This window comes from Pseudomonas sp. TH08, from assembly GCF_016651275.1.
Classification (GTDB): Bacteria; Pseudomonadota; Gammaproteobacteria; order Pseudomonadales; family Pseudomonadaceae; genus Aquipseudomonas.
Genome location: NZ_JAEKEE010000001.1, coordinates 1,497,843 through 1,726,405, shown reverse-complemented (window position 1 = coordinate 1,726,405; position 228,563 = coordinate 1,497,843). Strand labels below are relative to the sequence as shown.

At 59.5% G+C, this 228,563-nt stretch carries 212 protein-coding genes, 2 tRNA genes and 4 pseudogenes (2 of these 218 cut by a window edge); 115 read left to right on the top strand and 103 right to left on the bottom strand.

The window, feature by feature from the left end:
* The 10 genes from JFT91_RS08020 to JFT91_RS07975 all read left to right on the top strand — a co-directional run.
* On the top strand, window positions 1–1,584 hold the 3' portion of the coding sequence (locus JFT91_RS08020; protein WP_201232026.1) for a primosomal protein N'. Its footprint begins 636 nt before the window's first position; 1,584 of the gene's 2,220 nt are visible here — the last part of the coding sequence; the start codon falls outside the window, past its left edge; the stop codon is at window positions 1,582–1,584.
* 213 nt (window positions 1,585–1,797) lie between these two features.
* On the top strand, window positions 1,798–3,534 hold the full coding sequence (argS, locus tag JFT91_RS08015; RefSeq protein WP_201232025.1) for an arginine--tRNA ligase: 1,737 nt from the start codon (window positions 1,798–1,800) through the stop codon (window positions 3,532–3,534).
* A gap of 1 nt (window position 3,535) precedes the next feature.
* On the top strand, window positions 3,536–4,252 hold the full coding sequence (locus tag JFT91_RS08010) for an SPOR domain-containing protein (RefSeq protein ID WP_201230050.1): 717 nt from the start codon (window positions 3,536–3,538) through the stop codon (window positions 4,250–4,252).
* Between the two features lie 289 nt (window positions 4,253–4,541).
* Window positions 4,542–5,078, top strand: coding sequence for an ATP-dependent protease subunit HslV (hslV, locus tag JFT91_RS08005; RefSeq protein ID WP_003220875.1), 537 nt, complete (start codon window positions 4,542–4,544; stop codon window positions 5,076–5,078).
* Between the two features lie 49 nt (window positions 5,079–5,127).
* A complete protein-coding gene (gene hslU / locus JFT91_RS08000) occupies window positions 5,128–6,465 on the top strand; it encodes an ATP-dependent protease ATPase subunit HslU (RefSeq protein ID WP_201230048.1) in 1,338 nt (445 codons plus the stop codon).
* 126 nt (window positions 6,466–6,591) lie between these two features.
* The gene (locus JFT91_RS07995; RefSeq protein ID WP_007909382.1) at window positions 6,592–6,969 is read left to right on the top strand and encodes a gamma-butyrobetaine hydroxylase family protein; all 378 of its coding nucleotides are present in this window, start codon (window positions 6,592–6,594) and stop codon (window positions 6,967–6,969) included.
* 258 nt (window positions 6,970–7,227) lie between these two features.
* Window positions 7,228–8,907 carry a class II poly(R)-hydroxyalkanoic acid synthase gene (gene phaC / locus JFT91_RS07990; protein WP_201232024.1) on the top strand — a complete coding sequence of 560 codons (1,680 nt, stop codon included), beginning with the start codon at window positions 7,228–7,230 and terminating at the stop codon, window positions 8,905–8,907.
* Between the two features lie 223 nt (window positions 8,908–9,130).
* Window positions 9,131–9,985: a poly(3-hydroxyalkanoate) depolymerase gene (phaZ, locus tag JFT91_RS07985; RefSeq protein WP_016984597.1), complete on the top strand. Its 855-nt coding sequence runs from the start codon at window positions 9,131–9,133 to the stop codon at window positions 9,983–9,985.
* Window positions 9,986–10,124: 139 nt separating this feature from the next.
* Window positions 10,125–11,807 carry a class II poly(R)-hydroxyalkanoic acid synthase gene (gene phaC / locus JFT91_RS07980; protein WP_201232023.1) on the top strand — a complete coding sequence of 561 codons (1,683 nt, stop codon included), beginning with the start codon at window positions 10,125–10,127 and terminating at the stop codon, window positions 11,805–11,807.
* A 30-nt stretch (window positions 11,808–11,837) separates the two neighbouring features.
* Window positions 11,838–12,458, top strand: coding sequence for a TetR/AcrR family transcriptional regulator (locus JFT91_RS07975; protein WP_201230043.1), 621 nt, complete (start codon window positions 11,838–11,840; stop codon window positions 12,456–12,458).
* 192 nt (window positions 12,459–12,650) lie between these two features.
* Here the strand turns inward: JFT91_RS07975 and JFT91_RS07970 are convergent, their stop codons facing one another.
* From JFT91_RS07970 to JFT91_RS07960, 3 genes are all read right to left on the bottom strand, one after another.
* A complete protein-coding gene (locus tag JFT91_RS07970) occupies window positions 12,651–13,574 on the bottom strand; it encodes a phasin family protein (protein ID WP_201232022.1) in 924 nt (307 codons plus the stop codon).
* A gap of 10 nt (window positions 13,575–13,584) precedes the next feature.
* Window positions 13,585–14,007, bottom strand: coding sequence for a phasin family protein (locus JFT91_RS07965; RefSeq protein WP_201230041.1), 423 nt, complete (start codon window positions 14,005–14,007; stop codon window positions 13,585–13,587).
* Between the two features lie 248 nt (window positions 14,008–14,255).
* On the bottom strand, window positions 14,256–14,531 hold the full coding sequence (locus JFT91_RS07960; protein ID WP_201232021.1) for a polyhydroxyalkanoic acid system family protein: 276 nt from the start codon (window positions 14,529–14,531) through the stop codon (window positions 14,256–14,258).
* 154 nt (window positions 14,532–14,685) lie between these two features.
* Between JFT91_RS07960 and ubiE the strand changes: the two genes are divergently transcribed.
* The 11 genes and pseudogenes from ubiE (at window position 14,686) to JFT91_RS30105 (ending at window position 23,210) form a co-directional block, all read left to right on the top strand.
* A complete protein-coding gene (ubiE, locus tag JFT91_RS07955) occupies window positions 14,686–15,456 on the top strand; it encodes a bifunctional demethylmenaquinone methyltransferase/2-methoxy-6-polyprenyl-1,4-benzoquinol methylase UbiE (protein WP_008080626.1) in 771 nt (256 codons plus the stop codon).
* Window positions 15,456–16,079: a ubiquinone biosynthesis accessory factor UbiJ gene (locus JFT91_RS07950; protein ID WP_201232020.1), complete on the top strand. Its 624-nt coding sequence runs from the start codon at window positions 15,456–15,458 to the stop codon at window positions 16,077–16,079. The genes ubiE and JFT91_RS07950 overlap by 1 nt, the downstream gene beginning before the upstream one ends.
* On the top strand, window positions 16,076–17,680 hold the full coding sequence (gene ubiB, locus JFT91_RS07945) for a ubiquinone biosynthesis regulatory protein kinase UbiB (RefSeq protein ID WP_201232019.1): 1,605 nt from the start codon (window positions 16,076–16,078) through the stop codon (window positions 17,678–17,680). The genes JFT91_RS07950 and ubiB overlap by 4 nt, the downstream gene beginning before the upstream one ends.
* Before the next feature lie 80 nt (window positions 17,681–17,760).
* Window positions 17,761–18,162: a phosphoribosyl-AMP cyclohydrolase gene (gene hisI, locus JFT91_RS07940; protein ID WP_007909357.1), complete on the top strand. Its 402-nt coding sequence runs from the start codon at window positions 17,761–17,763 to the stop codon at window positions 18,160–18,162.
* Window positions 18,155–18,487, top strand: a complete 333-nt coding sequence (locus tag JFT91_RS07935) for a phosphoribosyl-ATP diphosphatase (RefSeq protein ID WP_003220849.1) — start codon at window positions 18,155–18,157, stop codon at window positions 18,485–18,487. Before hisI ends, JFT91_RS07935 begins: the two co-directional genes overlap by 8 nt.
* A 25-nt stretch (window positions 18,488–18,512) precedes the next feature.
* On the top strand, window positions 18,513–18,794 hold the full coding sequence (locus JFT91_RS07930) for a twin-arginine translocase TatA/TatE family subunit (protein ID WP_003220847.1): 282 nt from the start codon (window positions 18,513–18,515) through the stop codon (window positions 18,792–18,794).
* Window positions 18,795–18,804: 10 nt separating this feature from the next.
* Window positions 18,805–19,275 carry a Sec-independent protein translocase protein TatB gene (gene tatB / locus JFT91_RS07925; protein ID WP_201232018.1) on the top strand — a complete coding sequence of 157 codons (471 nt, stop codon included), beginning with the start codon at window positions 18,805–18,807 and terminating at the stop codon, window positions 19,273–19,275.
* A 256-nt stretch (window positions 19,276–19,531) separates the two neighbouring features.
* A complete protein-coding gene (gene tatC / locus JFT91_RS07920) occupies window positions 19,532–20,329 on the top strand; it encodes a twin-arginine translocase subunit TatC (protein WP_201232017.1) in 798 nt (265 codons plus the stop codon).
* A complete protein-coding gene (locus JFT91_RS07915; protein ID WP_201230027.1) occupies window positions 20,326–21,033 on the top strand; it encodes a 16S rRNA (uracil(1498)-N(3))-methyltransferase in 708 nt (235 codons plus the stop codon). Before tatC ends, JFT91_RS07915 begins: the two co-directional genes overlap by 4 nt.
* Window positions 21,034–21,293: 260 nt before the next feature.
* Window positions 21,294–22,355 (top strand): annotated as a pseudogene (locus tag JFT91_RS30110) (methyl-accepting chemotaxis protein); the annotation flags it as partial.
* Window positions 22,338–23,210, top strand: coding sequence for a methyl-accepting chemotaxis protein (locus JFT91_RS30105; RefSeq protein ID WP_371262351.1), 873 nt, complete (start codon window positions 22,338–22,340; stop codon window positions 23,208–23,210). The pseudogene JFT91_RS30110 and the gene JFT91_RS30105, both read left to right, overlap by 18 nt.
* 160 nt (window positions 23,211–23,370) lie before the next feature.
* Here the strand turns inward: JFT91_RS30105 and JFT91_RS07905 are convergent, their stop codons facing one another.
* The 18 genes from JFT91_RS07905 to hutC all read right to left on the bottom strand — a co-directional run bounded on the left by JFT91_RS07905 (window position 23,371) and on the right by hutC (window position 45,853).
* Window positions 23,371–24,105: an amino acid ABC transporter ATP-binding protein gene (locus JFT91_RS07905; RefSeq protein ID WP_095120739.1), complete on the bottom strand. Its 735-nt coding sequence runs from the start codon at window positions 24,103–24,105 to the stop codon at window positions 23,371–23,373.
* A complete protein-coding gene (locus JFT91_RS07900; protein ID WP_201232016.1) occupies window positions 24,098–25,057 on the bottom strand; it encodes an amino acid ABC transporter permease in 960 nt (319 codons plus the stop codon). The genes JFT91_RS07905 and JFT91_RS07900 overlap by 8 nt, the downstream gene beginning before the upstream one ends.
* A 130-nt stretch (window positions 25,058–25,187) precedes the next feature.
* Window positions 25,188–25,985: a transporter substrate-binding domain-containing protein gene (locus JFT91_RS07895; RefSeq protein WP_201232015.1), complete on the bottom strand. Its 798-nt coding sequence runs from the start codon at window positions 25,983–25,985 to the stop codon at window positions 25,188–25,190.
* 191 nt (window positions 25,986–26,176) lie between these two features.
* Complete coding sequence (gene mdoH, locus JFT91_RS07890; RefSeq protein WP_201230016.1) at window positions 26,177–28,747, bottom strand: glucans biosynthesis glucosyltransferase MdoH; 2,571 nt, start codon at window positions 28,745–28,747, stop codon at window positions 26,177–26,179.
* On the bottom strand, window positions 28,740–30,551 hold the full coding sequence (locus JFT91_RS07885) for a glucan biosynthesis protein (RefSeq protein ID WP_201232014.1): 1,812 nt from the start codon (window positions 30,549–30,551) through the stop codon (window positions 28,740–28,742). The genes mdoH and JFT91_RS07885 overlap by 8 nt, the downstream gene beginning before the upstream one ends.
* 276 nt (window positions 30,552–30,827) lie before the next feature.
* Window positions 30,828–31,265, bottom strand: a complete 438-nt coding sequence (gene dtd, locus JFT91_RS07880; protein ID WP_201230012.1) for a D-aminoacyl-tRNA deacylase — start codon at window positions 31,263–31,265, stop codon at window positions 30,828–30,830.
* Window positions 31,262–32,233, bottom strand: coding sequence for a prolyl aminopeptidase (pip, locus tag JFT91_RS07875; protein ID WP_064117068.1), 972 nt, complete (start codon window positions 32,231–32,233; stop codon window positions 31,262–31,264). The genes dtd and pip overlap by 4 nt, the downstream gene beginning before the upstream one ends.
* Before the next feature lie 258 nt (window positions 32,234–32,491).
* Window positions 32,492–33,298: an N-formylglutamate deformylase gene (gene hutG / locus JFT91_RS07870; RefSeq protein ID WP_201232013.1), complete on the bottom strand. Its 807-nt coding sequence runs from the start codon at window positions 33,296–33,298 to the stop codon at window positions 32,492–32,494.
* Between the two features lie 10 nt (window positions 33,299–33,308).
* Entirely contained in the window at window positions 33,309–34,514 is a 1,206-nt protein-coding gene (gene hutI, locus JFT91_RS07865) for an imidazolonepropionase (RefSeq protein WP_201232012.1), read from the bottom strand.
* Between the two features lie 102 nt (window positions 34,515–34,616).
* Entirely contained in the window at window positions 34,617–36,149 is a 1,533-nt protein-coding gene (gene hutH / locus JFT91_RS07860) for a histidine ammonia-lyase (protein ID WP_201232011.1), read from the bottom strand.
* A gap of 118 nt (window positions 36,150–36,267) precedes the next feature.
* On the bottom strand, window positions 36,268–37,791 hold the full coding sequence (hutH, locus tag JFT91_RS07855; RefSeq protein ID WP_201232010.1) for a histidine ammonia-lyase: 1,524 nt from the start codon (window positions 37,789–37,791) through the stop codon (window positions 36,268–36,270).
* A 183-nt stretch (window positions 37,792–37,974) separates the two neighbouring features.
* Window positions 37,975–38,805 (bottom strand): quaternary amine ABC transporter ATP-binding protein, encoded by an 831-nt coding sequence (locus tag JFT91_RS07850; protein WP_201232009.1) that lies wholly within the window; start codon window positions 38,803–38,805, stop codon window positions 37,975–37,977.
* Window positions 38,802–39,653 carry an ABC transporter permease gene (locus tag JFT91_RS07845; RefSeq protein ID WP_201230003.1) on the bottom strand — a complete coding sequence of 284 codons (852 nt, stop codon included), beginning with the start codon at window positions 39,651–39,653 and terminating at the stop codon, window positions 38,802–38,804. Before JFT91_RS07845 ends, JFT91_RS07850 begins: the two co-directional genes overlap by 4 nt.
* Window positions 39,654–39,736: 83 nt before the next feature.
* A complete protein-coding gene (locus tag JFT91_RS07840) occupies window positions 39,737–40,705 on the bottom strand; it encodes an ABC transporter substrate-binding protein (RefSeq protein WP_201147600.1) in 969 nt (322 codons plus the stop codon).
* 70 nt (window positions 40,706–40,775) lie between these two features.
* Window positions 40,776–42,248 (bottom strand): purine-cytosine permease family protein, encoded by a 1,473-nt coding sequence (locus JFT91_RS07835; RefSeq protein ID WP_201230002.1) that lies wholly within the window; start codon window positions 42,246–42,248, stop codon window positions 40,776–40,778.
* A gap of 149 nt (window positions 42,249–42,397) precedes the next feature.
* The gene (gene hutU / locus JFT91_RS07830) at window positions 42,398–44,083 is read right to left on the bottom strand and encodes a urocanate hydratase (protein ID WP_201230647.1); all 1,686 of its coding nucleotides are present in this window, start codon (window positions 44,081–44,083) and stop codon (window positions 42,398–42,400) included.
* Between the two features lie 480 nt (window positions 44,084–44,563).
* Window positions 44,564–45,133, bottom strand: coding sequence for a HutD/Ves family protein (locus JFT91_RS07825; protein ID WP_201232008.1), 570 nt, complete (start codon window positions 45,131–45,133; stop codon window positions 44,564–44,566).
* 9 nt (window positions 45,134–45,142) lie between these two features.
* The gene (hutC, locus tag JFT91_RS07820; protein WP_162130175.1) at window positions 45,143–45,853 is read right to left on the bottom strand and encodes a histidine utilization transcriptional repressor HutC; all 711 of its coding nucleotides are present in this window, start codon (window positions 45,851–45,853) and stop codon (window positions 45,143–45,145) included.
* A gap of 145 nt (window positions 45,854–45,998) precedes the next feature.
* Here hutC and JFT91_RS07815 point away from each other — a divergent pair, with 145 nt between their 5' ends.
* On the top strand, window positions 45,999–47,363 hold the full coding sequence (locus tag JFT91_RS07815) for a formimidoylglutamate deiminase (protein WP_201232007.1): 1,365 nt from the start codon (window positions 45,999–46,001) through the stop codon (window positions 47,361–47,363).
* A gap of 118 nt (window positions 47,364–47,481) precedes the next feature.
* On the opposite strand, the gene JFT91_RS07810 is transcribed toward JFT91_RS07815, so the two are convergent.
* Together JFT91_RS07810 and JFT91_RS07805 are read right to left on the bottom strand one after the other, a co-directional pair.
* Entirely contained in the window at window positions 47,482–48,051 is a 570-nt protein-coding gene (locus tag JFT91_RS07810; protein WP_201232006.1) for a lipocalin family protein, read from the bottom strand.
* A gap of 30 nt (window positions 48,052–48,081) precedes the next feature.
* Window positions 48,082–48,336, bottom strand: coding sequence for a hypothetical protein (locus JFT91_RS07805; RefSeq protein WP_201232005.1), 255 nt, complete (start codon window positions 48,334–48,336; stop codon window positions 48,082–48,084).
* 281 nt (window positions 48,337–48,617) lie between these two features.
* Here JFT91_RS07805 and JFT91_RS30100 point away from each other — a divergent pair.
* The 3 genes and pseudogenes from JFT91_RS30100 to JFT91_RS07795 form a co-directional block, all read left to right on the top strand.
* Window positions 48,618–49,652, top strand: a pseudogene (locus JFT91_RS30100) (HAMP domain-containing protein); the annotation flags it as partial.
* 93 nt (window positions 49,653–49,745) lie between these two features.
* Window positions 49,746–50,510 carry a methyl-accepting chemotaxis protein gene (locus JFT91_RS30095; protein WP_371850962.1) on the top strand — a complete coding sequence of 255 codons (765 nt, stop codon included), beginning with the start codon at window positions 49,746–49,748 and terminating at the stop codon, window positions 50,508–50,510.
* Between the two features lie 165 nt (window positions 50,511–50,675).
* Window positions 50,676–50,849 carry a hypothetical protein gene (locus JFT91_RS07795; RefSeq protein ID WP_201232003.1) on the top strand — a complete coding sequence of 58 codons (174 nt, stop codon included), beginning with the start codon at window positions 50,676–50,678 and terminating at the stop codon, window positions 50,847–50,849.
* Here the strand turns inward: JFT91_RS07795 and JFT91_RS07790 are convergent.
* The 5 genes from JFT91_RS07790 to JFT91_RS07770 form a co-directional block, all read right to left on the bottom strand.
* Window positions 50,838–51,440 carry a DUF924 family protein gene (locus tag JFT91_RS07790; RefSeq protein WP_201229989.1) on the bottom strand — a complete coding sequence of 201 codons (603 nt, stop codon included), beginning with the start codon at window positions 51,438–51,440 and terminating at the stop codon, window positions 50,838–50,840. The genes JFT91_RS07795 and JFT91_RS07790 overlap by 12 nt on opposite strands.
* A 3-nt stretch (window positions 51,441–51,443) precedes the next feature.
* Complete coding sequence (locus JFT91_RS07785) at window positions 51,444–52,454, bottom strand: class 1 fructose-bisphosphatase (RefSeq protein ID WP_008080580.1); 1,011 nt, start codon at window positions 52,452–52,454, stop codon at window positions 51,444–51,446.
* A 327-nt stretch (window positions 52,455–52,781) separates the two neighbouring features.
* Window positions 52,782–54,146: a DUF3999 domain-containing protein gene (locus JFT91_RS07780; protein WP_201232002.1), complete on the bottom strand. Its 1,365-nt coding sequence runs from the start codon at window positions 54,144–54,146 to the stop codon at window positions 52,782–52,784.
* Window positions 54,143–57,739 (bottom strand): DUF2339 domain-containing protein, encoded by a 3,597-nt coding sequence (locus JFT91_RS07775; RefSeq protein WP_201232001.1) that lies wholly within the window; start codon window positions 57,737–57,739, stop codon window positions 54,143–54,145. The genes JFT91_RS07780 and JFT91_RS07775 overlap by 4 nt, the downstream gene beginning before the upstream one ends.
* Before the next feature lie 290 nt (window positions 57,740–58,029).
* Window positions 58,030–60,480 carry a glycogen/starch/alpha-glucan phosphorylase gene (locus JFT91_RS07770; RefSeq protein WP_201229981.1) on the bottom strand — a complete coding sequence of 817 codons (2,451 nt, stop codon included), beginning with the start codon at window positions 60,478–60,480 and terminating at the stop codon, window positions 58,030–58,032.
* Between the two features lie 260 nt (window positions 60,481–60,740).
* Between JFT91_RS07770 and JFT91_RS07765 the strand changes: the two genes are divergently transcribed.
* Window positions 60,741–61,178, top strand: coding sequence for a YkgJ family cysteine cluster protein (locus tag JFT91_RS07765; RefSeq protein ID WP_038359983.1), 438 nt, complete (start codon window positions 60,741–60,743; stop codon window positions 61,176–61,178).
* Window positions 61,179–61,381: 203 nt separating this feature from the next.
* Here the strand turns inward: JFT91_RS07765 and typA are convergent, their stop codons facing one another.
* On the bottom strand, window positions 61,382–63,202 hold the full coding sequence (gene typA, locus JFT91_RS07760; RefSeq protein ID WP_064117050.1) for a translational GTPase TypA: 1,821 nt from the start codon (window positions 63,200–63,202) through the stop codon (window positions 61,382–61,384).
* Window positions 63,203–63,341: 139 nt separating this feature from the next.
* On the bottom strand, window positions 63,342–64,796 hold the full coding sequence (gene thiI / locus JFT91_RS07755) for a tRNA uracil 4-sulfurtransferase ThiI (RefSeq protein WP_126359225.1): 1,455 nt from the start codon (window positions 64,794–64,796) through the stop codon (window positions 63,342–63,344).
* A gap of 331 nt (window positions 64,797–65,127) precedes the next feature.
* On the opposite strand from thiI, the gene glnA reads away from it, so the two are divergent.
* The 5 genes from glnA (at window position 65,128) to ntrC (ending at window position 70,618) form a co-directional block, all read left to right on the top strand.
* Window positions 65,128–66,534: a type I glutamate--ammonia ligase gene (gene glnA / locus JFT91_RS07750; RefSeq protein ID WP_201229979.1), complete on the top strand. Its 1,407-nt coding sequence runs from the start codon at window positions 65,128–65,130 to the stop codon at window positions 66,532–66,534.
* Window positions 66,535–66,735: 201 nt separating this feature from the next.
* On the top strand, window positions 66,736–67,248 hold the full coding sequence (locus JFT91_RS07745) for a DUF4124 domain-containing protein (protein WP_201232000.1): 513 nt from the start codon (window positions 66,736–66,738) through the stop codon (window positions 67,246–67,248).
* Window positions 67,245–67,868: a DUF4124 domain-containing protein gene (locus JFT91_RS07740; protein ID WP_201231999.1), complete on the top strand. Its 624-nt coding sequence runs from the start codon at window positions 67,245–67,247 to the stop codon at window positions 67,866–67,868. The genes JFT91_RS07745 and JFT91_RS07740 overlap by 4 nt, the downstream gene beginning before the upstream one ends.
* 231 nt (window positions 67,869–68,099) lie before the next feature.
* Window positions 68,100–69,185, top strand: a complete 1,086-nt coding sequence (gene glnL / locus JFT91_RS07735; protein ID WP_201229971.1) for a nitrogen regulation protein NR(II) — start codon at window positions 68,100–68,102, stop codon at window positions 69,183–69,185.
* Window positions 69,182–70,618, top strand: a complete 1,437-nt coding sequence (gene ntrC / locus JFT91_RS07730) for a nitrogen regulation protein NR(I) (protein WP_007909238.1) — start codon at window positions 69,182–69,184, stop codon at window positions 70,616–70,618. Before glnL ends, ntrC begins: the two co-directional genes overlap by 4 nt.
* Window positions 70,619–71,136: 518 nt before the next feature.
* On the opposite strand, the gene JFT91_RS07725 is transcribed toward ntrC, so the two are convergent.
* A complete protein-coding gene (locus tag JFT91_RS07725; RefSeq protein ID WP_201229970.1) occupies window positions 71,137–71,577 on the bottom strand; it encodes a hypothetical protein in 441 nt (146 codons plus the stop codon).
* Here JFT91_RS07725 and JFT91_RS07720 point away from each other — a divergent pair.
* Window positions 71,576–72,031: a tRNA (cytidine(34)-2'-O)-methyltransferase gene (locus tag JFT91_RS07720; protein ID WP_201229968.1), complete on the top strand. Its 456-nt coding sequence runs from the start codon at window positions 71,576–71,578 to the stop codon at window positions 72,029–72,031. The two genes, JFT91_RS07725 and JFT91_RS07720, sit on opposite strands and share 2 nt — an antisense overlap.
* A gap of 156 nt (window positions 72,032–72,187) precedes the next feature.
* Here the strand turns inward: JFT91_RS07720 and secB are convergent, their stop codons facing one another.
* The 3 genes from secB to JFT91_RS07705 are packed head-to-tail and all read right to left on the bottom strand — an operon-like array spanning window position 72,188 to window position 73,399.
* Window positions 72,188–72,673 carry a protein-export chaperone SecB gene (gene secB, locus JFT91_RS07715; RefSeq protein WP_201149376.1) on the bottom strand — a complete coding sequence of 162 codons (486 nt, stop codon included), beginning with the start codon at window positions 72,671–72,673 and terminating at the stop codon, window positions 72,188–72,190.
* A 57-nt stretch (window positions 72,674–72,730) separates the two neighbouring features.
* Window positions 72,731–72,985 carry a glutaredoxin 3 gene (gene grxC, locus JFT91_RS07710; RefSeq protein WP_201231998.1) on the bottom strand — a complete coding sequence of 85 codons (255 nt, stop codon included), beginning with the start codon at window positions 72,983–72,985 and terminating at the stop codon, window positions 72,731–72,733.
* Window positions 72,986–73,399, bottom strand: coding sequence for a rhodanese-like domain-containing protein (locus JFT91_RS07705; RefSeq protein ID WP_102354619.1), 414 nt, complete (start codon window positions 73,397–73,399; stop codon window positions 72,986–72,988).
* A 153-nt stretch (window positions 73,400–73,552) separates the two neighbouring features.
* Here JFT91_RS07705 and gpmI point away from each other — a divergent pair, with 153 nt between their 5' ends.
* The 5 genes from gpmI (at window position 73,553) to JFT91_RS07680 (ending at window position 80,304) form a co-directional block, all read left to right on the top strand.
* Entirely contained in the window at window positions 73,553–75,082 is a 1,530-nt protein-coding gene (gpmI, locus tag JFT91_RS07700) for a 2,3-bisphosphoglycerate-independent phosphoglycerate mutase (protein ID WP_201231997.1), read from the top strand.
* Between the two features lie 301 nt (window positions 75,083–75,383).
* The gene (locus JFT91_RS07695) at window positions 75,384–76,670 is read left to right on the top strand and encodes a murein hydrolase activator EnvC family protein (RefSeq protein ID WP_201229964.1); all 1,287 of its coding nucleotides are present in this window, start codon (window positions 75,384–75,386) and stop codon (window positions 76,668–76,670) included.
* A 34-nt stretch (window positions 76,671–76,704) separates the two neighbouring features.
* Window positions 76,705–78,024, top strand: coding sequence for a S41 family peptidase (locus tag JFT91_RS07690; protein WP_201229961.1), 1,320 nt, complete (start codon window positions 76,705–76,707; stop codon window positions 78,022–78,024).
* Between the two features lie 2 nt (window positions 78,025–78,026).
* Window positions 78,027–78,803, top strand: a complete 777-nt coding sequence (locus tag JFT91_RS07685; RefSeq protein WP_201231996.1) for a divergent polysaccharide deacetylase family protein — start codon at window positions 78,027–78,029, stop codon at window positions 78,801–78,803.
* 115 nt (window positions 78,804–78,918) lie between these two features.
* A complete protein-coding gene (locus tag JFT91_RS07680; protein WP_201231995.1) occupies window positions 78,919–80,304 on the top strand; it encodes a Vps62-related protein in 1,386 nt (461 codons plus the stop codon).
* On the opposite strand, the gene JFT91_RS07675 is transcribed toward JFT91_RS07680, so the two are convergent.
* The 7 genes from JFT91_RS07675 to JFT91_RS07645 form a co-directional block, all read right to left on the bottom strand.
* Window positions 80,285–81,040 carry a substrate-binding periplasmic protein gene (locus JFT91_RS07675; RefSeq protein WP_201231994.1) on the bottom strand — a complete coding sequence of 252 codons (756 nt, stop codon included), beginning with the start codon at window positions 81,038–81,040 and terminating at the stop codon, window positions 80,285–80,287. The genes JFT91_RS07680 and JFT91_RS07675 overlap by 20 nt on opposite strands.
* A 73-nt stretch (window positions 81,041–81,113) precedes the next feature.
* Window positions 81,114–81,884, bottom strand: a complete 771-nt coding sequence (gene hisF, locus JFT91_RS07670) for an imidazole glycerol phosphate synthase subunit HisF (RefSeq protein ID WP_201229956.1) — start codon at window positions 81,882–81,884, stop codon at window positions 81,114–81,116.
* A gap of 9 nt (window positions 81,885–81,893) precedes the next feature.
* Entirely contained in the window at window positions 81,894–82,631 is a 738-nt protein-coding gene (hisA, locus tag JFT91_RS07665; protein ID WP_014336098.1) for a 1-(5-phosphoribosyl)-5-[(5-phosphoribosylamino)methylideneamino]imidazole-4-carboxamide isomerase, read from the bottom strand.
* 11 nt (window positions 82,632–82,642) lie between these two features.
* On the bottom strand, window positions 82,643–82,933 hold the full coding sequence (locus tag JFT91_RS07660) for a DUF2164 domain-containing protein (protein WP_201231993.1): 291 nt from the start codon (window positions 82,931–82,933) through the stop codon (window positions 82,643–82,645).
* Window positions 82,934–83,572: an imidazole glycerol phosphate synthase subunit HisH gene (gene hisH, locus JFT91_RS07655; RefSeq protein ID WP_201231992.1), complete on the bottom strand. Its 639-nt coding sequence runs from the start codon at window positions 83,570–83,572 to the stop codon at window positions 82,934–82,936.
* Window positions 83,572–84,165: an imidazoleglycerol-phosphate dehydratase HisB gene (gene hisB, locus JFT91_RS07650; RefSeq protein ID WP_042557195.1), complete on the bottom strand. Its 594-nt coding sequence runs from the start codon at window positions 84,163–84,165 to the stop codon at window positions 83,572–83,574. Before hisB ends, hisH begins: the two co-directional genes overlap by 1 nt.
* 269 nt (window positions 84,166–84,434) lie before the next feature.
* A complete protein-coding gene (locus JFT91_RS07645; RefSeq protein WP_201149385.1) occupies window positions 84,435–86,099 on the bottom strand; it encodes an OFA family MFS transporter in 1,665 nt (554 codons plus the stop codon).
* Window positions 86,100–86,417: 318 nt separating this feature from the next.
* Here JFT91_RS07645 and JFT91_RS07640 point away from each other — a divergent pair, with 318 nt between their 5' ends.
* The 12 genes from JFT91_RS07640 to JFT91_RS07590 all read left to right on the top strand — a co-directional run bounded on the left by JFT91_RS07640 (window position 86,418) and on the right by JFT91_RS07590 (window position 98,762).
* Window positions 86,418–86,822, top strand: a complete 405-nt coding sequence (locus JFT91_RS07640) for an acetyl-CoA sensor PanZ family protein (RefSeq protein ID WP_201231991.1) — start codon at window positions 86,418–86,420, stop codon at window positions 86,820–86,822.
* Window positions 86,823–86,900: 78 nt separating this feature from the next.
* The gene (locus JFT91_RS07635; protein ID WP_201231990.1) at window positions 86,901–89,123 is read left to right on the top strand and encodes an AsmA family protein; all 2,223 of its coding nucleotides are present in this window, start codon (window positions 86,901–86,903) and stop codon (window positions 89,121–89,123) included.
* Window positions 89,120–90,193, top strand: a complete 1,074-nt coding sequence (gene mutY / locus JFT91_RS07630; protein WP_201231989.1) for an A/G-specific adenine glycosylase — start codon at window positions 89,120–89,122, stop codon at window positions 90,191–90,193. The genes JFT91_RS07635 and mutY overlap by 4 nt, the downstream gene beginning before the upstream one ends.
* Complete coding sequence (locus JFT91_RS07625; protein WP_008024947.1) at window positions 90,190–90,462, top strand: oxidative damage protection protein; 273 nt, start codon at window positions 90,190–90,192, stop codon at window positions 90,460–90,462. The genes mutY and JFT91_RS07625 overlap by 4 nt, the downstream gene beginning before the upstream one ends.
* 103 nt (window positions 90,463–90,565) lie before the next feature.
* Window positions 90,566–90,640: transfer RNA gene (locus JFT91_RS07620), tRNA-Phe, on the top strand.
* A 405-nt stretch (window positions 90,641–91,045) separates the two neighbouring features.
* Entirely contained in the window at window positions 91,046–92,020 is a 975-nt protein-coding gene (gene sbnA, locus JFT91_RS29500) for a 2,3-diaminopropionate biosynthesis protein SbnA (RefSeq protein ID WP_242489227.1), read from the top strand.
* Between the two features lie 5 nt (window positions 92,021–92,025).
* Complete coding sequence (gene sbnB, locus JFT91_RS29495) at window positions 92,026–93,057, top strand: 2,3-diaminopropionate biosynthesis protein SbnB (RefSeq protein WP_242489226.1); 1,032 nt, start codon at window positions 92,026–92,028, stop codon at window positions 93,055–93,057.
* Window positions 93,051–94,826: an FAD/NAD(P)-binding protein gene (locus tag JFT91_RS07610; RefSeq protein ID WP_201231988.1), complete on the top strand. Its 1,776-nt coding sequence runs from the start codon at window positions 93,051–93,053 to the stop codon at window positions 94,824–94,826. Before sbnB ends, JFT91_RS07610 begins: the two co-directional genes overlap by 7 nt.
* The gene (locus JFT91_RS07605) at window positions 94,823–95,437 is read left to right on the top strand and encodes a glutathione S-transferase family protein (protein ID WP_201231987.1); all 615 of its coding nucleotides are present in this window, start codon (window positions 94,823–94,825) and stop codon (window positions 95,435–95,437) included. Before JFT91_RS07610 ends, JFT91_RS07605 begins: the two co-directional genes overlap by 4 nt.
* A 17-nt stretch (window positions 95,438–95,454) precedes the next feature.
* On the top strand, window positions 95,455–96,879 hold the full coding sequence (locus JFT91_RS07600) for an L-lactate permease (protein WP_201231986.1): 1,425 nt from the start codon (window positions 95,455–95,457) through the stop codon (window positions 96,877–96,879).
* A gap of 27 nt (window positions 96,880–96,906) precedes the next feature.
* Window positions 96,907–98,385 carry an aminotransferase-like domain-containing protein gene (locus JFT91_RS07595; protein WP_201231985.1) on the top strand — a complete coding sequence of 493 codons (1,479 nt, stop codon included), beginning with the start codon at window positions 96,907–96,909 and terminating at the stop codon, window positions 98,383–98,385.
* A gap of 29 nt (window positions 98,386–98,414) precedes the next feature.
* Window positions 98,415–98,762 carry a hypothetical protein gene (locus JFT91_RS07590; protein WP_201231984.1) on the top strand — a complete coding sequence of 116 codons (348 nt, stop codon included), beginning with the start codon at window positions 98,415–98,417 and terminating at the stop codon, window positions 98,760–98,762.
* On the opposite strand, the gene JFT91_RS07585 is transcribed toward JFT91_RS07590, so the two are convergent.
* Window positions 98,759–99,205, bottom strand: a complete 447-nt coding sequence (locus JFT91_RS07585) for a carboxypeptidase regulatory-like domain-containing protein (protein WP_201231983.1) — start codon at window positions 99,203–99,205, stop codon at window positions 98,759–98,761. The two genes, JFT91_RS07590 and JFT91_RS07585, sit on opposite strands and share 4 nt — an antisense overlap.
* A gap of 350 nt (window positions 99,206–99,555) precedes the next feature.
* Here JFT91_RS07585 and JFT91_RS29490 point away from each other — a divergent pair.
* The 5 genes and pseudogenes from JFT91_RS29490 to JFT91_RS07560 form a co-directional block, all read left to right on the top strand.
* A pseudogene (locus JFT91_RS29490) lies at window positions 99,556–99,699 on the top strand (PDDEXK nuclease domain-containing protein); the annotation flags it as partial.
* A gap of 92 nt (window positions 99,700–99,791) precedes the next feature.
* The gene (locus JFT91_RS07575; protein WP_242489244.1) at window positions 99,792–100,742 is read left to right on the top strand and encodes an alpha/beta hydrolase family protein; all 951 of its coding nucleotides are present in this window, start codon (window positions 99,792–99,794) and stop codon (window positions 100,740–100,742) included.
* Window positions 100,743–100,770: 28 nt separating this feature from the next.
* Complete coding sequence (locus JFT91_RS07570; RefSeq protein WP_053116577.1) at window positions 100,771–101,184, top strand: hypothetical protein; 414 nt, start codon at window positions 100,771–100,773, stop codon at window positions 101,182–101,184.
* Between the two features lie 6 nt (window positions 101,185–101,190).
* The gene (locus JFT91_RS07565; protein ID WP_201231980.1) at window positions 101,191–101,643 is read left to right on the top strand and encodes a hypothetical protein; all 453 of its coding nucleotides are present in this window, start codon (window positions 101,191–101,193) and stop codon (window positions 101,641–101,643) included.
* A gap of 45 nt (window positions 101,644–101,688) precedes the next feature.
* Complete coding sequence (locus JFT91_RS07560) at window positions 101,689–101,856, top strand: AbrB/MazE/SpoVT family DNA-binding domain-containing protein (RefSeq protein WP_201231979.1); 168 nt, start codon at window positions 101,689–101,691, stop codon at window positions 101,854–101,856.
* Window positions 101,857–101,954: 98 nt separating this feature from the next.
* Here JFT91_RS07560 and gabP read toward each other — a convergent pair whose 3' ends face one another.
* A complete protein-coding gene (gabP, locus tag JFT91_RS07555) occupies window positions 101,955–103,346 on the bottom strand; it encodes a GABA permease (protein ID WP_201149399.1) in 1,392 nt (463 codons plus the stop codon).
* Window positions 103,347–103,899: 553 nt separating this feature from the next.
* Between gabP and JFT91_RS07550 the strand changes: the two genes are divergently transcribed.
* From JFT91_RS07550 to JFT91_RS07530, 5 genes are all read left to right on the top strand, one after another.
* The gene (locus JFT91_RS07550; protein ID WP_201149401.1) at window positions 103,900–104,673 is read left to right on the top strand and encodes an ABC transporter ATP-binding protein; all 774 of its coding nucleotides are present in this window, start codon (window positions 103,900–103,902) and stop codon (window positions 104,671–104,673) included.
* Window positions 104,674–104,686: 13 nt separating this feature from the next.
* Window positions 104,687–105,436: an ABC transporter substrate-binding protein gene (locus JFT91_RS07545; RefSeq protein WP_008080539.1), complete on the top strand. Its 750-nt coding sequence runs from the start codon at window positions 104,687–104,689 to the stop codon at window positions 105,434–105,436.
* 78 nt (window positions 105,437–105,514) lie between these two features.
* On the top strand, window positions 105,515–106,207 hold the full coding sequence (locus tag JFT91_RS07540) for an ABC transporter permease (protein ID WP_007909165.1): 693 nt from the start codon (window positions 105,515–105,517) through the stop codon (window positions 106,205–106,207).
* Window positions 106,208–106,897, top strand: a complete 690-nt coding sequence (locus tag JFT91_RS07535; RefSeq protein WP_201231978.1) for an ABC transporter permease — start codon at window positions 106,208–106,210, stop codon at window positions 106,895–106,897.
* Window positions 106,878–108,113, top strand: a complete 1,236-nt coding sequence (locus tag JFT91_RS07530; protein WP_201231977.1) for a methyltransferase — start codon at window positions 106,878–106,880, stop codon at window positions 108,111–108,113. The genes JFT91_RS07535 and JFT91_RS07530 overlap by 20 nt, the downstream gene beginning before the upstream one ends.
* Here the strand turns inward: JFT91_RS07530 and JFT91_RS07525 are convergent.
* Window positions 108,110–108,394: a hypothetical protein gene (locus tag JFT91_RS07525; protein WP_201231976.1), complete on the bottom strand. Its 285-nt coding sequence runs from the start codon at window positions 108,392–108,394 to the stop codon at window positions 108,110–108,112. The genes JFT91_RS07530 and JFT91_RS07525 overlap by 4 nt on opposite strands.
* Window positions 108,395–108,532: 138 nt before the next feature.
* On the opposite strand from JFT91_RS07525, the gene JFT91_RS07520 reads away from it, so the two are divergent.
* Window positions 108,533–108,608, top strand: a tRNA-Thr gene (locus JFT91_RS07520).
* Between the two features lie 287 nt (window positions 108,609–108,895).
* Here the strand turns inward: JFT91_RS07520 and JFT91_RS29485 are convergent.
* The 3 genes and pseudogenes from JFT91_RS29485 to JFT91_RS07510 all read right to left on the bottom strand — a co-directional run.
* Window positions 108,896–109,051, bottom strand: a pseudogene (locus tag JFT91_RS29485) (helix-turn-helix domain-containing protein); the annotation flags it as partial.
* Between the two features lie 47 nt (window positions 109,052–109,098).
* Window positions 109,099–109,524, bottom strand: coding sequence for a type II toxin-antitoxin system HicB family antitoxin (locus JFT91_RS07515; RefSeq protein WP_201231975.1), 426 nt, complete (start codon window positions 109,522–109,524; stop codon window positions 109,099–109,101).
* Window positions 109,525–109,554: 30 nt separating this feature from the next.
* Complete coding sequence (locus tag JFT91_RS07510; protein WP_041071532.1) at window positions 109,555–109,737, bottom strand: type II toxin-antitoxin system HicA family toxin; 183 nt, start codon at window positions 109,735–109,737, stop codon at window positions 109,555–109,557.
* A 454-nt stretch (window positions 109,738–110,191) separates the two neighbouring features.
* On the opposite strand from JFT91_RS07510, the gene JFT91_RS07505 reads away from it, so the two are divergent.
* Entirely contained in the window at window positions 110,192–110,473 is a 282-nt protein-coding gene (locus tag JFT91_RS07505; protein WP_122594001.1) for a DUF3077 domain-containing protein, read from the top strand.
* A 43-nt stretch (window positions 110,474–110,516) separates the two neighbouring features.
* On the opposite strand, the gene JFT91_RS07500 is transcribed toward JFT91_RS07505, so the two are convergent.
* Together JFT91_RS07500 and JFT91_RS07495 are read right to left on the bottom strand one after the other, a co-directional pair.
* Window positions 110,517–111,182, bottom strand: a complete 666-nt coding sequence (locus JFT91_RS07500; RefSeq protein WP_242489243.1) for an RES family NAD+ phosphorylase — start codon at window positions 111,180–111,182, stop codon at window positions 110,517–110,519.
* 11 nt (window positions 111,183–111,193) lie between these two features.
* On the bottom strand, window positions 111,194–111,601 hold the full coding sequence (locus JFT91_RS07495) for an antitoxin Xre-like helix-turn-helix domain-containing protein (RefSeq protein ID WP_201231973.1): 408 nt from the start codon (window positions 111,599–111,601) through the stop codon (window positions 111,194–111,196).
* 332 nt (window positions 111,602–111,933) lie between these two features.
* On the opposite strand from JFT91_RS07495, the gene JFT91_RS07490 reads away from it, so the two are divergent.
* Complete coding sequence (locus JFT91_RS07490) at window positions 111,934–112,860, top strand: LysR family transcriptional regulator (RefSeq protein WP_201229924.1); 927 nt, start codon at window positions 111,934–111,936, stop codon at window positions 112,858–112,860.
* On the opposite strand, the gene JFT91_RS07485 is transcribed toward JFT91_RS07490, so the two are convergent.
* The 6 genes from JFT91_RS07485 to JFT91_RS07460 form a co-directional block, all read right to left on the bottom strand.
* Window positions 112,777–113,094 carry a branched-chain amino acid transport AzlD family protein gene (locus JFT91_RS07485; protein WP_115076201.1) on the bottom strand — a complete coding sequence of 106 codons (318 nt, stop codon included), beginning with the start codon at window positions 113,092–113,094 and terminating at the stop codon, window positions 112,777–112,779. The genes JFT91_RS07490 and JFT91_RS07485 overlap by 84 nt on opposite strands.
* The gene (locus tag JFT91_RS07480) at window positions 113,073–113,789 is read right to left on the bottom strand and encodes an AzlC family ABC transporter permease (RefSeq protein ID WP_201229922.1); all 717 of its coding nucleotides are present in this window, start codon (window positions 113,787–113,789) and stop codon (window positions 113,073–113,075) included. Before JFT91_RS07480 ends, JFT91_RS07485 begins: the two co-directional genes overlap by 22 nt.
* Window positions 113,786–114,163 (bottom strand): GNAT family N-acetyltransferase, encoded by a 378-nt coding sequence (locus JFT91_RS07475; protein WP_007909123.1) that lies wholly within the window; start codon window positions 114,161–114,163, stop codon window positions 113,786–113,788. The genes JFT91_RS07480 and JFT91_RS07475 overlap by 4 nt, the downstream gene beginning before the upstream one ends.
* Before the next feature lie 79 nt (window positions 114,164–114,242).
* Entirely contained in the window at window positions 114,243–114,989 is a 747-nt protein-coding gene (locus JFT91_RS07470) for a 2OG-Fe dioxygenase family protein (RefSeq protein ID WP_201229920.1), read from the bottom strand.
* Between the two features lie 230 nt (window positions 114,990–115,219).
* Window positions 115,220–116,524 (bottom strand): OprD family porin, encoded by a 1,305-nt coding sequence (locus JFT91_RS07465; RefSeq protein ID WP_201147337.1) that lies wholly within the window; start codon window positions 116,522–116,524, stop codon window positions 115,220–115,222.
* A 296-nt stretch (window positions 116,525–116,820) separates the two neighbouring features.
* On the bottom strand, window positions 116,821–117,489 hold the full coding sequence (locus JFT91_RS07460; protein WP_201231972.1) for a DsbA family protein: 669 nt from the start codon (window positions 117,487–117,489) through the stop codon (window positions 116,821–116,823).
* A 264-nt stretch (window positions 117,490–117,753) separates the two neighbouring features.
* Between JFT91_RS07460 and JFT91_RS07455 the strand changes: the two genes are divergently transcribed.
* Complete coding sequence (locus JFT91_RS07455; RefSeq protein WP_201231971.1) at window positions 117,754–119,856, top strand: TonB-dependent receptor; 2,103 nt, start codon at window positions 117,754–117,756, stop codon at window positions 119,854–119,856.
* Between the two features lie 175 nt (window positions 119,857–120,031).
* Here the strand turns inward: JFT91_RS07455 and JFT91_RS07450 are convergent, their stop codons facing one another.
* From JFT91_RS07450 to JFT91_RS07435, 4 genes are all read right to left on the bottom strand, one after another.
* Window positions 120,032–120,244, bottom strand: coding sequence for a hypothetical protein (locus JFT91_RS07450; RefSeq protein ID WP_007961849.1), 213 nt, complete (start codon window positions 120,242–120,244; stop codon window positions 120,032–120,034).
* Window positions 120,245–120,489: 245 nt separating this feature from the next.
* Window positions 120,490–121,596, bottom strand: coding sequence for an agmatine deiminase (gene aguA / locus JFT91_RS07445; protein ID WP_201229917.1), 1,107 nt, complete (start codon window positions 121,594–121,596; stop codon window positions 120,490–120,492).
* 5 nt (window positions 121,597–121,601) lie between these two features.
* Entirely contained in the window at window positions 121,602–122,480 is an 879-nt protein-coding gene (aguB, locus tag JFT91_RS07440) for an N-carbamoylputrescine amidase (protein ID WP_201229916.1), read from the bottom strand.
* 284 nt (window positions 122,481–122,764) lie between these two features.
* The gene (locus JFT91_RS07435) at window positions 122,765–125,677 is read right to left on the bottom strand and encodes an aminotransferase (RefSeq protein ID WP_201231970.1); all 2,913 of its coding nucleotides are present in this window, start codon (window positions 125,675–125,677) and stop codon (window positions 122,765–122,767) included.
* A 168-nt stretch (window positions 125,678–125,845) separates the two neighbouring features.
* Here JFT91_RS07435 and rfbC point away from each other — a divergent pair, with 168 nt between their 5' ends.
* Genes rfbC through JFT91_RS07415 form a run of 4 tightly spaced genes read left to right on the top strand, consistent with a single transcriptional unit; the run spans window position 125,846 to window position 130,076 of the window.
* Window positions 125,846–126,391, top strand: coding sequence for a dTDP-4-dehydrorhamnose 3,5-epimerase (gene rfbC, locus JFT91_RS07430; protein ID WP_127925462.1), 546 nt, complete (start codon window positions 125,846–125,848; stop codon window positions 126,389–126,391).
* 42 nt (window positions 126,392–126,433) lie between these two features.
* Window positions 126,434–128,242, top strand: a complete 1,809-nt coding sequence (locus tag JFT91_RS07425; protein ID WP_201229914.1) for a sensor histidine kinase — start codon at window positions 126,434–126,436, stop codon at window positions 128,240–128,242.
* Window positions 128,239–129,624, top strand: a complete 1,386-nt coding sequence (locus tag JFT91_RS07420) for a sigma-54-dependent transcriptional regulator (RefSeq protein WP_201229913.1) — start codon at window positions 128,239–128,241, stop codon at window positions 129,622–129,624. The genes JFT91_RS07425 and JFT91_RS07420 overlap by 4 nt, the downstream gene beginning before the upstream one ends.
* Window positions 129,621–130,076: a YiiD C-terminal domain-containing protein gene (locus tag JFT91_RS07415; protein WP_201231969.1), complete on the top strand. Its 456-nt coding sequence runs from the start codon at window positions 129,621–129,623 to the stop codon at window positions 130,074–130,076. Before JFT91_RS07420 ends, JFT91_RS07415 begins: the two co-directional genes overlap by 4 nt.
* Before the next feature lie 167 nt (window positions 130,077–130,243).
* Here JFT91_RS07415 and cysQ read toward each other — a convergent pair whose 3' ends face one another.
* Window positions 130,244–131,077, bottom strand: a complete 834-nt coding sequence (cysQ, locus tag JFT91_RS07410) for a 3'(2'),5'-bisphosphate nucleotidase CysQ (protein ID WP_201232251.1) — start codon at window positions 131,075–131,077, stop codon at window positions 130,244–130,246.
* A 5-nt stretch (window positions 131,078–131,082) separates the two neighbouring features.
* The gene (gene nudE, locus JFT91_RS07405; protein WP_201231968.1) at window positions 131,083–131,649 is read right to left on the bottom strand and encodes an ADP compounds hydrolase NudE; all 567 of its coding nucleotides are present in this window, start codon (window positions 131,647–131,649) and stop codon (window positions 131,083–131,085) included.
* An 88-nt stretch (window positions 131,650–131,737) separates the two neighbouring features.
* On the opposite strand from nudE, the gene yrfG reads away from it, so the two are divergent.
* Entirely contained in the window at window positions 131,738–132,400 is a 663-nt protein-coding gene (gene yrfG, locus JFT91_RS07400; RefSeq protein WP_201229908.1) for a GMP/IMP nucleotidase, read from the top strand.
* 131 nt (window positions 132,401–132,531) lie between these two features.
* On the opposite strand, the gene lysM is transcribed toward yrfG, so the two are convergent.
* Window positions 132,532–132,972, bottom strand: a complete 441-nt coding sequence (lysM, locus tag JFT91_RS07395; protein ID WP_201231967.1) for a peptidoglycan-binding protein LysM — start codon at window positions 132,970–132,972, stop codon at window positions 132,532–132,534.
* 138 nt (window positions 132,973–133,110) lie between these two features.
* On the opposite strand from lysM, the gene JFT91_RS07390 reads away from it, so the two are divergent.
* From JFT91_RS07390 to JFT91_RS07375, 4 genes are all read left to right on the top strand, one after another.
* Window positions 133,111–133,998, top strand: coding sequence for a LysR family transcriptional regulator (locus tag JFT91_RS07390; protein WP_201231966.1), 888 nt, complete (start codon window positions 133,111–133,113; stop codon window positions 133,996–133,998).
* A gap of 92 nt (window positions 133,999–134,090) precedes the next feature.
* A complete protein-coding gene (gene fdhD / locus JFT91_RS07385; RefSeq protein WP_201229903.1) occupies window positions 134,091–134,930 on the top strand; it encodes a formate dehydrogenase accessory sulfurtransferase FdhD in 840 nt (279 codons plus the stop codon).
* The gene (locus tag JFT91_RS07380; RefSeq protein ID WP_201231965.1) at window positions 134,927–137,275 is read left to right on the top strand and encodes an FdhF/YdeP family oxidoreductase; all 2,349 of its coding nucleotides are present in this window, start codon (window positions 134,927–134,929) and stop codon (window positions 137,273–137,275) included. The genes fdhD and JFT91_RS07380 overlap by 4 nt, the downstream gene beginning before the upstream one ends.
* Before the next feature lie 345 nt (window positions 137,276–137,620).
* Window positions 137,621–138,103: a glycine zipper domain-containing protein gene (locus tag JFT91_RS07375; RefSeq protein ID WP_201229893.1), complete on the top strand. Its 483-nt coding sequence runs from the start codon at window positions 137,621–137,623 to the stop codon at window positions 138,101–138,103.
* 91 nt (window positions 138,104–138,194) lie between these two features.
* Here JFT91_RS07375 and JFT91_RS07370 read toward each other — a convergent pair whose 3' ends face one another.
* From JFT91_RS07370 to JFT91_RS07355, 4 genes are all read right to left on the bottom strand, one after another.
* On the bottom strand, window positions 138,195–138,617 hold the full coding sequence (locus tag JFT91_RS07370) for an acyl-CoA thioesterase (RefSeq protein ID WP_201231964.1): 423 nt from the start codon (window positions 138,615–138,617) through the stop codon (window positions 138,195–138,197).
* Between the two features lie 103 nt (window positions 138,618–138,720).
* Entirely contained in the window at window positions 138,721–139,947 is a 1,227-nt protein-coding gene (locus tag JFT91_RS07365; RefSeq protein ID WP_201231963.1) for a 3-hydroxyacyl-CoA dehydrogenase, read from the bottom strand.
* A 108-nt stretch (window positions 139,948–140,055) separates the two neighbouring features.
* Window positions 140,056–141,984 carry a RecQ family ATP-dependent DNA helicase gene (locus tag JFT91_RS07360; RefSeq protein ID WP_201231962.1) on the bottom strand — a complete coding sequence of 643 codons (1,929 nt, stop codon included), beginning with the start codon at window positions 141,982–141,984 and terminating at the stop codon, window positions 140,056–140,058.
* Window positions 141,985–142,165: 181 nt separating this feature from the next.
* The gene (locus JFT91_RS07355; protein WP_201199724.1) at window positions 142,166–142,669 is read right to left on the bottom strand and encodes a polysaccharide deacetylase; all 504 of its coding nucleotides are present in this window, start codon (window positions 142,667–142,669) and stop codon (window positions 142,166–142,168) included.
* A gap of 302 nt (window positions 142,670–142,971) precedes the next feature.
* On the opposite strand from JFT91_RS07355, the gene JFT91_RS07350 reads away from it, so the two are divergent.
* The 6 genes from JFT91_RS07350 to JFT91_RS07330 all read left to right on the top strand — a co-directional run bounded on the left by JFT91_RS07350 (window position 142,972) and on the right by JFT91_RS07330 (window position 146,361).
* Window positions 142,972–143,247, top strand: a complete 276-nt coding sequence (locus JFT91_RS07350) for a hypothetical protein (RefSeq protein ID WP_201231961.1) — start codon at window positions 142,972–142,974, stop codon at window positions 143,245–143,247.
* A gap of 45 nt (window positions 143,248–143,292) precedes the next feature.
* Window positions 143,293–143,475 (top strand): antitoxin PaaA2 family protein, encoded by a 183-nt coding sequence (locus tag JFT91_RS29925; RefSeq protein WP_347340305.1) that lies wholly within the window; start codon window positions 143,293–143,295, stop codon window positions 143,473–143,475.
* A gap of 319 nt (window positions 143,476–143,794) precedes the next feature.
* Window positions 143,795–144,094 (top strand): hypothetical protein, encoded by a 300-nt coding sequence (locus JFT91_RS07345; RefSeq protein ID WP_201232250.1) that lies wholly within the window; start codon window positions 143,795–143,797, stop codon window positions 144,092–144,094.
* A gap of 75 nt (window positions 144,095–144,169) precedes the next feature.
* Complete coding sequence (locus JFT91_RS30090; protein ID WP_518524857.1) at window positions 144,170–144,433, top strand: YhfG family protein; 264 nt, start codon at window positions 144,170–144,172, stop codon at window positions 144,431–144,433.
* Between the two features lie 171 nt (window positions 144,434–144,604).
* A complete protein-coding gene (locus JFT91_RS07335; protein ID WP_201231960.1) occupies window positions 144,605–145,099 on the top strand; it encodes a helix-turn-helix domain-containing protein in 495 nt (164 codons plus the stop codon).
* Window positions 145,096–146,361, top strand: coding sequence for a type II toxin-antitoxin system HipA family toxin (locus JFT91_RS07330; RefSeq protein ID WP_201231959.1), 1,266 nt, complete (start codon window positions 145,096–145,098; stop codon window positions 146,359–146,361). The genes JFT91_RS07335 and JFT91_RS07330 overlap by 4 nt, the downstream gene beginning before the upstream one ends.
* A 57-nt stretch (window positions 146,362–146,418) precedes the next feature.
* Here the strand turns inward: JFT91_RS07330 and JFT91_RS07325 are convergent, their stop codons facing one another.
* Window positions 146,419–147,960 (bottom strand): phosphoenolpyruvate carboxykinase, encoded by a 1,542-nt coding sequence (locus JFT91_RS07325; RefSeq protein ID WP_008080486.1) that lies wholly within the window; start codon window positions 147,958–147,960, stop codon window positions 146,419–146,421.
* Window positions 147,961–148,142: 182 nt separating this feature from the next.
* Window positions 148,143–149,045, bottom strand: a complete 903-nt coding sequence (hslO, locus tag JFT91_RS07320; RefSeq protein WP_201149185.1) for an Hsp33 family molecular chaperone HslO — start codon at window positions 149,043–149,045, stop codon at window positions 148,143–148,145.
* Between the two features lie 105 nt (window positions 149,046–149,150).
* Between hslO and JFT91_RS07315 the strand changes: the two genes are divergently transcribed.
* The gene (locus tag JFT91_RS07315) at window positions 149,151–149,954 is read left to right on the top strand and encodes a phosphatase PAP2 family protein (protein ID WP_201231958.1); all 804 of its coding nucleotides are present in this window, start codon (window positions 149,151–149,153) and stop codon (window positions 149,952–149,954) included.
* Window positions 149,955–150,119: 165 nt separating this feature from the next.
* Here JFT91_RS07315 and hslR read toward each other — a convergent pair whose 3' ends face one another.
* A complete protein-coding gene (gene hslR, locus JFT91_RS07310; RefSeq protein WP_201229877.1) occupies window positions 150,120–150,527 on the bottom strand; it encodes an Hsp15 family ribosome-associated heat shock protein in 408 nt (135 codons plus the stop codon).
* 116 nt (window positions 150,528–150,643) lie between these two features.
* On the opposite strand from hslR, the gene rimA reads away from it, so the two are divergent.
* From rimA to rimK, 3 genes are read left to right on the top strand one after another with little or no spacing between them, the layout of a single operon-like run.
* On the top strand, window positions 150,644–151,423 hold the full coding sequence (rimA, locus tag JFT91_RS07305) for a S6 modification regulatory phosphodiesterase RimA (protein ID WP_201232248.1): 780 nt from the start codon (window positions 150,644–150,646) through the stop codon (window positions 151,421–151,423).
* Window positions 151,424–151,439: 16 nt separating this feature from the next.
* Window positions 151,440–151,919 carry a retropepsin-like aspartic endopeptidase RimB gene (gene rimB / locus JFT91_RS07300; protein WP_064116979.1) on the top strand — a complete coding sequence of 160 codons (480 nt, stop codon included), beginning with the start codon at window positions 151,440–151,442 and terminating at the stop codon, window positions 151,917–151,919.
* Window positions 151,916–152,821 (top strand): 30S ribosomal protein S6--L-glutamate ligase, encoded by a 906-nt coding sequence (gene rimK, locus JFT91_RS07295; RefSeq protein ID WP_007952690.1) that lies wholly within the window; start codon window positions 151,916–151,918, stop codon window positions 152,819–152,821. The genes rimB and rimK overlap by 4 nt, the downstream gene beginning before the upstream one ends.
* A 129-nt stretch (window positions 152,822–152,950) precedes the next feature.
* Here the strand turns inward: rimK and JFT91_RS07290 are convergent, their stop codons facing one another.
* Together JFT91_RS07290 and ompR are read right to left on the bottom strand one after the other, a co-directional pair.
* Complete coding sequence (locus JFT91_RS07290; protein WP_103304137.1) at window positions 152,951–154,264, bottom strand: ATP-binding protein; 1,314 nt, start codon at window positions 154,262–154,264, stop codon at window positions 152,951–152,953.
* A gap of 114 nt (window positions 154,265–154,378) precedes the next feature.
* Window positions 154,379–155,119: an osmolarity response regulator transcription factor OmpR gene (ompR, locus tag JFT91_RS07285; protein ID WP_201231957.1), complete on the bottom strand. Its 741-nt coding sequence runs from the start codon at window positions 155,117–155,119 to the stop codon at window positions 154,379–154,381.
* A 360-nt stretch (window positions 155,120–155,479) separates the two neighbouring features.
* On the opposite strand from ompR, the gene JFT91_RS07280 reads away from it, so the two are divergent.
* The 7 genes from JFT91_RS07280 (at window position 155,480) to tauD (ending at window position 163,889) form a co-directional block, all read left to right on the top strand.
* A complete protein-coding gene (locus JFT91_RS07280) occupies window positions 155,480–157,804 on the top strand; it encodes a Tex family protein (RefSeq protein WP_201231956.1) in 2,325 nt (774 codons plus the stop codon).
* On the top strand, window positions 157,804–158,187 hold the full coding sequence (locus tag JFT91_RS07275) for a PaaI family thioesterase (protein ID WP_201149200.1): 384 nt from the start codon (window positions 157,804–157,806) through the stop codon (window positions 158,185–158,187). The genes JFT91_RS07280 and JFT91_RS07275 overlap by 1 nt, the downstream gene beginning before the upstream one ends.
* 213 nt (window positions 158,188–158,400) lie before the next feature.
* Window positions 158,401–159,984, top strand: a complete 1,584-nt coding sequence (gene gshA, locus JFT91_RS07270; protein ID WP_201231955.1) for a glutamate--cysteine ligase — start codon at window positions 158,401–158,403, stop codon at window positions 159,982–159,984.
* 302 nt (window positions 159,985–160,286) lie between these two features.
* Complete coding sequence (gene tauA / locus JFT91_RS07265; RefSeq protein ID WP_201229871.1) at window positions 160,287–161,264, top strand: taurine ABC transporter substrate-binding protein; 978 nt, start codon at window positions 160,287–160,289, stop codon at window positions 161,262–161,264.
* Between the two features lie 16 nt (window positions 161,265–161,280).
* A complete protein-coding gene (tauB, locus tag JFT91_RS07260) occupies window positions 161,281–162,075 on the top strand; it encodes a taurine ABC transporter ATP-binding subunit (RefSeq protein ID WP_201229869.1) in 795 nt (264 codons plus the stop codon).
* Entirely contained in the window at window positions 162,072–162,911 is an 840-nt protein-coding gene (tauC, locus tag JFT91_RS07255; RefSeq protein ID WP_201231954.1) for a taurine ABC transporter permease TauC, read from the top strand. Before tauB ends, tauC begins: the two co-directional genes overlap by 4 nt.
* Window positions 162,912–163,046: 135 nt before the next feature.
* On the top strand, window positions 163,047–163,889 hold the full coding sequence (gene tauD / locus JFT91_RS07250) for a taurine dioxygenase (protein ID WP_201231953.1): 843 nt from the start codon (window positions 163,047–163,049) through the stop codon (window positions 163,887–163,889).
* Window positions 163,890–164,024: 135 nt separating this feature from the next.
* On the opposite strand, the gene mgrA is transcribed toward tauD, so the two are convergent.
* The 3 genes from mgrA to JFT91_RS07235 form a co-directional block, all read right to left on the bottom strand.
* The gene (gene mgrA / locus JFT91_RS07245) at window positions 164,025–165,062 is read right to left on the bottom strand and encodes an L-glyceraldehyde 3-phosphate reductase (RefSeq protein WP_201231952.1); all 1,038 of its coding nucleotides are present in this window, start codon (window positions 165,060–165,062) and stop codon (window positions 164,025–164,027) included.
* 90 nt (window positions 165,063–165,152) lie between these two features.
* Complete coding sequence (locus JFT91_RS07240) at window positions 165,153–166,472, bottom strand: LLM class flavin-dependent oxidoreductase (RefSeq protein ID WP_201231951.1); 1,320 nt, start codon at window positions 166,470–166,472, stop codon at window positions 165,153–165,155.
* A gap of 2 nt (window positions 166,473–166,474) precedes the next feature.
* Window positions 166,475–168,700 (bottom strand): TonB-dependent receptor, encoded by a 2,226-nt coding sequence (locus tag JFT91_RS07235; protein WP_201199696.1) that lies wholly within the window; start codon window positions 168,698–168,700, stop codon window positions 166,475–166,477.
* A gap of 206 nt (window positions 168,701–168,906) precedes the next feature.
* Between JFT91_RS07235 and JFT91_RS07230 the strand changes: the two genes are divergently transcribed.
* The gene (locus JFT91_RS07230; protein ID WP_201199694.1) at window positions 168,907–169,944 is read left to right on the top strand and encodes a LacI family DNA-binding transcriptional regulator; all 1,038 of its coding nucleotides are present in this window, start codon (window positions 168,907–168,909) and stop codon (window positions 169,942–169,944) included.
* Between the two features lie 5 nt (window positions 169,945–169,949).
* Here JFT91_RS07230 and JFT91_RS07225 read toward each other — a convergent pair whose 3' ends face one another.
* Both JFT91_RS07225 and JFT91_RS07220 read right to left on the bottom strand, forming a co-directional pair.
* Complete coding sequence (locus JFT91_RS07225) at window positions 169,950–170,414, bottom strand: type II toxin-antitoxin system HicB family antitoxin (RefSeq protein ID WP_518524856.1); 465 nt, start codon at window positions 170,412–170,414, stop codon at window positions 169,950–169,952.
* Window positions 170,411–170,593, bottom strand: coding sequence for a type II toxin-antitoxin system HicA family toxin (locus JFT91_RS07220; RefSeq protein WP_201231950.1), 183 nt, complete (start codon window positions 170,591–170,593; stop codon window positions 170,411–170,413). Before JFT91_RS07220 ends, JFT91_RS07225 begins: the two co-directional genes overlap by 4 nt.
* A 397-nt stretch (window positions 170,594–170,990) precedes the next feature.
* Between JFT91_RS07220 and JFT91_RS07215 the strand changes: the two genes are divergently transcribed.
* Window positions 170,991–171,251, top strand: a complete 261-nt coding sequence (locus JFT91_RS07215; protein ID WP_034151866.1) for a hypothetical protein — start codon at window positions 170,991–170,993, stop codon at window positions 171,249–171,251.
* Between the two features lie 24 nt (window positions 171,252–171,275).
* Here the strand turns inward: JFT91_RS07215 and betT are convergent, their stop codons facing one another.
* Together betT and epsC are read right to left on the bottom strand one after the other, a co-directional pair.
* Window positions 171,276–173,237 (bottom strand): choline transporter BetT, encoded by a 1,962-nt coding sequence (betT, locus tag JFT91_RS07210; RefSeq protein ID WP_201230640.1) that lies wholly within the window; start codon window positions 173,235–173,237, stop codon window positions 171,276–171,278.
* A 405-nt stretch (window positions 173,238–173,642) separates the two neighbouring features.
* Window positions 173,643–174,569, bottom strand: coding sequence for a serine O-acetyltransferase EpsC (epsC, locus tag JFT91_RS07205; protein ID WP_201229851.1), 927 nt, complete (start codon window positions 174,567–174,569; stop codon window positions 173,643–173,645).
* Between the two features lie 190 nt (window positions 174,570–174,759).
* On the opposite strand from epsC, the gene JFT91_RS07200 reads away from it, so the two are divergent.
* The 11 genes from JFT91_RS07200 to JFT91_RS07150 all read left to right on the top strand — a co-directional run bounded on the left by JFT91_RS07200 (window position 174,760) and on the right by JFT91_RS07150 (window position 186,451).
* Window positions 174,760–175,758 carry a D-cysteine desulfhydrase gene (locus tag JFT91_RS07200; protein WP_201231949.1) on the top strand — a complete coding sequence of 333 codons (999 nt, stop codon included), beginning with the start codon at window positions 174,760–174,762 and terminating at the stop codon, window positions 175,756–175,758.
* A 347-nt stretch (window positions 175,759–176,105) separates the two neighbouring features.
* Entirely contained in the window at window positions 176,106–176,906 is an 801-nt protein-coding gene (gene tcyJ, locus JFT91_RS07195; protein ID WP_201229849.1) for a cystine ABC transporter substrate-binding protein, read from the top strand.
* A complete protein-coding gene (tcyL, locus tag JFT91_RS07190) occupies window positions 176,906–177,571 on the top strand; it encodes a cystine ABC transporter permease (RefSeq protein WP_201231947.1) in 666 nt (221 codons plus the stop codon). Before tcyJ ends, tcyL begins: the two co-directional genes overlap by 1 nt.
* A gap of 4 nt (window positions 177,572–177,575) precedes the next feature.
* Window positions 177,576–178,325: an L-cystine ABC transporter ATP-binding protein TcyN gene (gene tcyN, locus JFT91_RS07185; RefSeq protein ID WP_201229848.1), complete on the top strand. Its 750-nt coding sequence runs from the start codon at window positions 177,576–177,578 to the stop codon at window positions 178,323–178,325.
* Window positions 178,326–178,800: 475 nt separating this feature from the next.
* Window positions 178,801–179,565 carry a hypothetical protein gene (locus tag JFT91_RS07180; RefSeq protein ID WP_201231945.1) on the top strand — a complete coding sequence of 255 codons (765 nt, stop codon included), beginning with the start codon at window positions 178,801–178,803 and terminating at the stop codon, window positions 179,563–179,565.
* Between the two features lie 381 nt (window positions 179,566–179,946).
* A complete protein-coding gene (locus tag JFT91_RS07175; protein WP_201231944.1) occupies window positions 179,947–181,188 on the top strand; it encodes an SfnB family sulfur acquisition oxidoreductase in 1,242 nt (413 codons plus the stop codon).
* Between the two features lie 25 nt (window positions 181,189–181,213).
* On the top strand, window positions 181,214–182,407 hold the full coding sequence (locus JFT91_RS07170) for an SfnB family sulfur acquisition oxidoreductase (protein WP_201231942.1): 1,194 nt from the start codon (window positions 181,214–181,216) through the stop codon (window positions 182,405–182,407).
* Window positions 182,407–183,765, top strand: a complete 1,359-nt coding sequence (locus tag JFT91_RS07165; protein WP_201229841.1) for an LLM class flavin-dependent oxidoreductase — start codon at window positions 182,407–182,409, stop codon at window positions 183,763–183,765. Before JFT91_RS07170 ends, JFT91_RS07165 begins: the two co-directional genes overlap by 1 nt.
* 118 nt (window positions 183,766–183,883) lie before the next feature.
* The gene (locus JFT91_RS07160) at window positions 183,884–184,693 is read left to right on the top strand and encodes a MetQ/NlpA family ABC transporter substrate-binding protein (RefSeq protein ID WP_201231940.1); all 810 of its coding nucleotides are present in this window, start codon (window positions 183,884–183,886) and stop codon (window positions 184,691–184,693) included.
* Between the two features lie 2 nt (window positions 184,694–184,695).
* Window positions 184,696–185,817 (top strand): methionine ABC transporter ATP-binding protein, encoded by a 1,122-nt coding sequence (locus tag JFT91_RS07155; protein ID WP_201231938.1) that lies wholly within the window; start codon window positions 184,696–184,698, stop codon window positions 185,815–185,817.
* Window positions 185,807–186,451, top strand: a complete 645-nt coding sequence (locus JFT91_RS07150; protein WP_064116958.1) for a methionine ABC transporter permease — start codon at window positions 185,807–185,809, stop codon at window positions 186,449–186,451. The genes JFT91_RS07155 and JFT91_RS07150 overlap by 11 nt, the downstream gene beginning before the upstream one ends.
* A gap of 82 nt (window positions 186,452–186,533) precedes the next feature.
* Here JFT91_RS07150 and JFT91_RS29480 read toward each other — a convergent pair whose 3' ends face one another.
* Window positions 186,534–186,947, bottom strand: a complete 414-nt coding sequence (locus JFT91_RS29480) for a hypothetical protein (protein ID WP_242489224.1) — start codon at window positions 186,945–186,947, stop codon at window positions 186,534–186,536.
* 20 nt (window positions 186,948–186,967) lie between these two features.
* Window positions 186,968–187,942, bottom strand: coding sequence for a hypothetical protein (locus JFT91_RS29475; protein WP_242489223.1), 975 nt, complete (start codon window positions 187,940–187,942; stop codon window positions 186,968–186,970).
* 237 nt (window positions 187,943–188,179) lie between these two features.
* Here JFT91_RS29475 and JFT91_RS07140 point away from each other — a divergent pair, with 237 nt between their 5' ends.
* Complete coding sequence (locus tag JFT91_RS07140) at window positions 188,180–188,809, top strand: class I SAM-dependent methyltransferase (protein WP_201231934.1); 630 nt, start codon at window positions 188,180–188,182, stop codon at window positions 188,807–188,809.
* Between the two features lie 90 nt (window positions 188,810–188,899).
* Here JFT91_RS07140 and JFT91_RS07135 read toward each other — a convergent pair whose 3' ends face one another.
* The 3 genes from JFT91_RS07135 to JFT91_RS07125 are packed head-to-tail and all read right to left on the bottom strand — an operon-like array spanning window position 188,900 to window position 194,114.
* Complete coding sequence (locus JFT91_RS07135; RefSeq protein WP_201231933.1) at window positions 188,900–191,953, bottom strand: efflux RND transporter permease subunit; 3,054 nt, start codon at window positions 191,951–191,953, stop codon at window positions 188,900–188,902.
* Window positions 191,950–193,014 carry an efflux RND transporter periplasmic adaptor subunit gene (locus JFT91_RS07130; protein WP_201231931.1) on the bottom strand — a complete coding sequence of 355 codons (1,065 nt, stop codon included), beginning with the start codon at window positions 193,012–193,014 and terminating at the stop codon, window positions 191,950–191,952. Before JFT91_RS07130 ends, JFT91_RS07135 begins: the two co-directional genes overlap by 4 nt.
* Entirely contained in the window at window positions 193,011–194,114 is a 1,104-nt protein-coding gene (locus tag JFT91_RS07125) for an efflux RND transporter periplasmic adaptor subunit (RefSeq protein WP_201229818.1), read from the bottom strand. Before JFT91_RS07125 ends, JFT91_RS07130 begins: the two co-directional genes overlap by 4 nt.
* Window positions 194,115–194,315: 201 nt before the next feature.
* On the opposite strand from JFT91_RS07125, the gene JFT91_RS07120 reads away from it, so the two are divergent.
* The gene (locus JFT91_RS07120) at window positions 194,316–195,512 is read left to right on the top strand and encodes an AAA family ATPase (RefSeq protein ID WP_201231929.1); all 1,197 of its coding nucleotides are present in this window, start codon (window positions 194,316–194,318) and stop codon (window positions 195,510–195,512) included.
* Between the two features lie 111 nt (window positions 195,513–195,623).
* On the opposite strand, the gene JFT91_RS07115 is transcribed toward JFT91_RS07120, so the two are convergent.
* The 10 genes from JFT91_RS07115 to JFT91_RS07070 all read right to left on the bottom strand — a co-directional run bounded on the left by JFT91_RS07115 (window position 195,624) and on the right by JFT91_RS07070 (window position 204,077).
* The gene (locus JFT91_RS07115) at window positions 195,624–196,505 is read right to left on the bottom strand and encodes a transporter substrate-binding domain-containing protein (protein WP_201231928.1); all 882 of its coding nucleotides are present in this window, start codon (window positions 196,503–196,505) and stop codon (window positions 195,624–195,626) included.
* Entirely contained in the window at window positions 196,502–197,284 is a 783-nt protein-coding gene (locus JFT91_RS07110) for an amino acid ABC transporter ATP-binding protein (RefSeq protein ID WP_201231927.1), read from the bottom strand. The genes JFT91_RS07115 and JFT91_RS07110 overlap by 4 nt, the downstream gene beginning before the upstream one ends.
* The gene (locus JFT91_RS07105; RefSeq protein ID WP_201231926.1) at window positions 197,281–197,940 is read right to left on the bottom strand and encodes an amino acid ABC transporter permease; all 660 of its coding nucleotides are present in this window, start codon (window positions 197,938–197,940) and stop codon (window positions 197,281–197,283) included. Before JFT91_RS07105 ends, JFT91_RS07110 begins: the two co-directional genes overlap by 4 nt.
* Window positions 197,921–198,586, bottom strand: coding sequence for an amino acid ABC transporter permease (locus JFT91_RS07100; protein ID WP_201231925.1), 666 nt, complete (start codon window positions 198,584–198,586; stop codon window positions 197,921–197,923). The genes JFT91_RS07105 and JFT91_RS07100 overlap by 20 nt, the downstream gene beginning before the upstream one ends.
* A 704-nt stretch (window positions 198,587–199,290) precedes the next feature.
* Entirely contained in the window at window positions 199,291–200,088 is a 798-nt protein-coding gene (locus JFT91_RS07095) for a MetQ/NlpA family ABC transporter substrate-binding protein (RefSeq protein WP_201229807.1), read from the bottom strand.
* Between the two features lie 167 nt (window positions 200,089–200,255).
* Window positions 200,256–201,188 (bottom strand): sigma 54-interacting transcriptional regulator, encoded by a 933-nt coding sequence (locus JFT91_RS07090; RefSeq protein WP_201229805.1) that lies wholly within the window; start codon window positions 201,186–201,188, stop codon window positions 200,256–200,258.
* A gap of 55 nt (window positions 201,189–201,243) precedes the next feature.
* Complete coding sequence (locus JFT91_RS07085) at window positions 201,244–201,825, bottom strand: alpha/beta hydrolase (RefSeq protein WP_095047070.1); 582 nt, start codon at window positions 201,823–201,825, stop codon at window positions 201,244–201,246.
* A 262-nt stretch (window positions 201,826–202,087) separates the two neighbouring features.
* A complete protein-coding gene (locus JFT91_RS07080; protein ID WP_003220570.1) occupies window positions 202,088–202,489 on the bottom strand; it encodes an ExbD/TolR family protein in 402 nt (133 codons plus the stop codon).
* Between the two features lies 1 nt (window position 202,490).
* On the bottom strand, window positions 202,491–203,216 hold the full coding sequence (locus tag JFT91_RS07075; protein WP_201231924.1) for a MotA/TolQ/ExbB proton channel family protein: 726 nt from the start codon (window positions 203,214–203,216) through the stop codon (window positions 202,491–202,493).
* A 45-nt stretch (window positions 203,217–203,261) separates the two neighbouring features.
* Complete coding sequence (locus JFT91_RS07070) at window positions 203,262–204,077, bottom strand: energy transducer TonB (RefSeq protein ID WP_201231923.1); 816 nt, start codon at window positions 204,075–204,077, stop codon at window positions 203,262–203,264.
* Between the two features lie 355 nt (window positions 204,078–204,432).
* On the opposite strand from JFT91_RS07070, the gene JFT91_RS07065 reads away from it, so the two are divergent.
* Window positions 204,433–204,744 carry a hypothetical protein gene (locus JFT91_RS07065; RefSeq protein WP_201231922.1) on the top strand — a complete coding sequence of 104 codons (312 nt, stop codon included), beginning with the start codon at window positions 204,433–204,435 and terminating at the stop codon, window positions 204,742–204,744.
* A 133-nt stretch (window positions 204,745–204,877) separates the two neighbouring features.
* Here the strand turns inward: JFT91_RS07065 and JFT91_RS07060 are convergent, their stop codons facing one another.
* Both JFT91_RS07060 and JFT91_RS07055 read right to left on the bottom strand, forming a co-directional pair.
* Window positions 204,878–206,221, bottom strand: a complete 1,344-nt coding sequence (locus JFT91_RS07060; protein ID WP_201231920.1) for an aryl-sulfate sulfotransferase — start codon at window positions 206,219–206,221, stop codon at window positions 204,878–204,880.
* Window positions 206,222–206,244: 23 nt separating this feature from the next.
* Entirely contained in the window at window positions 206,245–208,605 is a 2,361-nt protein-coding gene (locus JFT91_RS07055) for a TonB-dependent receptor (RefSeq protein ID WP_201231919.1), read from the bottom strand.
* 165 nt (window positions 208,606–208,770) lie between these two features.
* On the opposite strand from JFT91_RS07055, the gene JFT91_RS07050 reads away from it, so the two are divergent.
* Both JFT91_RS07050 and JFT91_RS07045 read left to right on the top strand, forming a co-directional pair.
* Complete coding sequence (locus JFT91_RS07050; protein WP_201229797.1) at window positions 208,771–209,715, top strand: LysR family transcriptional regulator; 945 nt, start codon at window positions 208,771–208,773, stop codon at window positions 209,713–209,715.
* A gap of 213 nt (window positions 209,716–209,928) precedes the next feature.
* A complete protein-coding gene (locus tag JFT91_RS07045; protein WP_201231918.1) occupies window positions 209,929–211,545 on the top strand; it encodes an alkaline phosphatase family protein in 1,617 nt (538 codons plus the stop codon).
* A 107-nt stretch (window positions 211,546–211,652) separates the two neighbouring features.
* Here the strand turns inward: JFT91_RS07045 and JFT91_RS07040 are convergent, their stop codons facing one another.
* On the bottom strand, window positions 211,653–212,573 hold the full coding sequence (locus JFT91_RS07040; protein ID WP_201231917.1) for a TauD/TfdA dioxygenase family protein: 921 nt from the start codon (window positions 212,571–212,573) through the stop codon (window positions 211,653–211,655).
* Between the two features lie 181 nt (window positions 212,574–212,754).
* On the opposite strand from JFT91_RS07040, the gene JFT91_RS07035 reads away from it, so the two are divergent.
* Complete coding sequence (locus JFT91_RS07035) at window positions 212,755–213,675, top strand: LysR family transcriptional regulator (RefSeq protein WP_201231915.1); 921 nt, start codon at window positions 212,755–212,757, stop codon at window positions 213,673–213,675.
* Between the two features lie 96 nt (window positions 213,676–213,771).
* Here the strand turns inward: JFT91_RS07035 and JFT91_RS07030 are convergent, their stop codons facing one another.
* Entirely contained in the window at window positions 213,772–214,785 is a 1,014-nt protein-coding gene (locus JFT91_RS07030) for an ABC transporter substrate-binding protein (RefSeq protein ID WP_201231914.1), read from the bottom strand.
* 393 nt (window positions 214,786–215,178) lie between these two features.
* On the opposite strand from JFT91_RS07030, the gene JFT91_RS07025 reads away from it, so the two are divergent.
* From JFT91_RS07025 to JFT91_RS07015, 3 genes are read left to right on the top strand one after another with little or no spacing between them, the layout of a single operon-like run.
* Window positions 215,179–216,777, top strand: coding sequence for an ABC transporter permease (locus JFT91_RS07025; RefSeq protein ID WP_201231913.1), 1,599 nt, complete (start codon window positions 215,179–215,181; stop codon window positions 216,775–216,777).
* Entirely contained in the window at window positions 216,774–217,589 is an 816-nt protein-coding gene (locus JFT91_RS07020; protein ID WP_008080052.1) for an ABC transporter ATP-binding protein, read from the top strand. Before JFT91_RS07025 ends, JFT91_RS07020 begins: the two co-directional genes overlap by 4 nt.
* 14 nt (window positions 217,590–217,603) lie before the next feature.
* A complete protein-coding gene (locus tag JFT91_RS07015) occupies window positions 217,604–219,214 on the top strand; it encodes an arylsulfatase (protein WP_201229785.1) in 1,611 nt (536 codons plus the stop codon).
* Between the two features lie 59 nt (window positions 219,215–219,273).
* Here JFT91_RS07015 and JFT91_RS07010 read toward each other — a convergent pair whose 3' ends face one another.
* The gene (locus tag JFT91_RS07010) at window positions 219,274–220,347 is read right to left on the bottom strand and encodes a fatty acid desaturase (protein ID WP_201231912.1); all 1,074 of its coding nucleotides are present in this window, start codon (window positions 220,345–220,347) and stop codon (window positions 219,274–219,276) included.
* Window positions 220,348–220,447: 100 nt separating this feature from the next.
* Between JFT91_RS07010 and JFT91_RS07005 the strand changes: the two genes are divergently transcribed.
* Window positions 220,448–221,452, top strand: coding sequence for an AraC family transcriptional regulator (locus tag JFT91_RS07005; protein ID WP_201231911.1), 1,005 nt, complete (start codon window positions 220,448–220,450; stop codon window positions 221,450–221,452).
* A gap of 108 nt (window positions 221,453–221,560) precedes the next feature.
* Here JFT91_RS07005 and JFT91_RS07000 read toward each other — a convergent pair whose 3' ends face one another.
* Both JFT91_RS07000 and JFT91_RS06995 read right to left on the bottom strand, forming a co-directional pair.
* On the bottom strand, window positions 221,561–222,946 hold the full coding sequence (locus JFT91_RS07000; RefSeq protein WP_201231910.1) for a heavy metal sensor histidine kinase: 1,386 nt from the start codon (window positions 222,944–222,946) through the stop codon (window positions 221,561–221,563).
* Window positions 222,936–223,616, bottom strand: a complete 681-nt coding sequence (locus JFT91_RS06995; protein WP_201199597.1) for a heavy metal response regulator transcription factor — start codon at window positions 223,614–223,616, stop codon at window positions 222,936–222,938. The genes JFT91_RS07000 and JFT91_RS06995 overlap by 11 nt, the downstream gene beginning before the upstream one ends.
* Window positions 223,617–223,752: 136 nt before the next feature.
* Between JFT91_RS06995 and JFT91_RS06990 the strand changes: the two genes are divergently transcribed.
* Window positions 223,753–224,238, top strand: coding sequence for a GlcG/HbpS family heme-binding protein (locus JFT91_RS06990; protein WP_201199591.1), 486 nt, complete (start codon window positions 223,753–223,755; stop codon window positions 224,236–224,238).
* An 11-nt stretch (window positions 224,239–224,249) separates the two neighbouring features.
* Window positions 224,250–224,660: a hydroxyisourate hydrolase gene (uraH, locus tag JFT91_RS06985; protein ID WP_201199589.1), complete on the top strand. Its 411-nt coding sequence runs from the start codon at window positions 224,250–224,252 to the stop codon at window positions 224,658–224,660.
* 162 nt (window positions 224,661–224,822) lie between these two features.
* Here the strand turns inward: uraH and JFT91_RS06980 are convergent, their stop codons facing one another.
* Complete coding sequence (locus tag JFT91_RS06980) at window positions 224,823–225,500, bottom strand: Crp/Fnr family transcriptional regulator (protein ID WP_201231909.1); 678 nt, start codon at window positions 225,498–225,500, stop codon at window positions 224,823–224,825.
* Window positions 225,501–225,583: 83 nt separating this feature from the next.
* Here JFT91_RS06980 and JFT91_RS06975 point away from each other — a divergent pair, with 83 nt between their 5' ends.
* Window positions 225,584–226,108, top strand: a complete 525-nt coding sequence (locus JFT91_RS06975; protein WP_201231908.1) for an Mpo1 family 2-hydroxy fatty acid dioxygenase — start codon at window positions 225,584–225,586, stop codon at window positions 226,106–226,108.
* Between the two features lie 44 nt (window positions 226,109–226,152).
* On the opposite strand, the gene JFT91_RS06970 is transcribed toward JFT91_RS06975, so the two are convergent.
* Entirely contained in the window at window positions 226,153–228,363 is a 2,211-nt protein-coding gene (locus tag JFT91_RS06970; RefSeq protein WP_201199579.1) for a GMC family oxidoreductase, read from the bottom strand.
* On the bottom strand, window positions 228,360–228,563 hold the 3' portion of the coding sequence (locus JFT91_RS06965) for a sorbitol dehydrogenase (protein WP_201199578.1). It continues 309 nt past the right edge of the window; the window shows 204 of its 513 coding nt (coding positions 310–513); the start codon falls outside the window, past its right edge; the stop codon is at window positions 228,360–228,362. The genes JFT91_RS06970 and JFT91_RS06965 overlap by 4 nt, the downstream gene beginning before the upstream one ends.

Sequence of the window (228,563 nt, the reverse complement as noted above, 5' to 3'; positions counted from 1 at the left end):
GCTATCCGCGCCGGTTTCGACAGCTATCACGCCTTCCTGTTGGCCGGCGTCACCGGTAGCGGCAAGACCGAAGTCTATTTGCAGCTGATTCGCGAAACCCTCGAAGCCGGCAAGCAGGCGCTGGTGCTGATCCCCGAGATCAACCTCGGCCCGCAGACGCTGGCGCGCTTCGAACAGCGTTTCAATGCGCGCATCGCCCTGCTGCACTCGGCGGTCAACGACCGCGAACGCCTCGACGCCTGGCTCGCCGCGCGCGATGGCGAAGCCGACATCATTATCGGCACCCGTTCGGCGCTGTTCACCCCGATGAAAAACCCCGGGCTGATCATCATCGACGAGGAGCACGACGGTTCTTATAAACAGCAGGAAGGTTTGCGTTACCACGCCCGCGACCTGGCGCTGGTGCGAGCGCGGCAGGAAAACATCCCGATCGTGCTCGGCTCCGCCACGCCTTCGCTGGAAAGCCTGCACAACGCCTACACCGGTCGGTACGGCCTGCTGCGCCTGAACGAACGCGCCGGTGGCGCCAAACAACCACGCTTCCTGCGCCTGGATGTGAAAAGCCGTCCGCTGGACAGCGGTATTTCCGGGCCGATGCAGCAAGCCATCGGCCAGACCCTCGCCAATGGCCAGCAAGTGTTGGTGTTTCTTAACCGCCGCGGCTTTGCCCCGACGTTGCTCTGTCACGACTGCGGCTGGATGTCCGAGTGTTCGCGTTGTGATGCGCGGATGACGGTGCACCAGCGTCATGGCGAATTGCGTTGCCACCATTGCGGCTACGTTGAACGCGTGCCGCGCCAGTGCCCGAAGTGCAACAAGGTCGATCTGCGCCCGGTAGGCGCGGGTACCGAGCGCGCCGAGGAACGATTGTCGATTCTGTTCCCGGATTACCCGGTGCTGCGGGTCGATCGCGACAGCACTTCACGCAAAGACGCAATGAATCAGTTGTTCGCAACGATTCAGAAGGGCCAGCCGTGCATTCTGGTCGGCACGCAGATGCTTGCCAAAGGTCACCACTTTCCGCGAGTCACGCTGGTGTCGATCCTCGATGCCGACGGTGGTTTGTTCTCCGGCGACTTCCGCGCCAGCGAGCGCATGGCGCAGTTGATCGTGCAGGTCGCCGGACGGGCCGGGCGCGCGGAAGAACCGGGCAAGGTGATCATTCAGACTCACCTCGCCGACCACCCTTTGTTGGTGCAACTGACCGAACAGGGTTACTTCGCCTTTGCCGAGCAGGCATTGAGCGAACGCCGCGCCGCCGGGCTGCCGCCATTTGCGCATTTGGCGCTGCTGCGTGCCGAAGCGCACAAGCCGGGCCAAGCCGAAGGTTTCCTTGATGAGGCTTGCAGCGAAGCCGAGCGTTTGCTGGTCGAGCAGAACTTGAGCGGAATTGAATTGCTTGGACCGGTGCCCGCGCCGATGGAGCGACGGGCCGGGCGTTATCGTGCGCAGTTGTTATTGCAGGCGACGGCGCGGGCGCCGCTGCACCGGTTGCTGGCCAGTTGGTTGCTGGTATTGGAGCAGATGCCAAGTGGGCGAGCGGTGCGCTGGTCGCTGGATGTCGACCCCGTCGATTTGTATTGAAGATCAAGAGATCGCAGCCTTCGGCAGCTCCTACAGGAAAATGCACATCCCTGCGTAGGAGCTGCCGAAGGCTGCGATCTTTTGATCTTAATGTCACCACATATCCATAAGCTGCCTGCTAAGGTTGGCAAGCCCGTCTTCGCAACGGATAATGCCCAGTTTTTCCACCCGCGCATCGATGCGCCGCCGCGCTTGCGGTCGAAAGAGAAGACCATGAAAGACACCATTCGCCAGCTGATCCAACAAGCCCTCACCCAACTCGTCAACGAAGGTGTGTTGCCTGAAGGCCTGTCGCCGGCGATTCAGGTGGAGAACGCTCGTGACAAGACCCACGGCGACTTCGCCAGCAACATCGCGATGATGCTGGCCAAGCCTGCGGGCATGAAGCCGCGCGATCTGGCGGAAAAAATCATCGCCGCGCTGCCAGCTGACGAAAACGTCACCAAGGCTGAAATTGCCGGCCCGGGCTTCATCAATTTTTTCCAGAACACCCAGGCTTTGGGCAATCGCCTCGAAGCCGCTTTGGCCGACGAGCACCTTGGCGTGCGCAAGGCTGGCCCTGTGCAGCGTACCGTGATCGACCTGTCGGCACCGAACCTGGCCAAAGAGATGCACGTCGGCCACTTGCGCTCGACCATCATCGGCGACGGTGTAGCGCGAGTTCTTGAATTCCTCGGCGATGAAGTGATCCGTCAGAACCACGTTGGCGACTGGGGCACCCAGTTCGGCATGCTGATGGCCTATTTGCAGGAAAACCCGATCACCAGCGACGAGCTGTCTGACCTGGAAAACTTCTACCGCGCCGCCAAACAGCGTTTCGATGAATCCGAAGAGTTCGCCGACCGCGCCCGCGGCCTGGTGGTCAAGCTGCAGGCTGGCGATGCCGAGTGCCTGGGGCTGTGGACCAAGTTCAAGGACATCTCGCTGTCGCACTGCCAGAAGATCTACGAACTGCTCAACGTAAAACTGACGATGGCCGACGTGATGGGCGAAAGTGCCTACAACGACGACCTGATCAACGTGGTCAACGACCTGAAAGCAGCCGGCATGCTCGTTGAGAGCAACGGCGCGCAGTGCGTGTTCCTCGACGAGTTCAAGAACGCCGACGGCGACCCGCTGCCGGTGATCATCGTCAAGGCTGACGGCGGCTACCTGTACGCCACCACTGATCTGGCGGCCGTGCGCTACCGCAGTGGCACGCTGAAGGCTGATCGCGCGCTGTACTTCGTCGATCAGCGTCAGGCCCTGCACTTCCAGCAAGTGTTCGCCGTGGCGCGCGAGGCCGGTTTCGTCACCCATCCGATGGAGATGGAGCACATGGGCTTCGGCACCATGAATGGCGCGGATGGCCGTCCGTTCAAGACTCGTGATGGCGGTACCGTGAAACTCGTTGATCTGCTGATCGAAGCAGAAGATCGCGCTTTCAAACTGGTACAGGAAAAGAATCCGGACTTGCCAGTCGAAGCGCTGAAAGAAATCGCGAAGGTCGTTGGTATCGACTCGGTTAAGTACGCCGACCTGTCCAAGCATCGCGCCAGCGACTACAGCTTCAACTTCGATTTGATGCTGAATTTCGAAGGCAACACGGCTCCTTACCTGCTTTACGCCTACACCCGTGCTGCCGGCGTTTTCCGCAAGCTGGAAAAGGACTTCAGCGAAGTACAAGGGCAAATCGTCCTTGAAGCCGAACTTGAACAAGAACTAGGCACCAAACTGGCACAATTCGGTGAAGTTCTGAATGGCGTGGCGGAAAAAGGCACCCCGCACATTCTCTGCACCTATCTTTATGATCTGGCCAGTCTGTTCTCCAGTTTCTATGAGAACTGCCCGATCCTGAAAGCCGAAACGCCAGACCAGATGCAAAGCCGTCTGCGCCTGACTGAATTGACACGTCGCACCCTTAAACAAGGCCTGGAGCTGTTGGGCCTGAAAGTCCTGGAGCAAATGTAAGTTGGCTGCCAAGAAAAAACCTGCACCCAAGCGTGGCGCCAGCCGTTATCAAGCTCCTGCGAAGCAACCGATTCCGGGTTGGCTATGGATGGCCATCGGCCTGACGGTCGGCGCGTTCATCGTGTTCCTGATGAAGCTGGAGCCGGGCAAGGGTAGCGACACGGTCAAGCGCGAGAAAATCGAACAAGCGCAACAGCAGAAAGCGTCGAAAATCGCCGAGGCCAACAAGACCCCGCCGAGCCCGACGCAACCGGTGAAGCCGAAGTACGACTTCTACACGCTGCTGCCGGAATCGGAAGTGATCGTGCCGCCGGACGCCGTGCCGGAGAAAACCCTGCCGACGCCGCAAGTGCCGGCCATCCCGACCACACCGGTGACACCAGCAGAAGCGGCGAAGATCGATACAGCGCGGGCGCAGGCCGCGCTGGCCGGGATTACCCCGCCGCCAGCACCACCCGTGAGCAAAGCGGCACCGGTGACCAAGTTCTTCCTCCAGGCCGGTTCGTTCCGCAAGGAAACCGATGCCGACAAGGTGCGCGCGCAGATCATTCTGCTCGGCCAGGCGGTGGCGGTTGAATCCGGCACGGTCAAGGATGAAACCTGGTACCGCGTACTGGTCGGCCCGTTCAGCAACCGTGAACAGCTGACCACTGCCCAGAAACAACTGGCCGGCGCCGGCTTCAGCAACCTGTTGTTACAACAACGCCAAAGCCGCTGATCCACCGATGGTGGGCACCTCTTCCTGAGGTTGCCCACAAATCCCTGTGGTGAGGGGATTTATCCCCGCTGGGTCGCGAAGCGGCCCTAAAACCAGCAATTACGGTGCATCAGGCACCCAGTGGATGCTGGAATAGCGACTGCTTCGCAGCCGAACGGGGATAAATCCCCTCGCCACAGTCATCATTCGCCGTTCGTCCCTCTGCGCCCTCTGCGGTTGAAATCCTCTCCAGCACCCCCATATGAATGGGCATAAGGCACTTTCGCCCAGCTGTGTGGAGACTCTTCCCTTGACCACCATCGTTTCAGTCCGCCGCCACGGTAAAGTCGTCATGGGCGGCGACGGCCAGGTTTCTCTCGGCAACACCGTGATGAAAGGCAACGCGAAAAAAGTCCGTCGCCTGTACCACGGCCAGGTCATCGCCGGTTTCGCCGGTGCCACTGCCGACGCCTTTACCCTCTTCGAACGTTTCGAAGGCCAGCTTGAGAAACATCAGGGCCACCTGATCCGTGCCGCCGTCGAACTCGCCAAAGAATGGCGCACCGACCGTTCCCTGAGCCGACTCGAAGCCATGCTCGCGGTCGCCAACAAAGACGCGTCCCTGATCATTACCGGTAACGGTGACGTGGTCGAACCCGAAAATGGCCTGATTGCCATGGGTTCCGGCGGCGGCTATGCGCAGGCTGCCGCCAGCGCCCTGCTGAAAAAGACTGATCTGTCGGCCCGTGAAATCGTCGAAACCGCTTTGGGTATCGCCGCCGACATCTGTGTATTCACCAACCACACTCAGACCATTGAGGAGCAGGATCTCGCTGAAGAAGCCTGATACGGCCCCTGTGCCACGGCTTTTTTCTGCTTGAGGACCGCCAATTATTATGTCCATGACTCCCCGCGAAATCGTCCACGAACTCAACCGCCACATCATCGGCCAGGACGATGCCAAGCGCGCCGTCGCGATTGCCCTGCGCAACCGCTGGCGCCGCATGCAGCTGCCTGAAGAGCTGCGCGTTGAAGTGACCCCGAAGAACATCCTGATGATCGGCCCGACCGGTGTCGGCAAAACCGAGATCGCCCGTCGTCTGGCTAAACTGGCCAACGCACCGTTCATCAAAGTCGAAGCGACCAAGTTCACCGAAGTCGGCTACGTCGGCCGTGACGTCGAATCGATCATCCGTGATCTGGCTGATGCCGCGATCAAGATGCTCCGTGAGCAGGAAATGACCAAGGTTCGCCACCGCGCCGAAGACGCCGCCGAGGATCGTATCCTCGACGCGCTGCTGCCGCCGGCACGCATGGGCTTCAGCAACGAAGAAGCGCCGAGCAGCGACTCCAATACCCGTCAGCTGTTCCGCAAGCGCCTGCGCGAAGGTCAGCTGGATGACAAGGAAATCGAGATCGAAGTCGCCGAAGTGGCCGGCATCGAGATCGCCACGCCGCCAGGCATGGAAGAAATGACCAACCAGTTGCAGTCCCTGTTCGCCAACATGGGCAAGGGCAAGAAGAAGTCCCGCAAGCTTAAGGTCAAAGAAGCGCTGAAGCTGGTGCGCGACGAAGAAGCCGGGCGTCTGGTCAATGAAGAAGAGCTGAAAGCCAAGGCCCTGGAAGCCGTCGAGCAGCACGGCATCGTGTTCATCGACGAGATCGACAAAGTCGCCAAGCGTGGCAACGTCGGCGGCGCCGATGTCTCCCGTGAAGGCGTACAGCGCGACCTGCTGCCGCTGATCGAAGGCTGCACCGTCAACACCAAACTGGGCATGGTCAAGACTGACCACATCCTGTTCATCGCGTCCGGTGCGTTCCACCTGAGCAAGCCAAGCGATCTGGTGCCGGAGCTGCAAGGTCGCCTGCCGATCCGCGTCGAACTCAAGGCCCTGACCCCGTCGGACTTCGAGCGTATTCTCAGCGAACCGCATGCCTCGCTCACCGAGCAATATTGCGCGCTGCTGAAAACCGAAGGTTTGAACATCGAGTTCCAGCCGGAAGGCATCAAGCGCATCGCCGAGATCGCCTGGCAGGTCAACGAGAAGACCGAGAACATCGGTGCCCGTCGTTTGCACACCTTGCTGGAGCGCCTGCTTGAAGAGGTGTCGTTCAGTGCCGGCGATATGGCCAGCACCCACGATGAGAAGCCGATTCTGATCAACGCCGAATACGTCAACAGCCACCTCGGCGAATTGGCGCAGAACGAAGACCTGTCCCGTTATATCCTGTAGGTCACCTTCCCTGTAGGAGCTGCCGCAGGCTGCGATCTTTTGACTTTGATTTTTAAAAAACAAGATCAAAAGATCGCAGCCTTCGGCAGCTCCTACAGGGTGTTCCATCTAGTCGGATGACCTGCAATGACTACTATTCCTACCGACATCAAACTGCACAAAGCCTCGAAAACCCTGACGCTCACCTACGCGTCCGGCGAGGAGTACACCCTGCCCGCTGAGTTCCTGCGCGTGCACTCCCCCTCCGCCGAGGTCCAGGGCCACGGCAAACCGATCCTGCAATTCGGCAAGCTCAACGTCGGTCTGAGCAAGCTGGAACCGGCCGGTCACTACGCACTGAAACTGACCTTCGACGACGGTCACGACAGCGGCCTGTTCACCTGGGACTATCTCTACGAGCTGGGGCGACGTTATGACGCACTCTGGGCCGATTATCTGGCCGAGCTCAAAGCCGCCGGAAAAACCCGCGATCCGAATGAGTCTGTCGTCAAGCTGATGCTCTAGCCCGAGCCTTGCGCTCATTAGAGGGCATTTTCTAAATTCATCTGTTTGAATGCTCCGCTGTATGGCCGAGGATCGGCCTGCTTGCGAAAAAAATTAAACTCGGGTAACCAATGGAGCTGGCAAGTTCCCTGCAGTGCTCTACGACTGTAAAGCAGCTATGCAGAATTAACGGTCACCCGAGCAGTAGTACCTGGCATTGGCTGTGGAACTGCACAGCAGAAAACCGGGTACTCGTCTCAGGACAATGGAGCGTCGTAGATGAGTAACAAGAATAACGATGACCTGAAGTATCAAGCCTCGGAAAACACCCTGGGGCTTAATCCCGTCGTTGGGCTACGCGGAAAGGATCTGCTGGCCTCTGCTCGTATGGTGCTGAAACAGGCCATCAAACAACCGATCCATAGTGTCAAACACGTCACCCATTTCGGCCTCGAACTGAAGAACGTGTTGTTCGGCAAATCCGAACTGCAACCGGCCGGCGATGACCGTCGCTTCGCCGACCCTGCGTGGAGCCAGAACCCGCTCTACAAACGTTATCTGCAAACTTATCTGGCGTGGCGCAAGGAACTCCACTCTTGGATCGACGACAGCAGCCTGTCACCCAAAGACATCGCGCGCGGCCACTTCGTCATCAACCTGATGACCGAAGCCATGGCCCCGACCAACACCGCCGCCAACCCGGCAGCGGTGAAACGCTTCTTCGAAACCGGCGGCAAAAGCCTGCTCGATGGCCTCTCGCATCTGGCCAAGGATCTGGTACACAACGGCGGCATGCCGAGCCAGGTCAACATGGGCGCGTTCGAGGTCGGCAAGAGCCTGGGCGTGACCGAGGGGGCGGTGGTGTTTCGCAACGACGTGCTGGAGCTGATCCAGTACAAGCCGATCACCGAGCAAGTCCACGAGCGTCCGTTGCTGGTGGTGCCGCCACAGATCAACAAGTTCTACGTATTCGACTTAAGCCCGGACAAGAGCCTGGCGCGCTTCTGCCTGCGCAACAACGTGCAGACGTTCATTGTCAGTTGGCGCAACCCGACCAAGGCACAGCGCGAATGGGGCCTGTCGACGTATATCGATGCGCTGAAAGAGGCGGTCGATGTTGTCACCGCGATCACCGGCAGCAAAGACATCAACATGCTCGGTGCCTGCTCCGGCGGCATCACCTGCACCGCCCTGCTCGGCCACTACGCGGCACTTGGCCAGAAGAAGGTCAATGCCCTGACCCTGCTGGTCAGCGTGCTCGACACGACGCTGGACAGCGACGTCGCGCTGTTTGTCGATGAACAGACCCTTGAGACCGCCAAGCGCCACTCGTATCAGGCCGGCGTGCTGGAAGGCAAAGACATGGCCAAGGTCTTCGCGTGGATGCGCCCCAATGACCTGATCTGGAATTACTGGGTCAACAACTACCTGCTCGGCAACGAGCCGCCGGTGTTCGACATCCTGTTCTGGAACAACGACACCACACGGTTGCCGGCCGCGTTCCACGGCGATCTGATTGAAATGTTCAAAAACAACCCACTGATTCGCCCCAACGCACTGGAAGTGTGCGGCACGCCGATCGACCTCAAACAGGTCACGTCCGACATCTTCTCGCTGGCCGGCACCAACGACCACATCACCCCATGGAAGTCCTGCTACAAGTCGGCGCAGTTGTTTGGTGGCAAGGTCGAATTCGTGCTGTCGAGCAGCGGGCATATACAGAGCATTCTGAACCCGCCGGGCAACCCGAAATCGCGCTACATGACCGGCGAAGAGATGGCCGCCAATGCCGATGACTGGCAAGAGAACTCGACCAAGCACACCGACTCCTGGTGGCTGCACTGGCAGGCATGGCAGGCAGAGCGTTCAGGCGACCTGAAAAAGGCCCCACTGAAACTGGGCAACAAGGCGTATCCGGCCGGTGAAGCCTCGCCGGGCACTTACGTTCACGAGCGGTAACTGACACACCTCGACCCCCCAAATTGTGGGGTGAACCTGTGGCGAGGGGATTTATCCCCGTTGGGCTGCGCAGCAGTCGCAAAATCCTCACACGCGGTTGTTCAGAAATACCGCGTCAGCTGGTTTTGGGGCCGCTTCGCTGCCCAACGGGGATAAATCCCCTAGCCACAAGGCTCACTCCTACACGGAATCGGGTGTACTTAACATTCACAGGGCCTGACGCATGCCGCAACCGTTCATATTCCGTACCGTCGATCTGGATGGTCAAACCATCCGCACCGCGGTACGCCCCGGCAAGCCTCACTTGACGCCCTTGCTGATTTTCAACGGCATCGGCGCCAACCTGGAGCTGGTGTTTCCGTTCGTCGCGGCACTGGACCCGGATCTGGAAGTGATCGCCTTCGACGTCCCCGGTGTCGGCGGCTCCTCGACGCCGAACCGGCCGTATCGCTTTCCCGGCCTGGCCAAGCTGACCTCGCGGATGCTCGATTACCTCGACTACGGCCAGGTCAACGTCATCGGCGTGTCCTGGGGCGGTGCGCTGGCGCAACAGTTCGCTTACGACTACCCCGAGCGCTGCAAGAAACTGGTGCTGGCGGCGACCGCTGCCGGTGCAGTGATGGTGCCGGGCAAACCGAAAGTGCTGTGGATGATGGCCAGTCCACGCCGCTACATCCAGCCGTCCCACGTGATCCGGATCGCGCCGCTGATCTACGGCGGCTCGTTCCGTCGCGACCCGACTCTGGCGGCCAGCCACGCGGCGAAAGTGCGTTCGGCCGGCAAGCTCGGTTACTACTGGCAACTGTTCGCCGGGCTCGGCTGGACCAGCATTCACTGGCTGCACAAGATCCATCAACCCACGCTGGTGCTGGCCGGCGACGACGACCCGCTGATCCCGTTGATCAACATGCGCATGCTCGCCTGGCGCATTCCCAACGCGCAGTTGCACATCATCGATGACGGTCACCTGTTCCTGATCACCCGCGCCGAAGCCGTGGCGCCGATCATCATGAAGTTTCTCCAGGAGGAACGGCAGCGTGCAGTGATGCACCCGCACCCGACCCCGCTGGGCGGCTAAGCGCTGCGGCAGGCTTTATGCAGGGCTTTTGTACAACGTGCGCGGCAGGACGCCGCGCAGGCAGCAACGTGTAACAGCGTCTATGGTGTTCTGGTTCGGTGAGTTTGTTTTTGGCCTGAAGACGAAGGAGTGTTGAGTCATGCGCGACAAACCAGCGACGGGCGTAGTGCCCAGCCCCGCCGTGTTCATCAACGCACAAAGTGCGATTACTGGCCTGCGTGGCCGGGATCTGCTCTCGACCCTGCGCAGCGTCGCCGCTCACGGCCTGCGTAACCCGATTCACAGTGCGAAGCACGCGTTGAAACTCGGCGGCCAGTTGGGTCGTGTATTGCTCGGTGAAACCCTGCACCCGACCAATCCGAACGACAGCCGTTTCGCTGATCCGGCATGGAGCCTCAACCCGTTTTACCGGCGCAGCCTACAGGCTTATCTGGCCTGGCAGAAACAGGTCAAAAGCTGGATCGACGACAGCGACATGAACCCGGACGACCGTGCCCGCGCGCACTTCGCCTTTACCCTGCTCAACGATGCCGTGGCGCCGTCCAACACCCTGCTCAATCCGTTGGCGGTCAAGGAACTGTTCAACTCCGGCGGCCACAGCCTGGTGCGCGGCCTCAGTCATCTGTTCGACGACCTGCTGCACAACGACGGCCTGCCCCGTCAGGTCACCAAGCAGGCTTTCGAGGTCGGCAAAACCGTCGCCACCACAACCGGTTCGGTGGTGTTTCGCAACGAGTTGCTGGAGCTGATCCAGTACAAGCCCATGAGCGAAAAGCAGTACGCCAAGCCGCTGCTGGTGGTGCCGCCGCAAATCAACAAGTACTACATTTTCGATCTCAGCCCGCAGAACAGCTTCGTTCAATACGCGCTGAAGAACGGCTTGCAGACCTTCATGATCAGTTGGCGCAATCCCGATGTGCGCCAACGCGAGTGGGGCCTGTCGACCTACGTCGAGGCGGTCGAAGAGGCGATGAACATCTGCCGCGCGATCACTGGCGCGCGCGAGGTCAACCTGATGGGCGCCTGTGCTGGCGGGCTGACTATCGCTGCGCTGCAAGGCCATTTGCAGGCCAAGCGGCAACTGCGGCGGATCTCCAGCGCGACCTATCTGGTCAGCCTGCTCGACAGCGAGATCGAAACCTCAGCCACGCTGTTTGCCGATGAACAAACCCTTGAAGCCGCCAAGCGCCGCTCTTATCAAAAAGGCGTGCTGGAGGGTCGCGACATGGCCAAGGTTTTCGCCTGGATGCGCCCCAACGATTTGATCTGGAGTTACTTCGTCAACAACTACCTGTTGGGCAAAGAGCCGCCGGCCTTCGACATCCTCTACTGGAACAACGACAACACGCGTCTGCCAGCGGCGTTTCACGGTGACTTGCTGGACTTCTTCAAGCACAACCCGCTGACCCACCCCGGCGGTCTTGAGGTCTGCGGCACGCCGATTGATTTGCAGAAAGTCACCGTCGACAGCTTCAGCGTCGCTGGCATGAACGACCACATCACGCCATGGGATGCGGTGTATCGCTCGACCCTGCTGCTGGGTGGCGAGCGGCGTTTCGTGCTCTCCAACAGCGGCCACGTGCAGAGCATTCTCAACCCGCCGAGCAATCCGAAAGCCGCGTACGTCGACAACGCCAAGATGAGCAGCGACCCGCGCGCCTGGTACTACGACGCCAAACACGTCGATGGGAGTTGGTGGCCGCAGTGGCTGGAATGGATTCAACAGCGCTCCGGTGCCCAGCACGAAACCCAGATGACCCTCGGCAACCCGAACTATCCACCGATGGAGGCAGCACCCGGCACTTACGTGCATGTGCGCTGACGCTTAACCGAACTTTTCTAAGAAGACTGGATGAAAACCCGCGACCGGATTCTCGAATGTGCTTTGCAACTGTTCAACGAAAAGGGCGAGCCGAACGTTTCCACCATGGAGGTGGCCAACGAAATGGGGATCAGCCCCGGCAACCTCTACTACCACTTCCACGGCAAGGAACCGCTGATTCTCGGGTTGTTCGATCGTTTCCAGAATGAACTGGCGCCGCTGCTTGATCCACCGTCGGATGCCGAGTTGGCCCCGGAGGATTACTGGCTGTTCCTGCACCTGATCGTCGAGCGGCTGGCACAGTACCGGTTTCTGTTCCAGGACCTGTCGAACCTGGCTGGACGGTTGCCGAAACTGGCCAAGGGCATTCGCAATCTGCTCAACGCGTTGAAGCGCACGCTGGCTTCATTGCTGGCACGGTTGAAGGCGTCGGGGCAGTTGGTCAGTGACACTCAGGCGTTGGGGCAACTGGTCGAGCAGATCACCATGACGCTGCTGTTTTCGCTGGACTATCAGCGGATTCTCGATCGCGAGGGTGAGGTGAGATTGGTCGTTTACCAGATCATGATGCTGGTGGCGCCGCACCTGCTACCGCCGGTGAAAGTGGCGACCGAGCGGATGGCCCTGCAGTACCTCGAAGATCAAGAATAATCTGAGCCAACCCATACCCTGTAGGAGTGAGCCTGCTCGCGATAGCGATCTGTCAGTCGACACCCTTTTGACGGATAGACAGCTATCGCGAGCAGGCTCACTCCTACAGGGATTCGCAGTGGTTTGAGATTATCTGCACAAACAAAAACGCCCGACCTTCACAGGCCGGGCGTTTTGTTTTGCCCTGAAAAATCAGGACTGACTGGTTGGCGTCGACGGTGTCGATGCTGCAGTCGGGGTGGCCACCGGAGTCGGTGCTGCGGCGGAGTTCGACGCGCTGACCGGAGCTGCCGGAGTGGCAGGTTTGGCAGCAGCAGGCGCTGCCGGTTTTGGCGCAGCGGCTTTCGGCGCGGCCGGTTTTTTCACTGCAGGTTTTTTCGCGGCAGCCGGTTTCGCGGCAGGCTTCGCAGCAGGTTTGGCGGCAGCGGTTTTCGCTGCTGGCTTGGCGGCTGGTTTTGCAGCTGGCTTCGCTGCAGTTTTGGCAGCAGGTTTGGCTGCGGCTTTGGCGGCGACCGGTTTGGCCGCTGCTTTAGCTGCTGGCTTGGCGGCTGCGGTTTTCGCCGCTGGCTTGGCCGCTGCTTTGGCGGCAGGCTTCGCGGCCGCTTTGACCAGTGGCTTGGCCGCAGTTTTGGCTGCTGGTTTAGCCGCAGCCGTTTTGGTTGCAGGCTTGGCCGCTGCGGTTTTCGCCGCGACTGGACGGGCCTTTTCGCCGGTGAGTTTTTCGATCTGCTTGGTCAAGGTTTCCACCTTGCTGTGCAGCGCTTTCACTTCATTGCGGCTCGGTACACCCAGGCGCGAAATCGCGCTGTTCAGGCGCTTGTCGAAAGCCCCTTCCAGCTCGTCCCACTTGCCCAGTGCGCGATCTTTCACGCCGCTGATGCGCGACTTGGCCGAAGAAGCGGAGTCCTTGGCGGCATCGACTTTTTTGCCGACTGCCGACTTGGTGAGCTTCTCGGCTTTCTCGCCGTCTTTGACCAATGTATCGAAGAGCTTGCTGCCGTCAGTGTCGATCTTCGAGTACACGCCTAAACCAGCCAGCCAGATTTTGCGGGAGTAGGATTCGACCTTCCCGACCCACGAGCTGCTTTCTTTATCGGTGTTCTTTTTGCCAGCCATCCCGTTCTCCTTAAGATTTACGCGCGACGCGTTCGAGCAATGCCGTCAGCTCATCGAGCTTAGCAGAGAGTGTCTCAACGTCATGTTTAGACGGAATGCCGATACGATTCAAGGCGCTTGCTACACGGGAGTCGAACGCCTTCTCGACCTTGTCGAGCTGAACTTCGACGCGACCTTTGAACGAGCTGACTTCACTCTTGGCATCATCAATCTCGGCGTTGGCCGCTTCGAGTTTTTCGGTGACGACTTTTTTGCCTTTCTTTTCAACAGTTTGACCAGCCTGGATCAACTCTTGAAAGTACTCGCTACCCTCTTGGCCGACCTTGGCGTAGGCACCCAGGCCTGCCAGCCAGATCTTGCGGGCATAGGATTTGACGTCGCTCAGAGCAGAAGTCGAAGCGTCGATTTTTTTCTTCAAAATAACTTTGGCCATGGTGCACCTCACGCGCAGAAGGTTTGAGGAACTGCCCGCGAAAGTGTCGGGCTCAGGCACAAAGTAGGCAGAAAAATTAGAAACGGCACCCTAACAACTGACATAAACAGCAAGGGCACCACAAAACAAATGTGGGAGCGAGCCTGCTCGCGAAAGCGGTGTATCAGTCAATATTTGAGTCGACTGACGCACCGCTTTCGCGAGCAGGCTCGCTCCCACAGGGGGTATCGGGTTACCGAAAATCGCGATCAGACCAGCGCTTTATCGAGGGCTTTTTCGATTTCGGCTTTGATCATGCCGCTCATGGCCGACATCATCAGGCCCAGGTCGACGTCGACCTTGATCGAATCGTCCGCCACATGCACCGCGCCTTTCACACCCGACCGCTTGAGGTTGAGGGTGTCGCCCGACCACTGCGGCTCCAGACCATATTGCTCGGAGAGTTTCTGCGCCAGCTTGTCAGCCTTCTCGCGGGCAGCTTCCTTGCCCAGGGTGTGGGCGCGCTCAACAGTGATTTTGGCCATTGAATAACTCCTGATGGATGAATAGGTGTCGGTAAATCTTGACCGCCGCTGCGGCAAATCGTCCCGAAGGTTGCCCATCTTACCTTTAGCCATTCCAAGACAAAGCATGGCTTGGGGATTAGAATGTCGCGCATTCTCTTTTGGTGACAGCGATATGACTGATCAGCGCAAAGGCAGCGATGCCGAACCCACCACTCACTTCGGCTTCAAAAACGTTCCGGAAAGCCAGAAAGCGGAAAAAGTCGCTGAGGTTTTCCACTCGGTAGCCGCCAAATACGACCTGATGAACGACCTTCTGTCGGGCGGCATGCACCGTCTGTGGAAGCGTTTCGCGATCGAACTGTCCGGCGTGCGCAGCGGTAACCGCGTGCTGGACATCGCCGGCGGTACTGGCGACCTGACCAAAAAATTCTCGCATCTGGTCGGCCCGACCGGTCAGGTGGTTTTGGCTGACATCAACGAATCGATGCTCAAGGTCGGTCGCGACCGTCTGCTCGATCTGGGTGTTGCCGGCAACGTTGAATTCGTTCAGGCGGACGCCGAAAAACTGCCGTTCCCGGACAACCATTTCGACTGCGTGACCATCGCCTTCGGCCTGCGCAACGTGACGCACAAGGAAGACGCACTGCGCTCGATGCTGCGCGTACTCAAGCCTGGTGGTCGTCTGTTGGTGCTGGAGTTCTCCAAGCCGACCAATGCGCTGATGTCGAAAGCCTACGACGCCTACTCGTTCGCTTTCATGCCGCTGATGGGCAAGCTGATCACCAATGACTCGGAAAGCTATCGCTACCTGGCCGAATCGATCCGCATGCACCCGAATCAGGAAACCCTGAAGTCGATGATGGTCGACGCCGGTTTCGACCGCGTGACCTATCACAACATGACCGCAGGCATCGTTGCCCTGCACCGCGGCATCAAGCCCTGATGCTGCTCACCGGGCTGCTCGCCAGCGTCGAACTCGGCCTCAACCGGGTGCTGCGTCTCGACAGCACGGCGCTGCCGCGGCTCGCGCATTTGACCGGCAAAGTGATTGCCGTCGACTGCCGCAGCCCGGCGCTGCAACTGTTCATCTTGCCGAGCGACGAAGGCTTGATGCTGGCGTCCCACTGGGAAACCGGTGTCGACTGCACCTTGCGCGCCCCGGCTTCGAGCCTGATCAAACTGGCCATGAGCAAAGACAAGACCGCGGTGTTGCACGCCCCGGAAGTCGAGCTCGATGGCGACAGCGGCGTGCTGCTGGATCTGGCCGGCGTGCTGCAGGATCTTGAGCTGGACTGGGAGTACGAACTCTCGCGCTGGCTCGGCCCGGTCGCCACGCAATTGATTGGCGGTCACTTGCGCAGCCGCGCGCGCTGGTATCAACAAGGATTTGCCAGCCTCAACCAGAACCTCGCCGAATACCTCGCTGAAGAATCGCGCACCCTCGTCGGGCAGCGCGAAGCCGAAGCGCGGTTCAGTGAACTGGACCGGATCAAACTTGATCTGGAACGTCTCGAGGCGCGCTTCGAGCGCCTTTCCCGATCCCTCGACCCAAGCGATAACGCATGAAGCTGCTTGCCGTCCGCCGTCTGTTGCGCATCCAGCGCGTCGTGATCCGCTACCGTCTCGATGACCTGCTGTTCGATCTGCCGCTGCCCTGGTTCCTCCTGGCGCTGCGCTATGTGCTGCCGTGGCGCTGGTTCCCGCGCAAGCCGCTGGATCTGAGCCGGGGCGCGCGTTTGCGTCTGGCGTTGCAGGATCTTGGGCCGATTTTCATCAAGTTCGGGCAGATTCTTTCGACCCGCCGTGATTTGCTGCCGGAAGACATCGCCGATGAGCTGATGCGCTTGCAGGATCGCGTGCCGCCGTTCGATTCGCAGCTGTCGATCAAGCTGATCGAAGAACAGCTGGGCAAGAAGATCAGCGACGTGTTCAGCCGTTTCGACGTCGAACCGCTGGCCTCGGCGTCGGTGGCGCAGGTGCATGCCGCGCAGCTGAAAACCGGTGAAGAGGTGGTGGTCAAGGTCATCCGCCCGGGCCTGAAACCGATCATCGCGCAGGATCTGGCGTGGCTGTTCATCCTCGCCCGCGCCGCTGAAAAACTTTCGGCCGACGCGCGTCTGCTGCACCCGGTGGACGTGGTGCAGGATTACGAAAAAACCATTTACGACGAACTCGATCTGCTGCGCGAGGCGGCCAACGCCAGCCAGTTGAAGCGCAATTTCGAAGGTTCGCCGCTGCTTTATGTGCCGCAGGTCTATTGGGACTGGTGCCGGCCGAAAGTACTGGTGATGGAGCGCATCTACGGCATTCAGGTCACCGATCTGGCGACCCTCGCCGACCAGCGCACCGACATGAAAATGCTCGCCGAGCGCGGCGTGGAGATCTTCTTCACCCAGGTGTTCCGCGACAGCTTCTTCCACGCCGACATGCACCCGGGCAACATCTTCGTCAGCACCGTCAACCCGTGGAGCCCGCAGTACATCGCGATCGACTGCGGTATCGTCGGCAGCCTGACCCCGGAAGACCAGGATTATCTGGCGCGCAACCTGTTCGCGTTCTTCAAGCGTGACTACCGCCGCGTGGCGCAATTGCACATCGATTCGGGCTGGGTGCCGGCAGAAACCAAGCTCAACGAGTTCGAAGCGGCCATCCGTACCGTGTGCGAGCCGATCTTCGAAAAACCGTTAAAAGATATTTCATTTGGCCAGGTGCTGATGCGCCTGTTCCAGACCGCACGACGCTTCAACATGGAAGTCCAGCCGCAGCTGGTGCTGCTGCAAAAAACCCTGCTGAACATCGAAGGCCTCGGCCGCCAGTTGTACCCGGATCTGGATCTGTGGAACACCGCGCAGCCGTTCCTCGAACGCTGGATGCGCGAACGCGTCAGCCCGAAAGCCTTGCTCGGCAACGTGCAGAGCCAGTTCGAACAGCTGCCGCACCTGGCCAACATGGCGCGTGACCTGCTCGAACGCATGTCCCAGCCGCATGCCTACGACCCGCCGCCACCGTGGCACAAACGCAAGGACGACTGGTTCCTGCGCCTGCTCGGTTGCGCGCATCTGGCCGGCGGGGTGATCCTCGCCATCGGTGGCCCATTGCACGAATTGGGGCATTGGCCGGCCGGAATCATGGTGGCAGTCGGCTTGTATCTGGTCGTTCGCCGATAGCCAGTTCCGTGATCGGCTGGCACACTGTTTCAACGCCTGAACCCGACTATTGAAGTGTGGGTTCGCTGTCGGAGTCGAAGATGAAAAACTGGCTGGACGAGATCAAATGGGACGCTGATGGCCTGGTGCCGGCGATAGCCCAGGATCACAAGACCGGACGTGTATTGATGATGGCCTGGATGAACCGCGAAGCGCTCGAACTGACCGCCGCGGAAAACCGTGCAATCTACTGGTCACGTTCCCGTGGCAAGCTGTGGCGCAAGGGCGAAGAGTCCGGCCATGTGCAGACCTTGCATGAGATGCGTCTGGACTGTGACGCCGACGTGATCATCCTGATGGTTGAACAGATCGGCGACATCGCTTGCCATACCGGCCGTCAAAGCTGCTTTTACCGTGTCTTCGAAAACGGCGACTGGAAAACCGTCGACCCGGTTCTGAAAGACCCGCACGCTATCTATTCCGCAGGACACAAACATGAGTGACACCCTGACCCGCCTCGCTCAGGTGCTTGAAGAGCGCAAGGGCGCTGCTGCCGACAGCTCATATGTAGCTAGTCTGTATCACAAGGGCTTGAACAAGATTCTGGAGAAAGTCGGCGAAGAGTCGGTCGAAACCATTATTGCCGCCAAGGACGCCGCCATCAGCGGTGACTGCAGCGACGTGATCTACGAGACCGCCGACCTGTGGTTCCACAGCATGGTCATGCTCGCCCAACTGGGGCAGCATCCGCAGGCTGTGCTCGATGAACTGGATCGTCGCTTCGGTCTGTCCGGACACGTCGAGAAAGCCTCGCGTCCGTCCGCCTGAACAACTTTTAGAGAGGAACAGCAACATGGGCATTTTTGACTGGAAACACTGGATCGTCATTCTGGTAGTCGTGGTGCTGGTGTTCGGCACCAAGAAACTGAAAAACCTCGGCACCGACGTTGGCGAGTCGATCAAGGGCTTCCGCAAGGCCATGAACGACGACGAGAAACCTGCCGCCGATCCAACCGTCACGCCTGCGCAACCGGTGCCACCGGTTCAGCCGCAAGCCACCGCTCAGGCCAATCCGCCGCACACCATTGACGTGCAGGCGCAGAAAGTCGAAGAGCCGATCCGCAAAGACGTGTGAGCACTGACTAATGTTTGGTATCAGCTTCTCTGAACTGCTGCTCGTCGGCCTCGTTGCCCTGCTGGTGCTGGGCCCCGAGCGTCTGCCGGGCGCTGCACGCACCGCTGGCCTGTGGGTCGGCCGGCTGAAGCGCAGCTTCAACGCGATCAAACAGGAAGTTGAACGTGAAATCGGTGCCGACGAGATTCGTCGGCAACTGCACAACGAGCACATTCTGTCGCTGGAGCAAGAGGCGCGGAAGATCTTCCAGCCGGTTCAGCAAGAGCCGACGCCGGTTGAAGTTGAGCATGTCGGACAGCAGACGATTCATGCGCCAACCGCGCCTGCTGCACCTGCTCCAATAACAGCACCTGCTGCCGTTGTAGCGCCGACAGAACCGTCGCCCGTTGCCGCAGAAACTTCGGTTGAACACGTAGCTCAAACCGCCGCGCCGATCACACCAGCGCCTCACGATCCTACTTTGCCGCCGCGAGCCCCATGACAAGGGCCTGTCATCGGTCATTTCCTGTGTCGCGTTGTCGCCTGAAAGCGGGCCAGGCAAGGCGTAGTCCGCAGGGAATGTGCTTTACCTTCCCAAGGACTACAACGCAGCCTGGCCCGCTTTCAGGCACAACCCGAAGGGCCGGCCCGTATTTGCGCAGGGCTGCGTTACTCGTTGCTTATTTGAAACGCCAAACTACGCGCCTCGCGCCTTGCCCTGCGCAAATACGGGCTCGGCGCGACACAGGAAATGACCGATGACAGGCCCTAGCCTCCCCGAAAACGACCAGCACATGCCGCTGGTTTCGCACCTCACCGAGTTGCGCACCCGTCTGCTGCGTTGCGTGGCGGCGATCTTCATCATCTTCGCCGGGCTGTTCGCCTTCACCCAGCAGATCTACACCTTCGTCTCGACGCCGCTGCGCCAGTACCTGCCAGTCGGCGCGACGATGATCGCCACCGATGTGTCGTCGCCGTTCCTGACGCCGCTGAAGCTGACGATGATGGTTTCGCTGTTTCTGGCGATTCCGGTGATCCTGCATCAGATCTGGGGCTTTATCGCGCCGGGCCTGTACAAGCATGAGAAGCGCATCGCTGTACCGCTGCTGGTCTCCAGCATCCTGCTGTTCTACACCGGCATGGCGTTCGCCTATTACTTCGTGTTCCCGCTGATCTTCAAATTCTTCGCCGCCGCCACCCCGGCCGGCGTGGAAATGATGACCGACATCGCCAGCTACCTCGATTTCGTCATGACGCTGTTCTTCGCCTTCGGCGTGGCGTTTGAAATCCCGGTGGCCGTAGTGCTGCTGGTATGGATCGGCGTGGTCGACGTCAAATACCTGAAGAAAATCCGCCCGTACGTAATCATCGGCTGCTTCGTGGTCGGCATGATCCTGACGCCGCCGGACATCTTTTCGCAGACGCTGCTGGCTGTGCCGATGTGGATGCTGTTTGAAATCGGCATTCTGTTCGGTGGCCTGATCAGCAAGCGCGAACGCCCGGACGAAACCCCGGCCGACGATCACAACGACCAGCCGCCAGCGACCCAGGCATGAACCTGCTGTTGCTCGAAGAGGCCGATTTCATTGCGGCCGACCGCGTGGTGCTGCGTGATCGTCGCCTGACGCACATGCAGGAAGTCCACCGTTCGGAAGTCGGTGACAGCCTGCGTGTGGGGCGTATCGATGGTTTGATGGGCTCGGCGGAGTTGCTGCGGCTGGAGGCAGGTGAGGCTGAATTGCGCGTCACCCTCGATCAGCCGCCACCGGCGAAATTGCCGCTTACTCTCGTGTTGGCCCTGCCCCGCCCGAAAATGCTCCGCCGGGTGTTTCAGACCGTGGCAACCATGGGCGTGTCCAAGGTGATTCTGGTCAACAGCTACCGAGTCGAGAAGAGTTTCTGGCAGACGCCATTTCTTGAACCGGAAGCGATTCGCGCAAATTTGATCCTCGGTCTTGAACAGGCACGCGATACCGTGCTGCCAGAAATCATCATCGAGAAGCGCTTCAAGCCTTTTGTTGAAGACCGCCTGCCGGCGATTACCGAAGGTACCCTCGGCCTGGTCGGCCATCCCGGCAACTATCCGCCGTGCCCGCGCGCGCTCAGCGAACCGGTCACATTGGCCATCGGCCCCGAAGGCGGCTGGATCCCTTACGAAATCGACCTGCTGGCCAAATCCGGCCTGCAACCGGTGCAACTGGGCGAGCGCATCCTGCGCGTCGAAACCGCCGTCACCGCCCTCCTCGCCCGCCTGTTCTAAGCGTCACACCGATCCCCTGTAGGAGCTGCCGCAGGCTGCGATCTCTTGATGTTGTCTTGTTAAAGCAAGATCAAAAGATCGCAGCCTGCGGCAGCTCCTACAGTCCAGCGTTCCGGCATTCCAGCGTTCCAGCGTTCCAGCAGTCCAGCAGTCCAGCATTCCAGCGAGCCTCAGGACTGCCGGACAAATGGTGTTACAGATTGCCATCACTCAGCCGATACAGTCCCCATAAGTCCAATTAGTGGTCGGGGAGTCGTCGCATGTACCGTTGGTTAGCCGAGAATCTTGGGAACGTCAGCGTCAAACGCAAGCTGGGTATTGGTTTCGGCCTGGTGCTGTTGCTGACGCTGTTGATCACCTTCACCGGCTGGTCCGGCATGAGCGGCATCATCAGCCGTGGTGACAAGCTTGGGTTCATTTCCAGCCTCAACGAGCTGACCAAGGACCTGCGCCTCGCGCGCCTGGACTATGAAGCACGCCGTGGCGAACAAGGCCCGGGCGCGGTCAACGAACTGCTGAGCAAACTCGACAGTGGCCTGCAAACCGCCCGCAGCCTGATCGAGCAACCGTCCGACGCAGCCATGGTCGATCAGCAACTGGCCGCCGTCGCCGAGTACAAACGCGCCTTCGCTGACATGACCCAGGCCACCGTGCAGCGCGAAGACGCTCGCAGCAAACTTGGCGCCAGTGCCGACAACGCTGTGGCCAAGGTGTCCGAAGTTGAAAAATCCGTGCTGCAGGGCGATAGCGTCGCGCAATTCAATAGCGTCATCGAGCTGAGCAAACTGCTGCAACAGGCGCGCTACCAGGTTCGCGGCTACACCTACAGCGGCAAGGCCGACGCCGAACAGCCAGCGCTGGACGCGATCGACAATGCGCTGAAAAACCTCGAAAGCCTGCCATCGAAACTGCCGGAGCAGCACATCGCCAACCTGCAACAGGCCGCTGATTCGATCAAAGCTTATCGTGCGGCGGTCAGCCAATTCCGCGACTCTCAAGTCAACACTGCCAAGGCTCAGGCAAGCATGTCGACTCAGGGCGAGATCCTGCTCGACGTCAGCAAGAAACTCACCGAATCGCAAACCGTCGTGCGCGACACCGATGCCGCCCACGCCAAGAACATGCTGATGATCGCCACGCTGCTGGCCGTAGCTTTTGGCCTTCTGGCGGCTTGGGCGATCACCCGTCAGATCATCATTCCACTGAACCAGACCCTGCAAGTCGCTGAACGCGTGGCGGCCGGCGACCTGACTCACAACCTGGTCTCCCTGCGCCGCGACGAACTCGGCCAGTTGCAACGCTCGATGCAGAGCATGACCCAAGGTCTGCGCGAGCTGATCGGCGGGATCAGCGACGGCGTTACGCAGATCGCCAGCGCCGCTGAAGAGCTGTCGGCCGTGACCGAGCAGACCAGCGCCGGGGTCAACAATCAGAAGATCGAGACCGACCAGGTCGCCACTGCCATGAACGAAATGGCCGCGACCGTGCAGGAAGTCGCGCGCAACGCCGAGGAAGCTTCGGAAGCCGCCGTGGCCGCTGACCAGCAGGCCCGCGAAGGCGACAAAGTGGTCGGCGAAGCCATCGCGCAGATCGAGCGTCTGGCGGTTGAAGTGGGTCACTCCACCGAAGCCATGGGCGAACTGAAACGCGAAAGCGACAAGATCGGCAGCGTCCTCGACGTGATCAAATCCGTGGCCCAGCAAACCAACCTGCTGGCCCTCAACGCGGCGATTGAAGCGGCGCGTGCCGGTGAAGCCGGACGTGGTTTTGCCGTAGTCGCCGACGAAGTACGCAGCCTCGCCCAGCGCACGCAGAAGTCCACCGAAGAGATCGAAGAACTGATTGTCGGCCTGCAAAACGGTACTCAGCAAGTCGCAACGATCATGGACAACAGCCGCACCCTGACCGACAGCAGCGTTGAGCTGACCCGTCGCGCCGGCGGTTCGCTGGAAAGCATCACCCGCACGGTGTCGGCGATTCAGGCGATGAACCAGCAGATTGCGGCAGCAGCTGAACAGCAGAGCGCGGTGGCTGAAGAGATCAACCGTAGCGTGTTGAATGTGCGCGATGTGTCGGATCAGACGTCGGCGGCGAGTGAAGAGACCGCGGCGTCGAGCGTTGAGCTGGCACGCCTGGGGACGCATCTGCAGATGCTGGTGGGTCGCTTCAAGGTTTGAGGTGATTCATCCACCTCGGTTCGCTGTGGACCGAGGTGATGCGATTCGCGAGCAGGCTCGCTCCCACAGGTTTTGCGGTGTTTACACCTTTTGTGCAACAACACAAAACCACTGTAGGAGTGAGCCTGCTCGCGATTAGCGGCCCCCAGGCCGCTGCTTTTTACAGAACCTGACGCAGGAAGGCCTGAGCCCGTGGATCCTTCGGCGCATCAAAGAACTCTGCCGGCGCGGCATCTTCCAGCAGTTTGCCGTGATCGAAAAACAGCACCCGATCCGCCACTTCCCGGGCAAAGCCCATCTCGTGGGTCACACAGACCATGGTCATGCCTTCTACGGCCAGGTTCTTCATCACGTCCAGCACCTCGCCGACCATTTCCGGGTCAAGTGCCGAAGTCGGCTCGTCGAACAACATAACCTTCGGTTCCATCGCCAGCGCCCGCGCAATGGCCACGCGCTGCTGCTGACCACCGGACAGGCGCGACGGAAACTCGTTGGCCTTCTGCGCAATCCCGACCTTTTGCAGCAATTCCATGGCCTTCGCCTCGCGCTCTTTCTTGCCGCGCTTGCGCACGACTTTCTGCGCCAGACAGAGGTTTTCCAGCACGGTCATGTGCGGGAACAGATTGAAATGCTGAAACACCATGCCGACTTCACGGCGGTAGGCATTGACGTCGGTTTTCGGGTCGGCCAGTTGCAAGCCGTCGATGCTCACCGAGCCTGAGTCGAATTCTTCCAGGCCGTTGAGGCAGCGCAGGAAGGTCGATTTGCCGGAACCGGACGGGCCGATCACCACCAGCACTTCGCCCTTGGCCACCGTGGTGCTGACGTTATCCACAGCGCGCACCACCTGACCGCGGGTGTCGAAGACTTTTACCAGATCGCGGACTTCAATCACTTTGCGCGAGCCTCCGCTCAAGCCGGCTGGCGATTTTCGACAGCGGCAGGTTGATCAACAGGTAAAGGCCGGCGACGCAGAACAGAATCTCGAACGGCGAGAACGACGTGGTGATGACTTCGCGGCCGCTTTTCAGCAGCTCGGTGATAGCGATCACCGACACCAAGGACGTGTCCTTGACCAGACTGATGAACTGCCCGGCCAATGGCGGCAGCACGCGTTTCAAGGCTTGCGGCAGCACCACATGGCGCATCGACTGGCCGGCACTCAGTCCCAGCGAGCGCGCCGCTTCGTTCTGACCGCGTGCAATCGATTGCACGCCGGAACGGATGATCTCGGCCACGTAAGCGCCGGTGAACAACGACAGCGCGGCGATCCCGGCGAACTCGCGGGACAGGTTCATCACCGTGCCGATGAAGAAGTAGAAAATGAAGATCTGCACCAGCAGCGGCGTGCCGCGCACCAGTTCGACATAAATCGTCGAGAGGTCGCGCAGGGTCGGGTTGCTCGACAAGCGGCACAGCCCGGTGACCAGACCGATCAGCAGACCCAGAATCCCGGAGACCACCGATAGCCAGAGCGTCGTCCACAGCCCCCACATCAGCGGTCCTGCTGCCCAATGGCGGGTGACACCGACGACATCGCCTTCGGCCACATCGTCGCCCTGAGCGAATTGCAGGCTGTTCTCGTCGACCGTCAGGTGCTGCTCGTCACCGGCGTCGTTGCGCAGGGTGACTTGCGCGCTGCCGCCCTTGCGCACCAGCTCCGTGACGGTGGAGATGTCGGTGGCACGCTGGGTTTCTTCGGCCTGATAGGCGAAGTACTGCGGCACACGGTTCCAGCGCCATTCGTAGGACATCAGCGACGTCGCGTAATACAAAGCGCCCGCCAGGCCGACCAGCACCAGCACGGTGAGGACGTGCCACGGCCATTGGGCTTTTTTATGTTTCATTGCAGGTTCCGGGATTGGTGTTGCTTACAAGGCCCTCTTCGCGAGCAGGCTCGCTCCCACATTGGAATGCATTTCAAATGTGGGAGCGAGCCTGCTCGCGAAAGGAGCGACGCGGTCTGGCTGACCGGCGTTATTCCATGTCCTTGAGCCACTCGGTGCTCTTGAACCACTTGTCATGGATGCGATCGTAGGTGCCGTCTTCGTGGATCTGGTGCAGGAAGTTGTTGATGAAGTTGAGGCTGTCGTAATCACCCTTCTTCAGACCAAACGCCAAAGGCTCGTAGGTGAACGGCTTGTCGAGGAACACCAGTTTGCCAGCGCCGACCTTGGTCACCGCAACCACGTTGTACGGCGCGTCATAGATAAACGCGTCGGCCTTGCCGTTGACCACGTCGAGCACGGCTTCCTGCTCATTGTCGTAGCCGTGGTACTTGGCTTTGGAGATCAGCTTCCTGGCGACCATTTCGCCGGTGGTGCCGAGCTTGGAGGTGATGCGGTAGTCAGCAGTGTTCAGGTCTTTGTACGACTTGATGGTGCCTTCCAGCTCCTTGCGGATCAGCAGGGTCTGGCCAACGACGATGAACGGTTCGCTGAAGTTCAGGCGCAGGTTACGCTCCTGAGTCAGGGTCATGCCGCTGCCGATCATGTCGAACTTGTCGGTCATCAGCGCCGGGATGATGCCGTCGTAACCGGTCGAAACCAGCTCGAGTTTGACGCCCATGGCCTTTGACATGGCTTTGAGGATGTCGACTTCGAAGCCGATGATTTCGCCGCGCTTGTTGGTCATTTCGAACGGCATGTAGGTCGGATCCATACCGACTTTCAACGTGCCGCGCTTGACCGCGTCATCGATGGCACCAGCATGCGCCGCATTGACTGCAACCAGTGCCGTGACGCCGACCAGCAGCATCGACAGATACTTCTTCATCTTCAAGTCCCCAAAACCATTGCGTTTGCGGCGCGAAAACCAACAGAGGCGGGCCAAAAAGCCCGGGTGCGCCAATTCGGGGACGGATGCTAACGCACTCGTCCGTTTGCACAAGGTTTTTTGCCGGGAATTGTTGTTATGGGTCGGGCCGTAGAATTAAAAAAACCCCGCAACATCGCGGGGTTTCTTTATCAGGCCGGCTGCGCCTGCAGGCTCAGCGGTCGCAGCGGCAGCAACGGCGCATGCGGATCGGCTTTCACCGAAGCCCGCCATGCATCCAGCCACTCGGCGTGACCTTCGGCCCAGACCAGCTCGTGCAGTCGCGCCAAAGCCACCGGATCGCTCAGCAGTTGCAGGCGATCATGGTTGCTCAGCGCCGCCGGGCCAACCTTCAGGGCGTGACGCACACGCTCCTGACGCAGCCACTCGATCGGCTCAGCCTGGCCATGACGGGACGTCGCCAGCGAGCACGCCAAAGCGTTCTGCTGTGGATCGACCACCGCACGGACAAAGCCGTCGTTGAGCGCGTGCCAACGGTTTTCATGGGTGTACTTGTCGGTGTCCAGCAGTGCCTGTGGCGGATTGTATTCCTCAGGGATGAGGAACAGGCTCTCGTCACGGGACTTCAGACCTAGGCCGACACGGCTGGAGATCACCGATACCGGGATCGACAACATCAGCGAACCGACGATCGGCACCAGCCACCACAGGAAGCTCGGGTTCAGCCAGACCACCAGCAGCGCCCAGCAGAAGCCCAGCAGGGTTTGCGGGCCGTGGCGCTTGACTGCTTCGCTCCATGGCGTCGAGTCGTCGTCACGCTGCGGCGAGTTCCAGGTCGCCGCCCAGCCGAGGAACGCGGCCAGTACGAAACGGGTGTGGAAAATCATCCGCACCGGCGCCAGCAGCATGGAGAACAGCATCTCCAGCAGCATCGACAAGGTCACCTTGAACTTGCCGCCGAACTCTTTCGCGCCCTTCGCCCAGATCAGGATGATGCTCAACAGTTTCGGCAGGAACAGCAGCACGATCGTCGTCGAGAACAGCGCAATCGCCTTGTCCGGGTGCCATTGTGGCCACAATGGATAGAGCTGACGGGGTTCAAGGAAGTACTGCGGCTCCATCAGCGTGTTCACCGCCAGCAGCGCGGTCGACAACACCAGGAAGAAGAACCACAACGGCGCTGACAGGTATGACATTACGCCCGTCAGGAACACCGCACGGTGTACCGGGTGCATGCCTTTGACCAGGAACAGGCGGAAGTTCATCAGGTTGCCGTGGCACCAGCGACGGTCACGCTTGAGTTCATCGAGCAGGTTCGGCGGCAGTTCTTCGTAGCTGCCCGGCAGGTCGTAGGCAATCCATACGCCCCAACCGGCACGGCGCATCAGCGCGGCTTCAACGAAGTCGTGCGACAGGATCGCTCCGGAGAACGCGCCTTTGCCCGGCAACGGCGCCAAGGCGCAGTGGTCGATAAACGGCTTCATGCGGATGATCGCGTTGTGGCCCCAGTAGTGGGATTCACCCAACTGCCAGAAGTGCAGACCGGCGGTAAACAGCGGCCCGTACACACGGGTCGCGAACTGCTGCATGCGCGCATACAGGGTGTCCATGCCCGACGCACGTGGCGCGGTCTGGATGATCCCGGCGTCCGGCGTGGCTTCCATCAAGCGCACCAGACTGGTCAGGCACTCGCCGCTCATCACCGAGTCGGCGTCGAGCACAACCATGTACTTGTAGTCACCGCCCCAACGACGGCAGAAGTCGTCGAGGTTGCCGCTCTTGCGTTTCACCCGACGGCGACGGCGGCGATAGAATATCTTGCCGAAGCCTTTGGCCTCGCGGCAGACATCCAGCCACGCCTGTTGCTCGGCGACGCAGATATCGGTGTCGTTACTGTCGCTCAACACGAAAAAGTCGAAACGATCGAGATCACCGGTGGCGGCGACCGATTCGAACGTAGCGCGCAAACCGGCAAACACTCGCGGCACGTCTTCGTTGCAGATTGGCATCACCAGTGCGGTGCGTGCGTCCTTGGCAATCGGCTCGTTGCCGGCGCTTTTGCCGGAGATACGGTATTTATCGTGACCGGTGAGCAGCTCAAGGAAGCCCATCAGCGCGGTCCAGAAACCAGCCGAAACCCAGCAGAACAGAATCCCGAACAGAATCAGGATGCTGGTTTGCAGCGCATACGGCAGCACTTGCGTGGCTGTTTGCATCAGCGGTTGATGCAGGACTTCATCGAGATCGACGAACGACCAGCCCTGGTACGGCATGATGCCTTTCATGTACCAGCCGGCGACGATGGTCTGGCCAAGCATCAGCACCAACAGAATGTAGCGACGGATCGAACCGACAGTGCGCCAGCGCGCCGCCGGCAGGACGTTTTCGTCTTTCGGCGGCTGTGGCGGGTTGGTGCGACCGGTCAGACGGCGCCAGCCACGCACCAGAATATTGGTGCGCCACGGCTCCGGTACGACTTTGGTGCGACGAATCGGCGGCGTGGCCTTGAGGCTGACGCGGCCGCTGGCGTCGAGCGCCAGCATTTCCGCTTCTTCCAGCTCTTCGGCGGTGCTCAGGGTCAGGCGCTTGCCCACCGAAGCCTGGGCGGCCTCGGCAGGAGCGTCGAACGTTGACGACGACAGGCGTTGATGCAGCTCGCTGAACGACTGGCAACCCGCGAGTTCCGCGCGCTGCTCGTCGGTCATCGGCAGATGCGCCAGATACTCGGACAGAGTCTCTGGCTGTACTTGAGAGTTACTCATCGGCAGGCAACTGATAGCTCCAGGTCTCGGTCAGGACTTCTTCAGTCGGTGCCGATTCCGGTGTGGCTGGGGCCGCGTCCGCAGCGGCTGGCTGCTTGGCGTCTTTGTTGGCCTTGTCCTTGGCATCTACGGCTGGCTTGGCGTCGGCCTGTTTGGCCTCGGCTGCCTTGGCTTCCTTGTCGAGTTTCTCTTGTTGCTTGGCGGCGACCTTGTCGGCCTTGGCGACAGACGAATTGGACGCCGGCACCGATTTCGCCAGATCAGCGGTTACGACAGGCTGAACCAAGGCAGCACGCATCTCGGTCGACTTGCTCGCGTCCTTGATTTTCATCCGCAGAGTCAAACGCCAGCCCTTGGTTTCAGGGTTGTAGCGCACGCTGTTTTCAACAAGTTCGGCGTTGTCGCCAACGCTGACCTGGCTGCGAACGTCCGCATCCGGCGTCAGGGCCGCGAGCGATGGACCTTCGAAATCGACCAGGTAGGCAACGCTGCCATCCGGCTGACGGATCAGGTTCGATTGCTTGACGTCACCGGTCGAACGCAGCGTCTGCGAAACCCAGGCGCTGTCCGGCGCGTGAATCGCCGCTTCGTCCATGGTCCAGTGCAGGCGGTAGGCGAAGTCCAGAGGCTTGCCTGGCTCCGGCAGGGTCTCCGGGCTCCAGAACGCAACGATGTTGTCGTTGGTTTCATCGGCGGTCGGGATTTCTACCAGATCAACAGTGCCTTTGCCCCACTCGCCCTTCGGCTCGATCCAGGCGCTTGGGCGCTTGTCGTAGCGGTCGTCAAGGTCTTCATAGTGGCTGAAGTCGCGGCCACGTTGCAGCAAGCCGAAACCACGCGGGTTCTCGACGCTGAAGTTGCTCACGGCCAGGTGTTTAGGGTTGTTCAGCGGACGCCAGATCCACTCGCCGTTGCCGGCATGAATCGACAGACCACTGGAGTCGTGCAGTTCACGACGATAGTTGAGGACTTTCGACGGCTGGTTGGCGCCAAAGAGGAACATGCTGGTCAGCGGCGCAATGCCCAGTTTGCCGACCTTGTCACGCAGGAACACCTGCGCCTTGACGTCAACAATGGTGTCGCTGCCCGGACGCAGGATCAAACGGTAGGCACCCGTAGCACGCGGCGAATCGAGCAAGGCGAAGATCACCAGATGCTTGTCGCCTGGCTTCGGCTGTTGAATCCAGAACTCGCGGAAACGCGGGAATTCTTCGCCCGACGGCAGCGCAGTATCGATCGCCAGGCCACGCGCCGACAAACCGTAGGTGTGGCCCTTTCCAACGACGCGGAAGTAGCTCGCGCCGAGCATGGTCATGATTTCGTCTTGTTTGTCGGCCTTGTTGATCGGGTACAGCACACGGAAACCGGCATAACCCAGTTGTTCGGTGGCTTTCGGATCGAATTTCAGGTCGCCGAAATCGAAGCGCGTCGGATCGTATTTGATCTCTTCGACGGTGTTCGCCGTGATTTCGTTGATTTTCACCGGCGTATCGAAGTGCATACCCTGGTGATAGAAGGAGAGCTTGAACGGGGTCTTCTGATCAGCCCACTCAGCCTTTTCGGTGAGGAAGCGGATTTTCTGATAGTCCGCGAACTTCATGTCGCGGAACTCGTTCGGCAGATTGCTGCGCGGGGCTTCGAACTTCTGCCCGGCCAGTTCTTTAGCCTTCGCCGATACATCGTCAAGATTGAACGCCCAAAGCTGGCCGGCGCTGAGCAGGCACAGGAGCGCCGAGCCCGCTACCAGAGCACTTCGCACGCGTTTGGCAGACAATTTTGCTGCATTACAGGGACTAACAATCACGAGCAACCCTCGCCGAAAACAGATCAAAAAACCAACGGCCAGCTATCTATATGCCAGGTTGGCGAGCATTGTTCCGACTCCGCTGGGGCAAAATGATTCCCCAATCGGATCCGGACAAGTCTCTACCTAAGTCAAAATGGACCAACGAACGCTGATCCCCGTAGCGCGCGATTATCTAGTAGCCCGCATGACAACGCATCAGGGGTAACAAAGTATTTATCGCGAAAAATGCCTGTTTTCAGTCGAAAAGCCCTAGAAAAGATGTTTCAAGCGCTTTCATGTCTGTAACAGGAAGGTTACCGGACCATCGTTGACCAGGTGCACCTGCATATTCGCGCCGAATCTACCTGATGCCACAGTGCCATGCATCTGTTTCGCTCGGTTTAATAGATAGTCGAACAATTCCTCGCCCAGGGCTGGAGGGGCCGCTGTCGAAAAACTCGGTCGCAGCCCGCTTTTTGTATCGGCGGCCAGGGTGAACTGAGAGACCAGCAGCAACCCACCACCCACATCGGCCAGGGACAAGTTCATCTTGCCCTCGGCGTCACTGAATACCCGATAGTTAAGCAGCTTATGCAGAAGTTTGTCGGCGCTGGCATGCGTGTCGTCGGGTTCGACCGCCACCAGCACCAGCAAACCTTGATCTACCGCCCCGACTACCTCGCCCGCGACTTCAACCCGTGCACCGCTTACGCGCTGTAAAAGCCCCTTCATGCTTCTTCCGGCGGCAGGTCGAGCAGGCGACGCGCCATGTTGCTCGCCGCGCGCACCAGCGCATCGGTGATCCCCGGTTCGGAGGCGGCATGGCCGGCATCACGAATGACCTGCAGTTCGCTGTTCGGCCAGGCCTGGTGCAATTCCCAGGCATTGTCGAGCGGGCAGATCACGTCGTAGCGGCCGTGGATGATCACGCCGGGCAGATGAGCGATCTTGCCCATGTCGCGAATCAGTTGATTCGGCTCGAGGAAGGCGTTGTTGGTGAAGTAATGGCATTCGATCCGCGCAATCGACAGCGCACGTTGCGGCTCGGAGAAACGATCGACCACCAGCGGGTTCGGCCGCAGGGTCGCGGTGCGCCCTTCCCAGGTCGACCAGGCTTTAGCCGCGTGCATCTGGGCGATCTGGTCGTTGCCGGTGAGGCGTTTGTGGAAAGCGCTGAGCAGGTCGTCGCGCTCGTCCAGCGGGATCGGTGCAATGTAGTCCTGCCAGTAATCGGGGAACAGACGGCTGGCGCCAGCCTGATAGAACCACTCGATTTCTTGCGGGCGGCAGAGAAAGATCCCGCGCAAGATCAGACCGTGAACACGCTCAGGGTGGGTTTGCGCGTAAGCCAGCGCCAGGGTCGAACCCCACGAGCCGCCGAACAGCACCCATTTGTCGATGCCCAGGTGTTTACGGATGCGCTCAAGGTCGGCGACCAGATCCCAGGTGGTGTTGTTTTCCAGGCTGGCGTGCGGGGTGGAACGGCCGCAACCGCGCTGGTCGAAGGTGACAATGCGATAGAGATTCGGATCGAAATAGCGACGGCTTTGCGCGTCGCAACCGGCGCCGGGGCCGCCATGGATGAACACAACCGGCAAACCCTCCGGTGAACCGCTTTCGTCGACGTACAGCGTGTGGGTGTCATCGACAGCCAGATCGTGCCGGGCGTGAGGTTTGATCTGCGGAAACAAAGTCTGCATTGCGCGCTCCGTAAAGGGTCGAGGTCATCCCTGGGGGGACTTCTATTTATTCTGCCGTTGGGCATCATAAACCCGATTTACGTCAATGAGCATGCTCGCTCGCTGTCACCGCTTGTCAGACATGCACCACAGTCTGCTGCACACAAAAACTTGTAGGAGTGAGCCTGCTCGCGATGGCGTTGGTTCAGGCAATATTTCAGCGACTGACACACCGCTATCGCGAGCAGGCTCACTCCTACAAGGGTTGGGTGCCAGGCGCTATTTTTGCGCGTAGTGCTTTTGCCCCCAGGCCAGATAGTGCTGCAGCAACTCCTTGAGGACCACCCGCGTCGGCTCGGCCAGGTCGGCGCGATAGCGGAACGGTTCGAACTCTTCCATGTAGGTGCTCTGGCACAACTCCAGTTGCACTGCGTGGATGTTCTCGGCCGGGTTACCGTAATGGCGGGTGATGTGGCCGCCCTTGAAGCGGCCGTTGAGCACGTGGCTGTAATCGTCGTGGCGCGCACAGATGGCTTCCAGCTGCGTAGCGAGTTGCGGATCGCAACTGGCGCCATTGAAGGTGCCCAGGTTGAAGTCCGGCAGTTTGCCGTCGAACAGGTGCGGGATGATCGAGCGGATCGAGTGCGCATCGAACAGCAGCGCATAACCGAACTCGGCCTTCAGCCGCGCCAGCTCTTCCTGCAAAGTGCGGTGATACGGCGTCCAGATCTGTTCAAGATAAGTCGCGCGCTGTTCTTGCGAAGGCTCATGCCCTTCGCGGAACAACGGGATGCCATCGAACAGCGTCCCCGGGTACAGGCCGGTGGTCGCGCCGGTGTACAACGGTTTGTCGTCGGACGGCCGGTTCAGGTCGATGACGAAACGCGAATACTCGGCAGCCAGCGTACTGGCGCCCAGCGCTTCAGCGAAGTCATAGAGCTGCGGAATATGCCAGTCAGTATCCGGCAGGCTTTTCGCGTCGGCGATCAGCCCGGCCTCGACCTCCGGGGTCAGGCGCAGGCCGGCGTGCGGCATGCTGATCAGCAGCGGCACGCGACCTTGTTTGAAGCTCAGAACCTTATCCACAACCGCTCTCCTACAGACTTGATTCGACGCCGTGACGGACGACGCGTTTATCCAGATCACCACCGAGCCAGTAGGCCAGATCCGCCGGACGATCAATCTGCCAGGCAACGAAATCCGCCACCTTGCCGATTTCCAGTGAACCGTGTGTATCGGCCATGCCCAATGCCTGCGCGGCATGAAGGGTCGCGCCGGCCAGTGCCTCTTCCGGGGTCATGCGGAAACAGGTGCAGGCCATGTTCAGCATCAGCCGCAACGACAGCGCCGGCGAGGTGCCGGGGTTGAGGTCGCTGGCGATGGCGATTTTCACCTTGTGCTTGCGCAGGGCATCCATCGGCGGCAACTGGGTCTCACGCAGGAAATAGAACGCGCCCGGCAGCAACACCGCGACGGTGTCGGCTTCGGCCATGGCGATGGCGTCGGCCTCGTCCATGAATTCCAGATGATCGGCCGACAACGCCTTATAGCGCGCGGCAAGGCTGGAGCCGTGCAGCGACGATAATTGCTCGGCGTGCAGCTTCACCGGCAGTCCGAGTTTTTGCGCCGCAATGAATACGCGCTCGACTTGCTCCGGCGAGAACGCCAGGTATTCGCAGAAAGCATCCACGGCATCGACCAGCCCTTCGGCGGCCAAGGCTGGCAGCATCTCGGTACAGATCAGCTCGATGTAATCGTCGGCGCGATCCTTGTATTCCGGTGGCAACGCGTGGGCGGCCAGACAGGTGCTGCGCACACTGATCGGCAGCTCTTTTTCCAGGCGACGAATCACTCGGAGGATCTTGCGTTCGTTGGCCAGATCGAGGCCGTAGCCGGACTTCATTTCCACCGTGGTGACGCCGTCGCGCATCAGGCTTTTCAGGCGTTTGGCGGCGCTGGCGAACAGCTCGTCTTCAGTCGCTTCGCGAGTCGCGCGCACGGTGCTGGCGATGCCGCCACCGGAGGCCGCGATCTCGGCGTAGCTGACGCCTTGCAGACGTTTTTCAAACTCGCCGCTGCGGTTACCACCGAACACCGTGTGGGTGTGGCAGTCGATCAGGCCGGGGGTGACCCACGCGCCTTGCAGGTCGTTGACCGCCGGGTATTCGCCGGACGGCAATTGATCACGCGGGCCGATCCACTCGATGAGCGCACCGGACGTGACGATGGCCGCATCCTCGATGATCGAGTAGACGCCTTGCGCCATGGTTGCGACGTGGCAGTGTTGCCAGAGGGTTTTCATCCCTTAGTCTCCACAGTATTCAAAATCGATTTCGCGAGCAGGCTCGCTCCCACATTTGGAATGCGTAACCCTGTGGGAGCGAGCCTGCTCGCGAAGAGTCCATCACAGGCTAGGCAAAAGTTTGGCCGGAACCAGTTCGGTCAGGCAGCGCGAAGCCAGCAGTTCAGTCGCTGCATTGATGTCCGGCGCAAAGAAGCGGTCTTTCTCATAGAAAGGTACTTCCTTGCGCAGAATCGCCCGCGCCTGTTCCAGCTTCGCCGATGTCTTCAGACCGTTACGCAGATCCAGACCCTGCACCGCCGCCAGCCATTCCACCGCAAGAATCCCGCGAGTGTTCTCGGCCATTTCCCATAGACGCTTGCCAGCCGCCGGGGCCATCGACACATGGTCTTCCTGGTTGGCCGAAGTCGGCAGGCTGTCGACCGAATGCGGATGCGACAGCGCCTTGTTCTCGCTGGCGAGTGCCGCTGCGGTTACCTGAGCGATCATGAAACCGGAATTGACGCCGCCATTGGCCACCAGGAACGGCGGCAGTTGTGACATGTGCTTGTCCATCATCAGCGAGATACGGCGCTCGCTCAGCGAACCGATTTCAGCGATGGCGAGTGCCATGTTGTCAGCGGCCATGGCCACCGGTTCAGCGTGGAAGTTACCGCCGGAAATCACGTCGCCTTCAGCGGCGAATACCAATGGGTTATCCGACACGGCGTTGGCTTCGACCGCCAACACTTCCGCCGCCTGACGGAACTGGGTCAGGCAGGCACCCATGACTTGCGGCTGGCAGCGCAGCGAGTACGGATCCTGTACTTTTTCGCAATTCTGATGCGAGTCGGAGACTTCGCTGCGCTCACCGAGCAGATCACGGTACGCGGCAGCGGCATCGATCTGACCTTTCTGGCCACGCGCCGCGTGAATGCGTGCATCGAACGGCGAGCGCGAACCCAATACCGCTTCAACCGTCAGACCGCCCAACGCGATTGCGCCAGCAAACAGGTCTTCACCTTCAAACAGACCACGCAACGCAAACGCCGTGGAAACCTGCGTCCCATTGAGCAGCGCCAGACCTTCTTTCGCCGCCAACGTCAGCGGCGTCAGGCCGGCCACTTTCAGCGCTTCAGTGGCTTCCATCCACTCGCCCTTGTAACGCGCCTTGCCCTCGCCCAGCAGCACCAGCGACATGTGCGCCAGCGGCGCCAAGTCACCGGATGCGCCCACCGAACCTTTCAGCGGAATGTGCGGATAAACCTCGGCGTTGATCAGCGCAATCAGCGCGTCGATCACCACGCGGCGGATCCCGGAGAAACCGCGGCTAAGGCTGTTGACCTTGAGCACCATGACCAGACGCACCAAGTCATCGCTGATCGGCTGGCCAACGCCAGCGGCGTGGGACAGCACCAGCGAACGCTGGAGGTTTTCCAGGTCTTCGCTGGCGATGCGTGTAGAGGCCAGCAGGCCGAAACCGGTGTTGATGCCGTACGCGGTGCGGTTCTCGGCGAGGATCTGTTCGACGCAGGCAACGCTGGCTTCGATCTGTGCCGAGGCGCTGTTGTCGAGCGTCAGCTTGACCGGGTGCTGGTAGACGTCACGCAATTGGGCCAGGCTCAGTTGGCCAGGGATCAGGTTAAGCGCAGTCATTTAAATGCTCCTTTTGAGACATTGTTATTAACTTGCCATTCGCTCCGGAGCATTCCGTTATCCGTCGCTTTCAGCCTTTTGGGCATCCGGCGCCTTGGCACGCTGGCAGGGTAGTTTTTCAGTGCAAATTCGATAGAACGTTGTGCAGCAAATTCGGCGTTTTCAACACGCTCGCGGCCGCGGCGATGTCCGGCGCCAACCAGCGATCCTGATCATAGGCCGGGACGGTTTCACGCAGCAGTCGCCACGCGACATCGGTGCCCGCGCCGAAGCGTTGCTCCTTGAGGAATTCAAATGCCTGCGCCGCCAGCAGGTATTCGATGGCGAGGATCTGCGTGCAGTTTTCCAGCGCCCGATGCAGCTTCAGCGCGGCGTTGGTGCCCATGCTCAAGTGGTCTTCCTGCAGGCCTGAAGTGATGTAGTTGTCGAGCACCGCTGGCTGCGCCAACTGGCGGTTTTCCGCACACAGCGACGCGGCGACGTATTGCACGATCATCATCCCGGAGTTCACCCCCGGGTTTGCCACCAGAAACGCCGGCAGACCGCTGACGTGCGGGTTGACCAGACGATCGAGTCGACGCTCGGCAATCGAGCCGATTTCGGCCATGGCAATCGCCAGCAGATCCGCCGCCATCGCCACCGATTGCCCATGCGGGTTAGCCTGCGACATGACTCGGAAATCATCCGGCGTGCCCAGCAGCAGCGGATTGTCGGTGCAGCCATTGAGTTCGGTTTCGATCTGTTTGATCGCGTGCGCCAGTTGATCGCGCGCGGCGCCGTGCACCTGCGGGATCGAACGAATGCTCAGCGCGTCCTGAGTACGAATGCCTTTGCTCGACGCGATGACTTCACTGCCGTCGAGCAACGCGCGCAGATTAACGCCGACCTGCTGCATGCCCGGATGCGGTTTCAACGCGATGATCTCAGCGTCGAAGGCATCGATCTGGCCGCGCTGAGCTTCGAAACTCATTGCGCCGATGACGTCGGCCCATTGCAGCAGACGCGTCGCGTCGGCAATCGCCAGACAGCTGAGGCCGGTCATGCACGGCGTGCCGTTGACCAGGCACAAACCGTCCTTCGCGCCGAGTTGCACCGGTTGCAGGCCCTCTTCGGCCAATGCCTGTTGCGCAGAAGTGATTTGCCCGCGATAGCTGACATTACCGATGCCCAACAGCGTGATACCGATGTGCGCCATGTGCGTCAGGTAACCCACCGAACCTTGCGACGGCACTTGCGGGGTGATGCCGCGATTGAGCAGCGCCAGCAGGCCTTCGACGACGCGGCGATGAATGCCGGATTTGCCGTGGCTGTAGTTGTGGATCGCGGCGCAGATGATCGCGCGGGTCTGCTCGTCGGCGAGTACCGGGCCGACGCCGCAGGCGTGGCTGAGCAGCGTGTTGCGCGAGAGTTGGCTGAGTTGTTCGTCTTGCAGCGAGACATTGGACAAACCGCCCAGACCGGTGTTGACGCCATAGGCACGCTCGCCGCTTTCGACGATGCGCTGGACGATGGCCTGGGCGTTTTCGATGCGCGCCCAGGTGCCACTCGACAGCTCAAGTTGAGCGCCATGACGAGCCACGGCGACGACGTCTTGCCAACGCAGCGGCGCACCAGTGATAACGATTCTTTCAGCCTGAGACATCTAAAACCTCATACCAATTCTGTTGATGCAGGTAACCCCGTGGCGAGGGGATTTATCCCCGTTCGGTTGCGAAGCAGTCGTAAAACCTACCATCGCAGTCTGTCAGTCAGACTTGGGCGCATGGTTTGGGGCGGCTTCGCCACCCAACGGGGATAAATCCCCTCGCCACAAAGGCAATCCATCTCAAACCACCGCTGCACGCCGCTGCACGAACCGGTCGACGTACTCATCCGCCGGCGAATGCAGAATCTCGCGGGGCGTGCCGACCTGGATCAATTTCCCATCCTTGAGAATCGCAATGCGATTGCCGATACGCACGGCCTCATCAAGGTCGTGGGTGATGAAGACGATGGTTTTGTGCAGGGTCTTTTGCAGTTCCAGCAATTGATCCTGCATTTCCGCGCGGATCAGCGGATCCAGCGCACTGAACGCCTCGTCCATCAGGATGATGTCGGTGTCCGCCGCCAAGGCCCGGGCCAGACCAACGCGCTGGCGCATGCCGCCGGAGAGCTGGTGCGGGTATTTGTTTTCGTAGCCCTTGAGGCCCACGGTGTTGATCCAGTGCAGCGCGCGTTCCGAGCACATTTGCTTGCTCTCGCCGCGCACCTTCAAGCCGTAGGCGACGTTGTCGAGGACGGTCTTGTGCGGCAGCAGGCCGAAGCTCTGAAACACCATGCTGATCTTGTGCCGGCGAAATTCGCGCAGGGCTTCCATGTCGTATTGCAGGATGTCGACGCCATCGACGAGGATCGCGCCGCTGGTCGGGTCGATCAGGCGATTGAAGTGGCGCACCAAGGTCGATTTGCCCGAGCCGGACAAGCCCATGATCACGAAGATCTCGCCAGTGCCGATGCTCAGCGACAGGTCGTTGACCCCCACCACGCAACCGGTCTCGCTCAGCACCTGATCCTTGGTCTTGCCTTGCCCGACCATCGCCAGCGCATCCTTGGCGCGGTTGCCGAAAATCTTGAAGACGTTTTTGACTTCGATCTTGCTCACGGTTGCGTTGCTCATTTGCTCACCTCATGCCGTGGCCGACCGTACGCCTGAGTAATGCGGTCGATGACCACTGCGAGAATCACGATCGCCAGACCGGCCTCAAGACCGCGCCCGACGTTGAGGGTCTGAATCCCCACCAACACATCTTCACCCAGACCACGGGCGCCGATCATCGAGGCGATCACCACCATCGACAGGGCCATCATGGTGGTCTGGTTGATCCCGGCCATGATGCTCGGCAAGGCCAGCGGCAATTGAACGCCGAACAGTTGCTGCCAGCGGTTGGCGCCGAACGCGTTGATCGCTTCCATGACTTCGCCGTCAACCTGGCGAATACCCAGATCGGTCAGTCGAATCAGCGGTGGAGCGGCGTAAATGACGGTGGCGAAAATCGCCGGCACCTTGCCCAGACCGAACAGCATCAGCACCGGAATCAGGTACACGAAACTCGGCATGGTTTGCATGATGTCGAGCAGCGGCATCAGCACCGAACGCAGGCGATTGCTGCGCGCCGAGAGAATCCCCAGCGGGATGCCGATGAGCACCGAAATGATTGTCGCGACCATCATCAGCGCCAGCGTCTGCATGAGCTTGTCCCACAGGCCGACAGCGCCAACGAGGAACAGCAAACCGACGATGACCGCCGTGGTCAGCACTTTGCGCGTGGCATGCCAGGCAATGACACCGACGATCGCCAGCATCAACCACCACGGCGCCGCGCGCAGCAGGCCTTCAAGGTTGACGATGGCCCACAGCAGGGTGTCGGAGATATGGCGGAACACATCACCGTAGTTGGTGACCAGCGAATCGACCCAACCGTTGACCCAGTCGGCGATGGAAAAGGTAAAGCTCTCGGGAAACATAAGCGGCTCTCAATCAGAAATCTCAATCAAGCGTTTACGGCATATCTCCCGGCCAGCCTCGCGGTTAGCCGGGAGGTATCGACCTACAGCGCCGCGTCGATTTTCTTGGCTGCGTCGTCACTAACCCACGCATGCCAGACCTCAGGATGTTCCTTGAGGAAGATTTTCGCCAGTTTTGGCGACTCGATACGTTCCTTCGCCATGCGACCCAGGTTCTGGTTCAGCAGGTCGATCGGCAGGTTGACCTTTTCCAGCACAGCGACCAGTTCCGGCGCCTGTTCGTGGAAGGTTTTCGACAGGCCGACCTTGATGCTCACAGACTTGTCGACGCCCGGTTTTTCTTCGAGCTTGACCAGATCGACCTGGCCCATCAGCGGGGTTGGCGACCAGTAGTAGAACAGAATCGGCTCGCCACGCTTGTAGCTCGACAACACTGCCGCATCGAGTGCCGGGCCAGTGCCCGGACGGAAGTTGGTGTAGCTGTTTTCGAGGCCATAGCTTTTCAGCATTTCGCTGTTGTCCAGCTCGCAGGTCCAGCCGGCCGGGCAGTTGTAAAAGCGGCCCTTGGATGGCTCCTCGGCGTCCTTGAACACCGCTGAGTATTTGCCCAGGTCAGCGATGTTTTTCAGGTCTGGGGCTTTCGGCTCCAGCTTGCGCTTGGCGTCGCCTTCGATCACATAACGCGGCACGTACCAGCCTTCCACTGCGCCAACCACTGGTGCGCCGACACCGACAACCTTGCCGGCCTTCTCGGCCTTGTTCCAGACTTCGCTGCGGCCGACCCACTCTTCGGCGAACACTTGAATGTCGTTGCTGCTCAGGGCGTTTTCCATGGTGATGGAGTTGCCTGGCAGGCTGTCGGTCTTGCAGTCGTAACCTTTCTCCAGCACCACTTGCAGAACGTCGGTCAACAGCATGCCGCTTTCCCAGTTCAGTCCGGCGAATTTCACCGGTTTGCCCGATTCGCACCAGCCAGCCGCCTGAGTGGCGCCGGCGCTGGCAAGCAGGCCCATGGAAAGCAATGCGGTCAGCAGGGTCTTGTTCGATTTCATTGTCGTGACGCTCCTAATCATGAATTGGGCTTACGGCAGTCAAGAGGCATCCAGCCCTGTCCACGTCCAATCAGGCCTGCGCCGCAGCGCGAACGGCCCCGCTTGTTTCAGGTTGTGCAACGCTGTTCTGCTCGACCGGCAGAATCAGTTGATCGGGTACGGCGCTGTGCCATTTTTTTGCGCACACGTAATAAACGGCGGCGGGCAACACCAGACCGATGATCCAGGAAATATCCACATCACCCAGCGCTGCCACCAGCGGACCGGTGTAGAACTTGGTGGAGATGAACGGCAACTGCACCAGCACGCCGAACACGTAGACACTGATACCGAGCAGGTTCCAGCGACCGTAGCGACCGTTTGGATCGGCCAGCGCCGGCACGTCATAACGCTCGCGGGTGATGCAGTAGTAGTCGACCAGATTGATCGCGCTCCACGGGGTGAAGAAGGCGAGCAGGAACAGGATGAAAGACTTGAACGCACCGAGGAACGAGTGCTGACCGAGCAGCGCGATCAGCGTCGCTGTGCCAACGATCACCAATACGAAAACCAGACGCTGCATGCGCGTGACGGTCAGGTGGCCTTTGAAACCACTGATGATGGTCGCGATGCACATGAAGCTGCCGTAGGAGTTCAGCGTCGAGATGGTCACCTTGCCGAACGCGATGCTGAAATACAGCAGCGCAGCGGTGGCACCGGTGCCGCCCAGACCAACGATGTAGGCGACTTCGTGACCGGCGAATTGACCGTTGGCGGAGGCTGCGGCAAAGACACCGAGGATCATCGCCACTTGCGCGCCCACCACCGAACCTGCGCCGGCGGCAAAGAAGGTTTTTACCGCCGAGGTGTTGCTTGGCAGGTAACGGGAATAGTCAGCCACGTAAGGGCCGAACGCGATCTGCCAGGAGGCCGCGAGCGATACCGCGAGCAAGAAGCTGCTCCAGCTGAAATGACGAATTTGCAGGAGTGCGCCGACGTCGGTCTGGCTCATCAAACGCCAGAACAGAAACACGAAGGCGATCACGCCAATAACACTGGCGACACGGCCGATCCAGTGGATCACGCGATAACCGAGCACCGTCACCAGCACAATCACGCTGGCAAAAATCAGGATGCCAACGCTGTCGCTGACGTTAAACAGCTGGCCCAGCGCCTGGCCGGACAGTACCGTGCCCGTTGCGGTGAAGCCCAGATACATCAAGCACACCAGCACGATCGGGATGGCCGCGCCATACACGCCGAACTGCACGCGGCTGGAGATCATCTGCGGCAGACCGAGCTTCGGCCCTTGTGCCGCATGCAGCGCCATTACGCCGCCGCCGAGCAATTGACCGATCAACAGACCGATCAACGACCAGAACACATCGCCGCCCAGCACCACGGCCAGGGCCCCGGTGACAATCGCGGTGATTTGCAGGTTGGCACCCATCCACAGGGTGAACTGGCTAAACAGACGACCGTGTCTTTCCGCTTCCGGGATGTAGTCGATCGAACGCCTTTCGATCAACGGTTTGATGCTTGCACGATCGGTGTTAACAGCCATGATTCAACCTCTGTGGATTGTTCCGGGTTTTGTTCTTGTTTTGGCTTTTGTAGGAGTGAGCCTGCTCGCGATTGCGGTGTGTCAGTCAGCACATTTGCTGAATGTGCCGGCCTTATCGCGAGCAGGCTCACTCCTACAGGGTTTTGCGGTTATTTACCGGTAATCATCGGCAGGTTCAGGCCCTGCTCCTTGGCGCAGTCGATGGCGATCTGGTAACCGGCATCGGCGTGGCGCATAACGCCGGTGGCCGGGTCGTTGTGCAGCACGCGTGCGATACGCTCGGCCGCTTCGTCAGTACCGTCGCAGACAATCACCATGCCCGAGTGCTGCGAGAAGCCCATGCCGACGCCGCCGCCGTGGTGCAGGGAAACCCAGGTCGCACCGCTCGCGGTGTTCAGCAAAGCGTTGAGCAGTGGCCAGTCGGACACAGCGTCGGAACCGTCCTGCATCGATTCGGTTTCACGGTTCGGGCTGGCGACCGAGCCGGAGTCGAGGTGGTCGCGACCGATCACGATCGGTGCCGACAGCTCGCCGCTGCGAACCATTTCGTTGAATGCCAGACCGAGCTTGGCGCGCAGGCCCAGACCGACCCAGCAGATACGCGCCGGCAGACCCTGGAAGCTGATGCGCTCGCGGGCCATGTCCAGCCAGTTGTGCAGGTGCGCGTCGTCCGGGATCAGTTCTTTGACCTTGGCGTCGGTTTTGTAGATGTCTTGCGGATCACCCGACAGTGCCGCCCAACGGAACGGGCCGATGCCACGGCAGAACAGCGGACGGATGTAGGCCGGTACGAAGCCAGGGAAATCGAACGCGTTTTCGACGCCCTCTTCCTGCGCCATCTGACGGATGTTGTTGCCGTAGTCGAAGGTCGGAATGCCTTGCTTCTGGAACTCCAGCATGGCTTTGACGTGTACGGCCATCGATTGCTTGGCGGCTTTGATCACAGCGGCCGGTTCGGTCTTGGCGCGGGCACGGTATTCGTCCCAGGTCCAGCCGGCTGGCAGGTAACCGTTCAATGGATCGTGGGCGCTGGTCTGGTCGGTGACCATGTCCGGGCGCACGCCGCGCTTGACCAGTTCCGGGAGGATTTCTGCGGCATTGCCCAGCAGCGCGATGGAGATCGCTTTGCCTTCTTTGGTGTATTTGTCGATGCGCGCCAGAGCGTCGTCGAGGTCTTTGGCTTGCTCGTCGACGTAACGGCTTTTCAGGCGGAAATCGATGCTGACCTGCTGGCACTCGATGTTCAGCGAACAAGCGCCGGCCAGAGTTGCAGCCAGAGGTTGTGCGCCACCCATGCCACCCAGACCGGCGGTCAACACCCACTTGCCGGTGAGGTTGTCGTTGTAGTGCTGGCGACCGGCCTCAACGAAGGTTTCGTAGGTGCCTTGAACGATGCCCTGGCTGCCGATGTAGATCCAGCTGCCGGCGGTCATCTGGCCGTACATGGCCAGGCCTTTGGCGTCGAGTTCGTTGAAGTGCTCCCAGCTCGCCCAGTGCGGTACGAGGTTGGAGTTGGCGATCAGTACGCGCGGGGCATTGCTGTGAGTCTTGAACACGCCGACCGGCTTGCCGGATTGCACCAGCAGGGTCTCGTCGTCGTTCAGGTTGGTCAGGCTTTCGACGATCTTGTCGTAGCACTCCCAGTTACGTGCGGCGCGACCGATACCACCGTAGACCACCAATTCTTTCGGGTTCTCGGCAACTTCCGGGTCGAGGTTGTTCATCAGCATGCGCAGCGGCGCTTCGGTCAGCCAGCTCTTGGCGGTCAGCTTGTTGCCGCGTGCGGCGCGGATTTCTACGTCACGGTGCTTCGTAAATGTAGTAGCAGTGGTCATTTTGTTGTCAGTCACGAAAAAGACTCCTCAGCGATCAATTCAAACCAACCCTGGCAGTGGGCAAGCAGCCTGTGCGCTTCAATGCGCGACAAGCGAATCAGTGGACGCTGCGGACTTATACGCATACGTCTTTACTTGTACATACAAGCATATGCAATCAAGCGGCCAACTTGTTGGAGGGGTGATCAAGAAAATTGCAGGCACGGCTGGAGGGCGCCTGAATCAAGGGTTCTGGCGTGGATGAAATTTTTTGGGGGGATGATTTCGCGAGTTGGGACCTTGTTACACAAGCGTGGTTTTGCGCCACGCTGGGGCGTTCGGTAACAAGTTGGTGCAAGGTTGGGAACAGGAAGTGTGAATGCATTTGTGGCGAGGGGATTCATCCCCGTCGGGCTGCGCAGCAGCCCCGCTTCTTCCAATCGAAAATGAGGCCGCTTCGCGACCCAACGGGGATAAATCCCCTCGCCACAGGGGTTGTGTTCAGTTTTGGAGGAGTTCGATTACGCAGCAAGCGGCATTGGTGGTGACTTCAACCAGTCCAACGTTACCGTCCAGTTGCAGGCAATCATGGCGACCGAGTTGCGCAACGCTGTCACCGACCCGCACTTGCAGCAGCTCGCTGACACTGAACACCAGCACCGTCCCCGCCGAGCTGAAGAATCGCTGCTTGCCGTCCAGCCACTGCAACCGCGCGCGGTAACGCTGCGGTGCATAGATCAGGTTGAAATCGCGAATCGCACCGCCGAGCAGCGTGCAGGAAACCTGGCTTTCACCGCTGAAGGCAAAGGGGTCGAGCGGTAACAACGGCCGCGTATCCTCACCGTCAACGCACAAGGTCATGCCGTCACCCTGCAGCACAGTGATTACCCGCTGGTAACCGGCGAATGTCGAAAATCCGCCCGACTCGGCGATGTCGGCAATCGACAGGCGCCAGCCGAAACCGTCCAGCCCTGCCCCTGCATCACGGGTGATTTCCTCGGTGCTGCCGCCGCCGTTTTTCCACGGCATGCGCGGGTAGCCTTCGGCGCGTAAAACCTTCAAACCATTCATTTGTGCTCTCTATTTATGGAACCGCCCTTCCAGACGATGACGAGAACCCGGGTGAATCAATCGCGCCGCCGTCACCGGCTGACGCCCCGACCACGTACGGCGACGAATCAGCAGGCACGGCTCACCCTTCTCGATCTGCAACAACTTGCATTCGGACGATTCAGCGAGGATCGCTTCAACCACGTGCTCGCCTTCGGTCAGCGGCGCGACCTGATTGAGATAGGCGTAAGGCGTTTGCAGGGTGAAGTCCTGCTTGAGGTATTCCGGGGCGACCAGCGCGTTGACGAAGCGGTCTTCGATTTGCACCGGGATGTCGTTTTCGTAATGGACGATCAGCGAGTGGAAAACCTTCTGCCCTTCACGCATGTCCAGCGCCAGCGCGCGCTCGGAACCGGCAGCCTCTTCTTCGAGGGTGATCACCTGGCAGGTGTGGCGATGGCCACGGGAGGCGATTTCGTCGGCGATGTTGTGCACTTCGAACAGCGCGGACTGGCTCTTCGGCTCGGCGACGAACGTACCGACACCTTGCATACGCACCAACAGACCGTCGGCGGTCATCTCACGCAATGCACGGTTGATGGTCATGCGGCTGAAACCGAGCTGGTTGACCAGTTCGCTTTCGGACGGCACGCGGTAGTGCGGCGGCCAGTTACCGCTGTCGATCTGCTGAGTGATCATCTGTTTGACGCGGGCGTACAAGGGCGCCGGACTGTCGCCCATGTTCGCGGCCAACGGGGAAACTGGAGGCGGAGTCGGCACGGTTGATCCTTGTTCGTCGGTAGAGGTTGCTAGCTTGCCGGAGTTTACCGGGCAGGCAAACGTCTGTATATGTATATACAAATAACACACGATGGGGTGCTGAACCATGTCCGCTTTCTTTGCCGAACGCGCGCTGCTGCCTAACGGATGGGCCAACAATGTGCGTCTTGAGGTCAGCGCCGATGGCCTGCTGACCCAAATCCAGGCCAATTCCACCGCAGATGGCGCCGAACGGTTGAGCGGTCCGTTACTGCCGGGGATGCCCAACTTGCACTCCCACGCCTTCCAGCGGGCAATGGCCGGGCTGGCTGAAGTGGCCGGCAACCCCAACGACAGTTTCTGGACGTGGCGCGATCTGATGTATCGGCTCGTCGGAAAAATCAGCCCGGAGCAACTTGGCGTCATCGCCCGTCAGCTGTACATCGAAATGCTCAAAGCCGGTTACACCTCGGTGGCCGAATTTCACTATGTGCATCACGACACCAATGGTCAGCCTTATGCAGATCCTGCCGAACTGGCATTGCGCATCAGCCAGGCCGCGAGTGAAAGCGGCATCGGTCTGACCCTTCTGCCAGTGCTCTACAGCCACTCCGGTTTTGGCGGCCAGACGCCCAACGACGGCCAGCGCCGCTTTATCAACAGCACCGAAAACTACCTGAACCTGCAATCGCGTTTGCAGCCGCTGCTGGCTCAGCAAAAGGCGCAATCACTGGGTCTGTGCTTCCACTCGTTGCGCGCAGTCACTCCGCAGCAGATCAGCGAAGTGCTGGCAGCCAGCGACAAGCAATGCCCGGTACACATCCACATTGCCGAACAACAGAAGGAAGTCGACGATTGTCTGAGCTGGAGTGGTCGTCGCCCACTGCAATGGCTCTATGAAAACACTGAAGTCGATCAGCGCTGGTGCCTGGTCCACGCCACCCACGCCAACCCGGAAGAAGTCACGCTGATGGCCAAGAGTCGCGCCATTGCCGGGCTGTGCCTGACCACCGAAGCGAATCTGGGCGACGGGATTTTCCCGGCCGTGGATTTCCTCGCTCAGGGCGGACGCATGGGCATCGGTTCCGACAGTCATGTGTCGCTCAGCGTGGTCGAGGAGTTGCGTTGGCTGGAATACGGTCAGCGTCTGCGTGATCAGCGGCGTAACCGTTTGTATGGCGCGGATCAGCCGATGGTCGGCCGTACGTTGTACGACGCGGCGCTGGACGGTGGCGCTCAGGCATTGGGGCAGCCGATTGGTGCGCTGGAAGTCGGCAAGCGTGCGGACTGGATTGTGCTCGATGGCAACGATCCGTATCTGGCGACCGCCAGCGGCGACGGGATTTTGAATCGCTGGTTGTTTGCTGGCGGGGATCGTCAGGTGCGTGACGTGCTGGTCAACGGCCAGTGGGTGGTGCGCGATGGCCGGCATGCCGGGGAAGAGGACAGCGCACGCGCCTTCACCCAAGTCCTGCGCGACCTCCTGGGCTGACGCATAACCAAATGTAGGAGTGAGCCTGCCCGCGATAGCGGTGTATCAGACATAAATATGTGACTGACACATCGCTATCGCGAGCAGGCTCACTCCTACATTGGTTTTGCAGTGTTCTTTAGTTCGAAGTCTTGGCCATCTGCCGATCCGACGCTCGCCAGATCAGTCGCGTGGTGTCGTAACCCTGTTGCCGCGCCTTGCTCAGCAGCTCTTCACGCACCACACCGTTGACGGTCGGCGTACGCGACAGCAGCCACAAGTACTTGCGACTTGGATCACCGACAATGGCGGTCTTGTAGTCATCGCTGACATACAACACCCAGTATTCGCCCTTCGCCACACCCAGAATCAACCGCGAGAACCAGGTATCGAACTCGACCCACAACTTGTCGGTCTTGCCCGGCACCTGTGGATAAGCCGTGCCCTTGACCTCTTCCCACTGCCAGTCCGTAGTCATGCAGCGATTGAACACCGCAACGTTGCCATCAGGCTTGAGGGTGTAACGGGCTTCGGATTGCGCGCAATTGCGCTGGAAGTACATCGGCAGACGCGCCAGTTCATACCAGGTGCCCTGGTAACGCTTGAGATTGACGCTGTTGACGGTCTTCGGCGCCAACGGATCTACGCCGGAACTGGCGCAGCCGGCCAGTACCAGGCCAGCAAAAAGGATTAGCAATAACCGCTTCATTTTTCTTCTCCGTGGGCGCGAAGCCCCGGTTTACTTCAGGCCTTGGCCGGAAAACATCAGCACTTTGTCACCGGCGTACTGCACGCTGATAAAGCTGTTCTTGTCGCCCCAGGTGCAACTGGACATGCCGAGCGCACCGGAACAATCGGCCGGTTTGCCGAGCAACGTTTCCACTTCGGCCTTGGCCATGCCGGCAGACAGTTTCGAGTAGTTTTCCTGATTGACCTTGCTGCATGCGGCCAACAGCACGCAAAACGACAGCAGGGCGAGGGATCGCAGCGACATGGTGTAACTCCTGGAACGAGGGGGGATGGCATGGTGCCAACCAGAAGCTTAGAAGAGAAAACCCTCATCTGGTTCCCTCGACCGAGGGCTTTTTATCCCTCCACTCGTCCGGCATATGTCGGTAAATCAGACACTTTGTAGGGCTATTGAGCATTTCGTCGCATTTCATAAAAGACGCCTAATCTTTGGCGCGCCGCGGTCGAAATAAGAGCAGCGCAAAGCCCCCGAGTGTGGCAAATTGCCGCCCTTTCTTGACCAGCCCCTTCGCGGTAGTTCATTCGATGACCAGAAACATGAAATTCAGCCACAAGATCTTGTTGGCTGCCGCCCTCGTGGTGGCCGTTGCGTTCGCCTGTTTCATTTTCTTCAACGACTATCGACAACGCGAAGCCCTGAGCAGCAGCACCGAAGCCTCGATGCAGGAGCTGGGCAGCCTGACCACCAGCAACATCCAGACCTGGCTGGAAAGCCGCATTCAATTGCTGCAATCGCTGTCCCAGCAAGTCGCTGCCGACGGTAACGCGCCGGCCAGCCTGAAACGCATCATCGATCTGCCCGCCTACACCGGTAATTTCCAGCTGAGCTACTTCGGCGGGGCTGACGGCGTGATGTTCTCCGTGCCCGCCGGCAACCGCGCGCCGGATTACGATCCACGTGCCCGTGGCTGGTACAAAGCGGCCAACAGCGCGCAGCAGACCATCGTCACCGAGCCGTACATTGCCGCCTCTTCGGGCAAACTGGTGATCACCGTCGCCACTCCGGTACAGCGCCAGGGCCAGATGATTGGTGTGGCCGGTGCCGACATCGACCTGACCAGTGTCAGCGCGATCATCAACTCGCTGAATTTCGGCGGCCACGGCCACGCGTTCATCGTCAGCGCCGATGGCAAGATCCTGATCCACCCGGACAGCAAACTGGTGCTCAAGACTCTGGCCGAGGCCTACCCTACCGGTGCGCCAAAAGTCAGCCCGGGCCTGAAAGAAGTCGAGTTCGACGGCAAGACCCAACTGATCTCGTTCACCCGCGTCAACGGCGTGCCTTCCGCCGACTGGTACGTAGCGCTGGTGCTGGACAAAGACACGGCTTTCTCGATGCTCAGCGAATTCCGCACTTCGGCGCTGATCGCCATGATCATCGCTGTGGTGATCATCATCGCCCTCCTGGGCATGCTGATCCGTGTATTGATGCAGCCGCTGTTGACCATGGGCCGGGCCATGCACGACATCGCTGAAGGTGAAGGCGACCTGACCAAGCGTCTGGTGATTCACGGCAATGACGAATTTGGCGCCTTGGGCACCTCGTTCAACCGTTTCGTCGAACGTATCCACACCTCGATCCGCGAAGTGTCTTCGGCCACTGGGCAGGTCAACGAAGTCGCCCTGCGCGTGGTCGCAGCGTCGAATTCGTCGATGTACAACTCCGACCAGCAAGCCACTCGCACCAACAGCGTCGCTGCGGCGATCAACCAGCTCGGCGCCGCTGCGCAGGAAATCGCCCAGAACGCCGCCCTCGCCTCGCAGCACTCCAGCGATGCGCGCAGCCTGGCGGTCGACGGCCAGCAGGTGGTGGATAAAACCATCCAGGCGATGCAACAGCTGTCGGCGAAGATCAGCGATTCGTGCGGCAACATCGAAACCCTGAACAGCAACACGGTGAACATCGGCCAGATTCTGGAAGTGATCACCAGCATTTCGCAGCAGACTAATCTGCTGGCGCTGAACGCCGCGATCGAAGCCGCGCGCGCCGGTGAAGCCGGCCGTGGTTTCGCCGTGGTCGCCGACGAAGTCCGCAACCTCGCCCACCGCACTCAGGATTCGGCGCAGCAAGTGCAGAAGATGATCGAAGAGCTGCAAGTCGGCGCGCGTCAGGCGGTGAGCATCATGACCGAGAGCCAGCGCGAGAGCGAAAGCAGCGTCGGCATCGCCAATCAGGCTGGCGAACGCCTGGGCAGCGTGACCCAGCGCATCGGCGAAATCGACGGGATGAACCAGTCGGTGGCCACCGCGACCGAAGAGCAGACCGCTGTGGTCGAGTCGATCAACGTTGATATCAACGAGATCAACACGCTGAATCAGGAAGGTGTGGAGAACTTGCAGGCGACGTTGCGGGCTTGTTCGGATCTGGAGCAGCAGGCTGCACGTCTCAAGCAGTTGGTGGGTAGCTTCCGCATTTAAGACGCGGCCACTGGCCCCTTCGCGAGCAAGCTCGGCTCCTACAGTGTTTTGTGGTGGAACACAAATTGTGTAAACACCGAACAAACCTGTGGGAGCGAGCCTGCTCGCGAAGACGGCCTCCATGACGCAGAATGCCTTCAATACAAACATCAGGAGTTTTGCCAGATGAACAAGAACCACAATGGTGTTCATCCAGATCAAATTACATTCTTGGCAATTCTTGCGCTGGGTAGCGAAGAAATCGATCGCGGAAACTATACAAACGCTGAAGACATTTTTCTGGAGCTAGATGAACTGGACTCAGCCCGGCACATTAATTTGAGCAAACTAAAATCTTGACCCAGGCTTAGAAAGAAACACCAACTCCTCAGCCGTAGATTCCCGCCCCAACACCGCATTGCGATGCGGAAACCTTCCAAACCGCGCAATCACTTTCTGATGCCGCTCGGCATAATCCAGATTGTCGGCAAACACCGCCCTCTGCGCTTCCGGCTGTTCAGCCACCAGATCGATAAACCGCGAAACCGCTTCGTTCTGCACCGCGAGGTTTTCGCAGTGTTCAAACACCAGATAAATGAATACGCGCTGAATCGGTTTTAACTGCCGGTCGAAATCCGCCGCAATGCCTTGCGCAACAAGCTTCTGCGCACGCAGATCGCCGGAGAAGGCATTGGGGGTGTCGCGAAAAATCATTCGCGGCAGTTGATCAAGCAACAGCACCACCGCCAGCCAACCTTCGGGACGTTGCGTCCATTCGGTCAATTCGCCGGCCAGGGCCTGATCGACAAAGACCCCGAAATGCTCACGCGCTTCGAGGTCTTGGCTGTCTCGCTTACCGAACCACAACTTGCCCTTGTCAGCCGAAATGTCGTCCGGTGATTCGGCATGTCCGAACCACCAATCGAGCAACGGCTGCCAGGGCGCGGTCATGGTTTATTCCTTGTGGTAAGCCGTAGCGCGTGCGACTTCTTCTTTCGAGCCGAGGAACACCGCTACGCGCTGGTGCAGGCCTTCAGGCTGGATGTCGAGAATGCGCTGGTGACCGTCGGTGGACGCGCCGCCCGCCTGCTCCACGAGGAACGACATCGGGTTGGCTTCGTACATCAGACGCAGTTTGCCTGGCTTGGAAGGCTCACGGCTGTCGCGCGGGTACATGAACAGACCGCCACGGGTCAGGATGCGGTGAACGTCGGCAACCATCGCCGCGACCCAACGCATGTTGTAGTTCTTTTTCAGCGGACCTTCTTCACCGGCCAGCAGCTCGCCAACGTAGCGCTGTACCGGGGCTTCCCAGTGACGCTGGTTGGACATGTTGATGGCGAATTCCTGGGTCGATTCAGGAATGGTGATGTTTTCGTGGGTCAGCACAAAGCTGCCCATTTCGCGGTCCAGGGTGAAGCCTTTGACGCCGTCGCCCAAGGTCAGGATCAGCATGGTCTGTGGACCGTAGATCGCGTAACCGGCGGCAACCTGTTGGGTGCCTGGCTGCAGGAACGCTTTCTCGTTCAGCGGCTCGTTTTGGCTCAGGTATTCGTTCGGGCAACGCAGTACCGAGAAGATCGTGCCGACCGGGGCGTTGATGTCGATGTTCGACGAACCGTCCAGTGGGTCGAATACCAGCAGGTACGCGCCTTTCGGGTACTTGCCCGGGATCTGGTAGGCATTGTCCATTTCTTCGGACGCCATGCCGGCCAGGTGACCGCCCCATTCGTTGGCTTCGAGCAGGATCTCGTTGGAGATCACGTCGAGCTTCTTCTGCACTTCGCCCTGTACGTTTTCGGTGCCCATGCTGCCCAGAACACCACCCAGGGCGCCTTTGGACACGGCGTGGTTGATCTCCTTGCAGGCACGCGCCACCACTTCGATCAGGAAGCGCAGATCGGCAGGAGTGTTGTTGCTGCGGGTCTGCTCAATCAAATAGCGACTCAGGGTAACGCGGGACATGGACGGCTCCGGTGGAATGGGGGGCTAAAAACCCGCGCAGTTTACAGGGAGTCTGAAAACGTAGCGAGCGAAGACGCCCGGTAACGTGCGTTGGGGTGTAATTGCCTGCATGAGACGTGATTGTCGGTGGAGAGTTCAGGTAGCGGATTTAGCGTAGTCCGGTTCGGGACGGGTGGTGGTTGAGTGAAGCGACCGTTTGCGGACTTTTGTTGGCTGGGAGACCGCTATCGCGAGCAGGCTCACTCCTACAGGGATCGCATTCCATCTGGAGAAATGCAATCAATTGTGGGAGCGAGCCTGCTCGCGAATGGCGCGCAGCGCCAGCCATTAGCTGCTGGCAGGAGGCTTGCGCAGCAAGCTGAACGCCATCGCCCCAAGAAACACCACACTCAGCAACAACACCGCCCACAGCCCTAGCTTCTTCCAATTGGTCTCCGCCACCGCCGCCGTCGTGGCCGTCGAAGTCTGGGTCGCCACCACCTCCCCTTGAACAACAGCCTTACCCAACCCCGCCAGCTTCTCCGGCTTGAAATCCGGAATCAGCGTCGCCAGTGGCAGGTTCGCCGTCTTCACCGTCGCATTGCCCAGCGCCAGACTGTACGGCCCCTCCCCCCGTGCGAGGAATATCACCTGCGTCGCCCGCACCGCGTATTTCAAACTCGGTGCCTGCTCGCCCAGACCACCACCGCGCTCATCCACCGTCAGCTTCAACTGCTGAACGGTCTGCCCGTAAAGCGCCAATTCGTTCTTCACCACGTCCTGGCCATTCTGGGTCAGGCGGTAGAGCAAACCACTGCTCATGGTCTGCCACGGCAGGCTGCTTTCGCGACGGCCCGACAGCGTCACCGGCGCCAGACTGTTCGGCTGCTTGATCTCGACCTGAACACGCTCGACGCTCAGCCCCATCGGCAACTGCCAGGTGTATTCCCCGGCCTTGGTGCTGCTACCGGCCAATACCTGCGACCAGACCAATGGCAGCGGTACATTGCGTGGATCACTGCTTTTCAACTGCGCGGCGGTCAGGATCGGCGCCGAACTCGGCGACTCCCACAGCAAACGCAAGTAACGCGCGGATTGCCCCGGCAACGTCACTTCATGCTGTTCGATGCGCTCATCGGAGAACGTCAGCCGCGCCACCTGCCCTTCGCCCCACGGCTGCCAGTGCTGCATGTCGTCGCTGGCCTCGATGCTGAAACGCTGGAAGCCATCGCGCTCGCTGGTCCAGTCGAGGATCAGCTGTTGCAGCGGCGCCTTGATCGCGCTGGCATCAAGCAGCCAGCCACGCAGCACTTCTTCACCGGCCTCCAACTGGCTGGACGGTTGCACTTCAACCAGCGTGCCGGTGGTGGTGGATTGCACACGCACGTTCGGCGCGCGCTCAGTGGCGTCGGCCGCGTTATACAACGGGAACCATTTCACCTCGTGCAACAGGCCGTCGTCGCGGGTCTGCGCCGATTCACGCGCCAAGGCATAAGCCTGCGGCTCACCGGCGGCGTTGAACACACGCAGGTCACTGAGATCAGTCTGGCGCGCCTGCAATTGCACGTTCAGCGGCAGTTCGAGGCGATACCACGGGCCGTTGCCACTCACTGCCAGCGGCACCTGCGTGGCGAAGTCCGCCGGTTTTTCCTGGGCGCCGGCGGCCATCACCACGCCCAGCGCCAACCACCCCAGATTTCGCATGCGACTCAAGATGAAACTCCTTCGGTGCCCGGGGCTGGCTTGTCCGCCGCCGGTTCAGCTTCGATGCGTTTGGGCGGCAGCGGCGCGAAGTAGCCGACCACCAGCAGCAACACGCCGACGCCGATAAACGAGACGATCCGGGCGAGGCCGCCACGGTTGCTCAGTTCGACAAAAACAAGTTTGGCCACCACCAGCGCGATCAGTGCCGCGCCAATCAGCCACACCTCGCGGCGGTGGCGCAAATGCCCGCCGATCATCAGCCCCAACGCCATCAGCGTCCAGACGATGGACAGGCCTGCCTGCACCAGCATCGAGGCGAGCAGCGTGTCCAGCTCAAACGGAATGCCGGCCCAATGGTGCGCAGCACGGGTCACCAATGCCGTGCAGAAGGCGAACAGCGAAACACCGGCGATCAGTTGTGTGGCGTGATCGGCGTAGTCCGGGCGAATCGACAATTGCGCAACCGCACTGCGCGACCAGACGTAAACACCGAACAGCGCGAACAACAGCCCCAACTCCAAAGGGTTGAGCAATGGCACATAAGGCAATGGTTCGGCGTTGCCATCGCTGACGCCGTTTGCCAGCCAGAACCACGCGAGCATCAGCACCGCCAAAGGCGCGGCGGCGTACAAGCGGTATTCGCGAGCAAACGCCGCCACCGGCCATGGCCAGTTGCGTGGTGCAGCCGCCAGCAGCAGATACAAGCTCGGCAGAATCGCCCAGCCCAACCAGCGCCAGGCGTTGTATTGCTCGGACAACAGCAGCAAGCCGTAACGCAGCTCCAGCGCCAGCACGCCAATCAGCAGCCAGCAACCGAGCACATGAGCAGTGCTCAACGCCCGCGCCGGCAGCATCGGCGCCAGGCGCCGCAGACTGAAGAAATGCACCGCGAACACTGCCGCCCACGCCAGCCAGCCAAAGTCGGCCGCCGGGTGATAACGCGAGTGCCACGCTGCCAATAACATCAATCCCGCTGCCGGAATCAGCACGGTGCAGAGCAGGCCCAGCGCCGGCCATTTCAGACGCTGAGACAACAACGTCCAGAGTGCGACACTCAGTGCCGCGACCAACAACAAAAGCGTGCCCTGTAGATTCAATGGCGCAAACCGCAGCACTTCGCTGACCCACGCCAACGCCCACCAACCGGCGCCCCACAGCAGCAACACTTCGGACAAACGCTGCAAACTCAACGCATCAAATGCCGCCGCATGGTTGCCCAGTTGCAGGCGCCACGCACCGATCATGGCGGCCAGACCCAACACCAACGGCGTCCAGAACCCAGCGTGTGCCAATGGCCGCAAACCTTCGCTGGACAACGGCCCGAGCAGTTCAGGGCCGGCCAGCAAAAACGCTGTGCCACCGATCAACTGCAACAACAGCCCGAAGACAAAACTCACACGCTGTTGGAGGTACAGACTCAGCCAGATAATCAGCAAACCACTCGCGGCCCACACCGCACTTGCGGTCTGCCACGGCAGCACGAACAACACCGCCAGATTGATCAGCACCAACCCGGCGAGCAACACCACCGACAAACCGCGCAACAAACGCACATCGCCGCGCACCATCTCGTCGCGCGCCGCCAGGAGCATGCCGGCAATCAGCGCCAAGCCAATCAGCGAGGCACTGAACAAACCGCTCCAACCGGCATTGAACACCGCCGCCGCGTCCTCCCCGGCCCCTTGCAAGCGCAGCAGAAACAGCGCACCACCGAGCAACTGCACGGCGAACGCAGTAAACAGAAAGGTGCGTGATTGCAGGCGCAAACCGACAAACAACGTCAGCAGACCCGCCAACGCCCAACTGATCGCCGTGCCCTGGACGAAGAAGAACAATGGCGCCAGCAGATAGTGGAAGGTCAGGCCAAGGCACGCGAGCACCGGCAGGCCTTGGCGCTCCCAAGGCGATGCCTGCTCCTGCGGCGCCTTGCGTAGTTGATAAAAGCTGAACAGCAGCGCGGTGCCAAGCATCAGCGCGCCCAACGGAGCGCCGTCGAGCAGACTGCTGTCACCGACGCGCAATTGGCTGAGGAACGCCAGCGCCGAGCCCAGTTGCAAGAGCAACGCGAAGGCCCGGGCGAACGGTCGATGCTGACGCAAACCGAGCCAGAAGATCCCCGCGCCTTCCACCGCCCACGCCGCCGACGTCCATCGGGCATCGAGGCCCAGTGGAATCGCCAGGCTGGCGAAAATCACCCCGAGCGCCAGACAGGTTTCGCCCAGCAGCACAGCGCGGCCGCCCATCAACACCTTGGCCAGCGCCATGTAGATCATGCCCAGCGCCAGCGCACTGAACGCAGCGGCAAACTCCAGATGCTGCACCAGCGCAAACTGCAAACCGAAACCAATAATCGGCGGGCCGAACAGCATAGTCCCATCGACGTAATCGCCCTTGCGCGCCGACCACTGCAGCAGCGCATCGCGGTCGCCATCCGCCGGAGCATCGGGCATATCGCGCAGTTTGCGGCGGGCAAACAACAGACCGATGGCGAGGTACATCAGGAAGAACAGAATCAGGAACGGTTCAGTGCTCCACAACAGCTCTGGCGTATAGGAGCGCAGGCCCCAGGCGAAGCCAATACCGAAGGTGCCGACGAAGCCGATCAGGTTGAGCAGACGCCAGGCCTTGAACCAGGCGATGGCGAGGATGCCGGCGTTGAGCAGCGCGAAATAACTGAACAGGGCGACGTGGTTGCCGGCGCCGGTCGAGGTCAGGATCGGCGCGGCGAAACCGCCCAACGCGGCCACTGCCGCCAGCGCCAGCGAATCCTGTGTAACCGCCAGAATCGCCGAAAACACCGTGACCGCCACCAGCAACCCTAACGCGGCGGAAGGATCAAGCAACGGATGCAGACGCATCGCCGCAAATACCGTCAGGTACAACACGGCGATCCCGGTGCCTTGCAGCATCAACGCGTAGTTGCTGTTGCGTCGGCGCAGCCACCAGCCCAGCGCGAGCAAGGCCAATGCCGCCGCGGCGACTCCGGCATAGCGCAACTCAATCGGCACGACCATGCCTTCGGTGGCATAGCGCAGCAGGAATGCCAGGCCGAAGAACAACAACACCACGCCGACACGCAGCACGGTGTTGCCGCCGAACAGCCAGTTACGCGCAGCGTTGATGCCGCGTTCGATGAGGTTTGGGCCACGCGGCGCGGCAGGTTGTTGCGGTTCAGGCTCAGACGTAACCGCGTCCAGGCGCCAGACATCGTCCGGCAGCGGTTGGCCGGTTTGCCGGGCGACGGCGGATATTGGTTCGAGTTCGGGTGGCAGTTCCCAGACCAGTTCAGGGGCTGATGCCGGGGCCTCTTCGGCAACTTTGACGGGTTCGACGACAGGCTCGGCGGCCGCTGTCGCGCTCGGTGGTGGTGCGGCACGGAGCGGCGCGCCTTCGAGCAGAAACAGACGCTGGGCGACGCCCTGCAAAGCTTCCTTCAGCTGTTCAAGTTGGTGCTTTTGCTCAGCCATTTGCGAGCCAAGCCGCGCGATGCGGATCGTCTGCCCGATCGCCAGCCCCAGCAGCGCGCCCAACAGCGCATCACTGAACGACTCGTCGAGCAGCCAGCCGAGCACCAGCCCGATCAACATGAACATCCATTGCATGGTCGATATCCCTAAGCAGCCCCAAGGCGGGGCGAGTCCGGCGATTGCATCAGTCTAGGCACAAACCCCTGTAGGAGTGAGCCTTTGTGGCGAGGGGATTCATCCCCGTTTGAGTGCGCAGCGCTCACAAAATGTTGGGGCCGCTGCGCAGCCCAGCGGGGATAAATCCCCTCGCCACAGGGTTCAATCCTTTCAGTGATATGCGGTGACTGAGGCTGCCGGTAACCGGCGCTCAGTATATCGATCCGGCCCAACAAACGTTGGGCCTTGCGCACAATTGTTGCGGAAAGTTACTCCAGCGCTTTCCAGATATCCGTGGCGTACTCGCGAATCGTCCGGTCCGACGAGAACCAGCCCATCCGCGCGGTGTTGAGCACCGCCGAACGCCACCAGTTATTGGAGTCGTGCCAGTGCGCTTCAACGCGCTTCTGCGCCTCCCAATACGAGTCGAAGTCGGCACACACCAGGAAACGATCGTAATCCACCAGCGAATCGATCAGCCCGGTGTAGCGCGACGTGTCATCCGGCGAGAACACACCACTGCGAATCGCTTGCAGCACATCGTTCAAACGATGGGACGCGGCGATGTCCGGGGCAGCGCTGAACTCGTGGTTCTGTTTGCGCGCTTCAACCTGCTGCGCGCTGAGGCCGAAGATGAACATGTGCTCGGCGCCAATGCGCTCGCACATCTCCACGTTGGCGCCGTCGAGGGTGCCGATGGTCAGCGCGCCGTTGAGGCCGAATTTCATGTTGCTGGTGCCTGACGCTTCGAAACCGGCGGTGGAAATCTGCTCGGACAAGTCCGCAGCCGGAATAATGCTCTCCGCCAGGCTGACGTTGTAGTTGGGCAGGAACACCACTTTGAGCAAGCCACGCACGGTCGGGTCGTTGTTCACCACCCGAGCGATGTCGTTGGTCAGCTTGATGATCAGTTTGGCCTGGTGATAACTCGCCGCCGCTTTACCGGCGAAGATTTTCACCCTCGGCACCCAGTCAACTTCCGGCTCGGCGCGGATCGCCTGATACAGCGCTACGGTGTGCAACAGGTTGAGCAACTGGCGTTTGTATTCGTGGATCCGTTTGACCTGCACATCGAACATCGCCGCCGGATTGACCGCGATGCCCAAGCGCTCATGAATCAGATACGCCAGGGCCTTTTTGCTGTGCAGGCGCTGTTCGGCGAAGGCTTTGCGGAACGCGGTTTTCTCGGCAAAAGGTTCGAGATCTAGCAAGCGTTCTTCGGGGTTATCCAGCAGATCCGGGCCCAGCGCATCGACCAGCATCGAGGTTAATTCCGAGTTCGCCTGATACAACCAGCGGCGGAAGGTAATGCCGTTGGTTTTGTTGTTGATCCGCTCCGGGTAGAGCTTGTGCAGTTCGGCGAACACGGTTTTGCGCATCAGCTGCGTGTGCAGCCCGGACACGCCGTTGACGCTGTGCGAACCGAGGAATGCGAGGTTGCCCATGCGCACGCGACGACCGTTGTCTTCTTCGATCAGCGAGACCGCACGCAGCACGTCGAAATCGTGAATGCCCTTGGCCCGCAGCGAATCGATGTGCTGGGCGTTGATCAGGTAAATGATCTGCATGTGCCGTGGCAGCATGCGTTCCATCAGGCCTACTGGCCAGGTTTCCAGCGCTTCCGGCAGCAGCGTGTGGTTGGTGTACGACAGCGTGTCGACGGTGACTTGCCACGCGGCATCCCACGCGACGTCATAAACGTCGACCAATTGACGCATCAGTTCGGCAACGGCGATCGAGGGGTGAGTGTCGTTGAGCTGGATCGCCGCGTGATCGCCCAAGGTCAGCACCGAGGTGTGCATGTTGCGATGGCGGCGCAGCAAATCCTGCAAAGAGGCGGCGACGAAGAAGTACTCCTGACGCAGGCGCAGCTCCTGCCCGGCTTCGGTGCTGTCCGCCGGGTAGAGCACGCGGGAGATACTTTCTGCACGGGCGACTTCGGCAACGGCGCCCAAGTGGTCACCGGCGTTGAAGCGTTCCAGGTGCAAATCTTCCATGGCCCGTGCGCGCCACAAGCGCAGGGTATTGACGCTCGCCCCACGCCAGCCGACCACCGGAGTGTCGTAGGCAATCGCGCGAACGGTTTCCGCTGGCGACCAGACTTGCTTGGACTTGCCGGACGGGTCGGTAACGGTTTCAACGCTGCCGCCAAAGCCGATGGAGTAGACGACTTCCGGCCGTTCGAACTCCCACGGGTTACCGAAATCCAGCCAGTGCTCGGTCTGCTCCTGCTGCCAGCCGTCGACGATGGCCTGGCGGAACAAACCGTGTTCATAACGAATACCGTAGCCATGGCCGGCGATGCCGAGGGTCGACATGCTTTCCATGAAGCACGCCGCGAGTCGGCCGAGGCCGCCGTTGCCAAGCGCCGCATCGGGTTCCAGCAAACGGATGCGTTCCAGGTCGACGCCGAGTTCGGTCAATGCTTCACGGGCGACGTCGAGCAAGCCGAGGTTGCTCAGGCTGTCGTAGAGCAAACGGCCGATAAGGAATTCCAGCGAAAGGTAATACACCCGTTTCTGGCCTTTGCGGTAAATCTGCCGGGTGTGGTCCATCCAGTGCTCGACCATGTGATCACGCGCAGCCAATGCGATGGCTTCGAACCAGTCATGGTCGAAGGCGTGATCAGGGTCTTTGCCCACCGCGTAGGTGAGTTTGGTCAGGACGGCGTCGCGGAATGCGGCCACCTCTGCTTCGCGAACTAGTGGTTCTTGAGTCATCGATAGGACCTCGAGCGAGCGGGGAATTGTCTGAGCCTAGACGGTCTGACCGACGGTAGCGGCTCTGGTTCGGCAGTTTTTCCCGAGACTGTGAGATAGCCCGGCATTACCTTGTCGAGTGAGCTAATGAATGCAGGGGCCGTGCCGAATTGTCCGGCAATGTGCCTGCACGCAGAAAAAATCTGGCGAAAGGTTGTTCAAAAATCCACCAGTCCCGGTATGATCGCGCGCCCTGATGCACACACGCCTGGTAACTCCCGATGATGAAGCCCAACCTGATTGCCGCCGCCGAGATCGATCGTCTCGATACGTGGGCAAAATATTCAGCCCCGATGTGCGGCTCCTGCGTGTCCAGCTGCTGCACGCTGCCGGTTGAAGTGAAGATCAAGGATCTGGTGCGCATCGGTGTGGTCGACGAGTTCGAACTGGGCGACCCGCCGAAAAACATCGCCAAGCGTCTGCAAAAGGAAGGCCTGGTCGAACGCTTCAATCAGAAGTCGGGGATCTTTACCCTGCAGCGCATGAGCAACAACGATTGCTACTACCTGGATCGTAAGAGCCGCCTGTGCACCATTTATGACAAGCGCCCGGATACCTGCCGCAATCACCCGAAAATCGGCCCGCGGCCGGGTTATTGCGCTTACAAGCCGAAAGAAGTGGTGCGCGAGCAGAATTTCCGGGCGATCGAGAAGTTTTGATCTCCTCTGAAGTTTTCGGCGGCTGATCGGCCGCCTTCGCGAGCAGGCTCGCTCCCACATTGAAATGCATTCCCCTGTGGGAGCGAGCCTGCTCGCGAAGAGGCCAGCACAAACACCGTAAAGACCTCAGTTAAATCCCAGACAAACAAAAACGCCCCCGGTCTCTCGACCGGGGGCGTTTTCATTCAGCCGGAACTAATGACTCAGTTCTTGGCTTTCTTGGCAGCGCGGGTACGCTCGCTTTCGTCCAGGATCTTCTTGCGAAGACGGATGGACTTAGGAGTAACTTCGCACAGCTCGTCTTCCTGGATGTATTCCAGAGCCTGTTCCAGAGTGAACTTCACTGGTGGAACCAGAGCGATGGTTTCGTCTTTACCCGAAGCACGCATGTTGTCGAGCTTCTTGCCCTTGGTAGGGTTAACGCCCAGGTCGTTGTCACGGCTGTTCTGACCAACGATTTGACCGTTGTAGATCTCTTGACCGTGTTCTACGAACAGCTTGCCACGAGCCTGCAGGGTTTCCAGCGAGTAGGTCAGTGCCTTGCCGGTTTCAACCGAAACCAGAACGCCGTTCTGACGGCCGGACATGTGGCCCGACTTGACGGTGTCGTAGCGATCGAAGATCGAGGTCAGGATGCCAGCACCGTTGGTCAGGGTCAGGAACTGGTTACGGAAACCAATCAGACCACGAGCAGGGATGTTGTATTCCAGACGAACACGGCCCTTACCATCCGGAACCATGTTGCTCAGGTCGCCCTTACGCAGACCCATCTCTTCCATGACCTTGCCCTGAGCTTCTTCAGGGATGTCGATGGTCACGTTTTCGAACGGTTCTTGCTTGACGCCGTCAACTTCACGAATGATTACTTCAGGACGGCCCAGGGCCAGCTCGAAGCCTTCGCGACGCATGGTTTCGATCAGTACCGAGAGGTGCAGCTCACCACGGCCGGAAACCTTGAACTTGTCAGCGGTGTCGCCTTCTTCAACGCGCAGAGCAACGTTGTACAGCAGCTCTTTGTCCAGACGGTCCTTGATGTTACGGGACGTCACGAACTTGCCTTCTTTACCGCAGAAAGGCGAGTCGTTTACCTGGAAGGTCATCGAAACGGTTGGCTCGTCAACGGTCAGAGGCTTCATCGCCTCGACAGTGTCCGGGTGGCACAGGGTGTCGGAGATGAACAGCGAGTCCATACCGCTGATGCAAACGATATCGCCTGCTGCAGCTTCTTCAACGTCAACGCGGTGCAGACCGTGGTGACCCATCAGCTTCAGGATACGGCCGTTACGGCGCTTGCCGTCGGCACCGATCGCCACAACCGGAGTGTTCGGCTTGACGCGACCACGAGCGATACGGCCAACGCCGATAACACCCAGGAAGCTGTTGTAGTCCAGAGCGGAGATCTGCATCTGGAACGCGCCATCACGGTCAACGGCCGGAGGCGGAACATGGTCGACTACCGCTTGGTACAGCGGGGTCATGTCTTCAGCCATGGCGGTGTGATCCAGACCGGCAATGCCGTTCAGGGCCGAGGCGTAAACAACCTGGAAGTCCAGTTGTTCTTCGGTAGCACCGAGGTTGTCGAACAGGTCGAAGATCTGGTCCAGAACCCAGTCCGGACGCGCGCCTGGACGGTCAACCTTGTTGATTACCACGATCGGACGCAGGCCGGCTTCGAAAGCCTTCTTGGTCACGAAACGGGTTTGCGGCATAGGGCCGTCTTGAGCGTCAACCAGCAGCAGAACGGAGTCAACCATCGACATTACGCGTTCAACTTCGCCGCCGAAGTCGGCGTGGCCCGGGGTGTCCACGATGTTGATGTGGTAGCCGTTCCAGTTGATGGCGGTGTTTTTCGCCAGAATGGTAATACCGCGCTCTTTTTCCTGGTCGTTGGAGTCCATCACGCGCTCGTCGTTGAGCTCGTTGCGCTCCAGAGTGCCGGATTGACGCAGGAGTTTGTCTACCAGGGTGGTTTTACCATGGTCAACGTGGGCAATGATGGCGATGTTGCGTAGATTTTCGATCACTTGTGTATCTCGATCAGAGGATTCGGTTTGCTGACAAGTCTTGGCAGCGATTAGCAGTAGTGTCCGGCATGGCCGTTACAGCTTGACGGCGGTGTCGGGGGGCCGGTGACGCAGGCCACAGGCAAACAGCCCCGGGCACTTAGCTCGGTCGATAAACGCGCACATTGGCATGCCCCTCACTGAGCAAATGGTGAGCATGCAGGCGACTCATCACGCCTTTGTCGCAATACAGCAGGTACTGGCGAGTCGGATCCAGCTCCTTGAAACGAGCGTTCACTGCGTAGAACGGCATCGTCTGTACTTCTACGCCAGCGAGTTCCAGCGGCTCATCCTCGGCGGCATCCGGGTGACGGATGTCGATCACGATCTGGCCGGCCAGTGCTTCGCTGACTTCTTCAATCTGTACGTCCTGGCCCAATTCGTCGATCACCCGATCGATCGGCACCAGTTTGGCGTTTTCGAGCGCTCGCTCGAGCACCGCCATGTCGAATTCTTTCTCTTCGTGTTCAACGCGCCCGCGTTTGGCGGCGGTCTTCGGATTGACCGAGATAACACCGCAGTACTCCGGCATGTGCCGGGCGAAATCGGCGGTGCCGATCTCGTTGGCCGTATCGATGATGTCCTGCTTGTGCGCGACTATCAGCGGCCGCAGGACCAGTTTGTCAGTCACGCAGTCGATCACCGACAGGTTCGGCAGCGTCTGGCTCGACACCTGGGAGATCGCTTCGCCAGTGACCAGCGCCTCGATTTGCAAGCGGTCGGCGATGTTGGACGCAGCGCGCAACATCATACGCTTCAATACGACGCCCATATGACTGTTATCGACTTTGCCGAGAATTTCGCCCAACACTTCTTCGAACGGAACACTGACAAATAGCACGCGTTGCGAGCTGCCGTACTTCTTCCAGATGAAATGCGCGACTTCCATCACGCCCAATTCATGGGCACGACCGCCCAGATTGAAGAAGCAGAAGTGCGTCATCAGGCCGCGACGGATGATCTGGTAGGCCGCAACGGTCGAGTCAAAGCCGCCGGACATCAATACCAGCGTCTGCTCCAACGCACCCAGCGGATAGCCGCCGATGCCGTTGTGCTGACTGTGGATGACAAACAACCGTTTGTCGCGAACTTCGATACGCACTTCGATTTGCGGCGCTTTGAGGTCGATTCCGGCAGCGCCACACTCACGGCGCAGCTTGCTGCCGACGTATTTTTCGACGTCCATCGAACTGAACGCGTGCTTGCCGGCACGCTTGCAGCGCACCGAGAAAATCTTCCCGGCCAGCGCATCACCGTAGTGCTGCTTGCACTTTTCGGTGATGTCGTCGAAGTCGCCCAGCGGGTACTCGTCGATCTGCAGAAAGTGCGCGATGCCCGGCATGCAGGTCAGGCGCTCACCCATCTCTTTCAAGGCTTTGGGGTCGGTAACGCGGGTTTCCAGCTCGAGATTGTCCCACACACCGTTCACCACCACGGCCGGGTCCAGGTCACGGAGCACGGTGCGGATGTTCTTGGCCAACTGGCGGATGAATTTCGTCCGGACAGGTCGGCTTTTGATGGTGATCTCGGGGAAGACTTTTACGATTAGTTTCATGAAAACAGCGCGCGAACGGCCAGCCGAAAAAGGGGGGCGCGGATTATAGCGGAAATTGCTCAAGGTTTAACCAGTTAATGTGCAGAAGGTTTTGCACGCACCAAAAGAGGTCGTTTTTAGACAATGACGCTACATTAAGGGGCGAGATTTTCCGTATTCACGCACTTTGCACCTTAATAAGCGTGAATTTGGGGCAAAAAACCCATGCTGGGGCACTGGCATGCAATTTGCTCCCTTGTGAGGCAGGTTGCCTTGGCAGAGTATCTGCGCCGGCATCACCAAAATTCCAAGGGCTATCCACTACCAAGCCCGAAGCCACCCGGAGGACACTATGTCGAAGTCGGTTCAACTCATCAAAGATCATGACGTCAAGTGGATTGATCTGCGCTTCACGGACACCAAAGGCACTCAGCACCACGTGACCATGCCGGCTCGCGATGCGCTGGATGACGACTTCTTCGAAGTCGGCAAAATGTTCGACGGTTCCTCCATCGCTGGCTGGAAAGGCATCGAAGCCTCCGACATGATCCTGCTGCCGGACGACGACACTGCCGTTCTCGACCCGTTTACCGAAGACGCCACCCTGATCCTGGTGTGCGACATCATCGAACCTTCGAGCATGCAAGGCTACGACCGCGACCCACGTGCGATCGCCAAGCGCGCCGAAGAGCACCTGAAAGCCACCGGTATCGGTGACACTGTGTTCGCCGGTCCAGAGCCAGAATTCTTCATCTTCGACTCGGTTAAATTCAAGTCGGACATCTCCGGCTCGATGTTCAAGATCTACTCCGAGCAAGGTTCGTGGATGTCCGACCAGGACATCGAAGGCGGCAACAAAGGTCACCGTCCAGGCGTCAAAGGTGGCTACTTCCCGGTTCCGCCGTTCGACCACGACCACGAAATCCGTACCTCCATGTGCAACGCACTGGAAGAAATGGGCCTGACCGTCGAAGTTCACCACCACGAAGTGGCAACTGCCGGCCAGAACGAAATCGGCGTCAAGTTCAACACCCTGGTAAAGAAAGCCGACGAAACCCAAACCCTCAAGTACGTTGTACACAACGTTGCTGACGCCTACGGCCGCACCGCGACCTTCATGCCGAAGCCACTGTACGGCGACAACGGTTCGGGCATGCACGTACACATGTCGATCTGGAAAGACGGCAAGAACACCTTCGCAGGTGAAGGCTATGCCGGCCTGTCCGATACCGCTCTGTACTTCATCGGCGGCATCATCAAGCACGGTAAGGCCCTGAACGGCTTCACCAACCCGGCGACCAACTCCTACAAGCGTCTGGTGCCAGGCTTCGAAGCCCCGGTAATGCTGGCCTACTCGGCTCGCAACCGTTCCGCTTCGATCCGTATTCCTTACGTGTCGAGCCCGAAAGCCCGCCGTATCGAAGCACGCTTCCCGGATCCGGCTGCCAACCCGTACCTGGCCTTCGCAGCTCTGCTGATGGCCGGTCTGGACGGTATCCAGAACAAGATCCACCCAGGCGACGCTGCTGACAAAAACCTGTACGACCTGCCGCCTGAAGAGGCGAAAGAGATCCCACAAGTTTGCGGCAGCCTGAAAGAAGCCCTGGAAGAGCTGGACAAGGGCCGCGCGTTCCTGACCAAGGGCGGCGTGTTCTCCGACGACTTCATCGACGCTTACATCGCGCTGAAATCCGAAGAAGAAATCAAGGTTCGCACCTTCGTACACCCACTGGAATATGAGCTGTACTACAGCTGCTGATCCGGTAGCGCCGCACTCAGCGGCGTGACAAAAAAGAGGCCTCCTTCGGGAGGCCTTTTTTGTGCCCGCAATTTATGACTTGACGTAAATCCACTGTGGGAATTGCAGTGCTTGAATACATCTCTGGATATGTAGCGAGTTGGGCTTACCGCCGCCCCTGACCTATGCTGCAACCCATCGCTTTCGTTTCTGGTCGATTTCATGGGTCGCACCTTTTCATACATCCTGCTGGTGATCGCCCTGCCCGTCGCGGCGCAGATCTACAAGTACACCGACGCCAACGGCAACACGGTGTACAGCGATCATTCGCCGGACGGGGTCAAGGCGCAGCCGGTGGAGTTGCCGCCGCTCAATCGGGTCGAGCCGCAAGCGCCGAGCACGTTGCCGGCCTCCGATGCGGACAAGCGCCAACCTGCGCAGAGCGCTTATGAAGTACTGGAACTCGCCGGTCTGCCCACTGAAGAAGCCTTGCGCGCCAACAACGGCACCTTCACCGTCAATGTGCTGATCAAACCGCGTCTGCAGTCGCCGCATCAATTACGGCTGGTGCTCGACGATGAACCGTATGGCCAGCCGAGCAACGTGCCAATCCTGCAGTTGGTGAATGTTGACCGGGGTGAGCATCGACTGGCCGTCCAGGTCATCGACGGGCAAACAATTGTTCAGCAAAGCCCGCCCGTGGCCTTCACTGTGCAGCGAGTACACAAGCCATGATTCGCGCATGGCTGGTCGCCGCTTTGGCCATGATGACGTTGCAAGCCTCGGCAGAGGTCTTTACCTACGTCGATGCGCAGGGCAATCGCGTCTACACCGACCAGCCACACGGCAATGCCAAGCGTGTGCCCATCGCCACCAGCAATCGCATGTCGGCAAACCCAACCGCCGCCGCGCCGCTCACCACGGCAAAAAAATCCCCGGAGCAACCGCTGTTCCACTACGACATGCTGCGCATTCTGGTGCCCGAGCCCGATGCAACGATTCGCAGCAGCGCCGGCGAAATCATCGTCAGCATTACCAGCGAACCGGGTCTGCAAAAAGGTCATCGTTATCGGTTGCTGCTGGACGGTCAGGCCACTGGTGAACCCGGCCTGACGCCAGTCTTCCCGCTGAGCAATATCGACCGTGGCAGCCACAACCTTTCCGTGGAAATCCTCGACGCCGAAGGGCGCACTGTCGAGCGCACCGCCAACCAGCCTTTCCACATGCTGCGCATCTCGCTGGCGCAGAAACGCCAGGTCAAACCTTGCGTGACCGAGGACTACGGCGTGCGCCCGGAATGCCCGCTTAAAGACAAACCGCCCGAACCGAAAAATCCCTTCCTGCGTTTCTTCTAACGCCGTTCAGCTTTGCGCACTATATTGGTGCAACAGGCTGCACCGTACTCACAATCCAACCCATTTTGGTTCGAAACTTCCCGTTCGAGCTGGCCAAGCGCCACGCAAACGAGCGTCAAACGCCTGTTTCAGGGGTTGAACGCTTCTTTTCGGAGCCTTGGTTTGGTTTTTGCATTTTCCGTTCACCGACGCTTGCTTGTTGCGCACGCTCCGCCCCCAAAAGAGGCTCCGATGACCATTAGCGACGCAATCCACCGTTTGCTGCTCGACAACCTGACCACCGCCACCATTCTGCTCGACGCCGAATTGCGCCTTGAGTACATGAACCCGGCGGCGGAGATGCTGCTCGCCATCAGCGGGCAGCGCAGCCATGGCCAGTTCATCAGCGAGCTGTTCACCGAATCCACCGAGGCGCTGAACTCCCTGCGCCAAGCGGTAGAACAAGCGCACCCGTTCACCAAACGCGAAGCGATGCTCACCGCCCTCACTGGCCAGACCCTGACCGTGGATTACGCTGTGACGCCGATTCTCAGCAACGGCGCGACCATGCTTCTGCTGGAAGTCCACCCGCGCGACCGCTTGCTGCGGATCACCAAGGAAGAGGCGCAAATTTCCAAGCAGGAAACCAGCAAGATGCTGGTGCGCGGCCTCGCCCATGAGATCAAGAACCCGCTCGGCGGCATCCGTGGCGCGGCGCAGCTGCTGGCCCGCGAACTGCCGGAAGACAGCCTGCGCGACTACACCAACGTGATCATTGAAGAGGCCGACCGTCTGCGCAACCTGGTCGATCGCATGCTCGGTTCAAACAAACTGCCGTCGCTGGCGATGTGCAATGTCCACGAAGTGCTCGAACGCGTCTGCCATTTGGTCGAAGCGGAAAGCCAGGGCTGCATCACCTTGGTGCGCGATTACGACCCGAGTATTCCCGACGTACTGATCGACCGTGAGCAAATGATTCAGGCGGTGTTGAACATCGTGCGCAATGCGATGCAGGCGATCAGCAGCCAGAACGAGTTGCGCCTGGGCCGCATCAGCCTGCGCACCCGCGCCATGCGCCAGTTCACCATCGGCCATATCCGCCATCGTCTGGTGACCAAGATCGAGATCATCGACAACGGCCCGGGGATCCCCGCGGAACTTCAGGAAACCATTTTCTTTCCCATGGTCAGCGGCCGTCCGGACGGTACCGGGCTGGGCCTGGCCATTACCCAGAACATCATCAGCCAGCACCAGGGCCTGATCGAATGTGACAGCCATCCAGGCCACACCACGTTCTCGATCTTTCTGCCACTGGAACAAGGAGCCACATCGACATGAGCCGTAGTGAAACCGTCTGGATCGTCGATGACGACCGTTCTATCCGTTGGGTTCTGGAAAAGGCCTTGCAGCAGGAAGGCATGACCACGCAGAGCTTCGACAGCGCGGATGGCGTGATGAGTCGCCTGGCCCGTCAGCAGCCGGATGTGATCATTTCCGACATCCGCATGCCGGGTGCCAGTGGCCTGGATCTGTTGGCGCGGATTCGCGAGCAGCACCCACGGTTGCCGGTCATCATCATGACCGCTCATTCCGATCTGGACAGCGCTGTCGCCTCTTATCAGGGCGGTGCGTTTGAGTACCTGCCCAAGCCGTTCGACGTTGATGAAGCGGTGTCGCTGGTCAAGCGCGCCAATCAGCACGCGCAAGAACAGCAAGGCCTGGAAGTGGTGCCCGCGCTGACCCGCACCCCGGAAATCATCGGCGAAGCGCCGGCGATGCAGGAAGTGTTTCGCGCCATCGGCCGCTTGAGCCACTCCAACATCACCGTGTTGATCAATGGCGAATCCGGCACCGGTAAAGAACTGGTCGCCCACGCCCTGCACCGCCACAGCCCACGCGCGGCTTCGCCGTTCATCGCGCTGAACATGGCGGCGATACCCAAGGATCTGATGGAATCCGAGCTGTTCGGCCATGAGAAAGGCGCGTTCACCGGTGCAGCAAACCTGCGTCGCGGGCGCTTTGAGCAGGCTGACGGCGGCACACTGTTCCTCGACGAAATCGGCGACATGCCGGCGGATACGCAGACCCGTTTGCTGCGCGTTCTGGCCGACGGCGAGTTCTATCGTGTTGGCGGACATGTGCCGGTCAAGGTTGACGTGCGCATCATCGCGGCGACCCACCAGAACCTGGAAACCCTGGTGCATGCCGGCAAATTCCGAGAGGACTTGTTCCACCGCCTCAACGTGATCCGCATCCACATTCCGCGCCTGTCGGATCGTCGCGAAGATATCCCGACCCTGGCCAAGCACTTCCTCAGCCGCGCCGCGCAGGAACTGGCGGTCGAGCCGAAGCTGTTGAAAAGCGAGACCGAGGAATACCTGAAGAACCTGCCGTGGGGCGGCAACGTGCGCCAGCTGGAGAATACCTGCCGCTGGATTACGGTAATGGCGTCCGGGCGCGAAGTGCACATCAGCGACCTACCACCAGAACTGCTGAACCTGCCGCAGGACTCGGCACCGGTGACCAACTGGGAGCAAGCGCTGCGCCAGTGGGCCGACCAAGCCTTGGCGCGTGGCCAGTCGAGTTTGCTCGACAGCGCGGTGCCGGCGTTTGAGCGGATCATGATCGAGACGGCGCTGAAGCACACGGCTGGGCGTCGGCGTGATGCGGCGGTGTTGTTGGGTTGGGGGCGTAATACCCTGACGCGCAAGATCAAGGAACTGGGGATGAAGGTTGATGGTGGGGATGATGATGAGGGGGATGAGGGCTAAGCCCCAAGTTCTTCGCTGAATGTCAGATCCAATCGCGAGCAGGCTCACGCCTACAGTGGAACGCCTTCCAATTGTAGGAGTGAGCCTGCTCGCGATGTTTTTAAGGCCCGAGTGCACCACAGTAAGGCACTTTGAACCGCAATCGAGCATAACCTTCAGTTCAGATTGCCAGTAAAAATCATCGACGAACAACAACACCAAATGCACGAAAGCCCCGAATTCCGGGGCTTCCGCGTTTCTGAGCGGTTTTTTTGTTTCATCAGATTAAAAACTGGCACGCCCCCTGCAATAACTCTTACAGGTGATTCGATTGACCAGCCGTTTCGGGGACCTTGGTACAGGCAGGCCGGGGATTCCCCTCTTTACACCGGACGTCCATCGCAACGCGATACGCCCACCCTTTTGGGATCCTTGGTACAGGCAGGCCGGGGGTTCCCTCTTTACACTGGACCGACGCGTCACGCGAAGTCCACGCCGTTTTGGGAACCCTGATACAGGCAGGTCAGGGATTCCCGCTTTTATTGCTCGCGCAGATGAATCTCCAGCCGCCAGCGGTCATCGACCTCGCTGCCGGCCCAGTCGCCCTGCAGCGGCCGCGCCGCCAGCACCGTCAGCAACAACCCACCATCACTCGCTCGCGTACGCCAATTGACGTCCTTGCCGTTGAGCTTGAGCTGGCCTTTCTGCGCCTTGCCCTCGGCCTGGAACAGCAGCGCCACCGTGCCATCGATGACTTCGCCATGCAGCTTCGGCGCATTGTTGAACCACACCACCAATCCGCCGTCAGTCACCTCGACCTGTTGCAGCACGGTCGGGTCCGGCGTGGTCAGGCGGCCGATCATCAAACCGATCATCAAGCCGACAATCGCCAGCGAACCGATCACGCGCGGGAATAGTTTCGAACGGTTGTCCACAGGCGGCGTAGAATGCCGCTCATCTTTACCTTCGGAGCCGTGCATGTTTCACGTCATCCTTTTTCAACCAGAAATTCCGCCGAATACCGGCAACGTTATCAGGCTGTGCGCCAACAGCGGCTGCCACCTGCATTTGATCGAACCGCTGGGTTTCGAGATGGACGACAAGCGCTTGCGTCGTGCCGGCCTCGACTACCACGAATATGCCACGCTGCAACGCCACGCGGATCTCGCCAGTTGCCTGGAGAGCCTCGGCAACCCACGGTTGTTCGCGTTCACCACCAAGGGCTCGCGACCGTTTCATGATGCCGCGTTCGTTCCGGGCGATGCGTTCATCTTCGGCCCGGAAAGCCGTGGCCTGCCGCCAGAAGTACTGGACGCTCTTGCGGCCGAACAGCGCCTGCGGCTGCCGATGCGCGAAGGCTGCCGCAGCCTGAACCTGTCCAACACCGTCGCAGTCGCGGTGTACGAAGCCTGGCGCCAGAACGACTTCAAGTAACACGCAGTCCCCTGTAGGAGCTGCCGAAGGCTGCGATCTTTTGATCCTGCTCTTAGATGCAAAAATCGAAAGATCGCAGCCTTCGGCAGCTCCTACAGAATCAAAAGCCAAGAAAAAGCGCCTGTTACGGCGCTTTTTTCGTTGTGGCTCTACCATTTATTGAACGGTTGGCGTCTCGCCGCTTTCCTGCATGCGCTGCAGTTCTTGCGCGTACAGGGCGTCGAAGTTCACCGGAGCCAGCATCAGCGCCGGGAACGAGCCACGGGTGACCAGGCTGTCCAGGGTCTCGCGAGCATACGGGAACAGGATGTTCGGGCAGAACGCACCCAGGGTGTGGCTCATCGAAGCCGCATCCAGGTTCTTGATCAGGAAGATACCGGCCTGTTGCACTTCAGCGATGAAGGCCACTTCGTCACCGTTTTTCACGGTCACGGACAGGGTCAGTACGACTTCGTAGAAATCGCCTTCGAGTTCTTTCTGGCGAGTGTTCAGATCCAGACCAACGGTCGGATCCCACTGCTGACGGAAGATCGCCGGGCTTTTCGGGGCTTCGAAGGACAGGTCGCGAACGTAGATGCGCTGCAAGGAGAATTGCGGTGCGGTGTCTTCTTCGCTGGCTGCAGTGTTCTGTTGGTCAGTCATCTCAGATCCTTTCTGATCTTGGGTCTTTTAGGGAGTGCTGTACGTGGGTGCAGCCGTTCAGGCCTTGAGCAGCGCGTCGAGCTTGCCGGCGCGCTCCAGGGCAAATAAATCGTCACAACCGCCGACGTGCTGGCTGCCGATCCAGATCTGCGGCACGGACGTGCGCCCCGCTTTCTGGGCCATGGCGGCACGCACCTGCGGCTTGCCATCGACCTTGATCTCTTTGAAGGCCACACCTTTGTTCGCGAGCAGTTGCTTGGCTCGCATGCAATAAGGGCAGTAATCGCTGGAGTAGACGATGACTTCGCTCATTTATTTCACCAGCGGCAGGTTGTCGCCTTTCCAGCTGGAGATCCCGCCGGACAGCTTGGCGGCGGTGAAGCCGGATTTCATCAGTTCGCGGGCGTGGGTGCCAGCAGTCTGGCCCAATGCGTCGACCAGAATGATGGTCTTGGCCTTGTGTTTTTCCAGCTCGCCGATACGCGCAGCCAGTTTGTCCTGGGGAATGTTCACGGCGCCAACGATGTGGCCGGCGGCGAAATCCTTCGCTGGGCGGATGTCCACCACCACGCCTGCTTCTTTGTTGACCAGCGCGGTCAGTTCGCCGGTGCTCAGGCTTTTACCGCCGCCCTGCATCGTGTGCGCCAGCAGCAGAGCCAGCAGTACGACGAAGATACCGACAAGAATGTAGTGGTTAGTGGCAAATTCAATCAGGTGAGCAACCATCGAAGGAGGTTCCAGGGCGTTAAAATGTCGGCCAGTATACACAGCCACTATGGTCGGCCAAACCCCGTCCGGCGGTGACGCGGTCGGAACTTAGCTTTAAACTCCAACTCCCTTTTCCATCGCCCTCTTCTTTATTAGCCACGAGTGGATTCCATGACTACCACGCCTAAACCTTTGGTTCTGATGATTCTCGACGGCTTCGGTCACAGTGACAGCCACGAGTCCAATGCCGTTTATGCGGCAAACAAGCCTGTACTGGATCGCCTTTGCGCCACCGTGCCGAACGGCTTGATCTCGGGCAGCGGCATGGACGTCGGCCTGCCGGACGGGCAGATGGGCAATTCCGAAGTCGGCCACATGAACCTCGGCGCCGGTCGCGTGGTGTATCAGGATTTCACCCGCGTGACCAAGTCGATCCGCGACGGTGAGTTCTTCGAGAACCCGACCATATGCGCCGCTGTGGATAAGGCCGTGGCCGCCGGCAAAGCCGTGCACTTCATGGGCCTGCTGTCCGATGGCGGCGTACACAGCCACCAGGATCACCTGATTGCCATGGCCGAACTGGCGTTCAAGCGCGGCGCCGAAAAAATCTACCTGCACGCCTTCCTCGACGGTCGCGATACGCCACCGAAAAGTGCTGCATCGTCGATCGAACTGCTCGACGCGACCTTCCAGGCGCTCGGCAAGGGCCGCATTGCCAGCATCATCGGTCGCTACTTCGCCATGGACCGTGACAATCGCTGGGATCGCGTCGCTCAGGCCTACAACCTGATCGTCGATGGCAACAGCGAATTCAACGCCGCCACTGCCCAGGAAGGTCTGGACGCTGCCTATGCTCGCGGCGAGAGCGACGAATTCGTCAAAGCCACCACCATTGGTGAGCCGGTCAAGGTTGAAGACGGCGACGCCGTGGTGTTCATGAATTTCCGCGCCGACCGTGCCCGCGAGCTGACCCGCGTGTTTGTCGAGGACGATTTCAGGGACTTCGAGCGCGCGCGCCAGCCAAAACTGGCCGGTTTTGTCATGCTGACTCAATACGCGGCGAGCATTCCTGCACCGTCGGCGTTCGCCCCGGGCAGCCTGAAAAACGTCCTTGGCGACTATCTGGCGAAAAACGGCAAAACCCAGCTGCGCATCGCTGAAACCGAGAAGTACGCGCACGTGACCTTCTTCTTCTCCGGCGGTCGCGAAGAGCCGTTCCCGGGCGAAGAGCGCATTCTGATCCCGTCGCCGAAAGTCGCCACCTATGACTTGCAGCCGGAAATGAGCGCCCCTGAGGTCACCGACCGTATCGTCGAGGCCATCGAAAACCAGCGCTACGACGTGATCGTGGTCAACTACGCCAACGGCGACATGGTCGGCCATAGCGGCGTGTTCGATGCAGCAGTGAAAGCCGTTGAATGCCTCGACACCTGTGTCGGTCGCATCGTCGAAGCGCTGGAAAAGGTCGGCGGCGAAGCGCTGATCACTGCCGACCACGGCAACGTCGAGAAAATGGCCGATGAAGAAACCCACCAGGCGCACACCGCGCACACCACCGAGCCAGTGCCGTTCATTTATGTCGGCAAGCGCGACCTCAAGGTGCGTGAAGGCGGCGTGCTGGCAGACGTGGCACCGACCATGCTGAAACTGCTGGGCCTGGAAAAACCGACGGAAATGACCGGCACCTCGATTCTGGTGTAAACCGCGCCGGCTAAAACGCTGAAAAAACCTGTGGGAATGGGTTTGTGGTGAGGGGATTTATCCCCGATCGGCTGCGCAGCAGCCGTAATACCAACACACGCGGTGTACCTGACATACCGCGGCGTTCGGTTTTAGGGCGGCTTCGCCACCCATCGGGGATGAATCCCCTCGCCACAGGTCACTCCTACATTGGTTTGTGGTGTTTTTCAGGCCAGTTATCACACAGGCCCAATTGGGCGTTTTTTTTGCAGCCTCGGGCGGGCATACTAGGCCGTCCCTTACCCTGGTGCCGCCCGCCTCTATGCTCCGCGTCCTGATCGCCCTCGCTCTGACCTGCCTGCTCCAACCGGCCTTCGCTGACGAGCGCGCGCAAACCCAACAGCAGTTGGACGCCACGCGTCAGGACATTGCCGAGCTGAAAAAACTGCTGGGCAAGGTCCAGGAAGAAAAATCCGGCGTGCAGAAGGAGCTCAAGGGCACCGAGACCGAGCTGGGCAAGCTACAGAAACAGGTCGACGCCCTGCAGAAAGAACTGCAGAAAAGCGAATCCGAGCTGCAGCGACTCGATGCAGAGAAAAAAAAACTCCAGAGCGCGCGCACTGAACAGCAGCGATTGATCGCCATTCAGGCCCGTGCGGCCTATCAGAACGGTCGGCAGGAATACCTCAAACTGCTGCTCAACCAGCAGAATCCCGAGAAATTCGCCCGCACCCTCACCTATTACGATTATCTGAGCCAGGCCCGCCTGGAGCAGTTGAAGAACTTCAACGAAACCCTGCGCCAACTGGCGAATGTCGAAAAAGACATTGCCGCCCAGCAAGCGCAATTGCTGGTGCAGAAAAGCACGCTCGATAGCCAACGCGACGAACTGGAAAATGTCCGCAAGGAACGCCAGCAAGTCCTCGCCAAGCTCAACGATGACGTGAAAGCCCGCGACCAGAAACTGGCCGCGCGCGAGCAGGATCAGGCAGACCTGTCTAAAGTCCTTAAAACCATTGAAGAAACCCTGGCCCGTCAGGCCCGTGAGGCAGAAGAAGCGCGGCAGAAAGCGCTGATCGCCCAGCAGGAAGCGGAAAAAAAGCGTTTACGTGAGGCGCAGGCTGAAAACAGCGACGCCCCACGCAAACCAGCCAGATCAACACCCGGCGCGCTGGTTTCCAGCAGCGGCGAGACCTTCGGTGGCCCTTTTGCTGCAACGCGGGGAAAACTTCCTTGGCCGGTTGATGGTCGACTGCTGGCACGCTTCGGCGAAAGCCGTGGCGACGACGCCCGCACCAAGTGGGATGGCGTGATGATCAGCGCCTCCGCCGGCAGCCAGGTGCATGCCGTACACGGTGGTCGCGTCGTCTTCGCCGACTGGTTGCGTGGTGCCGGGCTGCTGGTGATCCTTGATCACGGCAACGGTTTTCTGAGTCTTTACGGTCACAACCAGACGCTGCTCAAGTCGGCCGGTGACGTGGTAAAAGCCGGTGAGTCGATCTCCACTGTCGGTAACAGTGGCGGTCAGGACACACCAGCGCTGTATTTCGCAATTCGTCAGCAGGGTCACCCGAGTGATCCGGCGCAATGGTGCCACGCGCAAGGATAGGCGTTGAGTCACCAATTTTAGGAGTTCGTTCGACATGCTGCATTTGTCCCGTCTTACCTCGCTGGCCCTGACGATCGCCCTGGTGATCGGCGCGCCTCTGGCGTTTGCCGCTCAACCGGCCCCGGCCGTCGCTCCGGCAGGCACTGCCGCGACCTCCAAGGCCCCGCTGCCACTGGATGAGTTGCGCACCTTTGCCGAGGTCATGGACCGGATCAAAGCGGCCTACGTCGAACCGGTGGACGACAAGACCCTGCTGGAAAACGCGATCAAGGGCATGCTCAGCAACCTCGATCCGCACTCGGCTTACCTTGGCCCTGAAGATTTCACCGAGTTGCAGGAAAGCACCAGCGGCGAATTCGGCGGCCTGGGCATTGAAGTCGGCTCCGAAGACGGCTTTATCAAAGTCGTCTCGCCAATCGATGACACGCCAGCATCGAAGGCCGGCATTCAGGCTGGCGACTTCATCGTCAAGATCAACGGTCAGCCAACGCGTGGCCAGACCATGACCGAAGCTGTCGACAAGATGCGCGGCAAGATCGGCCAGAAAATCACCCTGACTTTGGTACGTGACGGCGGCACGCCATTCGACGTGACCCTCGCCCGCGCGGTGATTCAGGTGAAGAGCGTGAAAGCGCAGCTGCTTGAATCGGGCTACGGCTACATCCGCATCACCCAGTTCCAGGTCAAGACCGGCGAAGAGGTCTCCAAGGCCTTGGCGAAGATGCGCAAGGACAACGGCAAGAAGCTCAACGGCATCATTCTCGACCTGCGCAACAACCCGGGCGGCGTGTTGCAGGCAGCGGTGGAAGTGGTCGACCACTTCATCACCAAAGGCCTGATCGTTTACACCAAGGGCCGCATCGCCAACTCCGAACTGCGCTTCTCGGCCACCGGCAAAGACGAAAGCGAAGCGGTGCCGATGGTCGTGCTGATCAACGGTGGCAGCGCCTCGGCATCGGAAATCGTCGCCGGCGCCTTGCAGGATCAGAAACGCGCCGTGGTCATGGGCACTACCAGTTTCGGCAAGGGCTCGGTGCAAACCGTGCTGCCACTTAATAACGACCGCGCCCTGAAGATCACCACGGCGCTGTACTTCACGCCGAATGGCCGCTCGATTCAGGCTCAGGGCATCGTCCCGGACATCGAAGTGCGCAAGGCGAAGATCACCAACGAAGCCGACGGCGATTACTTCAAGGAAGCCGATCTGCAGGGTCATCTGGGCAACGGCAACGGCGGCGCCGACAAACCTACCGGTTCCGGGGCCAAGGCCAAAGCCATGCCGCAGGACGACGACTACCAACTGGCCCAGGCCCTGAGCCTGCTCAAAGGGCTGAGCATTACGTCCGGCCGTTGAGGATGTCTCTGCGTTTCGTCTTCGTTCTGTTGTGCTGTCTTGCGGGTGCTGCTCACGCAGAGCCCGCCAGCACAAAGCCACACAAAGCCTACCTGACGCTGATCATCGACGACCTGGGGCAGAACCTGCCCCGGGATCGCCGCGTGCTCGCGCTGCCTGGCCCGGTGACCACGGCAATCATGCCCGACACCCCGCACGCCACCGAGTTTGCCCGCGAAGCCCATCGCGCGGGCAAGATCGTCATCCTGCACATGCCCATGGACCCGGCCACCGGGCCTTATGCGTGGCACCCCGAACTGCCCATCGAGGAACTCGAAAAACGCCTGAACGCCGCGTTCAAAATGGTCCCTTACACCGCTGGCATCAATAACCACATGGGCAGCCGCATGACCGCGCAACCGGTGGCGATGGCGTGGTTGATGGGTGAGTTGCAGCGCCGGCACAAATTCTTCGTCGACAGCCGCACTAGCGCGCAGACCGTCGCCGCGCAACAGGCGCAGAAGATCGATCTGGCGAGTGTTTCGCGGGATGTGTTTCTCGATGACGAGCGTACTGAGGCGGCAATCTACACGCAGCTACAGACGGCAATCAGCCTGGCGCACAAGCAGGGTTCGGCGGTGATGATCGGCCATCCGTATCCGCAGACGCTGGCGGTGCTGGAGCGAGAATTGCCGAAGCTAAAGGCCCAAGGGATTGAGTGGATTGATATTCGACAGATGATCAGCGTGCGCAGCAATCGCGCCATGGCCGGTCATGGCAAAGACGGCGTGTATCGGTAACACGCTGTCACCAGGCAATACATAGTTACCGCCAGCGACTTGGCCCACTTCCCGATAGTGAGACCTGCAACAGGTCGCGACTCCCTGAGTCGCCTTTCAACTATCAGGAGTGACTATGACTACGCATGACGAAACCGCTGTGCCAGCCGGGCAAATGGAGCCCATAAAACTCGACAATCTGCTGATCAACTTCACCACCGAGTTTCACCGCGTCTGGGATACCACCGGCGCTCGCGGGAAACCCGCGTCCTTCTGGCGCCCTACCCCCGCCCCGGATGCATTGCCTGGCTATTTCTCCCTCGGTGACATTGCCATTTCCGGAAGTGCCAACATCAATGGAGAAATCATCGCGGCAGTCGTCTGCGAAGGCGATTCAGGCGGTGCTGCAAACACAAGGAAACGGGCTCTCAGCCGCCCCAGCGACTTTGAGCTGGTCTGGAAAGAGACGGGGTCAGCAGCGGTTACCCGCACTTCAATATGGCGTCCTGTTGCACCGACCGGCTATGTCGCATTGGGACTGGTCTGCTCCAACGACCATAACAAGCCTTCACTCAACACGGTTCGCTGCGTCAGAAAGGATCTGGTGGTCGAAGCAAATGTCGGAGACTTGATCTGGAACGACAAAGGCAGTGGCGCGAAGATGAGCTTCAGCGCTTGGCATATTGAGCCTCCCACCGCCGCCGCAGGCGAGATCTGTTTTGCCCCCGGGACCTTTGTCGGTTCCCCGAACCACGACAAGCCCGCAACAACACCCAATGCTTATGCGCTACGGATGCAGATTCCCCTCGAAGTCACCCCGCCACCAGAGGCACCGACACTTGCCGGCTATGAAAAGCCGCAACATGCACCCGCCCGGATCACGCAAACATCAAAACTGCCCTGGTTCGCGATCAGGGACTTCGAACGTCCTAGCGAACAATTCCAGAAATCGCCTTATTACACTCTGAAAAGGACAGACCAACATCTGCTCGTCGGACACTGCCATAACAAAACGGGCAAGTGCCAACCGATCAAATGGACGGCTCGTCGCGCTCAAGACGCAGCAATGATGCGGATATTCAGCAGAAGCACTTCAGTGGAAGTCACAAAGGCCTGGCCGATCTCGGCATTGAGTGACGTGCGAATGACAAAGTTCTCGGCTTGCCTGCACAAGAACTTCACTCATACCGAAACATCCCTCAGCGGATGGAGTGAGTTGCGCCCTCAGCTCGTCCTCGCCATGGCTCCCCGGAGCAAGTCAGTGGCGATTTACCAGATGGAAAGCTATTACGAGCTGACACGTGAGGACGGTACGTTGGTGGCTGTAGAGTTCGGCTACTCCGACGACGCCAGCATTTATCTGACCGAGTATCCGGCGGAGAAAGAAGAGCCCGTTGTCATATGCCCTGCCATAACGACAAACTCGCCAATAGAAGCAGGTGCCGTGCACAACACCAATGAGGTCAACGTTATCTCTGCGCCAGAAGCAGACTTGCCGAACGCTACAGATACCTTGCCATGATGTCGTCAACCACGCCTTCTTTGCGCAGCTGATCAAGCGCAGCCTGGAGCTTGGCGACGACTTCGTCGGAGACGTCTTTGTTCAGCGCCAGATACAGCTCGGCGCTGTTAAATCGCAACACCGTCTTCAGCCCCGTCACGCCATCCTGCCGCGCCAGATAGCGCCCGGCCGGATCGCCCGTGGCCCATAGATCAATCTGGCCACTGACGAGTTTCTTGGCGTTGTCCTGATCACGCAACACCACCACCGGCTTCAAGCCTTGCTTGGTCAGCGTCTCGGCAATCGCATCGCCCTTGTAGGCGCCGATCTTGTATTTGCGCGCATCGTTGAGGGTTTCGAGGGTGATCTTGCTGTCGGCCTTGGCCAACATGATCCAGTCGTCCGGGCCGATGGGCCCGACCCATTTGAAGAGTTTTTCGCGATCCGGCAGGCGCGCCATCACGAAGGCCCCGTAGCCGGGATTTTCCAGCGCAAGTTTGTAGACGCGCTCCCATGGGAAACGCAGGGTCAGGCTGTAGGTAATGCCGGCGCGCTGGAACATCTCACGGACGATATCGGTGGCGATGCCGTTGATGTTCTCGCCCTGGGCGAAGTTCTTGCCGTTCTTCGCCATGTTGTACGGCGGGAAGTTTTCGGTGAGGAGCACCAGATCGGTGTCAGGACTGTTTTCGGCCCGGGCGTTGTTGATGAGCAACAACGAGGCACTGGCGAGAACAAGAAGCAGGCGTTTGATCATGTCGGGCTACCGAAATCCATGGCGTGCCCAAGAGTGCCTTGGGTACGCCATGCTGTCCACTGGCCTGTACGGTTTAGCGCATCACGATGCCGCGTTTGGCCATGTAGGCCTTGGCTTCCTGCACGGTGTATTCGCCGAAGTGGAAAATACTCGCCGCCAATACCGCGCTGGCGTGGCCTTCGAGAATGCCGTCGGCCAGATGCTGCAGGTTGCCGACACCGCCGGACGCGATCACCGGAATGCCCAGCGCATCGCTGATGGCGCGGGTCACGCCGAGGTCGAAACCGCTTTTCATGCCGTCCTGATCCATGCTGGTCAGCAGGATTTCACCGGCGCCGAGGCCTTCCATTTTCTTCGCCCACTCGACAGCGTCGAGGCCGGTTGGCTTGCGCCCGCCGTGGGTAAAGATTTCCCAGCGCGGGGTTTCGCCAGGGCCGGAGACTTTCTTGGCATCGATGGCGACGACGATGCACTGCGAGCCGAAATGCTGCGCGGCTTCGCCAACGAATTCCGGATTGAACACCGCAGCGGTGTTGATCGACACCTTGTCCGCGCCGGCATTCAACAAATTGCGAATGTCCTGCACGGTACGCACGCCACCACCGACGGTCAGCGGAATAAACACCTGGCTGGCCATGCGCTCGACGGTATGCAGCGTGGTATCGCGGCCATCAACGCTGGCGGTGATGTCGAGAAAAGTAATCTCGTCGGCACCCTGCTCGTCATAGCGACGGGCGATTTCCACCGGGTCACCGGCGTCGCGGATGTTTTCGAATTTCACACCTTTGACGACCCGGCCGTTGTCCACGTCCAGGCAAGGGATGATGCGTTTGGCCAGCGCCATGGTCAGTCCTCAGCCTTTGTACGAATCGCAGAAAGCTTGCGCTTCGGCGACGTCGAGGGTGCCTTCGTAGATCGCTCGGCCGGTGATGGCGCCGATGATGCCCGGCGCTTTGGCGTCGAGCAGCGACTTGATGTCACCGAGATTGTGGATACCGCCGGAAGCGATTACCGGGATCTTGGTCGCAGCGGCCAGCGCAGCGGTAAACGGTACGTTGCAGCCCTGCATCATGCCGTCTTTGGCGATGTCGGTATAAACGATCGAGGACACGCCGTCGGCTTCAAACTGCTTGGCCAGATCAATAACCTGCACGGTGCTGATTTCAGCCCAGCCATCGGTGGCGACAAAACCGTCTTTGGCATCCAGACCGACGATGATCTTGCCCGGGAACGCACGGCACGCTTCAGCGACGAATGCCGGATCTTTCACGGCTTTGGTGCCGATGATCACGTAGCTGACGCCAGCCTTGACGTAGTGCTCGATGGTTTCCAGCGAGCGGATACCGCCACCGATCTGGATCGGCAGGTTCGGGTAGCGTTTGGCAATCGCCGTAACCACTTCACCGTTGACTGGCTGGCCTTCAAAAGCACCGTTCAGATCGACCAGATGCAGACGACGGCAACCGCCCTCCACCCACTTGGCAGCCATGCTCACCGGGTCATCGGAGAACACTGTGGAATCTTCCATGCGGCCCTGGCGCAGACGTACGCAGGCACCGTCTTTAAGATCGATAGCGGGAATAATCAGCATCTGGCAAACCTTCAAATTTGAATGTTCAGCTTCGCTCGGAAATCAGTTTTTTCGAGCGCCCACAGGTCGCTTTCGATGCTTTCAAACCGCTCCTTGAGGTGGGTCTGCACATCGAAAATCGCCCTGTTGTAATAGTGCGGAGCAATTTCGCGGGTAAACAGCTCAAGAATCTCCGCCGCCTCGAACGACCCAAGGTCGAGTTCGAAACGATCTTCCATGAAGCGTTTGATCTTGTGATTGGCCTCGCTCTCCTGCTCGGGAGTGAGGGTCAGGATCGGCGGCTTGGACTTCTTGGCGGCCATTTACCAGCGACCATCCCACGCGGCGAAGTTCTGCAGCAATTGCAGGCCATGGGTATGGCTCTTCTCCGGGTGGAACTGCACGGCAAAGCGCGAGCCATCAGCCAGCGCCGCAGCGAAATCGACGCCGTAATGACCGCCACCCACCACTTGCCGCGCGTTGGCAGCCGCAATGAAGTAGCTGTGCACGAAGTAGAAGCGCGCCATGTCCGGGATGTCATGCCACAGCGGATGGCTGACCTTCTGCTTCACCTCGTTCCAGCCCATGTGCGGGACTTTCAGGTGCTCGCCGTCTTCATGCAGATCTTTGCCGAAAAACTTCACCGCGCCCGGAAAAAGGCCGATGCAGTCGACGCCGTCGTTCTCTTCGCTGGTGTCGAGCAAGGCTTGCATGCCAACACAGATGCCGAGGAACGGACGATCCTGACTGACTTCACGCACCAGCGAGTCGAAACCGAGGCGACGGATCTCCGCCATGCAATCGCGAATCGCGCCGACGCCGGGGAACACCACGCGGTCAGCTTCACGGATCACGTCGGCATCGCTGGTGATCAGCACTTTGCCGGCACCGACATGCTCGAGGGCCTTGGCCACCGAGTGCAGGTTGCCCATGCCGTAGTCGATAACTGCAACCGTCTGCATTACAGAACGCCTTTGGTCGATGGCATTTGCCCGGCCATGCGTTCATCCAGCTCCACAGCCATGCGCAGCGCGCGGCCGAAAGCCTTGAACACGGTTTCGATCTGGTGGTGAGTGTTGGTGCCGCGCAGGTTGTCGATGTGCATGCTGACAAGTGCATGGTTGACGAAGCCCTGGAAGAACTCCTGGAACAGGTCAACGTCGAAGCCGCCGACGGTGGCACGGGTGTACGGCACGTGCATCTGCAGGCCTGGACGACCGGAGAAGTCGATCACCACACGCGACAGCGCTTCATCGAGCGGCACGTAGGCGTGGCCGTAGCGACGGATGCCCTTTTTGTCGCCGATGGCTTTGGCAAACGCCTGGCCGAGGGTGATACCGACGTCTTCCACCGTATGGTGGTCGTCGATATGCAGATCGCCCTTGCATTCAATATCCAGGTCGATCAACCCGTGACGGGCGATCTGATCCAGCATGTGCTCAAGAAAAGGAACACCGATATCGAATCGGGCCTTTCCGGTGCCATCAAGGTTGATCGAGGCTTTGATCTGGGTTTCCAGAGTGTCGCGCTCGACAGAAGCCTTACGTTCGGCCATCACCAGCTCCGCAAAATCATTGGGCGAAAAAGGCAGCCATTATAGGCACGCGGGGCCGAAACAGAAACACGAGAGGTGATATCCCTGACAGACAGAAGCCCCGGCTGTCGCGGGTAGACATGTGCATACAAGCCATTACAGGCAACGTAAAAACAAATGTGGGAGCGAGCCTGCTTGCGAATGCGGTGGGCCAGCCAACATTTATGTCGACTGACATTCCGTCTTCGCGAGCAGGCTCGCTCCCACAGGGGACTGCGTTTACCCATTACTTAGTGAAACAGTACCGCCGTCTTCTGCAAGGTCACCCACACACCCCACGCCAACGGAATACCCACCACCAGCCACGCAGCAATCGCCAATGGCTTGCTGCCCGGCGCGGCTTTCCACTCCAGCACGGTGGTTGCATCAGCACCTTTGTCGTGGCCCAGCGCCTGTTCGGCAGCCAGTTCGGCGTCGGTCATGAAGTACTTGTCGGCCACCGGGCGTACCAGCATGTTGCACAGGAAGCCCAGCACCAGCAGACCGGCGAGGATGTACAGCGTGATGTCGTAAGCCGCGGCGCGTTCCACGCCGATGCTCAACTGATACTCACGCAGGTAGTTCACCAGCACCGGACCGAGCACACCGGCCGCAGCCCAGGCAGTCAGCAGACGACCGTGGATCGCGCCGACCATCTGCGTACCGAACAGGTCAGCCAGATACGCCGGAACAGTGGCGAAACCGCCGCCGTACATCGACAGAATGATGCAGAACGCCGCCACGAACAGCGCAACGTTGCCCAAATGGCCGAGGTTCGGGATCAGCGCGTACAGGGCAAAACCCAGGGCGAAGAACACAAAATAAGTGTTTTTGCGGCCCAGATAGTCCGAGAACGATGCCCAGAAGAAGCGGCCACCGATGTTGAACAGGCTCAGCAGACCGGTAAACCCGGCCGCAATCGCGGCAATCGAAGCCAGTTGGCCGGCGTCCAGTTGACCGAACGGCAGATCCACACCGATCAATTTACCGCCAAAGACTTCCTGCAACAGCGGCGACGCCATGCCCAGAATGCCGATACCCGCCGATACGTTCAGGCACAGCACCAGCCACACCAGACGGAATTGCGGAGTTTTCCACGCCACATTCACGTGCACGTGACGGTGAGTGATCATGGAGTTCGAAGCTTTTTTCGCCGGAGCGGTCCAGCCTTCAGGCTTCCAGCCTGTTGGCGGTACGCGGTAAGACAATGCACCGCCGATCATGAACACGAAATATATCGCGGCCATCACCAGGAAGCTCTGCCATACGCCGACGCTGGTTGGCGAAGCGAAATGGCCCATCAGCGCTGCGGCCAACGGTGCACCGACCATCGCGCCGCCACCGAAGCCCATGATCGCCATGCCGGTGGCCATGCCGCGTTTGTCCGGGAACCACTTGATCAGGGTCGACACCGGCGAGATATAGCCCAGGCCCAGACCGATACCGCCGATCACGCCGGAGCCGATCCACATCAGCCAGATTTGGTGGGTATAAATCCCCAACGCCGAAATCAGCAGACCACCGCACCAGCAAAGTGCCGATACAACGCCAGCCTTGCGTGGCCCGGCGTGTTCCAGCCAGCCACCCCAGATCGCTGCCGAGCAGCCGAGGAAGATGAAGAACAGGGTGTAGATCCAGCCGAGCATCGAGATCGGCCAGTCGCATTGCGAAGAGAAGACTTGTGCGATGAAGCTCATGTCCGGTGCGCAGGCCACTGGCGCGGTGATGCCCAGTGCCTTCGACAACGGCAACCAGAACACCGAAAAACCGTAGGCCATGCCGATGCACAAGTGAATGGCCAATGCGGCCGGTGGCACCAGCCAGCGGTTGAAACCGGGCTTGGCGATGATGCGCTCCTTGGACAGGAACGCAGGCTGGTCGGCTTTGAGACCGTCCGCCGTAATGCTCGTGCTCATTGTGTATCCCCCAATTATTAGTATGGTTCGCCAGCCACTGTTCACCCTCGGCCTTATGCACGCAGGCATGACCGTTTTTTAAGGTGAAGCTCCATGAAGGCGCGACGTTAAGTCGCAGAAGGACGGACGAACCGGCGAAGGTTACCATTTGCAGGTGACAGAAAAACCAAACTGATATCACCTTTTTCATGTCATCTGATCTCCTCCCTGTTGGAACGGCGGGAGGCTGCGATCTTTTGATCCTGTTTTTTTAAAATCAAAATCAAAAGATCGCAGCCCGCGGCAACTCCTACGCAGGGCTTTTCCTACGGAGCCACCATGCCAGTCATCGTTGAGACGCTTGCAGACGCCAGTTATCAGGATCAGCAGGATTTGCAGAAAATCTATCGTGACGCGCCCGAATGGCTGTTCGCGCCGTTTTCCGGGGAGGCCGAGCTGATCGAACGTGCCTTGGCTGACGGCTGTTTTATTGCCGGACGTTTCAATGACCGGCTGCTCGGCGCCGCACGTCTGCAAAGGCACCACAACGTTTGGTACTTGTCCCATTTGTGCGTGCGAAAAGTTACCCGACGTCGTGGGGTTGCCGAGCGGCTGGTGAACCAAGCGCAGAAAATGGCGTCGCAAGCGGGTGCCGAACTGCGCCTGCTGGCGCCTGCCGGGCAGATTGAGGCACAGGCGCTGGCCGCCAGGCTGCAAGTGCTCCTGGAGACACCGGCAACATGACGCCACACCGAACCGGGCAGTTGCAGCGCTATACTCCCCGGCTAAATTACGAATTCGACTAACTACAAGGACTCGCCCATGAAAGCGTTCGGCAAAATCCTGGGTCTGGTACTTCTCGGGCTGTTGCTGATCATTGTGGCGGCAGGCTTTGCCCTGACCCACCTCTTCGATCCCAACGATTACAAAGACGAGATCCGCCAGATAGCCCGCGACAAGGCCCACATCGAGCTGACGCTCAATGGCGATATCGGTTGGAGCCTGTTCCCGTGGCTCGGCCTGGAATTGCACGAGGCCAGCGTCGCTACGCTGGTCAAACCTGCCGAACCGTTTGCCGATCTGCAGATGCTCGGCCTGTCCGTGCGCGTGCTGCCGCTGCTGCGCCGCGAAGTGCAGATGAGCGACGTGCGCGTCGAAGGCCTGAACCTGCGCCTGAACCGTGACAAGGACGGCCATGGCAACTGGGAAGACATCGGCAAGGTCCCCGCTCCGGCTGGCGCAACACCGCCCGCTGTAGCCGGCGAACCGGCCAGCGAAACCACCGCCGCCGTGGAAAAACCACCACAACCGATCCGGCTCGACATCGACAGCCTGACCGTCAACAACGCTCGCGTTGAATACAACGACGAGAAGACCGGCAAGCAGTTCAGCGCCGAGAGCATTCAGTTGAGCACCGGCCCGGTGCACGATTCGACCAATATCCCGGTAAAAGCCACGGCATTCCTCGGCACCAATCAGCCGGTTCTGCGCGTGCGCACCGAACTCACGGGCGAGCTGCGCATCGAGCGCGCCCTGCAGCGCTACAAGTTCGAAGACATGAAGCTGTCCGGCGAACTGGCGGGCGATCCGTTGCAAGGCAAGACCATGACGTTCTCCGCGCAGGGCCAGTTGTTGCTGGATAAAGCTGCGAACGTCGCCGAGTGGACAGGCATCAAGATCTCCGCCAACCAATTGCGCGCCTTGGGTGAGCTGAAAGCCAATGACCTCGACAAGACCCCACAGATCACCGGCGGCGTCTCCATCGCCCAGTTCGATCTGGCTAAATTCGTCGACAGCATCGGCCAGAAACTCCCGGCCATGGCCGAAGGCAGCCTGAGCAAGGTCGAACTGGTCAGCCGTGTTGCCGCCACGCCAACCAGCGTTGCCTTCGACAACATCAACCTGAAACTCGACGACAGCAGCTTCAGCGGGCGCATCGCCGTCGAAGACTTCGCCAAGCAATCGCTGCGGGCGATCCTCAAGGCCGACACTTTCAACGTCGACCGCTACCTGCCGCCAAAATCGGCGCAGGCCAACAGCGCGGCGCAAGTGCGTCAGGCCGAAGTCGCCAGCACCGAAGCCGACGCCATGGCCGGCGCGGGCTCGACGCCTTTGCCGGACAAGCCGAGCAAAACCGCCTGGAGCACCGAGCGCCTGCTGCCGGTTGAACGCCTGGCCAAACTCGACGTGGATGCCGATCTGACCTTCGGCCAACTGACCCTCGACAGGTTGCCGATCCAGAACGCCGCACTCAAGGCTACCGGCCAGGGCGGCCTGCTGACCCTGACCAACCTGAGCGGTGAACTGTACAACGGCGGTTTCGAAGCCAAGGGCACCCTCGATGTCCGCCCAAGCGCCCCAGTGCTGAACCTGCAGACCAAACTCAACCGCGTCCCGGCTGAGAAAATCCTCGAAAGCCAGGGCAAGAACCCGCCGGTCAAAGGTCTGGTGACCTTGACCAGCAACATCACCGGCAGTGGCAACAGCCAGCAGGCGCTGATCGACACCCTCAACGGCAACGCCAGTTTCGTCATCAACAACGGCGTGCTGCTTAACGCCAACCTTGAGCAGCAGTTGTGCAAAGGCATCGCCACGCTCAACCGCAAGTCCCTCAGCGGCGAACCACGCGGCAAGGACACGCCGTTCCAGGAGCTCAAGGGCAACCTGACTTTCCGTAACGGCATTGCCAGCAACCCCGACCTGAAAGTGCGCATCCCCGGCATGACCGTCAACGGTGATGGCGACATCGACCTGCGCGTGCTGGGCATGGACTACCGCGTCGGCATCATCGTCGAAGGCGATACCAGCGCCATGCCGGATCCGGCGTGTCAGGTCGGCGACAAGTTCGTCGGCATCGAGTGGCCGCTGCGTTGCCGTGGCCCGCTGGAACTCGGCGCCAAGGCCTGCCGCGTCGACAATGAGCGTCTCGGTCAGGTCGCGACCAAAATTGCCGGCGACAAACTGAGCGAGAAGATCGACGAAAAACTGGGCGACAAAGTCAGCCCGGAACTGAAAAACGCATTGAAGGGGCTGTTCAAGCGATGAGAGCGGAGCAGTTTTCAACGGCGGTGCTGGAATGGTTCGACCGCCACGGCCGCCACGATCTGCCTTGGCAACAGGACATCAACCCGTATCGGGTATGGGTGTCGGAGATCATGTTGCAGCAGACCCAGGTCAGCACCGTGCTGAATTACTTCGACCGTTTCATGGCCGCGCTTCCCACCGTCGAAGCGCTGGCCGAAGCGCCGGAAGACGAAGTGCTGCACCTTTGGACAGGTCTGGGTTACTACACTCGCGCGCGCAATTTGCAGAAGACCGCGAAGATCGTCGTCAGCCAGTACGGCGGCGAGTTTCCGCGTGACGTCGAAAAGCTTACCGATCTGCCGGGCATCGGCCTGTCCACCGCTGGCGCCATCGCAAGCATCAGCATGGGTTTGCGCGCGCCGATTCTCGACGGCAACGTCAAACGCGTGCTGGCGCGCTTTACCGCGCAAGAGGGCTACCCCGGCGAGCCGAAGGTCGCCAAGCAGCTGTGGGCCAACGCAGAGCGCTTTACGCCGCACGATCGGGTCAACGCCTACACCCAGGCGATGATGGATCTCGGCGCCACACTCTGCACGCGCAGCAAGCCGAGCTGCCTGCTGTGCCCGCTGGAGCGTGGTTGCGAGGCGCACATGCTCGGCCTCGAAACCCGCTACCCGATCCCCAAGCCGCGCAAAGCCATCCCGCAGAAGCGCACGCTGATGCCGATGCTCGCCAACGGCGACGGCGCGATTCTGCTTTACCGTCGCCCGTCGAGCGGTTTGTGGGGCGGCCTGTGGAGCCTTCCGGAGCTCGACGACCTCGACGACCTGCAACATCTCGCCGATCAGCACTCGCTGACCATGGGCGAGCAGCAGGCGCTGCCCAACCTCGTCCACACGTTCAGCCATTTCCAGCTGTCCATCGAACCCTGGCTGGTTCAAGTGCAAGTGCAGGAGGCCACCCATCACGTGGCCGAGGCCGACTGGCTCTGGTATAACCTCGCCACCCCGCCGCGCCTGGGCCTTGCCGCCCCGGTCAAAACCTTGCTCGAACGCGCGGCCGCTGTCTTGAATGCAGGAGAGTCACCATGACCCGCACCATCATGTGCCGTAAGTACAAAGAAGAATTGCCCGCTCTGGAACGTGCTCCTTTCCCGGGCGCCAAAGGGCAGGATATTTTTGATCACGTCTCGGCCAAGGCCTGGGCTGACTGGCAGAAACACCAAACCCTGCTGATCAACGAAAAGCGTCTGAACATGATGAACGCCGAAGATCGCAAATATCTTCAGGGCGAAATGGACAAGTACTTCTCCGGCGAGGAATACGCCAAGGCCGAAGGCTACGTTCCGCCCGCAGAGTAAACCCGCAAAATCGGGGGTCGGATCGTAAGCGACGGAATTAATTTAAGAAATTTTAAAAAAGTCGTTGACGTAAATCCGAAAAACCCTTTTAATGCGCCCCGTTGCCCAGATAGCTCAGTCGGTAGAGCAGGGGATTGAAAATCCCCGTGTCGGCGGTTCGATTCCGTCTCTGGCACCAAATACCGAAAACCCTGAATCGCAAGATTCAGGGTTTTTTTATGCCTGCGATTTGATCACGCCTCCCCCGCCGCTCTTTTTCTCCATACACCCAACCTCGGGTGTACTGGAAAAAACCCGAAATCTGTATCTCTCCCCATGTAGGAAATTTCGCCAGTATTTCTCCAAGCCTTGGCGAGCCAATGACTGGCTCTACTTTGCGCCCCGCAACACTCTCGACCCTTAGGTCGTCAGAGCGCAAAACCTGATTTTTTGAATAGATCGGCGTTCACCGCAAGGTCACTTCCTGTCCAGCTAAAAAATCTAAAAAAACCAAACAGGCGAACTGCATTTACTGCTTTTCAAACATTCCAGGATGAGTGCTGGCGCCCCCGTGCGCCCGGCAAAAGAGCGAAACGGACGACGTATGATCAAGCAACTTATCAATGAAGATAGTTACGTACAGATCGGAGAACTTTGCAGTGCAAGGATCCAACTGAAAATCGAAGGACTGAATCCTGCCGGATCGATCAAGCTCAAAACCGCACACGCGCTGATTACCGATCTGGAGAACCAGGGGCGGATTTCCCACAAGACTCGTCTGGTGGAGTCTTCGTCGGGGAATCTGGGGGTTGCGCTGGCCATGGTCTGCGCCGCCAAGGGTTACAAGTTTGTCTGTGTGATTGACCCGAACATCTCTGCGCCGAACAGGAAGCTCATGCAGGCACTCGGCGCCGAGATGATCATGGTTGATCAGCGTGACGAAAATGGCGGCTACCTTAATTCGCGTATTCGTTTGATTGAGCAGTTGGTCGCGGAGAACCCGGACTACATCTGGCTCAATCAGTACAAGAATCCGACCAATCCTCTCGCCCACTATCAAGCGACTGCCAAGTCCATCGCCCACAAGTTTCCCCATGTCGATTACTTGTTTGTGGGCGCTGGCACCACCGGCACGCTGATGGGCTGCAAGAACTACTTCGCCGAACATCATCCACAAACCAAAGTCATCGCTGTCGATACCGTCGGCTCGGTCACGTTCGGCCTGCCGGGTGGCACGCGACATATTCCGGGGCTGGGCACCAGCCGTCTGCCGGAGATTTTCGAGGCGTCCGGGATTCACGACTTCCTGTCGATCCCAGAGGAACAGACGATCAAGGTCTGCCGCTGGCTGGCGCAACGCTACGGTCTGCTTTTCGGCGGTTCCACCGGCACTGTCCTCGCGGGCATCCAGCAATGGGCGCCGCACATCCGTCCCGACGACGTCGTCGTGGCGATCTCGCCTGACATGGGTGAGCGCTACCTCGAAACCATCTATTCCGACGACTGGGTCACCCAGCGTATCGGCGCATCGGCGTTGCAACCCCTTTTCCCAGAAATCGCTCTGGCACTTTCGGCGTAATCCCCATGACCACACAGAACCCGATCCAACCGTTCCACGTCATTCCCGGCGCAGTCGTCAAGGACATCCTCAACGGCCTTCGTCAGGAAGCCATCGAGATCGTCGCGCAGACTTACCTGACCCACGAACGTGGCGAGACGGTTAACCCCGACAGTTACTTCCTGCGCTTTCCGGCGGAACCGGCAAACCGGATCATTGCGTTGCCGGCGGCCATCGTCGACAGCGAGGGCGATCAGTCCGTTTCCGGGATCAAGTGGATTGCCAGTTATCCCGACAACATCAAGTCGGGCATCCCGCGCGCCTCGGCAGTGCTGATCCTTAACGATCCGGAGACCGGTTATCCCTATTCGCTGCTGGAAGGCGCGCTGATCAGTGCCGTGCGTACGGCCGCCTCGGCGGTGCTCGGCGCCTGGTGGCTGAATGGCCAACGCAAAAGCGCACCAAGACTGTCGATCATTGGGGGCGGGGTGATTTCGAGAAACATCCTTGAAACGTTTATCGCCGATGACTGGTCGTTCGACAGCGTGGGGATTCACGATCTCAACGCCGAATCTGCTCAAGCGCTGGCGGCATTCGGCAAACAGCTCGGGGTTCCGGATGTGCAGCTGCTGTCGCTGCAAGATGCACTCACCGCCGACATCGTGGTGTTCGCCACCAGCGCCGGCGAACCCTACGTCAAAGGTAGCGGTACATTCCGTCCGGGGCAGATCGTGCTGAACATCTCGTTGCGGGATATCGGCGCAGAAATCATCGAAGAAAGTTACAACTACTTCGACGATGTGACCCATTGCCTGAAGGCCAATACCTCGCCGCATCTGGCCGAGCAGAAGTACGGTCATCGCAACTTCGTCACCGGCACGGTGGCGCAATTGATTCGCGGCGATCTGCAAGTTGCCACAGACAAACCGCTGATCTATTCGCCATTCGGCATGGGTATCCTCGATCTGGCGATTGGCCGGATGATCCATGACATCGCCGTCAAGGATGGCTCGGCGGTCGCCATCCCCTCCTTCTTCGGAGAGGAGCGCAGATGGTGAAGGCGCCTTTGAACATCGGTCTGGTGGGCTGCGGTTCGCGCGGGCTGTCGATTTTCGAACGCCTGCTGAGTCTCACCGAAGAGCGCCCGGAGCAACCGGTTGTCATCGATATTTTCGAGCCCAATGTGTTCGGTAGCGGTGCGCACTGGCCGGATCAACCGAATTACCTGTTGCTCAATACTGTCGCCGGTCAGCTCGGGGTATTCCCCGACGCGGCGGCGTTTGGAAACCTGGCGGATGCGCGCGAAAGGCCGGGCGCAGACTTCCTGACGTGGTGCCGTGAGCAGCGCATCAAGGTCGATCCGGACAGCGGCTTGCTCGCCGCCGATGGACGCGATGTCGAAGCGCAGGATTTTTTGCCGCGTCATCTGCTCGGCGCTTATCTGGCGGATGCCTTTGCGCAAATCCTCGCTACGGCACCGAGCTGGGTCAGCGTGAATCTTCACCAGCAAGCTGTCACGGCGGTCGAGAGCAATGAGGCTCAGCAGTACGTTCTACACACCGCATCAGGCGAGGCGGTGACGGTGGATCGGCTGATCCTGACGGTCGGCCATACCGGTCGCCTGCGCCTGGCTGATCGCAACCGCATCGAGGACGTCTATCCGCTGCCTGGCAGCCTCGACACCATCGAACCCGGCGAAACCGTGCTGATTGAAGGGCTGGGCCTCGGCGCGATGGACACCCTGGCGGCGCTCACTTCTGGCCGGGGCGGTCATTACAAGCGCATGGCCGACGCCAGTCACGCCTATCAACCGTCAGGTCGCGAACCGGTGATCTTTATCCAGTCGCGCGACGGCCTGCCTTTCCGCACACGTCCCAACGGCCTGATCGAGTACCCCCGTCATGAAGCTGTGCTGCTCACCAGTGCGCGCATCGAGTCCTTGCGAGCCAATGCACCGAACCGGCAGCTGGATTTCGAGCAAGACATCCTGCCGTTGATGCTGCTGGAGATGCGTGCGGCGGCCGTCGCCGTTGCGCATGCAGAACCGACGCAGGCACTCGACCAACTCAGGAACGTCAGTGTTGCCGGGCCTGCCGGTGTTGTCGCCTGCGAAGCATTGCTGCGTGATTACGAAGCCACCGGCGGCGCGATCAATCCGCAGGCGTTGATCTGGCATGCACTGCCGGACAATGTCACACCGCACAACTATCACGCCTGGATCTACGACACGCTCGAAGCCGACTTGCACGAGTCGCGGCTGGGCCGTGGTGAGTCGGCGATCAAAGCGGCCATCGAAGTCTGGCGCGATCTGCGTGACCGACTGCGTGAAGCGGTCGACTTCGACGGGCTGACCGACGCCTCGCATCGGCAGTTCTATGGTCGTTGGCACAAGGCGATCAACCGCCTCGTCGCCGGTCCGCAAAAAGAGCGCCACGCCGACCTGCTGGCCCTGTGTGACGCCGGCCTGCTGACATTCCTCAAGCCGGGCTCTCGACCAGCGATCGACAACTACAAGCGTGTCGCCGGCTATGTCCAGAGCAGCGGCGTGACCAACAGCGACTGCGCACCGGTACGCGATCTCGCGCGCCTCGGGCTGATCCGCCCGCGTACCGACGTGCCGGGCATCGACGGCATCGACGTCGACGCGGCGTGTCATCCCAAGTCGAACGCAGGCGAACCCGTGCGCAACCTCTGGGTACTTGGCCCGCTCGCCGAAGGTTCTTGCTACTACAACCACTACGTCACGTCGGCGGGTGCGCCCTCGCGCCTGTTCATGGACGCCCATCGAGCCGCCACTGCAATTCTTGAGGCAGGTACTCCAGCATGAAACTTTTCTACCAGACGCATTCACCCTACGCCCGCAAAGTGCTGGTGCTTGCCCACGAACTCAGGATCGCTTCGAGCCTGGAAGTCATCCACCACGAAACCAGCCCGACATCGCCGAACGAGGTCATCTACAAGGCCAACCCGTTGGGCAAGGTGCCGGTGCTGATCCTCCCCGACGATAGCGCGCTATTCGACTCCATCGTGATTTGCGAGTACCTCGACGATCTGAGCAACGGCCTGAAATTCATTCCGGCCAGCGGCCCCGAGCGCTACAAGGCCTTGCGTCTGCAGGCCTTGGCGCAGGGCATGTGCGATGTTGGCATCAAGCTGCGCTGGGAAGTCGAGCGTCGTCCGCAAGCCTTGCGCTATCCGGCCTACGCCGAGGGTCAGGCGTTCAAACTCAAAGAGGCTTATCGCTTTATTGAAGAGCACGTCGACCTCAATGGTCCGATCACCCTTGGCCACATCGCCCTGGCGACCGCGCTCGACTGGATCGCCTTTCGCCAGCTATCGGACTTTTCCGCTCAGACACGCCTGACCGAGTGGTATCAGACTTTTTGTGAGCGTCCGTCCATGCGGGCGACCGAGTACAGCGGGCAGACTCACGATTAAGTTAAGGAAAACTGTGTATGAGCTCTCTCTTGTTGCAAATGTCACCGATCGCGCTGGTGATCGCGCTGATCCTGATCGTCCGCCGGCCGCCGGTTCAAGCCGCGCTGGCAGGCGTGGTGCTGGTGCTGGTGCTGTGGGCACTGGGCGCTGCCGGACCGGTGTCGGCGGCGATCAGCTCGGCGATTTTTCAGGACACCGCGATCCTGTTTCTCAGCACCGCGTGCGTGATCGTGCCGGGGCTGGCCTTCGTCATCCTGGTCGAACGCGGTGGCGCGCCGCAAGCCATTGGCGCCTGGGTCAAGGAGCTGGGCTGGACACCGCCGGCGCAAGTCATCTTCATCGTGCTGGGCCTGGCGCCGCTGCTTGAAGCGATGACCGGTTTCGGCGTCTCGCTGATCGCCACTGTGCCATTGTTGATGGGCCTGTTCACGCGTCAGTCGGGGATGAAAATCGCGCTGGCCGGCATGGTCATCATGCCGTGGGGCACCTTGGGCCTGGCCACGGTGATCGGCGCGCTGCTGGCGCACCTGCCGGCAGAAACCCTCGGCAGCCATTCGGCGCTGATCAGTGCGCCGGTGTTCCTCTGCCTCGCCGCGATTGCCATGTGGCAGGGCGGCATCCGTTCGGTTTCACCGTGGATCGGACTGGTCGTGGTAACGGCGCTGTTCGTTGCGGTGCTGTTCTCCATCAACCTGTGGATCGGCCCGGAAGTGTCCGGCGTGCTGGCGGGTCTTGCCGTGGCCTGCGTAGGTCTGGGCATTTCCTACGCGCAACGGAAAAAACTGGTGCGCTGGCCGAATGCGGCGTGGCCTTACCTCGCTCTGCTGGGGGTGATCGTGGCATCGCGTGGCTTGTTTGTTCTGTCAGGCTGGGATGCGCTGTGGATCGTCAAAGGCGAGCACGTTTCGTGGAAGCCATTGGCATCCCCGGGGCTGGCGCTGCTGATCGTCACCCTGCTGATGGCGATCAAACAAAGCGCTGCAACGGGGTTCCCGTGGCGCGCACTGTTCAACCGGGCGAAGTTTCCGGTCACGACGATTTTCCTGTTTCTGCTGCTGTCCCAGGTGATGGTCAACGCCGGATTTCTGGTTGAAGCACAGCGCACGCTGCAATCGTTGTCGGGGATTTCCCTGGCGCCGACCATCGCGTTGCTGGCGGGTATCGCCGGTTATGTCACCGGCTCCAATGTCGGCGGCAACACCCTCGTGATGCCGTCCATTGCCGCACTGAGCAGTGAACACGGGGCGTGGCTGGCGGCGATGGTCAATAGTGCCGCCGGACACGGGGCGCTGGGGTCGCTGTCGATTCTGTCGCTGATCATCGGGCTGGCGGGCGCCAACCGGCAGGAAGAAAACAACCTGATTCGATTCGCCTTCGGACTGGTTGCCCTCAACATCGTCATAGTTGCTGCAACGGGAATCGTTTTGCTCTACTTTCTCTGAATTGTTTCGAGACATAACAGAGAACTTATGGACAGGTTTGATTTACCGGACAAGCGCTGGCGGATAGTCAAGGACTGGATTATTCGTCAGATCGAAAGTGGAGAGTGGGCAGCCTCGGCAAAACTGCCCTCGATCCGCACCCTGGCGAGAATGTTTGAAACCAGCATCACCACCGTGCAGCGCGCGCTGGCAGATCTGGAGGCCGATGCTTATGTCTCGACCAAACCCCGCATCGGCTATTTCGTTTCGGCCTCGGGACAGGCAAAACCCGCCAGCGGTTTCGATTTCTCCAGTGTCACCGTCAACGTCAATCATGCGGTGGTGGCGATGCTCTCCGAGGCGGCTTCGCGCACCACCGCATCGTTGAACTCCGCCGTCCTGCACAGCGATCTCACACCCAATGTGCTGCTCAACAAATGCCTTTCGGTGCTGGCCGGCAAGGCTGACAACTCGCTGACCGGTCTGGTCGCCCCGCCGGGTTTGCCGGCACTGCGACGACGCATCGCCGGGCTGATGCTGACGCGCGGCGTGGTCTGCGGGCCGGACGATATTCTGGTGACCTCGGGCGACACGATAGCCCTCGAACTGGCTCTGGAAGCCGTTGCATCGCGAGGCGCTACGGTCGCCATCGAAACCCCGACCTATTACGGCATCCTGCAGACCATCGAACGCCTGGGCATGCGTGCCTTGCCGATCCGTACGCACGGCAAACTGGGCCTCGACGTCGATCACCTCGAAGAAGCGTTGAAGCTGAAAAAAGTCTCGGTGATCTTTCTCAACCCAACCCTGCAAAATCCCCGTGGTTTCGTCATGCCCGATGAAACCCGTGCCCGACTCTCACAGATGGCCCGTGAAGCGGACGTGCCGATTATCGAGGACGACATCTTCTTCGATCTGGTGCCGGAAACCGAACGCCCGCGCGCCATCAAGAGCTACGACACCACCGGGCAGACGATTTATTGCTCGTCATTCTCCAAGACCATCGCTCCCGGCTATCGCGTCGGCTGGTGTCTGGCCGGCAAGTACCGCAACGCAATTCTGGCGCAAATGTTTTCGCGCAATCTGGCGGTGTCCAGCCTTGCGCAAAATGTCCTCAACGAATTCATCGGGCGCGGTTACATGGATGAGCACTGCGCCAGACTCAGGTCGCAACTGTCATCGCTGGCAAGTTTTGTCGAGGGGCTGGTGCGCACGGACTTCCCTGTGGGAACCGTTTATGTGCCACCGCGTGGCGGATTCATTCACTGGATCGAAATGCCCGCGCACACAGATATGCCGACCCTGCAAGCGTTGGCCACCGAGCGTGGATGCCATGTGGCCGGCAGCGAAATTTTCTTCGCCGACGGGCAGGCGACTACGGGTGTGCGCATCTGCTTGGGTACAGCGCTGACCCCAGGCGTGATCGAGATCCTGAAAGTGATTGCCGAGTGCGCGCACCTCGCCGGGCGACCGTCGCCTGTGCCACAGACACTGATTGAGCGACAGGAAGAACCGGCGGCTTCCTGACCGCGAAAGGATGTTCGCAGAGCCAACTCATGAACCAGAAAAGAACCCGCATCCCCCTGCCCCATCCGCCGCCGTATCGCCAGAGCCGCCTGTCGATGTGCCTGACGATTCTGTTCAGCGTGCTTCTGGTATGTCTCGGCGGGATGCTCTGCTACCTGATATTCGATGGGTTGGTACAGGGCTCCATCACCATGATCACCCGTGGCGGCCCGGCCAGAACCTATACCCTCGCCGCCCAACCGCGCCTGTATTGGTTCCAGATTGTCTGGCATGGATGCTTCGCTCTGCTGTTACTGGCCGCAGGGCCGGGATGGTACTGGGTCAATCGTATATCCCGGCCTGCAACCCAGCCAAAGCGCAAAACCAAAACCCGCTAGCTGTTGTCGTTCCAGTGGAACACCAGATTGCGTGCAGCACCGCCGCCAACATCCGTAACATCCTGTCGTGGCTCGCCTTTGCGCGTGGCCACGACGGTGTATTTGCCGGGAGGCAATTGCACGTACACCAGTGGGCCCGTCTGATTCAGCGTCAGCACGGTTTGCCCCGTCTTTTGAATCGTCACATCGACGTCGGCGGTGTACTCGTCTTGCGCGCCGACCGCAAACGTCATGTGCAGGTTGTAACCGCTGGATTGCTGAATGGCTTTCGCCTCATCCTCTCCGATCCCGCCGGCCAGATATCGGGTGCCGTTTTGCTGTTGTTGCTGCACTTGCACACCTGCACTGTTGATCGGCTCAAGACTGGCTGCCTGCAGCATCACCGGAAACAACAGGGCGGCGACTGCGGCGACGGACAGTACAAATGAAAAAACGCGTTTCATGATGGCGACTCCCGGGCTCTCGTGGAGCCCAACCGTTACCTTTCATTGGATCGGCTGCAGACAGGTCGCGTTTTAGAATGATTTGAACTTGGGTCGTGTACGAAACGGACTACAGACCGAAGCCACCGAAAGCACCCTTTCCCAGCAACGTCCTGCAACACCGATCCCGTCTTCCTGCTGACTTCACAGGCTCGCCTGACATCCTTGGCCAGCGACTGTTGGCAATCTTGTGTTCCTGTTCCCAATGATGCGGAAGACCGATGAGCCAGCTAAAACCTGCTGACATGCAAGACCCGAAAATCGATTCATTGCTGGGGGAGCTTGGCGAACTGATTCGCCAGGCACGGCAAAAAGTTTCAATGCTCAAAGGCAACGAGCAACTGTTCGCCAGCAGTTACAAGACGATTCTGCCGAGTGAAGAAGAGCTGCGCGCAGAGCTCAATCGCGAACAGGCCTTGATCGAAGAACGCATGCTCACTCAATCCACTGAATAAAACCTGCGGATTGTTCCCGGGCGGCGCGCAGACTATCGTTGGCAGCTTACCCGCCAAGGTCGAGCGCCATGAGCTGTCTGGACACGTCCGCAATGCAGGACACGCAGTCAAAGTCGCTGAATTTGGATGTAACGCAAGGTGAGCCTTTCAAGGAAGCGGCTGCCGACGGGTTTGTGCTTGGCGGTTTTACCTGGTGCCACACATCACTCGACGCCCTACGTCCGGTGGTGATCATCAACGCCGCCACGTCCGTGCGCTGTCGGCATTACTCGCGCTTCGCGGCTTATCTGTTCGCCAACGGCTTCGATGTCATCACCTACGACTACCGCGGCATCGGCGAATCGCGACAGGCTTCGATCAAAGGCTTGAATGCCTCGTGGACGGATTGGGGCGCGCTGGATTTCGAAGCGATGCTCAAGCGCGCGCAACGGGAGTTTCCTGGCCAGCCGATTGATGTGGTCGGGCACAGCTTTGGCGGGTGTGCAGCGGGGCTGGCTGAGTCCGGGCGAGTTATCCGACGGTTGGTCACCGTCGGCGCACAGTTCGCCTACTGGCGAGATTACGCCCCCGCACAGCGCTGGCGCATGTTTGGCAAATGGCATCTGCTCATGCCGTTGATGACGCTGTTCTGCGGCTACTTCCCCGGAAAACGCCTCGGCTGGCTGGAGGACACACCGACGGGTGTTGTGCGCGACTGGAGCACGCCTGCCGCGCGTTTCGAAGGACGACCAAGCGGCCGCGCATTGATGGAAAAGACCGGCGCCCTGCCCTTCGTCAACGTCAGCGCGCAAACCCTGGCGATCAGCATCAGCGACGATCCGTACGGCACGATCCCGGCCATCGAACGCCTGCTCGGCTACTTCAGCAACGCGGCAAAAACCCACCTGCGCATCGAACCGCAGGACATCGGCGAACAACAAGTCGGACATTTCGCCTTTTTTCGCAGCGCATACCAAGCCACACTATGGCCCATCGCTCTGACCTGGCTGCAAACCGGCGCACTGGCCCCCGACACACCCGGGCAGCAAGTGCCGCGCAGCTGAGCCCTCTCAACGCACGACGGAACACATCATGGCCTCCGCCAACAAGCAGCAAAAACGCGCCACCCGGGCCAAAGCCAAGGCCAAGCAGAACCGCACCAAACGCGCTGAAGCGCCGGTCGAGCTGGACCCGAACGATGACCGCATCGACTTCGAATCGGTGGATCTGACCGAGCTGTTCAAGAAAATGATCGACGCCGAGAAGATCAGCCAGCAAGCTCTGTGCACTGCGTTCCTCGAAGACCCGCTGCTGGAGCTGGTTTACGAGCAGGAAGGCGAAGAAGGCGCTATGGATTTCATCCTCGCCGCGCTGATCGAGTATCGCCAGTGGTCGCAGGAAACTGACGAGGCAGGCGCCTTGGCATGGATCGAATCACCGGCCTTCCAGGCCGACTATGTGGCGGCGTCCGACGCGATCGCCGCAAACACCCAACAGAAGAACTGAGTTCCCATGGCATCCCTGAACAAGCAACAGAAACGCGCCAAACGCGCCAAGGCCAAAGCCAAACAAATCCGTATGGTCGGCCGCAAGCCGCTGGAACAGGACGACGACCTCGACCACCTCGCCGAGCCGGTGCCGGAATACGTCCTGGCGATGTTCAGCAAAATGCGCGACGCCGAAGCCATCAGCCGCAACGAAATGCTCCTGACGCTGCTGCGCGAACTGGCGTTCGTCATCGTTGACCATCCAGAGCTGCTGGACATGGAAAACGCCGACAACGAAGGCATGGCCGCCACTCACCTGGCCGCCGACATGCTGATCGACTACCGCATGTGGGCCGAAGGCGTAACGATCGAAGAAGCCCAGGCCTGGCTGAGCGAGCCACAGTTCATCACCGATTTCGGGGTTGCGCTGGATGCTTATGGCAAGTCGGTGGAAGATACCGAACCCAAAGCCGAGTAATTTTTTGCGCCTCACGTCCACGCACGATCAGGAAAAGGAAGTCAGATGAAGACAACAGACTCGTGCAAGGGTGAGCAAATTCCGAAGGCAGAAGACACAGCAGCCATCTTCGAAAGCGAACCTGTTAAATCTCTCAAGCAAACAACTTGGGATGAATGGTTCGACGGAGAGAAATGCAGCCCAGACTTCATGCTCTCGCGAGAGCAAAGCTGATCCGGATCTGAAGCGCAGATATTTCGCCACCGGTAGCACAAACAAAAACGGCCGCTCGTCATCACTGACAGCGGCCGTTCTGCATTACGCGCTACGGATCAGTTCAACACCGGCGCGCCACGTTTTTCCAGCTTGCGACGGCGTGCAACCAGCAGACCGGCAGCCACCACCATCAAACTCAGCAAACCAGTCGCGAGGATTTCCACGCGATGCGCTTCCTGGAACAACATGATGGTCAGGGCCGCGACGATGAAGATGATCACCGCGTAGGTCAGGCCCGGGAACAGCCACATGCTGAATTCGATTTTCTCGCCGCGCGCCACGCGTTGTTTGCGCATACGCAGTTGCGAGAAGGCGATTACCAGGTACACCAGCAGGGCGATGGCGCCGGAGCTGGCCAGGAGGAACTCGAACACGGCGGCTGGGGCTACGTAGTTGGCGAAAGTGCAGAGGAACGCTGCGCCAGTCGACAACATCACTGCCCAGTAAGGCGTGCCGCTTTTGTTGGTGCGGGTCGACATGGCCGGGGCATCGCCACGCTTGCCAAGGGAGAAGAGCATGCGCGACGACGTGTAGAGCGCCGAGTTCAGGCAGCTGGTCACTGCGACCAGAACGACGATGTCGACGATCATTTTCGCGTTAGGAATGCCCATGCGTTCAAGCACGGTCTGGTAGGAACCGAGGTTGGCCAGCGTAGGATCGTTCCAAGGCACCAGGGCCACAACGATGAAGATCGATACCAGATAGAACAGGCCAATCCGCCAGATCACCGAGTTGGTAGCCTTGGAGATCTGCTTGCCCGGGTTCTTCGATTCCGCGGCCGCGATGGTCACGATCTCGGTACCCATGAAGGAGAACATGGTCGTCAGAATTGCACCCAGTACCGCGCCCATGCCGTTTGGCAGGAAGCCGCCGCTGTCGAACAGGTGCGACACACCGCTGACCTGGCTGTTCGGCAGGTAGCCGAAGATCGCTGCGAGACCGAGGCCGATGAAGCCGATGATCGCCAGCACTTTGATCAGGGCAAACCAGAATTCGAATTCACCGTAGTTCTTCACGCTGAACAGGTTGGTGACTGTCAGCAGCATGGTGATGATCAGCGCGAAAGCCCAGATGCCTACACCGGGGAACCACGCGTGCAGGATGGTCGCGGCGGCGTTGGCTTCCAGCGGAATCACCAATACCCAGAACCACCAGTACAACCAGCCGATGGTGAAACCGGCCCAGTGCCCAATGGCACGGTCGGCGTAAGTCGAGAACGAACCGGTGTCCGGCGAGGCAACAGCCATTTCGCCGAGCATGCGCATCACCAACACCACCAGAGTACCGGCGGCGGCATAAGCCAGCAGTACGGCAGGCCCAGCGGCAGCGATGGCGTGGCCGGAGCCAACGAACAGACCGGCGCCGATCACACCGGCGATCGACAACATGGTCACATGACGCGGTTTGAGCCCCTGTTCGAGGCCATTGGAGCTTGGGGTACTGCTCATCGAAACTACCTTTGCGAGGAAAGCGATTGCGTCCGGCCCGTCTGGCATTTCTTTCTCGTAAAAAGAATCCAACGGGGCGTTCCTTATTCTGCACGCAATAAATGCGCCAAAATGTTTCAAAGTCTTCTGGAGCGCGGCTTTGCGCGCGACCGGGCGGTCCTCGCAAGTCTTTGAGATTAATGGCAATTCGCCAGAGCGTTACCCTGCGACTCACTTTCAAGACGAATCCGCGCACCAGAAACACACTGAAAAAGTGTGGGATGCACAATAAAAGGGCGATTCCTGTACGTTCGGCCGGATAGCGCTTCCAACACCCCGCCAAAGCTGGCAACATCGCGCCTTTTTTTACGCGACACCCACGGGTTTGCACGATCAAACACCCGTTCGGTTGTTGATGGGGCGACAGTCTGCTGTGCCGATGCGACAACCTGCCACACGCCACCCGCTAACCGCTCGCAGCGCTGTTGGCTGCCATTGAAACGCTATGCTAGCTTGGCCGCCTCGCCAGGACGGCCATCCAACAGCTGGAGCGCAACATATATGAGGAACGCACATGGCTGAGGCCACGCCCGCGCTTGAAATCCGCAACTTGCACAAACGCTACGGGAAGCTTGAGGTGCTCAAAGGCATCTCGCTGACCGCCCGCGACGGCGATGTGATCTCGATCCTCGGTTCCTCCGGTTCCGGCAAGTCCACGTTCCTGCGTTGCATCAACCTGCTGGAAAACCCGCACCAGGGCCAGATTCTGGTGGCCGGTGAAGAACTCAAGCTCAAGCCCGCCAAGAATGGCGAACTGGTTGCCGCCGACGGCAAACAGATCAATCGCATGCGCTCCGAGATTGGTTTTGTGTTTCAAAACTTTAATCTGTGGCCGCACATGAGCATCCTCGACAACATCATCGAGGCACCGCGTCGCGTACTCGGTCAGAGCAAAGCCGAGGCCATCGAAGTCGCCGAGGCGCTGCTGGCCAAGGTCGGCATCGCTGACAAGCGCCACGCGTACCCGGCGCAATTGTCCGGTGGTCAGCAACAGCGCGCGGCGATTGCCCGCACGCTGGCGATGCAACCGAAGGTGATTCTGTTCGACGAGCCCACCTCCGCGCTTGACCCGGAAATGGTTCAGGAAGTACTTAGTGTCATCCGCGCACTGGCCGAAGAAGGCCGCACCATGCTGCTCGTGACCCACGAAATGGGTTTCGCCCGTCAGGTCTCCAGCGAAGTGGTGTTCCTTCATCAGGGCCTTATAGAAGAGCAAGGATCGCCTCAGCAGGTGTTCGAGAACCCGCTTTCGGCGCGCTGCAAACAATTCATGTCCAGCAACCGCTAACGGAGCAACATGCATGCAGAATTTTAAAAAGGTCTTCCTGGCCGCCGCCGTCACCCTCGCGTTCAGCGCCGGTGCCATGGCCGAGACCCTGAAGATGGGCATCGAAGCGGCTTACCCGCCGTTCAACAACAAAGACGCCAGCGGCAACGTGGTCGGCTTTGACAAAGACATCGGCGACGCCCTCTGCGCGAAGATGAAAGTCGAGTGCACCGTGGTCACATCCGACTGGGACGGCATCATTCCGGCCCTGAACGCGAAGAAATTCGACTTCCTGATCTCCTCGCTGTCGATCACCGACGAGCGCAAAGGCGCGGTGGACTTCACCGACCCGTACTACTCGAACAAGCTGCAATTCATCGCACCGAAGAATGTCGACTTCAAAACCGACAAGGACTCGCTCAAGGGCAAGACCATCGGTACTCAGCGTGCGACCCTGGCCGGTACCTGGCTGGAAGACACCTACGCCGATGACATCAAAGTCAGCCTCTACGACACCCAGGAAAACGCCTACCTCGACCTGACTTCCGGTCGTGTCGACGCGATCCTCGCCGACAAGTACGCCAACTATGACTGGCTGAAAAGCGACGCCGGCAAGAACTACGAGTTCAAAGGCGACCCGGTTGTAGAAAGCGACAAGATCGGCATCGCTGTGCGTAAAGGCGACCCACTGCGTGAGAAGCTGAACGCCGCCCTGAAGGAAATCGTCGCTGACGGTACCTACAAGAAGATCAACGACAAGTACTTCCCGTTCAGCATCTACTGATCCTGACCTGTGGGACTGGCGCCGTGATTGAGCGGCGCCGGCTCCCGACTTTGCCTGCCGCAATTTGAACAGAACTCCATGATTATCGACCTCTACGGATTCGGCCCGGCCCTCGCTGCCGGCGCGCTGATGACCGTCCAACTGGCCCTCACGGCCCTGTGCCTGGGATTGGTGCTCGGTCTGCTCGGCGCCTTGGCCAAGACTTCCCCGTACAAGCCGCTGCAATGGCTTGGCGGCACTTATTCCACATTGGTGCGCGGCGTCCCGGAATTGCTCTGGGTGCTGTTGATCTACTTCGGTACGGTCAACCTGATGCGCGCCCTCGGTGAGTTCTTCGGCAACCCCGACCTGCAACTCAACGCCTTTGCTGCCGGTGTGATTGCACTGGGCCTGTGCTTCGGCGCCTACGCCACGGAAGTGTTCCGTGGTGCTATCCTCGCCATTCCCAAAGGCCACCGTGAGGCCGGTCAGGCCCTGGGCCTGTCGAAATGGCGGATCTTCACCCGGCTGATCATGCCGCAGATGTGGCGCATCGCCCTGCCCGGCCTGGGCAATCTGTTCATGATCTTGATGAAGGACACCGCACTGGTCTCGGTCATCGGCCTTGAAGAAATCATGCGTCACGCGCAAATCGGCGTGACCGTGTCGAAACAACCGTTCACCTTCTATATGGTCGCCGCGATCATGTACCTGGGCCTGACCGTGCTGGCGATGACCGGCATGCACTTCCTGGAAAAACGCGCCGCTCGCGGCTTTGCGAGGAGCGCTTAAATGAACTGGGAAGTCATCATCAAGTGGCTGCCGAAACTGGCGCAGGGCGCGACCCTGACCCTCGAATTGGTCGCCATCGCCGTGATTGCCGGTCTGCTAGTGGCAATTCCGCTGGGCATCGCCCGCTCGTCGAAGCTGTGGTACGTGCGCTCGCTGCCTTACGCCTACATCTTCTTTTTCCGTGGCACGCCGTTGCTGGTTCAACTGTTCCTGGTTTATTACGGCCTGGCGCAGTTCGACGCGGTGCGTGAAAGCGCGTTGTGGCCGTACCTGCGCGATCCGTTCTGGTGCGCCACCGTAACCATGACCCTGCACACGGCGGCGTACATCGCCGAAATTCTGCGCGGGGCGATTCAGGCGATTCCGCCGGGCGAGATCGAAGCGGCGCGGGCCTTGGGCATGTCCAAGCCGAAAGCGATGTTCTACATCATCCTCCCGCGTGCCGCGCGCATCGGCCTGCCGGCCTACAGCAACGAAGTGATCCTGATGCTCAAGGCCAGTGCGCTGGCCAGTACCGTGACCTTGCTGGAACTGACCGGCATGGCGCGCACGATCATTGCGCGCACCTATCTGCCGGTGGAAATCTTCTTCGCGGCGGGCGTGTTCTATCTGCTGATGGCTTACGTGCTGGTACGCGGCTTCAAGCTGCTGGAGCGCTGGCTGCGCGTCGATGCCTGCCAAGGGCGCTGACATTTCCCACGTGCTAACGGGCGAGGACTTACTCGCCCGCTTCACGGCGCTGAATGCTTTTTTGATTGAACATCAGGCGCTGTGGAAACCTCGACCCTTCACTCACCTTTCGCTCGATTGGGAAGCGTCCTACCCGGAATTGTCCCTGTGGCTGCGCGGGCGTTCGCTGGAAGACGCGGAAAACGCTCACAACCAACCCGCTGATCTTGTCGATGCACCGGAGCCGTTTGCTTCATTGGCGGCGTTGTCGGCTGAGCTGAGCGCGGTGGGTGAGTTGCCGGGGCATGCGCTGGAAGCTGCGGGGCATCGGTTGAATGTCGATGTACCGGGGCGCAAGTGGCAGCAGATCGAGGCGTTTGCCAGTCGCTTATCCTTTGCCTCGCAGCCGACACATTGGCTGGATTGGTGTTCGGGCAAGGGGCATTTAGGGCGGCGCTTGTTGGGCTCGGGGCAGCAACTGACTTGCGTTGAATATGATCCCTTGTTGGTAGCGAGCGGTCAGGCGTTGAGTCAGCGTCATCATCTGCACGCACTGCATGTAGAACAGGACGTGCTGGCGGCGGATGCCTCAGCCGTCTTGAGCGCTGCTCACACGCCCGTCGCCCTGCATGCTTGTGGCGACTTGCACATGCGCTTGATGCAACTGGCCAGCGCCGCCGATTGCCAGCAAATGGCGATCGCACCCTGCTGCTACAACCGCATCAGTCGCAGCGAGTATCAGCCACTGTCCTGCGCCGCATCGGCATCGCTCCTACAACTGTCGCTGGAAGATCTGGCACTGCCGATGAGTGAAACCGTCACCGCTGGTGCACGGGTCCGACGACAGCGCGACACCTCGATGGCCCGCCGCCTGGCCTTCGACCTGCTGCAACGGCAAATGCGCGGCGTCGACGAATACCTGCCAACGCCCTCCCTGCCCAGCGCCTGGCTTGAAAAACCGTTCGCCGATTACTGTCGCGATCTGGCTGCGCTCAAAGAGTTATCCACAATCGGTGAGCCAGATTGGCCCGCACTCGAAGCAGCCGGTTGGCAACGATTGGCCGAAGTTCGCAATCTGGAATTGCTCCGAGGATTGTTCCGACGACCATTGGAGCTTTGGCTGAACCTGGATCGGGCACTTTTCCTCGAAAAACAGGGCTACGCCGTCCGTCTCGGCATTTTTTGCGACACCTCGCTCACACCGCGTAATTTACTGCTACTGGCCGAACGCGCTTAAAACGCCGCAGCCTGTGGATAACTCTGTTGATGGTTTTCCCATGGATCGAATATCGGCGCCTGTTTCGCTGCCCTAACAGCGCTGGTCATTTTTTGTTCATATAAATAAAAAACCTGTAAAACAGGGATTTGCGAACAAAATGAGAACACGTCCACAAAATCTGGCCTAAGTGCGCTTTTGGCCCAGCCAGTTGTGCATAAGCTGCCAATGAAAACGACATAAACCGCCAAGTCACGACGAATTTTTTCAAGAAAAACGCAGCCTCCACCCTCCTGCGCCAAACCGTTCAGGCTCCTGTTTTCAAGGGCCGGACCGCAGGAACAGCGCCTTCGTCGAACCTGATCGAGCACTCGCGTAAAAATAGTCTGAATTCAGGGGTTTACAGGATCTTCCCAATCGCTATAATCGTCGCCCACAACGCCGGTATAGCTCAGTTGGTAGAGCAACTGACTTGTAATCAGTAGGTCCCGGGTTCGACTCCTGGTGCCGGCACCATACAAAACAAAGCCCCTGCAGAAATGCAGGGGCTTTGTTGTTTCTAGGTTTTAAAAAGACTTCACGTCAAATCGTGAAAACGTCCACAAAGTGTCCACACCTGAAAATTGTCACTCCCGCGAATGTCATCACTCATGCGGAGTGGGATTGCTTGAGTCGGTCAATGCATGCCCAATCTGTAGTGCCATTTCGAGCAAATCGGCATGAGATGGGTCAAACCACGTTTTGATGTGAGACTGTGGTCTGACCTATTTTCCCCACCCTATTTTGCTCGTGTCGCTACGGCTTAGGTTGGCGAAAGCGCTTTGAGAAACCTCGGTCTTCCTTTGCTCTTCAGTGGCCGCCGAGAGCGGCACCCGCGTTACGCGTGCGGCCTTTCCAGCCTTCATCTGACGTACAGAATTCAGCAAGTCCGTCTGAAATCGCTTTAGTTCATCTGCCATGCCTTTCTTCGCCTTCAGCTACTTTCTCCAACACTCGCTTGCTGAACTTATGCAGCTTGAACAGAAAGCGAAATCCGCCTTCCAAGTTGCTGCAACGCACGCTCAACATTCTCGATTTTGGAGTGATGCAGGAAATCTACCAGGCGGTCGACCTGGGGCCGTTGTACGCCGAGACGACGTGCCAACTCGGCCTTGCTTACACCTGACTCCAAAAGGGTATTCCACAGAGCAACCTTTGCTGCAGTCAGCGCAGGCAGACGCAATACAACGTCACTTGCCTGTTCTCCTGCCTGACCGGTCGGAATCAACCGGCGATCATCAACGTAAATCGACAGCGCTGTCTCGATTGCATCAATAGCGGTATCCAGCGCTTCCTTGAGAGTCTCGCCGACGGCGTGCATCTCTGGAATTTCTGCGCAGGTCAGCCAGACACTGCCCGGCTCTTCGTGAACTTCCAACGCATATTCGAACATCACGATTCCTCTCATCGGTACAGCTGGGCCTCAATCCTTGAGGCCCAGCTGCTTGATTATCGATTTTCTCAACCCTTCGCCCATTTCCTTGGCTCCATGGTCGGGAAACACGGTTGATTTGCCATTCAAGGAAACCTTGAAGTGACTGCCCTTGCCGGTTTGAAACTCAACGCCTTGGGCTTTCAACCATCGCCGAAACTCGCTGTACTTCATGTGCAACACTCGCCGTTTCGGTAGAGCGAATGTGCAACATATTTGCTGCACATGCAACATAAGTGTTGCACTACACAGAAATGCCAACGGCCACCACCTGGCCACGATTGCGCATTTGTCCTCCTCTAGTTACCGTCAAACCCGTCGCTGCCAATTCAGCGACCGGGCCTGAGAACCCGCGTAAGATACAGGCGCACCAGCGCCCCAAATCACGATTGCCGGCGCTTTTTTGTGCCCGCATCCACGTGTAATGGCGGCTGTGCGTGGGAGACCTTCGGGTCTGCCGGGTTCCTGTATCTCCGGTTTCTCAGCCTGCGCATAGCTGCCACCTTTTCGCCTGAGAACGAAAATCGCAGCTCTCATTTGATACAGGGAATTCACAAATGAAAGCCATTGATCCGTCAGCACACCGGTCACTTCACGCCCGTCCATCTCGAACGGGCGGTGAAGCGAAATGACCCATTCTCAAGATCTGAAAACCCTCGGCCTCACCCACTTTTCCTTTCAATCCAATCAAGCAATGTTCCGCACCAACCGTGGTGTACCGGTAATCGCCGCCCTTTCCCACGCCTCACACTTGCTTCATATTTCACGACTGCTCACTGCGGACACTTCAGTCTCTCGCGACCCTGACCTTCATGCTTATGCCTCGCAGTATCTGCAGGAGTTAAGCAAAGCGCTGATCGATGATGTCGTGAAAGTGATGGATGCGCCGCCGGACAAGCCGTTGATGTAAACACCGGTGTAAGGCCCTCGCTGATACGAGGGCTTTTTGCGTTTCAGACCTGACTGATTTCAAGCACAAACGAAATCTTCTGCTGAGTCGCACTCCACACATACCGCAAATGCTTGCCCTGTTTAGGAATCGATACCGCCGGCGGGCGAAACGCGGCGACACATTCATGGCCCGGCAGGCGAACGCTGTTGTAGAGCATTCCCCACGACTCGGTTTCGCGCAGTTGTCGGGCGAATAGCTGAGACGGCCCGTAAGCCTCAGGATCTGGATCATGCAGCTCTGGGTGATCGTGGCGAATGTCATGTAACGGTTTAACCACCCGATTGACGTAAGTCCGCATGGTCAACTCAAGATCCGCCTCATTGGTGGCGGCGAGAAAACGCTCCTGGTGATAACAGGTCTCGGCGATGGCGGCGGCTTGGCTGCTCGCGGCGTAATAAACGCCGAAGGTGCCGTCGCAGAAGCGACTGCGTTTGCCGATGTGGGTAAACGCAGCCATCACCGGGGTCGAGCCGGGGCCGGAGAGTCGATCTTCGGGTCGCACTCGGGCGAGTACGCCAGCCTGTTCGATGAGGCGATCATTGGTCAGTGCTTCAATCGCGTAGGCAATTTCCAGGTCTTCGGGATCGAGCACGTCTTCGAACAGCGCAATCGGCGGGAAGCTGCTGTTGACGATCCGGTAGGCTCGCGGCCATGCCACATCTACCAACTCTGGCACCTTCAACCGCGCACCCCATCGAGGTAACGGCGCACATCGGCGATGTCGATCACTCTCCCCGCCAGCATGTAATCCAACGCAGTTTGCCCGTTGAACGGCGCCGCTGTGTTCGGACTGCTGACCCACGTGTAGGCGCGTTCACGGCTGTTGCTGAAGATAATGCTCAGCGCCTTGTGAATACCCATCAGATAAGAGATGCGCTCAAGGGTATCGTTAGGCAGACGTACGTTCGGCAGGTGTTTGTATTTGTAGAACGTAGTGTTGCCGACGCCACCGAGCAAGGTGCGTTGCTGCTCGGCGCTGCAGCCCCAACGATCCATGAGGTTGAAGAAGAACTTCAGCGCAACACGCCCGGCTTCGGGAACGTCGAGTTGCTCACGCGGGGTAAGGGCTGGGGATGAGGTAGGCACGGCCGCCTCCATACTGAGTGACATACTTTCAAGCCTAGTACAAATACGAATATTTATTTTCTTTTAATCCGCTTGCGAACCGGCTCGTTCCCCAAACAAGAATGTTAAAAACACCGAAAATTGTTATTTTCCGTGCGTATTTTTTGACCCCAATCACCCCCACGTCACCAAAAAACCCGATCCTGTGTCAGCCTCCAGCCATCGGCGGGGACATCAATTCGCTACTAAACCCGCGACAACTATGCTCAGGTGCAGGAATATAGCCGGCATATGGCGCCGTATCGGCAGTCTCGTAAACAACAATACCCAGCCCACTTCAGAGGGCATTACCCATGGATAGCAGAACCTTACGCAACCTCATGCGCATCGTGCAGACCGGCTCGTTGTCGGCCGCAGCCGAGCATTCGTGCCTGACTGTGCAGGCGCTGGCCGCGCAGTTGAACAAGGTCGAAGAGCAGTTCGGTTTCCGCTTGTTTCGTCGTTCCAACAAAGGGCTGACGCTGACGCCGCAAGGCAGCGAGCTGACGCCGTATATGGACAAAGTGCTGATTGCCACGCGACAGATGGAAGAAAAGGTCGAGGCGCTGAAGGTGCCAGGCCAGCGTACGTTGAAGGTTGCGTTGAACAACACGTTGTCGACAGATTTCAACCGGCGAATGATCGGGCGCCTGATCGAGGTGTTTCCCGATTATCAGATGGAATTCAGTTATGCCGAGTCGATGGAAAACCTCAGCAAGCTGAAGAATGAGGACTTTGACCTTGCGGTGCTGATCGGCCCGCAACGGCCGGGGTTGCCGAGCATTGTTTTGCCGGAGGTGCAGGTGCAGGTCGTCGGCGCGCATTGCGGTCAGGAGAACGATCCTCTTACGTTGCTGGGCAACAAGTTTCAGGTGCGTCCTGCGGAAGATTGTCCGTATTCCCACAGCTTTTTGCGTTTTCTCGACGCTGGGTTGGGCAATCACGAGAACGGCCAGCGCATGGTCTACTCGTGCAGCGAAACCCTGACGCTGTCGTTGATCACGCAAATGGACGCCGTCGGCATGGTTTCTCGCGAGGCCGCGCAAAAGAACGGCCTGACGATTTTCCCAGGTTTCGAGGATTTCCTCGAAGTGCGCCTGGCGGTGAACAATCCGGAGTTGTCGAACCAGGCTTTGAGCGATGTCGTCGATCTGCCGCTACATGAACGAGCCGAGCGCAATGTACGCAGCCGTCCCAACCGCCACACTGAGAAAGAGGTTTTTGCTGAAATACGCACATAACAACGTCGGAATCGCGGCATAGAATTCCGGGCGATCGAGCTGTATGTGCTGATCCTTGATCAACAAGGGAGTCAGGCTGATCGCAGCGACGATCGCCACCGGCAAGTATTCCAGCGCCCGCGCAACGAACGGCGGCCAGTGCTCGGTATTCACTTGCAGTGGCAAGGCGCGTGGCAGGAAGGTCACGGCCATCATTAGCACGACCACCAGAATCAGGAACGTTTGGTCAGGCATACACCCACTCCGCAACCCACAAACGTGGCGATAAACACATTGAACGGCGAGCTGCCGATCAGGCTCAGTGCGCCCATGCAAACCACCGCTGCCGCCGCAGCAATCAGCTTGTTACGGGTGTTGCACAGCGACACCAGTACATAAAGCATCATCGCCGTCAGGGCATAGTCGAGCTGATATTTGATCAGGTGCGCGGCGTACTGCGCGCACACTGCGCCGAGCAAACCTCCCAAGACCCACGAGGTGTGGCAGAACAGGTTGAAGCCGATCAAATAGCGCACGTTGACCGGTGCGCCAGTGCCGAGTTTCACGCTGTGGAAAGCGAAGGATTCGTCGGTCAGGCCGCCGGCGTAGCACCAGCGCTCCATGCGACTGAGCCCCAGCGCGCGCAGGGCTTTGGCCATGTACACCGACATCAGCATGTGCCGTGCGTTGATCAGAAACGTGGTCAGCACAATGGTGGTCAACGACGCGCCACTGGAGATCAGCGCCAGCGCGGCGAATTGTGAAGCGCCAGCATAAACAAACAAACACATCGCCACCGGCAGCCACATCGGCAACCCGGCGTTGACGGCCATCAGCCCGAACACGAACGACACCGTGAAATATCCGGCGACCACCGGGCTGGCTTCGGCAAACGTGCGCGATGGCTGATGGGCAGCCATCAGCGGCGCACTGCCGGACGTTTCATTCATAGATCCCTCTCAAATGTCCGTTCGCCATGAGGCTCGCAAAAACCCTGGGCGGTCCAAAAACGCTTGCCCGCGAGGTTAGCATCGTCGACGAACAGAAACATCCGCAACACACCGACGCGCTTCATGTCGGATGACGCCGCTTCAACCAACCGTTGACCGACGCCCTGGCTGCGATAGCGTGGGCTGACCGCCAGATGGTTGATCGTGCCGCGACTGCCGAGCATACCGCCAAGCACCGCACCGACGATTTCGCCGGCGATGTCGAAGGCGAGATAGGCCGTGGTGGTTTTCTGGATCAACACGCCGCGCAGGCATTTGGCGTCCTGCCACTCGCAGAAGGACACTTCGTCGAACTGGCGGAAGAAGCGCTCCATGCGCTGCGCATCCTTTGCCGTGGCGCGTCGCAGCACCACTGGCGTCGAACACTCGACGCCATCGATTGGGGTGATCTGATTAGCGAACAATGTCGAAAGCGGTCCCGGGCCGCGAGAAAGAAATCGCCAGAATCTGCCGGTAAGCCATGGCATGGGTGTGCGTGTTGCGCGCAGGAGTCACGTAATGGCGCATGTCGCGGTCGAGAAAGTAGGTGGTGTCGAGAATCTCTTTATAAGTCGTCGCCGCCAATGGGTGCTCGTGGATGTCGTACAGACGACTCTCCGCGCCCTCGACATTGTTGCGGCCCCAGAAGTGCACGCCGCTGAACGGATAGCCGTCGCAGTGAATGCCTTCAGGGGTGATTTCCAGTTGCTTGCCGGGTTTGATCTCGATGCGGATCTGATGGATCTGGCACTGCCAGATTTCATCGTGGAGTTCTTCCGGCAGCACGCTTTTGTAAACTTCAAAGTCGGTGTCAATCAGGCTGCGCATCACCGGTGAAGTAATCACTTCATCGGAGAAGTCCTGAAAGTGCCGTACCAGGCCACCGACATACGCATTGTTCTCTTTCGACTGCACGTAGGCGCGATGCTCAAGTTGCTTGAGTTCGCGGGTCTTCGGGTTGTACTCAAAGTCGCTGTAACGACGGTAACGCATGCCGGCTTCGGCCTGACCGTAGTAGCTGTCAGGCTCCATGTTTTCCCAACTTTTGGTCAGTCTGACGAAGTCGGCAAAATGACCGTAGAGATTGAAGTCACCACCCTGGACGTTGACATATTTGTCGCGCCGTAGCGATTCGCCCACTTCTCTGTTCAAAACGATCATTACCAAATTCTCCGCTGCGTTGAGCGGCCTAATCTATTAGGTGGAGAATTTGCGTCCATGAGAAAGAATTTCAGGCATTTAAAGCCCTGTTTGAAACGGCGTTTGAAGCGACTTAAAAACAACTTTTAGATGACAAAAACACGGGTTTTTTCCGGTTTAAAGCAAAAAACCGTCGAAAAAAACCCCGAACCAGTCGGGGCTTTTTCACGTTTCTTAGACCGGATCGGGCATCAGAAGATGTTGATCGGGTAATCCACGAATACACGCACTTCATTGCCGCCAACGTTGTACTCGCTGGATTTCTGCGACACGCGCAGGATCGAGCTGCGCAGTTTCACGCTGAGGTCTTTGGCCGGACCACTTTGTACGACGTACTTGAACTGGTTGAAGATTTCGCGCTCGGTGCCACCGCTGCTGGTGGACGTGGTGATGTTGTCGCCACGCACGTAAGCGAAGTTGTAGCTCAGGCCCGGTACGCCGAATGCGCCGAAGTCCAGGCCGTAGCCCAGTTGCCAGCTGCGTTCGTCTTCAGCGTTGAAGTCCGACCAGTAGGAGTTGGCCAGGTAGATGGTATTGCCACCGTCGCCGACACGGTTTTGATCTTTCTGATAGCCGCCGTAGGCGTAGCCCAGGTTGCTGTCGCCGGTGGAACGCTGGTGTGCCACGGTGAACGAGTGCGGGCCAGTAGCGAAGGTGGCTGCCAGGCTCCAGATCTTGTTGTCGTCGCCGGTCACACCGTTTTCGCGGACATAGGAGTTGTCCAGCTTGGTGCGATAACCGTTGAAGTCCAGGGTCAGCGACTGATCCTTGTTGAACGGCAACACGTAGTTGGCGTTCACGTATTGCTTCTTCAATACGTCTTCGACGTCGGAAGCGTACAGCGCGCCCTTGAAGTGTTCAGTGAACTGGTAGCTACCGCCCAACACGTTGATCGACTTCAGACCACCGCTGTCGCGGCCTTCATCGCTCTTGCGCGATTCGGCGGTGAAACGGCCGGCGTTCAGTTCCAGGCCTTTGATCTCTTTGGAAGTGATCAGAGTACCGGTGTAGCTTTCCGGCAGCAGGCGGGAGTTATCGTAGTTCAGCACCGGCAGTGCCGGCATCTGGTCACCGTAGGTCAGCACGGTGTTGGAGAAGCGGAATTTTACCGCTGCGCCAGCCTTGGCCAGATCGTTGGCGGCATCGCCGTGCTCGCCTGCAACGTTGCCGTTGTCTTGCTTGAAGAAGTCGATACCACCCGCACCGCTGCGGCCTTTGCCGCCATCCAGACGCAGTGCGTACAGACCGAAAGCATCCACACCGACACCGATGGTGCCTTGGGTGAAGCCCGACGAGAACGTACCGATGGCCGCTTGGCCCCATTCGGCTTTGTCGTCGTTACCATCTTTGTAGTCACGATTGATGTAGGCATTGCGCAGCAGCACTTTGAGGCTGCTGTCTTCTTGAAAACCCTTGGATTCGGCCTGGTCGTTAGCCATGGCCTGTGTGGCGCTCAACATCCCCAGTGCGATCAGACTGATTCGCTTGTTCAACATTTTGTTTTCCTTATTACGGGTTGAAACGCGCTGTGTCGAACGGCTGAAACGGCGCTATTGCACTCTTTTTTCACCCCGAAACAAAAAGACCCGCCCACGACAAAGTCATGGCGGGCCTTCTTATTATTTTGAGTCATGGCGGTTAGCCACAGGCGTTGGGCCGAATCGTAGCCGCGCCCTGAACAATGTGTCAATTTCAAGAATCGTCTTTAAATAGGCGAAAATCGTCTAAGAAACATAAATTTAGCGCTGACTCCTTGCACGCAAATGCCCACTGTCAGTGAATACAGCGCCCGTCACACACATCCGTCGAGTCCACAAAGTGCTGATGATTTGCTTGTCCCATCGATGCTCATCGACTGTTTCAACCAATCGGCAAAGGCCTGCGGCTTGCCCAGCCAGGAACTGATGTCGAGCAGTTGGAACTGTCCGTTGTTTTCCAGAGCGAACGTTGGAAACCCCTGGCCGCCCAATTGAGCCAACAATTGGCGGCTGACTTTTATATGTTGTTCGGTATCCACGGATTTGAACGCCGTGTGAAACACTTCACCGGCATAGCCCATCTGACCGGCGAGTTCGACAAGTACAGACTCATCGGCAATCCGCCGCCCTTCCAGGTAATGCGCCGTTTGCAAACACCCGAGTAGCTCAAGACCTCGACCGTCGACTGACTCTGCCGCCATGACGGCGGCAATCGGTGGCGTCGAATCGAAAACCGCGGAGTGATCACGCAGCAAACCTTCGAAGTACGCCTCGCCAAATGGCTGCCCGGTGTACTCGGCAATTCGGCGGTCGTGGGGCATGACGTAATCGCGCAATTGCGGCGAAACGCTCTGGCGATTGGCGCCGCTCATCATCCCGCCGCCGTGAGCAACGACCGGCAGCACCTGCTGCGCGGCGTGCACCAGCGGTTTGGCGCCATAGCACCAGCCGCACAACGGATCGTAAATGTAGTGAAGGATCATCAGAAAACTCCGGCAGAAAGTGGCAACAATCAACGCCGGCAGACTAGTGCTCGAAGCGTTGCGGAAAAACGCTGAAATGGCTTCCAGTCTGTTTCATGAATCGGGCGAATGCTCCGACGGGTCAAATTGTGTCAAGCCAGACACAAGTTGAAACAATGAGGTCAGGGAACTTTTAGGGAATCATTAACGAAAGTAAATGCAAAGCATTACCATTCGCATCCCCTACACGCTACAGCCCAAAATTCCTACGGATGTTTTCTGCAAATGCCTGCCCCATCGCGCTTTAGTTCCTACAGCATTGGTCTTTCTGCTCTGCTCTCCGCCGGTTTTTCCTACGCATCTCCTACGATATTGCCGGCAACGGCGATTAGTGCCGAGTCCGAAATCGACAGCGACGATCCGCGCGTGAAAGTCAGCAACACCGCAACCCGCACCTCGACTCCGGTGCGCTACGTGCCGCAAGCCATCGACTCGATCAAAACCTCGAACGTCGCCAGCTACGGCACCAACGACATCGGCGACGCCTTGAGCGGGATGCCCAACGTCAGCAGCAGCGCCGATACGCGCTTCGACAGCCTGCGCATCCGTGGCTTCGACGCCAGCAACGACTTCTATCTGGACGGCATCCGCGACGACAGCCAATACAAGCGCGACCTGCACAACATTGAACGCGTCGAAGTTCTCAAAGGCCCGGCCGCCGTGCTCTATGGCCGTGGCAGTCAGGGCGGGATCGTCAACCGTGTCAGCAAGATGCCGGAAGCCGGCCGCCGCTCGACCATCGAAGCGCAGGGCGGCAGCGAAGATCTGCGCAGCCTGTACGCCGACCTCAGCACTGACCCGAGCGAGAACATCAGCCTGCGCCTGAACATGGGCAACATGGATGAAAACAGCTTTCGCGATGGCGTCAGCGGTAATCGTCAACTGTTCGCGCCATCGATGAGCTGGCAACTGACACCCGACCTGAACTGGTTGGTGCAATACGAGTACAGCCGTTACAACCGCACCCCGGATCGCGGCATTCCCGGCGTCAACGGGCGTCCAGCCGATGTCGGCCGTGACACCACTTATGGCAACGATCACGACTTCATCGACGACAAGTCACAATCCCTGCGTTCGAAACTCACTTACGAAATCAACGACAACTGGCAGCTGCGCCAGACCCTTGGTGTGTTCAAGCTCGACAGTGATTTCGACAACACCTACCTCACCGGTTACACACCCACCACCCGCCAGGTCACGCGCCAGCACTGGCAGCAGGACCTGACCACCCGCAACATTTACAACAACCTCGAACTGGAAGGGGGTTTCGATACGTTCGGGCTTGAGCATCGCCTGCTCACCGGTGTTGAAACCGGCAGCCAGCGCCGTGACCCGACGCTGTACAACGCCGCCACTGGCAGAACCCCGGGGGCACGCCCGGTGCCGTCGCTCGACCTGTACAACCCCAATCGTGACCTGCGCCACACCGGCAGCATGCAAGTCTCCAGCAGCAGCAACACCGAAGTCGAAAGCCGCGCGGTGTACGTCCAGGATCAACTGCGCCTGAACGATCAATGGCAACTGCTCGGCGGTCTGCGTTACGACACCTTCGACATCGAGTCGACCAACAAGCTGCGCAACATGTCCGAAGATCGTGACAGTCACAGCACCAGCCCACGCGTAGGCCTGGTCTGGACGCCGCTGCACAATCACTCGTTCTACGCTTCGTGGTCGAAGACCTTCTCGCCGGTGGGCGGTGGCCTGATCGGCATCACCCCGGGCGCCGCCGGCAACACCAACGACCTCAGCCCCGAGCTGACCAAGCAGAAAGAAATCGGCGTGAAAAGTGATTGGCTCGATGATCGCCTGAGCACCACGCTGGCGATCTATGACCTGGAGCTCTACAACCGCCGCACCATCGATCCAAACGATCCGACCCTGACGGTGATGTCCGGCTTGCAACGCTCTCGCGGGATCGAGTTGACCGCGACTGGCAACATCGTCGGTAACTGGTACGTGCGCGGTGGCGTCGGCGTGCAGGATGCAACCATCGAGAAGGACAACAACGGCCTGGAAGGCAAACGCATCAACAACGTCGCCAAGCACAACGGCAGCCTGTTCCTGACCTGGAAACCGGAGATGGGCTGGTACGGTGAGACCGGCCTGACGCTGGTCGGCCAGCGTTATGCGGACAATGCCAATACCACCGTGTTGCCGGGGTATGGCCGCTGGGATGCGCTGGTGGGCTACCGCATGAAAGATTGGGATTTGCGTGCGGCGCTGAACAACATTACCGATCGTGATTACTACGCGTCGGCGACGAGCCAGTATCAGATTCAGCCAGGTGCGCCACGTAGCGTCGTGATGACCGGCACCTATAGTTTCTGATTTCACAGAAATCCTGTGGGACCGAGCCTGCTCGCGAAAGCGGTGTGTCAGTTGATATTTATGGCGACTGACAGATAGCAATCGCGAGCAGGCTCACTCCTACAAAGGGTTTTGTGTCGTGCATAAAAAAGCGCCGCCATCCCGGCAGCGCTTTCACCAATCCTTATTGTTTTTCTTATCCTTCCATCACAGCCCACAACGCTTCCAGTTCTGCCTCGCTGAACAGGCCAGCGGGGTAGCGCTCGATCATCATCCGGCGCGGATCAGGTTCCCTGATCTGACGCGTTCCATTGGACTTCAAAAAGTGCGCGACAATCTGGAGCGATTCGCCGTTTACGGCCATGGGATGCAAAGTCCGCTCGCTGACTACGTTCACTTCGGCGTTCATTCCAGCGCTCTCTCCCCGTTCGTGAGCGGCTACGTTATCCAAGGTTTGTGACAGAACTGTTGAAGTTCCTCCCCCTCCCTAGTGCCTCCAGTCGAATACAAGAGCTATGCCAATGTTTCGCATTTGTCGACAAGCGGATACAAAAAAGCCCGCAGTCCTGACGGGCTGCGGGCTTGTTTTCATACATAGCGAGCTAATCATTGCCCGGCCGATTTATTAATCAACTCAAGCTGTTACGACTCAACTCACTCTTTGTGCGGTGCTGGCTGCTGTTGGGTAAGGCAGTGAATATTGCCGCCACCCAGTAACAGTTCACGGCCGGGCACCATCACCACTTCGTGCTGCGGGAACAGGTTCTGCAGAATTTCCTTCGCCGGAGCATCCATCGGATCGTCAAAGCTTGGCGCGATGATGCCGCCGTTGACGATCAGGAAATTCACGTAGGAACCGGCCAGACGCACAGACGGATTACGCTCCTGCGTGCCGTCCACCGGATCGACGCCAGCGCACTCTTCTTCAGTCGCGTACAGCGGCCCCGGAATCGGCATCTTGTGCACCGTGAATGGGCGTCCCTTGGCGTCGGTGCTGCTTTGCAGCACTTTCATCGCCGCCTGGCAGCGCGGGTAGTTCGGATCCTGTGGATCGTCAGTCCACGCCAGCAACACTTCGCCCGGACGCACATAGCAGCAGAAGTTATCCACATGGCCGTCGGTTTCATCGTTGAACAAACCGTCCGGTAGCCAGATGATTTTATCCACAGACAAATTGGCGCTGAGCACCGCTTCGATTTCTTCGCGGCCCAAATGCGGGTTGCGATTGCGGTTGAGCAGGCACTCTTCGGTGGTGATCAGGGTGCCTTCGCCATCGACGTGAATCGAGCCGCCTTCAAGCACAAAACCTTCGGTGCGATAGCGCGGGCTGCGCTCGATTTCGAGAATCTTGCCACCCACTTGCGAGTCACGATTCCACGGCGAGTACAGACCACCGTCGAAACCACCCCAAGCATTGAAGTCCCAGTTCACACCACGCACTTCGCCGCCGTTGTTGATGACAAACGTCGGGCCGCTGTCGCGAACCCAGGCATCATCGCTGGACATCTCGACCACGCGGATATTCGGCACGTCGAGGCGCGCACGGGCGTTTTCGTACTGGCCGGCGGACACGGCAACGGTCACTGGCTCGAAACGCGCGATGGCTTTGGCCACTGCCGCGTGTGCGGCTTGCGCCGGTTTGCCGCCCAGACGCCAGTTATCCGGGCGCTCGGGCCAGATCATCCAGGTTTGAGTTTGTGCTGCCCACTCGGCCGGCATGTAGAAGCCGTCGGCGCGTGGGGTACTTTTCAATGTGGTCATCGGGATCAGGACTCCAGGGAACCGTCGAGGGTTTTCAACGCGCCGTACAGATTTGGGCGGCGGTCACGGAATGAACCCCACGCGCTGCGAATATGTTCCAGCTCGTCGAGGTTGAAAGTGTGCACAAGAATACCTTCTTCGGTTTTATTCAGCTCCTGCACTTTTTCGCCGAACTGGTTGGCGATGAACGAAGAGCCGTAGAACGTGATGTCGTAGCCGTCCTGCTCTTCATTGCCGATTCGGTTGCTGGCGATCAGCGGCATCAAGTTAGCGCCGGCATGGCCCTGTTGCACGCGCTGCCAGTGATCGCGCGACGAGATGGTCTTGTCGTGCGGCTCGCTGCCGATTGCAGTTGGATAGAAAAGGATTTCCGCACCTTGCAGCGCCATCGCCCGCGCGGCTTCCGGGAACCACTGATCCCAGCAGATGCCCACGCCGATTTTCGCGTAACGGGTGTTCCATACCTTGAAACCGGTGTCGCCCGGGTTGAAGTAGTACTTCTCGTGGTAGCCCGGGCCGTCCGGGATATGGCTTTTACGATAAATCCCGAGGTTGCTGCCGTCGGCGTCGATGATCGCGATGCTGTTGAAGCGTGCACGCCCGGCCAGCTCGTAGAAGCTGATCGGCAGCACCACCTGCAGCTCTTTGGCGATTTTCTGGAAATGTTTGATCGCGACGTTTTCTTCCACCGTCGTGGCCAGTTGCAGATAGTCCGGATTGGGTTTCTGGCAGAAGTACGGCGCCTCGAACAGCTCCTGGATCAGGATGATCTGCGCGCCTTTGGCAGCAGCTTCGCGAACCAGCCTTTCAGCGATTTCGAGGTTGGCTTGCAGATCCCACGAACAGGCCATCTGAGTGGCGGCGACGGTAACGATACGGCTCATGAATCATCTCCGGGCAAGTGCTTTGACGGTCGACAATTCGACCGAAAAGAAAAACGCGCGCACCGGACAAGAGATCGCCATGCCGGAGCAATGGCGACTTTATAGCCGATAAATATCGGCTTTAGAAGCTTGTTAATTGCCTTCCGTCTAAATAAAACTAAAAAATACCGATATAAATCTGCCTTATGTAGGAGCTGCCGAAGGCTGCGATCCTTTGATTCGGCTTTTCAAAAACAGAATCAAAAGATCGCAGCCTGCGGCAGCTCCTACAGGGGATAGGCGATTTACAGGCCTTCGGTGAGCACCCGATCAAGTATTTCGACGAAGAAGTCGACACTTCGGCGCGAGGTCACCATCGGCGGTTTGATCTTGAGGATGTTCAAGTCATCGCCGGTCGGCTGCATGAAAATGCCCAGCTCGCGCAAGCGATCGCACAGCAATGCGGTCTCCTCGGTCGCCGGTTCCAGCGTCTCGCGGTTGCGGATCAGCTCCAGACCCAGATAAAACCCGGAACCATGCACCGCGCCAACCAACGGATGTTTATCGATCAACGCTTCGAGTCGTGCCTTGAAGTGACCGCCGACCACCTGAGCGTTCTCCCAGAGTTTTTCTTCCTTCATGACATCCAGCACCGCCATGCCGATCTGGCAGCTCACCGGGCTGCCGCCAGCGGATGAGAAGAAGTAACCCTCGGCCTCCAGCGCCTCGGCAATCTCCCGGCGGGTGATCACCGCCCCCAAAGGCTGGCCGTTGCCCATGCCCTTGGCCATGGTGATGATGTCCGGCACCACACCCTGCTCCTCAAAACCCCAGAAGAAATGGCCCATGCGCCCGTAACCGACCTGCACTTCGTCGGCGATGCACACCCCACCCTGCGCACGCACCCGCGCATACACCTGCTTCAGATAGCCCGGCGGCAGCGAGATGCCACCGGCATTGCCGTACACCGGTTCGCAGATGAACCCGGCCAGTTGACGTTTCTGCTCGGCGATTTTTGCCAGATGATGCTCGACGCTGCGCACGTAGTCCGGCGCTGAATCGAGGCCACGGAATTCACCGCGATACATGTTCGGCGCCGGAACGGGATGCACCCAGTCCGGGCGGCTTTCAAGGGCTTTCGGGTTGTCGGCAATCGAGGTCGACACCGCATCGGCGCCAACCGTCCAGCCGTGATAGGCCTCAAGCACGCTGATCATGTCGCGCCCGCCGCTGTAGGCCCACGCCAGACGAATCGCCAGGTCATTGGCCTCGCTGCCGCTGTTGACCAGAAACACCCGATCCATGCCCTCCGGTGCCAGCTTCAGCAAACGCTCGGAAAACTCGGCGACTGCTGCATAGTTGAATCGCGAGTTGGTATTGAGCAACGACCACTGCCGCGCCGCGACCGCCGCCATGCGCGGGTGACCGTGACCGAGCACTGCGACGTTGTTGAGCATGTCGAGATAGGAGCGGCCCTGCATGTCGATCAGGTGATTGCGCCAGCCGCGTTCGATGCGCGGCGGGTCCACGTAGTAGTGTTTTTGCGTACGGGCGAAACTGGCGTCGCGCCGTTCCAGCAGGGTTTTCGCATCCAGCTCCGGCTCGGCATCGCACGCCAGCCCCAACAACATGGCCGGCGATGGGCACAACGCCTGCCAGGCAGGCGCACGCGATGGCGTGCAGAACAGCGGAGCCTGAAGCTGCGCGCCTCGGCTCAACTGCACGAGCAACGGGCCGCTGACCGCACCCAGCACCTGCCCTTTGACCAGTGCAGCGCCGCTGTGCACCGAGGGCGTCACACCCCACAGACGCACGCTGAGCTGCGAGCCATCCACTTGCAGCACACCGTCTGCCACCTGATGGAGCACGCCGGCAAACGGCGATTCCACGGCGCTGCCATTCGGTACGCGCAATTCGACATGCAACGGGAAGGTAGCTGGCTCCTCGGCGCTATCGGGCCGGGTGCGCGACAAACGGTATTGGCCATAACGGCTCGCCGCCAAACCGTGGACCGCCGCAGCTTCGTTCAAAAGACGCTGGTCGATGCCCTCCTGCTCCCAGTTCCCCGCCTCAAAATGCGGGCTGAGGACACCGAGGTCGATCAGCGCGAATTCACGCCCGACCAGACTCGGCAGCAACGGCGCAAAACCGTCACTGTCGATCACCGGCAATGGCAGGCCGACGGCAGTGAGAATCGCCTCCTCCATCAACGCCAATGGCACCGACGTGGCCACGTGGAAAATCTCCCACTCATGGCTGAGATTATCGCGGCTGTAGGTATTCGCGGGATCGATGCTGACCTGCTGCTCGCCGCTGAGCACCAGTACCGCCGCCCGCGCAACGATCAATGGCCACAAGGCTTGCAGCTCTTCGCGTTGCAACGGGTTGACCGCGTGATACGCCTGGACTGCCGGCAGGATGACAAACGGATCGCCACCGGCGTGATGCAGCAATGCGGCACAGGTCACCGACAGATCGGTGATGCGCCAAGTACGGATCAGGTCACCGAAATCGATCACCCCTTGCAACTGCCAGTGACGTTGCGCGTCGCGCTGCCAGACGGCGTTGTCGTCGGTGATGTCCATGTGAATCGCCTGCACCGGCAGCTTGTCGAGCAGCGGCTGCAAACGTCGCTTGGCCTGTTCGGCGGCTTCGGCGATCAATGCTCGCTGCTGCTCATCCTTGATCACCGGCAGCAAATGACTGATCAGCGCACTGGCGTGGCGTGCGTCCCACTGCAATGTGCGCTCCAGGCCCGGATGATCGAAGCCGGCCAGGGCCAGATCCATTTCAGCGCAAAGACGCCCAAACCGCGCCACCACTTCCTGACCCAGATGATCCAGATGAGTCAGTGGCTGGCCTTCGATGTAATCGAGCAAGCGCACATGCACCGCTTCGCCGCCGACTTGAAGCGACAGCAGATCGGCACCGTTATTGGCCGCGATCACCCGCGGCACTTTCACCGTCGAATGCTCGGCCAGAAACTTCAGGCCCGCATGCTGGGCCTGTAACTCGACAAGGGCGTAATCACCACGACAGATTTTCAGCACGAACCGCCCGCGCGGGCTGTCGACGCGGTAGTTGAGATCCTGCTGGCTGCCAAGCGCCTGCAATGTGCCGCTAAGCCCGTAATGCTCTGCCAGCCATTGCTGGGCCTGCTCTGCAGAAACCTGCGGACTGGGCAAACTTGCGCGATGAACCAACGTGGCGAGCGGCATGAGACGACCCCTGAAATTTTATTAGGCGCTTATATCGCCATTGCTTCAAAGGATGCGCAAGCCCTAACGGTTGCTACGGCGGATCCGCATATTTGTATTTGAACACTCGCGCCCTCTGGCACTTTGCGCAAGAATGTCAGCCATTCAAACCTGTCTATGGAAATCCTCATGAATGTAATCACCACCGATTTGCCCGGTGTTCTGATCATCGAACCGAAGGTGTTCGGTGACGAGCGCGGTTTCTTCTACGAGAGTTTCAACGCCAAGTCCTTCCAGGACGCCACCGGACTGGACACTCAATTCGTCCAGGACAACCATTCGCGCTCGCAAAAAGGCGTATTGCGTGGCCTGCATTACCAACTGCAAAACACCCAGGGCAAACTGGTACGTGTGACCGTCGGTGAAGTGCTCGATGTGGCCGTCGATATCCGCCGCAGCTCGCCGCATTTCGGCAAGTCTGTGGCCGTGCGTCTTTCTGCTGAAAACCACCGTCAGCTGTGGGTGCCAGAAGGTTTCGCCCATGGTTTCGTGGTGCTGAGCGAGTTTGCCGAATTCCTTTACAAGACCACCAACTACTATGACCCATCGTCCGAGCGCAGCATTCGCTGGGATGACCCTGCTCTGGGGATCGACTGGCAACTGGACGAAGCGCCGAAGCTGTCCGCCAAGGATCAGGCTGCCGCGTTGCTCAAGGACGCTGACGTCTTCGCTTGAGCCTAGGCATAATGCGCCTGTCCCCACAGGCGCAACCGGCTCATGAAACCATCTCTCCCCCGCAGACCTCGCTGGCGCAGCCTCGCCCTTCTGGCCCTGTGCCTGGCGCCACTGCTGTGGCCGCTGGAGCATCTCGCCGAGCGCTATTACCGCAGCGAACTGGCCGGGCAGAACCGCCAGACCCTCGACCTGTACGTCGCCAACCTGCTTGGCACTCTGCATCGCTATGAAGTGTTGCCGCAAATCCTCGGCGACCTGCCGGCCCTGCGCGCCGTGCTCGGGGCGCCGGACGATGGCGTCACCCAAGGCAATGCCAACCGTCTGTTGAAAAACATCTCGGCACAGACCGGCGCCGAAGTGATGTACCTGATGGACACCAACGGACAGACCCTGGCGGCGTCGAACTGGGACAAACACGACAGTTTCGTCGGCCGTAATTTCTCCTTCCGTCCTTATTTCAGCGAAGCCATGGCCGGGCGTCTGGGACGCTTTTTCGGCCTTGGCACCACGTCGGCCAAACGCGGTTACTTCTTCGCCGCCGCCGTGCGCAACGGCGAAAAAATCATCGGCGTGCTGGTGATAAAAGTCGACCTCGACCACACCGAAAGCCTGTGGGGCAAAACCCCCGAACAACTGCTGGTAACCGACCATAACGGCGTGGTCATCCTCACGTCGCGCCCGGAATGGCGCTTCCGTTCGACACGCGTCTTGAGCGACGCCGAGCGCTCGGCGATCACCGCGATCCAGCCTTATCCGACTCGCGAACCGCGCCCGCTCAACCTCAGCCCAGATGCCTGGTTGACGCAGACCCACGACATCGCCGAAACCGGCTGGAGCGTCAGCATCCTCGCCCCGCGCACACTGATCGACCGCCCGGTGCGCACCGTGGTTGCCATCGGCGGTGCGACGTTGTTGGTGTTGATGCTGTTGCTCGGTCTGATGATGCAGCGCCGTCGCCACTATCTGGAGCGCATCGATTTTGAAGCCAAGGCGCGACGAGAGCTGGAAGGTCGAGTCGCCGAGCGCACCAGCGACCTCGAAGGTCTCAACCGTCGGTTGAAGCAGGAAGTGCTGGAACGCGAAACGGCGCAACAGGAGTTGGTCCGCGCTCAGGACGATCTGGTCCAGGCCGGCAAACTGTCAGCGTTGGGCACGATGTCGGCGAGCATCAGCCACGAACTCAACCAGCCGCTGGCGGCGATCCGCAGCTACGCGGAAAACGCCGAAGTGCTGCTCGATCATCAGCGCACCGACGACGCGCGTGGCAACCTCAAACTGATCAGCGAACTGACCGGGCGCATGGCCTCGATCATTGCCCATTTGCGCGCCTTCGCCCGCCGCGATCGCCACGCGCCGGAAAGCGTCGCCCTGCAACCGGCGCTGGACGATGCACTGGCCTTGCTGGCCAAACGTCGCCGCAGCATGGAGGTCGAGCTGATTCGCGATCTGCCCGCTGCCACGTTGTGGGTCGAGGCCGGCGAAACCCGCTTGCGCCAGGTGCTCGGCAACCTCCTGGCCAACGCCCTCGACGCTCTCACCGAAAAAGGCCCGCCGCGCAAATTGTGGTTGAGTGCCGAATCCACCGCCGAGGGCGTCAATCTGTACATTCGCGACAACGGCCCGGGGTTCTGCATGGAAGCCCTCGGCCGCGCCAGCGAGCCTTTCTACACCACCAAGACGCGCACGCAGGGCCTTGGTCTGGGATTGGCGATTTGTGAAACCCTGATGCGCGCCTTCGGCGGCGAACTGTCGTTCGCCAACCACAAGCAAGGTGGCGCCTTGATTACCCTGCGCCTGCGCGCCGGCGCGCCCGGAGTCAGCCTGCAACCGTCCGAGGATCGAAGTGCATGACCATCGACAATCGCATTCAGGTGGTGTTGATCGATGACGATCCGCACTTGCGTCAGGCTCTTGGGCAGACCCTGGATCTGGCCGGCCTGAAAATTCTGCCGCTGTCAGAAGCCAAAGGCTTGGCCGGGCAACTGGAGCGCGACTGGCCGGGCGTGGTGGTCAGCGACATCCGCATGCCGGGCATGGACGGTCTGGAGTTGCTCAGCGAATTGCACGCCCAGGATCCAGAGTTGCCGGTGCTGCTGATTACCGGCCACGGCGACGTGCCGCTGGCGGTGCAGGCGATGCGTGCCGGCGCCTATGACTTCCTCGAAAAACCCTTTGCCAGCGATGCGCTGCTCGACAGCGTGCGCCGCGCGCTGGCCCTGCGCCGCCTGGTGCTGGACAACCGTAGCCTGCGGCTGGCCCTGAGTGACCGCAATGAATTGAGCGCGCGGCTGGTCGGCCACTCAACGCCGATGCTGCGCCTGCGCGAGCAGATTGGCGCGCTGGCTGCGACCAAAGCCGACGTACTGATCCTCGGCGAAACCGGTGCCGGGAAAGAAGTCGTCGCCCGCGCACTGCATGATTTATCCAGCCGCCGTAATGGCCCGTTCGTGGCGATCAACGCCGGTGCGCTGGCCGAATCCGTGGTGGAAAGCGAACTGTTCGGCCACGAACCCGGCGCGTTCACGGGCGCGCAGAAACGCCGGATCGGCAAGTTCGAATTTGCCAATGGCGGGACGCTGTTCCTCGATGAAATCGAGAGCATGAGCATGGACGTGCAGGTGAAGTTGCTGCGCATGTTGCAGGAACGTGTGGTTGAGCGGCTAGGCGGGAATCAATTGATCCCGCTAGACATCCGCGTCATCGCCGCGACCAAGGAAGACTTGCGCCAGGCCGCCGATCAGGGCCGCTTCCGCGCCGACTTGTACTACCGCCTCAACGTCGCGCCGCTGCGTATTCCGCCACTGCGCGAACGCGGCGAAGATGCGCTGGTACTGTTCCAGCATTACGCCGATGAGGCCAGTGCCCGCCACGGTCTGCCGCCGCACGAACTGCAACCGGCGCAACGCGCCTTGCTGCTGCGCCACACTTGGCCAGGTAATGTGCGCGAGCTGCAAAATGCCGCCGAACGGTTCGCCCTCGGCCTGGAACTGGCGCTGGATTACAGCGCTGCCGAAGGTGGTAGCGGCGCGACAGTTGAGGTCATCGACGGTGGCCTCAGCGAGCAGGTGGAACACTTCGAGAAATCGCTGATTGCCGCCGAACTGGCGCGCTCCCACAGTTCGGTGCGCAGCCTCGCCGAAGCGCTGGGAATTCCGCGCAAGACCCTGCACGACAAACTGCGCAAGCACGGTCTGAACTTCGGCGACAGCAGCCACGGGGATGAAAACGAATGAGCACAGACAGTCGCTATCTGGAGTCGGTGCTCCATCACGACATTCCGCTGACCCGCGACATGGGCCTTCGGGTGCTCGATTGGCGCGAGCAGCAATTGAGCCTGTATTTGCCGCTCGATCCCAACGTCAACCACAAGAGCACGATGTTCGGCGGCAGTCTCTATTGCGGCGCAGTACTGGCCGGCTGGGGCTGGCTGCATCTGCGCTTGAAGGAAGAAGGGATCACCGACGGGCACATCGTGATTCAGGAAGGGCAGATCAGTTATCCACTGCCGGTGACGGGGAATGCCACGGCTATTTGTCCGGCGCCGGATGCGCTGGTGTGGAAAAGGTTTTTGGCGATGTATCAGCGGTATGGGCGGGCGCGGTTGGTGTTGCAGACGCGAATCGTCAATGTCGGGAGTGATATCGATGCGGTGACGTTTTGTGGCCAGTATGTTTTGCACCGATAAAACCCGCCAATCGGATGTTTTTGTGGCGAGGGAGCTTGCTCCCGCTGGGCTGCGTAGCAGCCCCAAAACCGGCCAATTAGATCAACCGGGATCTGCGCACGCATGCCATTGGGAACCCTACGGTCTCCAGCGGGAGCAAGCTCCCTCGCCACAGGGTTTTATATTGCTCAGGAACGGGCCAACTCCAACAACTTCGCCCGCCATGCAGCCTTCGCCGGCAGCGCCAGAAAGAACTCGTTCAACAGCGATTCCCGCGCCGGATAACAAAACGCCTCACCGCGCAAATCCAGTACCTCACCGCCCGCACCTTCCAGCACACCCTGTGCTGCCGCCGTGTCCCACTGGGAGGTCGGCGCCAGGCGTGGATAGCAATCCGCCGCACCCTCTGCCAACAAGCAAAACTTCAACGAACTGCCGATATTGGCCAGTTGCAGCTCACCAAGGCTGTCGCTCAGCCCGGCCAGCAAACGCTCCTGTTCAGGGCTGGAATGCCGGCGGCTGGCGACGACCGTGAACGCCTCTCCCGGCCCGGGTACATCACGCACCTGAATCGAAACCGGCGTGCCGTCCTTGTCGCAACGCCATGCGCCGAACCCCGCACCACCGAGGTAATAACGGCCGCTGGTCGGCATCGATACCACACCAAACACCACTCGACCGTTTTCGATCAGCGCGATGTTGACGGTAAATTCTTCACTGCCGCTGATAAATTCCTTGGTGCCATCCAGAGGATCCACCAACCACCAGCGTTGCCAACCAGCGCGCACGCTCTGCGGGATATTGGCGTCCTCTTCGGACAGCACCGGAATGCTCGGATCCAACGCAATCAACCCGGCCACGATCACGTGGTGCGCGGCCAGATCCGCAGCGGTCACTGGCGAGTCATCGGACTTGGCCGTGACTTCGACCCCGGAGCGCCAGAACGGCAAAATCGCCTCGCCGGCCTGCAATGCCAGCTCAACCACTGGCGCCATCAACGGGTGGGGAAAATTCATCGACATCTCACTCATAACTGAAAGAACCCGCGCTGAGTCAGCAGATCGCGAGCCAAATAAAGCGCCGCCAGTGCGCGGCCTTCGGAGAATTGCGGGTTCTGCGCCAGCATCGCCAAGTCGCGCAGGTTGACCTTGTCGACCCGCATCGGCTCGGGCTCGTCGCCCTCCAGACGCTCTTCATACAGATCGGTGGCCAGTACCACCTGGATTTTCTGGCTCATGTAACCGGGCGACAGCGACAGCTCGGTCAAGTGTTCCAGTTGCCGCGCACCAAACCCGGCCTCTTCCTTGAGCTCACGCTCAGCCGCCGCCAGTACATCTTCGCCCGGTTCGATCAAACCTTTAGGCAAAGACAGTTCGTATTCGTCAGTCCCGCCGCAATACTCCTCGACCAGCACCGCGTGTTCAGCGTCGAGCATGGCCACGATCATCACCGCGCCATATCCAGCGCCCTTGCCGACCAGACGCTCGTAAGTGCGCTCCACACCGTTGGAAAAACGCAGCTTCAGTTCTTCAACGCAGAACAGACGACTGGTGGCGACGATCTCGCGGGCAAGTACGGTGGGTTTCTGGCGCATGCAAAGCTCCTTGGCGTGAACGCGCTACTATAACGCGGCTTTCCCGATTGTTTACGTCGGATATCTTTCTACCGTTCGAGACGTTGCCATGCCTTCTTTACCCTGGTCCGACATCGATACCGTTCTGCTGGACATGGACGGTACGTTGCTCGATCTGCACTTCGACAACCATTTCTGGCTTGAACACCTGCCCCAGCGCTACGCCGAGCTGCACGGGATAAGCCGGGCCATGGCCGAGATGGAATTGCAGCCGCTGTTCGAGCGTCATGCCGGTCAGTTGCAGTGGTATTGCCTGGACTTCTGGAGTGCCGAGCTGAAGCTGTCGGTGCGCGAGCTGAAACAGGAGACTGCACACCTGATCGCCTTGCGGGCCGATGCCGATACCTTTCTGGAAGCGATCAAGCGAGCTGGCAAGCGGGTGATCATGATTACCAATGCGCACCGCGATTCGCTGTCGCTGAAATTGGAACGGATTGAACTGGCACCGTATTTCGAGCGCCTGATCAGCTCGCATGATTACGGTTATCCCAAGGAAAACCCGCAGTTCTGGGATGCCTTGCAGGCAGATATCGGCTTTGACCCGGCGCGCAGCCTGTTTATCGACGACACCTTGCCGATCCTGCGCAGTGCGCGGGATTTTGGCGTGGCACATTTGCTCGCCGTGAAAGAGCCGGACAGCCGCAAGGGGCCGAAAGATACCGCCGAATTTGCGGCGGTCGAAGACTACCGCGACCTCATCTGCAACCTATGAACATCCATTGTGGCGAGGGGATTTATCCCCGTTGGGCCGCGTAGCGGCCCCCTGTTTTTTCACTTGAAGAAGCAAGGGGACTGCTACGCAGTCCAACGGGGATAAATCCCCTCACCACAGGATCTTGCAGATTATTCAGGGATGCGCAGGGTCTGGCCTGGATAGATTTTGTTTACGTCCTTGAGCATCGGTTTGTTGGCGTCGAAGATTTTTTGATACTTGTTGGCGTCACCGTACACACGCAGAGAAATCGCGCTGAGGGTGTCGCCCGACTTGACCACAACAAATTGCGCGGCCGTCACAACCGGCCCGCTAACGGTGATCTGATCATCCACACTGCCAACCCCGGCAATGTTGCCCAGCGCCAGGAGAATTTTTTCTTTCTCTTCCTGACTTGCGACTTCACCGGTGACGGTGACTTTGTCGCCATCTACCGTCGCCTGTACATTCGGATTGCCCAGACCGACCTTGTCGATATGCTCCTTCAACTGCTCACTGGCATTGGCGTTGCCCGGGGTCAGCAGATCGATCAGCTTCTCACCGGCTTCTTTCACAAAGCTCAAAAGACTCATAGCGCACACTCCTTGATTTGGGTTCCAGACGTCCAAGCCTAGACCACGATGGCCAAACCCGGTTCCAAGCCGACCAATGACCCCACCGTCGCCCAAACGGTAGAATCGCCCACCCCGCCAACACCCTCCGGAGCGAAGATGGACATCAAGCAGCTGAAATTCCTCATCGCCCTCGACGAAACCCGCCACTTCGGCCAGGCCGCCGCGCGTTGCCACATCACTCAGCCGACCCTGTCGATGCGCCTGCGCAGCCTGGAAGAAGAACTCGACCTGCCGCTGGTCAACCGAGGCCAGCGCTTTGAAGGTTTTACCGCGCCGGGCGAACGGGTGCTGGCGTGGGCGCGGTCGGTGCTGGCGGCTTATGACGGCTTACACGCCGAAGCGGCAGCGTGTCGCGGCAATCTGATCGGTACGCTGCGTCTGGGCGTGGTGCCGCTGTCGAGTTTCGATCCGTTGCCGCTGATGCAACGCCTGCACAGCGAGCACCCGAACCTGCGCTTCGAAATGTCGGCGTTGAGCTCCGAGCAAATCCTTGAACACCTGGCGAACAACCGCCTCGATGTTGGCGTGTCCTATCTCGATCGCCTGGACAACGAACGCTTCGAAGCCCTGGCTTTCAGCGAAACCCGCATGGGCCTGCTTTACGACCAGCGCTCCTTCAGCTTCGGCGAGGCGCCGTTGAGCTGGCAATCGCTGATCGAACTGCCGTTGGGCATGCTCACCAGCGGCATGCATTTTCGCCAGTCCATCGACCATAACTTCCACAGCCGTGGCCTTACCCCGCAACCGTTGCTGCAAACAGATGCCGTCCATCAATTGTTACAAGCCGTGCACGGTGGCTTTTGCTGCGCGATCATGCCGCTGGAAGGCGGTCTGGAAAAACTCACCGATCACCTGCGTCTGCAACCCATCGAAAACGCGCAAACCCTTGCACCACTGGGGCTGATCATGCGCCGCAGTGCTCCGCGTTCGGCGCTCGCCGAGGCCTGTTTCGCGCTGTATCAGAAATCGCCAGGGGCTTCTTGATCGACGCCATCTATCGATAGATCGACAGTAGCGATTAGACGCGACAACTTGCCGCGCCTAGTCTTAACGTTGATCAATCCGTTGGTGATGCCATGAACGCCAAGCGCCCAGCCTGCGCGGCGCCTGCACTCGAAACGCCCGCGCCCGCCGCCAGCCAGACCTACAGTTACAGCGATCTACCCCGTGAGGAATCGGCCAGCACCGCGCTGGCCGAGGAAGTTGCGCTGGCGATCGCCTACAACGGCATCAGTCAGGCGGTCATGCTGGTGACGCCAACCGACCTTGAAGACTTCATCGTCGGTTTCAGCCTCGGCAGCGGCATCATCGAGGACGCCACCGACATCTATGACCTGCAACTGAGCGGCGCAGGCTCGGCGCAATACGCGCAAGTGACCATCGCCAATCGCGCCTTCTGGAACCTCAAGACCCAGCGTCGGCAACTGGCCGGCACCAGCGGTTGCGGCCTGTGTGGCGTCGAAGCGGTGGAACAGGCGCTGCCCGATCTCAAAGTGCTGCCCGGCGCGCCATTGCCACCGATTGAATGGCTGGACGGTTTGCGCCAGCGCATCGGCGCATTCCAGCCACTCGGCCAGTATTGCGGCGCAGTGCACGCGGCGGTGTTCATGAACGCCAGCGGCGAATTGCTGCTGGGGCGCGAAGACATTGGCCGGCACAACGCCCTCGACAAACTGATCGGCGGGCTGATCCGACAACAGATTTCCACAGAGGGCGGACTGGCAATTGTCACCAGCCGTTGCAGCCTCGAATTGATCCAGAAAGTCTTGCGCGCCGGCATCCAGACCCTGGTCAGCCTGTCCGCGCCTACGGGCCTCGCCGTGCAATGGGCGCGGCGACACAACCTCAATCTCATCCACCTGCCGCAGAAAAGTGCGCCGCGGGTGTATAGCCCCGCGATGGAGAATCAAGCGTGAGCCAACATCATCAAGCCGACCAGAAACCTGTCCCGCGCTACAAGCCTTATAAAGGCGCAGCCGGCGGCTGGGGTGCCCTGATCAGTGTGGCCCAGGCCTGGTTGACCAGCGACAACGCCCTGAAAAACCTGCGCATGATGCTCAAGACCAATCAGAACGGCGGCTTCGACTGCCCCGGTTGCGCGTGGGGTGATTCACCGGAAAGCGGCATGGTGAAATTCTGCGAGAACGGCGCGAAAGCGGTGAACTGGGAAGCGACCAAGCGCCGCGTGGACGCCAAGTTCTTCGCCAAGCACAGCGTGACCTCGTTGCTGGAGCAGAGTGACTACTGGCTGGAGTATCAGGGCCGTCTGACCGAGCCGATGGTCTACGACGCTGAAACCGATCGCTACAAACCGATCAGCTGGGATGACGCCTACACGCTGATCGCCCGGCATCTGCAAAGCCTGCCGAGCCCCGATCTGGCCGAGTTCTACACCTCGGGTCGCGCCAGCAATGAAGCGGCGTATCTGTATCAACTGTTCGTGCGCGCTTTCGGCACCAACAACTTCCCCGACTGTTCGAACATGTGCCACGAGGCCAGCGGCGTGGCCCTGGCGCAAAGCGTCGGTGTCGGTAAAGGCACCGTGACCTTCGATGACTTCGAACACGCCGACGCGATTTTCGTCTGGGGTCAGAACCCTGGCACCAACCACCCACGCATGCTTGAACCGTTGCGTGAGGCGGTGAAACGTGGCGCGCAAGTGGTGTGTATCAATCCGCTCAAGGAGCGCGGTCTGGAACGCTTCCAGCACCCGCAACACCCGATCGAGATGCTCACCAACGGCGACAAGCCGACCAATACCGCTTATTTCCGCCCGGCACTCGGCGGCGACATGGCGCTGCTGCGCGGCATGGCCAAGTTCCTGCTGCAATGGGAGCGCGATGCGCAGAAGGCTGGCGAACCCGCTGTGTTCGATCACGATTTCCTCAATGAGCACAGCGCCAACGTGCTGGAATACCTCGGTGTCGTCGACGACACACCGTGGGAGCAGATCGTCGAGCAATCCGGCCTGACACTGGTCGAGATCGAGCAAGCCGCACGAATGTACGCCAAGGGCAAAAACGTGATCATGTGCTGGGCGATGGGCATCACCCAGCATCGCCACTCGGTGCCGACCATCCAGGAAATCGCCAACCTGATGCTGCTGCGCGGCAACATCGGCAAACCAGGCGCGGGCCTGTGCCCGGTGCGCGGCCACAGTAACGTGCAGGGTGACCGCACGATGGGCATCAACGAGCGTCCGCCGGTGGCATTCCTCGATTCGCTGGAGCGTCGCTTCCAGTTCAAAGTTCCGCGCCACAACGGCCACAACGTGGTCGAGGCGATCCATGCGATGGCCGAAGGTCGCGCGAAAGTGTTTATCGGTCTGGGCGGCAACTTCGCCCAAGCCACACCGGACAGCCCGCGCACGTTCGAAGCGTTGAGCAATTGCGACCTGACCGTACAGATCAGCACCAAACTCAACCGCAGCCACCTGGCTCACGGCAAAGACGCGTTGATCCTGCCGTGCCTCGGCCGCACCGACATCGACATCCAGACCGAAGGCCCGCAAGCCGTCACCGTGGAAGACTCGTTCAGCATGGTCCACGCCTCCAACGGCCAGTTGCAGCCGCTGTCGAACCAGATGCGTTCGGAACCGTCGATCATCGCCGGCATCGCTGCCGCGACCTTGGGCAGCAAACCGGTGGACTGGAACTGGCTGGTGGCCGACTACCGGCGCATTCGCGATTTGATCGCCGACACCATTCCGGGCTTCAAGGAGTTCAACGAGAAGGTCAAGAATCCGGGGGGTTTCTACCTCGGCAACAGCGCTGGCGCGCGCAAGTGGAATACGCCGTCGGGCCGCGCCAATTTCCGCGCGAACCTGCTGCCCAAGGATCTGGTTCACGAACGCACCCGCGCCACTGGACAACTGCCGGACTTGATCTTGCAATCGATGCGTTCTCACGATCAGTACAACACCACGATTTATGGTCTCGACGATCGTTATCGCGGGGTGAAAGGCCAGCGTGATGTGCTGTTTGCCAACGAGGCCGACATCATTCGCCTGGGCTTCCGTCCGGGGCAGAAGGCTGACATCGTTTCGATCTGGGATGATGGTCGCGAGCGTCGAGTGAAAGGCTTTACGCTGCTGGCGTTTGATATCCCTGCCGGGCAGGCTGCTGCGTATTACCCGGAAGTGAACCCGCTGGTGCCACTGGAAAGCACCGGGGATGGCAGCCATACACCGACGTCGAAGTTCATTGCGATCCGGTTGGAAGCGGCGAGTGAGACCGGGTTGATCATGGCCAAATCTGCTTAATACGGCGACCGACCCATCGCTATCGCGAGCAGGCTCACTCCTACAGTGACCGTGTTCTATCTGCAGGAATGCGATCACTGTAGGAGTGAGCCTGCTCGCGATAGGTGTAGTCGACCCAAATAATTTATCGCCGCCCTGCACTTTTCAACCGCCCACAAAAAAGGCCGCTTTTTCACAAAAGCGGCCTGTCCGAAGTAGTTAAAGACCGGCAAAAATCAGTTAAGTTCCGCATATAAAACAGCCACTTGCAGAATTGTATACAAGTCGTGTTATTCGTCGGATTTAGATTGTCACGCTTGTTACACAGCCTCAGGATCGGCGCCGTCATCCCTTTGAGGCTCTTCTATGAAGTTCTCCCAGATTCTCTTGTTGTCCCTTGGCCTGGTCAGTGGTTTTGCTTCCGCAGGTGGCACCACCGAAGCAGGTGTGGGCGGCGCGTTGGGCGGGGTTCTTGGCTCGGTCGTCGGTCAGTCTTTAGGCGGCAATACAGGTTCCACCATCGGCGCAGCCCTGGGCGGCGCGGGTGGTAGCGCGGTTGGCGCCAACAAACACAGCCGTGGCGAAGCGGCCATTGGCGGTGCATTGGGCGCAGCCGGCGGTAACGTGGTCGGCCGCAGCATGGGCGGCACCACCGGCAGCCTGATCGGCTCCGCAGCCGGCGGCGGCGCTGGTGGCGCGCTGGGCAACTACATGGGCAACAAGAGCAACGACGATGATCGTCGCTATGATCGCGGCCGTGACGACCGTCGCTACTATCGCGATGACCACCGTGGTCGCGGCCATGCCTATGGCCATCGCAAGCATCACAACTACTATCGCCACCGCTGATAGCTGATTGGCGACAGGTAGATCGAAAGATCGCAGCCTGTGGCAGCACCTACACCTGTAGGAGTTGCCGTAGGCTGCGATTTTTTTTGCTTTATTCCACCACCAAACGCTCCAGCGCCTGACGCAACTGTGCAGGAATCGGCACCGGCTGATTGCTCGCCCGATCAACAAACACGTGAACGAACCGCCCGGCCGCACAGGCTTCGCTTTCACCGACCTTGAACACCGCCAGTTCGTATTGCACTGAACTGTTGCCCAACTTGCCGACCCGCAGACCGATCTCGATCAGATCCGGGAACGCGATCGACGCAAAGTAATCACACGCCGAACTGACCACGAACCCCACCACCTCTCCGTCATGGATATCCAGACCGCCAACCTGGATCAGGTACGTGTTCACAGCCGTGTCGAAGAAGCTGTAGTAGGTAACGTTATTGACGTGGCCGTAGGCGTCGTTGTCGTGCCAGCGCGTAGTGATGGGCTGGAAGTGAGGGTAGTCGGTGCGTTGATTCATTTGCGGTTCTCATATGGGTCGACCTCACGCTGACGCGAGGACGACCACTATACCTGTGGGAGCGGGCTTGCCCGCGAAGGCGCCAGCACACGCACCACATCATTCAACGATCTGCAAACCCCTTGCCCTGCACCGCCAACTCGCCAATCAACCGCGCCGGCTTCCACTGATCGCCCTGCCGTGTCTCCAGCGCCAGCAAGCGCTGATGAATATCCGCCAGCCCCTGCTGATCCGCCCAGGCCATCGGCCCGCCCTTGTCGGCCGGAAAGCCGTAGCCGTTCAGATAGACCAGATCGATGTCATGCGCAGACTCGGCAATGCCTTCCTGCAGGATCTTCGCGCCTTCGTTGACCAGTGCCAGCAGGCAACGCTCGAGAATCTCCTCCGGGCCGATCTCTCGGCGCTGGAAGCCCAACCCTGCGCTGACCTGCAGCACCAGCGCATCGACCTCGGGATCGTGCTCGGCCTGACGACTGCCCGGCTCGTAATGGTAATAACCATTGCCGGACTTCTGTCCAAACCGGCCCATTTCGCACAAGCGGTTATCCACCTGAACCTCGGGGGCATCCTGCCCCTGGCCGGCCAACTCACGCGCGCGCCACTCCAGATCAATGCCGACCACGTCGTACATGCGAAACGGGCCCATGGCAAAACCGAAACTCTGCAACGCAGCATCGATCTGCTGTGGATAAGCACCTTCAAGCAGCATCTTGCGCGCCTCGAGCACATACGGATGCAGCATGCGATTACCGATAAAACCGTGGCAGTTGCCCGACACCACGCTGACCTTGCCCATGCGCTTGCCCAGCGCCAAAGCAGCCTGTAACACCGCTGGCGAAGTCCGCGCACCACGAACGATTTCGAGTAGTTTCATGATGTGCGCCGGGCTGAAGAAATGCAGACCCAGCACTTGCTCAGGACGCTGGGTAGCCGCCGCGATCGCATCGATATCCAGCGCCGAGGTGTTGCTCGCCAACAACGCTTGAGGTTTCAGCAAACCATCCAGTTCACGGAAGATTTTCTGCTTGAGTTCCAGGTTTTCGTACACCGCTTCGATGACCAGATCGACGTTGCGGATCGCCGCGTAATCCGCTGCTGCGCTGACCCGAGCCAGGCGCGCATCGGCCTCGGCCTGATCGATCCGCCCCTGTCGCACGTTGTGCGCATAAGTATCGGCCACGCTGGCGAGGGCTTGCTCAAGCATCTGTGGATTGTTATCCACCCACTGCACTGCCACGCCGGCGTTGGCCAGGCACATGACGATGCCACGGCCCATGGTGCCCGCGCCAATCACGGCGGCGTGTTGGATATCGAAGGATGTCTGGCTCATGTTGTTCTCTTGTTGGCGATCCAAAGACTGGTCTCACCATAGTTCAGCCAACGACGCTTTTTGAAGTTTATTACCGTGATGATCGACATTCAGCAGATGGATAAAACCTCAGAGATGTTCCTGGGCCCATCCACGCACCTCGGCATACGGATACTCCTCCAACGTCGCATAGCCAGCAATCGTCCGCGCCTTGAGCTTCGTGAAGAGCGGCACGCTGATCCCGCACAGAAACCGTGTAAGCCGCTCCGCTGTCGGAATACTGCCGGTGTGTTGCTCATGCCTGTGGATAAAATCTCCGCACAGCGCCGTGAAGTTTTTATCCACAAGCGCGGGCAATTCCGGCGGGGCAGGCAAATGGGCAACCTGCCCATGACACACCGAGCAATGCCCACACCGTTCAGGTGCATTGTGGTCACCAAAGTACTCGGCCAAGCGATAACCAAGGCAACGCTCGGTGGCGAATACTTCGAGCATCGCGTGAATCCTCGCGACTTCGGTCTGTTCATGTCGGGTGAAATAATCGTGCAGCTCAGCGCTCAAAACGCCGCTGTCGAACTCACTCTGCAACAGGCTGTAGACCTCGGTCATCTGCTTGCTCTCAAGCTCGACCCAGCCCTTCTCCTGAAAATAATCCAGCGCCTTCACCACCCGGTTGCGTTCCGCCGAATACTGCTGGTACATCGCCTCGAAACTTACCGTGGCCCAGGTGCGTGCGCGACTTGATGTCTGAATGATTGCCGCGACGAAATCTCTGCGCTCACCCTCGAAACGCTCAAGCAAGGCTTCAGGCTCCAGCAGGTATTTGAAACGGTACTCGGCGTAATAGGCGTAACGCGGCGCGATCAATCCGCGCAGCTCAAGCTGCACCAGCAAGGTCTTCAGCGGCAACGCGCGAATGTTGCTCTGATCCGCCAACGGCCCGAGCAGAAACTCCCACTGCCCTTCAGGCACCGACGCCTTCAGCTCATCGAGCACATAACGAATGCCGTCGCGCTCCGGTGTATCGCCGTAGACGAAGTTTTCCAGCACGTTGAGGCTGTCGCGGTTGGCCAGTACCAGACAATCCGACGGCTGCCCGTCACGTCCGGCACGGCCGATTTCCTGGCTATAGTTTTCGATCGATTTGGGCAAGTCGAAGTGCACGACATTGCGGATGTCGCTCTTGTCGATGCCCATGCCGAAAGCGATGGTCGCGACGATGCAATTGGACTGCCCGGCCATGAAGCGTTTCTGAATGCCTTCGCGCTGATCGTGAGGCAAACCGGCGTGATAGGCCTCGGCCTGAATCCCGTTGCGACCAAGGTGTTCGGCGATGTGCTCAGCGGTTTTCTGCAAGGTGACGTAGACAATGCTCGGCTGCCCTGGTCGCGCCGCCATCCACTCCACCAGGCGTCGGCGCTTGTCCTGACCGCGCACTGGCTCCACCAGCAGATTGAGGTTGGGCCGGTAGAAACCGGTGGTGACCACATCCTCCGGGGCGATGGCGAATTTGGTCTGCATGTCGGCGATCACTTTCGGCGTCGCCGTAGCCGTCAGCAGCAAGGCCTGCGGGATATTGAACTGGCGTTGGTAGTCCGGCAGCTTGAGGTAATCGGGGCGGAAATTGTGGCCCCATTCCGAGATGCAGTGCGCCTCGTCCACCACCAGCAACGAGATCGGCACCTGCTGCAAAAAGTTGCGGAAGCGCTCGTTCTTCAAGCGCTCCACGGAAATCATCAGGATCTTCAATTCGCCCGAACGGGCGCGGGCCATTACATCATTGGCGTCGTCACGGCTCTGCGCCGAATCGATACTGCCCGCCGAAATGCCATGGCGTTGCAGGAACGCCAACTGGTCTTGCATCAGCGCCAACAGTGGCGAGACCACCAGCGTCAGATTGGGCAGCAACAACGCCGGTAACTGGTAGCAAAGGGACTTGCCGGAACCGGTGGGGAAAATCGCCGCCGCCGAGCGCCCGGCCAGCACCGCACTGATCGCGGCCTCTTGTCCGGGTCGAAACTGTGGATAACCAAAAACCTGTTCCAGGGTGTTGTGCATTCGCTGTCACTCCTTTGACCGCTGCCATGCCAACAGCCTAGCGGGCGATCGCAGCGAGTCGAGAAAAGGTCGGGGGCCAAATCGATTCGGAATGATACAGCGATTACTTGAACGCCACGGCCCCCTGTGGGAGCGAGCCTGCTCGCGAAGAGGCCGGTCAGAACAACACAAAACCTGAGGTTCAGGGCCGCAACACCGCCACGCGCAGTTGCTGGTCTAACACTTGCTCGTGCACGTCCTGGCTCTTGCTCACCCACAACGCATGCGCTGGGCTGATGTCGCCAGTAAATGCCGCCGCCAACTGCCGCAAGTCAGCCACGCTGCGCACTCGCGGGCAGAAGGGTTGTTCATCACAATCCTGACTGGCGTTGCGATAGGTGCTCAGCAAACGATCCCACAATCCATCGCGTACTTGCCTGATCGATTTGAGCTGCACGTGCGGCACGCCGAGTCGTTGCTCAAGCCCCTTCTCGTCCAGCGCTTCGCTGGCCAAAAGGGCTTTGGCGAACATCAGCACCTCACCCCGCGAGGCAGTGTCCATGTCCGTCTGGCTGGACAGCGCGTCCGGCCAACCTGTGCGTTGCAGATTGTTGAACATCAATGCGTTGCCTGCGTCAGACGCCATCGTCAGACGGCAACCGCTGGCCCACAGCAATAAAATCGAGGCCATTCGTAGCCATTGCATACCCAATTCCCTTTAAGCGCGTGTCAGACGTTTGGAAACGTCCTACAGATTCTGGCGCGCACGATACAGCGGTTTACCGCGAATCGCCTGACAAACCCGTGGGAAATTTTTCGTCTAAGGGTTTTGCCTTTAAAAACTCTATAAATGGCGTAGGGCATCTCCTCAAACCCCGGAAAAACCCCTACAAACACTGTCCATTGCGGCCGTCTTGTTCCGCTGCCCAGCGGCCTCCTATAGTGGCCGGCGCGGCTTTGAATATTCAGTCTGCCGCCCGAGCGCCCTCGAACAGGACAAGCCTCACCATGATCAATCGTTATCACCCACTGAAGACCTGCTACAGCGAAAATCCCGTCATGGTGATCGACACCAACGCCAGCCACAGCGATCTGCTTGATGCTGCCGATCAACGCCTGCGCGCCGCCAGCGATCTGCTGGAAACACTTTACTGTTTGTGTTTCAAACAAGCCGACGTAAAAGACATTCCCAACATCGTCAATGCGCTTTATCTATTGGTACAGGACGGCTGCGACTTGCTTGAAGTGGCCAAGCAGAGGCCAGCGCAGCCGGCGTACAGCTAGATCACTTTAGGTCAGCGCTATATCTCTTTGGGCAGGCATCCAACAATGAATGTTACGAGCGATGAGTTCGATCCACCGAGTGACGAGGATGACTACACGGCTTGGCTCATCCGACAGGTTCAAGCCAGCCTTGATGATCCTCGCCCCGGCATTCCCGATGAGGTAGTCAGAGCATTGATAGCTGATAAACGCGCTCGTTTAAAACAGAAGGTCGATCAGCGGCGATGACCTATCAAATCTACGTCCCGTTCCTACAAGGACAGACTCCTTGTCTTCTATCGGCTTCGTGTAGCTGATCTCTATAGTCGTGGCTGTCGCTGCCAAATCAGCGGCTCGGGTTTGGTCACCCGATTGGATCGTGTATACGCATGCGCTGTATGCTGCCGGCACTCATTTGCCTGCAGTTTATGGTGACTGTGTTTGGGACACCTCCGGGTGTGCCGGGTATGTGCACGATCCTCACCGGTTGACCAACCCGAACACAGTCGCCTCCTGTCGCTTGGTCACGATGTGGTGGCTTCACCTGAAGCTTTTGAGGATCAACAAATTGAAAACATGGAATCAATTAACCACCGATCGCTACCGCCCACTCGAATCCAATCTCACCGAAACCAAGCCCCTGATCATCGATACAGCGGCTAACCCACAAGACATCCTCGAATGCGCCGTCCAACGCCTGCGCGCCTCCAGCGACCTGCTGCAAACCCTCTACTGCCTCTGCTTCAAACAAGCCGACATCGAAGACATCCCCCACATCACGCACGCCCTCTATCTACTGGCGCAGGATGGATGTGATCTGCTGCAAGTCGCGCAGCAGCAAATGCTCAACTGGAAAGCTCCAGCCTGAAATTGAGTGATCGTATCGCTCTTATGCACTCTGTGAGAGCGATCAAAAAAACGCTAATCAAACATGGGAGCAACCATGAGCAAATTCTTTGATGAGCTGATGGAAAGCGTTATCGAAATGGGCGAAATCTTACGCAAAACGCATCGCGATTCAGGCTCGAATGCTGACACGAGCGTTTTGACGTTTCAGCAAAAGCAGGCCCATTACGACAAGGTGCGCCGGTCAAACTACTCGGCTAGCCTAAGTATTGAAGGTTTTGAAACCACCCCTGCCGATGCTGAAAAGCCACTTTCCTCACGTATGGAGGTTCTCGAAAAGTACCGGCAAAAACCGGACTGACTCGAGGAAATGCTAACGTTAAAGTGGCAGTATTCTAGCTATATCAACCGGAAACAGATGGAATAATGCCACTTAACTTCGTTTTTCAAAGGTCTGGCGGCAAACAGCGTCCTTCAGCTTAAGTGCTATTATTCTGGCAGTTATGGTTAAAAAATGAAGGAATACTGCCACATGGCCAAGAAAACAGCGCCGCTCTTGCCCTCCACTGCTCGGCTTTTGGTTGACCTTGGTGAACGACTGAAGCTGGCTCGCCTACGCCGCAAATTGACGGCCAAGCAGGTCGCCGAAAGATCAGGCATGTCGCTGACGACCTTGCGCCATCTTGAGTCAGGTGGATCAGGCGTAACCATCGGCGCCTACCTGTCGGTGATGCAAGTGCTGGGGCTGGAAAAGGATCTGAACAAACTGGCTGCAGCCGATGAAATGGGTCGCCAATTGCAGGATGCGCAGTTAATGCCTGCAACACGATCCGCAGCGAAAAAGCCCCAGCGAGTACGAGCAGCCAGTGCGGCAAAAAAGGGCGCATCCGAACACGTCGGGACTTCAAATGTTATCGATGCCGCCACTACCACGAAAATTCCGGCTGACTTCCCATTCAACACACACTCACTATCCAGCCTTTTGAACAAGAAGAAAAAGGCCGGCCCCCCAACAGGTGAAGAATGACGCTGATTGCTGTTTATGCAGACTGGGAATCCTTGAAAGGCGCCAGACGCCTCGGATTTCTGCATGCAAGGAAAACACGCAACACCAACGTGTTCGAATTTGAGTACGACCCTAAGGCGTTGGCCGATCCCGAGTTGAGTTCCATAACTCTAGACCCGCGCATCGGCCCCTTCGAAGGCCGCCAATTCCCCGGCGAACATCAGAGCCGCTTTGGCGTCTTTGCAGACTCAAGCCCCGATCGTTGGGGCCAACTGCTGATGAAACGCCGTTTGGAAAGGGACATTCGCGACGGCTTGGTTCCCAGCAACAGCAAGTTGTTTGAATCCGATTACCTGCTTGGCGTGCACGACCTGTTCCGTGTCGGTGCCCTTCGCTACAAACTCAATGACGAAGGCAACTTCCTCGACGACCGCGACGGCGTTGCCGCTCCACCTTTTGTCGAGCTACGCGCGCTGGAACAGGCAAGTCTCGCCCTGGAAAACGATAGGGACAACACAGCCATCGATGGCCGCGAATGGCTAAGAATGCTCATCGCACCGGGCGGCTCACTGGGCGGCGCCAGACCGAAGGCCAGCGTCGTCGACGAATTCGGCCAATTGTGGATCGCCAAATTCCCAAGTACGAGAGATGACTACGATGTCGGTGGTTGGGAAATGGTCGTGAACGCTTTGGCAGTCAACTGTGGGTTACGCGTAGCGACCGGCACAGCCCGACGCTACGCGAGCGATCACCACTGCTTTTTGGTGAAGCGTTTCGACCGAACCGAACGCAGCGGGCGACATCACTTCGCATCAGCTATGACCATGACCAACCGCGTCGACGGCGACGATGCCTCAACCGGCGCCAGCTATCTAGAGTTGGCAGAAGTAATCATGGAACACGGCTCAGAACCCAACGCAGACCTCCGTGAACTATGGTCACGAATCGTCTTCAACATCCTGGTCTCAAACACCGACGACCACCTCCGCAACCATGGTTTTATTCTGGATCCTGGTCGGGGATGGCGATTGTCGGCAGCGTATGACATGAATCCGGTGGCGCATGCGGATGGGTTGAAGCTGAACATCACGGACTCTGACAACGCTTTGGATTTGGAGTTGGCGAGGGAAGTGGCGGCGTATTTTCGGGTTAGCCGCGAGGATTCAGCAGACATCATTGAGCGCACTCAAGACGTGATCAGTCTTTGGCCGGAGATCGCCAATGCGCTCGGGATGTCCAGACGTGAACAAGAAAGGATGGCGCCTGCTTTTCGTACCTTCTAATCACCCACAAAAAAGCCGCCCTCAAGAGGCGGCTTTTTCACTCACCAGAACTAAGTCTTACAACTTCGGCCCAGCAGCCTTGATCGCGTCGCTCACTTCGAACTTCTTGAAGTTCTCGATGAACAGACCGGCCAATGCCTTGGCAGCCTCGTCGTACGCAGCCTTGTCAGCCCAGGTGTTGCGTGGGTTGAGCAGGTTGGTTTCAACGCCCGGTACGGCCAGTGGCACGTCGAGGTTGATGGTGTCGAGGTGTTCGGTTGCAGCACCGATCAGCGCGCCGCTCTGGATCGCTGCGATCACCGCGCGGGTGGTCGGGATGTTGAAGCGTTTGCCGACGCCGTAGCCACCGCCGGTCCAGCCGGTGTTGACCAGATAGACCTTGGAGCCGAAACCGCGGATGCGCTTGATCAGCAACTCTGCGTATTCGCCAGCCGGACGCGGGAAGAACGGTGCGCCGAAGCAGGTGGAGAAGGTCGACTTGATGCCGCTACCCGAACCCATTTCAGTCGAGCCCACCAGGGCGGTGTAGCCGGACAGGAAGTGGTAGGCCGCTTGTTCTTCGTTGAGGATCGACACTGGCGGCAGTACGCCGGTCAGGTCGCAGGTCAGGAAGATAACAGCGTTTGGCTCGCCGCCCAGGTTCTGCTCGGAACGCTTGGCAACGTGCTCCAGCGGGTAAGCGGCGCGGCTGTTCTGGGTCAGGCTGACATCGGCGTAGTCGGCGTGCTTGGCGTCGTCGATGACGACGTTTTCCAGCACAGCGCCGTGCTTGATGGCTTTCCAGATAACCGGCTCGTTCTTCTCGGACAAGTCGATGCACTTGGCGTAGCAACCGCCTTCGATGTTGAAGACAACGCCTTCGCCCCAGCCGTGTTCGTCGTCACCGATCAGGTAACGGCTTTCATCAGCCGACAGGGTGGTTTTACCGGTGCCCGACAGACCGAAGAACAGTGTCACGTCGCCTTCTTCGCCGATGTTGGCTGCGCAGTGCATTGGCAGCACGTCAGCGGCCGGCAGCAGGAAGTTCTGCACGGAGAACATGGCTTTCTTCATTTCACCGGCGTAACGCATGCCGGCGATCAACACTTTCTTCTGGGCGAAGTTGAGGATCACGCAACCGTCGGAGTTGGTGCCGTCACGCTCAGGCACGCACTCGAAGTTGGCGACGTTGAGCACTTGCCATTCTTCACGGCCAGCCGGGTTGTACTGGGCCGGGTTGATGAACAGGCAACGACCGAACAGATTCTGCCAGGCAGTCTGAGTGGTCATTTTCACGGCCAGGTAGTGATCTTCAGCCGCGCCTACATGCACGTGGGAAACAAAGTGCTCTTGCGCGTTGTTGAATGCCTCGACGCGAGCCCACAGGGCATCGAACTTGTCGGCCGGGAACTTGCGGTTGATCGGGCCCCAGGCGATAGCGGCCTGGGTGGAAGGCTCTTCAACGATGAAACGGTCAACAGGCGAACGACCGGTGCGGTGACCGGTGCGAACAACCAGAGCGCCGGTATCGGCAAGCTCGCCCTCACCGCGATTCAAAGCTTCTTTTACCAGATCATCGACACTCAGATCGGTGTACACGGCGTTATTGGCTTGCGTCATGAGATTCCCCGTCGGCCAGTGGCCGAGTGTGCTCCAAACGTTTTGTAGTAGAAAGTCGTGCACTACTACCGCGACAAAAAGTGGGCCGGATTATGCCAGAAACGCCCAAAAAGAGTAGGGTCCTCCCGTCGTAACGGCGATATTCCGTCGTTACGCAGTGAATTTACCTGCGCTGAACCGTTTTAGTGCCGGGTATCTGACGGCGTGTCGACACCTGCGCCAGCGAACAATTGAGCAATATCGGCTGCGTCGAACAGATAACGCTCGTTGCAAAACTGGCAATCGATCTCGACGGTGCCACCCTGTTCGGCGACCAATGCTTGCGCGTCTTCCAGCCCCAGACTGACCAGCGCATTGCCCGAGCGATCCCGCGAGCAGCTGCAACGGAAGCGCAGATTCTGCACATCGAACAGACGCACCTGCTCTTCGTGGTAGAGGCGATGCAGCACGGTTTCGTTGTCCAGGCTGAGCAATTCATCGGCGGTCAGGGTGGTGGCCAGCGCGGTGATGTGCTGCCAGCTGGCGGCGCGATCTTCTTCATCTTTCAGACGGTCAGCCGGCAGTTGTTGCAGCAGCAGGCCACGAGCACGACGGCCGTCGGCAAACAGCTTGAAGCGGGTGCCAACCTGTTGCGACATGACGAAGTAGTTGGTGAAGCAATCGGACAGGGTTTCGCCGTCGAGGTCGACGATGCCCTGATAGCGCTGGCCGACAGTCGGGTCGACAGTCAACGCCAGAACGCCGTTCGGCATCAGGTCGGCGAGGGTCGCGTCCGGCGCGATCTGCTCGGCGTGATAACGCGCCAGGCCACGGATATCGCGCTCGCTGGAGCACTCGATCATCAGCATCGGAATCGGTCCTTCGGAGCGCGCCTGCAGAATCAGCAAGCCGTCGAACTTGAGGGTGCCCACCAGCAACGAGGCGGCCGCCATCAGTTCGCCCAGCAATTGCGCCACCGGCTCCGGGTACGGGTGCTTGGCGAGGACTTCGGCGTAGCTGCGCTCAAGCGCCACCAGTTCGCCGCGGGTGTCGCTGTCATCGAAGATGAAGCGTTGGGTGAAATCGGTATCCGGTAGGTCGGTCATAGGTCTGGGTATCTGAATGTGGTGACAAAATGGTTACAAACCGTGAAAATTTGCGCTTCTCGGCATATTTTTTGGTGCTGACTGTTCAGCCATTGGAGGCATTTTATGAACAATCCGGGTTTGTTCCAATCAAGGTGGAACCTCGGCCGGCTGGTTCTGTGCAACGTAGTGCCATTAGCGCTACTGGCTTTCTGGTTATGGCCTACGGGCAACGCGCTGTGTGTGATTTTCGACGAGTGGCTGTTTCGCTCGCTCAATGCACCGCTGGCCAGCAACCCGATATGGCTCCACATCTGGGCAATTGCAAGTATGCGGCCGTTCGACATCGTCGTCGGGCTGATTCTGCTGACGCTGCTGATCAAGGGCGACTGGGTGTTCAAGGCGATCGACGTGCGCCGGGCTTTTTTCGGTTTTCTGTCGATCCTGCTGTTGATGGTGGTGATTCGCGCGCTGTTTTCCAAGTTCGCCGACTATATGGATTGGCAACACAGCAGTCCGTCGATGGTGCTGGAAGGCGCGGTGCACATCAGTGATTACTTCCCGAATCTGGAAAAAACCTGGGAAATTAAAGATCGCTCGAGCCAGAGTTTTCCGGGTGACCACGCTTCGGTGTTGTTGATCTGGGCGCTGTTCATGGGCGTGTTCAGTCGTACGATTGGGCAGTTTCTGAGCGTTTGGGGACTGGCGGTGTTGTTCATGCTGCCGCGTTTGGTCGCGGGGGCGCATTGGGGCCAGGACGATTACATCGGTGGCGTGTTGCTGGCGGTGTGGGCATTGGGCTGGGGTTATTACACACCGTTTGCTTATCACGCTGCGAATTTCTGGCTGAAGGTGACTTCGCCGATCTTCAATCTGCTGGGCAAATTGCCGCTGGTTTCGCGGATGAGTGTGGTGCGAACCGCAAACTGAGTCCTTGCATCGATCCTGTGGCGAGGGAGCTTGCTCCCGCTGGAGGCCGAAGGACTCCTAATCCATCCACCGTGGTGTATCAAAAATACCGCGTTGGATGGATTTACGACTGCTGCGCAGCCGAGCGGGAGCAAGCTCCCTCGCCACATCGGTGCTTGGCACAACCTACTCGTCGTGGCTGCTGCCACGAAACTTGAACAAATCCCGCCGCTGCTTTTTGCTCGGCTTGCCGTCGGTGCTCATGCCCAGTGCACCCGCCTTGCGCATCGCCGCAGCCGCTTCACGCTTGGCAATACTCACTTCGGTCTCCGCATACAAGGTCTGCGCCTCAGGTGCGCCTCGACGGACAACCGATAACGCCTCGACCTTCACGGTGCGCACTTCGAACCCCATACGAATCTCGAACTCATCGCCAATGCGTGGCTCTTTGCCAGGCTTGCAGCGCTCGCCCCGACAATGCACCTTGCCACTCTCGATGGCGGCTTTGGCCAAGGCGCGGGTTTTGTAAAAACGCGCTGCCCATAGCCACTTGTCGAGGCGGACCTTGTCGTCCTCGTCGCTTTTTTGTGCCATATGAATTCCTCGTTCAGCCAGTAGTCGGAACTGTACTACCGTTTCTGTCGGGCGCAAGAATTCGGCCCTCCAGATAGACTGTGATCTTCGCCGGTTCAGCGGCATGGAGTGATCGAGTGACTAAATTCCCCTCTTCATTAACCTCGCCCAAGGCCGGATGCCAGGGTTGTCAACAAAGCGACCCGCTGGGTTTCGATTTTGACTTCGCCTACCAACCTATCGTCGATCTGCGCGACCAGTCGATTTTCGCCCATGAGGCGCTGGTCCGTGGTCTCGCCGGTGAAGGCGCAATGACGGTGTTAGATCAGGTTACAGAAGACAACCGCTACCGTTTCGACCAACTCTGCCGGACCCGTGCCATCGAAGGCGCGGCCAACCTTAATATGCAGACACACTTGTCGATCAACTTCATGCCCAACGCCGTCTATCGTCCAGAGTTATGCATTCGCAGCACCCTGGAGGCGGCCAAAAAGCACAATTTCCCGATCGACCGACTGATTTTCGAAACCCTGGAAAGCGAGCACGTAGATAACTATCGCCATTTGACCAATATTCTGCGTGAATACCGCGAATTCGGCTTCAAGACCGCCATCGATGATTTCGGTGCCGGTTATTCGGGGCTCAATCTGCTGGCTGATTTCCAACCGGACCTGATCAAACTCGACATGGCGCTGATCCGCGATGTCGATCACGACCGTGTCCGCCAGACGATCGTCCGGGGGATTGTCACAATCTGTGCGGAGTTGGACGTTACAGTCATCGCCGAAGGTATCGAGAGCGCCGGTGAACGGGATTTCCTGGCGGACTGTGGAATATTTCTGATGCAGGGGTTCTGGTTCGCCAAACCTGCATTCAAAGCGTTGGCCCAGGTGTCACCTGAGGCCTGGACGCGTTAATCGTTGGTTTTTTCTATTGAAGACATTTGACCATTTGACCGTTGTCGGTCTGCGCGAGTGGGTGGCGCTCCCGGATTTGGGAGTCGCGGGCCTGCGGGCGAAGATCGACACCGGCGCCAGCACCTCCAGCCTGCATGCCACCGACATCGAGCCGTTCGAGCGTGACGGTGAGAAGTGGGTGCGTTTCACAGCGCATCTGGGCACGGTGGTGCAGTTGCGTCATCGGCGCTGCGAAGCACCGCTGGTCACGCGCAAAACCATCAAAAGCTCGAACGGCCATGCCCAGGTGCGCTACGTGATCAGCACCACCCTGGCCCTCGGTGATCGGGTGTGGTCGGTCGAGTTCACTCTCGCCTGCCGCAAATCCATGCGTTATCGCCTGCTGCTCGGTTCCAAAGCCCTGATCGATGGCCAGTTGGTGGTCAACCCGGGCATTAAATATGTACAAGACAAGCCGGTGTTCCCGGTATCTACCTCCTCCACAGGTGTTGCATGAAGATCGCTGTGCTGTCGCGGAACCCGCGTCTGTATTCCACCCGCCGTCTGGTCGAAGCCGGAACCGAGCGCGGGCATGAAATGGTAGTGATCGACACGTTGCGCGCCTATATGAACATCGCCAGCCACAAGCCGCAGATCCACTATCGCGGCAAGCCACTGGAAGGCTTCGATGCGGTGATTCCGCGCATCGGTGCGTCGGTGACGTTTTATGGTTGCGCGGTGTTGCGCCAGTTCGAAATGATGGGAGTGTTCCCGCTCAACGAGTCGGTAGCCATTGCCCGCTCGCGGGACAAACTGCGTTCACTGCAATTGCTGTCGCGTCGCGGCATCGGTTTGCCGGTGACCGGATTCGCCCACTCGCCGGATGATATTCCCGACCTGATCGACATGGTCAACGGCGCGCCGCTGGTGATCAAGGTACTGGAAGGCACCCAGGGTATTGGCGTGGTGCTGTGCGAAACCGCGACGGCGGCGGAGTCGGTGATCGAGGCATTCATGGGCCTGAAGCAGAACATCATGGTTCAGGAATACATCAAGGAAGCTGGCGGCGCCGACATTCGTTGCTTCGTGGTCGGCGACAAGGTGATCGCGGCGATGAAGCGTCAGGCCAAACCGGGTGAGTTCCGCTCCAATCTGCATCGAGGCGGCAGTGCCAGCCTGATCAAGATTACGCCGGAAGAACGCATGACTGCGTTGCGTGCGGCAAAGGTCATGGGGTTGTCGGTGGCGGGTGTGGATATCCTGCGTTCCAATCACGGGCCGCTGGTGATGGAAGTGAACTCGTCGCCGGGACTGGAAGGGATCGAAACCACCACCGGCAAGAATGTGGCGGGGATCATCATCGAGCATCTTGAGAAGAATGGCGGGCCGAACATGACTCGCACCAAAGGCAAAGGCTAATCCGTTAGAGATCTGGCGACTGATTGGCCGCCTTCGCCGAGCAGGCTCGCTCCCACAGGGTAATGCATTCAAATGTGGGAGCGAGCCTGCTCGCGAAGAGGCCATCAGCCGCGCTGCAAAAACCGATCTCTAAACGGCATCCCGTGGCAGCATCAACCCCAGCGGCAAGCGCACCCGCGCCTCCAGTCCACCACCGGAGCGGTTACGCAACTCAACATTGCCGCCATGCATCGAAGCAATCCGCTTCACAATCGCCAGTCCCAACCCTGTGCCCTTGCCGCCCCGCGCCCGATCCCCTCGGGTAAACGGGTTGAAAATCGCCTCCAGTTCCGAAGGATCGATCCCCGCGCCACGGTCCATGACGCTCAGCACCACATACGGTGCACTGACATCACCGGACACATAGGCGGCGACTTCCACACTGCTGCCAGCGTGGTTCAAGGCGTTGCCAATCAGGTTGTTCAACAGACGCTTCATCGACACCCGACGCAGCGGAAACGGTTGGATCGGTTCCAGACGCAGCCGGACTTTCTCTTCATTCTGGTTGTACGGTGCTGCCACCTCACGCACCAGATCACTCAGATCGACCTCTTCCACCGACTCATCACGACCATCGCGAATGAACGCGAGGAACTGGTCGAGAATCGCGTCCATGTCTTCGATGTCACGCACCATGTCGTCGGTCAGGTCGTTGCGGTCGCCCATCAATTCCAGCGACAGGCGCAAGCGAGTCAACGGCGTGCGTAAATCATGGGATACCCCGGCCAGCATCAGCTCGCGCTCGCGCCCAGCTTGTTCGACATCTTCTGCCATCTGGTTGAAGGCGCGATAAACCTCGGTCATTTCGCTTGGCGTGTCGCTGATCGGCAAGCGCACGCTGCGGCCCTGACCGAGTTGCCGGGCGGCATAGACCAGACGCTTCAAGGGTTGGTTGAGCTGACTGACGAAAATCCACGCCGACGCCGTCGACAGCAAACCAATCGCCAGGAACCAGCCGAGCACGTTCCAGATCTTCTGGCCGCGCAACGGATGTGGATACAGCGGAACCTTCAACCAGCCATCGCCAAGGCTCGGCGCGCGCACCCACAGCGCCGGTGGCGAGTGCATGCGTAAGCGCACTTCAGTGTCGGCACCGAGTTCCGCCTGCATTTGTCGTTGGTAGATTTCGCTGTACGGCCAATGCTGTTCACCTTCCGGCACACCGGCGCCCACCACCCGGATCAGAGTCGCGGCATCAGCGATCTTCGCGCGGTTTTCTTCGTCGGCGGCCCAATAGGCACGCAGCGTCAGGGCGACGCCGTGGCTGTATTGGCGGTCCACCAGCACGTCCTCGTTCATCAACAGATAAACCAGGGTCAGCGCCTTGGAAAACAGCACGACGATGAGCACCAGCCAGAGGGTGCGGGAGAAAAAACTTTGGGGGAACCAGACGGGGGTTTTCATCAATAACCGCTACACACTTGCAGGAGCGAGCAATGCTCGCATATTGCGGATTGCGAGTCTGCGGGCATGGCCATTCGACCAGCACCCAGCAGACCCGCTCCTACAAATCGCCGATCACTTGGTGGCGGCGCCATCCGGTACGAACACGTAGCCCACGCCCCAGACAGTCTGGATGTAGCGCGGCTTGGACGGATCAGGCTCGATCATCCGGCGCAGACGCGAGATCTGTACGTCGATGGAACGCTCGAGGGCATCCCACTCGCGGCCACGGGCCAGGTTCATCAGCTTGTCGCGGGTCAATGGCTGACGCGCGTTCATCACCAAGGCCTTGAGTACCGCAAACTCACCGGTGGTGAGCATGTGCACTTCGTCGCCGCGCTTCAGTTCGCGGGTGGCCAGGGACAGCTCGTAGTCACCGAAGGTCACGCTTTCGTCTTCACTGCCCGGTGCGCCCGGCACAGGCGCCGCTTGACGACGCAGGACGGCTTTGACGCGGGCCATCAGCTCGTCCGGGTTGAACGGCTTGGCCAGATAATCGTCGGCGCCCAGTTCCAGGCCCTTGATGCGGCTCAGCTCGTCGCCCTTGGCGGTGAGCATGATGATCGGAATCTGGTTATTTGCAGCCCGCAAACGGCGGCAGGCGGTCAAACCGTCCTCGCCAGGCAGCATCAGGTCGAGAACGACCAGATTGAAAACTTCACGCGACAACAGACGATCCATCTGCTCGGTGTTCGGGACAGTACGGGCGCGGTAGCCCTTGCTGACGAAGAACCGTTCCAGCAGGCTGCTGAGGCCCGGATCGTCATCAACAATAAGAATTTTTTCGCCTTCAGCATTGTTTGCAGTGCTGCTCATTAGATGCTCCTTTTAGCTCGGCGCGCATTATGGCGTAGCTGCCGTTATACGCACCGTGTGCATTGTTAGCAGATTTTTCCTTCACTGCCATAAAACCGGGGTTTATGCCTACAGACTGCAACGCCCCCGAATGACAGAACGCTGGTTATAATGCGCGGCGTTTTGTGCCAGGCAACGTCTGAATCGTTACCGCAGGTGGCAGCCATTTATTTTCATGGCAACCGCAGTAATTGTTCGATTTCACGGGTCAATGGGCTGCCTCTTGACCCAGGCAGCGGCCATCTTCATGCCGCTCAACCAGACTCCGGGCCTTTATTTCCGTGCCTGCGAGCCTGCTTTCACAATATGTCAGGTGGTTTTATGGACAGCATCAACAGCCGCATCGCCGAGGAACTCGGCGTACGCCCACAACAGGTCGAAGCGGCCGTCGCGCTACTCGATGAAGGCTCTACCGTTCCCTTCATCGCCCGTTACCGGAAAGAAGTCACTGGCAGCCTCGATGACACGCAGTTGCGTCATCTGGAAGAGCGTCTGCGCTACCTGCGAGAACTCGACGAACGGCGTATCAGCATCCTCGCCAGCATCGAAGAGCAGGGCAAACTCACCCCTGCCCTTGAGCGCGATATCAAGCTCGCCGATACCAAAACCCGTCTCGAAGACTTGTACCTGCCGTACAAGCAAAAGCGCCGCACCAAGGGCCAGATTGCCCTGGAAGCCGGCCTCGGCGACCTCGCGGACGGACTGTTCAACGACCCGAACCTGGCCCCGGAAACCGAAGCCGCTCGCTTCGTCGACGTCGAAAAAGGCGTGGCCGATGTCAAGGCAGCCCTCGAAGGCGCCAAATACATCCTCATGGAACGCTTCGCTGAAGACGCCAGCCTGCTGGAAAAACTGCGTAGCTACCTGAAACAGGAAGCCATCCTCAGTGCCCGCGTGATCGCTGGCAAGGAAGAGGAAGGCGCCAAGTTCCGCGATTACTTCGAACACGACGAACCGCTGAAAAGCATGCCGTCGCACCGCGCGCTGGCGATTTTCCGTGGCCGCAACGAAGGCATCCTCAGCTCTGCGCTGAAAGTCGGCGACGAACTGCCAGGCACCATGCATCCGTGCGAGGGCATGATCGGCCAGCAATTCAATATCCAGAACCAGAACCGCCCAGCCGACAAATGGCTCGGCGAAGTGGTGCGCTGGACCTGGAAGGTCAAGCTCTACACGCACCTGGAAACCGACCTGCTCGGTGAACTGCGTGACGGTGCCGAAACCGAAGCGATCAACGTTTTCGCGCACAACCTGCACGACCTGCTGCTGGCCGCGCCGGCCGGCCCCCGCGCGACCCTGGGCCTCGACCCGGGCCTGCGAACCGGCTGCAAAGTGGCCGTGGTCGATTCGACTGGCAAGATGCTCGATCACGCCACGGTCTACCCGCACGTGCCGCACAACAAGTGGGATCAGACCATCGCCATTCTGGCCGCCCTGTGCGCCAAGCACTCGGTTGACCTGATCGCCATCGGCAACGGCACCGCCAGCCGCGAGACCGACAAACTGGCGATCGAGCTGATCAAAAAATATCCAGCGATGAAGATGACCAAGGTCATGGTCTCCGAGGCCGGTGCTTCGGTGTACTCGGCATCGGAACTGGCGGCCAAGGAATTCCCGGACCTGGACGTGTCGATCCGTGGCGCAGTGTCCATCGCTCGTCGTTTGCAGGATCCACTGGCTGAACTGGTGAAGATCGATCCGAAATCCATCGGTGTCGGCCAGTACCAGCACGACGTTTCGCAGTTGAAACTGGCGCGTGGCCTGGATGCTGTGGTCGAGGACTGCGTGAACGCCGTCGGCGTTGATGTGAACACCGCTTCGGTGGCGCTGCTGGCACGCATCTCCGGCCTCAACGCGACCCTGGCGCAAAACATCGTCGCTCACCGTGATGAACACGGCGCGTTCAAGACCCGTGCAGCGCTGAAGAAAGTCGCGCGTCTGGGCGAGAAAACCTTCGAACAGGCCGCCGGTTTCTTGCGTGTGATGAACGGCGACAACCCGCTGGATTCCTCGGCGGTTCACCCGGAGGCCTATCCGCTGGTGCAGCGCATTGCCGCTGAAACCGACCGCGACATCCGCTCACTGATCGGTGATGCAAGTTTCCTCAAGCGTCTGGATCCGAAGAAGTTCACCGACGAGACCTTCGGTCTGCCGACCGTGACCGACATTATCCAGGAGCTGGAAAAACCGGGCCGCGACCCGCGTCCGGAGTTCAAGACTGCCGAGTTCCAGGAAGGCGTCGAAGACCTCAAAGACCTGCAACTGGGGATGATCCTCGAAGGCGTTGTGACCAACGTGACTGCGTTCGGCGCATTCGTCGACATCGGCGTGCATCAGGACGGTCTGGTGCACATCTCGGCGCTGTCGGAGAAGTTCATCAAGGATCCACGTGAAGCGGTGAAGGCCGGTGACGTGGTGAAAGTGAAGGTCATGGAAGTCGACATCCCGCGCAAACGCGTTGGCCTGTCGATGCGCATGGGCGACACCCCGGGCGAGAAAATCGACGGTGCCCGTGGCTCGCGTCAGGGCTCGGCGCAACGCCAGCCTTCGAACAACACGCCACGCAAGGAAACCGCCACCGCCGCGCCGGTGAACAATGCGATGGCCTCGCTGTTCGCCAACGCCAAGCAGTTGAAGAAACGCTGATGGAAATTCCGGCCGGGCTCGTCGAGAGCGCGTTTTTCAAGCTGTTGGGCTGCCGCCTGCACAGCCTGGAAACCGGGGTGGCGCAAGTCGCCCTGGTGCTGGAACCCGAACTGCGCAATCGCGGCGGCAAATTGCACGGTGGCGCGCTGTTCAGTCTGGTCGATATCGCGATGGGGCTGGCCTGCTCCAGCGTGCATGGCTTCGATCAGCAGAGCGCGACCATCGAGTGCAAGATCAACTATATCCGCGCCGTTTCCGACGGCGAGGTGCTGTGCACGGCGCGGGTAATCCACCCGGGCCGCCGCACTTTGGTGGTTGAAGCCGACGTGATGCAGGGCGACAAACTGGTCGCAAAAGCGCAAGGCACGTTCGCTGTCCTGTAGCTACCGGTCATCAATTTGAGTTAATTTCGGCGCTGCGTCTGCGGCGTCGAACTTTTCCGTGCGCGCAATAGCCAGATTCAAGGAGTGAAGTTGGCAATCGACACGGGCCGTTATGGCTCAAAAACCAGGCGATAACGCCAGTTTCAACTTCACCCTTGTAGACCGTCCTGCCCACCCCCATATTGGGGCGACTGACGCGTGAAGGAATCCAAATTGAGCGAACTTCTCAACCGCCGCCTGGCTCTGCTCGGCGAGCGCGCTAACCTCTCTCTGCTCGAGCAGTGCCTGCACGGTATCGAACGTGAATGCCTGCGCGTAACCAGCGAAGGTCGCCTGGCGCAAACGCCGCACCCCGAAGCCTTGGGTTCCGCGCTGACCAACGAACAAATCACCACCGACTACTCCGAGTCGCTGCTGGAATTCATCACGCCCGCCCTGCCGGATCCTGCGGATACGCTGGCGAGCCTGGACAAGATTCACCGCTTTGCCTACAGCAAACTCGGCAACGAGTACCTGTGGAGTCCATCGATGCCGTGCCCGTTGCCGGCCGAGGAAGATATCCCGATCGCCTATTACGGCACCTCCAACATCGGTCAGCTCAAGTACGTCTACCGCAAGGGCCTGGCCCTGCGTTATGGCAAGACCATGCAGTGCATTGCCGGGATTCACTACAATTTTTCCCTGCCGGAAAAGCTCTGGCCGTTGCTTAAGGAAGCCGAAGGTTTTGTCGGCACTGACCGCGATTACCAGTCGGTCTCCTACATCGCGCTGATCCGTAATTTCCGTCGCTACAGCTGGCTGCTGATGTACCTCTTTGGTGCTTCGCCGGCGCTAGACGCGGGTTTCCTGCGCGGTCGTTCGCATCAGTTGGAACAACTCGATCCGGACACGCTGTACCTGCCTTACGCGACCAGCCTGCGCATGAGCGACCTCGGTTACCAGAGCAACGCCCAGGCTGGCCTGACACCGTGCTACAACGATCTGGCGAGTTACACCGACAGCCTGCGCAAAGCCGTGGCCACGCCCTACGCGCCGTACGTCGAAGTCGGCACGCACAAGGATGGCGAGTGGGTGCAGCTCAACACCAACATCCTGCAGATCGAAAACGAGTACTACTCCAACATCCGCCCGAAACGCGTGACCTATACCGGCGAGCGGCCGATTCAGGCGTTGGTGGCCCGTGGCATTCAGTACGTCGAAGTGCGCTGCCTGGACATCAACCCGTTCCTGCCGATGGGCATCGACCTGACCGAGTCGCGCTTCCTCGACGCATTCCTGCTGTTTTGCGCACTCAACGACAGCCCGCTGCTGACCAACACCAGCTGCAGCAACGCAACCTCGAACTTCCTCAGCGTGGTCAAGGAAGGTCGTCGTCCGGGTCTGCAGCTGCAGCGTGATGGTCAGGCGGTCGAGATGAAGGCTTGGGCGGCCGAGTTGCTGGAGCAAATCGCTCCGCTGGCCGCGCTGCTCGATCAGAGCCATGGCGGCGATGCGCACAGCAAGGCGCTGGACGCACAACTAGCGAAGGTCCGCGATCCGTCCCTGACGCCGTCGGCACAGGTGTTGGCGGCGATGGCCGAGCACAAGGAGAGCTTCGCGCAGTTCTCGCTGCGCCAGAGCCAGGCGCACGCCGAGTTTTTCCATAGCGAGCCACTGGGGGCAGATGAGCAGGCGAAATTCGAGGAGTTGGCTCGTACTTCTCTGGCGGCTCAGGCTGAGCTGGAGCAGAACGAAGTCGGCGATTTCGACGTGTTTGTCGGGTCGTATCAGGCGAGCATTCTGGCGATCAGTAACTGATCTGTCAGAACACAAATTGTGTGCTGACAGGTTCCTGTGGCGAGGGGATTTATCCCCGTTGGGCTGCGCAGCAGCCCCAAAAGCCAGATACGCGATTTATCCGATACACCGCACAGGAAGGTCTTACGGCTGCTGCGCAGCCGAACGGGGATAAATCCCCTCGCCACAAAAGCGCCAGTTGCCCCTAAGGCTTAGATTTTTCCGCTCATAAGCTCATTCGAAAAAGTTATTTATTTACTGATTCTTAGATCATTTAGTCTCCTTTCACGCCGACGCTCGGTCGCCTGATATGGAGCTTTTCAATGAAACTGAATTTTCCGCTTCGCCTGCTCGCCGTAGCCTCCCTGGCTGCCGCGAGTTTTCTGGCTCAGGCCGCCGACCTCACCGTCGCCTATCAAACCACCGTTGACCCAGCGAAAGTCGCCCAGGCCGACGGCGCTTACGAAAAAGCCACCAAAGCCGATATCGCCTGGCGCAAGTTCGACAACGGCGCCGACATCATCGCCGCCATCGCCTCCGGCGACGTGCAGATCGGCTATCTCGGTTCGAGCCCGCTGACCGCTGCGATCACCCGCAAAGTCCCGGTCGAAACTTTCCTCATCGCCACCCAGATCGGCGCCGCCGAAGCACTCGTCGCCCGCGACGGCTCTGGCATCAAGACGCCGCAAGATCTGATCGGCAAGAAAATCGCCGTGCCGTTCGTGTCCACCGGTCACTACAGCCTGCTCGCGGCGCTGAAGCACTGGAACATCGATCCGTCGAAAGTCACCGTGCTCAACCTCGCGCCGCCAGCGATCATCGCCGCGTGGAAACGCGGTGATATCGACGCCACTTACGTTTGGGATCCGGCACTCGGCGTGGCCAAGGAAAACGGCAAAGTGCTGATCACCTCCGGTGAGCTGGCCAAGTTTGGCGCGCCGACCTTCGATGCGTGGATCGTGCGCAAAGACTTCGCCGAGAAGCACCCGGAAATCGTCACCGCGTTCGCCAAGGTCACCCTCGATGCCTACGCCGATTACCGCAAAGACCCGAAAGCCTGGCTCGCCGATCAATCCAACGTCGACAAACTGGTGAAACTCTCCGGCGCCAAGGCCAGCGACATTCCACTGCTGCTGCAAGGCAACGTCTACCCACTGGCGGCGGATCAGGTCAGCGACCTCGGCGCACCGACCACCAAAGCCATCACCGACACCGCCGCGTTCCTCAAGGAGCAAGGCAAAGTCGAAGCCGTTCTGCCGGACTACGCACCGTACGTCAGCGCCAAATACATCACCAATTGATCGGGAGTTAACCGCGATGGCTTTGCTACAGCTGGAGCGCATCAGCGCACAGTACCCGGGCAGCCCGGAACCGGTGCTGGCGGATATTTCTCTGACTCTGGGGCCTCAGCAATTGCTGGTCGCCCTCGGCCCGTCCGGCAGTGGCAAGACTTCGCTGTTGAACCTGATTGCCGGTTTCGTCGAACCGAGCGCCGGGCGCATCACCCTCGACGGCGTGCCGGTCAAAGGCCCAAGCGCCGAGCGTGGCGTAGTGTTCCAGGACGATGCCCTGCTGCCCTGGCAGGACGTGCTGGCCAACGTTGCGTTCGGTCTGGAACTGGCCGGCGTCGCCAAGGGCAAACGCGAAAAGATCGCCCGCGACATGCTCGCGCTGGTTGACCTTTCCGGCTTCGAAAGCCGCCGTATCTGGCAACTCTCCGGTGGCCAGAAACAACGCGTCGGCCTCGCCCGCGCCCTCGCCGCCGACCCGCGCGTATTGCTGATGGACGAGCCCTTCGGCGCACTCGATGCGTTCACCCGCGAACAGATGCAGGAGCTGTTGCTGCAAGTCTGGCAACGCACCGCCAAGCCGGTTTTCCTGATTACCCACGACATTGAAGAAGCGGTGTTCCTCGCCACTGACCTGATTCTGCTCGCGCCGAATCCGGGACAAATCGTTGAGCGCCTGCATCTGGATTTCGGTCAGCGCTACGCCGCTGGCGAATCCGCACGGGCGATCAAATCCGACCCGCGCTTTATCGAAACCCGCGAACACGTGCTGAGCAAAGTGTTCTCGCAACGCAGTGCCGTTCAGCGGCAGGAGCGCGCATGAGCAGCTACGACGTTTCCTCGGCGGCAGTAAAACCCGTCACCACTTCGGTGGCCATTCCCGTTCGCCGCAGCCTCAGCACGCGCTGGATCAGCCTGCTGACGCTATTCGCTTTGCTGGCAATCTGGTGGGCTGTCACGGCCAGCGGTTTGATCGAACCGTTGTTCCTGCCGCCACCATCGGCGGTGCTGCAAAAAGGCTGGTTGCTGGCAACCACGGGCTACATGGATTCGACGTTGTGGCAGCACTTGGGCGCGAGCCTGAGCCGCATCGGCCTGGGTCTTGGCTTCGCGATTCTGACCGCCGTGCCGGTGGGTATTGCCATCGGCGCCAACCGCATCGCCCGCGGCATCCTTGATCCGCTGATCGAGTTCTACCGGCCGATTCCGCCACTGGCCTATCTGCCGTTGATCGTGATCTGGTGCGGCATCGGCGAGTTGTCGAAAGTGCTGCTGATCTACCTGGCGATTTTCGCCCCGATCGCCATCGCTACCGCTACCGGTGTGCGCACGGTTGATCCGGCGAAATTGCGCGCGGCGCAGTCGTTGGGCGCGACCCGCATACAGCTCATTCGTCATGTGATTTTGCCGAGCGCCCTGCCGGACATCTTGACTGGCGTGCGCATTGGCCTGGGTGTTGGCTGGTCGACGCTGGTCGCCGCCGAACTGATCGCTGCCACCAGCGGCTTGGGCTTCATGGTGCAATCGGCCGCGCAGTTCCTGGTCACCGACGTGGTGGTGCTGGGGATTCTGGTCATCGCCTTGATCGCCTTCGCCATGGAAATGGGCCTGCGCGCCCTGCAACGCAAACTGGTGCCATGGCACGGCCAGGCGCACTAAAGCATTTTTTAATCCCCTCTGTAGGAACTGCCGCAGGCTGCGATCTTTTGATCCGCTTTTTAAAAGAACACATCAAAAGATCGCAGCCTGCGGCAGCTCCTACACGGTGGTTATCTGGAATTCGAAGAGAAGACCATGAGCAGCCTCAACATCATCCCGTTAAGCTCAGCCCTTGGCGCCCAGATCAGCGGCGTCGACATCAGCCAACCATTGAGCCTGGAACACCGCGACGCCATCGAACAGGCGCTGCTCAAGTATCAGGTGCTGTTCTTCCGTAATCAGCCAATCGAGCCGTCACAACAAGCACGTTTCGCCGCGTATTTCGGCGACCTGCACATCCATCCGATCTACCCGAACGTGCCGGAGCAGCCAGAAGTGCTGATCCTCGACACCGCCGTCACCGACGTCCGTGACAACGCGATCTGGCACACCGACGTAACCTTCCTGCCGACGCCTGCGATGGGCGCGGTGCTCAGCGCCAAGTTGCTGCCGGAGTTTGGTGGCGACACCTTGTGGGCCAGCGGGATTGCGGCGTATGAAGCATTGTCGGCGCCGATGAAAAGCTTGCTCGAAGGGCTGACGGCGACTCACGATTTCACTCGCTCGTTTCCGCTGGAGCGTTACGGCAATACGCCTGAAGCGCTGGCGCAGTGGGAAGAAGCACGGCGCAAGAACCCACCGCTGTCGCACCCGGTGATTCGTACACATCCGGTCAGTGGACGGCGCTCGTTGTTCGTCAACGAAGGCTTCACGTCGAAGATCAATGAGCTGTCGGAAACCGAGAGCGAGGCGATTCTGAAGTTTTTGTTTGCTCACGCGACGCGGCCGGAATTCACCATTCGCTGGCGCTGGCAGAAAGACGACATTGCGTTCTGGGATAACCGCGTGACGCAGCATTACGCGGTGGATGATTACCGCCCGGCGCGGCGGGTGATGCAGCGGGCGACGGTGTTGGGGGATGTGCCTTTCTTCCGCTAAGTGCCCAGGTTTTCATTGTATCCACCGGCCCTTTCGCGAGCAGGCTCGCTCCCACAGGAATGCGCATTTCAATGTGGGAGCGAGCCTGCTCGCGAATGCTGAGGGACAGGCGCCTACTAATTAGGCGCCAGTTACTTATTCCGCCGTCGAAGGCTTCTCCCAAAGATTGATCCCGCCCTCTTGGGCAAACCGGTCAATCTCCACCAATTCCTCAGCACTGAAGCTGAGGTTCTTCAACGCCCCGACGTTCTCGATAATCTGCTCCGGCCGACTCGCACCGATCAGTGCCGAGGTCACCCGTGGATCACGCAGCGTCCACGCCAGCGCCAGTTGCGCCAGGCTCTGGCCACGGCGTTTGGCGATCTCGTTCAAAGCACGCACGTGAGCGATGTTCGCCTCGGACAAGTGCGAAGCCTGCAACGATCCGCCGCCCGGACGATTGACCCGCGCATCTTCCGGTACGCCGTTGAGGTATTTGTCGGTGAGCAAGCCTTGCGCCAGCGGGGTGAACGCGATGACGCCCGTGCCGAGCTCTTCGGTGGTATCGAGCAGATCCTTTTCCACCCAACGATTGAGCAGGTTGTACGCCGGTTGATGGATCAACAGCGGCACTTTCCACTCTTTCAGCAGCGCAGCGATTTCGCGGGTTTTCACCCCGGAATACGACGAGATACCGATGTACAACGCCTTGCCTTGTTGCACGGCAGTGGCGAGGGCGCTGGCGGTTTCTTCCAGCGGGGTATCCGGGTCGAAGCGGTGCGAATAGAAGATATCCACGTAGTCGAGACCGAGGCGTTGCAGGCTCTGGTCGAGGCTGGCCAGCACGTATTTACGCGAACCGCCGCCCTGGCCGTATGGGCCTGGCCACATGTCCCAACCGGCCTTGCTGGAGATGATCAGTTCGTCGCGGTATTGCTTGAAATCTTCACGCAGCAGGCGACCGAAGTTGATCTCGGCGCTGCCGTACGGCGGGCCGTAGTTGTTGGCCAGGTCGAAGTGGTTGATGCCCAGGTCAAACGCGGTGCGCAGCAAGGCGCGCTGGGTATCGATCGGCGTGCTGTCGCCGAAGTTGTGCCACAGGCCCAGCGACAGCGCTGGCAGTACCAGACCGCTGCGGCCAACGCGGCGGTAAGGGATGGAGTCGTAGCGGTTTTCGGCAGCGGTGTAAGTCATCGAATCCTCTCTTGTCTGTCTTTTGGTCATCTGAAGTCGAACACTTTTGTGGTGAGGGGATTTATCCCCTCACCACAACAGCTCTATCAATCACGCAAATCTGTTGCCGGGTCGGGCGAGGCCAAGGTTCTGGCGCAACGTCCGGCCCTCATACTCGGTTCTGAACAACCCGCGCCGCTGCAGTTCCGGGACTACGCCATTGGCGAAATCCTCGAGCCCGCCCGGCAGGTGCGGCACCAGCACATTGAAACCATCTGCTGCGCCCTGTTCGAACCATTCCTGCAAGCGATCAGCGATCTGCTCGGGCGTACCGACCAGGCTGTAATGCCCTCGCCCGCCGGCAATCCTGCGGCCCAGTTCGGCCAGCGTCAGGTTCTCGCGGCCAGCCAGTTCGGTGAGCAATTTCTGCCGACTCTGCTGGCCGCTTTCGGTCAGCGGCAACTCCGGCAACGGCCCGTCCAACGGGTACTTCGACAAGTCGAAGTTGCCCAGCATACGCCCAAGCAAGGCGACGCCAACCTCCGGTTCGACCAATTGCTGAAACGTTTCACATTTTTCCTGCGCTTCGGCTTCCGTCTGCCCGACCACGACAAATACCCCGGGCATGATTTTCAGCGACTCGGCGCTGCGGCCGTACTTGGGCAGGCGTCCTTTGAGGTCGGCGTAGAACGCCTGAGCGTTGGCCAATGAGGTCTGCGCGGTGAACACCACTTCAGCCGTCTGCGCTGCCAGCTCACGCCCGGTCTCGGAAGAGCCGGCCTGGACGATCACCGGTTGCCCTTGCGGTGAGCGCGCAACGTTCAGCGGGCCTTTGACCCGAAAGTGCTCGCCGACGTGATCCAGCACATGCAGTTTCGAAGGGTCGTAATACGCGCCACTGGCCTTGTCGCGAACAAACGCATCGTCCTCCCAACTGTCCCAAAGCCCGGTCACCACCTGATGAAACTCGCGGGCGCGGCTGTAGCGCTCAGCGTGGCCGATATGTTCATCACGACCGAAATTCAGCGCCTCGGCAGCGTTGTCCGAGGTCACCAGATTCCATCCCGCACGCCCACCCGACAGGTGATCGAGCGAAGCGAATTTACGCGCTACGTGGTACGGCTCGTTGTAACTGGTGGTCGCCGTGGCAATCAGGCCGATGTGTTCGGTCACGGCACTGAGCGCCGAAAGCAACGTCAGCGGTTCGAAGTGATCGGAGCGCGCCATGCGGCTGGCGATGTCCTGGGTCGGCGCGGCGACGCTGTCAGCGACGAACAACGTATCGAATTTCGCCGCCTCGGCAATCTGCGCCAGCCGCTTGTAATGGGCGAAATCCAGACCGGCATTGGCAGGCACGTCAGGATGACGCCACGCCGCCACATGGTGCCCGGTGGCCATAAGAAACGCGCCGAGTTTCAACTGTCTGCTCATCTTCAGAAATCCTTGCGCAGTTGCACGCCGAAGTAGCGCTCGTCATCCCGTGGCACTGCGCGATAGATGTAATTGCCACCGCTGGCGAGTACCGGTGAGTAAGACTTGTCGGTGAGGTTCTTGGCGAGCAGCGCCACGCGCCAACCGTTGCTGTAATCGGCCAAAGCCACGCTGGCATTCCAGATGCCGTAGGCGCCTTGCTTGGTGTCGACGTTCTGACTGATGTCGTACTGCACTTCGCTCTGCCAGCTGTAGTCGGTGCCAAGTTCGATATCCAGACCGTTGTCCAACGGGATGGTGTAGTCGGCACGCACGTAGCTTTTCCAGTCCGGGCTGAAGGGCAGTGGCTTGCCGTTGACGTTGCACGACGCCGCCGCCCCCGCCGGGCAGGCGAATTCGTCGATGCGGGCGCGGGTGTAGGCCAGTGCGCCGGAGAACTTCAGTTGCTGGGTGGCCTGCAAGGCGTAATCGAGCTCGACGCCTTCGGTGCTGACGCTGCCGGCGTTGATCAGACGCGTCACCACCTGGCCGGCGACGGTGTCGAAGAAATTAGCCTGATAGTTGTCGTAGTCGCTGTGGAAAACCGCGAGGTTGGTGGTCAGGCGACTGTTCCAGGTCGTCGCTTTGATGCCTGCCTCCCAAGTGTTCGAGGTTTCTGGTTTCAGCGCTTCGGTATCGCGCGGCTGCATGTTGAAGAACACGTTGTAGGCGGGGCCTTTGTAGCCGCGCGAATAGGTCAGGTAGGTGGTGACCGCGTCACTCAGGTCGTACTGCAACCCGAGACGGCCGGACCAGCCGTCTTCGTCCACCGAACCGGAACTGCTGGTCGCTGGCTGAATGCCGCTGACCGTGGTCGCTGAAGTGGAGACTCGGCGGTGATCGTATTCCAGATCGTCATGGGTGTAGCGCAACCCGGCGATGCCGCGAAAGTCCGAAGTGAAGTTCAGCGTGCTCTCACCGAACACCGCATAACTGTCGCTGGTGGTGCTGTAGTCGGCAACGCCGCGGTCGGTGCGCGTGGTGGTGGTCAGTGTGCGCTGATAGGTCTCTTCGTCCTTGCCGTGCATATAGAAGAGGCCACCGACGTATTCGAGGAACTCGCCTTTCGGCGAGGCCAGGCGCAACTCTTGCGAATACTGATCGAACGCCAGATCGCCCTTGTCCGCCGTGCCGGGGAACGCCGCCGTCACCGTGCCGAGACGGTCGCCGTCCTGATATTGGGTGTTGTCCCAGCCACGCCACGCGGTGATCGACGTCAGCGTGTAATCGCCCAATTGCCAGTCGAGCTGGCCGGACAAACCTTTGTTGATGTCCTCGACGTGAGAGCGGGTGTCGGTGTTGATGTCGCGGTTGTGGCTGGTCGCGCCTACCGGGCTCAGCGCGTTGGCAAACGCTGGCGTCAGTGACTTGCTGACAACGCCGTTGGGGCCGTCATCGTGGGACTGCATGTAGTCAGCGATCAGGGTGAACGTCACGTCGTCGTTCGGGGTGAATTCGAGCTTGCCGCGCACACCGCGATGGTTGTAACCGTTGACCTCCTGACCGTTGTGTTTGTTGTCGACATTACCGTCGTAGGTGCCGAACAGGGTGCTGATCGAGCCCTTCAGCGTGTCCGGAATCAGGCTGCCGCCAATGCCGAAACGGGTACGGCTTTCGTTGCCGCTGTAGTACGACTGATCGATGTAGCCGTGGGTCTCGGCGGTCGGTGCCTTGCTGGTGATATTGAGCACACCGGCCGATGCGTTCTTGCCGAACAGCGTGCCTTGCGGGCCACGCAGCACTTCGACGCGCTCAAGGTCCAGCAGGTCCAGCGTGGCCTGACCGGGACGGGCGTAAACCACACCGTCGATCACTGTGGCCACCGTCGGCTCGACGCCGGGCGAGGTCGAAATGGTGCCGACGCCACGCACGAACAACGAAGTGTCCTTGTTCGATGCACCTGTGCGGAAATTCAACGATGGCACCTGCTGGACGATGCTCGCCACGCCATTGCGGTTATCGCGCTCAAGCTGCTCGCCGTCGATCACCGAGACCGCCACCGGCACTTTTTGCAGCGACTCTTCGCGGCGAGTAGCGGTGACCGTCACGGACTTGAGTGTCGGCTCCTGATCAGCGCTATCAGCGGCAGAAACGTCGGCCAGCGGCAGCGCCGCCAATCCGGTGAATAGCCAGCCCGCAGCGCGAATCGATTGCGCCAGTTTGTGTGTCGCCCCAGGAATATTGTGCATGTGATGCCTGCTCGAATTTGGCCCTGAACCGCTGCCGTTCTACGACGACAGCGCCTGAATCGGTGTCTTGGGCATTCGCTCGAGCGAGTAGCAGACAACGCGCTTTGTTAGCGCTAACATCGCCAGTATCGGCAAGCCGCACATAGACCGTCCAATACTGAAAAATTACTTTTATATACGATTTGGTTTTTAAAAAGGATCAAGCCTTGAGCGAAGAAAAACCCCGCAAACGCCGTGGTGCCGGACGCGTGACCCTGAATGCCGTCGCGCGCCAGGCCGGGGTTTCGGCGATTACCGTGTCGCGCTATTTCAATCAGCCCGAGCAGGTTTCGCCTGAGCGTCGCGAGCGGATTGCCGCGGTGGTCGCCGAGTTGGGTTACGTGCCGAATCTGGTGGCTGGCGGTTTGGCTTCGGCACGGGGAAAAATCGTCGGCATGGTCATCCCGAACATCTCCGGGCCAATCTTCGCCAACACGATTCAAGGCTTCAGCGACACCCTCAGCCGCCATGGCTATCAGCTATTGCTGGCGTCGAGTTACTTCAGCACCGAACAGGAAGAAAACGCAGTGCGCGCGTTTCTCGGTTGGTCTCCGGCCGCGCTGGTATTGACCAGCCACTTTCACAGTGCAGGCACGGAAAAGATGATCGCCGAGGCGGACGTTCCGGTCATTGAAACCTGGGATTACCAGCCGGATCGCGAGCCGATGCAGATTGGTTTTTCGCATTTTGAAGTGGGTGTCAGCGCCGCTCGATATCTGCACGACAAGGGCTATCGGCGTATCGCTTTCGTGCAGAACAGCGCACCCGGAGATTTCAGTGCACTGGAGCGTCGCGACGGTTATGCCGCGACTGTCCGAGCATTTGGAATGCAATCCTGGGTGTTCGCCCCGGATGCTGACCGCGCCCCTTTCGAAGCAGGTAAACAAGCCATGGAGGCGTTGATGAACGCCTCACCACGCCCAGACGCAATCATCTTCGCCAACGACAACCTCGCCGCCGGCGGCCTGCTCGCTGGACAACGCGCAGGCATCAAAATCCCCGAAGACTGCGCCGTCCTCGGCTTCGGCGATTACCCGTTCGCCGAGATGCTGTTGCCGAGCCTGAGCACGATCAAGCCACCGGCACTGGAGATCGGCGTGCTGGCCGCGACACGGGTGCTGGAAAGCCTTGGCGTGCTGCCGACCGAGGAGGTGCAACGACTTAATCAGCTGCAGTGCCAAGTCATCGAGCGCGAGAGCACCTGACGTCGCTATACCGACAATTCGCGCAAGGCGGCCGCCGCGAGAAAACCGGAGCGGGATCGATAGCGCTGGTCACGTCGGACTGTCTGATCGATACGCTCAAGCAACTGTTCAGGCAACGTGGCGTTAAAACGCACTGACTTGCCGAAATAAGGGGTGATATCAAAATCGACCACACCCCAGATTCCTCCGGCGTAATCCGGGTTATCAAGATGCGCATCAATGTCCCGTACTTGAGGCAACGGCGCGCCGTCGGCGACCAACCCCTCATAGTGAAGCGCCAACGCTTCCTGAGTGTTTTCAAAAGCATCTGCGACGGTAGCACCTGCGGAGAAGCAGCCCGGGACATCCGGGATAATCACTCCGTAGTCTGAGTCGGCATCCTTGTGCAGAACGACCGGGAATTTCATATGAGTGAGTCCTTCCTCTGACAGGCCCATAAAACGGCCTTCGTTTCCAATAACGGGCCTCATTTCAAGCCCGCCTGTTTCAAAATACTGTTGATCGTGCCCTTGGGCAGATCGGAGTCAGGATGTTTGATCGTCACTCGTCCCTGCTTGAACGGATGCTTGTATTGGTGGTGGCTGCCTTTCACCGCCACCAGAAACCAGCCATCGTCCTCGATCATCCTGATCATTTCCCGACTGCGCATGTCCTTCGCCTTGTTCGACCGCTAGAGCCATTTACTCTAGAAGTCGCAAGCGCCTTTGATACACACAATACACACTAAGATAAATACTAGCTCACTGAACCAGCACTCGGTTATGGGTTAGATCAACGGCAGGCGGGGGCCAGCAAGCGAAACACGTTTCTGGCCAAACATTCTGTAGAAGTCTCAAAATGTGTCCAATAGAGAAGCCCGACGTGCTGTGGCGGGGCTGGATTGGCTATGCTCTAAAGGACACCGAGTTGGCCCTATCGCGAGCAGGCTCGCTCCCACAGGGATTTCCTGTGTACATAAAATTTATGTCCAGCCGAGATCCACTGTAGGAGCGAGCCTGCTCGCGAAAGCGATCCTTCAGGCAATCCTTCACCAGGCAGAACCCACCATGCACACCGCCATCATCATCTTCTTCGGCCTGGTTCTGCTCGCCCTGATGCTCTACATCGGCGAGCGCATCGGCTTCAGCCGCCAGACCATGGCCTACGGCTTCGCCGCCCTGTGGCTGGCGTTGACGGTGATTAATGGCGCTGTAGGCGTGGTGCACGCGGGCCAGCCGCTGGGTTCGGAAATAGCGATTGGCAGTGCGGTGTTCGGTGTGCCGATGGCAGCGATGGTGTTGTTCATGGTGCTGAGCGCCGAGTCCTGAAAAGGCCCGGCGCCCAGCTTGCGATCAACGCACCAGATGCAGGAACTGCATGTGCCGTTCGTACTGGTCGAGGATGTCGTTGATGATCTGCTCTTTGGTGTAGCCGACCAGATCGTAGTCCTGACTGCCCTCGCTCAGGTGCACTTCGGCGCGGTAATAGCGGCGGTTGTTGAGTTGCTTGGAACCCATACCGCCCCGCGCGAACGACGGCGTGAAGTAGCCGCGCATCTGCACTTGGTAGATGAACGGATGCTGCTCGCCGTGGCCGATTTCGAGGCTGACGTTGTCGTGCGTCGGATCCGGCTGGGTGACCACGTTCAGGCCCTTCTCGACAAATACCGCCGTCACTTCTTCAATCGCCGGACGCACCGTGGTGTCCATGAATCGGTACACCTCGTCACGCGACGGGAAGTGCACGGCCTGGCTCAACCGTTGTCGCCAGCCGCCCGTGCCGCGCCGCGAACCGGAGACCGGCGCCAGCGAATGCAACTGCGCGATCTGCTTCTGCGACTCCAGATAGAACGCCTTGTGCAGCCCCCACATCATCAGCAACAGAATCAGCGAGAACGGCAACGAGGTCAGCACCACCGCCGACTTCAACGCGTCGATGCTCCCGGAGAACAACAGCGCACTGGTGATCAGCGCGGTCATCGCACCCCAGAATACCCGCAGCCATTTCGGCCCGTCTTCGTCCGGGTTGCCACCCTTGGCCGACAAGGTCGAGAGCACCACGGTGCCAGAGTCGGCAGAAGTGACGAAGAACACGAAGCTGATAAATACCGTCACGGCAATGACGGTTTTGCTCCACGGGTAGGTTTCCAGCAACAGGTAAATGCTCATCGACGGGTTGTCGATGGCCGACATGCCCAGGGCGCTCATGCCGTGGTTGAGCACTTGATCCAATGCGCTGTTGCCGAAGATCGACATCCACGCGAGGGTGAAACCGAGCGGGATCAACAGCACGCCGAAAACGAATTCACGGATGGTGCGGCCACGGGAAATTCGTGCGATGAACAGCCCCACAAACGGCGACCAGGCGATCCACCAGGCCCAGTAGAACACTGTCCAGCCGCCGAGCCAGTCGCTCGGTTTGTCGTAGGCGTAGAGGTCGAAGCTCTTCATCGGCAAGGCACCGAGGTAATCGCCGATGTTCTGGATCAGGGTATTGAGCAGGTGCTGGGTAGGCCCGGCGAACAACACGAACAGCAACAGCGCGCAGGCCAGCAGCATGTTGATGTCGGACATCACCCGCACGCCCTTATCGACACCGGAGACGGCGACGATGATCGCCGCGCCCATCATCAGCGTGATCAGGCCAACCTGAATCCACTGGGTGTGCGCGATGCCGAACAGGTAGTCGAGACCGGAGTTGAGGTGCAACACGCCAAAGCCCATGTCGGCACCGAGACCGAACACCGTGGCGATGATGCCGAAGCCGTCCACCGCATAACCGATGGGACCGTTGATGCGTTTGCCAATCAGCGGATACAGCGCCGAACGCAGCGCCAGCGGCAGGTTGTGGCGGTAAGCGAAATAGGCCAGCGCCATGCCGACGAAGGCGAACACGCCCCAGCCATGCAGGCCCCAATGCAGAAACAGAATCTGCATCGCCTGACGCGCCGCGTCCGCTGTGCCCGCTTCGCCTTGCGGCGGCTGGAGCATGTGGGTCAGCGGTTCGGACACGCAGAAGAAGAACAGCGTGATGCTGATCCCGGCGGCGAACAGCATGCCGGCCCAGGACAGGTAACTGAATTCGGGCTCGTCGTGGTCGGCACCGAGTTTTATCTTGCCGTAGCCGGATAAGGCGGTGACCACCACGAAGACCAGATACAGCGTCATCGCGAGCATGTAGTACCAGCCGACCGTATTGGCCGCCCAGTTTTGCGCTTCCAGCAGCCAGGCGCCGGCCTGTTCAGGCATGGCGATGACAACGAGACCAAACAGCAGAATGACCGTCGCGGCGAAATAGAACACCGGCGGATTCATGCGCACCAGACCGCTGGCGGGGGTAGACGATGCACTCATGAAACGTGCACCTCAAGGGGTTGAAACGTGGCTGAAATGATCGGACTCAGCAAAGGCAAGCCTCCTGTTGTGAGCGGGCAGCGAACCACCGGTTTAACTTGAATGAACGTTCAAGTTAAACATGGATAGGGCGCCAAGGACTAATCGCAGGGCTGGGCGGTAGTTATCCAACGCTAGCTCAAGGAGGGGTATGACGTGGGTTTGGGAGCATTCGTTCACTGCAGAATTGGCTGATTGCCATTATCTCGATGCGGCCTTCCATTCGCGAGCAGGCTCGCTCCCACTGGGAACGTGTGTCGAGCACAAACCATTGTGGGAGCGAGCCTGCTCGCGAAGAGGTCAGATGCCGCAACGCAATGTCAGAGATTACTTCTGCGTCCCGTCATCATGTTGCAGATTGGCCTGAGTCAGGTTGCACCCCGCCGGCACACTGCGCGTCAGCCACACGTTGCCGCCGATGGTCGAACCCTTGCCAATGGTAATCCGCCCAAGAATCGTCGCCCCGGCATAAATCACCACGTCATCCTCGACAATCGGATGGCGTGGATGGCCCTTCTGCAACTGGCCGTCCTCATCCGCCGGAAAGCGCTTGGCACCCAACGTCACCGCCTGATAAATCCGCACCCGCTCGCCAATGATCGCGGTCTCGCCAATCACCACGCCCGTGCCGTGATCGATGAAGAAACTGCGGCCGATCTGCGCGCCCGGATGGATATCGATGCCGGTCGCCGAATGCGCAATTTCAGCGCTGATCCGTGCCAGCAACGGCAGCCCGGCGCGATACAAATGGTGCGCCAGACGATGGTGAATCACCGCCAGAATTCCCGGATAGCACAACAACACTTCATCGACACTGCGCGCCGCCGGGTCGCCGTGATAAGCGGCCAGCACATCGGTGTCGAGCAGTGTGCGCAGGCCCGGCAACGCCAGGGCAAAATCCTGAACGATCTGAATCGCACGGGACTCGACTTCGCTGTCGGCCTGCGCGCTGTGGCGGGCGACGTAACGCAGTTCCAGTCGCGTTTGCGCGAGCAATGCGTTCAACGCCACATCAAGGGTATGGCCGACGTAGAAGTCTTCACTTTCTTCGCGCAGATCCACCGGGCCCAGGCGCATCGGGAACAACGCGCCGCACAGCGCTTCAAGAATCTCCGCCATCGCCGCCCGCGACGGCAACTCGCGACCACCCTGCTCGCCGGACGCCCGGCCGTTCTGTGCCCGCCACTGATCCCGCGCGCTGCGCAGCTGGCTGACGATGGTCTGCAATTGCCAATGGCTGGAACGTTCGCTCACGGTAAAGACTCCTCACGGGCGGCCGGACTGTCTGGCCGCGTCAACGGCGACCACTTTACGGCATGCCTGCGAGGGCGAATTAAGAACCGATAGTGCTGGGTTCAGTCCATTTGGCTATAAGCGATTCACGGTTGCCCCTGCAAAAGCGCGTGCCTATAGTCCTTTCATCTTCCTCCGCCAGTACGGACTCATGATCAAACAACAGCTGGACCGCTTTAACCGCCTCGACCTGCTCGGCCACCCTACCCCTCTGGAAAAACTCGAGCGCCTGTCCACCTGGCTCGGTCGCGACGTGTACATCAAGCGCGATGACCTGACGCCACTGGCCATGGGCGGCAACAAGCTGCGCAAACTCGAATACCTCGCCGCCGACGCCCTGGCGCAAGGCGCCGATACGCTGATCACTGCCGGTGCACTGCAATCGAACCACGTACGCCAGACCGCCGCGCTCGCCGCCAAACTCGGCCTCGGCTGCGTGGCGCTGCTGGAAAATCCGCTGGGCACTGACGACAGTGATTACACCGGCAACGGCAACCGCCTGCTGCTGGATCTGTTCGACACCAAGGTCGAGCTGGTCGACAACCTCGATAACGCCGATGAGCAACTGGCGGCCCTCGCCGTGCGCCTGCGCAGCAACGGCAAGAAACCGTACCTGGTGCCGATCGGTGGTTCCAATGCACTCGGGGCGCTGGGATACGTGCGCGCTGGCCTGGAACTGGCCGAGCAGATCAAGGACACCGGACTCGATTTCGCCGCCGTGGTGCTGGCCTCGGGCAGTGCCGGGACGCACAGCGGTCTGGCATTGGCGTTGAGCGAAGTGCTGCCGCAATTGCCGGTGATTGGCGTGACGGTTTCGCGCAGTGAAGAAGATCAGCGGCCGAAGGTGCAGGGCCTGGCCGAACGCACGGCGGAACTGCTGGGTGTGCAGCTGCCGGCCAGTTTCAAAGTCGAACTATGGGATGAATACTTTGGCCCGCGTTATGGCGAACCGAATGCCGGAACACTGGCGGCAGTGAAGCTATTGGCGAGTCAGGAAGCGCTGTTGCTCGATCCGGTCTACACCGGCAAGGCGATGGCGGGTTTGCTCGACGGCATCGGCCGTCAGCGCTTCAATGAAGGCCCGATCATCTTCCTGCACACCGGCGGCGCGCCAGCGTTGTTTGCCTACAAGGATTCACTCACCAGCTGATCCTCCTGACTGCAGAGATCCCGTGGCGAGGGGATTTATCCCCGTTGGGTCGCGAAGCGGCCCCTCTTTATTCCAGCGATTGCACAGTTGAATGATCTTGCGACTGCTGCGCAGCCGAACGGGGATAAATCCCCTCGCCACAATGGAACATCGACATATTCCAAAAAACACTAAAAGATCATAAATTTAGTATTTTCAAGTCTAAAGCAGACATCTTATAGTCTCGCCGCAGGCGAATTTCGCGCAAGACGCATAAGCTGCTTTAGGGCACGATAACGCAGTCGCACGAATCACCCATTCGTCCACTTTCCTTCAGCGTCTTCCATAAGAAAACACAGGGGCTCGTCATGAATTTTTCCGCACTACGTCGCAATCTGCTGGTCGGTTCGCTGGGCCTGGCGCTGAGCGCTGGTCTGATTGGCCAGGCAGTGGCCGGTGAGCAGCTGCAACAGATCAAGGACAAAGGCGTTATCAACGTCGGCCTGGAAGGCACTTACCCACCGTTCAGCTTCGTCGATGCCGACGGCAAACTGTCCGGCTTCGAAGTCGAGCTCTCCGAAGCGTTGGCGCAAAAACTCGGTGTCAAAGCCAAGATTCAGCCGACCAAGTGGGACGGCATTCTCGCTGCGCTGGAATCCAAGCGTCTGGACGTTGTAGTCAACCAAGTGACCATCTCCGACGAGCGCAAGAAGAAGTATGACTTCTCCGAACCGTACACGGTCTCCGGGATTCAGGCGTTGGTGCTGAAGAGCAAAGAAGCCGCGCTGAACATCAAGACCGCCAATGACCTGTCCGGCAAGAAAGTCGGTGTCGGCCTGGGCACCAACTACGAACAATGGGTTCGCGCCAACGTGCCGGGCGCTGACGTGCGCACCTACGATGATGATCCGACCAAATTCGCCGACCTCAACAACGGCCGCACCGACGCCATCCTGATCGACCGTCTGGCCGCGCTTGAGTACGCCAAGAAAGCGCCGAAAACCGTCGCTGCCGGTGAAGCCTTCTCGCGTCAGGAATCCGGTATCGCCGTGCGCAAAGGCGAGCCTGAACTGCTGGCAGCCCTGAACAAGGCGCTCGACGAACTGCGTGCCGACGGTACTCTTGAGAAGCTGTCCACGAAGTACTTCAACGCAGACGTCACTAAATAATGGAAGAAGCTTTCCAACTCGCACTGGACTCCGCGCCCTTCCTGCTCAAGGGCGCGTATTTCACGGTGGTCCTCAGCCTCGGCGGGATGTTCTTCGGCTTGCTGCTGGGCTTCGGCCTGGCGTTGATGCGCCTGTCGCGCTTCAAATCAGTGAGCTGGCTGGCGCGTGTCTACGTGTCGTTCTTTCGCGGGACACCGTTACTGGTGCAGCTGTTCGTGATCTATTACGGCTTCCCGCAACTGGGAATCGAGCTTGATCCACTGCCAGCTGCGCTGATCGGCTTCTCGCTGAACATGGCCGCTTACGCCTGTGAAATCCTCCGCGCCGCGATCGGTTCGATCGAACGTGGTCAGTGGGAAGCCGCTGCGAGCATCGGCATGACCCGCGCGCAGACCCTGCGCCGGGCCATCCTGCCGCAGGCGATGCGCACGGCCTTGCCGCCGCTGGGCAACAGCTTTATTTCACTGGTCAAGGACACGGCACTGGCCGCCACCATTCAGGTGCCGGAACTGTTCCGCCAGGCACAGCTGATTACCGCCCGGACTTTCGAAGTCTTCACCATGTATCTTGCCGCCGCGCTGATCTACTGGATTCTGGCCACGGTGCTTTCGCACTTCCAGAACAAGTTGGAAGAGCGGGTCAATCGGCACGACCAGGAGTCCTGACGCGATGATTGTCGTGGAAAAACTGACCAAGCAATTCAAGAATCAAGTCGTGCTCAACGGCATCGATCTTGAGGTCAAGGAAGGCGAAGTGGTCGCGATCATCGGCCCCAGCGGTTCGGGGAAAACGACGTTCCTGCGTTGCCTGAATTTCCTTGAGCAACCCACCAGCGGCCGGATCAAGGTCGGCGATATCGAAATTGATACCAGCCGCCCGCTGAACCAGCAGCAGAGTCTGGTGCGCAATTTGCGCCAGCATGTGGGCTTTGTGTTCCAGAACTTCAACCTGTTCCCCCATCGCACGGCGTTGGAAAACGTCATCGAAGGCCCGATCGTGGTCAAGAAGATGCCGCGTGAAAAAGCCACTGCCCTGGGTATGAAGCTGTTGGCCAAGGTCGGACTTGCCGGTAAAGAAGACGCCTATCCGCGTAGGCTCTCCGGTGGTCAGCAACAGCGTGTGGCGATTGCCCGGGCGCTGGCGATGGAGCCGGAAGTGATTCTGTTCGACGAACCGACTTCGGCCCTCGACCCGGAACTGGTTGGCGAAGTGCTGGCGACCATCCGTGGCCTCGCCGAAGAAAAACGCACCATGGTCATCGTCACCCACGAAATGGGTTTCGCCCGTGATGTGGCCAACCGTGTGGTGTTTTTCGACAAGGGTGTGATCGTCGAGCAAGGTGAGGCCAAGGCGCTGTTTGCCAACCCGAAAGAAGAGCGTACACAACAGTTTCTCAGCAAGTTTCTGAATCACGCCTGAGAACTTTCAAATATACCGCCTGCCAACTTCCACGGATGGAAGTTATCTTTACCCTGCCTTCACCCCTTCTTATAAACACCTACAAATAAACATCAATCGCGCTGTACCCATATATGTTCTGCAACAGATAACACGTGTCTGACAGACATCGCATGACGAGTGACTGGTTGCGAATAACCTCGTGGAAAAACCAGCAAAAACCCTCGAGATTCGTAGCCTCATTCGCTATACAGCCTAGGCATACGGCCTCAGCATTGTAGGAACTTTCTGATTAACCGGTAATTCACGGATTAACTAACACCGTCTATTGACACCCCTCTCCTCACACTCTTATCTAGTCGCCAGCAGGCGTTACCCAATCCAAATCAACGCGCATTAAACATGAACACAAGTTCCCAACTTTATTGCCTGTTAATTCACGCCATTTGTTTTTTCAGAAACGGACTTCGTTGCAACGCTTCAAGGAGAGAAACCGATGACTCGCACTTCGCATACCCTCGAACTCGCAGCGCCGACTTTGGCGCCAGCGCAAAAAACCGGCATCAACCTGGCAGCGGCAGCGCATCTGCTGGTCGACGTGCAGCCCTATTTCGGCATGGACTCGGGGGATCTGATCGAGTTGTTCTGGAACAACTGCTACGTCGCCTCCCATGTCCTGACGGCCGAAGATGTGGACAACGCGGTCAGCCTGCGGGTGCCGGAAAGCTTCGTCATCAGCGGTTCGGCACGTATTCACTACCGGGTGATGCAGGTCGGTCATGGCCCGGCGCTGTCGGCGGCGACGCGCGTGCAGGTCAAACTCGACTGCCCCGGCGGGCAACCTTCAGCGCTGTGCGAGGATGAAAATCAGCAACTGGCGCCGGTGACGATTCCCGACACCATTCGCCGCCAGGGCGTGAATCCGAACCAGATCAAACGCGGCGTGCCGCTGACCATCGAACCCTATCCGAACATGGCCGTAGACGACGCCATCACCCTGCGCTGGGGTGACGTGCGCATGGACCTGGCGCCGATCACGGCAGCCGATGTCGGGTTGGCGATTCAGGTCTGGGTGCCCCCCGCGGTGATTGTCGAAGCGGGCGAAGATCTGCGTCTGGACGTGACCTATTGCGTGATTGACCGAGTCGGCAATAACTCACGCTGGGCGCCGCCCAGAACGCTGAGGATTGGTTGTGTGAATCCTTACTTGAAGGTGCCGCTGAAGCCGATGTTCAAGGCAGCTGAATCGTACAAGGAGTAAATACCCTTTCTGTAGCAAATGAGCTTCTGTGGTGAGGGGATTTATCCCCGATGGACTGCGCAGCAGTCCTATTTTCCGGGACGCTACGCGCCCCATCGGGGATAAATCCCCTCACCACAATACTGACTCACCACAGTATCTCTATCGCCCCTGGAATTCTTAACCATCCAGACCATCACCCCTTCTATACATATTCCTAAAAGTTAGTTTATTTAATATTTATACACGTTTAGGGTATATGAACCGGACCACCGGACATTCTTTCTTTCGCCGCACTTTTGCGGCGTTTTTCATGAGATGTGAGGTAGGCAGTATGGTCCGGAACACAATCACCCCAGTGCAGATCGCCAGGGCATTGCGTGCAGCCAAGGAGCGGCACTGATGTCCAGTCTGGCAGATGCAAACGTCCAGTCTGATCTAGACATCGCCCCGTTGTTGTTGCCCGCGCAGGTTTTGCGCAACGACGCACAAGCCATCAAGGCCGCCCATGAGCTGGCGCAAGTCGCCCGTGTGCAGGCCGCCAAGCGCGACCGCCAGCGCAAGTTGCCGTGGTCGGAAATAGAACAGTTCACTCGCAGCGGTTTAGGCAGCATTGCCATCCCGCGCGAATACGGTGGCCCGCAGGTTTCATTCGTCACGTTGGCCGAGGTGTTTGCGATCATTTCCGCGGCTGACCCGGCGCTGGGGCAAATTCCGCAGAACCAGTTCGGCATCATCAACCTGGTGCTCGGCAGCGCCACCGAAGAACAGAAAAAACAGCTGTTCCAGAGCGTTCTCGAAGGCTGGCGCATCGGCAATGCCGGGCCTGAACGCGGCACCAAAAACACCCTGGAGCTGAAAGCGCGGATCACTGCCGATGGCGACGATTACGTGATCAACGGCCAGAAATTCTATTCCACCGGTGCTCTGTTTGCGCATTGGGTGGCCGTGAAGGCGCTCAACGACGATGGCAAGCAAGTGCTGGCCTTTGTCCGTCGTGGTACACCAGGTTTGCGCATCGTTGATGACTGGTCGGGCTTCGGTCAGCGCACCACCGCCAGCGGCACGATCCTGCTGAACAACGTGCGCGTCGAGGCGAGCCTGGTCGTCGACAACTGGAAGATCAACGAAACGCCGAATACCCAGGGCGCGGTGTCGCAACTGATTCAAGCAGCCATCGACGCCGGCATCGCCCGAGGCGCCATCGATGACGCCATCGAGTTCGTCAAAACCCGCGCACGCCCCTGGATCGACGCCAAGGTTGATCGCGCCAGCGATGACCTCTACGTGATCGCCGACATCGGCAAACTGAAAATCGAACTGCACGCTGCCGAAGCGTTGCTGCGCAAGGCTGGCCAAGTGCTCGATCAGGTGCACGCCGCGCCGCTCACCGCCGAGTCAACCGCCCGCGCCTCGATTGCCGTGGCCGAAGCCAAAGTGCTGACCACCGAAATCTCGCTGCTGGCCAGCGAAAAGCTTTTCGAACTGGCCGGCAGCCGCGCGACCCTCGCCGAATTCAATCTCGACCGCCACTGGCGCAACGCCCGCGTGCACACACTGCACGACCCGGTGCGCTGGAAATATCACGCGGTCGGCGCCTATCGCCTTAACGGCACTTTGCCTGCGCGCCATTCCTGGATCTGAGACGACCAGACATCTGGAGAAACCTATGACTTTTTCCCATCACGTCGCGGTCATCACCAGCGATGAGCAAGCCCTGATTGTCGCCAGCGACCTGGCCGAAGATTTCAAACGCGACAGCGCCCTGCGCGACCGTGAACGCCGCCTGCCACTGCCGGAACTCGACGTGTTTTCCCGCTCGGGCCTGTGGGGCATCAGCGTGCCGAAGGAATACGGTGGCGCTGGCGTCTCTAACGTGACCCTGGCCAAAGTCATCGCCCTGATCGCTCAGGCCGACGGCTCGCTCGGGCAGATTCCGCAGAACCATTTTTACGCACTGGAAGTGCTGAGCGTGAACGGCAGCCACGCACAAAAGCAACGGCTGTACGCCGAAGTGCTCGCTGGCCAGCGCTTCGGCAATGCACTGGCGGAACTGGGCACCAAAACTGCCCATGACCGCGTCACCAGCCTCAAACGCGAGGGTGACGGTTATCGCATCAACGGTCGCAAGTTCTACGCGACCGGTGCGATTTACGCCCAGCGCATTCCGACCTCTGTGGTGGATGAAAACGGTGTGCAGCAACTGGCTTTCGTCCCGCGCACCAGCAAAGGCCTGACCGTGATCGACGACTGGAGCGGCTTCGGCCAACGCACCACCGGCAGCGGATCAGTTGTGTTCGAAGACGTGTACGTAGCGGCTGAAGACGTGCTGCCGTTTCAAAGCGCCTTCGAGCGCCCGACCCCTGTCGGCCCGTTGGCACAGATCCTTCATGCGGCCATCGACACCGGCATCGCCCGCGCCGCTTACGAAGATGCCTTGCATTTCGTCCGTAGCAAAACCCGTCCATGGATCGATTCCGGCAATGACAAAGCCACCGAGGATCCGCTGACGCTGAAAAGCTTCGGGCACCTGAGCATTCGCTTGCATGCCACCGAAGCCTTGCTTGAACGCGCCGGCGAATTCCTCGACAAGGCCCAGGCCGAGACCAACGCCGAAACCGTTGCGGCGGCCTCGATTGCCGTCGCCGAAGCACGTGCGATCAGCACCGAAATTTCCCTGGCCGCCGGCAGCACGCTGTTCGAGCTTGCCGGCAGCCAGGCCACGCTGATCGAACACGGCCTCGACCGTCATTGGCGCAACGCCCGCGTGCACACGCTGCACGACCCGGTGCGCTGGAAGTATCACGCCGTGGGCAATTACTACCTCAACGGCGAAAATCCTCCGTTGCGAGGGACCATCTGATGAGCGCTGTAAAAAAGAAGATCCTGCTCAACGCGTTCAACATGAACTGCATCGGCCACATCAACCACGGCCTGTGGACGCATCCGCGCGATACCTCCACCCGTTACAACACCATTGAATACTGGACCGAACTGGCGCAGTTGCTGGAACGCGGACTGTTCGACGGCTTGTTCATTGCCGACATCGTCGGGGTGTATGACGTCTACCAGAACTCGGTCGACGTCACGCTGAAAGAGTCGATTCAGTTGCCGGTCAACGATCCGCTGCTGCTGGTTTCAGCCATGGCCGCCGTCACCAAAAACCTCGGTTTCGGCCTCACCGCCAACCTGACTTATGAGCCGCCGTATCTGTTCGCCCGGCGCATGTCGACGCTCGATCATCTGAGCCGTGGTCGCGTGGGCTGGAACATTGTCACCGGCTACCTCGACAGCGCCGCCAAAGCCATGGGCCTCAGCGAACAGGTCGAGCACGACCGCCGCTACGACCAGGCCGATGAGTACCTGGAGGTGCTCTACAAACTCTGGGAAGGCAGTTGGGAAAACGGCGCGGTGCTCAATGACCGTGAACAGCGCCTCTATGCCCAACCGGAAAAAGTGCACAAGGTCGAGCACAAGGGCGAGTTCTATCAGGTCGAGGGTTATCACCTCTGCGAGCCGTCACCGCAGCGCACGCCGGTGTTGTTTCAAGCGGGCAGTTCCGAACGTGGTTTGCTGTTCGCCGGACGTCATGCCGAGTGTGTGTTCATCAGTGGCCAGAACAAACCGTCGACCAAGGTTCAGGTCGACAAGGTGCGCGCCAGCGCCGTTGAAGCCGGGCGCAATCCCGAGGACATCAAAGTGTTCATGGGCCTCAACGTCATCGTCGGCGCCACTGAAGAGGCGGCGTGGGCCAAACACGCCGAATACCTCAGCTACGCCAGTGCCGAGGCCGGTGTGGCGCATTTCTCGGCGTCCACCGGCATCGACTTTTCCCAGTACGAGATCGACGAACCGATCCAGTACGTGAAGAGCAACGCCATCCAGTCCGCCACCAGGAACCTGCAAAACAATGACTGGACCCGGCGCAAATTGCTCGACCAGCACGCCCTCGGTGGCCGCTACATCACCGTGGTCGGTTCACCGGAGCAAGTGGCGGATGAGCTGGAATCGTGGATCGCTGAAACCGGTCTGGACGGCTTCAACCTGACGCGGATTGTCACCCCGGAAAGCTATGTCGATTTTATTGAACTGGTGATTCCCGAGTTGCAGCGACGCGGGTCGTACAAGACGGCGTATGACAGCGGCAGCTTGCGCGAGAAGCTGTTTCACGGCGCGGCGCAGCTCCCCGAGCAACACACCGGATCTTCGTACCGGCATTAAAAGCTTCGCGAGCAGGCTCGCTCCCACAGTTGGAATGCATTTCCCCTGTGGGAGCGAGCCTGCTCGCGAAGAGGCCCGAACAGACACCACAAATTTATGCACTGACTGGAAAACCCTCATGACCAAAAAACGCCTGTCCCACCCAGTCAAAGCACTGGCCCTGGCCCTCGGCCTGTTCAGCACGGCCATCTTCGCCGCTGACGCCCCACTGAAAATCGGCACCACCGCCGCGTTCGCCATCCCGCTGGAAGCCGCCGTCGAAGAGGCCTCCAAACAAGGCCTGAAAGTCGAACTGGTGGAGTTCACCGACTGGATCGCGCCGAACGTCAGCCTCGCTGCCGGCGACATCGACGTGAACTACTTCCAGCACATCCCCTTCCTCGAAAACGCCAAAGCCGCCTCGGGTTTTGACCTGGTGCCGTTCGCCCCGGGGATCATCAACAACGTCGGCCTCTATTCGAAAAAATACAAAAGCTTCGACGAGTTGCCGGAAGGCGCCAGCGTCGCCATCGCCAACGACCCGATCAACAGCGGCCGTGGTCTGCAACTGCTGGCCAAGGCTGGTTTGATTACGCTGAAACCGGGCGTTGGTTACAAGGCCAGCGAAGAAGACATCGTCGCCAACCCGAAGAAAATCAAAATCCTGCAAGTCGAAGCCGTGCAACTGGTGCGCGCCTACGACGACGCCGATCTGGTCCAGGGTTACCCGGCCTACATTCGCCTGGCGAAGACTTTCGATGCCGGTTCGGCGCTGCTGTTCGACGGTCTCGACCACAGGGAATACGTGATCCAGTTCGTCATCCAGCCGAAGAGCAAAACCGACCCGCGCCTGATCAAATTCGTCGATATCTATCAACACTCGCCGGCCGTTCGCGCCGCACTGGATAAGGCCCACGGCAAGCTGTATCAGGCCGGTTGGGAAAGCTGAACATGACGGCCGCGATCCAACGGCGACTGGAGACTCCAGAGCCACACAATGCTGAGAAGACCGAACTTCACCCTGAGTTGAATCGTGCCCACGTACGCTTCATCGGTTTGGGCAAAACCTACAACGGCCGGCAAGGCCCGGTCGCGGCGCTGCAAGGCATCGATCTGGCAATCCAGCGTGGCGAGGTGTTCGGCATCATCGGCCGTAGCGGCGCCGGCAAGTCGTCGTTGATCCGTACGATCAATCGTCTGGAACAGCCGAACTCAGGGCGCGTGCTGATCGATCAGGTGGACATCGGCGAGTTCGATGAGAATCGCCTGGTTGCCCTGCGCCGGCGCATCGGCATGATCTTTCAGCACTTCAATCTGATGTCAGCGAAAACGGTTTGGCAGAACGTCGAGCTGCCGCTGAAGGTAGCCGGCGTACCGAAAGAACAACGCGAGAAAAAGGTTCGCGAACTGCTCGAACTGGTGGGCCTGCAAGCCAAGCACAAAGCCTATCCGGCGCAGTTGTCCGGCGGGCAGAAACAGCGTGTCGGCATCGCCCGCGCGCTGGTGCATGACCCGGATATCTTGCTCTGCGACGAGGCGACCTCGGCGCTCGACCCGGAAACCACACAGTCGATCCTCGGCCTGCTGCGCGAGATCAACAAACGCCTGGGCCTGACCATCGTGCTGATCACTCATGAGATGGCGGTGATTCGCGACATCTGCGATCGCGTCGTGGTGCTGGAGCATGGTCGCGTTGTTGAACAAGGCCCTGTCTGGGAAGTGTTCGGCAATCCGCAACACGAGGTCAGCCAGACCTTGCTCGCGCCGTTGCAACACGCATTGCCGGAAGAACTGCAGAGCCGCTTGCAGACGCAGTCGCCCTCATCCGAAGCCGCCGTGGTCCTGCGTTTGCAGTTCACCGGCGCTGCCGCCGACGAGCCGGATCTGGCCGCACTGTTTGCAGCACTCGGCGGTCGGGTGAAGTTGCTGCAGGGCGGCGTCGAACGAATTCAGGGGCATGCGCTCGGGCAACTGTTGCTGTCGGTCAGCGGCTCAGCGTTCAGCGCCGAGCAATTGCGCGAGCGTGCCAGGCCATGGGCGCAACGAGTGGAGGTGCTGGGTTATGTGGTTTGATCGCTTGCTGCAAGGTTTCATCGACACCTTTCTGATGGTCGGCGTGTCGTCGTTGATCGCGTTGCTGGTGGGGATTCCCATGGCGGTGATTCTGGTCACCAGCGACAAGGGCGGGATCTACCAAGCGCCGGTTTTGAACCGGGCCTTGGGCGCTTTCGTCAACCTGTTCCGCTCGATCCCGTTTCTGATTCTGATGGTCGCGCTGATTCCCTTCACCCGGTTGATTGTCGGCACGACTTACGGTGTCTGGGCAGCAGTGGTGCCGCTGACGATTGCGGCTACGCCGTTCTTCGCGCGGATTGCTGAAGTGAGCCTGCGAGAAGTTGATCATGGCTTGATCGAAGCTGCGCAGGCGATGGGTTGCCGGCGCTGGCACATCGTCTGGCATGTGTTGCTGCCGGAAGCGCTGCCAGGCATTGTCGGCGGGTTCACCATTACGCTGGTCACGATGATCAACTCATCGGCCATGGCCGGGGCGATTGGCGCCGGTGGTCTGGGCGACATTGCCTACCGCTACGGTTACCAGCGCTTTGACAGCCAGATCATGCTGACGGTGATTGTATTGCTGGTGGCGCTGGTGGCGGTGATTCAATTGGGTGGGGATCGCCTCGCCCGCGGCTTGAATAAACGCTGAGGCCAGAGCAAAAGATCGCGGCCTGCGGCAGCTCCTATGGGAAATACCGCAGGCTACAATTTTTTTGCTCGGGGCGTGCGCCTCAATCTTCAATCAGGCTGTCGAGCCATGCATATTCAATTTTGCTTCGATGCAGCGTCTGCATGCTTTTTGCCGCGTACACGAGGCTGTCAGCGTTGTTGACAGCCAAGTGCGCTCGCAGTGACGGGTTTGCATTGAACAGATCAACCGCCGCCTGAAGCGCCAGATCATCGCCAACTCCGAGGTAATCGCTGACACCGAAGAGGAAGTTATCGTGGTCATTGGTAAAGGCGTTCAAATACTCGACCGTCAAACCACCGCGCATGATCGCTTCGGATACACCGCGCTCCGGTACGTCGTAAACGGCCAGCGAATCCCAATCCAGCAAGCGGCCCAGTCGACTGTCCAGATAGAAATAATCCGCCGCGTTCGGCCCGATGGTCTGGAACCGGTCAATTCTGTTGGTGTGCAACATTTCATGGCCCAGTGAAACGCTCAAAACCCCGCGCTGCATGTACTTGCGATTGATGAAGAAGCGGCCGTGAAAATCTTTTTGTACATCCAGGCCGCGCTGTTGCTGTCTGCATCAATCCCGAGGAATTTCTCGCCTCCCCAGTTCCCTTGATACTCTCTGGACAGGGCCTGGCCTCGCGCGACTGAATCGGCGAATCGCTGCGTAACAGCGTGGTGATCAGCGCCAAAGAAGCTTTGGTAAACCGCGTCGGCGTCTTTGTACTTCTGGCCAATGGCATGTCCCGTATCAGCGAAAATGTTTTCGACCGCTTGCAGCTCCGAGCGAATGATCGCCGCCTGTTCCGGCGGAAACTGCTTCAACCCGCGCGCGACCAGCGTGCCCTCCTGTGCCGCCGAGTACTCAAACGAATCATCGTTACCGGTATGCACCTGGTGCTTCTGGACATGCTCTTTTCTGACCTTGCGAATGAGCTGATCAATGTCGATATCAATGACTTTGCCGGGCTCGGGCAGAGGCTGCGGCCGTTCGAGCGCCCAGGTCTTGCTTCGCGGGTGGTAAAACAGCACCGGCCCCAAAGCCGCCAATTCAGATACCAGCGCCGCCCGATATTCACCGGCCATGCCGGTTTCCCGAACCAGAACGATCTCGCCGGGCGCGATATCGACATAGTTTCGGTTCTTGAACACCCTCAGGCCCAGAGCATTGGCTGCGGGCAGTTTGGCCGGCGCTCTCAAGCTGTAGCGCGCCAGTGATCCGGTCACTGGCTGCATGGGCAAGATCTGAGCCGATTGCAACGCGGTCGTCGTGATTGCCGGGGATGACGGTTCAACAGGCTGAGCGGGCGCCCCACCCTCTGAAACTTCGTCAGGACGAAAAACCTTCAACGGCGTCCCGTCGTCAGACGGCGTATGGCCGGATCTTTTACGGGTGGGTGTGGCATCCAGCGTATTGCGGTTGGACGGCGAAGTGGAACCGGGTTTGCTGACAGTTCTCATGAAAATCCTTTTTTGAGTGAATCCCCCGAAGAAAAAAACAGGGCAGACATCGCGATAGTCGTCTATCGCGCAGGCGTCATTGCATCCGATTGCGAACCGCCAGGTGCGGTACATATGTATTGCACAAACGCTGGATTTTTATGCTGTCCCTGCAAGAGCTGTCGCAGGCTGCGATCCTCTTCGGCGCAAAAGCGCTTATAGTCAGCCCCACCTCCTTTTTGCCACGCAGCCACCGTCATGAAGCAGACACCCAGCGACCTCGCACAGATCACCGCCACCACGTTGGGCAATTACAACGCGGTGGCCGAAGACTTTCGTGAAGGTACTCGCGATCACGATGTCAGCCAGAACATCGATGCGTTGTTGCGGCACCTTCAGGGAGAGGCGCCGTTCACGATTCTCGATTTCGGCTGTGGCCCGGGGCGCGATTTGCAGACATTCACGCGCATGGGTCATATCGCGGTCGGCCTCGACGGCTCACAAGAGTTTGCGCGAATGGCCCGCGAGGACAGTGGCTGCGAAGTCTTGCAGCAGGATTTTCTAAAGCTTGATCTGCCGGCAGAACGCTTCGACGGAATTTTTGCCAACGCGGTGCTGTTTCATGTGCCGCTGCAGGAATTGCCGCGGGTGCTGCAACAGTTGCACGGCACGTTGAAACCTGGCGGCGTTCTGTTCAGCTCCAATCCTCGCGGGGATAACCGCGAGGGCTGGAACGGGCGGCGTTATGGCGCGTATCACGACCTCGAAGCCTGGCGCGGATTGTTGACGACGGCCGGGTTTGTCGAGCTGGAGCACTACTTCCGCCCGGCAGGGCTGCCGCGTGAGCAACAGCCGTGGCTGGCCAGCGTCTGGCGACGGGCTGCTTAAAGATCAACTGATCGCAGCCTGCGGCAGCTCCTACAGGGGAATGCGTTCCCATGCAGGCGCTGCCGCAGGCTGCGATCTTTTGCTTTTGTATCAGGCAGCATCCTTCTTCGGCTCGCGAATCTTGTACCAGGCCACATACAACGCCGGCAAAAACAGCAGCGTCAGCAATGTCGCGACAACGATCCCGCCGATCATCGCGTAAGCCATCGGCCCCCAGAACACCTCCCGGGCAATCGGAATCATGCCCATGCTCGCCGCCGCCGCGGTCAGCAGGATCGGCCGACGCCGGTGCTCGGTCGCTTCCACCACCGCATCCCACGGTTCATAGCCCTTCTTCTCGTATTCATCGATCTGCGTCACCAGAATCACCGAGTTACGGATGATGATGCCGATCAGCGCCAGGATCCCGAGAATCGCCACGAAACCCATGGGCGTACCGGTCGGCACCAGCGCCAGCACCACGCCGATCAGCCCCAGCGGCGCAACACTCGCCACCAGGAACATCTTCTGCACGCTGTGCAGCTGGATCATCAGGAAGGTCGCCATCAAAAACAGCATCAACGGCAGCACTTTGGCAATCGGCCCCTGGGCCTTGCCGCTTTCCTCGACCGTACCGCCAGTGGCGACTTTGTAGCCGACCGGCAGTTTTTCGGCGAAGGCGTCAATGGACGGTTTCAGCAGTTTCACCAGATCGGTGGGCTGAATCTCGTCGCGCACCGAGGCCTTGATGGTGATGGTCGGCAAGCGGTCGCGGCGCCACACCAACGGCTGCTCCAACTCATACCGCACCGTGGCGAACGCCAGCAGTGGAATCGAGGTGCCGCTCGGCGTGACGATCTGTAGGTTTTGCAGGGTTTCCGGGGTGCCGCGTTCGGAATCGACTGCGCGACCGACGACGTTGATCAGGTAAATATCATCATCGACCTGAGTCAGAGGCGAGCCGCTGACGATGCTGTTCATCAGATTCGCCACGTCTTCTGACGACAGCCCGAGTTGGCGCGCCTTGTCTTGTGCGATATCGATACGCAGGACTTTACCCGGCTCGTTCCAGTCGTAAATGATCTCGCCGATGTGCGAGTTCTTGTCCAGTTCGGTGGCCAGGTCGATCGCGTGCTTGCGCACCTGATCGATGTCCTTGCCGCTGATCCGGTACTGGATCGGCCGCCCGACCGGCGGGCCCATTTCCAGCGCCTGCACGTAGCTGCCAATGCCGACGAAGTCTTTGCGCAAGCGCTCACGCAGGCGTTGACTCAAAGCCTCGCGCGATTCGAAATTTTTGCTGACGATCACCAGTTGCGCGTAGTACGGGTTCTGCAATTGCTGGTCGAGCGGCAGGTAGAAACGGATCGCGCCCTGACCGATGTAGGTGCTCCAGCGCACGATATCCGGATCACCCTTGAGGGTTTCTTCCAGTTTGTCGACGGCTTTACGGGTTTCGTTGATCGAGGCGTTTTGCGGCAGATTCAGGTCGACCAGAATTTCCGGCCGATCGGATGACGGAAAGAACTGGTTCTGCACAAAGCGCATGCAGAACACCGCCAGCACGAAGCACAGAATCGTGATGCCGATGGCCCACCAACGGTTGCGCATCGACCACAACAAACCATGGTTGAAGGCCCGCCCAATGCGCCCAGGCTCGGCCTTGTGCGGTTTCACATTGGTGCTGAGGATGTGCACGCCGATCACCGGCGCAAACAGTACGGCGACGATCCACGACACCAGCATCGCCACCGCGATCACCGCAAACAAGGTGAAGGTGTACTCACCCGCAGAGCTGGCGTTGAGGCCGATCGGCACGAAACCGGCCACGGTCACCAGCGTCCCGGTGAGCATCGGGAACGCCGTCGAGGTGTAGGCGAACGTCGCTGCCTGTTCCTTGGTCTCGCCCATTTCCAGACGCGTGACCATCATTTCCACGGTGATCATCGCATCGTCCACCAGCAGGCCGAGGGCGATGATCAAGGCACCGAGGGAAATCCGCTGCATGGTGATGCCGCTGTATTCCATGAACACAAACACCATCGCCAGCACCAGCGGAATCGAGCACGCTACCACCAGGCCGGCGCGCACGCCGAGGCTGATAAAGCTCACCACCAGCACGATGATCACCGCTTCGAACAACGCGCTGGTGAAGCCGCCGACGGCCTCCTCCACCACCACCGCCTGATCGGACACTGTGTGCACGCCGACGCCCACGGGCAGGTCAGCGGTCAATTGGTCGATGCGTGCGTGCAGTGCCTTGCCGAACTCCTGCACGTTGCCGCCCTTCTGCATGGCAATCGCCAGGCCTATAGCCGGTTTGCCGTCGAAGCGGAACTCGGGGGTGGCCGGATCGACGTAACCACGGCTGATGTCAGCGATGTCGGCCAGACGATAGAAACGATCATTGAGCTTGAGATTGACCTCGGCCAGGTCCTTCTCGGAGGCAAACTGGCCCGAGGTGCGCACGGAGATCCGCTCGGGGCCGGCCTCGATGACACCTGCCGGGGTCACGGCGTTTTGCGATTGCAGGCTCTGCACCACCTGACGCTGATCGATCCCCAGCGCTGCGAGTTTGCGCGTGGAGAAGTTCAGGTAAATCACTTCGTCCTGCTGACCGACCATCTCGATCTTGCCCAGCCCTGGCACATTGCGGATCTCTGCGCGCGCCTGCTCGACGTAATCGCGCAGCTGGCGCATGGTCAGACCGTCGGCGGTAAACGCATAAACCGAGCCGTAAACATCACCAAATTCATCGTTGAATCCCGGCCCCTGAATACCTTGGGGAAACTGCCCGCGAATGTCGTCGATCTTCTTGCGCACCTGGTACCAGATTTCCGGAATGTCCTTGGCACTGGTGGTGTCGCGCAGGTACACGTACACCGTCGATTCGCCGGGGCGCGTATAGCTTTTCACGTAGTCGAGGGAGTCCAGCTCTTCGAGTTTTTTCTCGATGCGGTCGGTGACTTGCTTGAGGGTTTCTTCTTGCGTCGCGCCCGGCCATTTGGTCTGGATAACCATGGTCTTGATGGTGAACGAAGGGTCTTCTTCACGCCCCAGATTGAAGTATGAGAACACCCCCATGAGCAATCCGACGAACATCAGATACCAGACGAAAGACTGATGCTTGAGGGCCCATTCGGAGAGGTTGAAAGAGCCTTTCATTGACTGTCCTCGTCAAGTTTCACGGATTGTCCGGGTTTTAGACTGTTGACGCCGGCGCTGACCACTCGCTCGCCGTTCTTCACGCCGCCGGCAAGCACCACGCTGCTGTTGGTACGGCTGATGACCGTGACGTCGCGAGGGCTGACGGTCTTGTTTTGCGTGTCGATCACCCATATACGCGATTTGCCGTCGACCTCTTGCAGCGCCGTTGCGGGCAATTCGATACGCGGTTTGATCGCAGAACTGAGGGTCACACTGATCGCCGTGCCGAGGCGGAAGCCGTCGGGTGTGTCTGCCAGCGTCAGGCGCGCCCGTCGCGTGCGAGTAGCGCTTTGCGCCTGCGGTTCGATTTCGCGAATGGTCGCGGTGGTCTTGATGCTCGGATCAAGTTGCGCCGCGACCAGGAACACCACGTCGCTGGGAATCTGGTCGACCAGCGTGTCCGGCAGGTCGATCACCGCTTCCTTGATGTCCGGTTGCGCCAGCGTTACCACTTGCTGGCCGGCAGTCACTACCTGCCCGGCCTCGGCGTTCCAGGCAGTGACCACGGCGCGGTGGTCGGAGCGCAATTCGGTGTAGCCGAGTTGATCCTTGCTTTGATTGACCGCCGCACGCGCCTGATCGAGCGAGGCTTGCGTGGTTTTCAGATCAGTCGTGGCAATGTCCAGCTGCGCCTGCGCTCCGACACCGCGATCAAACAGCGCTTGCTGGCGGCGCGCATTGGCTTGCGCGTTGATCAGTTGGGCCTGGACTTTCGCCAGATCGCCCTGGGCCGAACGCAACTGGTTCTGCTGATCAGACGGGTCGAGGGTGGCGAGCAACGTGCCCTTCTCCACTTCAGCACCGACATCGACATTACGGCTGGCGATGCGGCCACCGACGCGGAAACCGGTGTTGCTCTCGTAGCGCGCCTGAATACTGCCGGCAAAGCGCCCGAGATTTTCTTCGCTCAAGGCCTCGACCTTAACCGACAGCACCGGACGTACCGGCTCAGGCGGTGGTTCCTTCTTGGAGCACGCGACCAACAACAAAGCAATGGGTAACAGCCACAGAGACTTCATGGCTGTGCTCCCGGTTGCAGATCCTTGTAGGTGTTTTCGGCGATCTCGACTTTCATCCCCGGATGCAGCAATTGCCCACCGGCGACGATGACTTTCTCGCCACCCTTGAGGCCTTCGCTGATGATGACTTTGCCGGTCAGGTAACGCCCAACCGTGACCGTGTGCAACTGCGCTTCACCTTTATCGTCAACCATCCACACCGCCGGGTCGCTGATGTTTTTGGTCAACGCCGACCACGGCAACTCAACCGCCGATTTGCCCGAGCCCTTGGCCGTGGCACTGACCACCGATCCGAGCTGCATGCCCGGCGGCAATTTATCGAGGGTCACTTTGACTTGTACGGTGCCGGACTGCGCTGACACCGCCGGGGTGATTTCGCGCACAGTACCGGTGGTTTTGATCTCGGGATTGTCGAGCAGGCTAACGGTGATCCTGTTATCCGAAGGACGTTCGGCCAGCAACGACTCATAGACGTTGAATACCGCATCGCGGTCGCCGTCTCGGGCCAGTTTGTAAATAGGCGCCGTGGCCTGTACCACTTGGCCGACCTCGGCCTGACGCTCGGTGATGATCCCGGGCGCGTCGGCAATCAACGAGGTGTAGCTGAGTTGATCCTTGGCATTGGCCAGTTGCGCCTGGGCCGCGCTCAATGCGCTTTGGCTACTGCGCAACGCCGCTTGTGCGGAATCGTATTCGCTCTGGCTGGTATAACCCTTGGGCAACAGTTTTTGCTGGCGCACGAACGCCGCAGCAGTCTGCTTGACCCGTGCCTGTTCGGCGACCACTTGGGCCTGAGCCGAGTCGACGTTAGTCTGCAAATCCTTGGGATCGAGTTTGGCCAGCACTTGTTTGGCGGTCACGCGGTCACCGACATCGACCATGCGCTGGATGATCTTGCCGCCGACGCGGAACGACAATTCAGTCTCCACACGCGCCTGCACATCGCCGGTGAGGGTCACGGCAGCCGCGTATTCCGCGGGTTTGACCTCTTGCACGAAGACGCGCGGCAGGTATTCCTGCGGGGCTTTTTTCTCCCCACACGCGGCGAGCAAAGTGAACAGGCTCAGCATGACCGCTGTTTTCAATCCGGGACTCGCCATGCAGACTCCTTCCTGTGTACGAACGTGCAAGTGACGATACGACTGTGAGCTTAGAACAGGGTTCAACGTTCGCTCACGCGAATCAGCACATTTCCCCTGTAGGAGCTGCCGCAGGCTGCGATCTTTGCTTTTAAAGCTCAAGATCAAAAGATCGCAGCCTGCGGCAGCTCCTACAATGGTCGCCTCAAGAGAAGGAATTTCATGCTCAAGACCCTCGCGGTGGCCAATTACCGCTCGATCAATAAATTGGTGATTCCGCTGGGCCGTCTGAACCTGATCACCGGCCCCAACGGCAGTGGCAAGTCCAACCTCTACCGCGCCTTGCGCCTGTTGGCCGAGACCGCGCAGGGCGGCGTGGTCAATGCGCTGGCCCGTGAGGGCGGGCTGGATTCGACGTTCTGGGCCGGCCCGGAAACCATCAGCCGGCGCATGCGCACCGGCGAAGTGGCGATCGAGCCGAGCGTGCGTCAAGGCGTGAAGCGTTTGCGCCTGGGGTTTGCCGGGGAGGATTTCAGCTACTCGATCAGCCTCGGCCTGCCCGATTCCAACGGACATTTCATGCTGCCTGAGCATTCACGGCCAATCCCTTCGCGCTTCAGCCTCGACCCGCAGATCAAGCGCGAATGCATCTGGGCAGGGCCGCACTACCGTCCGGCCAGCCTGTTGGTGGATCGAAACGGGCCGATGATCCGCGCTCGCGAAGGTCGTAAATGGGACGTACTGGCTCAACACACGCCAAATTTCGACAGCCTGTTCGACCAGGTCGGCAGCCTGCGCAGCTCCCCCGAAGTGTTCCAGATGCGCGAATTCATTCGCCGCTGGCGCTTCTATGACCACTTTCGCAGCGACGCCGAGGCACCAGCGCGGCAACCACAACTGGGCACGCGTACGCCGGTGTTGCATCACGATGGCCGCGATCTGGCGGCGGCGTTGCAGACGATCATCGAGATCGGCGATCCCGAAGCATTGCAGACAGCGATCAGCGATGCGTTCCCCGGCGCTCGGCTGCGTATCGAGCCTCAGTCTGGCGGACGTTTTGCCATCGAGTTTTATCAGGAAGGCTTGTTGCGCCCGTTATCGGCGGCAGAACTGTCGGACGGGACATTGCGCTATCTGTTGCTGATCGCAGCACTGCTGACGCCACGACCACCGTCCCTGATGGTGCTGAACGAGCCGGAAACCAGCCTGCACCCGGATTTGCTGCCGGCGTTGGCGCGCTTGATTATTCGTGCATCGGAGCAGTGTCAGGTGTGGGTGGTGTCGCATGCGCGGCGACTGATTTCGGCGTTACAGGAAGACTCCGAATGCAATTGCATCGTCCTGGAAAAAACGCTTGGGCAAACCGGGATTGTCGGGCAGCGAGTGCTGGATGAGCCGGCGTGGCATTGGCCGGATTGAGCGGTGCTTCAAGAATTCGCGAGCAGGCTCGCTCCCACATTAGATCGCGTACAACTGTGGGAGCGAGCCTGCTCGCGAAGGCAATTTCAGAGTCACCTCTGAATCAAGGGATCACCCCTGCCACTTGCCACCCTCAACAATCACGCTCTCAGGCTGGGTGTCATCGCTCAGTTCCTTACGCACATATTGGTCGTACAGCTTGAGCAGGTACTTCTCTTCACCCAGCTTGGCCAACTCGGTATTTACCCAGTCACGCAGCTCGACGTTGCCCTTCTTCACCGCCGGCGCAATCGGCGCTTCGGCCCCAAGCTTTTCATCCAGCACACGATAGCCCGGGTTCTGCTTGGCCCAGCTGAACAGCACCAGATTGTCCTGTGCATAAGCATCGCCACGGCCGTTGGCCAAGGCTTGCAGCGACTCGGAGTTTTTCTCGAACTTGAGCAGTTTCCAGTCCGGGTGATTCTTGGTCAGCCAGATATCGGCAGTGGTGCCGGTGGTAACGATGGTGGTGCGGGTCGCCAGATCATCAAGGTTTTTCACCGCGCTGTTCTGCGGCACCAGTGCCTGTACCGCGACTTTCAGATTCGGGTTGGTGAACTCAACCGCTTCCTTGCGCTCCGGGGTCACGGTCATGTTGGCGAGGATCAGATCGACCTTGTCGCTTTGCAGAAACGGAATGCGGCTCGCCGGTTCCACCGCAACGAATTCGACTTTGTTCTCGTCGCCGAGCAGATCCTTGGCGAAACGCCGGCCGATGTCAGTATCGAAACCCACGTAGCGCCCGGCCTCGTCAACAAAACCAAATGGCGGCTTATCGGTGAAGACACCGACGATCAGTTTGTCGCGGGCCTTGATCTTGTCCAGGTAACCGGCTGGTGCAGTGCTTTCGCTGGCGACTTTCGGCTTGGCCGGTTCTTCGGATTTGTTGCAACCGGCCAGCAGTGCGAGGCCGAGCAGCGGCAGTAAAAACAGACTTGATTTGGCAGTTTTCATAGCAGTTCCAGTTCCTTTTTTGGATTCGTTTCGGGCAGTGTTGCAACGAAGGAGAACTTCTCCAGAAACTGCTGCGCGCGTGCGGTTTGCGGGTTCGTAAAGAAAATCTCGGGCGGGTTCTGTTCAAGGATGCGCCCGGCGTCCATGAACACAATGCGATCGGCCACCGCGCGGGCGAAGGCCATTTCGTGGGTGACGATCAGCAGGGTCATGCCCTCGCGGGCCAGGCCCTGAATAACCTGCAAAACTTCCTTGACCATTTCCGGGTCGAGGGCGGCGGTCACTTCGTCGAAGAGCATCACGCGCGGGTTCATGCACAACGAACGGACGATGGCGATGCGTTGCTGTTGGCCACCGGAGAGCTGCCGAGGGAAGGCATCACGCTTGTCCGCCAGACCGACGCGTTCGAGCAACGCTTCGGCTTGCTGCTGGGCCTCACGACGCTGGCGCTTCTGCACCTTGAGCGGGCCAAGCAGCAAATTGTCGAGCACACTCATGTGCGGGAACAGGTGATAGCTCTGGAACACCATGCCGATCTGCTGGCGGATGTCGCGCCAGTCGGTGGCCTTGTTCAATAGTTCGCGCCCGGCAAATTTCAAGCTGCCGCTTTGGGCTTCTTCGAGGCCGTTGAGGCAACGCAGCAACGTGCTTTTGCCGCAACCGCTGGGGCCGAGGATGACGATCACTTCGCCGGACTTCACCGTCAGGTCGACGCCATTGAGCACCTGCTGCTCGCCGTAGAATTTGTTGAAGCCGTGAAACTCGATCAATGCGCTCATGCTTGCGTCCAGCGCCGCTCCAGCACGCGCGAGGCGGCCGACAGCGGGTAGCAGATGAAAAAGAAAAACAGAAACAGCACACCGTAGATCAACACCGATTCGTAGGTGCGTTCGATGATCTGCTGGCCGACCTTGATCACATCGACCACGCCGATCAGCACCGCCAGCGAGCTGGTCTTGATGATCCGCGTGTAGACGTTGATGGTCGGCGGGGTCATGCGCTTCAGCGCTTGCGGCAGCAGCACGTAGCCGTAGAGTTGCACGGCGTTCAGACCAATCGACAGACCCGCCTCACGCTGGCCGCGCGGCAACGAATGCAGCGCACCGCGCGCCACTTCACCGACCTCGCTGGCACCCCACAACGACAACACCAGCACCGCGCACCAGAAACTCGGAATGCTCAGGCCGAAGAAAATCGGCAGGCCGAAAAACAGCAGGTACAGCCAGACCAGCACCGGAATTGCCCGGAACAGCTCCAGATACACCCGCAAAATCGCGTTCAGCCATGTCACGTTGAGCGTGCGCAATACACCGTAGAGCACGCCACCGACGGTGCTGATGGCAATGCTCAGGAACGAGATCGACAAGGTCTGCCCGGCACCTTTGACCAATTGCGGCAACGACACCCAGAGTAATTCAAGACCCGAACTGGCCATGCTGGAGCCTCCTTTCCAGACGACTGAGCAGCAGCGACAGCGGCAAGAACAACAGCACGCAGATCAGCGTCAGTACGGCGAGCATTTCGTAGGTTTTGTAGTAGAGCGCGATGTAGCTTTTGGTCGTGTAGAGGATTTCCGGCACTGCGACCGCCGAGACCACAGTGGTTTCCTTGAGCAGGAAAATGAAATTGGCAAACAGCGATGGCAGGCTGAGGATCCCCGCTTGCGGGAGGATCACGTAGCGCAGCAACTGGCCGTGAGACAGGCCGATGGAACGCCCCGACTCCAGTTGCGCCTGCGGCACCGCATCGACGCCGGCACGCAGCACTTCGGTGAGGTAAGCGCCGCCGAGGAAGGTCATGGTGATGATTGCGGCAGTGAAGCCGGAGACCTGAATCCCCACTGCCGGTAAGGCGAAATAGACGAAGAACAGCTGGATCAGCAGCGGCGTATTACGCGCCAGCTCCACGTACAAGCCGACCATTTTTTGCAGGTAAGGCGTGCGGAACACCAGAATCGTCGCATTGAGCAATGCCACCAGCAGCGAAGTGCCAATGGCGATGAATCCAACCTGCAGCGTCACGCCCACGGCTTTGAGAAACGCCGGCAGAGTGCTGAGAATAAAAGCGTAATCGAAGGTCATGCAGCGTCCTGACGTCGCTCGGTAAACGACGGTGGTGCAGTCCATGGACAGCGGATGGCTGTCCGGCAAGCAGCGACTTTATAGGTATAAAAACAAGAATTTAAATACCGTTAAAGCATATTGATATCACCCAAAAAACTATCCTGCGGGTTTGCCGGGAAGGAAGAAGAAGGCTATTTTCCTTTGCGCTGTAGGAAGGATCTTTTTTTCATCCAGACCCTCCAAGGACGAACAGCTTTTGGCCAGACTCCCCCGGCCGAACCATGACAAGGAAGAACAAAATGGACGTAAAAGTGCCGCAGCGACTGGATCCGCAGGACATTGTGAAATTGCTCGTAGCGTTGAGGCGGGCGTTGAAGGCTCAGGTGGCCTGAGCTACCCGCATCAAGATCAAAGATCGCAGCCTTCGGCAGCTCCTACAGGGGAATATGGTCACTGTAGGATCTGCCGAAGGCTGCGATCTTTGCTTCTGGCTTTTGCTTTTGTGGCGAGGGATTTATCCCCGATGGGCTGCGAAGCGGCCCCAAATATCGGATGACAGATGAACCGTGTGGACTGGTTTTACGACTGCTGTGCAGCCGATCGGGGATAAATCCCCTCGCCACAATGCTTCTGAACAGCCGAACCGTGTACACAAAAACGCCGATGACCATCACTGGCCATCGGCGTTTTCATACCTTGAAGGGGTGTGAAGCGGGGTCAGATCAGAACGCCGGCAGTACCGCGCCGTTGTATTTCTTCTCGATGAACGCTTTGACTTCCGGGCTGGTCAGGGCTTTGGCCAGTTTCTGGATAGCGTCGCTGTTCTTGTTGTCCTCACGGGCAACGAGGAAGTTCACGTAAGGCGAATCAGCACCTTCGATCACCAGCGCATCCTTGGTCGGATTCAGTTTGGCTTCCAGCGCGTAGTTGGTGTTGATCATGTCCAGATCAACTTCCTTGAGAACGCGCGGCAGCAGCGCCGATTCGAGTTCCTTGAACTTGAAGTTGTGCGGGTTCTTGGCGATGTCTTTCGGGGTCGCCAGAGCGTTTTTCGGATCTTTCAGTTCGATCAGGCCAGCCTTCTGCAGCAGGATCAGGGCACGGCCGCTGTTGCTGCCTTCGTTCGGGATGGCGATGGTTGCGCCGTCCGGCAGTTCAGCCAGGGTTTTGTATTTGCTCGAATAGCCGCCGAACGGTTCAATGTGCACGCCTTGCACGGTCACCAGATACTTGGCTTTGTCGTCCTTGTACTTACCGGCGTTGAAGCTGTTCAGGTACGGTTCGGTCTGGAAGTAGTTGGCGTCCAGGCGCTTCTCGCCCACCTGTACGTTCGGCTGAACGTAGTCGGTGAAGACTTTGATTTCCAGATCCACGCCTTCTTTGGCGAGGGTCGGTTTGATCAGCTCAAGGATTTCAGCATGCGGAACCGGGGTCGCGGCAACCACCAGTTTCTCGCCAGCGTTGGCCAGGGAAGCAGTCAGAGCAGCCGCCAATGCGGTAAACAACAGAACCTTTTTCATGCAGTGTCCTTATCGAAAATCACGGTCGTCATCGACGACGGCATTAATACGTGTGCCAGTGAAGTGATATCGCTGGCGTGGGTCGGACAATACCGGGATTTTTTATTCCAGGACAATAACGTTTATTCACGTTGATATTCCATTTTGTTCATACAGGACAAAATGGCTCAAAGCGCCTGACTCAGGTTAATCAGCAGCTCTTTCAACGCTTTACGCTCATCGACGCTACCGCCGATGTTGGTTTGCCTGACCAGCCTTTCGATCTGAACCTGCGGCCCAGACGCATCGGGAAGGTTTAGATGCTCCGGCAAAATCTCGTCTCCGGTGCTCACCAGTAAGGCAAAGTGAATGACGTTTTCCAGCTCGCGAGTGTTGCCCGGCCAGCTGTGCTGCTCAAGTACATGCTGCGCCGCCTCGCTGATGAGCGGCACCGGCAGATCAAGACGCTGGCTATAGATGCCGAGGAAATACTCGGCCAGCGACAGGATATCGCCGGTACGCGCGCGCAACGCCGGCAACTCGAGATGCCCTTCGCTGAGATAGTGATAAAGCCGCTCATGGAATTTCCCGGCGTCCACCGCTTGTGCCAGATCGATGCTGGTGGCCGCGACCAGGCGCACATCCACCGGGCTCGGCTGATGCGCCCCCACGCGAGTGACTTCATGATTTTCCAGAGCGGCGAGCAATTTGATCTGAATCGGCAACGGCAAATCGCCGATTTCATCCAGGTACAGGGTGCCGCCGTTAGCCGAACCGAACCACCCCGCGCGACTGCTGGCCGAGCCGCTGAACGTGCCGGCGGCGTAGCCAAACAGTTCGGCATCGGCGTAGGTCGGGCTGATCGCGCCGCAATTGACCGAGACGAAAAGACCGCTGCGATCACTGGCGCGATGGATATGGCGGGCGAGCAATTCTTTACCGGTGCCGGTCTCGCCACGGATCAATACCGAGATCGAGCGCGGGGCCAATTGCTCCAGTTCTTCACGCAACTGCCGTGAACGCGGGTCGACAAACACCAGCGCCTTGGCGCGAATGCTCAGAGGGCTTTTTTCCGCATCGGGAAAGGTCAGCAACGGCTGACCGAAAGTTTCAAAACTCATGGCAGACTCCCGCCCAAAACCGCCGGGAGACGGGGGCGATCAAAGAAAAAACAAATCAGGCGCGGCGGCGGGCGTGGTGTTCCATACGGTTTTGCAGGCGATAGAGATAGGCAAAACCCTGCTCCCAACGCTGATGCCCGGACTTCACGTTGATGTGTCCGGCACCGGCGAGAATCCCCGCCTCGGCGCCCCAGTTACGCGCCAGCTCCAAGGCTCGCGGCGCACTGACGGCGGCGTCGTTGTCGGAGCTGACCACCTGGCTCGGAAACGGTAATAAATCAGTCGGAATCGGCGCGAAATTGCGCAGTGCCGGCGCGCACGCCGGACGCTCGACATCTGCGGGTGCGACCAGCAAGGCGCCGCGTACCTGACGCAGGTACTGCAAGGGCGCAGTGGCCGCCCAATGGGCAACGGTGATGCAGCCCAAGCTGTGCGCGATGAGGATGACCGGCGTGCTGTCGGCGGCAATTGCCTCGGCCAGCGCGGCGACCCAATCCTCACGGCGCGGCGTCAGCCAATCGGCCTGCTCGACCCGCGCGCTGTTCGGCAGGCTGTTCTGCCAGTGGCTTTGCCAATGATCTTCTGGCGATCCTTGCCAGCCCGGCACAATCAGGTAGCGAATTGATTCGTTGCGCATGGGGGAGCTCTCCTGCATGTCTGTTCCTGATCGAGTATAGGGAGAGGATTTATATTCGTTAAGGAATAAGAAGCTATTTATTAAGACCCAAATTGCATATTACTTCTTTGTGCGGGAGCTACCGAAGGCTGCGATCTTTTGATCCTGAATCTTTAAAAGCAAAAGATCGCAGCCTGCGGCAGCTCCTACACAGGAGAATTTCCGAAATAAAAAAAGGGCCGCACCCTGCCAAGGAGACGGCCCCGGAAAAACGTAAATTCTGTTAACGCGCGGTGATCACCGACAACTTGGTAATCCCCGCCCGCTCAATCGAGGCCATGGCGCGCGCCACTTCGCCGTAATTCACCCCATCATCCGCCTGCAATTGCACGCGCACTTCCGGGTCCTTGGCCTTGGCCGATTTCAGGTTGAATTCCAGCAAGTCCGGCTGAATTTCGTCCTTGTTGATAAACAGTTTGCCGGCGCCATCAATGCTCACCACCAGCGGATCCTTCTGCTCGACCGGCGCCACCGCCTCAGTCTTCGGCAGGTTGATCGGGATCGCATTGGTCAGCAGGGGTGCGGTGACGATAAACACCACCAGCAACACCAGCATCACGTCCACCAGCGGTGTCACGTTGATCTCGCTGAGTACCTCATCGCTGTCTTGCGTGGAGAAGGCCATATCAGGACGCCTCCTTCACTTTTGTCGCGTTGCCCGGCGCGGCGACTTTGTTTGCCGCCGGATGAATCAGCACGCGGAATGCACTCTTCTGCGCCAGGCTGTAGAAGTCGTGGGCGAAGTCATCCAGATCGGCGGCCGTCAGTTTCAGACGACGCAAAAAGTAGTTGTAAACCAGCACCGCCGGTACCGCGACGGCGATACCCACACCCGTTGCAACCAGTGCCGCACCAATCGGACCGGCGACCGTTTCCAGGCTCGCCGAACCTGCCGCGCTGATGCCCTTCAACGCTTCCATGATTCCCCACACCGTGCCGAACAAGCCAATGAACGGCGACGTACTGCCGATACTTGCAACCACCGCCAATCCTGTCTCCAGCGAACGGCGCTCGCGGACGATCTGCTGTCGCAACGCGCGCTCCAGTCGATCCTGATGGTTGATCGCCTGGCTCAAATCATTGGCCTGCGGCGCCTCGCCGACTTGAATCGCCGCGTAACCGGCCTGTGCCACCCGGGCCGCAGCGCCGGGCTGGGTTTCACTCAACTCGGCGGCAGAATCCAGACTCGACGCCGCCCAGAAGCGTTTATGAAAACGGCGATCCTGCGCCTTCAGACGACCGAACTGCACAGCCTTGAGCAGAGCCAGGCCCCATGTGGCGACGGAGAAAACCACCAGCAGCCAGATCACCGCGCTTTCGATGGATTCCAGTGGAGATGCCAGTAACGTCATGATGTATTCCCTCGTGTAAACATTTCGCGCGAATTTGGTTTCGGTTTAATGAATCTTGAAATCGATGGGCACGCTGACCCAGCCGTCCTGGGCGACATCACCCTGCTTGGCCGGCACGAAGCTCCAACGCTTGACGGCACTGAGCGCCGCGTCGTCGAGCTGTTGCCGGCCACTGCTTTTCTGAATCTGAATCTCACCCGGTTTGCCGCTGGCCAGTACATGCACCCGCAACAACACCGTGCCTTCCCAACCGCGACGCTGAGCCAGTGACGGATATTCCGGCGCCGGGTTTTTCAGGTACGCGGCATTGGCCGAGGCCGGAGTGACCGGTGCAGGCGCTGGCGGTGCAGGTGGCGCAGGCGCGGCGGCCGGAGCGGCTGGTTGTGGTGGTGCGGGTGGTTGCTCGACATCTTTCGGCGCCGGTTTCGGAACCGGTTTAGCCACAGGCTTCGGCTTGGGTTTCGGAATCGGTTTCGGTGGCGGCGGCTTCACGGCCAATTCGTCTTCTACCGGCGGCGGAGGCTCGACCACAGGTGCGGGCGGTGGCGGCTCGACAACCGGCGGCGCGGGTGGCGCCGGACGTGAAAACTCGATGGTCATCGGTGGAATTTCCGGCGGCACGATCGGCAGCGTCGGCGTCGGCTGCTGGTTGATCCAGTAGATCACCGCGCCATGCGCCAACAACGCCAACACGCCGAGCAAAATTGTCTCGCGCCGACTCAGAATGCCTTTGGGTGCGCGCTGCAAACGCAACTGCCCCAACGGCACACGATGGGGCCGGCCGAGATCGACCAATTCGCCACTCGGCGTCTGACGCCACAGCAATTCCTCTGCGCTGGCGGCGGTCTGGACATTGCCCATTGATTCACTCCCTGCGGTCTTTTTTGCGTTCTCTTTACCAAGCAGTCGTTCGCCGTTTGTTGAAGCCCCCACCGCGATCGATGGGTGAATCATTGGGCTAGACGCTTATCTCCGAAAGTAATCTTTAACGTTATGAATAGATGATTTAGAAATATTAAAATTGATCGTTTTTCGCAAACCCTTGTCTATCAAGGCCTGTAGCCAAGCAGGCAAAAAACGATGCTTTTCAAGCATTGAAAATATTCGCCCAAGGTATGGGCTGGATACATCCTCACTTACAACAATCACGTTGCGTGAGGCGTCGCGAGCGCTTTAGATCGCTGCTGCATTATCAATCGACTCAGGAAGAGTAAATATGCAATTTGGAAAATGGACACTGATCTATATGGCGCTATTGTTGGCACCTTTATCACTCGCCACAGCTGCTTCCGAGGCAGTGAATCCGATTGAATTGGAAGTAAGAAACAAAACCAGCTTTCCTATTTATGTGTTTCAAGGAAAGTGGCGTGCCGTGGTCCTCCCTGAGGATCGCTTTCAAGCCAAAGACTACAAAGCGTCGGCCTTGACCATTTCAACTTCGACGCCTGAAGCCGGGTTCAAATTTGTAACGCTCAGTCAGGAAAAAGGCTGTAAAGCACAAACCTGTATTTTGATCACGGGCAACTGATCTTCTGAAAAACTGAAGAACCATGAGCAAGTACTGCGCATAAAAAAGAGCCGCCAGACCTTATAAGGACGTGGCAGCTCTTTTTGCGTAACACCCATATTTTTTGAAGAATTTTCCTTGATTCATTATTCAACTATCGACTGGCGTTGGTCTGCGGCAGGCCCGCCACCGGTGCAATCACAGCGGTTTCGGAGCGCGGCGTACCCTGCGGCACCCAGTCATAACTCACAGGTAACGCGCGATACACCCAGTTGCTGATGGCATCGCTGCCCGGGGCTTTGCCCAGGTAGGGGCTGACGTACTCCCAGACGTTTTCACCGCTGGCCGTGACCTGGAAAAACCGTCCGTTCATGCCTTCGTCGATTAGCGTGTTGCCGTTCGGCAAACGCCGCGCGCTGCTGATGAACGAGCTGTAAAACGCCCACCCCGGCTGTTTCGAATTGGCCGCGCTGTACTGCCAGACGATCTGGTTTTTCACCGGATCGATTTCCAGTACTCGCGAGCCGGAAATCAGCCCCAGCGTGACGTTCGGATACCCTGCCGAGCCCTGGTTATCGAACACCAGCACATTGCCGGCGCCGGGCAGTCCGGCGGGGATGATGTGCGCGTCGTGCTGGCCGACAAACTGATCCACTGGACGCGGTAATGTCCGGGGCGCTTTTGGATTGATCAGTGGCAGATTCGGCCCCAGTCGCCAGACCACTTTGCCGCTGTTTTTATCGATGATTGCGATGAAGTTGGCGTTGCGTGAATCAAACAACAGGTTGTCCGGGTTGAAGCGTTTATCACCGGCATCGAACCATTTGTTCGGCCCGACCACACTGAGGTTGTTGATGTGCAGGTAATCCGCATCCTCACTCGCCCGCACCAGCTTCAGTTGCTCTGGCGTGAAGCCGAATTCGTTGAGGTGCTCCGACGCCAGCCATTGCCATTTCACCGCACCGTCGGGGCTAACCTCATAAATCGCATCGTCGATGACCTCGGGCACTTTGAAGCCTTTGACCGTGTGCACCTTGTTCGCCAGGACCACGGTGTTGCCATTGCTCAAGCGGCGCTGATCATGATGCTGTTGCGCCGCACCACCGGGCGCCTTGTCGCCCCATTGCCAGACGACCTTGCCGTTCCAGTCGAGCTCGCCGACGCTTTGATTGCCCAGGCCATTACCGGCCGAACCAAGCTTGCCCGGATCCTTGTCGCTCAATTGCAGCAACACATGACCGCGCTCACCACCGACCAGTTTCGGGTCGATGATCGCTGATGGAAAACCTGCCTGCGGCCAGGTTTTCACCTCGTTGCCGTTCATGTCGATCAGGTGCGTCTGCTTGTCGGCACCACTGAAAATCACGTACTGATTGAACGCCTTGTTCGGGTCATAACGAGTGACACCGGTCGGATAAACGCTGGGCGCGGCGAAGGCGCCGGTGCCCAATACCGCGCCGGACAGCAACACCGGTAAAGCTGTTTTGATGCGCAACATGATGCAGCTCCTTGAATGTCGAATCAGAAGTCGTAGCGGCCGGTGACGCCGAGGGTTCGCGGGGTGCCGAGCAGGCCTTCATAGCCGCCGTTGCCGCCCGTCCACAGGGTTGTGTAATAGGTTTTGTCGAAGGCGTTTTTCAGCCACAGCGAGATGTCCCATTGGCCCTGGTTGAAGTCGCCGCGCAGGCCGGTAGAGAGGTTGACCACCGCGTAGCTCGGGATCTGGCCGTAATCGGAATCCTCGACCGTGCCCACGGCTTTTGAGCGGAACGCGTAGCTGGCGGTAACGTACGGTTCGAAGCCGTTATCCAGATTCCATTTGTATTCGCCGTTGGCGTTGCCGATCCATTTCGAGGCACCGACCACTTGATGACCACTGAGGTCGCAAGAAGCTGGCGCGCCCGGTGCCTGGCTGACTTCTGGCGGGCAAGGCGCATCTTTGTAAGAGAGATAACTGACGTCGTTGTAAGAGCCGTTGAAGTTCAGCGTGAGGCCGCGCAGCGGGATCACAGTGCTTTCGAACTCAACACCGCGCGAGCGCACGGAACCGGCGTTGGTCAGGTATTGCACGCGGTTGACGTCGTCGTAGGCGTTAGTCTGATACGCGTTGACCTGAGTCCAGAACACGTTGGCATTGAGCTGCAAACGGTGGTCCCACAGGGTGCTTTTGAAACCGAGTTCGGCGTTATTGGCGCGCTCGGTACCGATCAGCAGCGAGTCGGCGCCCGCAGTAGGTGCAGAGCCGACCGCAAGGTTGACCCCGCCGGATTTCTCGCCGTGGGAAAGCGTCGCATAGCCAAGCACATCGTCGGTGATTCGATAGCTGAGGTTGAGCAAGCCGGAAGGACTGGAACTGTATTGGTTCAAATCACCGGAATCGTAGGCGCCGGTACGCCCGCGTCGTGCGGTCGCTGCGGCGCCGGTGACAGCCGCGCCACCGACCGGCGCATTCCGCGTCACCCAGGCGCTTTTCTCTTCATAGGTGCCGCGCACGCCCGCGGTGAAATCCAGCCGCTCAGTGAGGTGCCAGGTGCCTTGGGCGAACAACGCAAAACTGTCGGTCTTGATGTGGCCGTTACCGACGCTGTCGACATTGGCCAGCGCACCGCGCGGCGTGCCGTTCCAGATGTCGGCCTGGGGGCCGTAATAGGCGAAGGATTTGTTGTCCAGGTCGTTGCCGAAGTAGTACGCGCCCACCACGTAATCGAAGAACTCGCCCTTGGGCGAGGCCAGGCGAAATTCCTGCGAATACTGTTTGTCTTCCACCGATACACCGGCGTTGTAGCTCGCCGGCACGTTGAGACCATCATCGTTTTTCGGGGTGAAATTCCAGAACCGATACGAGCTGATCGAGGTCAGGGTGAAGTCACTCGGCAATGTCCAATTGGCCTCAACCGACGTACCGCCCTGATGCACGGTGACGTGCTGGTCGTTGTCCAGGTTGACCTTGCGGTGCGAACCGTTGACCAGCGTCGCGCCGGCAGCGGCCGCGCGGGCCGAGTAGAGATTGACGCCATTGATGGTCGGCCCGGTGTTGTACAACACGCGGGTGCCGGCGCTGGAATCCTCTTCGTTGTAGTCGCCGATCCAGCGCAGGTTGAAGTCTTCGTTGGGCTTGAACAGCAACTGCGCGCGGAAACCTTCGCGCGAACCGCCGTTGAGGTCGTGGCCGTTGTATTCGTTTTTGATGTCGCCGTCGCTGCGCGTGCGATAAGCCGAAAAATGTCCGGCCAACTCATCGTTCAACGGCCCGGAAATCGTGCCCTTGGTTTGAAAGTAGCCGTCCTCGCCGACCGATGTTTCGATGCTGCGTTCAGGTGTGAATGTCGGCGCGCGGGTACTGATGTTGATCACCCCGGCGGTGGTGTTTTTGCCGAACAGCGTGCCCTGCGGCCCGCGCAGGACTTCGAGCTGTTCGATGTCCATCAGGTCGAACACCGCCATCCCCGGACGGCCCAGATACACGTTGTCGATGTACAAACCGACGCTGCCTTCCAGGCCGTCACTGGCCGGGTTGTTGCCCAAACCACGGATCGACACGCTGGACTGCCGTGCGTGCATGTAAGCGACGTTGACGCTGGGCACCAGTTGCTGCAAATCCTGAATGCGATAGACGCGTTGCGTTTCCAGATTCTGGCCGCTGACCACGCTCATGGGCGTCGGCACATCTTGCGAGCTTTCCTCACGTCGGCGGGTGGTGACCGTCACGGTTTCCAGTTGCGAACTGTTGGCCGCAGGCTTGCCGGTCGGCACTGGCGCCGGGGTTTCGGATTCGGCGGCATAGCTGTGAGTCCAGCTGGCGCTCCCCGCCAGCAACAGGGCCAGGGGCAGGCGTTTGAGCCGTCGTGGCGTTAGGGGTGACGCAAGGTTCAACGGACTCATGGCGCGGCTCCTGGTCAAAAAACACACAGACATCGTCAGCGCTGCATATTCTTTTAAGTTATTTATTTATGGATTTACAAATATTTACTGCATAAGAGATTGCCTTTATAAGGAGTCGACCTAATGCATATCCAATGCATTTCCCGGATATTTTTTATGTGAAAAATGCATATCGACTTGCGTCAACTTCGTCACTTCATCGCCTTGGCTGAACAACGCAGCTTCGTCGCTGGCGCGCAGGCGGTGAACCTGTCGCAGTCGGCGTTCAGCCGCAGCATTCAAGCGCTTGAACACAGCGTCGGCTGTCAGTTGGTCGACCGTGGGCGCAAGGAATTACCGCCGACCAAACAAGGCCAGGTGCTGCTCGAACATGCGCGGCGATTGGTCAGCGGTGCGCAGCAGATGGCCAACGAAATCAGCCAGTTCAACGGGCTGGAGGCGGGGGAATTACGCTTCGGTTGTGGGCCGGCGCCAGCCGCAGGATTGATCCCGCGCGCAATCGGCAGCTTTATCGGTCGCTACCCGAAGGCGCGGGTGCAGTTTCAGGTCGAAGACTGGCAGAGTCTGAGCAAGCGACTGCTCAGCGAGGAGTTCGAATTCTTTGTCGCCGACACCCGGCATTTCGAGGCAGATCCGGATTACCACACGCATCGCTTGCGACCGCGCAAATGGCATTTCTGCTGCCGCGCCGGGCATCCGTTGGCGGCTTTTGATCGAGTCACCGCCGAGCAATTGATGAGCTATCCGCTGGCGGTGAGCATTCGCCCGCCGAACCTGCGCAAGGTCATCGTCGACCTTAGCGGGCGACCGGATTTCACGCCGAATGTGGAGTGCGAAAACAGTTCGAGTTTGCTCAGCGTGGTGCTGCGTTCGGATGCGATCGGGATCGTCGGGGCGTATTCGGATGCGTTGCACCAGGCCAAGGGTGAGTTGGTGTGTTTGCGCATTGAAGGATTGGCGGATGATCTTGAGGAGTTGTACACGCGCTATGGGATTGTCAGTCGCGCGGGGTATCGGTTGTCACCGTTGGCGGAGGCGATGATTGAGCAGATCAAAGCGATTGATGCGGTGGATGAGGAAGTCTGTTCGCTGGAGAATCTGGCTGTCTGATCTACCGCTATCGCTGGCAAGCCAGCTCCCACAGGATGTGCGTCTGGCAAAAATAATGTGTTCAACCGGGACTTGTGGGAGCGGGCTTGCCAGCGATGGCGTCAGCCCAGGCACCGATGCATTCCCTGCATAAAACCCAGTCTCCAAATGCACTTGCCGAACACCCCCAGCGAAAGCGAAAACCCTCACCTGTCTCTCTGACCGGTGAACCCCATGTCCCATCCTGAAAAACCCGTGCGCAACGTGCTGTACATCATGTGCGATCAACTGCGCCGCGATTACCTGTCCTGCTACGGCCACCCGCATCTGCACACGCCGAATATCGATCGTCTGGCCGCCGCCGGCGTGCGTTTCAGCCGCGCCTATACCCAAGGCACGATCTGCGGCCCGTCGCGGATGTCGGCCTACACCGGGCGCTATGTCAGCAGCCATCAGGTAGCGTGGAACGCCGTGCCGTTGCCGCTGGAAGAGCTGACCATTGGCGATTACCTGCGCCCTCACGGTATTCGTACCGCGCTGGTCGGCAAGACCCACGCGACAGCGAATATCGATGCCTTGCAGCGGCTGGCGATCAACCCCGATAGCGAACAAGCCGAAATCCTCAACGAAGTCGGTTTCGAACCGTACTTTCGTCATGACGGCATCTTTCCCGATGACCCGTTATTCGACGAAAAACGCGAATCCGCGCCTTACACCCATTACCTGCGCGAGCACGGTTTCGACGGCAAAAACCCCTGGCACGACTGGGCCAACGCCGCCGAAGGCGAGAACGGAGAAATCCTCAGCGGCTGGCAAATGCGTCATGCGAATTTGCCAGCACGAATTCCCGAGCAACACTCAGAGACTGTCTACACTACAAATCGAGCCATCGACTTCATCACCGAGCAAGGCGAGAAATCCTGGTGTTTACACCTTTCCTATATCAAACCGCACTGGCCCTACATCGTACCGGCGCCATACCACGCCTTGTACAGTACGAAATCGATTCTCGAAGCGGTCCGCGCGACGTCCTCCGAAGCCAGCAAACACCCCGTATACACTGCCTTTCGCCAGCATGAGGAAAGCCTCAACTTCTCCCGTGATTCAGTACGATTGACTGTAATCCCCACCTACATGGGTCTGATCAAGCAAGTGGATGATCAGCTCGGGTGTTTGTTTGATTTTCTGCAGAGCAATGGCCGTTGGGATGACACGCTGATCGTGTTCACCAGCGATCACGGCGACTTCCTGGGTGATCACTGGCTCGGCGAGAAGGAGTTTTTGCTGGAGCAGGCGGTGGGCGTGCCGTTGATCGTCCGCGATCCTCGGGCGGCGGCGGACATTACGCGCGGCACCGTAGAGGATCGACTGGCGGAAACCATCGATGCGTTGCCGACATTCCTTGAAGCATTGGGGCTGCCAGACGCGGCACATCGGCTTGAGGGGCGCTCCCTGATTCCACTTTTGCACGGAGAAAATCCGGACTGGCGCCGCTATGCAATCAGCGAATACGACTACGCCTTCCAGGCGCCGGCACGTGAGCGTCTGGGTCAGCCGATCGACCGTTGCCGAATGACCATGGTGCGCAGCGAACGCTGGAAATATTTGGCGTACGACGGCTTTCGGCCGCAGTTGTTTGATCTGCTGAATGATCCGCAGGAGCTGCGTGATCTGGGTGATGACCCGGAATTCGCAGCGGTGCGCGAGGAGCATGCGGGGCATTTGTTCGAGTGGGTTCGCGGGTTGAAACGGCGCACCACGATCAGTCATCAGGAGATAGATTTGCGGGGGCAGCGCTTTCGTTACGGTGAGCCGGAAACCGAGAAAGTGGTTCAGATCGGCGTGTGGTAGTTAAAAGCATCGCTGGCAAGCCAGCTCCCACAGGGTTTGTGTTTTACACATCCATTGTGTTCAACACTTTCCACTGTGGGAGCTGGCTTGCCAGCGATGGGGTCAGATCAGACGCCGCCGATATCAGGGCCTTTAATGGTCTGGCTACGCTGCCCCGAAACCCCGACCGGCACTTCACCTTTCAACGTCACCCGACGCACCACGCGATCCTGCGTACCGTAATCATCAATCGCGTAATGCTGCGTCGAACGGTTATCCCAGATCGCCACATCACCTGCCTGCCAGCGCCAGCGCACGGTGTTTTCCTGGCGGATCACATGGCTCTGCAACAGCCCGAACAGATGCGCCGAATCCGCCTGCGAATAACCTTTGATGCGCTTGACGAAATGCCCGAGCAGCAAGCTCTTCTCGCCGCTGATCGGGTGCACGCGCACTACCGGGTGCTCGGTTTCGTAAACGGTCGAAGTGAAGACCTTGCGATAGCGCTCAAGCTTCTCTGCGGAGACGTCCGGCTTGGCGCTGGCGTAGTCGTATTCGTTGCTGTGCACGGCGACCAGTTTGTCAGCCAGCTCACGCAGCTCGGCCGGCAAGCCGTTATAAGCCGTCGCGGTATTGGCCCACAGGGTATCGCCGCCGTACGCCGGGGCCACCACCGAACGCAGGATCGAGGCTTTCGGGTAAGCGTCGACGAAGGTCACGTCGGTGTGCCAGGAATTGGCGCGCTGACCTTCAGCGCCGTCCAGTTCGAGCAAATAACGCGTGCCTTCGCGCGATGGCACGGTCGGGTGCGCCACTGGCTCACCGAGCAAATGCGCGAAAGCCTCCTGACGCTGATCGTCGAGCTGGGTCTGCTCGCGGAAGAATACGACCTTGTACTGAACCAGCGCCTGCTGAATGGCTTCGACAGTGGCAGCGTCCAGTTCACCGGACAGGTGCACACCACGAATTTCGGCGCCGATACGACCGGCCACCGGATGAATATCCAGCACGTGGACAGCGGGTTTTACAGCGAGTGCGGCATTGCTCATGGGTAGACCCTCATCGACTGCTTGCGGTTGGACGGCAGCGAAACAACGCTCTATCTATATTCCATTTACATCTAATAGATATTCACATGCTTCGTTGACGGAATAAGAGCTTGCATTTAAAACCTCTAGCAACCCTCGTCGCAAATGCCTTCGAGCTATTTTTAGGATGCCGGAAAAGCATATGGATCTTCGCCAGTTGCGTTACTTAATCGCCCTTAACGAACACCGCAGTTTTGTCCGTGCGGCGGACGCGATGGGCATCACTCAACCGGCGTTCAGCCGCAGCATTCAAGGGCTGGAGCAGGAGTTCGGCTGCGTGCTGGTGGATCGTGGCAACAAGGATTTGCGCCCGACGCCGGAAGGCCAGGTGGTGCTGCAACACGCCCTCAGCCTGGTGCAGGGCGCGGCGTTGCTCAGTGCCGAAGTGACGCAGATGACCAAGCTCGATGCCGGCGAAGTGCACTTCGGCTGCGGCCCGGCGCCGGCGGTGAAATTGGTCCCGGATGCGGTGGCGCAATTCATCAACGCTCACCCGAAAGTGCGTACCTGTTTTCAGGTGGATAACTGGGAAAAACTCAGCCGCGCACTGAGCCGTGAAGAGATCGAATTCTTCATCGCCGACATCCGCCATTTCGAAGCCGATCCGAATTTCCAGACTCAGGCGCTGACGCCCAAACGCGGGGTGTTTTTCTGCCGGCCGGGGCATCCGTTGCTGGCCAAGGAGAGCCTGTCGACCAACGACATGTTCGACTACCCGTTGGCGACCACGCTGATCCCGCCGGGCATTCGCAAATTGCTGGCAAACCTCAGCGGGCGCATCGATTTTTCCCCGACCATCGAGACCGAGCATTTTCCGGCGCTGGTGAAAGTGGTGCTGCAATCGAATGCGATTGGCGTGGGTACGGAAGAGGCGTTTGTCGAGGACATCGCCAAGGGTTCGCTGGTGTTGTTGCACTGGCGCAATCTGCCGCAGAACCTGGAGAGCATGAACGCGCGTTGCGGGATTGTCAGTCGCACCGGGTATCGGCTGTCGCCGGCGGCGCGGGCGATGATTGAGACGCTGGTGGCGGTGGATAAACAGGAAGTCAGCGTCGCCGTTTGAAGACGCCTTCGCGAGCAGGCTCGCTCCCACAGGGAAATGCATTCCAACTGTGGGAGCGAGCCTGCTCGCGAAGACGCCAGATCAGCCGCCAGAGATTCAGAGCTTGGCCGCTGCCAACTCAGGAGCCACCCAATCGTTGACCTTGAACGGCTTGCGAATCAGCTTCTGCTGCGCCGCCAGATCTACCTTGTCCTGCAAGCTGCCAAGGAACACCGGATCCAGCGTCGACGGGAACACGTCGCTCAACTTCTGATCTTTCAGATCTTCGGTGAGGATCACCGGCGGATAACTCGCCAGCCCGGACACCAGTTGCACGTAAGCGTCCTTGTTGCTGTCCTGCGTCAACCACTCAACGGCTTGCTGCTGCGCCTTGAGCAATTTCGCCACTGCCTCCGGGTGCGCATCGACAAATTTGCCAGTGCCCACCAGCACCGACTGCACACTGCCCGCACCACCGAGATCCCTGGTGTTAAGCGGCAACTCCGCCAGGCCCTTGGTCTGCAAAGCGGCCAAACCGGAACTGCCCCACGACGCATCGATCTGCTTGGCTGCCAGCGCGGCGGTCGCCCCGGTGAAGTCGAGGTTGATGACCTTCAGATCCTTCTCGCTCAGACCCTGACTGGCCAGCGCTGCATCGAACGACAGTTGCGTCGCGGTGCCACGGAAGATCGCCACACGTTTGCCTTTGAGATCCTGCAAGGTCTTGATTCCGGAACCCGGCACCACGCCCAGATACTGCTTCACCCCGCGCGCACTGGCGCTTAACAGCCGCGTATCGAGCCCGTTGGATTTACCGATGATTGCCGCCAGATCGCCCAGGTACGCCAGATCGACCTGACCATTGGCGAATGCCTCGTTGATCACCGGGCCCGCCCCTTTGAAGAAATTCCACTGGATCTTGATGCCTTGATCAGCGAAGGCTTTTTCGAAGATCTGCTGATCGCGCAGCACGTCGACCACGCCGCCGCCACTGTGTTGAGTGCCGGCGCTCAGGTCGGGCACGGCGATCCTGATTTCCTTGAGTTCGTCGGCGTGAGCGGTGAACGCCAGCAAGCCCGCCAGCGCAGGAGCGGCAAACAGGCTGAAAACGCGTTTGAAGGGAAGGTTCATGGGTGGGGCTCCTTGATCACGACAGGCGTTGAAGAGCCGAAAGTAGGCTGAACGAGCACCTTCGCTTAAATACTATAAACGCACATTTTTATATCTTTTAACGCTAAGCAAGCAGCCACGGGGCTCGCAGCGGCGTATGCATTAACAGCATGGAAAATATTCTCCGAATGCATTGGATGCGTGTGGGCCAGAAGCCTTAAATGGCGTGGCTTATTTCCAAATATATAAATAAACAGAATCCATATAACTATTTGTTTGAATTTAATACCGCTAAAGATCGCAGCCTTCGGCAGCTCCTACAGGGGTGAACTCACGGACGCGCCCCCTGTAGGAGCTGTCGAAGACTGCGATCTTTTGATCTTGATCGATCCAACCCGACAACGGAGGTCACCCATGGCCCGTCAATCCCTGCTCAGCCTGCCGCTGCCGGCGCCGCCGCTGAAAAGTCGGCGCACCTGGCCCAGCATCAATAAACGCGTGTTGCCCTGGCTGCTGCCGCTGAGCCTGTTTGCCCTGTGGTGGCTGGCCGCGCGCAATGCCTGGATGAGCGAACAGATCCTGCCCGCGCCATCACTGGTGTGGAACAGCGCCGTCGAGCTGGCGCATGGCGAGCTGTGGAGTCATTTGTGGATCAGCCTGCAACGGTTGTTCTGGGGGCTGCTTGCAGGGATTTCGGCAGGGGCGATTCTGGGTGCAGCGCTGGGTTTCAGTACTCGTCTGGAACGCCTGATCTTTCCGACGTTTGCCGGACTGTCGCAGGTGCCGACGCTGGCGTGGATTCCGTTATTCATGGTGTTTTTCGGCATCGGTGAAGTGCTGAAACTGGTGGTGCTGATCAAAGCCATCGTGGTGCCCGTGACGCTGCACACACTGATCGGCGTTCGCGACGCCCAACCGAAACTGCGCGAAGCCGCCGCCGTATTGCGCCTGCCGCCACACCTGCTGATTCGACGATTGGTCTTGCCCGCCGCTCTCCCCGCGTTCATGGCCGGCGTGCGTCTGGCGCTGGCGGCTGGCTGGACTTCGTTGCTCGCGGTCGAGCTGCTCGCCTCCAGTGAAGGCATCGGTTACCTGATGGTCTGGGCACGCCAGTTGTTCATGCTCGACATTGTCTTCGTGTGCATCGTGGTCATCGGCTTGATCGGCGTGGCGATGGATCGCGGCATCGGTTTGCTGGACAAGAAACTGGTGCACTGGCCGCACCCGGCCACTGCCGAAATTCGTCGCGGCCCGCGCTATCAAGGCTGGCAGCGTTTGCAACCGTGGCTGCTGCCGCTGAGCTTGCTGGCGCTGTGGCAATTGGCGAACGAACAGCAGTGGGTCGACGCGAATATTCTGGTCAGTCCGCTGGCCGTTTTAACTACTGCATGGGACGGTCTGCTCGACGGCAGCCTGATCAGCGGCATGGCCCTCAGCCTGGGCCGCACCCTCGGTGGTTTGCTGTTGGGTGGCGGGCTCGGTTTCGCCCTCGGTTTGCTGCTGGGCCTGTCGCACATCAGCGAACGCCTGCTCGGCCCAACCCTTGCGGCAATCCGCCAGATCGCAATCTTCGCCTGGGTGCCGTTGCTCACCGCCTGGTTCGGCCTCGGTGAACTGGCCAAGTGGGTATTCGTCGCTCTCGCCGCGTTCTTTCCGCTGTTCATCGCCACCCAACGCAGCGTCGCCAACCTCTCGCCACAACTCAACGAAGCCGCACAAGTGCTGCGCCTGAGCCTCGGCCAACGGCTGCGCCGACTGGTGCTGCCGGGCGCGGCGCCAGGGATTTTCGCCGGGCTGCGCTTGAGCCTGATCTACGCCTGGCTCGGCACCATTGGCGCCGAATATTTCATGCCGTCCAACGGCGGCATCGGCAGCCAGATGATCGGCGCGCAACAACTGCTGCGCATGGATTTGATCATGGCCTGCATGCTTTTCGTCGGCCTCACCGGCGCCCTGCTCAACCTCATTGGCCAACGCCTGGAAATTCGCGCGACCCGCTGGAGACACGCATGAACGCACCCATTGTCAGCTTCAACCACGTAGGCAAATCCTTCGACGTCGACGGTTTCGAACTGGAGGCGATTCGCGAATTCAACCTGGACATTGCCGAAGGTGAATTCGTCGCCATCGTCGGTTCCAGCGGCTGCGGCAAATCGACGTTGCTGCGCTTGCTGGTCGGTCTCGACACGCAGTTTCGCGGGCAGATTACCGTGGACGGCAAAGCCGTCAGCGGCATTGGCGGCGAGCGCGGCATCGTCTTTCAGGAACACCGTTTATTCCCGTGGCTGACCGTCGCCGACAACATCGGCCTCGGTCTGGTCAATGAGCCGTTGAGCGCCGCGCAGAAGCAACAGCGGATCAACGATTTCATCGATCTGGTCGGCTTGCGTGACTTCACTCGCGCTTATCCGCACCAGCTCTCCGGCGGCATGGCGCAGCGTGTGGCGATTGCTCGCGGCCTGGTTGCCAGCCCAAGAATTCTGCTGCTCGACGAACCCTTTGGTGCGCTCGACGCGCTTACCCGTCAGCAGATGCAGGACGAGCTGCTGGCGATCCGCGCCCGCGCGAAAATCACCACCATCCTGGTCACCCACGACGTCGAAGAAGCGATTTTTCTCGCCGACCGTGTGGTGGTGATGGAGCCGCGTCCGGGGCGAATCAAGCAAGTGGTCGACATCGCCCTGCCGCACCCACGCCAGCGCAGCAGTTTCGATTTCCATCAGTTGCGTGAAGAGCTATTGCACGAACTGACCAGCGACGACCATTACCAACCGAGCGTGCCGGTACAGATCCGCGATCTGCCGCTGACGTTCATTGCCTGCTGAACAGGAGTTTTGCGATGCCGCAACGTCCCAATTTTCTGGTAATTCTGGCCGACGATCTCGGCTTCTCCGACCTCGGTGCGTTCGGCGGCGAAATCGCCACGCCGCACCTTGATGCGCTGGCCAATAACGGCTTGCGCCTGACGGACTTTCACACCGCACCGACCTGCTCGCCGACGCGCTCAATGCTGCTGACCGGCACCGACCACCACATCGCCGGCATCGGCACCATGGCCGAAACGCTGACGCCGGAGCTGATCGGCAAACCGGGTTACGAGGGTTACCTCAACGATCGCGTCGTCGCGCTGCCCGAATTGCTGCGTGAAGCCGGTTACCAGACGCTGATGAGCGGCAAGTGGCACTTGGGCCTGACCGCAGAGCTGGCGCCGCACGCGCGGGGTTTCGAGCGTTCGTTCTCGCTGTTGCCCGGCGCAGCCAACCACTATGGATTTGAGCCCACCTACGATGAGCAGACCCCGGGCCTGCTGAAATCCACGCCGGCGCTGTACATCGAAGACGACACTTTCATCGACGAATTGCCCAAGGATTTCTATTCCTCCGACGCCTTCGGCGACAAGTTGCTGCAGTACCTCAAGGAGCGTGACCAGACCCGGCCATTCTTCGCCTACCTGCCGTTCTCCGCGCCGCATTGGCCATTGCAGGCGCCGGCTGACCTCGTCGAGAAGTACCGTGGCCGCTATGACGCAGGCCCGGAAGTGCTGCGCCTGGAACGCCTGGAAAAACTCAAAGCCCTGGGCCTGATCGAGCCGGACGTCGAGCCGCATCCGCTGATTCAACTGACCCAGCAGTGGGATGCGTTGAGCGAGGAACAAAAACAGATTTCCGCGCGGGCGATGGAGGTCTACGCGGCGATGGTCGAGCGCATGGACTGGAACATCGGCCGGGTCGTCGAGTACCTGCGCCAGCAGGGGCAACTCGACAATACGTTCATCCTGTTCATGTCCGACAACGGTGCCGAGGGCGCGCTGCTTGAAGCGTTCCCCAAGTTTGGTCCGGAGTTGGTGGCGTACCTCAGTCAGCATTACGACAACAGCCTGGACAACATCGGCCGGGCCAATTCCTATGTCTGGTACGGGCCGAACTGGGCGCAGGTGGCGACTGCGCCATCGCGCTTGTTCAAGGCGTTTACCACCGAAGGCGGGATTCGCGTGCCGGCGCTGCTGCACTATCCGCAGTTGGCGATCAAAGGGCAGATCAGCCATGGCTTCGGCACGGTGATGGACATCACCCCGACCATTCTCGACCTGGCCGGCGTACGTCATCCGGGCAAGCAGTGGCACGGCAAACCGGTGGCGCCGTTGCGGGGTAAATCTTGGTTGGGCTTCTTGTCCGGCGAGACGGCGCAAGTGCATGACGAGCATACCGTGACGGGGTGGGAGTTGTTCGGGCGGCGGGCGATTCGTCAGGGCTCGTGGAAAGCGGTGTGGATCCCTGGGCCGGTAGGGCCGGCGACGTGGCAGCTTTATGATTTGAGCAGTGATCCGGGGGAGATTCATGATCTGGCGTTGAGTCAGCCGGACAAGCTCAGCACGCTGATCGGGCATTGGCAGCAGTATGTCGAGGAAACCGGGGTGATCCTGAGTGCTTCGCCGTTCCAGCCGGATTGAGGTTGCCTGAGGTTTAGCTATCGCGAGCCTGCTCGCGATGAGGCCCGTGCAGCCAACCATCAAGCCCGGGCTGTACGCACCTCTTCACTCGCAACTTCATCCCGACGAACAAACCGGTTCGCCCGTCCAAACGTGCCGAAATCATTAAACCGCACCCCCATCTCACGCATCACCTTATGCGCCACCGGCACGGTCAGCTGACGAATGTAAAACGGTTCCTTCACCACAAAATGATGGATCCCGTGGCTGCTGCCAAAGTTGAAGCAGAACGCCTGCAACGGCCACAGCCACCATGGATTCAGCACCTGGCACTGCTGCAGCACATTGCCCGATTCGATGTCGCCGTAGTAATGCATGTTCGAGCTGATGAAATGCAGGCAGAAGGTGCGCAACACGTTCGGGCCGATGATCACCACAGCAGCGATGTCGATCACTTGCATCACCGCCAGCGTGGTCGCTGACCACTCGATCGGCGAGCCCAGCAGATGCGCAATGCCATTCGCTGCATGGAAACCGAGAAACACGTACCACGCGCCCCAATGCACCAGCGCCAGCGGCGCATAGACCTTCAACGTGCGCTTGATGATGCTGAACTTGTGCGCCCAGGTCTTGGCCCGGAGCATGCGGATGAACGCCGACATCACGTTGTCGCCGACCATCAGCAAACGTGCAAAACCCCAGGGTTCACCGTTGGTGATCGCGCGTTCTTCCATGTCGGTTTCCGTGCCGGAGACCTTGTGGTGATTGAGATGCAGATGGCGACGAATCCACGGGTTGATCGTGCTCGGCCGCGCTAGCCACACCAGGCCCATCATCAGGTTGTGCGGCACGCGCTGCTTGCGAAAATACATGCTGTGAATCAGGTCGTGTTCCAGCTCGTGGGTCAGCGAGGCGAAAAATGCGTTGAGCAACAAACACACCCACCAGGCCATGTGCCCGCTGATGTACAGCGCCGCTGAGCCAATCATGCCGATCAGGGCAACCGCCAGAATCCCCGCGCCCAACGCATCCTGATGCTTGAGAATCGGGTAGCGCTCGCGCAATTCGACGCCTTTGGCCAGCACCACTTCGCGAATATGCGCTGATCGCTGGGCCGCATTGTGTCGCTGGGGACTTGCAGAAGTACCGTCCATGCTTCCATCCTCGGGTTTATGATGTTCGCATCGTGCCCTGCAAGAGTTCGAATCGCGGTAGCCGAGAACGCCAACCTGTTGACCGGAAGCGCCAATCAGCATGAAGGAACCGACCTCCCTCGCCAGCTGGACCCGTGCCTTGCGCAAACAACTCGATGCGCTGGGGCTGGACAGCATTGCTTTGTGCCAACAGGCCGGGCTCGACCCGAACTTGATGGATGATCCCAACGCGCGCTATCCACTGTCCGGAACCACGCGTCTGTGGGAGATCGCCGTGCAGGTCAGTGGCGATCCGGCAATCGGGTTGCGCGTGTCGCGCTTCGTCAGCCCGACCACGTTCCATGCGCTCGGTTATGCACTGGTTGCCAGCGGCAGCCTGCGCGAAGTGTTCGAACGCATCGTGCGTTATCACCCGGTGGTCAGTGACGCGCTGCAACTGGAACTGAGCCGCAGCGACGACCGTTATCAATTCCGTCTGAAAATTCCGTCAGGCAATCCTGCACCGGCCTTCGAGGCCATCGACGCCTTCGCCGCCATCTACGTGCGCACCTGCCGCAATCGCCTCGGCCGCGATTACGCGCCACTGGCGGTTTATCTGCGCCGCCCGGAACCGACCGATGCGCACCAATGGCACAAGGTCTTCCGCGCCCCGGTGCATTTCGGTTGTGCCGAGGATCGCCTGGAGTTCGCCCTCGCCGACTTCGACAGCCACCTCGACGACGCCAACCCGGAACTCGCCGAACACAACGAAGCCGTGCTCAAACGCACCATGGCTCAGCTGCAACCGCTGACCTGGGAGCGCAAGGTGCGCGACGCCATTGAAGAACAATTGCCGGAAGGCGAGCCGAGTGCAGAACGGATTGCCCAGGCGTTGCACCTGAGTTTGCGCAGCTTGCAAAGGCATCTGGCGGATGAGGGTTGTCGCTTCGACACATTGCTCAATGAGAGCCGCGAGAATCTGGCGCTGTTGCACCTGCGCGATCCGCAGTGTTCGTTGAGTGAGGTCAGTTATTTGCTGGGGTTTGCCGATACCAGCAGTTTCAGCCGCGCGTTCAAGCGCTGGACGGGGATGACGCCGGGGCAGTTTCGCGATGGCTTGCGCTGATTGATCCCAACTCTGGGTCGTCAGATCCGGCGCCTTCGCGAGCAGGCTCGCTCCCACAGGGGAAACGCATTCCAAATGTGGGAGCGAGCCTGCTCGCGATGACGTCAGTCAGTTCACCGAGAAGCCCAACTCAAAAACAGTGCCGAGAGCATCACTGCTGACCCGCACCTGTCCGCCATGCAATTGCATGATCGACTGCACGATCGCCAGCCCCAATCCTCCGGAATCCCCGGGTTCAGCGCGGGCTGGATCGACGCGGTAGAAGCGGTCGAACAGTTTGCCCAGATGCTCGGGTGCGATGGCCGGGCCATGGTTGTGAATCTGCAACCAGCACAAGCCCGCTTCTTCGCGGCGCCGCAGGCTGATCGAAGTGCCGAGGTCAGCGTGGCGCACGGCGTTGGCCAGCAAGTTGCCGAGGGCGCGTTGCAGCAGTTGCTGATCGGCGCGGAGTTCGCCGTGCAGATGGTTTTCCAGGCGCAGGTCGCGGTCGTCGGCCAAGGCTTCGAAGTAATCACACAGCTCGCTGCCAACATCTTGCAGATCCAGCGTTTGCAAGTTGAGCGCTCGCTCGGCCTGTTCGGCGCGGGCGAGGAACATCAGGTTTTCCGCCATGCGTTTGAGGCGCTCGAACTCTTCCATGTTCGAGGCCAGCACTTCCTGATATTCCGCCGTGCTGCGCGGGTGATTCAGCGCCTGGCCGTTGCTGGCGAGCAAGGTGTGCAGCGGCGTGCGGATCTCATGGGCGAGGTCGGCGGAGAACTGCGAGAGGCGCTGCACGCTGTCGTCCAGACGCGCGAGCATGCCATTGAGCGCCTGCACCGGTTCAAGCAGTTCGGCGGGCGTGCCCGTCGCCGGCAAACGTTGATCGAGGCTGCGCAGGTCGATGCGGCGTACCGCTTCGCTCAATTGCCGTAACGGTTGCAGGCCTCGGCGCAGCAACAGCAAGCCCAAGGCAAACGCGAGCAGCGCACCGAGACCGACCGAGAGATACAGCCGCAAGCGATAGCTGCCGAGCATCTGCTCGCGCTCGCTCAGCACTTTGCCGGCGATCACCGTCAGCGGTTCGCCACTCGGCCCTTGCGCGTCACCGGACAACAGCGCCAGCTCGGCACCGTCCTGGGCTTGCCAGGTCAGCACGTCGCGGCGTTGCGGGGTTTGCTCACGCGCGATTGCGTTGAGCTTGGGCAGTTCGCGTTGACGCGGGTTGATGGCGATCACGCTCGAGCCGTCGGCACGTCGCACCAACAACAAGCTGTCGAGATTGCCGAGCATGTTCTGATACAGCCGTGGCCGCGCCTGCAAGGCGTCGAGGCTGTCGCTGTCGGCGAGCAAGGCGCGCACCTGCTCCAGTCGGCCAAGCAACGCGAGGTCGTCGCGGTAGGCGAGTTCAGAGGCGAGCGAGCGGTAGAGGAACACGCCGATCGCGCTCAAGACCAACGCGCAGACCAGTGCGAACGCCAGCGCCAGGCGCCAGGCGATCGACCTAGAGCGCATCGTCCGGCGCTTCCAGTTGATAACCGACGCCGCGCACGGTGTGGATCAGTTTCGGCATGTACGGGTCATCGACTTTCGCCCGCAGACGGCGCACCGCGACTTCGACCATGTTGGTGTCGCTGTCGAAATTCAGGTTCCACACCTGCGAAGCGATCAGCGTGCGCGACAATACTTCGCCCTGGCGGCTGGCGAGCAGTTGCAGCAGGGCGAATTCCTTGTTGGTCAGGGCAATGCGCTGGCCGCCGCGACTGACACGGCGGCGCAGCACGTCGATGTCCAGATCGGCGATGCTGTACGACTCGGCTTCGCGCATCGGCCCGCGTCGCAGCAATGTGCGCACGCGCGCGAGCAACTCGGCGAACGCGAAGGGTTTGAGCAAGTAATCGTCGGCACCCAGTTCGAGGCCACGCACGCGGTCTTCAATGGCGTCCTTGGCGGTCAGGAACAGCACCGGCGTGGCGCCACGCTGGCGGATCAGTTGCAGCAATTGCCAGCCATTGAGGCCGGGGAGCATCACGTCGAGGATGATCAGGTCGTATTCCTGCTGCTCGATGAAGTAACGTCCATCGAGGCCATTGAGTGCCACGTCCACGGCAAATCCCGACTCACCCAGGCCTTTGGCGAGGAAATTCGCGGTTTTGGCTTCATCTTCTACGACCAGCAAACGCATGGCACACCTCGATTGATCAAGCACACAGGCTAGGCGCCTTCGGCGGCGTTGCCCATTACAAACTTGTAATCAGACTGACGAAGTTCTGACGAAGACCGGCGGCTAAGGTGGCGACCTTCGCTTCTGGAGCCTGTCCATGACCGTCAAATACCTTGCAGCCAGCCTCGCCATCGGCCTCAGCGCCAGCGTTTTCGCTGCCCCCGAACTGCCGCGCCACGCTGACCTCGACCTGAAAACCGCGCAACTGCTGGCCAACACGGCACTGAGCAATTGCACCGGCACGGTGTCGGTTCTCGACCGTGGCGGCAACCTGTTGGTAACTCTGCGTGGCGATGGCGTCGGCCCGCACAACACCGCCGCCAGCCAGCGCAAGGCGTACACCGCGCTGTCGACAAAAACCGCCACTCGGTTGTTCGCCGAACGCGCTCGCAGCAACCCGGAAACCACCAATCTCAACACCCTCGACGAATTGCTGCTGCTCGGCGGCGGCATTCCGCTGTTCGCCGCCAACGAGTTGGTCGGCGCCATGGGCGTGGCCGGTTCCGGCGGCGGTGAGCAAGACGAAACCTGCGCGATCAAGGCTGCCGAGAAAACCGGCCTGACCACCACCCGTTCCCAATAAGGAGATTCACCATGAGTTCTTTGCGCATGACCTTTGCCGCGCTCGGCCTGAGCGCTTTCTCTAGTCTGGCCCTCGCCGCCGGCAACCCGTTGAGCGTGCACGTGCTCAATCTGGAAAACGGCCTGCCTTCGCCGGGCATCGACGTGACCCTGGAGAAACACGTCGGCCAGAACTGGCAGCCATTGGCCCAGGGCACGACCAATGAACAAGGGCGGATTGCCGAACTGTTCCCGGCCAAACAGCCTTTTGAAGCGGGTGAATACCGCGTGGTGTTCAAGACCGGCGAGTACTTCAAAAAGGTCAAGCACGACACGTTCTTCCCGGAAATCCCGGTGATTTTCGAAGTGAAGCAGACCGACCAGCACTACCACATCCCGCTGCTGCTCAGCCCATACGGCTTCTCGACCTATCGCGGTTCGTAAGCCCCACACAAATCCCCTGTAGGAGTGAGCCTTTGTGGCGAGGGGATTTATCCCCGTTGGGTCGCGGAGCGGCCCTGAAAACCGGGACTGCTGCGCACTCCAACGGGGATAAATCCCCTCGCCACAAGTATGGGTCCACACCGTGTGTTGGGTATGGTGCCGCTAGATCGTGGCCAGGGCGCGCAATCGTGTGGCGTCGAGGATCTCGATCTCGCCATACCCGAGACCGATAATCCCTTGCCCCTGCAAGTCCTTGAGAATCTGATTGGTGGTCTGCCGCGACAGCGACAGCATCGACGCCAGCTGTTCCTGTGGCAGTTGCAGCACCCGGCGCGGTGGATCGAGTTCGCCGTAGCCTTCGGCAATCATCAGCAGGCGATGCGCCAGGCGCGCCGGGGCCGGCAATAAACTCAACTGTTCAAGATTGATGAAGGCCAGGCGCAGCTTTTGGCTCATCAGCAAGGCCAGATGCCGCCAGTACAGCGGATGCGCGTCGAGCAATTTCAGCAGCGGCGCTTGCGGGATATTCAGTAGCAGGCACGGCCCCACCGCATAGGCATCATGGGTGCGCGGCTGGCCATCGAACAGGCAGATTTCGCCGAACCAGTGCGGTGCCTCGACCAGGCTCAGTAGCGCCTCCTTACCCTGCTCGCTCACCGCGCCAATGCGCACGGCACCATCAAGCACAGCGTACAGACCGCAAGGCGGATCGCCCCGCTGAAACAAGCGCTGCCCCGCCGTCAGCCGCCGATCCCGGGCCGCCGCGAGCAGACTATCCTGAAAAGATGCCGGCAGATGACTGAACCATTGCCCGGTCATCAACCGTGAACGCATATCCATGAACACTCCTCGATTGTCGCCTGCCTGACAGAGCGAACGCTGAACCCGGGGCATGATGCGATCACCCTACAGGAGGAACAACAATGAAAAGCCTCGTCGACCACCTCAGTCAATACGCCGCCTACCACCGTGACCCGCGCAACATCGCCAGCCACTTTATCGGCATTCCGCTGATTGTGGTGGCGGTCGCGGTGCTGTTGTCGCGCCCGCAATGGTCGTTGGGTGGATTGTGGATATCCCCTGCCGTGGTGCTGGCGCTGGCCTCGGCGTGGTTTTACCTGCGCCTGGAAGTGAAGCTTGGGGTGCTGATGACCGTGCTGATGGGCTTGTCGGTCTGGGCCGGGCAGGTCCTGGCGCAGCAAAGCACCCTGGTCTGGCTGAGCAGCGGCTTGGCGATGTTTGTGATCGGTTGGGTGATCCAGTTTGTCGGGCATCACTACGAGGGGCGCAAACCGGCGTTTGTCGATGATCTCAGCGGCTTGATCGTCGGGCCGCTGTTTGTCGTGGCGGAAGTGGCGTTCATGCTCGGTCTGCGCCAGGAATTGAAGCACGAGATTGAACTGCGCTCCGGCCCGGTAACCCTGCGCGAACACAAAACCGCGCATTGAAAAACCGCGCAAGGTGCGCGACTGCGCACCTTGCGCGGCATGCTTCACAGCGCGCCGAACGTCACCTGCACCGTCAGCGCGCCCTGATTGTCGGCGAGTCCGACGCCATATCGGCCCTCCAGATCGTCGTTGATACACAGCTGCAATTCGCCTTGCTGCCCCGCAGGAATCTGCGCCAGATCGCCAATCAGAAACGGCGCCCCGGTACTGCCGATCCGCCCGATCAACGCACCCTCGTTGGCGCCCGGCAAGGTGTAGCCGGGTTTGGCGATCAGGCCCGCGCTGCCGTTGCCGTCAACCATGCCGCCCGCCGGGCTGGCGAACCAGTGCCCACTGAGATAACGCACCAGGCGCGGACTCGGCCCGTTGATCTGCACGCCCGTGCCCTGCCAGGGCTGATTGGCCTGAACCTGCACCGTGGCGGTTTTCAGGTCGTTGGCCAAGGTGTCGCCGGCCTGAATCGACAACGCTGCGATGGTCAGGCTCGGGTTTGAAGTGCCGGTGCTGGGGAACACACCGTCGCCGACCAGGAACAGGTTTTTGTGATCCCAACTGCGCTGATCCTTGTTGACCACCGATTTCAACGGGTCATCGCCCATGCGGTAAGTGCCCATCAGGTGGCCGGCACCCTGGAAGCTGTAATCCACGCCTTTGTAGTTGAATTTCCCCGGCGGTAACGGCTTGGTCAACTCGGTGGCGCCGAGCAGCTCGGTGATGATGTGCGTGGCGAGGATCTTCGCCTGCCGGAAGCCCTCCTTGGTGTAGTCGGACAAGTCGTAGTGAATCTCCGGCCGCGGAATGCCCAAGCGATCCTTGTACTGCGTTGACGGCACGATGTAGCAATTGGCGTTATCCGGATCGTCCTCGACCTGTTCCACCAGAAAACCGATGCGGAACTGGCGAGTCAGCAAGTCGTTGAGTTTCTGCACCAGTGCCGTGCCGTACAACACTTGCTGCGGGCCCTTGGCGGGTGGCAGTGGATTGGTGGCGCTATCGTTGGCGCCATCGATCAGGTCGGCGACGGTGACGTAGGGATCGCCCACCGGCCAGTTGAAGCCTTCGTTGCCGATTTCGATTCGCCACGCCGCGCGCTGACTGCGAAAGGCGCCGTCGCGCAGGCTTTCAATGCCTGCCGTTGAAACCGGTCCGCGATAAGGGAACACCGCTTTGCCTTCCGGCATCAGGCCCCAGGCCAGATAGATCGGATGGTCCGCCAGGCTGCGTCCAACCTGACCGCTGCTGTTGGCCACGCCTTTGGGCCACGCGGGGCTGGTGGAATTGAGCAGCAGTTTCGGCGTCTCGATAGCATGGGCGGCGATCACATAACGCTGGCCGACTGCGACGCCGGTGCCGGTCGGCGGGCCGTCGCCGAGTTGATACTGGATGAACTCGATGCCGCTGATGGACTTGTCCGCCGCCACCGTGACTTTGCTTGCCACGGTTTTGTAGAGCACCCGCACATTGCCGGTGTTCAGCGCGTTGTTCATGGTCACCGTGGCGTCGTACTTGGCCTGAATCGGACAGATAGGTGTGCAGTTGGTATTGCCGGCGCACACGCGACGACCCGCGTAGGGTTGCGAATTGCGCCCGGCCGGTGTCGGGCTGACCACCAGTGGCAGGCCGTCGAACGATTTACCCTGAACCGCCGCAACAAAACTGCCATCGACCAGTGACAGCGGAATGCTGGTCATCGGGAATTGATAGCCATCCGGGAATGTCATGCCCAGATACGCCTGATCCGCCACATTGGCGGCCACGCCAATTTCCGCTTCGGCGCGGCAATACGCGCTTTGCAGATCGTTGTAACTGATCGGCCAATCGACACCGACGCCGTACAGCGACTTCAGACGGAAGTCGTTGGGCACCATGCGCAGACAGGTCGCCACCCAATGCCAGGTGGTGCCACCGCCGACCCGCTCATAGGTGCTGGTAAAGGCCAACGGGCCCTTTTGCACCAGGTAGCTGATTTCAGGGTTTTCCCAACCAAGGATCAAATCGGCGATGGTCGCGCGCGGCGCATTCTGCTCGGCCGGATTGCGCGGCGTGTCCAGCGTGCTGACCGGCGGATACGGCGATTCCGGGGTCTTCAAGGTCGCCGTGTAAAAGCGTTCCAGATACTGATTACGGTTGGCCGGAATCTCCGGCCCGGACTCCAGCACCAACACTTTCACCCCGGCCAGCCCCAACTGATAGGCGATGATGCTGCCGGCCAGACCGGCGCCGACGATCACCACATCTGCTTGTTCGCTACTCATGACGACGCTCCTTGTGGTCCGCTCGCGGGCACCCCGGTGAAGTCTTCAAGGCTGGGCGGCACTTCGTTCCAGTAACCGAAGAAAAATTCGCTGTAGCCCATGGGGTGCGCCTGGGCGATTTTCCATGCCCAGCTCTGGGTGTAAGCCTGATCGGAGACCACCATCTGATCCCCCGCCTTGTTGCTGCCGACGGTGTACGG

Coding starts and splice junctions, on each gene's coding strand:
- JFT91_RS07815 (WP_201232007.1), top strand. CDS start 45,999: ATGTCCGCTTTCTTTGCCGAACGCGCGCTGCTGCCTAACGGATGGGCC.
- mdoH (WP_201230016.1), bottom strand. CDS start 28,747: ATGAGTAACTCTCAAGTACAGCCAGAGACTCTGTCCGAGTATCTGGCG.
- JFT91_RS07660 (WP_201231993.1), bottom strand. CDS start 82,933: ATGGCCGCCAAGAAGTCCAAGCCGCCGATCCTGACCCTCACTCCCGAG.
- JFT91_RS07025 (WP_201231913.1), top strand. CDS start 215,179: ATGGCCCGTCAATCCCTGCTCAGCCTGCCGCTGCCGGCGCCGCCGCTG.
- JFT91_RS07805 (WP_201232005.1), bottom strand. CDS start 48,336: ATGTCGCTGCGATCCCTCGCCCTGCTGTCGTTTTGCGTGCTGTTGGCC.
- tatC (WP_201232017.1), top strand. CDS start 19,532: ATGACAGGCCCTAGCCTCCCCGAAAACGACCAGCACATGCCGCTGGTT.
- JFT91_RS07045 (WP_201231918.1), top strand. CDS start 209,929: ATGTCCCATCCTGAAAAACCCGTGCGCAACGTGCTGTACATCATGTGC.
- tauC (WP_201231954.1), top strand. CDS start 162,072: ATGAGCAGCTACGACGTTTCCTCGGCGGCAGTAAAACCCGTCACCACT.
- JFT91_RS07005 (WP_201231911.1), top strand. CDS start 220,448: ATGAAGGAACCGACCTCCCTCGCCAGCTGGACCCGTGCCTTGCGCAAA.
- aguA (WP_201229917.1), bottom strand. CDS start 121,596: ATGACCACATTGAAAAGTACCCCACGCGCCGACGGCTTCTACATGCCG.
- hisB (WP_042557195.1), bottom strand. CDS start 84,165: ATGGCCGAACGTAAGGCTTCTGTCGAGCGCGACACTCTGGAAACCCAG.
- JFT91_RS07415 (WP_201231969.1), top strand. CDS start 129,621: ATGAGCACAGACAGTCGCTATCTGGAGTCGGTGCTCCATCACGACATT.
- JFT91_RS07040 (WP_201231917.1), bottom strand. CDS start 212,573: ATGAGCAATGCCGCACTCGCTGTAAAACCCGCTGTCCACGTGCTGGAT.
- JFT91_RS07355 (WP_201199724.1), bottom strand. CDS start 142,669: ATGCAATGGCTACGAATGGCCTCGATTTTATTGCTGTGGGCCAGCGGT.
- JFT91_RS07585 (WP_201231983.1), bottom strand. CDS start 99,205: ATGAAACGCGTTTTTTCATTTGTACTGTCCGTCGCCGCAGTCGCCGCC.
- uraH (WP_201199589.1), top strand. CDS start 224,250: ATGAGTTCTTTGCGCATGACCTTTGCCGCGCTCGGCCTGAGCGCTTTC.
- cysQ (WP_201232251.1), bottom strand. CDS start 131,077: ATGTCGATGAATTTTCCCCACCCGTTGATGGCGCCAGTGGTTGAGCTG.
- JFT91_RS07825 (WP_201232008.1), bottom strand. CDS start 45,133: ATGAATGGTTTGAAGGTTTTACGCGCCGAAGGCTACCCGCGCATGCCG.
- JFT91_RS07420 (WP_201229913.1), top strand. CDS start 128,239: ATGACCATCGACAATCGCATTCAGGTGGTGTTGATCGATGACGATCCG.
- mutY (WP_201231989.1), top strand. CDS start 89,120: ATGAGAGCGGAGCAGTTTTCAACGGCGGTGCTGGAATGGTTCGACCGC.
- JFT91_RS30090 (WP_518524857.1), top strand. CDS start 144,170: ATGAGCAAATTCTTTGATGAGCTGATGGAAAGCGTTATCGAAATGGGC.
- hutI (WP_201232012.1), bottom strand. CDS start 34,514: ATGAAAACCCTCTGGCAACACTGCCACGTCGCAACCATGGCGCAAGGC.
- JFT91_RS07100 (WP_201231925.1), bottom strand. CDS start 198,586: ATGACCTTCGATTACGCTTTTATTCTCAGCACTCTGCCGGCGTTTCTC.
- rfbC (WP_127925462.1), top strand. CDS start 125,846: ATGAATGTAATCACCACCGATTTGCCCGGTGTTCTGATCATCGAACCG.
- JFT91_RS07560 (WP_201231979.1), top strand. CDS start 101,689: ATGAAGACAACAGACTCGTGCAAGGGTGAGCAAATTCCGAAGGCAGAA.
- JFT91_RS06995 (WP_201199597.1), bottom strand. CDS start 223,616: ATGCGTTTGCTGGTCGTAGAAGATGAAGCCAAAACCGCGAATTTCCTC.
- JFT91_RS07505 (WP_122594001.1), top strand. CDS start 110,192: ATGACCCATTCTCAAGATCTGAAAACCCTCGGCCTCACCCACTTTTCC.
- JFT91_RS07390 (WP_201231966.1), top strand. CDS start 133,111: ATGGACATCAAGCAGCTGAAATTCCTCATCGCCCTCGACGAAACCCGC.
- hisF (WP_201229956.1), bottom strand. CDS start 81,884: ATGGCGCTGGCCAAACGCATCATCCCTTGCCTGGACGTGGACAACGGC.
- JFT91_RS07540 (WP_007909165.1), top strand. CDS start 105,515: ATGATTATCGACCTCTACGGATTCGGCCCGGCCCTCGCTGCCGGCGCG.
- JFT91_RS07225 (WP_518524856.1), bottom strand. CDS start 170,414: ATGAGGCCCGTTATTGGAAACGAAGGCCGTTTTATGGGCCTGTCAGAG.
- JFT91_RS07165 (WP_201229841.1), top strand. CDS start 182,407: ATGAGCGCTGTAAAAAAGAAGATCCTGCTCAACGCGTTCAACATGAAC.
- JFT91_RS07480 (WP_201229922.1), bottom strand. CDS start 113,789: ATGAATGAAACGTCCGGCAGTGCGCCGCTGATGGCTGCCCATCAGCCA.
- JFT91_RS07365 (WP_201231963.1), bottom strand. CDS start 139,947: ATGAGCCAGACATCCTTCGATATCCAACACGCCGCCGTGATTGGCGCG.
- JFT91_RS06980 (WP_201231909.1), bottom strand. CDS start 225,500: ATGGATATGCGTTCACGGTTGATGACCGGGCAATGGTTCAGTCATCTG.
- phaC (WP_201232023.1), top strand. CDS start 10,125: ATGCGCGACAAACCAGCGACGGGCGTAGTGCCCAGCCCCGCCGTGTTC.
- JFT91_RS07330 (WP_201231959.1), top strand. CDS start 145,096: ATGACGCTGATTGCTGTTTATGCAGACTGGGAATCCTTGAAAGGCGCC.
- JFT91_RS07155 (WP_201231938.1), top strand. CDS start 184,696: ATGACGGCCGCGATCCAACGGCGACTGGAGACTCCAGAGCCACACAAT.
- JFT91_RS07605 (WP_201231987.1), top strand. CDS start 94,823: ATGAAACTTTTCTACCAGACGCATTCACCCTACGCCCGCAAAGTGCTG.
- JFT91_RS07690 (WP_201229961.1), top strand. CDS start 76,705: ATGCTGCATTTGTCCCGTCTTACCTCGCTGGCCCTGACGATCGCCCTG.
- hslR (WP_201229877.1), bottom strand. CDS start 150,527: ATGGCACAAAAAAGCGACGAGGACGACAAGGTCCGCCTCGACAAGTGG.
- JFT91_RS07315 (WP_201231958.1), top strand. CDS start 149,151: ATGAACAATCCGGGTTTGTTCCAATCAAGGTGGAACCTCGGCCGGCTG.
- hisH (WP_201231992.1), bottom strand. CDS start 83,572: ATGCAGACGGTTGCAGTTATCGACTACGGCATGGGCAACCTGCACTCG.
- JFT91_RS07510 (WP_041071532.1), bottom strand. CDS start 109,737: ATGAAGTACAGCGAGTTTCGGCGATGGTTGAAAGCCCAAGGCGTTGAG.
- JFT91_RS07240 (WP_201231951.1), bottom strand. CDS start 166,472: ATGAGCAGACAGTTGAAACTCGGCGCGTTTCTTATGGCCACCGGGCAC.
- JFT91_RS07535 (WP_201231978.1), top strand. CDS start 106,208: ATGAACTGGGAAGTCATCATCAAGTGGCTGCCGAAACTGGCGCAGGGC.
- tcyN (WP_201229848.1), top strand. CDS start 177,576: ATGATTGTCGTGGAAAAACTGACCAAGCAATTCAAGAATCAAGTCGTG.
- JFT91_RS07790 (WP_201229989.1), bottom strand. CDS start 51,440: ATGACCGCGCCCTGGCAGCCGTTGCTCGATTGGTGGTTCGGACATGCC.
- JFT91_RS30095 (WP_371850962.1), top strand. CDS start 49,746: ATGTACAACTCCGACCAGCAAGCCACTCGCACCAACAGCGTCGCTGCG.
- phaZ (WP_016984597.1), top strand. CDS start 9,131: ATGCCGCAACCGTTCATATTCCGTACCGTCGATCTGGATGGTCAAACC.
- sbnA (WP_242489227.1), top strand. CDS start 91,046: ATGATCAAGCAACTTATCAATGAAGATAGTTACGTACAGATCGGAGAA.
- JFT91_RS07775 (WP_201232001.1), bottom strand. CDS start 57,739: ATGCAATGGATGTTCATGTTGATCGGGCTGGTGCTCGGCTGGCTGCTC.
- aguB (WP_201229916.1), bottom strand. CDS start 122,480: ATGAGCCGTATCGTTACCGTCGCCGCCACTCAGATGGCCTGTTCGTGG.
- JFT91_RS07770 (WP_201229981.1), bottom strand. CDS start 60,480: ATGACTCAAGAACCACTAGTTCGCGAAGCAGAGGTGGCCGCATTCCGC.
- JFT91_RS07335 (WP_201231960.1), top strand. CDS start 144,605: ATGGCCAAGAAAACAGCGCCGCTCTTGCCCTCCACTGCTCGGCTTTTG.
- JFT91_RS07835 (WP_201230002.1), bottom strand. CDS start 42,248: ATGGCTGTTAACACCGATCGTGCAAGCATCAAACCGTTGATCGAAAGG.
- JFT91_RS29480 (WP_242489224.1), bottom strand. CDS start 186,947: ATGTTGCACACCAACAGAATTGACCGGTTCCAGACCATCGGGCCGAAC.
- JFT91_RS07575 (WP_242489244.1), top strand. CDS start 99,792: ATGCAGGACACGCAGTCAAAGTCGCTGAATTTGGATGTAACGCAAGGT.
- JFT91_RS07180 (WP_201231945.1), top strand. CDS start 178,801: ATGACTCGCACTTCGCATACCCTCGAACTCGCAGCGCCGACTTTGGCG.
- JFT91_RS07090 (WP_201229805.1), bottom strand. CDS start 201,188: ATGAGTTTTGAAACTTTCGGTCAGCCGTTGCTGACCTTTCCCGATGCG.
- JFT91_RS07140 (WP_201231934.1), top strand. CDS start 188,180: ATGAAGCAGACACCCAGCGACCTCGCACAGATCACCGCCACCACGTTG.
- JFT91_RS07550 (WP_201149401.1), top strand. CDS start 103,900: ATGGCTGAGGCCACGCCCGCGCTTGAAATCCGCAACTTGCACAAACGC.
- sbnB (WP_242489226.1), top strand. CDS start 92,026: ATGACCACACAGAACCCGATCCAACCGTTCCACGTCATTCCCGGCGCA.
- hutH (WP_201232011.1), bottom strand. CDS start 36,149: ATGACTGCGCTTAACCTGATCCCTGGCCAACTGAGCCTGGCCCAATTG.
- JFT91_RS07465 (WP_201147337.1), bottom strand. CDS start 116,524: ATGTTGAACAAGCGAATCAGTCTGATCGCACTGGGGATGTTGAGCGCC.
- JFT91_RS07705 (WP_102354619.1), bottom strand. CDS start 73,399: ATGGTTGCTCACCTGATTGAATTTGCCACTAACCACTACATTCTTGTC.
- JFT91_RS07150 (WP_064116958.1), top strand. CDS start 185,807: ATGTGGTTTGATCGCTTGCTGCAAGGTTTCATCGACACCTTTCTGATG.
- JFT91_RS07625 (WP_008024947.1), top strand. CDS start 90,190: ATGACCCGCACCATCATGTGCCGTAAGTACAAAGAAGAATTGCCCGCT.
- nudE (WP_201231968.1), bottom strand. CDS start 131,649: ATGCGCCAGAAACCCACCGTACTTGCCCGCGAGATCGTCGCCACCAGT.
- JFT91_RS07935 (WP_003220849.1), top strand. CDS start 18,155: ATGAGTGACACCCTGACCCGCCTCGCTCAGGTGCTTGAAGAGCGCAAG.
- JFT91_RS07035 (WP_201231915.1), top strand. CDS start 212,755: ATGGATCTTCGCCAGTTGCGTTACTTAATCGCCCTTAACGAACACCGC.
- tcyJ (WP_201229849.1), top strand. CDS start 176,106: ATGAATTTTTCCGCACTACGTCGCAATCTGCTGGTCGGTTCGCTGGGC.
- JFT91_RS07725 (WP_201229970.1), bottom strand. CDS start 71,577: ATGCACGGCTCCGAAGGTAAAGATGAGCGGCATTCTACGCCGCCTGTG.
- JFT91_RS07435 (WP_201231970.1), bottom strand. CDS start 125,677: ATGCCGCTCGCCACGTTGGTTCATCGCGCAAGTTTGCCCAGTCCGCAG.
- JFT91_RS07490 (WP_201229924.1), top strand. CDS start 111,934: ATGGATAGCAGAACCTTACGCAACCTCATGCGCATCGTGCAGACCGGC.
- JFT91_RS07015 (WP_201229785.1), top strand. CDS start 217,604: ATGCCGCAACGTCCCAATTTTCTGGTAATTCTGGCCGACGATCTCGGC.
- hisI (WP_007909357.1), top strand. CDS start 17,761: ATGAAAAACTGGCTGGACGAGATCAAATGGGACGCTGATGGCCTGGTG.
- JFT91_RS07685 (WP_201231996.1), top strand. CDS start 78,027: ATGTCTCTGCGTTTCGTCTTCGTTCTGTTGTGCTGTCTTGCGGGTGCT.
- JFT91_RS07055 (WP_201231919.1), bottom strand. CDS start 208,605: ATGAGTCCGTTGAACCTTGCGTCACCCCTAACGCCACGACGGCTCAAA.
- JFT91_RS07050 (WP_201229797.1), top strand. CDS start 208,771: ATGCATATCGACTTGCGTCAACTTCGTCACTTCATCGCCTTGGCTGAA.
- hutH (WP_201232010.1), bottom strand. CDS start 37,791: ATGTCTCAGGCTGAAAGAATCGTTATCACTGGTGCGCCGCTGCGTTGG.
- glnL (WP_201229971.1), top strand. CDS start 68,100: ATGACCATTAGCGACGCAATCCACCGTTTGCTGCTCGACAACCTGACC.
- JFT91_RS07325 (WP_008080486.1), bottom strand. CDS start 147,960: ATGACGCAAGCCAATAACGCCGTGTACACCGATCTGAGTGTCGATGAT.
- hutC (WP_162130175.1), bottom strand. CDS start 45,853: ATGGGCGACAGTCCGGCGCCCTTGTACGCCCGCGTCAAACAGATGATC.
- JFT91_RS07450 (WP_007961849.1), bottom strand. CDS start 120,244: ATGAACGCCGAAGTGAACGTAGTCAGCGAGCGGACTTTGCATCCCATG.
- gabP (WP_201149399.1), bottom strand. CDS start 103,346: ATGAGCAGTACCCCAAGCTCCAATGGCCTCGAACAGGGGCTCAAACCG.
- JFT91_RS06970 (WP_201199579.1), bottom strand. CDS start 228,363: ATGAGTAGCGAACAAGCAGATGTGGTGATCGTCGGCGCCGGTCTGGCC.
- JFT91_RS07070 (WP_201231923.1), bottom strand. CDS start 204,077: ATGGGCAATGTCCAGACCGCCGCCAGCGCAGAGGAATTGCTGTGGCGT.
- JFT91_RS07120 (WP_201231929.1), top strand. CDS start 194,316: ATGCTCAAGACCCTCGCGGTGGCCAATTACCGCTCGATCAATAAATTG.
- JFT91_RS07125 (WP_201229818.1), bottom strand. CDS start 194,114: ATGGCGAGTCCCGGATTGAAAACAGCGGTCATGCTGAGCCTGTTCACT.
- hslU (WP_201230048.1), top strand. CDS start 5,128: ATGTCCATGACTCCCCGCGAAATCGTCCACGAACTCAACCGCCACATC.
- JFT91_RS07930 (WP_003220847.1), top strand. CDS start 18,513: ATGGGCATTTTTGACTGGAAACACTGGATCGTCATTCTGGTAGTCGTG.
- fdhD (WP_201229903.1), top strand. CDS start 134,091: ATGAACGCCAAGCGCCCAGCCTGCGCGGCGCCTGCACTCGAAACGCCC.
- mgrA (WP_201231952.1), bottom strand. CDS start 165,062: ATGACTTACACCGCTGCCGAAAACCGCTACGACTCCATCCCTTACCGC.
- JFT91_RS07010 (WP_201231912.1), bottom strand. CDS start 220,347: ATGGACGGTACTTCTGCAAGTCCCCAGCGACACAATGCGGCCCAGCGA.
- JFT91_RS07970 (WP_201232022.1), bottom strand. CDS start 13,574: ATGGCTGGCAAAAAGAACACCGATAAAGAAAGCAGCTCGTGGGTCGGG.
- JFT91_RS07425 (WP_201229914.1), top strand. CDS start 126,434: ATGAAACCATCTCTCCCCCGCAGACCTCGCTGGCGCAGCCTCGCCCTT.
- JFT91_RS07030 (WP_201231914.1), bottom strand. CDS start 214,785: ATGAACCTTCCCTTCAAACGCGTTTTCAGCCTGTTTGCCGCTCCTGCG.
- JFT91_RS07075 (WP_201231924.1), bottom strand. CDS start 203,216: ATGACGTTACTGGCATCTCCACTGGAATCCATCGAAAGCGCGGTGATC.
- JFT91_RS07795 (WP_201232003.1), top strand. CDS start 50,676: ATGAACAAGAACCACAATGGTGTTCATCCAGATCAAATTACATTCTTG.
- JFT91_RS07110 (WP_201231927.1), bottom strand. CDS start 197,284: ATGAGCGCATTGATCGAGTTTCACGGCTTCAACAAATTCTACGGCGAG.
- JFT91_RS07595 (WP_201231985.1), top strand. CDS start 96,907: ATGGACAGGTTTGATTTACCGGACAAGCGCTGGCGGATAGTCAAGGAC.
- JFT91_RS07215 (WP_034151866.1), top strand. CDS start 170,991: ATGCACACCGCCATCATCATCTTCTTCGGCCTGGTTCTGCTCGCCCTG.
- JFT91_RS07810 (WP_201232006.1), bottom strand. CDS start 48,051: ATGAAGCGGTTATTGCTAATCCTTTTTGCTGGCCTGGTACTGGCCGGC.
- tauB (WP_201229869.1), top strand. CDS start 161,281: ATGGCTTTGCTACAGCTGGAGCGCATCAGCGCACAGTACCCGGGCAGC.
- JFT91_RS07350 (WP_201231961.1), top strand. CDS start 142,972: ATGATCAATCGTTATCACCCACTGAAGACCTGCTACAGCGAAAATCCC.
- JFT91_RS07965 (WP_201230041.1), bottom strand. CDS start 14,007: ATGGCCAAAGTTATTTTGAAGAAAAAAATCGACGCTTCGACTTCTGCT.
- JFT91_RS07915 (WP_201230027.1), top strand. CDS start 20,326: ATGAACCTGCTGTTGCTCGAAGAGGCCGATTTCATTGCGGCCGACCGC.
- JFT91_RS07470 (WP_201229920.1), bottom strand. CDS start 114,989: ATGATCGTTTTGAACAGAGAAGTGGGCGAATCGCTACGGCGCGACAAA.
- JFT91_RS29475 (WP_242489223.1), bottom strand. CDS start 187,942: ATGAGAACTGTCAGCAAACCCGGTTCCACTTCGCCGTCCAACCGCAAT.
- JFT91_RS06975 (WP_201231908.1), top strand. CDS start 225,584: ATGAAAAGCCTCGTCGACCACCTCAGTCAATACGCCGCCTACCACCGT.
- JFT91_RS07565 (WP_201231980.1), top strand. CDS start 101,191: ATGGCATCCCTGAACAAGCAACAGAAACGCGCCAAACGCGCCAAGGCC.
- JFT91_RS07060 (WP_201231920.1), bottom strand. CDS start 206,221: ATGTTGCGCATCAAAACAGCTTTACCGGTGTTGCTGTCCGGCGCGGTA.
- JFT91_RS07745 (WP_201232000.1), top strand. CDS start 66,736: ATGGGTCGCACCTTTTCATACATCCTGCTGGTGATCGCCCTGCCCGTC.
- JFT91_RS30105 (WP_371262351.1), top strand. CDS start 22,338: ATGCAGAGCATGACCCAAGGTCTGCGCGAGCTGATCGGCGGGATCAGC.
- lysM (WP_201231967.1), bottom strand. CDS start 132,972: ATGAGTCTTTTGAGCTTTGTGAAAGAAGCCGGTGAGAAGCTGATCGAT.
- JFT91_RS07360 (WP_201231962.1), bottom strand. CDS start 141,984: ATGCACAACACCCTGGAACAGGTTTTTGGTTATCCACAGTTTCGACCC.
- JFT91_RS07895 (WP_201232015.1), bottom strand. CDS start 25,985: ATGAAGAAGTATCTGTCGATGCTGCTGGTCGGCGTCACGGCACTGGTT.
- JFT91_RS07840 (WP_201147600.1), bottom strand. CDS start 40,705: ATGAAATCGAACAAGACCCTGCTGACCGCATTGCTTTCCATGGGCCTG.
- JFT91_RS07590 (WP_201231984.1), top strand. CDS start 98,415: ATGAACCAGAAAAGAACCCGCATCCCCCTGCCCCATCCGCCGCCGTAT.
- JFT91_RS07765 (WP_038359983.1), top strand. CDS start 60,741: ATGATGAAGCCCAACCTGATTGCCGCCGCCGAGATCGATCGTCTCGAT.
- JFT91_RS07115 (WP_201231928.1), bottom strand. CDS start 196,505: ATGAAAACTGCCAAATCAAGTCTGTTTTTACTGCCGCTGCTCGGCCTC.
- JFT91_RS07130 (WP_201231931.1), bottom strand. CDS start 193,014: ATGAAGTCTCTGTGGCTGTTACCCATTGCTTTGTTGTTGGTCGCGTGC.
- tauA (WP_201229871.1), top strand. CDS start 160,287: ATGAAACTGAATTTTCCGCTTCGCCTGCTCGCCGTAGCCTCCCTGGCT.
- JFT91_RS07640 (WP_201231991.1), top strand. CDS start 86,418: ATGCCAGTCATCGTTGAGACGCTTGCAGACGCCAGTTATCAGGATCAG.
- JFT91_RS07235 (WP_201199696.1), bottom strand. CDS start 168,700: ATGCACAATATTCCTGGGGCGACACACAAACTGGCGCAATCGATTCGC.
- tcyL (WP_201231947.1), top strand. CDS start 176,906: ATGGAAGAAGCTTTCCAACTCGCACTGGACTCCGCGCCCTTCCTGCTC.
- JFT91_RS07570 (WP_053116577.1), top strand. CDS start 100,771: ATGGCCTCCGCCAACAAGCAGCAAAAACGCGCCACCCGGGCCAAAGCC.
- JFT91_RS07485 (WP_115076201.1), bottom strand. CDS start 113,094: ATGCCTGACCAAACGTTCCTGATTCTGGTGGTCGTGCTAATGATGGCC.
- JFT91_RS07020 (WP_008080052.1), top strand. CDS start 216,774: ATGAACGCACCCATTGTCAGCTTCAACCACGTAGGCAAATCCTTCGAC.
- JFT91_RS07545 (WP_008080539.1), top strand. CDS start 104,687: ATGCAGAATTTTAAAAAGGTCTTCCTGGCCGCCGCCGTCACCCTCGCG.
- grxC (WP_201231998.1), bottom strand. CDS start 72,985: ATGAGCGAAGTCATCGTCTACTCCAGCGATTACTGCCCTTATTGCATG.
- JFT91_RS07000 (WP_201231910.1), bottom strand. CDS start 222,946: ATGCGCTCTAGGTCGATCGCCTGGCGCCTGGCGCTGGCGTTCGCACTG.
- JFT91_RS07680 (WP_201231995.1), top strand. CDS start 78,919: ATGACTACGCATGACGAAACCGCTGTGCCAGCCGGGCAAATGGAGCCC.
- JFT91_RS07960 (WP_201232021.1), bottom strand. CDS start 14,531: ATGGCCAAAATCACTGTTGAGCGCGCCCACACCCTGGGCAAGGAAGCT.
- JFT91_RS07280 (WP_201231956.1), top strand. CDS start 155,480: ATGGACAGCATCAACAGCCGCATCGCCGAGGAACTCGGCGTACGCCCA.
- JFT91_RS07170 (WP_201231942.1), top strand. CDS start 181,214: ATGACTTTTTCCCATCACGTCGCGGTCATCACCAGCGATGAGCAAGCC.
- JFT91_RS07135 (WP_201231933.1), bottom strand. CDS start 191,953: ATGAAAGGCTCTTTCAACCTCTCCGAATGGGCCCTCAAGCATCAGTCT.
- JFT91_RS07675 (WP_201231994.1), bottom strand. CDS start 81,040: ATGATCAAACGCCTGCTTCTTGTTCTCGCCAGTGCCTCGTTGTTGCTC.
- JFT91_RS07460 (WP_201231972.1), bottom strand. CDS start 117,489: ATGATCCTTCACTACATTTACGATCCGTTGTGCGGCTGGTGCTATGGC.
- phaC (WP_201232024.1), top strand. CDS start 7,228: ATGAGTAACAAGAATAACGATGACCTGAAGTATCAAGCCTCGGAAAAC.
- ubiE (WP_008080626.1), top strand. CDS start 14,686: ATGACTGATCAGCGCAAAGGCAGCGATGCCGAACCCACCACTCACTTC.
- hslO (WP_201149185.1), bottom strand. CDS start 149,045: ATGACCGACCTACCGGATACCGATTTCACCCAACGCTTCATCTTCGAT.
- JFT91_RS07695 (WP_201229964.1), top strand. CDS start 75,384: ATGCTCCGCGTCCTGATCGCCCTCGCTCTGACCTGCCTGCTCCAACCG.
- JFT91_RS07105 (WP_201231926.1), bottom strand. CDS start 197,940: ATGGCCAGTTCGGGTCTTGAATTACTCTGGGTGTCGTTGCCGCAATTG.
- JFT91_RS07095 (WP_201229807.1), bottom strand. CDS start 200,088: ATGAAAAAGGTTCTGTTGTTTACCGCATTGGCGGCTGCTCTGACTGCT.
- JFT91_RS07610 (WP_201231988.1), top strand. CDS start 93,051: ATGGTGAAGGCGCCTTTGAACATCGGTCTGGTGGGCTGCGGTTCGCGC.
- JFT91_RS07900 (WP_201232016.1), bottom strand. CDS start 25,057: ATGAAACATAAAAAAGCCCAATGGCCGTGGCACGTCCTCACCGTGCTG.
- JFT91_RS07950 (WP_201232020.1), top strand. CDS start 15,456: ATGCTGCTCACCGGGCTGCTCGCCAGCGTCGAACTCGGCCTCAACCGG.
- JFT91_RS07080 (WP_003220570.1), bottom strand. CDS start 202,489: ATGGCCTTCTCCACGCAAGACAGCGATGAGGTACTCAGCGAGATCAAC.
- JFT91_RS07065 (WP_201231922.1), top strand. CDS start 204,433: ATGCAATTTGGAAAATGGACACTGATCTATATGGCGCTATTGTTGGCA.
- ntrC (WP_007909238.1), top strand. CDS start 69,182: ATGAGCCGTAGTGAAACCGTCTGGATCGTCGATGACGACCGTTCTATC.
- JFT91_RS29925 (WP_347340305.1), top strand. CDS start 143,293: ATGAATGTTACGAGCGATGAGTTCGATCCACCGAGTGACGAGGATGAC.
- JFT91_RS07785 (WP_008080580.1), bottom strand. CDS start 52,454: ATGTCCCGCGTTACCCTGAGTCGCTATTTGATTGAGCAGACCCGCAGC.
- glnA (WP_201229979.1), top strand. CDS start 65,128: ATGTCGAAGTCGGTTCAACTCATCAAAGATCATGACGTCAAGTGGATT.
- JFT91_RS06990 (WP_201199591.1), top strand. CDS start 223,753: ATGACCGTCAAATACCTTGCAGCCAGCCTCGCCATCGGCCTCAGCGCC.
- JFT91_RS07370 (WP_201231964.1), bottom strand. CDS start 138,617: ATGAATCAACGCACCGACTACCCTCACTTCCAGCCCATCACTACGCGC.
- pip (WP_064117068.1), bottom strand. CDS start 32,233: ATGCAGACTTTGTTTCCGCAGATCAAACCTCACGCCCGGCACGATCTG.
- argS (WP_201232025.1), top strand. CDS start 1,798: ATGAAAGACACCATTCGCCAGCTGATCCAACAAGCCCTCACCCAACTC.
- thiI (WP_126359225.1), bottom strand. CDS start 64,796: ATGAAACTAATCGTAAAAGTCTTCCCCGAGATCACCATCAAAAGCCGA.
- JFT91_RS07290 (WP_103304137.1), bottom strand. CDS start 154,264: ATGAAAACCCCCGTCTGGTTCCCCCAAAGTTTTTTCTCCCGCACCCTC.
- JFT91_RS07740 (WP_201231999.1), top strand. CDS start 67,245: ATGATTCGCGCATGGCTGGTCGCCGCTTTGGCCATGATGACGTTGCAA.
- hisA (WP_014336098.1), bottom strand. CDS start 82,631: ATGCTGATTATTCCCGCTATCGATCTTAAAGACGGTGCCTGCGTACGT.
- JFT91_RS07375 (WP_201229893.1), top strand. CDS start 137,621: ATGAAGTTCTCCCAGATTCTCTTGTTGTCCCTTGGCCTGGTCAGTGGT.
- JFT91_RS07600 (WP_201231986.1), top strand. CDS start 95,455: ATGAGCTCTCTCTTGTTGCAAATGTCACCGATCGCGCTGGTGATCGCG.
- JFT91_RS07850 (WP_201232009.1), bottom strand. CDS start 38,805: ATGAGCAACGCAACCGTGAGCAAGATCGAAGTCAAAAACGTCTTCAAG.
- betT (WP_201230640.1), bottom strand. CDS start 173,237: ATGAATCCGCCGGTGTTCTATTTCGCCGCGACGGTCATTCTGCTGTTT.
- JFT91_RS07515 (WP_201231975.1), bottom strand. CDS start 109,524: ATGTTCGAATATGCGTTGGAAGTTCACGAAGAGCCGGGCAGTGTCTGG.
- JFT91_RS07275 (WP_201149200.1), top strand. CDS start 157,804: ATGGAAATTCCGGCCGGGCTCGTCGAGAGCGCGTTTTTCAAGCTGTTG.
- JFT91_RS07085 (WP_095047070.1), bottom strand. CDS start 201,825: ATGCGCAACGAATCAATTCGCTACCTGATTGTGCCGGGCTGGCAAGGA.
- JFT91_RS07475 (WP_007909123.1), bottom strand. CDS start 114,163: ATGGAGCGCTTCTTCCGCCAGTTCGACGAAGTGTCCTTCTGCGAGTGG.
- hutU (WP_201230647.1), bottom strand. CDS start 44,083: ATGACCACTGCTACTACATTTACGAAGCACCGTGACGTAGAAATCCGC.
- rimK (WP_007952690.1), top strand. CDS start 151,916: ATGAAGATCGCTGTGCTGTCGCGGAACCCGCGTCTGTATTCCACCCGC.
- JFT91_RS07220 (WP_201231950.1), bottom strand. CDS start 170,593: ATGCGCAGTCGGGAAATGATCAGGATGATCGAGGACGATGGCTGGTTT.
- gpmI (WP_201231997.1), top strand. CDS start 73,553: ATGACTACCACGCCTAAACCTTTGGTTCTGATGATTCTCGACGGCTTC.
- yrfG (WP_201229908.1), top strand. CDS start 131,738: ATGCCTTCTTTACCCTGGTCCGACATCGATACCGTTCTGCTGGACATG.
- JFT91_RS07720 (WP_201229968.1), top strand. CDS start 71,576: ATGTTTCACGTCATCCTTTTTCAACCAGAAATTCCGCCGAATACCGGC.
- JFT91_RS07160 (WP_201231940.1), top strand. CDS start 183,884: ATGACCAAAAAACGCCTGTCCCACCCAGTCAAAGCACTGGCCCTGGCC.
- ubiB (WP_201232019.1), top strand. CDS start 16,076: ATGAAGCTGCTTGCCGTCCGCCGTCTGTTGCGCATCCAGCGCGTCGTG.
- JFT91_RS07975 (WP_201230043.1), top strand. CDS start 11,838: ATGAAAACCCGCGACCGGATTCTCGAATGTGCTTTGCAACTGTTCAAC.
- dtd (WP_201230012.1), bottom strand. CDS start 31,265: ATGAAGGGGCTTTTACAGCGCGTAAGCGGTGCACGGGTTGAAGTCGCG.
- JFT91_RS07845 (WP_201230003.1), bottom strand. CDS start 39,653: ATGTTTCCCGAGAGCTTTACCTTTTCCATCGCCGACTGGGTCAACGGT.
- secB (WP_201149376.1), bottom strand. CDS start 72,673: ATGACTGACCAACAGAACACTGCAGCCAGCGAAGAAGACACCGCACCG.
- JFT91_RS07530 (WP_201231977.1), top strand. CDS start 106,878: ATGCCTGCCAAGGGCGCTGACATTTCCCACGTGCTAACGGGCGAGGAC.
- tauD (WP_201231953.1), top strand. CDS start 163,047: ATGAGCAGCCTCAACATCATCCCGTTAAGCTCAGCCCTTGGCGCCCAG.
- JFT91_RS07175 (WP_201231944.1), top strand. CDS start 179,947: ATGTCCAGTCTGGCAGATGCAAACGTCCAGTCTGATCTAGACATCGCC.
- JFT91_RS07455 (WP_201231971.1), top strand. CDS start 117,754: ATGCCTGCCCCATCGCGCTTTAGTTCCTACAGCATTGGTCTTTCTGCT.
- JFT91_RS07200 (WP_201231949.1), top strand. CDS start 174,760: ATGATCAAACAACAGCTGGACCGCTTTAACCGCCTCGACCTGCTCGGC.
- JFT91_RS07995 (WP_007909382.1), top strand. CDS start 6,592: ATGACTACTATTCCTACCGACATCAAACTGCACAAAGCCTCGAAAACC.
- JFT91_RS07635 (WP_201231990.1), top strand. CDS start 86,901: ATGAAAGCGTTCGGCAAAATCCTGGGTCTGGTACTTCTCGGGCTGTTG.
- JFT91_RS07645 (WP_201149385.1), bottom strand. CDS start 86,099: ATGAGCACGAGCATTACGGCGGACGGTCTCAAAGCCGACCAGCCTGCG.
- ompR (WP_201231957.1), bottom strand. CDS start 155,119: ATGAGCAGCACTGCAAACAATGCTGAAGGCGAAAAAATTCTTATTGTT.
- tatB (WP_201232018.1), top strand. CDS start 18,805: ATGTTTGGTATCAGCTTCTCTGAACTGCTGCTCGTCGGCCTCGTTGCC.